The sequence below is a fragment of the Agrobacterium sp. M50-1 genome, from assembly GCF_049843495.1.
Lineage (GTDB): Bacteria > Pseudomonadota > Alphaproteobacteria > Rhizobiales > Rhizobiaceae > Agrobacterium > Agrobacterium radiobacter.
In genome coordinates this window covers 1-230,686 of the sequence record NZ_JBBHZH010000009.1, presented here as the reverse complement: position 1 = coordinate 230,686, position 230,686 = coordinate 1, and the positions used below count along the sequence as shown (strand labels likewise).

Genomic DNA, 230,686 nt, shown 5'->3' with positions numbered 1-230,686 from the left:
ATTTCGCCACCATCCATCCTTGCAGTCACTTATCGAATGCTGTCACGATTTGGCGATGTTTGCCAAGGCTATCGTTGCCGAGTTCGACAATATCATCGGATTTCATGAAAGCCGGCGGCTTCATTACAAGGCGGACACGGCGGTGCACGTTCGTGATCACGTCACCCGGCATGAATAAGGCGGGTAGTGACCGCAAGAAGGAAACTGTCTGCACCACTAGCGTTGAGACGTCATTCACCTGATCGACTGATGAAAATCCCACTGCTTTTCGCCAGAAGGACGCGCGATGTGAAAATCGCATGACAATAGATGGTAATCGGTACGGAAATGGTTAAGTAAAATTCGGGCGGCAGGGCCGCCCGATCTTTTTTGGGCTAAGCTACATCTGCATCGAACTGAATGCTGTGCAGGCGCTTGTAGAGACCATCCGTTGCGAGCAATTCGCGACGGCTCCCCTGTTCAACAACCTGTCCGTTATCCATGACGACAATTTTGTCAGCCCGGTTAATCGTGGAAAGCCGGTGAGCAATGACAATAGACGTTTTATTAAGCGTCAGTCTCTCCAGCGCGTCTCGGACGAGTGCTTCGGATTCCGAATCGAGCGCACTCGTCGCCTCGTCGAGGATCAATATGTCTGCATCTCTCAGCATGGCGCGGGCAATAGCAACACGCTGCCGCTGGCCACCAGACAGCCCGGACCCGTTTTCTCCCAGCTTGCTGTCATAACCATCAGGCATTTTCATGATAAAATCATGCGCATTGGCAGCCTTTGCGGCAGCGATGATTTCCTCATCCGCGGCGTTGTCGCGACCCACGGAAATATTGTGCTTTACCGTCCCCGAGAAGAGGAAAGTTTCCTGGCCGACGTAAGAAACATGCTCGCGCAGGCTGGCGAAGGAGACGTCACGCAAATCCATTCCGTTGATTTCAACAGAACCATTTTGCGGATCGTAAAGACGCATCATAAGGTTGATAATGGTCGACTTGCCACTGCCGGATGGCCCGACCAAAGCGGTCATCTTGCCACCCTCGAACAGTACATTGACGTCTTTCAGAACTGGCTGCCCCGAAACATATTCGAAGCTGACGTTCTTCAGCTCCACATTGCCGCTTGCCTTGGGAAGGGGGAGGGCGTCGTTTTTTTCCGTGAGCGTAAGCGGGGCGTCCAGAACCTCGAACATCATCCGTACCCCGATCATGCCACCTTCGATCTGCACACGCATACGGGCCAGACGTTTTGCCGGTTCGTAAGCGAGAAGCAGCGCGGTGATGAATGCCATCAGGTCGCCAGGGGAGCCGCCTTTTTCGAGGACGGTATAACCAGACACGGCGATGACGACCGCAATAGCAAGGCCGGACAGCGTCTCCATGATGGGGCTCGTCGCCGCCTCCAGCTTAGCGATACCGTTCGAGCGCTGTTCCACATCGGAAACGGCCTTGTTCATGCGCTGGCGCATCAATTTCTCAAGCGAGAAAGCTTTGATAACGCGAACACCGATGCTGGTTTCCTGCACGACGTTGACGATCTCACCTAGTGAGGCAAGTTCGGCCTCCATGATCTTGCGCACGCGGCGCAAGACCAATCGGACGCTGAAGATTGCTATTGGGCCGATAATCATGGAAATTGCACTCAGAAGGAAATTCTGAGCGAACATTACGATGATCAGACCGATGAGCGAAAACAGATCACGAACGAAGGATGTGACGATAGTGTCGATCACATTACGCGCAGACTGCGCGTTATAGGTAACCCGGATAAGCAATTCCGAGGACGGGAGATTCTGAAAGAATGAAACCCCCTGCTTTAGAAGCCTGTCATAGATTTTGCGTTGCTGTTCGGCAACGATACTGTTGCCTGCCTTGCTCAGGTAGTAGCTTTGGACGAAGGTCGCGAGGCCCTTCACGATAAAGATGGCAGCGACTGCAAATGCAATCTCGAGGACGACGTCGAAACCTCGCTTCAGATAGACGCTGTTGACGATATCGCGCATGATCCAGGCACTGAGCGACGTCATGCCTGCAACCACAAACATCGCTGTAATCGCCGCAGAATACCAGCCAACGTGCTTTTTAAAGTTGTCTTTGAAAAGTCGCGTCAACAACTTCTTGTCGTTTGGCGACAAAAACGATCCGATCACCGAAACATCCTTATTTTAGTCTCGACATCCACAATGGGCTAGGCGCAGGGGTCGACATTATAACGCACGAGCTGCTGATTGAAACTCGTCGCAAAATACACCCTATTACCGCGTCCCGAGTTTGCGATCATCATAGGGACTTTTCCGTTCAAGGGTGCAACAAACCTCGCTTTTAAAGGAAGCAAATAATGTTACATCCCGAAACTGTCAACATTCGCTTTGGGTACGGTATGTGGGACACCTAAATACGATCGCCATGATGTGGGTAAAGGCCGTGGCCAAACGGATGAATTCATCCACCTGAAATCCAGTGCCGTCTTTCTACACACTGCCCCAACGAGCCAGAGCCTTCCTCTGGATCAAATATTGTGATTCGCCGATCTCCAAATGTGATTAAGCGAAAACTGTCACTTTGGCCTGCACTCTTTCATGAGGTCCTACGATTGGTAGCTGGGAGCGTTGGCCGGTGCGCTAGTTTCGTGTGCGTGAGGTTTTCTCAGCCTGTTGCGCGAAGTCTTCTTCGGTGCGGCATTAAGAATCAAATTTTAATTAACAATATCAATTAATTAATGGTTTTTTACGTTGGGTTCTGGTAGGCTGTAAACGATGCTGTTAGCGTTCATTCTGGCAAATCTGGAATAGGCGCGGCGTTATAACTCATCTTAAAGTCTGAGGAGTCGTATCTCATCATCAACTGGTGGATGCTGAGGCTTGCCATTTTATCTCGGATACTGCATCTAGCTGATTGTAGTGCAAATAATCGAGGTGTGATCTCCATGAAAGCTGTTATTTTGGCTGGTGGACTAGGAACCAGAATATCGGAAGAGACGCATTTGCGACCCAAGCCGATGGTCGAAATCGGTGGGAAGCCAATCCTTTGGCATATTATGAAAATTTACGCCTCTCATGGGGTGAATGACTTCATTATTTGCTGTGGGTACAAAGGCTACGTAATTAAAGAATATTTTGCGAATTATTTCCTGCATATGTCAGATGTTACTTTTGACATGACCTCGAATTCGATGGAGGTGCATGATCGCAAGGCGGAGCCTTGGAAGGTGACTTTGATCGATACCGGCGACGATACAATGACTGGTGGTCGCTTGAAGCGTGTCGCCCCGTATCTCAGCGATGAAGAGGCTTTCTGTTTCACCTATGGTGACGGCGTGTCGGATGTCGACATCTCGAAAAGCATTGCCTTTCATAAGGATCACGGGAAGCTTGCGACAGTGACGGCTGTAACGCCTCCTGGTCGGTATGGCGCTCTGCAGATCGAGGATGGGGCCGTCCGGAGCTTTCTGGAAAAGCCAAAGGGCGAAGTCGGCCTTATTAATGGCGGGTTCTTTGTACTGTCTCCAAAGGCGATCGACTACATTGCTGGCGATTCGACCTCGTGGGAGGCCGAGCCCCTTATGAATATAGCCAAAGATAGCGAATTGATGGCGTTTGAACATCAAGGGTTCTGGCAGCCGATGGATACCCTTCGCGAAAAAAACATGCTTGAGAAGCTTTGGGTTGATAACAAAGCTCCCTGGAAAAAGTGGTGATGTGATGAAGATTCTGATTACTGGAAATATGGGCTATGTCGGCCCCGTATTGTCGCGCTTCTTAAAGAAGAACGTGCCTGAATTGCATTTGATCGGCTTTGATGCCGGTTATTTCGGACAGTCACTCACTGGTGCTGAGGACCTGCCAGAGGTGGTGCTTGACCGGCAGTTTTTTGGTGATGTGCGCGATTTTCCAGCTGAAATCCTTGAGGGTGTGGACGCAGTCGTTCACCTGGCCGCTGTTTCGAATGACCCTATGGGTAATCAGTTCGAGCAGGTGACTGAGGATATCAATCAAAATGCCAGCGTCCGGATTGCTGAACTGGCTGCCGAGGCCGGAGTCAAGAATTTCGTCTTCGCGTCGAGCTGCAGCATGTATGGCTTCGCAGAGGGCGGCGCTCGAAAAGAGACCGATCCGACAAACCCGCTTACTGCCTATGCTCGTTCCAAGATCGGTACGGAAGAACGCTTAAAACAGACCGACCTGAAGGGAATGACCACTACGAGCCTTCGTTTCGCGACGGCATGTGGTGCGTCTGATCGAATTCGTCTCGATCTGGTACTAAATGACTTCGTTGCGGGAGCACTTACTTCCGGCGAAATCACGGTTCTGAGTGATGGATCTCCATGGCGACCGCTGATAGACGTCGAGGACATGGCGCGTGCCATTTCGTGGGCGGTTGTGCGCGAGGCTTCTAACGGTGGGCAGTTTCTTGCCGTAAATGCTGGAAGAGATGAAAACAACTATCAGGTTCGCGACCTTGCAGAGGCTGTCGCTCGGCAAGTATCTGGAACAAAAGTTAGCATCAACACAAATGCACCACCAGACAAGCGGTCCTACAAAGTCGACTTCACGCTTTTCAAGTCGTTGGCGCCGGATTTTATCCCGCAGGTGTCCCTGGATCAGTCGATCGAACGGCTTATTGTTAACCTGACGAGAATGAGTTTCCGTGATCGCGATTTTCGGAACTCTCCGTTTATTCGGTTGAAGACTCTCGAACACCACATTGAATCTGGCAGGCTTGGAAAAGACTTGCGTTGGATACGAGCCTGAGGCCCTGGAGATTTAGAAAATGATTTTCCATAAAACTCCTTTAGATGGTGCGCGTGTAATAGAGCTCGAAAAACGGGGCGACGACCGTGGTTTTTTTGCGCGATTATTTTGCGAAAAAGAATTTGCGGCGGAAGGTTTGGAGACACGCTTCGTTCAAATCAATAACTCGCTAAGCTCCAAAAGAGGTACACTTCGGGGGCTGCACTATCAGCTTCCGCCGTCGGGCGAAGTTAAAGTCGTACGTGCCATTCGAGGTGCTCTCTATGATGTTATCGTTGATTTGAGGGCTGGCTCACCGACATTCGGCAAATGGTTCGGCGCGGAGTTGTCCGCCGAGAACCGGATGATGATGTACGTGCCGAGGGGGTTTGCGCACGCGTTCATCACGCTTACCGACGATACCGAAGCTCTTTATCTTGTCAGTGACTTTTATGCTCCTGAGTGCGAACGAGGGCTTCGATTTAACGATCCTGCTCTCGGTATCGAGTGGCCCATTGAGCCAGTTGAAGTGTCCGAAAAAGACAGAGCATGGCCCGACTTTAATCCGGAATTCCATGGAACTGAACTTATGCGGGGCCTGAAATGAAAGTGCTGTTAACTGGGGCCAGCTCGTTTACCGGCTACTGGTTCGCTGAAGCATTAGCTGCGGCCGGCATCAAGGTGGTGGCTCCTCTTCGCGGAAGTATTTCCTCTTATACCGAAGGCGTGCGGGCCGAACGGGTTCGCCGACTTCAGCTCGTGGCAGACGTCATTGATCAGGCTCCTTTTGGCTCGGAGAGGTTTTGCGAGATTGCCAGTGGCGGTTACGATATCTTGTGCCATCATGCAGCACAGGTAGGAAATTATCGCAGTCCGGACTTCGATGTGGCGGGTGCACTCAGCGAAAATACACATCATTTACGCCGAGTTCTGGAGCTGCTTCGCGCTGGTGGTTTAAAGGGTGTCATTTTAACAGGGAGCGTTTTCGAACAAAACGAAGGCGCTGGTAACGCGCCGCTTGTTGCATTTTCCCCCTATGGTCTTTCCAAGGGGATTACTGCGGAAGTTGTGAAACACTACTGCCGGGATATTGACATAGCTTTCGGTAAGTTTGTCATCCCCAATCCTTTCGGGCCACTTGAGGAGCCGCGTTTTGCGGCATATTTGATGCGCACCTGGAAACAAGGCGAGGTTGCGCGCGTAAACACCCCCGATTATGTGCGTGACAACATCCATGTGCGTCTCCTTGCCTCCGCTTATGTTAGATATGTATCCGAAGTGGCAGAGCTGAAAAACGTAGCGTCGAAACTGAACCCGAGCGGTTACATCGAGACACAAGGTGCCTTTGCACAACGATTCGCGATGGCGATGAGAGAGCGAATGAATCTGGATTGTGGGCTGGAACTGGGTGAGCAGACCGATTTTAGTGAACCGTTGATGCGCGTGAACACTCAATCTGCCAAGCATTATGTAAAAAATTGGGATGAGGCGAGTGCCTGGGACGAAATTGCACAATCATACCGGTGAGAGCATGAGTTTCCCAACGCCGAAGAGAATGACGACGCGTAAAGTGTCGGTAGTTGTTAAGCGTGAAAGAAATTTAGGCAAACGGCTTGAGCGGTTTCTTCGTAAGAAAATAAGGTCTGGCCCTAGCCTAGAGGACAGAAAAGAAGATGAGGCGGGCTGGGCATCCCGAGTCCGGAACGTCTTTGTTGATAAGCAGATACCAGCACATAAGCCAATAGCGATATACGCTCATTTCAATCCCGCTGGAACAGTTTCACAGATGGTTGTGGAGCAACTCCGAGTATTAAAAAATGAGGGGTTTGAGATTGTTTTCGTGACGATGTCGCCGGTTCCTGCAGATAAAGTCGCGTTGCTTGAAAACTTAATCTGTTTCGGCTTCGAGCGTCGTTCTTTCGGTCGTGACTTCGGTGCGTGGAAAGATGCGTGGCAGCATTTTCGCCAGCAATTTGTTGATGCTCCTGAGATACTGTTGACGAATGATAGCATTTTGGGACCCGTCCGTCCGTTTGCACCGGTTATGGCTTCCCTCCGCTCTATTGACGAGGGGGTACTTGGGCTCACGGACAGCCCTGACCATTCCCCGCACTTGCAGTCGTATTTTCTGTTATTTCGTGGAAGCAAAGCCCTCTTGGGTTTGGATTTGTTTTTCGAGCAATTGCGCTGTTCGTTCAATAAAAAGAACATGATTGAGCGTGGCGAACTTGCATTGTCGACCTTCCTTCTGGGAAAGAAAGTTCCACTTTATACTCTGTTTAGCTACGAGGAAATTGAGGCGGAGTATCTCAACGACAGAGATCTTCTTCGTGAATTAATGGCTTCCGCTTCGATTATTCTCAAAGAATTTTCGCTGAATGAGGAAAAGTTGCTACTTTCCGACGACGGGAAAGGGATTCAGGGTGATTTTAACTGGATCAGGATGAGAATGAAGGCTCGATTGTGGAGTATGGTATTCAATCCAACTCACTTTTTTTGGCGCCATCTTGTCCAAGTCCATAATTTCCCCTTTATAAAGACAGAACTGGTCACTTTGAATCCCTCTTATGTCTTTGACGCGGCTGATTGGCGTGAAGTTCTCAATGAGGATTCTCCAATAACTACCGATGTTCTGGAAGAGCATCTAAGTCTTATTATGAGTGGCTCCTAAACGGAAATTTATGTCTCGGTCTCAAACCAGTCCCAAGTTTGAAATCCCGCTCATTATTTTTCATTCAAATCGTTCAAAAATTGATCGGATTTTTCCGATCTTGTTGTCGGTGTATACCTCTCAGGCGGCTAATATGGAAAAAATTGAATGCGTTGTTGTCGGCGCAGGAGTGATCGGCATAGCAATTGCGCGCAGCTTGGCGCTTGCGGGAAAAGAGGTTCTCGTACTGGAGTCCGAGCCCAGCTTTGGTTTTGGGATATCGTCTCGAAACAGTGAGGTAATCCATGCTGGCATATATTATCCTACAGATAGCCATATGGCCCGCCTTTGCGTATCTGGCAGGGATCTATTGTACGCCTTCTGTGCAGAGCACAAAGTTGAACACCGCCGATGTGGTAAACTTGTTGTAGCAACGAGCAGTGACGAAGCGGAGAAGCTTCCTGCGATCGCGAAGCATGCCCACGCAAATGGTGTTTCGGATTTGGTCCGTCTTACCAAAGAGGAGGCTTTGCGAAAGGAGCCTGAACTTAATGTCGTTGAAGCGCTTTATTCTCCTTCAACAGGGATAATTGACAGTCACGGTTTCATGTTGGCCATGATTGGGGAAGCGGAGGCCAACGGCGTATTGTTTTCCTATCGGAGCCCGTTTGTTGCAGCTGTCACGGGCGATCAAACGGTTGTTTCGGTCGGCGGCGTTGACCCGATGCAGATATCCTGTCGCTGGCTTATAAACGCTGCCGGGTTAGAAGCTCCAATGTTGGCCGCGTTGACTGGTGGTTTTCCGCAAGACATGATTCCGAATGCATTTTTTGCCAAAGGCAACTATTTTGGTCTTACGGGAAGCACCGCGCCGTTTTCGCGACTGATTTATCCCGTTCCGGTTTCCGGCGGATTAGGAGTCCATCTTACTTTGGATTTGACCGGACAGGCGAGGTTCGGCCCGGACGTCGAGTGGATTGATGAAATATCCTATGAGGTGGATCCTCGTAGATCCTCTGACTTCTATGGCGCTATAAGACGATATTGGCCCGGTCTGCCAGATGATAGCCTTCAGCCGGCATATTCCGGTATCCGTCCTAAAATTGTACCGCCATCGATTGCGAAACAAGATTTCCAAATCTTGGGCCCTAAAGAACATGGTGTAGCGGGGGTGATCCAATTATTTGGAATTGAATCACCGGGCCTCACGTCATCTCTTGCAATTGGGCGCTATGTTTCTGATATAGTTTTAGAAAACGGGTGTTAAAAAATAGGGGAGAGTTTCTCTCCCCTATAAATTCTAAACTAAGCTGCGAAACTGCGTCAGACCTTTGCTGGCTGCCTAGCTTCCTAAGAGTGATGCCAAGAAGCCTTTTTTCGCTGGTTTTCCAGACGAGGACGTTTCTAGGCTAGATATGATACTCTGAGGCAGCATATCCCGCGATTGAGCTGCGGCCGTTCGCCATGCCGATTTCGCTTCGTTGAATATTACCTGCGATTCTTCTGTCTGGGTCCCAGCCATAAGTTTACGAAGGATTGACATCGCCCATTCTGGCTCACCTGCTTGCAGCTTGGCGATTCCGGACTGAAGGGTCGCTCGTAAAATCAGTGCCTGGGGCCGAGAACAGGTTTCCAGATATTCTTCCTCTGGTGCCGAACCTTTGCGTATCCGTTCCATTAACTGAAATGCGCGCTCTTTTTCGCCATCAACCAGTCTGGCAAAACCTTCTTCGTAAACAGAAACCCAGTAAAGCGTGCCGGCTTCCTGCGAAAAAATGACATTGTGTCTTTGAGCATGGGCGCAAAGATCTGCCGCACATGAGAATAAATCGGCTGCGTTATAGGTTCCCATCGTTCTGCCGTGTCGCGTCAACATCGCTGCGTAAAACACAAAGCAGGGAAGGAAAAAGGGTGCGGCCGCAGCATATGCTGGCAGCGTATCACAAGACTGTATCGCGCGCAGAGTTTCCGGGGGTGAAAGTGGATCAAATCCATATTTCGTTATTATCGAAGAAGCTATTTCGTTTCCGAGAGGGAGTGCTTCGTCAAAACGCCCCTCGTTTACTAGTTCTTTGAAAAGCCTGTAGCGAACTCCCGCACCCAATGCGTCTGTGGGATTTGTTTCCGAGACCTTCGAGCGCAGATACTGGAGGTAGTTTGCCCGTATTTTTGCGTCGTCATTCTTAAAGGAAATCGGTTGGTTGGCTGCGTAAGCAATTAGTCTCTCTTCGCGAACCTCAACGGCATAATAGGGGAACCCGACCTGTTGAAGCAGATCTTCCAAAGCGGATTTGCTAAACAGTATTTGATGCAAGCCGGGAGATAAGGCTGCGATCATAGTGCTGAGAGGACCTCCGGGCGAAATAAAGCCCGCATTCGGGGTGGTGAGTATCACAACTCCCTTTTCATCCAAATATGCCCTTATTCCCTCGAGGAATGCCTTTGGATCGGGGACATGCTCAATAACTTCAGATGAGATAATTCTGTCGAATTTCTGTCCTACAAGTTCTGTTTGATCAGATAAGTATTCGGGAATGATCCGAACATTGAGCTCTTTGCTGCCGCGGTCTCCATATTCAGAGGGCTCCAATCCGACAGCTTCGCCGCGCGCTATGAATTTCCAATAGTCCAGCGGAAAGCCGTACCCGCAGCCAACGTCGAGAAGACTTCCCTTGTCCACGATGCCGGCACGCTCGATAGGTCTGACCATGAAGTCGATGCCAGCACCGATTTCGAGGTAGTGATCCCAGACATATTTACTGCTATCGGAACCGATGAAGCCTTCATCTGAAGTCAGAAAGTCCGCAAATTGACCTTCGGCGTTTATCGACGAACAAGCAGGGCACTTATAGAACAGAACATCGCCACGATTCTGAACAACGTGACCCGTACTGACCGTCAGGGTCATTTCCCCTGCTTTCCCACAAGCCAGACATGATTTTATCTCAGTCTTGCTTCCGTCATACCATTTCAACTCGACCATTGCCTGCCCCCGCATGCACCATAGTTTTGGCTTCGACGAATATAGGTTCGCTCTACCTATCGTCGGCGTAGAGTGCGGAGCGGGCAGTGTCAACCCGCGCAATCTTTAGCGGCGTAAAATTCAGCTAATTTTCACGAGGGAAACTGGAGCGCCAACAGGATTATGAGGCATTAGAAAATCAGGCTGCTTTTGTTCCACCATGATCAAGTTTCTGGATAGTGCGACTGCTTGTTTTCCTATGATTCAAGGAAATGGTTTCAGAGCGTCCGATGTTTTGGCGGCGTGTATCTTGGAATGATTTCGAGGTTGAAGCCGCTGTTCTTCAAAAAAGTCAACACCTCGTCGGTTGTATTGGAAGCCGTTGCGTCCTTGATAATCTGTGTTTTCACAAATGGGAAGCCGGATTGAATCAGCTCCTTCCAGCAATAGATGGACGGGTTCCGATCCCCACCGCGAACGGCGGACGAAGCGGAAAATAGCGGGCCACATTTAAGGCCTGCGGCTGAGAATTTAGCCGTCATTCCAATTTCATAAAGATTGATAATTCTGCTTTTATCCGTCAACGACAGTACTGAATACCAGAACTTCCGAACGGCGGCGGTTTCGATGGCCTGCCTATTGAGATGTATGAAGTAGCTTTGCAGGTGAGGGTTACCAATCGTGCTGTCAGTCAAACCTGTTACATCGTATGGCGATAAAGAAAGTTTCTCGAACAAGTTATTCAGCGATGATGGACCAGGAATCATGCTGTCATTGGCAAAGAGAAGAGTTTCTGCTTCCCAGAGCTCGGGTTGGCGCTGCAGCGCTGCTGCCCACAGCCCGAAATCATGACCGTCATTTTCGCGTGCCGCAAACGCGTCACAAAAGTCTTTTCCCGGATCGCAGGCAGTTTCTGGAGGCGACAGGCTAACACCCAGAGCATATAGGTATAGCCCTTGTTCCTTAAGCGCGCGCATGTAGGCTAAGGCGTGTGGCGCAAATTTACCATCCTTTCCCAGCAAGCCCACGAAGAGACATATGTTTTTCCTCTTGGGGTCGGAAATGGAGCGAAATTGCACCCATGATGCTTCTGTCACGGGACGGCCAATCAATAATTCCTCATGAAAAAACGGAATCGGTACAATTCCAAAGCCCGCTTTGCGGACGAGAGCAGGAATCAACTTCAGCAATGTAGGGGCATCGTACAGGCCGGTCTCGACGTCCCGACGCTCGATGTTCATCGCTGATATCCACTTCAGTGCGGATTTTCGTAAGAGGCAAGCGGATGGAAAGGTAGGGCTCGTTTCCACGTCTGCAAAATGCATATTCATCAGCGCCAAGGTTCGCCTGAAGGCCCTACGGTTGCGGTGAACACTTGATGGTGCTTCGGCTATGCCGAAGGATATCATTCCTGTATTTGGATTTGCCCGCATAAATCGCATCGCGGGCCCTTCGTCCGTCTTTTTGCCGAAACACTGCTCCAAATAATATTGAACGGCGCTCCGATTGCTTTCTGAGAATTTCTCGGCATTGGCAAAAAAACCAAAGTCGGATCCCGTTTCATCATTCAACCAGTCGAGTATATCAGCCAGTATATCTGTGGAGAAAAATAACTCTTGGGGCGGTCCCTTCGACAGTAGGCTGATTTCAGGTTCGGCATCTCTGAAACGGTGAAACATTATTCGTTCGTCGTCAGACGCCGCTTCCGGCATGAACCTGCCTGGTGTGATTTCGCGGAGCTCCATGCCATTCGACGTACGGATATCCGGCCAATGGATTCCGCGTCTGCGTCGTATGTCGTCCAATATTTCGTATAGTTTCACCTTCAGTGGACGGCGCTTATGCTGCCTTTGGGTAATGGCGACTTCTATCGGGAAAGGGGCGGAGAAAATCAATTTGTTCTCGCCTGAGATCGTTCGCAGGATAAATTGAGAATTTTTCTTTTGAAGTTTCAGGAAATATTTTTCCCGAACCCCGCCTGCTTCTATCTCAACGGTGCATAGTCCGACTTTACTCGCCTTGACCGTTAGGTAATGCTTGTTAATCGTGGATACCGTTAAGGATGAACTGAACATAGATGCCTCAGTTTGGGGGAGTTCCCAATGTATTCATTGGCCTAGATTTTCCGAGTTTATGTCCGCTTGCTCTCGGGCAACCTCGAGGTAGTTCCACACGTCATGGCAAGATTTGTTATTTATCGCGACGGGCAACAAGTACGCCTTTCAAGAAGCCAACCGCCTTCGCACGTCGACGTGCCGAAAAAAGGGCTGCAGGTGAAAGAAACAAGGCTATGGCCTGCATAAGCGAAGAGGAGACAGTAAACGGCCTCCCATGTTTTTTTCCCGTGTAGATGCGGGACTGTGCCATATGGAAGGCTTTGAAACGCGCTATTTCTGGAGATCGGCCCGAGGAATGCCCGCTTGTATGAGTTGCTGCCGCATCGTGTATGAACATCAAGGGGCCGAGCTTTTGGAGTCTGAGTGAAAGATCGTCATCTTCATGGTAGAGAAAGATGTTCGGGTCGAAACCACCGATGGTTTCGAAATTTTGTTTTGACAAGAATAAAGCTGCGCCGCTCAGTACAGGAACATGGCAGTCAGCTTTCGGCCAGCCTCGCGACATATATTTGTTTTGGGGTAAAAGCCACGATCGACGTTTGAAATATGGGCTCCCATCACTGTTGCTGATCCGAGGATTGAATGCCGCGGCATCACGATAACGCTGCGTAGCGAGCAGCAATTGCAAAAGAGCTCCATCTTGTAGTCTGGCATCGGGATTTAGGAATAGCAGCCACGGTGTTTCAGCAATGGTCGCGCCGGCGTTGCAGCCACGCCCAAAACCTTCATTCTCCTCCAGCGTCAAAACGCGAATTTTTCGATTCAAAGGAATCTTGTTAAAATCGTTGGACTTTCCGTTGTCCACAAGAACTATCGGAGTGACTTCTGGGATTGCATTTATCATGTCGCCAATAACTTCGTCGCTTTTGTAGCAGACGGAAATAACGGTGATATCGGAAAGCAATGGCTGCTGCTTCATGTCTAGAGAAACTCGATGGTGGCGTTTTCAGGGGTTGGCGAATATGGCTGAAGTCCGGCGACACGATATCCGGCTTTTCTTACAAAAGTGGGGAATAGGCGCTCCAAGCCGTGTTGCAGCGTGTTACGCTTGGCACCGTTCTCGATGTCGAAATCTGAGATGCGAAAGTTTGCGTCTTGTAGCAATTTTAACGCTGCGGGTCTGAACCAAAACATCGTGCCAGCAAAAAATTCAATTTGTTGAAGATCAAACTCCATGTTGGTTCGCGCAAATACTTGCCGGATCTGGTTTTCTTCGCCCTTCAGATAGCGCATCACCGAGGTTTCCCGGGGCGGTAACCTGAGGTTGTATGGACCCGCTATGCCGAGGTCCGGGTTTTTCGAAAATGCGTTAATGACGTTGGTCATAGCGCCATCTGCAAGGAGGCAGGCAAGCGCGTAGCGGCGAATTCTATGCCCTGAGACTGTTTCTTTGCCACCTTTTAGAGAAAGCTTACCGTGGATTTTGCAGACCGCATCGTAAGGATCGAAAACGCCTTGATGGAGCAGTTCAACAAACGGACCAATATCGCGCCCTCGGTTCTCGATCTGCATGACTCTCGCGTTTGGAAATGATTTGCGCACTTCGGTGGGAAAGTGATCGCCATCAGAACTTGTGGTGACGATGATGTCGGCTCCCCTCGCGTTATTCAATAAGACGGTTCTGATTTCCGGCCAAGTTTCCAAATAATGCATATGAATATATACGCATGCGCGAACGCTTATGTTTTCAGCTAGGGCCTGCAAATGGGGTTGATGCTGCCATCCCGTATCGGCCCAGAACCAGCCATTATGAATGATGGATTCATCATCCAAGTCATAGAGATAGAGATAACGATGCTCGACATTGGCCGATGCTGCCGCAGCGACGACTGAAGGTGTGTCGCCGTGGCAAAGAAGCTTTTCACCGGGGCCAAAATTCTGAACCCTGTTTCGTGTAGTGGCCGCCAACAGCATTCTGGTACGGAATAAAACTGTAGACACGCGATTGAACTCAATATGCGCTTCTTGTTTTTCCGGTTCACGTGCAACCAGGCGGAAAGATATCGATTTAAGGGGTTGTTTTAGCTGAAGTTCGTATCCAAATTTTCCAGGCCTCAATTCGATCCTGCAGGAACGTTGCCTATCTTCAGTATCGGCGAATTCGATCGCCGTTACGCCCGGGTCAGCCTTAAATTTGATGGCGTAACAACCGGGTTCAAGAGAAACAATTTTTACATGTTTCATGGAAAATTCCATATCACTCTGGCTAATATCTGTATCGAACATTCGGATGAAGCGAGCAGGGTGTCGTTACACCGCAGTTCTCCAACGCACACAAATGATACACCGATGTATAGCATTGTTTGTTATTGGCGATTTCCAAATAATAATTCATATTATTCAGATAAAACGCCAGATTGGTCCCTCGCTATGATTTTGCAATTTTGCGCAGATATTCGCCGTAGTCGCCTTTGCCAGATTTGGCAGCAATCGCCGCAAATTGTAACTTCGTTATGAAGCCCTTGCTCAAGGCAATCTCCTCGGGGCAGGCAATCTTGAAACCTTGCCGTTTCTCCAGAGTACGCACGAACTCGCCGGCCTCCAGCAGGCTTTCAGGGGTCCCTGTATCAAGCCAGGCATAGCCACGTCCCATTATCGAAACTTTCAGTTTCCCGCGCTCAAGATAGGTCCGGTTTATGTCGGTTATTTCGAACTCGCCGCGAGCTGAGGGTTTCAAATTGGCTGCTATATTCACAACATCTGCGTCGTAGAAATAGAGTCCTGTGACGGCCCAACTTGATTTCGGCTTTTTTGGTTTTTCCTCGATTGAGAGGGCTCGCATTTCAGTGTCGAATTCCACGACACCGTATCTCTCAGGATCTTTAACATGATATGCAAAAACGGTTGCACCGTCATTTATCTCTGTACCCGTATCGAGTAGCTCCGGCAGGCCATGTCCGTAATAGATGTTGTCACCCAGAATGAGGCACGAGGGCGAGCCCGCAACAAAATCTGCACCGATCATATAGGCTTGAGCGAGTCCGTCAGGACTGGGCTGTATCGCATACTCTATTGAAAGTCCCCATTGAGAGCCGTCTTTCAGAAGGTTCTGAAAAAGTGGCATGTCGTGAGGCGTCGAAATGATAAGAATCTCGCGAATTCCAGCAAGCATCAATGTTGTTAGCGGATAATATATCATCGGCTTGTCGTAGACCGGCAGGATCTGCTTCGAGACCGCCAATGTCATAGGATGCAAGCGTGTACCGCTGCCTCCGGCCAGAATAATGCCTTTCATGGCCTTTCCTTTTCGCTCTGCGCAAGAGCGGTAACGACCGCGCGCGTTGATGTTTGCCAGTTCGGCAGCCTTATGCCGTAAACCGCTTCCAGCTTGCTGCAATCAAGCCTCGAGTTTGCCGGACGCCGCGCTGGTGTAGGGTACTGTGCCGTCGTGATGTCGTTGACGATCATCGACTTTCCGCCGTTTTCTTCAGAGAATGCGAATATTTGTTTCGCGAAATTCGCCCAGTTCGTTTCCCCGGTTCCGGCAAGATGAAAAACTCCACGGAGACGGATCGAGGAATCGTCCAGGAGTTTCCTTGCGATTGCTACGATAGCGGTGGCGATATCGTTGGCCGAGGTTGGGCATCCGAACTGGTCCGCGACCACATTGATCTCGTCGCGGCTTTCGCTCAGCCGGAGCATGGTTTTTACAAAGTTGTTGCCATATTCCGAATAGACCCATGCGGTTCGCAGAACAGCGTAGTTGCCGGTAGCCTCAGAAACGGCTTGTTCGCCTTCGAGCTTCGAGCGGCCGTAGATGGACGTAGGGCCTGTCGGATCCCTTTCGACATAAGGCGTCGCCTTCGTGCCATCAAAAACATAATCCGTAGAAAGATGAATGACGGGAATACCAAGGTCACTTGCCGCCTGTGCGACAGCCCCTGCTCCATCCCGATTAACGGCAAAAGCGATGTCCGGCTCGCTTTCTGCCTTGTCGACAGCGGTGTAGGCAGCAGCCGATACCACAGCGTCGGGCTTTACCTCTCGCAGCGCTTTTAAAACAGTTTCAGGCTGCGCTAGGTCGAGTTCCGGTCGACCCAGAGCCACGATCTCTAGCTCGGCGCTCGCCAGTGCCTGAAGGGCGCTGACGACCTGACCATTTTTGCCCGTAACTGCCAGCCGCATTCGTTCAGCCCTTCGTCAGAACGCCAAGGCGCTCTCCGGCATAAACACCCTCGCGAAGCGGTTGCCACCACCATTCATTGTCGAGGTACCATTGCACGGTCTTGCGGATGCCAGTGGCGAAGTTTTCCTGTGCTTTCCAGCCGAGCTCGGTTTCCAGCTTCGTTGCATCAATGGCGTAGCGCGCATCGTGACCAGGGCGATCGGTAACGTATTTGATGAGCTCGGCATAGGGTTTGGATTGAGGGCGCAGTTCGTCGAGAATGGAGCAGATGCAGTTCACCACATCGATATTCTTCTGCTCGTTTCTGCCGCCGACATTGTATTTCTCGCCAACAAGCCCCTTTTGAACGATGAGCCACAGGGCGCGGGCATGGTCTTCCACATAAAGCCAGTCGCGGATGTTCGCGCCGTTTCCATAGACTGGTAGCGGTTTGCCATCCAACGCGTTGAGAATGATCAGTGGAATGAGCTTTTCCGGGAAATGGAATGGTCCATAATTATTGGAGCAGTTGGAAATGACAACCGGAAGGCCATATGTGCGCTGCCAGGCTGTGGCAAGATGATCGCTTGCGGCTTTCGAGGCAGAGTAGGGCGATGAAGGATCGTAAGGGGTTGTTTCCTCGAACAGACCGTGATCGCCGAGAGAGCCGTAAACCTCATCAGTTGAAACATGCAGCATGCGGAAATTCGCCTTGGCGTCTTCCGCAAGGCCGCTCCAGTATTGCCGCGCGGCCTCCAGCATCGTGAAAGTGCCGTTGATGTTGGTTTGAATAAAATCAGCGGCGCCGGTTATAGAGCGGTCGACATGGCTTTCGGCGGCCAGATGCATCACGTAATCCGGCTGGAATGTCGCAAATGCCTCATTCATCGCCGCCCGGTCGCATATGTCGGCCTGAATAAAGCGGTGATTAGGTGCATTTTCGATTGGCTTGAGGGAGGCCAGATTTCCTGCATATGTCAGTTTGTCGACGGTGAGAACATCCGCGCCAATCTCGCTCACGAGATAACGTACGAGGGCCGAGCCGATAAATCCGCCGCCGCCGGTAACTAGAACGCGCATCATCAGTTTCCAGTGTTTTGGTAAGTAAAATATTCAGGCAATTCCGACAGAAGCGGTTGCTTGCCGTCCTTTTCCGAGAGGACGTAACCCTCGAGCTTCGGCCAATTGATGCCGATGGCAGGGTCGTTCCATTTGATGCCGCGGTCATTGGCGGCACTATAAGGCTTCGTCACTTTGTATGAGATGACCGTGTCATCAACTAGCGTCATGAAACCGTGGGCAAATCCCACTGGAACCCATAGCTGCTCGCCATTTTCGGGTGAGAGTTCGACAGCCGCCCATTGTCCAAAGGTGGGTGATCCCGTCCTGATATCCACCGCGACATCCAGCAGCCGCCCACGAATACAGCGAACGAGCTTGCCCTGTGCAAACGGCTCTGTCTGGAAATGAAGCCCCCGTACGGTACCGGCTTGTGCAGACAGGGATTCATTGTCCTGTACGAACTCCACGTCCAATACAATTTCGCGAAACCAGTCCTTCTTGAAAACCTCGTTGAAGTAACCCCTGCTGTCCCCGAAACGAGCTGGAGTTATCTTTTTCAAGCCTGGTATCGAGAATGCTTCTACTTGCACTATGCGGATCCTGTCTGGTCTGCCTACTCTGAGGTGATATGACTTTATCGGCAGGGACAGTCAATAACGCTTTATTGACCGCCCGCACAAGAGGGACGGAAACGCCGTTGAACAGTATGCAGAACGCTTCTTTGATCACTGCCTACATTTAAAAGATGGGCGAAGAGTTTCAAAAAAGCTAAACCCGCTTATGCGGCCTGATCGACGTCCTCAGCTCCACCAGTCGCTCCAGCGTCTCAACGCTTCGCTCGGCGCAGGCGGCGGAGAGGGAAAGCGCCATGGTTTCCATGGCGATGAAGGTCGGGGCGTGGAGCGCCACGCCTTCGTTTTTGGCGCGGGGCAGGAAGAGGCTGGCGTTGGCGTGTTTTTTGAGCACGCTGTCTTCCTGGCCGAGCAGCATGATGATCGGGATGTCGAGGCGGCTGGCCTCGGCTATGGCGGTCTGGGCCTCGCGGTGGGCGCGGCCGTGCAGAAGCATGATGAGGACGTGGCCGTTTTCAAGCTCGAGCAACTGCTCTGCAAGCGCGATGCCGGTGGCATTGAGCGCATAGGAATGGACGCCCGAGCGTTGGAACAGCCTTGCCGCATAGGTGGCGATGATGCCGGAGGCGCCGATGCCGAGCACGCCGATGCCGCGCGCTTGCGAGAGAAGCCGCACGGCCGCCGCCATGGCTTCGCGGTTTTCTGCGCTTGAAAGCATCTCCAGCGTGTTTTTCTGATTGTCGAGCACGAAATCTATCGCTGCATCGCAGTTGCCGGATATGGATTTTGTCGTCGCCGCCATTTTTTCGACGGGCGAATCCGTCACGCCCAGATAGGCCTCCAGCGTTTCCTTAAGATCGACCAGCCCCTGAAAGCCGAGCGCCTGTATGGCGCGGATGACGGTCGCATCGGATGTATTGGTCTCGAAGCCGATTTCCAGCGCCGATTTGGCGAGAACGGCATGGCGGTGGCCGTCAATATATTCGGCAACGGCAAGCAGGCCCGGCGACAGGCGGTCGCGGCGCTTGCGCAGCTGCTCGCCGAAACGGTCGGTGCGCCGAAGCCTTGATGTATGCGTTTCGCCAGCCGGCATGAATTCTTCCGTGAAGCTGAGTTTTCTACTTTTCTTCACGAATTAGCAGCGCGCCACGCCGGCAGGCAAGCGCTTTTGTCCTTAGTGATCGTCGCCGTCACTTTTCGTGTGCTGGCCGCACCGTCAAATGGGACTGGACAGCGGAGACCATGAGGCTGAGCGCGGCATAGGAGTTGGAAATCGCTTCCTCGCGCGGCAGGAGGATGTACCGACCGTTGCGGCAGGCCTGAAGAAAGTTGCAGAAATCCGGCATCACGGCTTCCATCATGTCGATTTCCGCCTGCGGCGAAGCGCCGGTATCGGAACGATAGGGATCGAAGATGATATCACCATCGAGTTCCGGCAGCCGTTCGGCGCTGATCTCGATACGGTCGCCTTCCGGAATGGCGTCGATGATGGCGGGGAAACGAAACCCCGCGTCCCGCAGCACGCGCCCGAGCGCCCGATAGGTATGGTAGACGCTGATCTTGCCGTTGAGCGGCTGGAATACCGAAACCGTGATGGCACCTGTATCGACCGATGCCTTCAGCGCTTTGATCTGCGCGCGGTAGCGCCGGTCCAGCACGGCCAGCCGCTCCTGAGTGCCGGTCAGTTCGGCCAGCACCTTGTAAATATGCGGTGCGCCGTCTTTGGTATTGTCGATGGCGACGGTGGGAGCGATCTGCGCCAGTTTTTCAACGGGGGTGGGGCGATCCGGTTCGGTCAGGATGAGATCGGGTTTAAGGGCGATAATCGCCTCCAGATCGGCATTGATGGAGCCGATATAGGCGATGTCGCTATTGTCGAAATCAACGCCAGTCAGAATGGCGCTGGAGCGCAGATAGGGTTTGCCGTTCGCCCCCACGCGGCCGTGGCTGCCCACCGGCATCACGCCCAACTCGATCAGCGGAATGGTGAGGTCGATATCGTGTAGCGTCACGATGCGCTTTGGCTTTGCCGGAATGGAAACGCTGCGGCCGAGATCGTCGGTAAAGCTTCGGCTGGTCTCTTCGGCTTGAGCCGTGGCTGTGCCGAGGAGAAAAGCGGCGGCCGGGAGAAGGGCGAGAAGTGTTTTGCGCATGGGGTACCTATAGGCGATGCCGGTGAAACCAGAGAAGAGCAAGCAGCGTGGGTGCGCCGACGGCGGAAAGAACGAGGCCGGTCGGCAGTTCCAGTGGTGAAAAGGCGGTTCGGGCGATGGTGTCGGACGCTGCGACCAGAATTGCGCCTGTCAGACCTGCACCCATGACAAGCCCGGGATAGGAGCCACCAGGCAACAGAAGCCGGGCGATATGCGGTCCGATCAGGCCGACAAAACCGATGCTGCCGGTGAAGGAAACGCAGGATGCGCTGAGGCTGACGGCAAGCGTGACATGAAGCACCGAAAGGAGGCGGCTATGGACGCCAAGTGCCGTTGCCGCATGATCGCCGAGCGCCTGCACGTCGGCAGCGCGCGCCGTCAGGAGCAGAAGGCCAAGGGCGATGACGAGGACGACGGATAGGATTGAAACGGCGGTCCAGCTTGCGCCCTGCAGGTTGCCAGCCATCCAGATCATCGCTGTCTGCAAATTACGAATATCGAGCGATGCCATGAGGATAAGCTGCAACGCTGATAAAAACCATGAAAAGCCGATACCGGTCAGAACGAAGCGCAGGCGCGAGGTTGCGCCGGAGAGCATCAGAACGATTGCGGCACTTGCCATGCCGCCGGCAATGCCCGCAACGGGGCGCAACATGACCGGCAGGGAAGGCAGCAGGAACAGGCAGCCCAGCGCCGCAAGGGATGCGCCTTCGCGCACGCCGAGCAGGCCGGGATCGGCAAGGCCGTTGCGGGTCGTGGCCTGCATGATGGCGCCGGCAATGCCGAGCATGGCCCCGGCCACCATCGCAAGCGCCAGACGCGACAGCCGGAAGTCGAGAACCACGAGTGCGTCGGTCATGGCGGGATCGGTGTTGGTTGCAATGACAAGCGACCGCAGGGCGAAGGCGGGGATATGCTGGCTGCCGGCGGTGAGCGACCACAGGGCGACAAGCATGAGGCCGAGGAAAAGCGCCAGCAGAATGATGAGCCGCCACGGCATGAAGCGGACGGAAAAGCGCCCCAGTCGGACAACCCGGTAACGGTTCATTTCAGCACCCTGCGCACCAGCCAGAGAAACACCGGCGCTCCGACAAGGCCGGTCATCGCGCCCGTGGGCAGTTCTTTCGGCAGGAGAATGAGGCGGGCGGCAAGATCGGCGGCGATCAAGAGGACTGCGCTGCCGAGTGCAGCGATGGGTATGGCAAGCAGAAGCCGCCCCGTTTTCAGGCGCGCGACGAGTGGCGGCACCACGAGACCGACGAAGCCGATGGGACCGACGACGGCGATGGCCGCGCCGCAAAACAGAGATATGGAGACAAGCGCCAGAATCCGGGTCGAACGGATCGGCACACCAAGCGCTGCGGCCGCGCTGTCGCCCAGCCCCAGAAGATCGAGCCGGGGGGCGACGGCGAAAGCCAGGACGAGCGCAATCATGGCCGCGGGCAGGGCGGCGGCGATGGTTGCCATGGAAACGCCAGCCGTATCGCCCACCAGCCAGAAACGCATCTGCTGCAATGTTTCTTCATTGAGGATGAGGATGGCGGAGGTGAGGGTTGCGGCAAGCGTGGAAAGCGCAATGCCGCAAAAGACGACTTTTGCCGGTGTCAGCCCCTGCCGCCCGGCGGAAGCAAGGAGAAGTACGAGCGAGAAGCTGATACCCGCGCCCGTCGCCGCCAGCAATGGGCGGAAGAGCGGCGTTGCGATAAGCCCGAGCGGCATCACTGTCGCCAGAACGACAGCGAGGCTTGCCCCGGCATTCAAGCCCAGAATATGCGGCTCGCCAAGTGGATTTCGAAGCAGGGTTTGCAGCAGAAGCCCCGCTGTTCCAAGGCAGGCCCCGGCCTGCATCGCGGCCAGCAGTCGCGGCAGGCGCAGGCGCATCAAAACCTGCTGGTCGAAATTGCGGGCGTCATAAGCGAATATCAGGTCTTGCAGAACGTGCGGCGCAATGGGGCGCGGGCCGGTGGCCATATGCGCCAGCACCAGAAGCAGCATGGTGAGCAGCAGGAGAAGTGCTGCCGCAAGTGTGCGGCCATAGGCCCGCTCCCGCAGGGCAAGGGCGCTTGCGCTGGTTCCGTTGGGTATCATGCCGCGCCGGCCCGTCCGGGCAGGGGAAGAAATACTGGCCGTGCCGTGACCGGATGCGTTAGTTGGGCAACTGCCATGTCGAAGACATCGGCAATGATGCCGGCATCGCACGCCGCTGCCGTTTCCAGCCGGTGCCGCAGCCGCCCGTCTTTCAGGAAAATCAGGTGATCGGCATATTGCAGGGCAAGATTGATGTCATGCAGCACCGCCACGATCGTGCGGTTGTGGCGGCTGACGAGGCCCGCCAGCATGTCCAGCACCTCTATCTGGTGGTGCAGATCGAGAAAGGTCGTCGGCTCGTCGAGAAGAATTATATCCGTCTGCTGGGCCAGCGCCATGGCGATCCAGGCGCGCTGGCGTTGGCCGCCGGAAAGGCTGTCGACCGCTCTTTCCGCCAGTTCGGACATGCCGGTCACGGAAAGCGCCTCTTCCACCGCGCGGGCATCTTCCTCGCTCCACTGCTTCAGAAATCCCTGATGCGGGTAACGGCCCCGGGAGACGAGGTCGAAAACCGAAAGCCCTTCCGGCGTATGGTTCTGCTGCGCCAGCATGCCGAGCTTTTTCGCCACCTCCTTGGTCGGGTGGCGGAAGATATCGCTGCCGTTGAGAAGAATATGGCCCTGCGCGGGCCGGTGCAGGCGGGCAAGCGCGCAGAGAAGCGTGGATTTTCCAGAACCGTTCGGGCCAAGCAGAACGGTGAAACGGTTCGGTGCGACGTCGATGGACATATCCGCAAGCACCGGCGTGTCGCCATAGGCAAGCTCGATTGCCTGCGCCGCAAGGCCTGTATCCGTGCTTATGGGTCTCATGCCGTCGTTCAAATTCGTCCCCGTCTGAATGCGTTGCCACCAGAATTATTGATGACTGTAGTAGTCAAGTATATGGCGTTCGAAAAAGCGGTTTTTGCCGGTCGATTTGAACAAAAAGCGGCTGTCATGGGCTGAAATGACACGCCAGGAAGCGCGAAAGCACCCTTCGGTACCGACGTTTTGCCGCGCTGAAGCGGAAATAAAGTTGACTACTACATTCATCAATTGAAAGAGCGGTGCATCGTCGCGATGACGATTTGGGACAGCCGGGGACAAGACACGATGCATGACGGTTCGATGATCATTGGGGTGCGCTCGCGGGCGCTGCTGGCGTTTCTTCTGGCCGGGGTCGCCTTGCCTGCTTATGCGCAGGAGAGTGCTGCAACGAAGAAAAATGCCGACGGGACGACCGTGCTCGAAACCATAACCGTCAATGCCGATGTCAAAAAAGGTGCGCGCGGTTATCAGCCGGTGACGACGGGCACGGCGACCCGCACTGAGACGCCGCTCCTCGACATTCCGCAATCGGTCAATGTGGTGACGGCCGAGGTGCTGCGCGACCAGCAGGCGCGCTCGCTGGACGAAGCGCTGGCCAATGTCAGCGGCGTCACCCAGGCAAATACGCTGGGCGGCACGCAGGATGCCGTTATCCGCCGTGGTTTCGGCGATAATCGCGACGGCTCCATTCTCGTCAACGGGCTGAAGACGGCCTTGCCGCATTCCTTCAACGATACGGTCGAGCGGGTGGAAGTGCTGAAGGGGCCTGCCTCCACGCTTTATGGTATCCTCGATCCGGGCGGCATGGTGAATGTCGTGACGAAGAAGCCCGAGGATACATTCACGGCGGAGGCCTATTCGCGCTTTTCCGCCTATGGGGCGGGCAAGTTCGGCACATCGGGTGGTTTTGATGTGACCGGCCCGATTACGGGCACGGATTTCTCCTATCGCCTGATCGGCGAGGGGGAAAACAGCGATTACTGGCGTAATTTCGGTGAGAAGAAGAACTGGCTGATCGCGCCATCACTGAAATGGAGCGGCGAGGACACCGACATTACGGTTTCCTATATGCATGAGGATTACAGCGTGCCGTTCGATCGCGGCACGATCTTCGATCCGGCGACCGGCAAGGCGATCAATGTCAGCCGCCGCCTGCGCCTCGATGAAGCCTATAACATCACCGACGGCAAATCCGATCTGGCGAGCATCGCCATAGACCGGCAACTCTCCGATGACTGGAAGCTGTCGCTGAATTACGCCTATAGCCGCAACGAATATTCGGACAATCAGGCGCGCGTGATGGGTTATAATTCCCGCACCGGGCAGGTGACGCGACGGGCCGATGCGACGCAATATTCGACGATCTACAATCACGCGCTGCGGGCGGATCTGACGGGCGAGGCCGAAATTGGCGGGCTGCGCAACGACCTGCTGTTCGGCGCGTCTTACGATTACAGCGATACCCTGCGCACCGACATGCTGCGATGCGCGAATTCCACGAATTTCAACATCAATAATCCCGTCTATGGTCGCCTGCCGATCTGCACCACGGTGAGAGCGGTCGACAGCGACCAGACGGAAGAACTCTCCACCGCCTCGATCTATATGCAGGACGCCCTGCATCTTAACGATCAATGGATTGCGGTCGGCGGCTTGCGTTATCAGTATTATGACATCTATGCCGGCAAGGGCCGTCCCTTCGTCGTCAATACCGAGAAGGATGGCGGCGAACTCATTCCCAATGCCGGCCTTGTCTACAAGCTCACTCCGAATGCCTCGCTTTACGCCAATGTGGCCAAAACCTTCCGCCCGCAATCATCCATCGGCGCCTATTATGGCGGGCTCGATCCGGAAGACGGCATTTCTTATGAAGTGGGCGCGAAGTTCGATCTTTTCGCCGGCCTCAACGCCAATATCGCCCTGTTCAACGCCCGCAAACGCAATGTCGCCTATTCGGAAGATGTCGGTGGCGTCTCCACGGTGAAGGCCGCCGGCCTCGTCCGTTCGCGCGGTGTGGAGGTCGATATTGCAGGCAGCCTGACCGACGATCTCGATCTCATCGCAAGCTATGCCTACACGGATGCGCTTGTGCTCGAAGATCCCACCTATGCCGGCAAGCGCCTGCCGAATGTGGCGCGCCACACCGGCTCGCTCTTCCTTGCCTATGATATCGGCGAGGTCGGTCCGAACGGCAATACGCTGCGCATCGGCGGCGGTGTGCGGGCGGTCGGCCAGCGTGCCGGAATCAACGACAATTCCTACAATCTGCCGGGTTATGCGGTCTTCGACGCCTTCGCCACCTACACGCTTCAGTTCCAAAAGCCGGTGACGCTGCAGCTCAATCTGAAGAACATTTTCGACAAGACCTATTACACCTCGTCCATCGGCTCCACCAGCTATGCCAATGCCGTAGGAGAGCCCTTCAATGTCAGCCTGACGGCCAGCGTGAAGTTCTGACAACGGCGTCGACCGGAAAACAATCGCCAGTCATGAGAGCGGGGGGAGCGTCCCGCTTTTTTTACTTCCACATCGCCCGCATCCGCGCACCCACATCAATCCGGATCTGCTGCGCACTGCGCTCGGAAGCGGCGGCCGAAACCAGTGGCCAGGTCATCGTTTCGAAAAATTGCAGCAGGGTCGCCGGTATAAAGCGGGTTCTTGCGGCGTAGACATGCCGGTCACCCTGCTGGTTCTGCCCGCCGGTGAAGAAGCGTTGCGGCGTGATCAGCGACAGGCTGTCCTTGGCGCGGGTCATGGCGACATAGAGCAGCCGGCGTTCTTCCTCTAGTTCCTGGGTGGTGCCGACCCCGAGGTCGGAGGGAATGCAGCCATCGACCACATTCAGGATGAAGACGGAACGCCATTCCTGGCCTTTTGCCGAATGGATGGTCGACAGGCTGAGATAGTCCTCGTCGAGCAGCGGCACGCCGGCCTGATCGCTGGTGGCGTCGGGTGGATCGAGTGTCAGCTCGGTTAGAAAACGTTCGCGTGAGGGGTAGCCGCTAGCGATCTGCTCGAGTTGCAGCAGATCTGCCTTGCGGGTGTCGGCGTCCTCATGGATGCGTTCGAGATGGGGTTCGTACCACAGCCGTGCCTGCCCGATTTCACCCGGCCAGCCATTCGGGACCAGCCGCAGGCCCACCAGCATCTGCGTGAAGGTCGTCCAGTCATCGCCGGTCTTCGGCGGCGGCGGAATTTCAGCAAGGGTAAGCAGCGGCTCGGGGTCCGTCGCGATAGCATCGAGAATATTGCCGGCCTTCTTCGGTCCGATGCCGGGCAGCATCTGCAGCAGCCGGAAACCGGCGACGCGGTCGCGTGGGTTCTGCGCGAAGCGCAACACTGCCAGCATGTCCTTCACATGGGCGCTGTCGAGGAATTTCAGGCCGCCAAATTTGACGAAGGGGACGTTGCGGCGGGTCAGTTCCACCTCGAGCGGCCCGCTGTGGCTGGAGGTGCGGAACAGCACGGCCTGCTGTTTCAGCGTCATGCCGGTTTCGCGATTGGCGAGAATCTGGTCGATGATGAAGTTCGCCTGTTCGGTTTCGTCCTTCACCGTCACGAGCTTCGGGCGCTCCAGTGATTCCCGCTCGGTCCAGAGGTTTTTGGTGAACCGCTCGCGCGCCAGATCGATCACGCCGTTGGCGGCCGCAAGGATCGGCTGCGTCGAGCGATAGTTGCGATCAAGCGTGATGATGTCGGCCGCCGGGCTGAAGGACGCCGGAAAGTCAAGGATGTTTCGCACTGTCGCCGCCCGGAACGAATAGATCGACTGCGCGTCGTCGCCCACCACGGTCAAACCGCGGCCGCCGGGTTTGAGCGCCATCAGCACCGAGGCCTGCAGCCGGTTGGTATCCTGATATTCGTCGACCATGACATGGTCGAAGCGGTTGCCGATATCATCAGCCAGAATGGGGTCGCTGACCATCTGGGCCCAGTAGAGCAGGAGATCGTCGTAATCGAGTACGTTCTGAACCTGTTTTGCCTCCACATAGGCTGCAAACAGTTGCTTGAGTTCACTCTCCCAGTTGGCGACCCAGGGATAATGCTGGCGCAATATGTCCTTGAGCGGCGTCTGGGAATTCACCGCGCGCGAATAGATGGCAAGACAGGTGCCTTTTGTCGGAAAGCGGCTTTCGGTCTTGGAAAAACCCAGCTCGTGCCGGGAAAGGTTCATCAGGTCGGCGCTGTCTTCGCGGTCGTGGATGGTGAAATCGATGTTGAGCCCGATCTGCTCGGCATAGATGCGCAACAGGCGGGCGCCGATGCCGTGAAAGGTGCCTGACCACGCGAGCGCGTCGGTGCGAGCTCCCGAATTGCCGCCAAGGACGTGTTTGCAGATACGCTCCACGCGGCGCGACATTTCCGTGGCGGCACGCCGCGAAAACGTCATCAGCAGAATACGGCGGGGATCGGCGCCATTCACGATCAGATGTGCGACACGGTGGGCCAGCGTGTTGGTCTTGCCCGAACCGGCCCCGGCGATGATCAGCAGAGGCCCGGCCGTGTGGCCGTCTGTCAGCCCAACGCCATGCTCCACCGCCTTGCGCTGCTGTTCGTTGAGCTTTTCCAGATAGGCAACCGCCATGCGAACAATCCTTGATACCTGCCTGTCCCCATGGTGAGGACATCTTCAGAGATGGCAGTCGTCGGAATCGCCGGCCATTGTCTGCCCTGTTGTCGCAATGATTAGCAAAGACTCAAACACCAATCCAGAACAAATGCTGAACGCGTTTTTCCCGTCGTTTAAACACGGTCGGTGGTGAGATTTATCGTGCCGAAAGGTCGCTTGCAGTTCGTCGGTGGCTGCTGGTTGCCGGGCGTGCCCGATCCCGCAATCGCAAATCAGATTACGCATGAGGAAATAACGGTATTATTATGAAATATATGAATATTCTCAATTTGTTTCAGTGCATTTTCTCATTCTGCAGCGAAACCTTTGAACCAACCCGGTGATCCGCGAGTTCAATAATCGCGCCTCGGGAGGAGGCGCATTTTGGGAGGACCAGACCATGAAGCATCTGAAACTTTGCCTGATCGCTGTCGCCGCAATCGCTGCCTCGACCTTTGCCCAGGCCGAACAGAAGGCGATGAAATCCGATGTCACCATCGCCTCTGATATCAACTATCTGCTCTACACGCCCAAGGACTACGCCAGTTCGGATAAGACCTATCCTCTTGTCGTCTGGCTGCATGGCGGCGATCAGGGCGGCGGCGACATCGAAAAGCTGCGCCGCAGCGGCCTGCCGAAAATGATCGAAGAAGGCCGCGATTTTCCTTTTCTGGTGCTCTCGCCGCAAAATCCGAGTGAGGAGCTGCTCTATCCGATCGAACGTGTGGCGAGTGTTCTTCAGGCGGTGGTGGCCGATCATCGGGTGGATCGCGAGCGCATCTATCTGATCGGTTATAGCCGGGGAGGGTTCGGCGCATGGTCGATGGCCACGCAGTTTCCTGAAACTTTTGCCGCGATTGTCCCGATCGCCGGCGGCGGTATCCGGCATTACCTCAATCGAACGAATGACAGAACAGCCTTCTGGGCCTTTCATGGCGCAAATGACGCTGTGATTCCGCTGTCCGACACGGTGGTCCTCGTGCAACGCCTTCAGGAACTGAAACGAAATGTCCGGCTTACCGTGTTCGAAGATACGGACCATGAAGCGGTCGAAGGGAAAGTGCTGAAGGACGAAGCGATGTGGACGTGGTTGCTTGAACAGAAGCTCACCGGTGAGAAAGCCTCTTCGGGTCCGTGAATCCGGCCTGATCGCTATTTTACGGCTGCTATAGCCGATCCCACCCAAGGCCGCCGCGGGGCAGGCTTTTTGTCAGACCCCGTGGCCTCCCGCAGCAAATGCATCTTTGTCGCTTGACTCAGCGCCCGGAAATAGTGCTAATGCGCATTAGCAACGATCGGATGTCGGGGAGGGCATCGGGTGGCCAATCACAAACGCCTCACGCAAAACGACATCGCCAAGCTCGCCGGCGTCAGTCAGGCAACGGTATCGCTGGTTCTGAATGGCGCACCGGCCGCGATTGCCCGCATCCCGGCTGAAACCCGCGAGCGGGTACAGGCGGTCATTCGCCAGACAGGTTATGTCGCCGACCCGATCGCGCGGCGAATGGCCAAGGGGCTGAACCGTATCCTCGGCGTTTTCACCTACGAGCCGGCTTTCCCGAGCGCGCAGGCCGACTTCTTCACGCCGTTCCTGCTGGGTATCGAGGAAGAAGCGCAGCAGCAGGCTTATGATCTTCTGCTGCTGACCAGCGCCGGCGTCGGCAATAACCGCAAGATTTTTTCGGAAGGCAACAGGCTCAGGATCGCCGATGGCTGTCTGGTTCTCGGTCGCGAATTCGACCGCAAGGAACTCGCCCGGCTGGTCTCGGAAGACTATCCTTTCGTCGCGATCGGCCGACGGGAAGATGCCGGTGGGCCGGTTCCTTATGTGGGCGGCGACTATGCCGCGGGAACGCGGCAGCTTGTCGAGGACGCGAGAGCGCTGGGGCACTCGAAGCTCGCTTATATCGGCCCCGATGGCCCGGCGGAATCAATTGCCGACCGCTGGCGTGGTTTCAGTGCCGCGCTCGGTGATGCAGCCACGCTTGCCCTTCATATCAAGGCCGTCAACCGGCCGGCGGACAAGATCCTCGATGCCATCCTTGAAAGCGGGGCGACGGCGGCCTTCTTCATAGAGCTGGCCGATGCCGTGCGTGTCGAAACCCTGGCAAGGGCGCGCGGGCTTGCCGTGCCCGGGGCTTTTTCGATGATCGTGCTTGGCAGCCATATCAGGGCCGCGCGCAGCCCGGTGCGCTTCACCTCCTATGAAATTCCCCGCGAGGAGATGGGCCGGCAGGCGACTGCCATGCTCGTCAACCGCATCGAGACCGGCAGCCCGGGTAGCCAGATCCTTCTCAAATGTGAACCCGTCAGAGGGGAAACATTGGGCCCGGCCCCGGCAGGCTCCGCAAACAAGTCCCCAGTCAACAAAACGGATGTGACGACGTGAAAGACATGCAAGCAGATATTCTCGTGGTCGGTGGCGGCCTTGGCGGCGTGGCGGCGGCGCTGGCTGCCGCGCGGGCCGGAAAGCGCGTTATCATGACCGAGGAATATGACTGGATCGGCGGGCAATTGACCAGTCAGGCCGTTCCGTCGGACGAGCATACATGGGTCGAGCAATTCGGCATCACCCGCTCTTACCGGGCGCTGCGCAACGGTGTGCGTCAATATTATCGTGACCATTATCCGCTGACGGAAGGCGCAAGGGCATGGGGTGATCTCAATCCGGGCGGCGGATGGGTGAGCCGCATCTGCGCCGAGCCGCGCGTCAGCCTCGCGGTCATGGAAAGCATGCTGATGCCCTATATCGGCGCCGGCCGCCTGACGGTGCTCAAGCCCTGGCGCCCGGTCGCGGCCGATGTGGAGGGCGACAGGGTTCGCTCAGTAACCGTCCGTCATCGCGACAGCGGCGCTGAAATCGTCATTTCCGCTGATTACATCCTCGACGCCACCGAACTCGGCGATCTGTTGCCGATGACGGGCACGGAATACGCCAAGGGTTTCGAGGCGCAGTCGGACACGGGGGAACCCAGCGCGCCGGCCGAAGCCCAGCCGGACAATGTGCAGGCCGTATCGATCTGCTTTGCCATCGATCATGTCGACGGTGACCAGACGATCGACAAGCCTGACAATTACGATTACTGGCGCTCGTACCAGCCGCATTTCTGGGGCGGCCCGCTCCTCGGTTTCACCGCGCCGCATCCGCGCACGCTTGAGCACACCACCCGATCCTTCACGCCAAATCCCGATGACGATCCGCTGCTGGTCGATGCCGACCAGCGCAAGGGCGGCGGCGATGAAAACCTCTGGATTTTCCGCCGCATTGCGGCGCGGAAGAACTTTACGCCCGGTTTCTACAAGTCCGACATCTGCCTCGTGAACTGGCCGATGATCGACTATATGGACGGCACGATTATCGACGTGTCGGAAGAGGAAAAGGCGCGGCATCTGAAGGCGGCGGCGGACCTTTCCTATTCGGTCTTCTACTGGCTGCAGACGGAAGCGCCGCGTCTTGATGGCGGGCAGGGTTTCCGCGGGCTGCGGCTGCGGGGCGATATCACCGGCACCGAACATGGGCTCGCCATGGCGCCCTATATTCGTGAAAGCCGCCGCATCAAGCCGGTCACGCGCATCGTCGAGCAGGACCTTTCCTACACGGTTCGCGGTGACAGGGGGGCTTTCCGTTATCGCGACAGCATCGGCATCGGCATGTACCGCATCGATCTGCATCCATCGACCGGCGGCGACAATTACATCGACGTGCCTTCCTGCCCCTTCGAGATTCCGCTCGGCGCGTTGATCCCTGAGCGTGTGAAGAACCTCATTCCAGCCGGCAAGAATATTGGCACGACGCATATCACCAACGGTTGCTACCGCCTGCATCCGGTCGAATGGAATATCGGCGAAGTGGCTGGAATGCTTGCGGCCTACTGCCTGGAAAAAGGTCTCACACCGCATCAGGTGCAGGAAGACGACGACCATCTTCATGCCTTCCAGACGGCGCTGACCCGCGAAGGCATCGAAATACGCTGGCCGGACATAGCGGCCTATTAGGACGGCGGACTGCCGTTCGATCGAACCCATCTTTGGAGGAGGACTGGGAATGAACAATCATTGGAAAATGCAATCCACCGCCTGCGCGCTGGCCCTCATCGGCTCGTTTGCACTGGCCGGAACAGCCGCGGCGCAGGATGCGATCAAGCTGCGCATGACGATCTGGAGCGCCAACGAGGCGCATCTGAAGCTGTTCAACGACATCGCGGCCGGCTTCACGAAGGACCATCCAAATGTCAGCGTGACCTATGAGTCCCTGCCTTTCGACACCTATACGACTGCGCTCACAACCCAGATTGCGGGCGGCAATGCGCCTGACATGGCGTGGATTTTCGAGACTTCGGCCTATGATTTCGTCAAGTCAGGCGCGCTCTACCCGCTCACCGACACGCTGAAGGCCGCGCCGGGCTATAATCTCGAGGAAGTCAGCGCCGGCGCCACGGAACGCTGGTCGCAGGATGGCAAGCTCTTCGCCTATCCGTTCTCGACCTCGCCCTTTGCTGTCTTCGTCAACAATGATCTCATCAAGGCCGCAGGCGCAAAGACCCCGGCGGACATGATCGCCGCCGGCGAATGGACCTGGGAAAACGCCATCGCCACGGCCTCCGCCGTTGCAAAAGCGGGCAAGGGCGGGCTTGTCGTCCGCGATTTCAATTACCAGAGCTGGCAATATCTGACCTCCGTGTGGAACGGCTGGGGTGCTTCCCCCTGGAGCGCTGACGGTGCAACCTGCACCATGGCGGAAAAGCCGATGGCGGATGCCGTCTCATTCATCCATGATGCCGTCTTCAGCAAAAAGGCCATGCCCGGCCCCGGCGAGACGGTCGATTTCTTCGCCGGTAATGCGGCGATGACCATTACCCAGATCAGCCGCGCCTCGCTTCTGCCGAAGGACAAGCCTTTCGGCTGGGACCTCGTGCCGCTGCCGAAGGGGCCGGCCGGCGAATACGCGCTGATTGGACAGGCCGGTATCGGCGTCATGCAGTCCGGCAAGAATGCGCAGACTGCAGCCGAATTCGTCGCTTACATGACCAATCCGGAAAATTCCGCCAAGCTCAGCCAGTTCTTCCCATCAGCGCGCAAGTCGCTGCTGAATGCGGAGGTGTTGAAAAAGACCAATCCGCTGCTCAGCCAGGAACAGATCGAAAAGGTTGTCATATCAGGCATCGCCACCGGCAAGGTCATGCCCGGCCATACCGGCTTTGCCCAGATACAGCAGATCGTGCGCTCGAACCTCGACGCGGTCTGGCGGCCGGAGGCCGATGTCGCGGGTGCGCTTCAAAAAATCTGCGGCCAGATCGGGCCGCTCCTGAAGCGCTAAGGAGAAAGCCATGGCTGTCGCGCAGGAAATTACCCGTCGTCCAGATCGCCCGGTATCGGCGTTCTGGACCATCGCGCGGCGCGACAGCCTCGCAGGCTTTCTGTTCATCGCCCCGCAATTGATCGGGATCATCATCTTCGTGCTGATCCCGCTCGGGCTGGTGTTCTGGTATTCGCTGCATGAGTGGAATGTGCTCGCCAATACCTTCACCTATACCGGTACGCAGAACTACCGGATGTTGATGGAGGACGGCAATCTTCGTGAGGTGCTGGGCGCGACCGCGATCTTCTCCGCCGGACTTGTCGTGTTCAACCTGTCGCTGGCGCTGCTGCTTGCCGTGCTGCTCAACCAGAAACTTGCCGGTATTGCGATCTTCAGAACCCTGTTCTTCTCGCCGGTGGTCGTTTCGCTGGTCGCCTGGACGATTGTCTGGGGTTTTCTGTTGCAGAAGAACGGCGGCATCAACGGCATGTTGCTGATGATCGGCATTGAGGGTCCCAACTGGCTGCGCGAGGAGACGACAGCGATGATTTCTGTCATCGTCGTGCAGGTCTTCAAGAATGTCGGGCTCAACATGATCCTGTTTTTGGCGGCCCTTCAGGGCGTGCCGAAGGAACTCTACGAGGCGGCCCGCATCGACGGTGCGCCCGCCTTCAAGCAGTTTCGTCGCATCACCCTGCCGCTGATCAGCCCGACTATCCTGTTGACCTCGATCATCACCATCGTCGGCTCGCTGCAGGTGTTTGCGCAGATTGCGGTTCTCACCCAGGGCGGGCCGGGTCTCTCGACCACGGTGCTGGTTTATTACCTCTATCAGCAGGCCTTCCAGTTCCATTTCTTCGGTTACGGCTCGACGCTTTCCATCCTGCTGTTCCTGATCGTCGCAGTATTGACCTTCGCCCAGTGGCAGATGCGCAAGAGGATCGTCTTTTATGAAAGCTGACCTTTCCCCCCGCATGCAGGTGGCGCTTTACGGGCTGTTGTGCGTGCTGTTGATCCCGTTCGTCTTTCCGACCTGGTGGATGGTGACATCGTCGATCAAGCCGATCAGCGACATCTTCGCCTTCCCGCCGCAGTTCTTTCCCCAAAACCAGGATTGGACGACCTACTCGAAGGTATTCGAGTTGCAGCCCTTCGTGCGGCAATACTGGAACTCCGCCTATATTGCTGCTGTCGTGACGATTGGCACGATGATTGTCTCCTCCATGGCAGGATATGCCTTCGCACGTATCCGGTTTCCGGGCGCCAATGCCATCTTCATGATCGTGCTGCTTGGCCTGCTCATCCCCTCGGAAGTGACGATCGTGCCGCTGTTCCAGATGTTCCTGAAGGCCGGCATGGTCAACACCCACTGGCCGCTGATCCTTGTTCCGATCTTCGGCGCGCCAAGTGTCTTCGCCACCTTCGTCATGCGGCAGTTTTTCGTGACGCTGCCGGGCGAGTTGGAAGAGGCGGCGCGTGTCGATGGTCTCGGGCGTTTCAAGATTTTCCGCAAGATTGCGCTGCCGCTCGCCAAACCGGCGCTGGCGTCGGTCGCAATCTTCACCTTCCTGCATTCCTGGAACCTGTTCCTCGAGCCGATCGTCTTTCTTTCCAGCGCCGAGATGTTCACGCTGCCGCAGGCGCTGACCCAATATACCGACGCCTATGGCGGGCCGATGTGGAACATCCAGCTTGCCGCAGCGACGCTCACCGCGCTGCCCGTGCTCATCGTCTTCGTGATTGCCCAGAAGCAGTTCGTCGAAGGCCTCGCCCATACCGGCCTCAAGGGCTGAAGAACCGGAATTGATTGATGGCTAACGTTACCCTGTCCGACATCCGCAAAAGCTATGGCGCGGTGAAAACCATTCACGGCGTCGATCTCGACATCAGGGATGGCGAATTTGTCGTCCTTGTCGGCCCCTCCGGCTGCGGCAAGTCCACATTGCTGCGGATGATAGCCGGTCTTGAAACGATTACCGGCGGCGAACTCAGGATCGGCGAGCGGATCGTCAACGATCTCGACCCGAAGGACCGCGATATCGCCATGGTATTCCAGTCCTATGCGCTTTACCCGCATATGACGGTCGCCAGCAATATGGGCTTCTCGTTGGAGCATCGTGGTTCGAGCAAGCAGGAGATCGCCGAGAAGGTGAACTGGGCAGCTGATATCCTTGGCCTCACACCGCTGCTCGACCGTTATCCGCGCCAGCTTTCCGGCGGCCAGCGCCAGCGTGTCGCGATGGGCCGGGCCATTGTTCGCAATCCGCAGGTGTTCCTGTTCGACGAACCCCTGTCCAATCTCGATGCGAAACTGCGCGTCGTCATGCGCGGCGAGATCAAGGCGCTGCACCAGAAGCTCAAGACCACCACGATCTATGTGACGCATGACCAGGTGGAGGCGATGACCATGGCCGACAGGGTCGTGGTCCTGAATGGCGGCAGGGTCGAGCAGGTCGGCACGCCGCTTGAACTTTACGACCGTCCGGCAAATCAGTTCGTCGCCGGCTTCATCGGATCGCCATCGATGAATTTTCTGTCCGGGACGATATCGGCGGGCGGTTTTGAAACCGGGGGTGTGGTCTTGCCACTGCCGGCTACTGCGGCCGGTCTGGCGGGAAGAGGGGCCGTCTATGGTATCCGCCCGGAGCACTTCTCACTCGATGTGTCCGGTGTGCCAGCGGAGATAATGCTCGTCGAACCGCTGGGATCGGAAACGCAGGTCACCATGAAACTCGGCGGCTCTAGGGTGCTCGGCGTCTTTCGTGAACGCATAGGGCAGGTCGTCGGCGACGAGATAAGGGTCTCGCCAGCGCTCGACTGCATCCATCTGTTTTCGGATGAAAACGGAGGTCGGCTGAACTGATTGTCGCGTCCGCGGCTGGCGCGAGCCGCAGACCCTATGTCCATCCGGAGGAAGCTCCGTCGCGGTTCAGGCTATTGCCGACCATGTCGCGACGGAGGATTTCAGAGAAAACTGCTTTCGAACAGCTCGCCTGAATAGGCCGAATGGGTAACGCCCGCTTCAAGATCGGCCTTGGTCAACTCATCAACAAAAACGCCGTTCTGCATGACCAGCACGCGGTCGCACATATGGGCGATGACCGCGAGGTCGTGGCTGACGAGAACAAAGGTCAGGCCGCGTTCTTCGCGCTGGTCGGCAAGCAGGTTCAGGATTTCTGCCTGGATGGAGACGTCGAGCGCGGATGTCGGCTCATCGAGCAGCAGGATCGGCGGCTCGAGGATCAGCGCGCGGGCAATTGCCACGCGCTGACGCTGGCCGCCGGAAAGTTCGTGCGGGAAGCGCTCGGCGAAATGTGCGGGCAGGCCCACCTGCTGCAGGGCGGCAGGAACCTTCGACCAGCCATCGCCAAGGCCCATCGCGCGGATCGGTTCGGCGAGCGCCCGGCCGATGCGGTGGCGTGGATGCAGCGAACCATAGGGGTCCTGAAATACCATCTGCGCCAGCTTCAGTTCATCGGGGCTGCGGGTCTTGCCAACCGGTTTGCCGTTAAAGCTGATCGAGCCGGTCCAGCCGGCTTCCAGCCCCGCCAGGGACCGCAGCAAGGTCGACTTGCCGCAACCGCTCTCGCCGACGATACCAAGGGTCTCGCCTTTGTTGACCGTGAGGCTGACGCCGCGCACGACGTGATTGCGGTTTTCCTTGGCGCCGTAGACGACGTCCAGCTTGTCTACCGTGATCATCGCATCACCTCCGCATCGATTGCCTGACGGTCCAGCACCTTGAGACGCCGCACCGGATTGCGGGGATCGGGCATCGCCGCAATCAGGCCGCGCGTATAGGGATGCTGCGCATCCTCCAGCTTCGTCAGCGTTTCCACGACGCGCCCGCCATACATGACCAGCACGCGTTCGCAGAAGGCCGCGACCATGCGGATGTCATGGCTGATGAGGATCAGGCCGGAATTATTCTCGCGCACCATCTCGTCCAGAAGCAAAAGCACATCCTTGCGCACGCTGACATCGAGGGCCGAGGTCGGCTCATCGGCAATGACCAGCTTCGGCTTGGCGAGCAGCATCATGGCGATCATCACGCGCTGGCCCATGCCGCCCGATATCTGGTGCGGATAAAGCGCCATCACGCGGTCGGGATCGTTGATGCGAACGCGCAGCAACATGTCGCGGGCAGCACCTCTCGCCGCCTTGCCGGTCAGCGCCAGATGCAGTTCGGCGGCCTCCGCCACCTGCTTTCCGATCGGCAGCACCGGGTTCAGCGAATAACGCGGATCCTGCATGATCAGCGCCATCTCACTGCCGCGGATCGCGCCCATCTGCCGTTCGGATTTCTCGAGGAGCGGTTCGGAGAGAAAATCCATCCGCTCCGCCGTCACCGTGGCGCTTTTCGGCAGGAGCCGCATGGCGGCGCGGCCGGTGGTGGATTTTCCGGAGCCGGATTCACCAACGATACCGACCCTTTCGCGCCCGACGTCGAAATTGACGTTGGACACGGCCGGAATGGTGTTGCGGCCGAAACGGACATTGAGGTCGCGGACCGAAAGGATGGGGGAGCTATCAGGAACGGGCATGACGCGGATCCAGGAGGTCGCGCAGCGTATCGCCGGCGATGTTGAAGGCAAGGCTCGTCAGCAGGATGGCGATGCCGGGCATGACCGCGACCCACCAGTAATCGAGCATGAACTTGCGGCCGCTGGAGATCATCGCGCCCCATTCCGGCAGCGGCGGCTGAGCCCCGAGACCAAGGAAACCGAGTGAAGCGGCGGTCAGGATGATGCCAGCCATATTCAATGTCAGGCGAACGATGACCGAGGGAATGCACATCGGCGCGATGTATAAAAACAGGATGCGCAGCGGCGAGGCGCCATAGAGACGGGCGGCGGCGACATAATCGGTATTGCGCACGACAAGGGCTTCCGCACGGGCAAGACGCGCAATCGGCGGCCATGCGGTCAGCGAGATCGCAATGATCGCCGTGCCGAGACCGGCGCCCATGGCGGCCGCAAAGGCAAGCGCCAGCACGAGCGACGGGAAGGACAGGACGATATCTGTCGCGCGCATCAGGATCGCGTCGGTTCTGCCACCGAAGAAACCGGCCATCACGCCAATGGCAAGGCCGATCGGACCGACGATGATCGAGACTGACAAAACCGTCTGGATGGTGATGCGGGTGCCGTAGACAAGCCTGCTGAAAATGTCGCGGCCGAATTCGTCGGTTCCGGCCAGATGCGCCCAGCTGGGAGGCTGGAGCGCGTTTTCGAGCGCCTGACGGGCAGGATCGTAAGGCGCGATGAGCGGGGCGAAAATGGCGACGACAACCAGAATGGCCAGAATGGCGAAGCCGAACATGCCAAGCGGTTCGTCAGCAAGCTTTCGAAGTGTCCGCATGGTGGTGGTCGACAGGCGCGACAGGGCGCTGGGTCGATCAACAGTATTGTTGTGCGCGATATCGGTCATCGGGCGGCCTCCCGTGTACGGGGATCAAGCGTGGTATAGGCCAGATCGGCGAGGAAGTTGAGCAACATGAAAATAAAGCCGATGACGATTGTGGCGGCCAGAATTGCATTCATGTCGCCTATGAGCAGCGCATTCGTCATGTATTGGCCGATGCCAGGCCAGGAGAAGACGATCTCCGTGACCACGGCGCCTTCCAGCAGGTTTCCATAGGAGATCGCCAGGACGGTGATGAGCTGCACGGCGATGTTGGGCAGCACATGGCGGGTTATGGTGCGTGCTGGGCTGACGCCCTTTGCCCGTGCCGCGATGACATAGTCCTGGCTGAGCTGCTCGAGGGTGAAGGCCCTCGTCATGCGGGTGATGTAGGCCATGGCCATATAGGCGAGGATGATGGCGGGCAGGATGATGTGTCCAAGCGCGTTCCAGAAGATTTCCGTCTCGCCCGCAAGGAGGGTGTCGATGAGCATCAATCCCGTCTTCGGCTCCACGAGGCCTTCGTAAAAGACGTCGACCCGGCCGGGGCCTGCGACAAGGTTGAGGTTCGCGTAGAAAATCACCAGCCCGACGATGCCGAACCAGAAGACCGGTATCGAATGCCCGACAAGCGCAAAAACGCGCGCGAACTTGTCGATGAAGGTATCGCGGAAGAGGGCGGCGGCAAGACCGAGCGGGACACCGACGACCGTCGAGATGATGATCGCCAGCGTGGCGAGTTCGAAAGTGGCGGGGAAGGCCTGCGCCAGATCCCGGGTCACCGGATTGCCGGTCAGGATCGCAATACCGAAATCGCCATGCAGCAGGCCGCGCAGGTAGATGAAGAACTGCTGGTAAAGCGGCAGATCAAGCCCTAGCCGCGCTCGCATGGCCTCATAGGCCTTGGGGTCGGCAAGTTCGCCGACGATCGCCCCGACCGGATCGGTCGGCATGACCCGGCCGATAATGAAGGTGATGCAGAGCAGGATGAAGAGGCTGACGATCAGTTGCAGAAAACGATGTCCAAGCCCGCGCAGTGAGATCTCCGTCATTGCTGGCCGTACTTCCCTGCAAGAACGCCGTCAGCGGTGAAGCCTTTGCACGCTGCTCGCCGCAGACGCGCAATTCTCCTTTGCAAAAACTCTCGATGGTACTTCATCCCAACTCCTCCCTGAGTTAACATGAAAACATATGACGTGCTGTCATGTCATCATATGAGTAGCGAAGGGATTCGTATTCTGCAAGAGGGAAGAATGGCATGATGGGCGACAGGGTGAAGCCGCGGGAGAGGCGGGCGCAACAGATCATCGATAATCTCAGCGCAGAAATTCGCAGTGGAAAACTGAAAAACGGTGATCAGCTTCCCACGGAACCGGAGCTTGAGCGCAGCTATGGCGTGAGCCGGACAGTGGTTCGCGAGGCGATTGCCGATCTGCGCTCTGCCGGCTATGTCGTTCCCATCCAGGGCAAGGGGGTTTTCGTCAGCAACGCCAGTGAATGGGCCGGCGTGAAACTGACGCAAACCGAAGTCGGAACTATTGCAGAGACGCTGGAAATGCTGGAGTTCCGGCTTGCAACGGAAGGCGAGGCGGCGGCAATCGCCGCCTATCGGCGCACGGCCCAGCAGGAAGCGGCAATCTCTGCGGCGCACCGGAAAATGGCCCGCGCCATCGATGCGGGCGAAACCACGGTCGATGCCGATTACGAGTTTCACACGGCCATCGCAATCGCCACCAATAACCGCTTTTATCTGGAGGCGCTGCGTCAGTTCGGTTCGCGCTCCATCCCGCGCGGGCAGTTCCCCACGCTGCCGGAAACCGGTGACGCGAATTATCTTCGCAAAGTGCAGGCCGAGCACGAGGCAATCCTGCGCGCCATCGTCGAACAGGATCCCGACGCGGCGCGAAAAGCCATGCGTGAACATATGCTTGCGAGCCAGCGCCGATACAGGTTGCTCTCGGAAGCGCAATAGCATCTCGACACTCATCTTATTTCATGCGATGTCATATGATGACTTGCATGGAGAGAGGAGAGAATCGATGTATGTCGGCACCCAGGTTGCTGCGCGCGATGACGAGGATTTTAAGGTTTGGGCGCAGCTCGGCGTCAAAAACATCAACGCTGATCCGCCCGGAAAGCCCGCGAGCTGGACTTTGGAGGACTTTGAACGCCACCGTGACAAGGTCGAAAGCTTTGGCCTTGTCCTGGACATGGTGCAATTGCCGCTGCCGTCCCGGCCCATCGAACAGGCGTCGTATCCCGATATCCTGCTGGCGGGGCCGGACCGTGACCGGCAGATCGATGCGGTCTGCAAGATGATAGAAGATATCGCCAGGGCCGGTATCCCTGCGGCGAAATACAATCTCAACCTCATTGGCATTCCGCGCACGGAGATGGAACGCGGACGTGGCGGATCGCTTAATGAAGCCTGGCGCTGGGATAAGGCGGATCATGACGCCGCGCCGGGCCTCGCGGGCGTTCTTTCCGAGGACGAAAACTGGGAACGCATCGACTATTTCCTCGAACGCGTCGTGCCGGTTGCGGCAAGCAACAAGGTGCGTCTCGCCTGCCATCCGCATGATCCCTATACCCCGCCGGGTTACAAGGGTGTCACGCGTGTGCTCGGCACTGTCGAGGGATTGAAGAAATTCGTGCAGATGCGCGAAAATCCCTATCACGGCCTGAATTTCTGCCAGGGGTCGATCGGCGAGATGCTCGACAATCCGCGCGAGGAGATCGACGATATCATCAGGTGGTTCGGCAGCCGCGACAAGATCTTCAACGTCCATTTCCGCAATATCAGCGGTGGCAAACTCTCCTTCATGGAGACGTTCCCCGATGAGGGCGACATGGACATGGTGCGGTCGCTGAAACTCTATCACGAACTCGGCTATCGCTACATGATCATGCCAGACCATGTGCCGACGATTGCCGGGCGCGATGCCGTCGGTGTCGCTTTCGCCTTCTGTTACGGCTACATCGCCGCGTTGATCGAAGCGCTTGATAACAAACATCTTTGACGAATTAAACCGGCGACGTCCTTTGCGTCGCCGGCTCGTTTTCCAGACACGAATTACCGATCTGTAGGAGGAGCAGGTATGAAAAAAACATTGATCCGTCTCGCATTCACCACGGCCCTTGGGGCGATGCTGCTGCAGGCCGCGCCAGCCCTGGCCAAAACACCGAATGACCAGCTTGTCATCGGAACCTCGCTGGCTCAGGTGCTGTCGCTTGACCCGCATCAGGCCACCGAAGGAAAAGCCAACGAAATCATGTCCAACCTCTATGACCGCCTGATTTCGGTCGATGGTTCGGGCAAGGTTTCGCCGCAGCTTGCCGAACGCTGGGAGATAGATGACAAGGGCATCACCTTCCATCTTCGCGAGGCCAATTTCGCCTCGGGCAATCCGGTAACGTCGGCAGACGTCGTCTATTCGCTCGGCCGGCTGTTGAAGATGAACCAGGCGGCCGCAGCCAACCTCAAGCGCGTTGGCTATAACGCCGATAATGTCGACAAGCTGGTGAGCGCGCCGGATGAAAAAACGGTACGCATCGATCTTTCCGGCGAAACGACCTCCGAACTGCTTCTTTACCGTCTGGCCATGGTCATCGCCAGCGTCGTCGACAGCAAGGAGCTCAAGTCACATGAGAGCAATGGCGACTGGGGCAATGGCTGGCTGAGAACCAATTCCGCCGGTTCCGGTCCTTTTACGCTCAATCGCTGGTCGCCGAATGAGATCATCATTCTCGAGGCCAACAAGGACTATGTGGCCGGCAGCCCGAAAATGCGCCGCGTCATCGTTCGCCATGTGCCGGAAAGCCAGGTGGAGCGCCTGATGCTGGAACGCGGCGATATCGACATCGCCAGCGCGCTGACAGCTGCCGACCTTGCGATCTTCAACAACAAGGAAGGTTTCCAGATCCAGCGTGTGCCCACGGGCGGCTTCTACGTCCTATCCATGAATGCCGGCAAGGAGCCCTTGTCCAACCCCAAAGTCCGCGAAGCGATTGCCTATGGCATCGACTACAAGGGCATGGAAAAGACCATCATGGGTCCTTACGGTCGGGCGCGCACGGTGCCGGTGCCGGAAAACTTCGAATATGCCATTCCGAGCCCGGACTGGAAGCTCGATGTCGAGAAGGCGAAGGCCCTGCTCAAGGAGGCCGGTTATGAGAACGGCTTCACGCTCAATCTGAAGACGATCGCGCAGACACCACGCATCGACCTCGCCACCGCGATCCAGGCCTCGCTCAGCGAGATCGGCATCAAGGTCAATATCCAGCAGGGTAACGGTTCGGACGTGATTGCCGCCCACCGCGCGCGGGATTTCGATCTGCTCATTCCGCAGACCGGCGCCTACATGCCGAATGTGCTGGGCTCGATGGAGCAGTTTTCCAGCAATCCCGACAACTCGCTTGCCGCCAACAATGCCGGTAATTTCGTCTGGCGCTCAGCCTGGGACATTCCGGAACTGACCGCGCTGACGGCAAAGGCCTCGCTGGAGCCGGACGCCAAGAAGCGCGGGGAAATCTACACCCAGATGCAGGAAATGTTCGTCGCCCAGAAGCCGGCGGTGCTGCCGATGTTCGAGAGATTCGAGCCGATCGTGCTGAATGCGCGCGTGAAGGATTATGTGGGCCATCCCAGCCAGACGACCCGGCTGGAAAAGGTCACGAAAGACTAAGGGCAAACCACAGTCTCTGAAAAACCTGCGACGGGCGGTTTTACCGCCCGTTTTTTATCAGCGGCCAACCGCGAAGCCCGGACGCGGCAGAGGATTGTCGCACGTCATCCCGTAATTTCAGGGGTTTTCTCAAGGACTTCATCGGATTAGACCGTCCGATGACTATTCCTTCCGTCGGGCGAGAGTCGCGAACTCCGCTCACCCACCTCCCGAAGAATGCGTTGACGACCATGAACCTTGCACAGATAAAACTTCCGTCGCGGCCGCTTAGCCTCAAACGTGGCGTCATTTCGGTGCCGGCAGCCTATTATTTCTCCATTCCCGTGCTTCTGGTGATCACGGTCGTCATGCTCGTGGCCGAAGGCCCGGGCATATTGCGCGACTATCAGATCAGCAAAGACCCGCTGGAGATTGAAAACGGCGATATCAACGGCAGCTGCAAGACGCGCAAGGCGATCTTCACGACCTGCGAGGCGGATCTTTCCTACGAACAGGCGGGCGTGAGCTACAAGAAGGATGTCGAGGTCATGTTCGTCGATTTCCATTCCGGCGATTACGAAACCGGGCTGGTCATTTCCGCGAAGAACCCGGAACTCGCAACGATTTCGCTGGGCCTCGACATGCTCTGGAACCGCATCATCACGCTCGGCGTGTTCGTCGCCCTGCTCGGTTTCGGCAGTCTCGCGATGCTGTTCACGCTTGTCCGTGTCCTGCGGGTTCGTCTGCAGCTGCGCAAGCCCGCGCCTTTGACCGTCATCCCGGTCGCGCTGACGGCTGTTGCCGAAAAACGCAGCCGTCTCTTCGTGACTTATGCCGATACGGTGAGGGACGATAAAACCAAACGGCAATCCTTTACGCATCTGGAGCGGGGTCGCATTCCCGTTGTCGTCGGCCATACCGGCAAACATGATGTGGCGCTCGCGGTCCTGCATGGCAACAGCGCGTTGCCGGTTCTGCTCGACGACCAGCTGGAGCGGATCGACCTTACGGAGCAGGAGCGGGCGGAAGCTCTGGCATCGCTTGCCCCGATGGTCGCGAGCGAGACGCAGGGGGCTGCCGCGGCCCAGGCTGCGGCGATGAAGAAAGGGCCGGGCCTGTTGCGCAGACTGGGCACTCTCGTTGCCATCGTTGCCGTCATCATCGTTGCGGTGTTCGGTTACTGGCTGTGGTATGTCACAAGCGCTCCGTCGCAATTCAACTCGCCCGGAATGGACATCAACAACATGCTGCCGGCAGCACTGAACGAGTGGGGTTGCGCCCGTCTGCAGGAGCGTTTCGCCGATGGCCCGGCGCCTTTCGGATGCACCGCGGCAGATTATCGAAGCTGGAAGTAAAAGCTTCGGTCGATCACTTTTTCGGGTCGGTTTGCCAAAAGTGTTACAGCTTGGCACGCCGGCCCGAACTCTTTTCCTTTGCGCGAGAAAATATTGATACAATTATCAATAGTTGCATTAGAGATTTATAAATAAAGCACTCCCATAGTGCCACCGTGAGCGGTTCTTCAGAGGCTGGGAGAGTGCAGCATGTTCACGGTTTTGGAATGCGTTGCCATACAGCACGACCGGGCGGTCGTTCTTCTTGCAGCTGTTATCTGCCTGCTTGGCATGTTTGCTTTTTTTCACCTTCTGTTGCGTGCGGAGGAAAGTCCGGCTGGCCGTAAGCCCTATTGGGTGCTGGTTGCCGCCTTTGCCGGAGGCCTGAGCGTCTGGGCCACGCATTTCGTCGCCATGCTCGCCTATAAGGGTGCGGTTCCGATCGGTTATGATTTCGCCTTCACGGCTTTGTCGGCGGTTTTCGCCGTTATCGGTTTCTGGCTGGCGCTCACCGCCCGCTCGCAGGCCGCTTACAGCCCTGTTATCGTCGGCACGCTCATCACCCTGTCGGTCGCCGTCATGCATTTCGTCGGAATGGCGGGAATGGATGTCGCCGCCACGATCAGCTACCGGTGGGGACCGGTGCTGGGCGGTTTTGCGGTCGCCTGGGTATCTTTCCTTCTGGCCTTTTTTCTTTTCTGTCGCATCGGTTCCTGGAAGCGCATCGCCGCGCCGGCCGCATCGGCGATTTTCGCGATCTGCGCGCTGCATTTCACGACCATGTCGGCCACGGTGCTTTCGCCCGATCCGTCCGTATCCGGGCCTGATCCCGACAATGTCGCGCGGCTGATCATGATCTGCGCCATTTCCGGCGTCACGTTCCTGATCCTGTCCTCCACCGCCGCCGCGGCTCTGGTGGATCGTTATCTCGTCGATCTCAAGGGTCTCGTCGATGCGACGCTTGATGGCCTCGCCGTCGTCCGCGATGGGCGGATCGTGGAGCTGAACACCCGTTTTGCCGGCCTTCTGGGCAGGGATGAAGCATCGCTGGTCGGACAGAACCCCGACGATCTCTTCAAGGCGATCGACGGGCAGCCCGCTTATCTGCCACGCCACACGCCGGTGGAGGCGGTGCGCGAGCGTGCCGGGCAAGCGCAGATATTCGAACTCAGCGTGCGTACGATCGAATATCGCGGCCGCCCCTGTGAGGTGATGGCCATCCGTGACCTCACGGAAAAGCGCGAAGCGCAGCGGGAAATCGAATATCTCGCCCGCCATGATGTTCTGACGGGCCTTTCCAACCGCACCATGTTCCAGACCCGTCTTCACCAGCAGATCGAGCATTGCGACGAGGATGACGAATTTGCGCTCTTGGCGCTCGATCTCGACCGGTTCAAGGCTGTCAACGACATATTCGGTCATGCCGAAGGGGATCGCGTCCTGAAAAAGGTCGCCGCCATTCTCGATGAATGTGCAAGGGCAGGCGATGTGGTCGCCCGTCTCGGTGGTGATGAGTTCGTCATCCTGACCGCGCGCCACACCAGGGCGGAAGAGGCGCGCCTGCTGGCAGAAACGATCCTTGGCATGTTCGCACTGAAGATGAATGTCGCCAACGATCCGACCTCCGTCGGCGTCAGCATCGGCATCGCCGTGTTCCCGCGGGACGGCCGGGATCACGAAAGCATCATGCATGCCGCCGATCTGGCGCTTTACCGCGCGAAGATGGGCGGGCGCGGCATATTGGCCTTCTACGACCCGGTGATGGATCAGGAGGCGCGCGAACGCCGCCAGCTCGAGACGGATCTGCGACTTGCCATCAATCGCAACGAGCTGCTGTTGAACTATCAGCCGGTGCTGTCAGTCGAATGCGGCCAGGTCGTGGGTTACGAGGCGCTGGTGCGCTGGCAGCACCCGACACGGGGCGTGGTGCCGCCGGATGTCTTCATTCCGATTGCCGAGGAAAGCGGGATCATCATCTCGCTCGGCGAATGGGTGCTGCGCGAGGCCTGCCGTCAGGCGGCCGGCTGGGCGCCGCATCTGAAGGTCGCGGTGAATGTCTCGCCATTGCAGTTTTCGCTGGCCAATCTCGGCCATGTCGTCTGCACCGTGCTGATGCAGACCGGGCTTTCACCGAACCGGCTAGAGCTGGAAATCACGGAAGCTGCCCTTCTGAAAGATCGCAAGACGACACTGATCATCCTCAACCAGTTGAAGGCGCTCGGTGTCGCCATCGTCATGGATGATTTCGGCACGGGTTATTCCTCGCTCAGCAACCTGCAGAGCTTCCCCTTCGACAAGATCAAGATCGACCGCAGTTTCATCGCCGCCATGAGCGACGATGACAATGCCCGCGCCATCGTGCGCGCGGTGATCGGCCTTGGCCGCAGCCTCGATCTGCCTGTCACGGCGGAGGGGATTGAGACGGATGCGCAATATCGCATGGTGGTCGACGAGGGCTGCGCGCAGGCGCAGGGTTATCTCTTCGGCAAACCGGATGTCGCGCCCGCGCAGGTCGTAAGAACCACCACGCGGAAGAAACATTCCGTTTGATAAAAGAGGCGACGGCGCAGGACGCCGTCGCCCCGCCTTTCCCACATCCGATGGAACGAGAGCGACGGCGGATCGTTAGGCTTGCATGTGGCGCGTCGGTGCTGCCGTTCCCAGAGCGGCACTGACAACTAGCCTGAAACGCGCCCTCGGATGAACCTCTATCGATGGGAGAGACCGCGATGACAGACCGCCTCGAGCCGCAGGACCCGCGCAGCCAGTATCCGCGCCCGCCCTTTTCGACCCCGACCCAGGAGATGCCGGGTCTGGTGACGAATATGACGCCTTTCCCTGATCATGGTGAAAAAAGCTACAAGGGCACCGGCAAGCTTGCCGGGCGCAAGGCGCTGATCACCGGTGGCGATTCTGGCATCGGCCGCGCGGTCGCCATCGCCTTTGCGAGGGAAGGTGCTGATGTGGCGATCTCCTATCTGCCGGAAGAGGAATCCGACGCCGAGGAGGTCGTGGCGCTCATCGAGGCGGAGGGCCGCGTGGCGGTCGCGCTGCCCGGCGATATTACCGATGAGGCATGGTGCCGCGAACTGGTCGAGAAGGCGGCCGGCGATCTAGACGGGCTGGATATTCTGGTCATCAACGCCGCGAGACAGCAATATCGCGAAGACATAGAAGAACTGTCGACGGACGATTTTGACCGCACCATGAAGACCAATCTTTATGCCCTGCACTGGATTGCGCAGGCGGCTGTTCCCCATCTCAAGCCGGGGTCGTCGGTGATCACCACCGCGTCGATACAGGCTTATGAGCCCTCCGCAATCCTGCTGGACTACGCCACCACCAAAGCCGGTATCGTCGCCTATACGAAAGCGCTTGCCAAACAGCTCATCGAAAAGGGCGTGCGTGCAAATGCCGTTGCGCCGGGGCCGTTCTGGACGGTGCTTCAGCCGAGTGGCGGCCAGCCGGACGAGAAGGTGAAGAATTTCGGCAAGGACAGCGATTTCGGCCGCCCGGGACAGCCGGTGGAACTGGCGCCCGTTTATGTGCTGCTGGCGTCGCAGGATGCGAGCTTCATCAATGGCGAGGTTTATGGCGTCACCGGCGGCAGGGGCATTGCCTGAGGCGATGCCCGCCAATGCCGGATGGCCTTTGAGGATTTCGAGATGAAACGGCAGGCAGAACGTTCAGACATAAACTTGAAGAGCTTCGATGTCCGCGACCGGCTGATACTGGCGCTTTATGCGCAGTTGAAAGCGGAGCGGCAGACCCGTGAGGCGATGGAGTGGGTGATCCGTAATGGTGGCCTTTCGCCGGAGGTGCTGGAAGCCATGGCGTCCGACCCGGTGCCGGTTCTGGCGGAGGCGGACGTACCCGCCATCGAGCGCATTCTGGCCGGCGACCGACGCCGGGAAATGCCCTCCCGCAGCGATGACGAGGGACGACGGACATGAACCGCAGAGCCAGCTGGAGAGGCCATCTGACCTTTGCCGATTTCAACTGTGAAATCGGCCTTTATTCCGCGCTGACCTCGGCGGAGAAAATCGCGTTCAATATCGTCAACCGCAAGACCGGTCACCGCGTCGAGCGGCAATATGTCGATAGCGATACCGGCGAGGCGGTTCTTCGCGACGATCAGGTCAAGGGATACGAGCTCGACAATGGCGATCACATCGTCATCGAGGGCGACGAGATCGCGAAGCTGATGCCAGAGAGCGACAAGGTCATCCGCGTCAGTCACTTCCTGCCCTGTGACGAGATCGACAAGCTTTATTTCGACAAGTCCTATTATCTCGCGCCGAGCGGGGAGGGTGGTGAAGAGGCGCTGACGCTTCTTGCCAGAGCGATGGACGACGAGAATGTCGCAGCTCTCGGCGAAGCGGTGCTTTTCCGCCGCAACCGTGTCCTGCTGATCCGTCCGAGCGGCAAGGCTCTCGTCGCGACGACGCTGAATTTCAGCTACGAGGTCCGTTCGCAGACATCGGTCTTCAAGTCGATCCCCGACATCGAGTTCGATGAGGAAATGTTGGAACTCGCCGGTCACATCATCGAAAAGCGCGCCGGCACGTTCGATCCCGCAGACTATAGCGACCGTTATAATGATGCGCTGGCCGAACTTGTGAAAGCCAAGATCGAAGGCCGGGAAATCGCGAAACAGCCGCCGCGCCGGGAGGACAATATCATCGATCTCAAGGAGGCCCTGCGCCGAAGCGCCGGGGCGGGAGCGGACAGCAAGAAAAAGGCGACGGCAGCAGGCCGCAAGGCGCCGCGGAAAGCGGGCTGATCCATGGGATTGCAGACCTATAACGCCAAGCGCAGTTTTGACAAGACGCCGGAGCCCAAGGGTACGAAGGCCGAACAGCAGGGATCGAGCTTCGTGATCCAGAAACACGATGCCCGCCGTCTGCATTATGATTTTCGGCTGGAAATGGATGGCGTGCTGAAAAGCTGGGCGGTGACGCGCGGTCCCAGTCTCGATCCCGAGGACAAACGTCTTGCCGTGCATGTGGAGGACCATCCCCTCAGCTATGGTGATTTTGAAGGCGTTATCCCCAAGGGACAATATGGCGGCGGCACCGTGATTGTCTGGGATCGCGGCTTCTGGCAGCCGATCGGTGACGCCCGGAAAGGCTATCGCAAAGGCCATCTGGAATTCGAACTGGAAGGCGAAAAGCTGAAGGGACGCTGGCATCTGGTGCGCATGCACGGAAAGCCGGGCGAAAGCCGGGAAAACTGGCTGCTGATCAAGGGCGACGACGAGGAAGCCAGACATAAAGGCGGCGCGGATATTCTCGAGGAACGGCCGGAATCCGTAAAGACCGGGCGTAGCGTCGAGGAGGTTGCGGCCAAGCCAAAAGATACCTGGAATTCCAAGCCGGTATCGAAAAAGGCCGCGGCTTCGACGTCGGGCAAAAAACAGGCGCATGCGCTGCCCAAAGGCGCGCGCAAACAGGCCATGCCGTCCTTCGTGCCGCCGGCGCTCGCCACGCTCAAGCCAAAACCGCCCGACGGAGATCGCTGGCTGCATGAAATCAAATTTGACGGCTATCGTCTGCAGGCGCGTGTCGATCAGGGCAAGCTCCAGCTCCTGACCCGCAGCGGGCTGGACTGGACGGAGAAATTCGGTGTGTCCGTGACAGGCGCTATCAAGGCGCTGCCGGTGGAAACGGTGTTGATCGACGGCGAAATCGTCGTGGAACGCGATAACGGGGCTTCCGATTTCTCCGCCTTGCAGCAGGATCTGAGCGAAGGACGCAGCGACCGTTTTGTGTTTTACGCCTTCGACCTTCTCTATCTCGATGGCAGCGATCTGCGCGGTGCGGCATTGAGCGAACGAAAGGCGCTGCTGGAAAAGCTGTTGCCGGCGGGCGATCCCCATCTTCGTTACAGCCAGCATTTTGAAGAAAGTGGCGCGCTTGTCCTCGACCATGCCTGCCGGCTCAGTCTTGAGGGTGTCATTTCCAAGGTCAAGAGCAGCAAATATGTTTCCGGGCGCAAGGGAGAATGGGTGAAATCCAAATGCTCGATGCGACAGGAATTCGTTATCGGTGGCTACACCGTCTCCTCGACATCGGACCACGCGATCGGATCGCTGGCGCTCGGCGTTTATGAAAATGGCAAGCTGCGCCATGTCGGCCGTGTCGGGACAGGTTATACGGGCGACGTGGCGGAGATGCTGCTTGGCCTGCTGAAGCCGCTGGAGCGCACGGAAAGCCCGTTCGGTGAGAAGCTCACCGCGCTTGCCCGACGTGATCTTCATTTCGTGAAGCCGGAACTGGTGGCTGAAGTGGAGTTTCGCGCATGGTCTGGAGATGGCAATCTGCGCCACGCCTCCTTCCGGGGGCTGCGTGAAGACAAGCCCGCAGAAGAAATCGAACGCGAGGAGAAGGCCGTGTCCGATACCAAGGCGCCGCAATCGACGATCAAGTTCACCCATCCTGACCGGCTCTACTGGCCGGACGATGGCGTGACGAAGGAGGGGCTTGCCGATTATTATGCGCAGGTCTGGCGGCGCATCGCGCCCTTTGTCGTCAACCGGCCGCTGGCACTGCTGCGCTGCCCGGAGGGTATAGAAGGGCAGCGTTTCTTCCAGAAACATGCCTGGCGCGGCATCAACAAGGCGGTCGAGCAAATCAGGGACCCCAAGGACAAGGGCGGTGAGCCGCTGATCCGCATTACCGATTTCGATGGCCTGATGGCGCTCGTGCAATCCGCCGCGCTTGAAATTCACCCATGGGGCGTGACCACCGCCAATTGGGAAAAGCCTGACATGATCACCATGGATATCGACCCCGGCGAGGATGTGGCATGGGAAGAGGTGATCGAGGCGGCGCTGGAACTGAAACGGCGTTTCGAAGAGGCCGGGCTTGCCGCTTTCGTCAAGACCTCGGGCGGCAAGGGACTGCATGTCGTCGCGCCGCTGAAGCCGCAGGCGGGCTGGGCCCCGGTAAAAGCCTTCGCCAAGGCCATGGCGGCGGATATGTCGAAAGCCGAACCGGAGAAATATCTTTCCGTCGCCACCAAGGCGAAACGTCAGGGCCGTATTTTTATCGATTACCTGCGCAACGGCAGGGGCAATACGGCGGTTGCGGCCTATTCGACGCGCGCCCGGCCGGGAGCCGCCATTTCAGCGCCGCTCGAATGGTCGGAACTCACCGCCGAGATCGGTCCGGCCCATTTCACCGTCAACAATATCGGGGCTCGTCTTGCTGCGCTGAAAAAAGACCCGTGGGACGGCTTTTTTGCCGCTGCCAAGCCGCTGCCGAAAAAGGCACGGTGAAGACGCCGATCCTCAGCTTCTCTTTTCCGAAGCGAGGCTTTTCTTCAGCGCATCCATGATATTGATGACATTGCCGCCGGTGCGGGCCTTCGTGCTAGTTTTCTTTGTCGATGAGGAGACCTCTTCGCCCTTGGTCTTCAACAGGGACTTGATCTTTTTCTGAATGGGGTCCTGCACCAGAGTTGGCTTCCAAGCCGTGACCTGTTTGCCGATGCGTTTTTCCATGGCGTCCAGCAACGGCCGGTCGATTTTCATCTTCGGCTCCAGCGCGTCGATGCTTTCGCGCACCTCCTCGCCATAATGGAGCGTCCACAGGATGATGCCCTTGCCTGAAGGTTCCAGCAGGACTGCCCTTTCACGACGGTAGATCACCAGACGCGCAATGCCGAAAACATCGTTCGCTTTCATGGCTTCGCGAATGACGCTGAAGGCTTCGGTGCCGATCTTGTCTTCCGGGCGCAGAAAATGCGGACGGTCGTACCAGATCCAGTCGATCGACCCTTTTGGCACGAAGGTCTTGATATCGATGGTGCGGGTGCTTTCAAGCGCCACCGCATCGATCTCGTCATCCTCCAGCAGCACGTAGTCATCCTCGCCGCGCGGAAAACCCTTCACCTGGTTCCTGGCGGCGACCGGCCTGTGGGTGACACTGTCGACATAGCGGCTTTCGACGCGATTGCCGGTTTTGCGATTGAGGATGTGGAAGCTGTATTTGTTGCCTTCGGTCGTCGCAGGCGTCAGCGAGACGGAGGCCGTCACCAGTGACAGCTTCAGATAACCCTTCCAGAAAACCTGCCGTGCCATGTCCGCGATCCGCATTGGTCTACCGGAACAACAGCCACAGGGTGGCTTTTGTTCCGGGCGGAGCGGCAGATCCGGGCAGTAATGGAGCTATCAGAACAGCGAGGTCAGCCCGTAAACGGCAGCGGAGATCAGTGCGGCTGCCGGCATGGTCACGATCCAGGCGATGACGATATTGCCGGCAAGCCCCCAGCGCACCGCCGAGACACGGCGGGCAGCACCGACACCGACGATGGCGCCGGTGATCGTGTGGGTGGTGGAGACCGGAATGCCGAGCCATGTGGCGCCGAACAGCGTCAGCGCCCCGCCGGTTTCGGCGCAGAAACCCTGCATCGGGTTCAGCCGGGTGATTTTCGATCCCATCGTATGGACAATACGCCAGCCGCCGAACAGCGTGCCGAGCGCCATGGCCGACTGGCAGGAAATCACCACCCAGAAGGGCACATAGAAACTCTCGCCGAGATGCCCCTGGCTGAACAGCAGCACGGCGATGATGCCCATGGTCTTCTGCGCGTCATTGCCGCCGTGCCCCAGCGAATAAAGCGAGGCGGAGATGAACTGCATGACGCGGAAGGTGCGGTCGACAGCAAAGGGCGTCTGCCGCACGAACAGCCACGACACGGCGAGCACGAGAACGAGCGCCAGGAAAAAGCCGATGGCCGGCGACATGAAGATCGCCCCCACGGTCTTCAGCAGGCCCGACCAGACGATGGAGTTAAAGCCCACCTTGGCGAAACCCGCACCGACGAGGCCGCCGATCAGCGCATGCGAGGAGCTGGAGGGAATGCCGAAAATCCAGGTGACGATGTTCCAGACGATGGCGCCGATCAGCGCCGCGAAGATGACCTGCGGCGACACGATGGCCGGATCTATGATGCCGGTGCCGAGCGTTTCGGCCACATGCAGGCCGAAGAACAGGAAGGCGATGAAATTGAAGAAGGCCGCCCAGGCGACCGCATATTGCGGCCGCAGCACCCGGGTGGAGACAATGGTGGCGATGGAATTGGCGGCGTCATGCAAACCGTTCAGGAAATCGAAGAACAGCGCGATGGCGATAAGGCCGACGAGCAGCGGCAGGGCAAGCGCGACATCCATCAGACGTTCTCGATCACGATGCCGCTGATCTCGTTGGCCACATCCTCGAAGCGGTCGACGACCTTTTCGAGTTCGCCGTAGATTTCGCTGCCGATCATATAGGCCATGGCATCGCCGCTCGCGCCATGCCGGCGGAAGAGGTCCTTCAGACCCAGGTCGTGAAGCTCGTCGGAGCGGCCTTCGACGCGGGTCACTTCTTCGGCGATGGCCGAGAGGCGATGCGCATTCGTGCCGACCTTGTTGAGAAGCGGAATGGCTTCCGCAATCAGGCCCGCCGCGCGCACGATCTCGTGGCCCATCTCCTTCATCAGCGGGTCGAATTCGCTCTGCTCGAACAGGCGGATGGTCTTGACGGTCTTGTGCATCATGTCGATGGCGTCATCCATGGACTGGATGAGGTCCTTGATGTCGCCACGATCGAATGGCGTGATGAAGCTCCGCCTGACCGCAAGCAGCACCTCGCGGGTGATCTCGTCCGCCTGATGCTCGAGGGCGACGATGAGGTCGCAGTTCTTCTCGACGTCGATGCCGCTTAAAAGTTGGTCAAGGGCTTCAGCCGCTTTGATGACGGTTTCGGAATGTTTGCTGAACATGTCGAAGAAACGGTCCTCGCGCGGCATCAGCTTGCGAAAAATACTCATCATGCGAATTGGCCCTCAATGGCGCTTTATCAGTTGTGGGGGGTGATTGTCATAAAACTGTCATAAATGCACGCGGGGCATTGATGCAACCCGGAAAATCAGCACTATCAACGGATATGAAATCTTCCAAGAAACGCCGGAAAACCCGTCCGGCCCGTCCACTCACATTGCTCCAGCAGCTGGCTGCGGTTCCCGAAAAGCTCTTCACCGGTGCTTTCCGGCAGCAATATGCCGCGCTCTGTTTCCGTTATGCCGACAATAGCGTGGATGTCGAAATCCTCCTCGTCACGTCCCGCACCAGTCAGCGCTGGATCATTCCGCGCGGCTGGCCGATGAAGCGCAAGAAACCGCATCAGGCGGCGGCAATCGAAGCGTGGGAGGAGGCGGGTGTGCGCGGCCGGGTGAAGAAGGATGCGGTGGGCCGCTATACCTATCTCAAGATGCTCGACAATGGCGATGTCGTTCCCTGCATGGTCGACGTCTTCCAGATAGAGGTGACGGAAACGGACGCGACCTTCAAGGAGCACGGCGAACGCCTGCTGGAATGGGTGCGCCCTGACGAAGCGGCAAGACGCGTTCGTGATATCGAACTGAAATCGCTGCTGGTCGATTTCCGGCCAAAGGGCAAAAAGAAACGCCGGAGCGCTGAGACACCGTAACCGCATCTGCCGGCATTCCTTCCTTCCGCCAGGACTGTAATGCCGCCGCAATAGGGCATGCCCAACCTTGCCTGATGATTGTCATCAGGAGCCGTTGCATGAATTTACGCCGCCCCGTTCTCCGCTTCCTATTGCGTTATCTCCACCCGATTATCGCCATCGCTTTGCTTCTGTCGGGCCCGGCCGCGATTCTTTTGCTGAGATGACGACAGGCGCGCCATCCGGAATGACGGGAAGGCGGTGTCGCCTTCCCGTTGTCAGCCGGATTGGTGTCTAGCCGACCTTGTCAGGCCGGCTGCTTTTGGGAAGATTGTGTCTCATGGTTCGAATGCCCCGTTTCATCCGGCGCTTTCGGTAACAGGCGGGCGAAACGCCTGATGATGCTGTCCAGATAAGACAGGATGGTCGGCACCACGATCAGGGTCAGCAGCGTGGAACTGATGAGGCCGCCAACCACCGCATGGGCCATCGGCGCACGCTGCGCGCCGCCGCCGCCCACGGCCAGACCGAGCGGGATCATGCCGAAGATCATTGCAAGCGTCGTCATGATGATCGGACGGAAGCGGATGACGCCCGCATTCTCGAGCGCTTCGTTCAGCGAAAGCCCCCGCCGCCGCTCGCGATTGGCGAAATCCACCAGCAGGATGCCGTTTTTGGTCACGAGGCCCATCAGCATGATGAAGCCGATCAGCGAGAACATGTTGATGGTGCTGCCGGCGACCATCAGCCCGATGAGGACGCCGACGAGCGACAGCGGCAGCGACGCCATAATGGCGAGCGGTTGCAAGAAGCTGCCGAACTGCGAGGCGAGCACGATGTAGATGAAGATGACGGCCATGCTGAGCGCTGTGACCATGTGGCCGACGGTTTCCTGCATGGTTTCGGCGTCACCGCCGAAGCGGATGCGATAGCCGTTCGGCAGGTCAAGACCGGCGGTCAGGCCCTGAAGCGTCTCCGTCACGTCGCCAAGCGTGCGGCCGGCAATATTGGCCGAAACCAGTATCTCGCGGCGATTGTCGATGCGGCGGATTTCGGCGGGGGCCGGCATGATGCCGATATCGGCAACCTGATCGAGACGCACCATCAGCGGTGCACCGTTCGCCGCCGTGCGGCCGGTCGCAATCATCAATTCACCGAGGCTTGCCAGATCGGACCGCCGCTCGGCGGGCAGGCGGGTGACGATATCGTACGTATTGCCGTCACTATCCGTCCATTTCGACACATCCTCGCCGCCGATAAGGGGGGAGAGCGCTGCGGCAAGATCGGCGTGGGCAATGCCGAGATCGCTCGCCGCCGCAGGCTTCAGGCGTACCGACAGGACAGAGGTCACATCCTTGGCGCTGGAGGTCACGTCCACGAGGCCCGGAATTTTTTTCATGTCTTCGACCAGGCCGGCGGCGATTTTTTCAAGAACAGCCCGGTCGTCGCCGAGGATGCTCAGCTGCACCGGGCTTTCGCCGCCGCCAAGGCCATTCTGCAGGATCGTGACCTCAATGCCAGGTATGGCTGACAGGCGCTTGCGAACCGGCTCGGCAAGGGAGAGCGGGGTTCGGCTTCGCGTATCGAGCGGCACCAGCCCCACCAATATGGCGGCGCGATGTTTGCCCGCGGCGCCGCCGGTGTTGATGGTGGAATAAAGCATCTCGACCTCCGGAAATTCCCTCAGCGCCTTCTCGACCTGCCGCACCTTGGTGGTCGTATAGTCCAGAGAGGAGCCGACCGGCGCGGTGATGTTGACCTGGAAGCGGCCCTCATCGGCATTCGGAACGAATTCCGTGCCGACCAGCGGCACCATGAACAGGCTGCCGATAAATATGCCCGATGTGACAAGCAGGGTGACGAGCCGGTGCCGCAGGGTCCAGCCGATGGCGCGGCGATACTGGCCGGCCGTCCATTCGAAGCCGCGGTCGAAACGCGCGATCAGTCGGCCTATCGGGCCGCGTTTTGCATCGGGTTGGGCGTCCGGATCATACCAGACGCTTGATAACATCGGATCGAGCGTGAAGGCGACGAAAAGCGAGATCAGCACGGCGGCGGAGACGGTGACGCCGAATTCATAGAAAAACCGGCCGACGATGCCATCCATGAAGGCAACCGGCAGGAAAACCGCCACGATCGTCGCCGTTGTCGCGATGACCGCAAGCCCGATTTCATTGGTGCCGTCGAGGGCTGCGCGCAGGTGGGATTTGCCCATATGCAGATGGCGGGTGATGTTTTCGCGCACCACGATGGCGTCATCCACGAGAATGCCGATGGAAAGCGTCAGCGCCAGCAGGCTGAGCGTATTGAGGGTGAAACCGAGGAAATCGATCACCGTGAGCGTGCCGATGATGGCGATCGGCAATGTCAGCCCGGTAATCACCGTGCTGCGCCAGGAATTGAGAAACAGGAAGACGATGGCGACGGCGAGCGCCGCACCTTCGATCAGCGTCGTCTGTACCTGACCGACGGATTCGCGGATGGGTATCGATGAATCCGTGACGATACGCAGCTGTACGTTCTGCGGGGCAAGCTCGGCGTTGAGCGCATCGAGACGCTTTCTCACATCCGTCGCCACCTGAACGGTATTGGCGTCCTGAACCTTGACGATGTCGATCGCCAGCGCCGTCTGGCCGTTATAGAGGGCGCGGCTTTCGGCATCGGCTGCGCCTTCGGAAAGTTTGGCGACATCACGAAGCTCGATGGCCGCGCCGCCGCGCCTTGCCACCACCATGTCCAGCAGCGCCTGCGGCTCCTCGATGCGGCCCTGTACCTGGATCGTCCGTTCGGAGACGGGATCGATGACGCTTCCGGCCGGGCTGTTGGTGTTGCCGGCGCGCAGCGCATTCACCACCTCGTTGATTCCGATGCCAAGGGCGCGCATGCGCGTCTCGTCGATCGTCACATCGATCTGCCGTTTGCGGGCGCCAACCAGCGTTGCCTGGCCGACGCCGGCAACGGTCGTCAGCTGCCGCACCACCCTCTGGTCGGCAAGCGTGGTGAGGGCGGGCACATCGAGCGACGTCGAACTGATCGCAACCGACAGGACCGGCTCGGCGGCGGGGTCGAACCTCGATATGACGGGCTTTTTGGCGTCTTTCGGAAAATTCGCCTCGATGGCGGCGATCTTGTCGCGGACCTCCTGCGCGGCGGCCGAGCTCTGCACTTCGAGCTTGAATTTCGCGACCACGACGGAGCGCCCCTCATAGGAGGTGGACGTGACCTCGTCGAGGCCGCCAATGGCGTTCAGCGCGTCCTCGACGGGCCGCGTCACCTCGGTCTCCACCGTCTCCGGCGTCGCGCCCGGATAAGAGGTGACGACGACCACCACGGGAACGTCGACATTGGGATATTGGTCCAGCCCAAGCCGCTGCAGCGAGAAGGCGCCCATGACCAGAAGCGCCACCATCATCATGGTGGCGAAAACGGGATGGGTAACGGATATGCGGGTCAAAAACATTTCAGCCTGCCTTGTCGATGGTGACGGCCATGTCAGACCCCAGTTCGGGAAGCGGTGCGGTTAGGATGGTCTCGCCATCCTTCAGGCCGGCGGCGATCTCGACCAGGTCGCCATCGTTCCAGCGCGCTCCGACTGCGACCGTCTGGCGGCGAAGATGGCCATCCTCCACCTTCAGCACATGGTAACCCGTCTCGTCCTTGCGCAGCGCGATTGCGGGAACGACAAGCGCATCGTTCTTTTCACGCAGGAGGATCGATCCGCTGGCGAACATTCCGCCCCACAGCCGGCCGTCACGATTGGCAAGCCGCAGATAGACGGCGACGAAACGGGTGCCGTCTTCGGCAACCGGGCTGATGCGGTCGACCGTGCCTTTGACGATCTGGCCGCCAAGGCCGTCGATCGCCAGTTCCGCCGTCTGGCTGAGCGCCACGCGCGGTATGTCGCGGGTGGCGACAAGAACCTTCGCTTCCAGCACGCTGGTATCGACCAGTGTGAGAAGCTCGCCATCCGCACCGACTCGCGATCCCGCCTCGGCCAACCGCCGGGTGACGGTGCCGCTGAAGGGTGCGCGGATTTCGGCATTGCGAAGGGCGAGGCGGGCGATATCCGCCTGCGCCGCAAGGCTCTGGAGCCTTGCCGTCTTCACCGCGACATCGCTTTTCGCCTTGTCGAGCTGTTCTGCCGACGCGATGTTTTTCAGGGCAAGCTGTTCGGTTCTCGTCAGGGCCTGCATCGCCAGCATCAGCTCGGCCTCAGCCGCATCCCGGTCGCTCTGCCGCAGCAAAAGCGTCGATTGCAACTCATCGGTTTCGAAACGCACGAGCAGTTTGCCCGCCTGCACCGTATCTCCGTCGCGGACATTCATTTCCACGATCTTGCCGGCCTCACGGGCGCGGATCACCACACGGGTGATCGGTTGAAGCTCGCCGCTGATGCCAAGCCGCTCCACCATCGGGCGCGTGCCGATCTTTGCCGTTTCCGCGGCCGTCAGCTCGAATGGCGTGCCTGCGGGGCTCATCGAAGCGGTTTCGACGAGCCCGTTCACGATGCCTTTGACACGCTCATTCGCATCGACGCCGCCGCGCGCCGGATCGAGAGCGGTGACAACGAGAACGCAACCTGCAAGCGCGATCCCCGCCTTGATGGTTCTCTTCATCCACATACTGAAATCCTTTCCATCCCGGGACCGCCGCTCAGGCGGTCGCATTGCCTCTGTCGAGGCGGATGGTTTCTGGATAGGCATCCATAATTGCAGCAGCATTACCCTCCGGGGCGCGCCTGCCTAAACGGAACCGTCTAATGCTCCAAAGCTCTGTTTTTATGAATTTTCCAGAGGTGAAACCATTATGGATCCTGGTTGTAAATGCTCCAGCGTCGTCTTCGCCGCAATACTGCCGCAACCTTTCTGGCAGAAAACGGAAGGCGAAGGGACGGTGACGCATGAGACTTCTGTTGATCGAAGATGAAAAGGAAATGGCGGATGCGCTGACGGCGACGCTCGGCAAGCAGGGGATCGTCATCGACCATACGATGTGGCTCGGCGATGCGATGGAGCTGACGCGTCAGCACGTCTATGACGCCATTCTGCTCGACCGTCGCCTGCCTGACGGGGAAGGGCTCTCCTTCATTCCGCAGCTGCGCCGCGCAGGTATCGACACGCCGATCATTCTGTTGACGGCGATGAACGAGCCGGAAGAGCGGATAGCGGGGCTGGACGGCGGCGCAGACGATTATCTTGGCAAGCCGTTTCTCGTCGGCGAGTTGCTGGCCCGGGTGCGCGCGGTTCTAAGGAGGCCGGCAAACCTTGCGCCGGCCCAGATCACCGCTGGCCGCATCGTCATTGATCCGCTCCATCTCAGCGTCACGATCAATTCGGTTCCCTTCGATCTGCCAAGACGTGAGCTTGCGGTTCTCATTGCGCTGGCGAAACGCAAGGGCAAATCCGTGCTGCGCTCCACGCTCGAGGCAGCGGTCTATAATTATGAGGAAGAGATCCAGTCCAATGCGCTCGACGCGCATATATCGCGGCTGCGAAAACGCCTGCTCGATGCATCCGCAGGCGTCGGCGTCCATAATATTCGTGGTATCGGTTATCTGTTGAAGGAAGAAGCATGAAAGCGCAGGGCACGTCCAACCCGTCCTTGTGGTGGAAACTGAGCTGGCAGCTCAGCGTCGTCGTCTCTGCCATGATTGCCGTGGTCATCATCGGGCTCTGTTTTTACGGCGTGATGATGCTTTCCCCCAATATTGCGCTCTGGGACGACCTCTCGGCCACGCTTGATGGTTCACTTTCGCTCGATCCGCAAAAGGGATTGGTCATTACCGAGAGCCCGGCATTGCGGGCCCTGAAGGCGGAGAACTCAACACTCTGGTTCGTTGCCTCCACGCTGGATGGGCGGGTGGCGACCTACGGCGCCGTGCCTGCCGTTTATGAGGAATTGTCGCGGTATCTGCATCTGATGACGGATGCCGATATTCGTGGAGGAAAGGGCATCGTCGATGTCGCCCTGGTTGAAAGCATGGAAACGAAATGGGGTGCGGTAAGGGTCATGTTCGGCGGAACGACGCATGTCGGCGGGCAGTTCCTGACGCTTCTTGCTGGAACCTACAAGATTTACGTTCCCCTGCTGGCTGTCATCCTGCCCGCCGTGTTCTTCTCGGTTCCCCGCATCGTGCGCCAGGCGCTCTCCGGCCTCAGTTCCGTCGTCAAAAAGGCCCCCGAGATCGATCCGCGCCGGCCGGGCTCAAAGCTTCCCGTCCAGGATGTGCCTCGCGAGGTGGTTCCGCTGATCCTTGCCTTCAACAGCATCCTCGAGCGGCTGGAAGAGCAGTTTCGGGCGCGCCAGCGTTTTCTCATCGATGCGGCGCATGAACTGAGAACACCAATTGCGATCATGCAGACCCGGATAGAGGGCTTGCCGGGGCCGGAACAGCAACGCCTGATGGAGGATGTCGCGCGGCTTGGCGAAACCACCGAACAGCTTCTCGCTTTCGAAAGAAACGATCAGGTGAACGACCGGCGCGAGACGGTGGAGCTCGTCGAGATGACCCGCACCGTCGTCGCCGATCTTGCGCCGCTTGCGCTTTCGGCGGGTTATGACATCTCCTTCGATACGCAGATCGCGCGATATGAGGTGATGGGCAACCCCTTCACCCTGCCGCGCGCCATCAGCAACATCGTACGCAATGCCATCGATTATGGTGGCAACAGGGGGATGATCCATATCTCGGTTCTCGCCAATGGTGAGATCGCGATTTCCGATGAAGGGCAGGGGATAGCCGAAGACCAGCGGGAACGGATTTTCGAGCCCTTTTACCGCATCACACCGCGCAGCACCGGGGCAGGGCTTGGCCTCAGCCTCGTCAAGCAGATTGTCGCCAACCATAACGGGCGAATCTTTCTGGATAGCAGCGCTTTCGGAAGCACCTTCCGGTTACGTTTCTGATCGTCGCGTTGCGCGCTGTTCAGAGGCTGGTGATTGTAATGTTGCCGCAATTTTAGCTGTCGTACCGTGCGGGGCACAGGATCAATCATCCCAACCGGAGTACGTGCAGTGAAACAACAGTGGAATCTGTTTGCCCGGGGTTCCGGCGACAAGGCGTCCCGCAGCCGCGGTGTCGCCTTCGCCACCTTGCCCTTCGCCATCATCATGTCCGGCTGCACCTCCGTGCCGCTGAAAGAAGGTGGCACGCTTACCTCCTATGCGCAGCTCAGCCCGGCCAAGGGAAAGTTCACCAAATCGCGAACCTTCGTGGACGCTACCGGGCTGGCCGGGGTCAAGACCGTCGCCATCGTGCCGACCACCTTCTCCTTCGCCGCCTCGTCGCGGATCACATCGGAAAAGGATCGTGCCCTTGTTTCGAATGCGCTGGATCGCGCCATCTGCGTGGCGCTCAGCGATAAATACCGGATCGCCGCTCTTGGACAGCCGGCGGATATGACGGTGCGCACGGTCATCACCGATCTGGTGCCGACCGACAAGACCATGGCCGGGGTATCGACGGCCGTGACGCTCGGCAGCGGCTTCGTCCTGCCGGTCAGCGTGCCGCGTCTCCCATTCGGGCTTGGCGGGCTGGCCGTTGAGGCCGAGGCGGTGGATAGTGGCGGCGTTCAGCGTGCGGCCGCCGTCTGGTCCAAGGGCGCGAATTCCATCACTGGTAACGCCCGCGCATCGGAAATCGGCGACGCTTACGAGCTTGCCACCGATTTCTCCAACTACTTCTCGCGTATTCTCGTGACAGGCAAAGTTTCCGACGGCCTGAACCTCTCTATTCCCTCCGGCCATCGAATCCGGTCGGCTCTGGGTGGAAAACCGAAATATGTCGAGTGCGATGCCTATGGCCGGTCACGTGGCTTGAAGGGCATGGTGGCCGACAAGTTCGGCGCGCCGCCGCAATGGACCGACGACGGGCGCGCGAAAGCCGCTTCGCGATAGGCCAGCCGCTCCATGTGAAGATCGCGCGCATTACGGCGCGCGATCGTCCGAGCCAAGTCCCTATGCCGCGAGGCCGAGCTTCTGGAGGCCGCATTCGCGGACGATCTCCGCAATATGGGCGAACTGGGCCGAAAGCGGATTGCTCTTGCGCCAGACCATGCCGATGGTGCGCGACGGGCGCGGCTCCGCAAGCCGGAATACCGAAACGGTGGATTGCCTCGTCTCCATATCGACGGCCATCTGCGGAATGAGCGTGACGCCGATGCCGGCGCCGACCATCTGCACGAGGGTGGAGAGCGAGGAGCCCTCCATCAGCACGCGCGGCGGCGCATTGGTCGTGCTGCAGAAGGAAAGCGCCTGATTGCGGAAGCAATGGCCTTCCTCCAAAAGCAGAAGCCGCATTTCGCCGAGCTTGTCGGCGCTCGGCACCGGCATGCCCGCATCCTCCATCGGCCGCACCAGAATGAATTCCTCCGAAAACAGCGGAACCTCTTCCAGCGCGGGCTCCGAAACGGGCAGGGCGACGATCGCCATGTCGAGCCGGGCTTCCAGCAGGTCCTCGATGAGCTTCTGCGTCACCGCCTCGCGCGGGCGGGCCTCCAGTCCGGGATAATGTCGGGTGAGAGTCTTGATGACCTGTGGTAAAAGATAAGGCGCGACCGTCGGGATGACGCCGATGCGCAGGCGGCCGCTGAGCGGGCCCTGGCCCGCACGCGCCAGATCCTGCAGCTCGTCCACCGAACGCAGGATCGAGCGGGTGCGCTCGGCAAATTCTTCGCCAAGCGTCGTCAGCCGGATCTGGCGGCTGCCGCGTTCGACAAGCGGCGCGCCGATCAGTTCCTCCAGTTCGCGGATTTGCAGCGACAACGCCGGCTGGGAAATCGCACATGCCTCCGCCGCCCGGCCGAAATGGCCGATCTTGGCCAGAGCGTCGAAATAACGGAGATGTTTCATGGAGAGCGCAATCATAAGCTCAGCATATCGCAGCCTTTAGAATATACAATTGGAAATTATGGAACCCGGCTGTTAGTCATCTTCATGACAGAAAGAAGCTGTAGCTGTCAGAGATCACCAGCCTCGCTGCACGGTTTCCCATGACCTGCCGCAGGCTCTGGCTCCAACAGGCTGCACATGTCGAATTGATTATTTCGTTTAATTGCTAAACCCATCGGAGGGCGAAATGGACGCAACTTCAAAACCGGCTGGCAAGTGTCCCGTCATGCATGGAGGCAACACGGCCTCCGGTAAATCGGTTACCGAATGGTGGCCGAATGCGCTGAACCTCGACATCCTGCATCAGCACGATACCAAGACCAATCCGCTCGGCACCTCTTTCAACTATCGCGAAGCCCTGAAGACGCTCGACGTCGAGGTGCTGAAGGCCGATCTGCGTGCGCTGATGACCGACAGCCAGGACTGGTGGCCGGCCGACTGGGGCAGCTATGTGGGCATGATGGCGCGTGTTACCTGGCATGCGGCGGGCTCCTACCGCGTGACTGACGGTCGCGGCGGCGCCAACACCGGCAACCAGCGTTTTGCCCCGCTCAATTCCTGGCCGGATAACGTCAACACCGACAAGGGCCGCCGTCTGCTGTGGCCGATCAAGAAGAAATACGGCAACAAGATTTCCTGGGCCGACCTGATCGCGCTCGCCGGCACCATTGCCTATGACGTCGCCGGTCTGAAGACCTTCGGTTTCGCCTTCGGCCGTGAAGACATCTGGGCTCCGGAAAAGGACACCTATTGGGGTGACGAAAAGGAATGGCTGGCGCCGAGCGATGGCCGTTACGGCGACGTGACCAAGCCCGAGACGCTGGAAAACCCGCTCGCTGCCGTGCAGATGGGCCTCATCTACGTCAACCCGGAAGGCGTAAACGGCAAGTCCGATCCGCTGGCGACGGCGGCGCAGATGCGCGAGACCTTCGCCCGCATGGGCATGGACGACGAGGAAACCGTGGCTCTCACCGCCGGCGGTCATACCATCGGCAAGTCGCACGGTAATGGCAGCGCCGCCAACCTCAGCCCCGATCCGGAAGCCGCAGGCCCGGAATTTCAGGGTCTTGGCTGGATCAACACCAAGGGCCGCGGCATTGGTCGCGACACGGTTGTTTCCGGTATCGAAGGCGCCTGGACGAGCGAGCCGACCAAGTGGGACAATGGTTTCTTCGACATGCTGTTCAAGCATGAATGGACCTTGACCCACAGCCCCGCCGGTGCATCGCAATGGGCGCCGATCACCATTGCCGAAGAAGACAAGCCTGTCGACGTCGAGGATGCCTCGATCCGCACCATCCCGATGATGACCGATGCCGACATGGCCCTGAAGGTTGATCCGATCTACCGCGAGATTTCGCTGAAGTTCAGGGATGATCAGGACCATTTCTCCGAGGTCTTCGCCCGAGCCTGGTTCAAGTTGACCCACCGCGACATGGGACCGAAGTCCCGTTACATCGGCCCTGACGTTCCGGCGGAAGACCTGATCTGGCAGGATCCCATCCCCGCAGGCTCCACCAGCTACGATGTCGCTGCCGTCAAGGCGAAGATCGCGGCGTCTGGCCTTTCCGTTGCTGATCTGGTCTCGACCGCCTGGGACAGCGCCCGCACCTTCCGCGGTTCGGACAAGCGCGGCGGCGCCAATGGTGCGCGCATCCGCCTCGCACCGCAGAAGGACTGGGAAGGCAACGAGCCCGCCCGTCTTTCCCGCGTGCTTTCGGTTCTGGAGCAGATTGCCCGTGAAAGCGGCGCAAGCATTGCGGATGTGATCGTTCTCGCCGGCAATTACGGTGTGGAACAGGCGGCCAAGGCGGCCGGCTTCGACATTGCCGTGCCTTTTGCGGCTGGCCGTGGTGACGCTTCCGCCGAGCAGACGGATGCCGACAGCTTTGCTCCGCTTGAGCCGCTGGCGGATGGTTTCCGCAACTGGGTCAAGAAGGACTATGTTGTCAGCCCCGAAGAACTGCTGCTGGATCGCGCGCAGCTTCTGGGCCTGACCGCGCCGGAACTGACCGTGCTCATCGGCGGCCTGCGCGTCATCGGCACCAATTATGCCGGTACGGCGCATGGCGTGTTCACCGACAAGCCCGGCGCGCTGACGACGGACTTTTTCACGACGCTGACGGACATGGCCTATTCCTGGGTTCCGACCGGCAACAATCTCTATGAGATTCGTGACCGCAAGACTGGGGCAGCCAAATACACGGCCACCCGCGTCGACCTCGTCATCGGTTCGAACTCCATCCTGCGCGCCTATGCGGAAGTCTATGCACAGGACGACAGCAGGGAGAAATTCGTGCGTGATTTCGTCGCCGCCTGGACGAAGGTGATGAACGCTGACCGTTTCGACCTTCTGTAAGGAAAGGTTGACCGCTAAATGAAGATGCACCTCCCTGAGCGATCGGGGAGGTGTTTTTGCTACCGATAGGTCGGCGAGGCTGAATCAGTCACCACGCGATCCGGCGAGGGAGGTTGTTAGCCTCAGCATTCCGCTCGCAGCGGGAGTGTGTCGCCCTATCGCCGGTCCGAAGACGAAACCGGTTTGCTGGGAGAGGATTTTTCGGCCTTCTCCGAGGGCGCTTTGCCGCTTTTCTCATTTTCATGCGCATCCGGCCCGGCAACGATGACGCCGTGACCCTTCTCTTCGCGCTTCTTGTCCGCGAAGTTGCCCGGTTCCTTCTTGCTGTCCATGATAGTCTCCATTGTTGCGTTCCTGTCAGGAGTTCAACGGGTGTCTTGGGCAGAGGTTCCAGGGCGGTCGCGTCAGTGAATGTTTCTCTTCATAACGATCTTTGCTATTAACATGAATTGATAAGTCATGTTATTGGGGCGAAGCGCGATGACTGGCGCGGCGCGCCTGTCTGTCCAAGCCCTCAACCCAGACCCGACAACCGGACGGTACCCGCATTGAGTTTCTGGCATTCCATGACCTGGCACACGGAAGGGATCAGCGTCACTGCGCCGGTGAAGTGGCGCCAGCTGGACGGGCTCGTCAGTGCTTTCTGGGAGGCGGAAAGCCAGATGGGAGCGAAGGGTTATTATCTGGCCGCCGATCCGCGCATCATGATTTTTTTCAACGATGTGTCTTCGCGCATAAGCATGTCCAACCGGAACGGCGAGTTCAGCGACCATTCGCGGCCGATGACGCGGGCGGTTTATGTGCCGGCTGGCGTGCCGATGTGGACGAGCAGCAACGCCACGCACCGGTTCTCGCATCTCAACCTGCATATTCACAAGGACCGGCTATTGCGCTTCCTGTCACCTTCTGTCGGCAGTTCGGCGGCGATGACGGCGCTGCGCCGCCCGGTCGAGATACAGGATATCGGCTCGGTGGAAACCCTTGCCGGGCTACTTGTCGATGAGCTGGCGGAGCCCTCGAAACATGCGGTCTATGCGGAAAGTCTCGTCGGCAGCATCGTTGCCGGCCTGCTGGATATTCCCGGCCATTCGCCGGAGCAGGCCAATGGCAGGTTGACGCAGGCGCAGTTGAACAAGCTTCTTGCCCAGGTCGAAAAGCGTGGCGATGACCGTATGACGGTTGCCGAGATGGCGGATATTGTCGGGCTTTCGGAAAGCTGGTTCGCCACCGTGTTTCGTCAGACCACCGGCAAGACGCCGCTGCAATGGCAATTGGAACGGCGCATCAATGCCGCCCAGAAACTTCTGCTGGAAGGCGATCTGACTGTGGCCGATATCGCCGCCCAGCTCGGCTTTTCCGATCAGGCGCATCTGACCAAAGCTTTCCGCCAGTCCGTGGGCAACACGCCCGCCGCCTGGCGGCGTCTGCACAGGCTGCTTTGATAGCGGGTCGGCCCTGCGCCACCCATGTTCAGCGGTTTGGCGCATTCCTCGAGCCTCTCTCCACGTCATCCTCGGGCTTGTCCCGAGGATGACGTGGTGTGTTAGGAAATATGTGCAATATATTGAAAAATATTGCTAATATAGATTTTCACCACGTCTTTCGCAAAGTCACAGAAAACGCCCGGCCGGGATTATAGAAGTCAGCGCCGAACCCGCCATACGAAACGTGTTTTTCATTGAACAGGTTGGAGACATTGACATCCAGTGAGGCGGTTTCCTGAATCTTGTAGCTAAATGCCGCATCCACGGTCACGCTGCTTCCGGTTTCGACCTTGTTGACATTGTCGAAATAATAGGCGCCTGTGTATCTGCCGCCGAGACCGAAGGTCATGTCGCCGCGCCAGTCATTGCCTTCAAGCGTATAATTGACCCACAGTGAAGCCTGATGCTCGGGCACGAATTGCGGTCGGTTGCCGACATTACCGCCCGTTCCGTTTTCGGTGATTTCAGCATCGAGATAGGAATAGGCCGCCGTCAGGCTGAGATTGTCTGTCACCTCCGCCTTGGCTTCAAGATCGAGGCCACGCACGCGCACTTCGCCGATGGTGGTCGGCAGGCTGGTGATCGGGCTGGTGACGGTGATGTTGTTCTTCTTCAGATCGTAGATCGAAGCGGTGAACAGGGCCGGGAAAGCGTCCGGCCGGTATTTCACGCCGAGCTCGATCTGCTCGCCGCGCTCCGGTTCAACGGTGAGACCGGATGCCGGCACAACCGATTCGGCGTAGCTGATATAGGGCGCGATTTCGTTGGTGACCTTGTAGGATACGCCGATACGCTTGGTCAGTTCGCTGATGTCGCCGCTCGCCGTCGTGCCGTTCAGCCGGTTGGTCTGGTCGGTGTCGATCCAGTCGTTGCGCAGGCCGGCGCTGACGGTGAGCCTGTCGAAGAAGGTCAGGTCCTGCTGGAGATAGATCGCCTTGGTTTTCTGGTCCGTCAGTGAGCTGGCATAGAGCGGCACCGAGGCGGGCGCGCCGGTATAGACCGGGTTCATCCAGTTGATGCTCGGCGCGGCGCTGAAGTAGCTCTTGCTGCCGGATTCGTAATTGTTATAAAAAACGCCGACGAGGCTGCGGCTTTCGACATTTTCAAACCGCGTGTCATATTGCAGGCGCGTATCGATCAGGAAGTTTTCGGTCTCGGTGTCGTTGCCGAAATAGGACCGGTTGGCGATGGTCGAACCATTGGTCGGCGTGGATGAGATATAGGCGTAACCGAAGTCCGTATTCGCCTTGCTGTAGCGCGCATTGGAACTCAGGGTCAGGCCCGAGCCGAAATCGTGGTCGAACATCACGCTTAACGAATTGCGGTTTGTGCCGCGATAATTGTAGTCCGGTTCGCCGAAGAAGCGGCTCCGGTCGAAATGCGAGCCGACGGGATGGCCGCCGCCGCCGGGAACGCCATCCTTGTTGAGATGATCGTAAACGACGGTGAGGCTGGTGACATCAGTGGGACGCCAGGTCAGGCCGCCCATGAAGAATTTCTCGTCGTCACGGGAATAGTCATATTCCGCATCGGCATTTCTGAGCTTGCCTGTCAGACGATAGGACAGCGTGTCGTCGCTGGTGATGTTGTCGCCGAAATCGAAGCCGGTTTCGGCGCGGCTATAGGAACCACCGGTCACATAGGCTTCACCGAAACGGGTGCGTTTCGGCACCTTGGTGGAATAATTCACCGAGCCGCCGGGATCCGAGACGCCAAAGGTGGTGGAATTGCCGCCCTTCAGCACTTCCACGCGCTCATAGGCATAGGTTTCTTCGCGCAGCGCGCCGAAGGGACGGCCAAGCGTCAACCCATCGCGATAGGTATAGGCGTCGAAACCGCGAATCTTGAAATAGTCGAAACGGTCGTCGGAGCCGTAAAAATCCGTGGTCACGCCAGCGGTATATTGCAGCGCCTCTTCCACGGTCTGCACGCCGCGCTGCTGCATTTCCTTGGCGGTGATGACGGAAACGGAGGCGGGTGTGTCGAGAATATCGGTCGCCATCTTGCTGCCGCTCGTGGTGCGGGTGGCGACAATGGACTTCTGGTCATTATCGCCGCTATCGATGGTGATGCGCTCCAGAACCGTGCTGCCGCCTGTATTGGCGGCCTCCTGCGCCAGCAGGGAGCCGGGCAGGGTGGCGGCAAGCGCCGTGCAGGCAAGCAGGGCCGCATCCTGGTAACGACGTCGCGCGGTTTTGCGGTGTCTGCCTTCGGTTTCGATATTCATTGGTATGTTCCAGACCTTGATGCCCCGATCGCCGTTTTCACGGCCCACTCTCGAAGCGCCCAATAACTTGAGAAACTTTGTCCGGTATTGTAACTTTTTGCGGTTTTGTACAAAACCCCGGAAATTTCACCGCTGTTGCGGCGGCATTTCTTGCCTGGGCTTGACGGGGGCATTTGAAGCTGAGAGTTCAAGTCCACTTTTGAACCTTTGAGAGCTTCGCCATGCTTCGCCCGTTTCGCTGCCTCGTGCCGGTATTTGTGCTTTTCCTGTCGATGATCGCGCCTGATATGGCCTCGGCGGAGGAGACGGCCAACTATCCCATCGTCATCAAACATGCGTTCGGTACGACCATGATTGCGAAGAAACCGCAGCGGGTCGCAACTGTCGCCTGGGCGAACCATGAGGTGCCGCTGGCGCTCGGCATCGTGCCCGTCGGTTTTGCGGCGGCCAATTTCGGCGATGATGATGGCGACGGCCTGCTACCATGGGTGGCAAAGCGGCTCACCGAGCTCGACGCGGCAAAGCCTGTTCTGTTCGACGAGGGTGACGGCATCGATTTCGAGGCCGTGGCGGCAACGCAGCCGGATGTCATCCTTGCCGCCTATTCCGGCCTCAGCCAGTCCGATTACGATACGCTGAGCCAGATCGCCCCTGTTGTCGCCTATCCCGTCTCCCCCTGGGCGACGGACTGGCGCGAGATGATCCGGCTCAACAGCGCCGGACTCGGCATGGCGGTGGAAGGTGAGGCGCTGATCAAACGCATCGAGGGCGAAATCGCGCAGGTCGTCGCCGGCCACCCGCAGCTGAAGGGCAAGTCGGCCATGTTCGTCACCCATCTCGATGCCACCAATCTCAGCGTCGTCAATTTCTATACGGCCAATGACACCCGGGTGAAGTTCTTCGCCGATCTGGGGCTTGCCTCGCCGAAAAGCGTCCTGGAGGCGACGAAGCCCGGGCAATTCGCCGCCGGCGTCAGCGCCGAGCGTGTGGATGCCTTTGACGATGTCGATATCGTTGTGACCTATGGCAGCCAGCCGCTGCTGAACGCCATGCGCGCCGATCCGCTTCTCGCCCGCATGCCGGCCGTCGCCAATGATGCCATCGTCATGCTCGGCCGCGATCCGCTTGGCACGGCCTCCAACCCCACACCGCTGTCGATTTCATGGGTATTGAAGGACTATGCCGATCTCCTGGCGAAGGCCGCCGACAAATCCTCCGGGAAATCACAGTGACAATGTCCGGACCCGGCAAAGCGACGGCGGTGCTGCTCGCCGGCCGCTCCAGCCGCGCGAGAACCGCATGGCTCGGCGCGGTGCTGACGCTCCTCGCGCTGCTCTGTGCGCTCTCCGTCGCCATCGGCACGCGTGACGTCTCTTTTGCGGATATTCTTGGTGGGCTCAGCGGCCGCGTCGAAACGGTTGCCGAAGCGGCGGTTGCGGTGCGTCTGCCGCGCACGCTGCTCGCCCTGCTTTCTGGGGCCGCACTCGGGCTGGCCGGTGCCATCATGCAGGGTGTTACCCGCAATCCGCTTGCCGATCCCGGTATTCTCGGTGTCAACATGGGGGCGTCGCTAGCCGTCGTCATCGGTATTGTCTGGTTCGGCATCGCCACGGCGCAGGCCTTCATCATCATTGCAATTGCGGGGGCGGGGGCATCTGCGGTTTTCGTTTATGTTGTCGGCTCTTTGGGGCGAGGCGGCGCGACCCCGCTGAAACTCGCACTTGCGGGCGCCGCCACCTCCGTCGCCTTTTCGTCGCTCGTCATCGCCGTCGTGCTGCCGCGCAGCGATATTGCCGGCGGCATCCGCTCCTGGCAGATCGGCGGCGTCGGTGGGGCGACCTTCGAGCGCATCGAGACCGTGCTGCCCTTTCTCGCCGCCGGCTTCATCATCAGCCTGCTTTCGGCGCGCAAGCTGAATTCTCTGGCGCTCGGCGATGAACTCGCGGCCGGGCTTGGCGAGAATGTCATGGCAGCCAGAGCCGTGGCGTCCTTCGGCGCCATTCTGCTCTGCGGCGCGGCCACCGCCATTTGCGGGCCGATCGGTTTTGTCGGGCTGGTGGTGCCGCATCTCTGCCGCCTGCTGGTTGGCGTGGACAATCGCTGGCTTTTGCCGTTCTCGGCACTAGGCGGGGCGTGTCTGCTGCTTGCCGCCGATATTGTCGGGCGCATTGTGGCGCGGCCGTCCGAACTTGATGTCGGCATCGTCACCGCCCTCGTCGGCGCGCCTTTCTTCATCTGGATTGTCAGACGCCAGAGGGTGCGTGAATTGTGACCATGTATGCTCCCGTCATCGAAAATCTCGTCTTCAATCGCCATGCCCGTCAGCGCCGGCATCGCCTTGTCATCGCCGCCCTGTCGGCGCTTCTGATTGCCGCTTTCGCAACGACGCTGATGCTCGGGCAATCCTTCACGCCGCCCGGCGATGTCATTCGTGTTCTGTTGGGGGAGGACATTGCCGGGGTAACCTTCACCGTCGGGCAGTTGCGCCTGCCGCGCGCGCTGCTGTCGATTCTGGCAGGCCTGAGCTTCGGGCTTGGCGGCGTCGCCTTCCAGATCATGCTGCGTAACCCGCTCGCCAGCCCCGATATTATCGGCATCAGTTCCGGGGCGAGCGCGGCAGCCGTTTTTGCCATCGTCGTCCTGCAGATGAACGGGCCGCTTGTCTCGGTCTTCGCCGTCGCCGCCGGTCTTGGCGTCGCGCTTCTGGTCTATCTCCTGTCCTTCCGAAACGGCGTGGCCGGAACGCGGCTGATCCTCGTCGGCATCGGCGTTTCAGCCATGCTGGAAAGCTTCATCGCCTATATCCTCTCCGTCGCGCCGGCATGGACGCTGCAGGAGGCGATGCGTTGGCTGACCGGCAGCGTCAATGGTGCAAAAATCGCGCAGTTGCTGCCGCTCCTCATCGCCCTCATCCTTTTCGGCGGCCTGCTCCTCAGCCGTGCGCGCGATCTGGAAGCGTTGAGACTGGGTGACGACGCTGCCGCAGCGCTCGGCGTGCGGGTGGGGCGAACGCGCATCATCGTCATCATCGCCGCCGTGGGCATGATCGCCTTTGCAACGGCGGTCTCCGGGCCGATCGCTTTTGTCGCTTTTCTCTCCGGGCCGATTGCGGCGCGCATCGTCGGCAGCAACGGCTCGCTGCTCATTCCTGCGGCTCTGGTCGGGGCGGTGCTGGTGCTGGTGGGCGATTATTGCGGCCAGTTTCTGTTGCCGGGCCGTTATCCGGTCGGCGTCGTCACGGGGGCGCTCGGCGCACCCTATCTGATTTACCTTATCGTGCGGGTCAACCGCAGCGGAGGCTCGTTATGACCGGCCACTCCCTTTCCGTAAGCCGCCTCTCGGCCGGATATGGCGAAAACCTCATCATCGACGGGTTGGATCTCACCGTTCCGCGCGGGAAGATCACCGTCATCGTCGGCGCCAATGCCTGCGGCAAGTCCACCCTGCTGCGCAGCATGTCGCGGCTGATCACGCCGCGCGCCGGTCAGGTTCTGCTCGATGGAAAATCGATCCATCGTCTTCCCTCGCGTGAGCTTGCACGGCGCATGGGCCTCCTGCCGCAATCGCCGATAGCGCCGGAGGGCATTGTGGTCGCCGATCTCGTCAGCCGAGGCCGGCACCCGCATCATGGTCTGTTCGCCCGCTGGTCGCGGCAGGATGACGAGGCCGTCGCCGCAGCCCTTGTCGCCACCGATACGGTGGAGCTGGCAGAGCGGCCGGTGGACGAGCTTTCCGGCGGCCAGCGGCAACGCGTCTGGATCGCCATGGCGCTCGCCCAGCAGACAGACATATTGCTGCTGGATGAGCCGACCACCTTCCTCGATATCAGCCACCAGGTCGAGGTGCTGGATCTTCTGACCGACCTCAACCACGCCCGCGAGACCACCATCGTCATGGTGCTGCACGATCTCAATCTCGCAGCCCGTTATGCCGATCATCTCGTCGCCATGAGGGACGGGAAGCTGCATGTCTTCGGCACGCCGGAGGACGTATTGACAGAGGAGAATGTCCGCCACGTCTTCGGCATCGAAAGCCGGGTCATCGAAGATCCGACCTCTGGCAAGCCGATGATGCTGCCGATCGGGCGGCATCGGACGGTGGCGGGGTGGCAATAGGTGTATCTCTTTAAGATACGGTTCTGTTGACTTCTGTGCGTATCTGTTTATGATACCAACATCACGAGGCCAGCAATGATCCGTTCTTTCAAAAACAAGCTGACCGCATCGATTGACGACGGATCTGTGAAGAAGGGCTTTCCCGCCGATCTCGTACGCCGCGCCCAGCAGCTGCTCACGATCCTGGATGCGGCGACCACGGTAGAAGACCTTCGCTCACCGCCCGGCAATCGTTTGGAAAAGCTGTCCGGCGATCGTGAGGGCCAATATTCGATCCGGATCAACAAGCAGTGGCGCATCTGCTTCGTCTGGACGGAAGCAGGGCCGGAAAGCGTGGAAATAACCGACTATCACTAGTCTGGAATTCTCGTGGAGAGGCTCATGAAAAATCGGCCAAGGAGGGCCAGCGAGCATGACAATCAGTAAATCGCCTCCGATCCATCCGGGCGAAATCCTGCGGGAACTCTATCTTGAGCCGCTGGGGATGTCGGCTTACGCCCTTGCAAGGCACCTCAATATTCCGCGCACCCGCATAGAACGGATTGCGGGAGAGAAACTTGGTATCACCGCCGACACCGCCTTGCGCCTTGCAAAGTTTTTCAAGACCACACCGGAATATTGGCTGAACTTGCAGAACGCCTTCGACATTAAGGCGGCGGCTGTGAGGCTGGAAGCGGACCTTGCCAATATCAAGGAACTGGAAGCGGCCTAATTCTCAGCCCCGCCTGTCAGGTCATGGCCAGGCCGCATAAGACGGCGGCGGCACGTTCTGCATTCGCGTTGCCGTTCTCCTGAACCGGCCGGGAGACGTGCCCTCGTTGCGGCTGAAGAAGCGATTGAAATAACCGGGGTCCTGAAATCCCAATCGGAATGCAATTTCAGCCACTTGCAGCGATGAGTTCAGAAGAAGGTCCCGCGCTTCGGACAGCAGTTCCCGGTGAATATAGGCCTGCGGCGAAAGCCCCGTCGCCTTGCGCACCGCAAATCCAAGGCGTTCGCGGTTGACGCCGAGTTGCCTTGCATAGTCTTCCACGCCCCATTGATCGCGTTTGTGCTGGCTGACCAGTAGCACGAAACGCTCGGTGAGGCTGCCGGGCGTGGAGACGGCCGCAGCAATATCGGCGATGGCGTGCTGGCAGATGCGAATGAGGGTGACGGAGAGCAGGCTGGCGATGATCGTGTCCGAACCGGTTGTCGCGCGGACATTTTCGCTGGCGATGGTCTCGAGATAACCCGCAAGTTCCTGCCGGTCCCTTTCCGCCGGCACCTGCGTCAGAACACGCTGCAATATATTGCGCACGGCGCTCGCACTCGTGCCGGTGGGCATCGCATGGGCAAGCCCGATTTCGCTCGTCCTCAGCAGAGATCCACGGCTTCCGGCAGTCAGCCGCAGGCGGCCAGTGGGGCCCATGGGCAACCAGACGAGCCCCGGTGCCACAACGGGCAGCGTCTTTTCACCTTGGAGAATTTCCGCTTCCCCGGCGGACAGGAGAAGCAGATGGGCGCTGTCCGATTCCAGCCGGAACTCGGAGATGCGCAGCGTCGAGGCGAGGGTGCGCGCCGTGATCTCCACGCGATTGCCGGCAATCTGGCTATGCAGCGGCATTCCGGCCTCCAAAAGTACAATAATGCACTACATTAGTGCATTTTATATGCGGCTGTCATTGCTAAACTTTGATCAGCGCAGGGGAAAGCCTTGAGGAGAACGGCAACCCCGATAAGGCGCTTTGGGAGGAACATCATGAATAATCTGAAGCGCAGAACGCTGTTCTGCCTGCTCTCCGGTGCTGCCTTGTCGGCGGTATCTTTCGGTCACGCCATTGCGCAGGATCGTACCTCGGTGAAGATCGGTTATGCCGTTTCAAAAAGCGGCGCCAATGCCACGGGTGCTGGCATCACCACCATTCCGAACTACAAATTATGGGTGAAAGAGGTCAACGATGCCGGTGGCCTGACCCTGCCGGATGGCAAGCGCCTGCCGGTGGAAGTGGTCGAGTATGACGACCGCTCCTCGGCCGAGGATGCGGTGCGGTTCACCGAGCGTCTGGCGAGCCAGGACAAGGTCGATTTCATCCTGCCGCCCTGGGGCACGGGCTTCAATCTGGCCGTCGCACCGCTTTACGACCGTTTTGGTTATCCACAGCTGGCCGTGACCGGCGTTACCGACAAGGCGCCCGATTTCGCGGCGCGCTGGAAAAAGAGCTTCTGGATGCTGGGCGGTGGTCATGACTATGCCAATGCGCTCGCCGATGTCTTGAAAGCTGCGCGCGATGCCGGCCAGATCAACGACAAGGTCGCGGTGATTTCCGTGGCTGACGGTTTCGGCATCGATCTCATCAAGGCCGCGCGGCCGGCGCTGAAGGAAGCGGGTTTCACACTTGCCTATGACAAGACCTATCCGGTAGGCACCTCCGATTTCGCAGCACTTGTGAACGAGGCGGCGGCGAGCGGTGCGGACAGCTTCATCGCCTTTTCCTATCCGCCCGATAGTTTTGCGGTGACGAAACAGGCGCAGACGGCGAAGTTCAACCCGAAGGTCCTTTATGTCGGCGTCGGCGGTGCTTTCCCGATCTTCCCGAAGGTCTCCGATGGCAAGCAGGAGGGCGTGATCAGCATCGGCGGCGTCGATGGCAGCAGCGACAAGATCGAGGATTATTTCAAACGCCACGAAGCCTTCATCGGCACCAAGCCGGACAGCTGGGCAAGCGCCATCACCTATGCAAGCCTCGAAATGCTGGCCCAGTCCATCCAGCGCGTCGGCCTCGACAAGGTGGCGGTGGCAAATGAACTTTCGACGGGAAGCTTCGACACCGTCATCGGCCCGGTCAAGCTTGAAGACAACCAGCTTCGCCAGCTCTGGTGGGCCGGGCAATGGCAGGGTGAGCGTTTTGTGGCGATTGCGCCCGCAGACCGCCCGGGTGCGGCCAAGCCGGTCGTTCCGAAGCCGCAATGGTGAGCCTTTGCCGACCGGGGCCGCGAACCCCGGCCGGAAGGCTTCGGCCATCTTCCATACTGGAGACATTCCCTTGTTCTTATCCACCCTCATCTTCGGCTTGATGCTGGGAGGGACCTATGCGCTGATCGCGCTTGGACTTTCGCTGCAATATGGCATTGCCCGCATCATGAACCTTGCTTATGGCGAGGTGCTGATTGCGGCTGCCTTCATCACCTTCGTGTTGTTTTCCAGCTATGGCCTGTCGCCGCTCTGGTCGCTGTTCATCATCGTGCCGCTCGGTTACGCCCTGTCTTTCGTGATCTACCGGGTCATGATGCGGCCGCTGGTGCGCCGTTCGGGCGGCTCCGGCCGCCTGGAAGTCGATTCCATTCTGGCGACCTTCGGGCTGCTCTTCGTTATCCAGGGCATCATGCTCGTGGCGTTCGGCGGCAACTACCATTCCTATTCCTATCTTGCCGAAGGCGTCGATATCTTTGGCACGACCGTGGCGCTGAACCGGCTCCTGTCCTTTGGCCTGTCGGTTGCGATTGGCGGCGGGCTTTATCTGGCGCTCACCCACAGCCGCTGGGGCCTCAACCTGCGAGCGGTGGCGCTTGCGCCCAAATCCGCGCCGCTGGTCGGCATTGATGTGAACCGTGTGGCCTCGATCGGCTTTGCGCTTGGCGGAGCACTCGCCGTGGCCGGCGGGGTGATGATTTCGATGTACCAGACCTTTTCCGCCTCCTATGGCGTGGTCTTCACCATGAAGGCGCTTGTCGTCGTTATCATGGGCGGTGTCGGCAATCTGCTTGGCGCGCTGGTGGCCGGCCTGCTGCTCGGTCTCGTGGAAACCTTCGTGCTCGTTTATGTCGATCCCGGCCTCACGCTTGCCGCCACCTATCTGCTCTTTCTCGTGGTGCTGCTCTGGCGTCCGGAAGGCATCTTCGCAAGGAGGAGCAAATGATCCCGCTTCTCATCGGCCTTGCCGCAGCTGCACTGCTGGCGCTTTCCCCCTTCTTTTTCGATGCCTATGGCGTCGGCGTCATTATCGGCCTTCTCGGTTATGCGACGCTTGCCTCCGCCTGGGCGATGTTCTCCGGCCCGACGCGCTATATTTCGCTCGCCACCGTCGCCTTTTTCGGTGTCGGGGCCTATACGGTCGCGGTGCTGAGCGAGGTTCTGCCATGGCCGCTGGTGCTCCTGTGTGCGGCCCTTGTCGGCGCGGCGCTGGCGCTTGTCGTCGGGCTTTCCACACTGCGCGTCGCCGGCATTTATTTCGTGATCTTTTCCTTTGGTCTTGCCGAGCTCATCCGCCAGCTCATCACCTGGTATGAGGTGAATGTGACCGGCACGCTCGGGCGTTACATCTTCTTGCCGCTGGAGCCGCAACACGTACTCTGGCAATTGCTGGCGCTGGCTGTCGTCACACTTTTGCTGGCGATCCTCATCGACCGCAGCAAGCTCGGACTGGCGCTGAAGGCAATCGGTGACGACGAGGTCGTGGCCGCCCATGCGGGTATCAACTTGGCCCGCACCAAGCTGACGCTCTTCGTGCTGTCCGCCACGATCATCACGCTGGTCGGCGCCATTCAGGCCCCGCGCTGGGTCTATATCGAGCCGGCCATCGTCTTTAATCCGCAGGTATCGTTCCTCACCGTCATCATGGCGTTGCTCGGCGGAGCCACACGCCGCTGGGGACCCATTCTCGGTGCGGTGCCGCTGTTCCTGCTGTTCGAGTGGCTGGGCGCGAACTTCCCCAATCATTTTTCCATCATTCTCGGCGCTCTCTTCATCCTCATCGTTTTTGTTCTGCCGGATGGGGTGCTGGCGGCGCTGGAGAAGCTGCGCAAAAAGGAGAAAGCCGCATGAGCGCCGTTCTCGAAATCACTGATATCCGCAAGACCTTTGGCGGGCTGAAGGCGGTGGATGGCCTTGGCCTCACCATCGAGGCCGGCGAGGTCGTCGGGCTGCTAGGGCCAAACGGTTCCGGCAAGACGACGCTGATGAACCTCGTCTCCGGGGCGCTGAAGCCCACTGAAGGGTCTATCCGGCTCAAACGGCAGGAGATTGCAGGCCGGCGGCCGGATGTGATTGCGCGCGCCGGCGTGGCGCGCACCTTCCAGCTCGTGCGGCTTTTGCCGTCGCTTTCCCTGCTTGAAAACGTTGCCGTATCGGCCCTGTTCGGGCCACAACGCCTGTCCCGTATCGAGGCGGAGAAGGTCGCGCGCGCCTGCCTCGAAAGAATAGGCCTTGCCGGGCGGGAAACCATGCCGGCCGGCGACCTCACCTATATCGATCAGAAACGCCTTGAACTGGCGCGTGCGCTGGCGGGCGAACCGAATCTTCTGTTGCTGGATGAATGGCTTGCAGGTCTCAATCCCACCGAACTGCAGGAAGGGATAGCGCTGATCCGGCGGTTGGCATCCGAGGGTACGACGATCCTGCTGGTGGAACATATCATGGCTGCTGTGCGCGCACTCTGCCCGCGCTCCGTGGTCATGGCGGCCGGTCGCAAGATCGCCGATGGGCCGACGGCAACGGTGCTTGACGATCCGCAGGTCATTTCCGCCTATCTGGGAGCGGCGCATGCTTGAAATAGACGCACTGACAATCCGCTACGGCAAACATCTCGCGGTTGACGGCACATCGCTCAATGTTGCCAAGGGCGAAACGGTGGTGCTGCTTGGCGCCAATGGTGCGGGCAAGTCGTCTTTGCTGAAGGCGGTCGGCGGCATGGTGGCTCCGGTCTCCGGCGAAGTGCGCGTCAATGGCGCGTCGCTTGCCGCTGTCCCCGCCCATCAGATTGTGGAGCGGGGCGTGGCGCTGGTGCCGGAGGGACGCGGAATTTTCGCGGCGCTGACGGTGGAGGACAATCTCCGTCTCGGGGCCAATCCCCGCCATGCCCGTTCAGCGGAAAAAGCGACACGAGAGCATATTTTCTCGCTGTTTCCGCGCCTTGCCGAGCGGCGGCAGCAGCTTGCCGGCACCATGTCCGGCGGCGAACAGCAGATGGTCGCCATCGGGCGTGCGCTAATGTCAGCGCCGGATTATCTATTGCTGGACGAGCCGAGCCTTGGCCTTGCGCCCATCGTCACGCAGGAGCTTTTTGCCGCTTTGGCGGAGATCAAGAAGAGCGGCCTTTCAATTCTGCTCGTGGAGCAGAATGTGCGCGAAAGCCTCGCACTTGCCGATCGCGGATATTTGCTGGAAGCAGGGCGGATTGTCGGGGCAGGCACGGCTGAGGCCCTGTCCGCCGATCCCGCCGTGCAACGGGCGTTTCTTGGCGGCACCACCGCCGCCATTGTCTGAATTCAGGAGGAAGACCATGCAGACAGTCAATCTTTTCATCGGCGGCGACCATTGCCCGGCCACAAGCGGCAAGCGTTTCGAACGCAGCAACCCCATCACCGGCGACGTGGCGACGAGTGCTGCGGCGGCAACGGTGGAGGACGCCACCCGGGCAGCCGATGCCGCGGCGGCCGCTTTCCCGGTCTGGTCGGCAACGTCTCCCGGTGAACGCCGCCGCCTGCTTCTGGCTGCCGCACAGGCGCTTCTCGCCGCCGGGCCTGACATTACCCAGGCGATGAAGGAAGAAATCGGCGCAACCGATGCCTGGGCCGGGTTCAACGTCAAACTGGCAAGCGATATGCTGGTGGAGGCGGCAAGCCTGACGACCCAGATCAAGGGCGAGGTCATTCCTTCCAACCGTCCCGGAACCATGGCGATGGCACTGCGCCAGCCCGCCGGTGTCGTGCTGTCCATCGCGCCGTGGAATGCGCCGGTCATTCTCGGCGTGCGCTCCATCGCCACGCCGCTCGCCTGCGGCAATACGGTTGTCATGAAGACCTCGGAACTGTGCCCGCGCACCCATGCGCTGATCATTGAAGCCGTCGCTTCGGCGGGTCTGCCGAAGGGCGTGCTCAACGCCGTCTCCAATGCACCGGAAGATGCGGCAAAGATCGTCGATACGCTGATCGCACACCCCGCCGTCAGACGCGTGAATTTCACCGGCTCGACCCGCGTTGGCCGGGTGATTGCCGAAACCGCCGGCCGTTATCTGAAACCCGCTTTGCTGGAGCTTGGCGGCAAGGCGCCGTTCATCGTGCTTGATGACGCCGATATCGATGCGGCTGTCGCGGCTGCCGCTTTTGGCGCTTATATGAACCAGGGCCAGATCTGCATGTCGACGGAGCGCATCATCGTACTCGACAGCGTTGCCGATGCATTTGTGGAGGCCTTCGCCAAAAAAGCGTCGAGCCTCACGGCCGGCGATCCGCGTGAGGGCAAAACACCGCTCGGCTCGCTGGTCAGCGCCGAAGCGACATCGCGCATTCGGGCGCTGGTGGATGATGCCGTCTCCAAGGGCGCGCGGCTGGCCGCGGGCGGCGGCGGTAATGGCACGATGGTGGATGCGATCGCCGTCGATGGCGTCACGCCCGCCATGCGACTTTATGCGGAGGAAAGCTTCGGTCCCGTCGTCTCCATCATCCGCGCCGGCAGCATCGATGAGGCGGTGAGCATCGCCAACGAAACCGAGTTCGGTCTTTCCGCCGCAATTTTCGGCAGGGATCAGGCACGGGCGCTTGCCATTGCCGCCCGCATTGAAAGCGGCATCTGCCACATCAACGGCCCGACCGTTCACGATGAAGCGCAGATGCCCTTCGGCGGGGTCAAGGCTTCCGGTTACGGCCGCTTCGGCGGTACGGCGGGCATTGCGGAATTCACTGAGCTACGCTGGGTCACGCTGCAGGACGGGCCGCTGCATTATCCGATCTGAACAGGAAACGTACAGGGTGGCGGGCGGCGTCACCGCCGCTCGTCAATCAGCCAGCCGGTGAGTTTTCTCACCGCGCTATCGCTGTTTTTCGGCCGCATCAGCCAGTATCCGCGGCCCGGTGCGTCGAGGCTTGGGCCTGCGGTCACCAGCACGCCCGCCTCGAGCAGCGGATCGATGAGCCCGGCCCAGCCGAGCGCGAAACCCTGTTCGCCGATGGTTGCCTGCACCACCATGGTGTAATTGTTGAAGCTGATATCGCCGCCATCATGCTCGGCACCGCGATGCACGCCGAAATGCTTGAAGTAGGCAGCCCAGTCGAACCAGTGCGCCTGTGAGGTGTTTTCGAGGTGGATGAGCTTTCGCCGTGAAAAATCCGCGACGGTCGCGGGTGCCGGTGTTTCGGTCAGCAGGGCAGGTGAGCAGACCGGCGTGACCTTCTCCGAGAGCAGCAATACCGCCCCCTCGCCGGCTTCCTGCCGCGTGCCGAAAATGATCATCACGTCGCTATCATGTTTGCCCTGACCAAGAGGGTCCTGCGTTGCCACGATCTGGATGTTTATGTCGGGGTTGAGCGCTCGAAAGCCATGCATGCGCGGGATGAGCCACAGGGACGAAAAGGCATAGTCCGTGTGCAGGCGGATAGTCTGCCGGTCCTCCGTCCGGCGAAGCTGCTGCGCGACAAGATCGATGGCGTCGACATTACGCGAGACGATGTCGAACAGCTTTTGTCCTTCGGCGGTGAGTTCGATGCCGCGATGCTTGCGCCGGATAAGAACCACGCCCAGCTCATCCTCCAGTTTGCGCATCTGATAGCTGACGGCCGGCTGGGTCAGTCGCAGCGATGCCGCCGCAGCCGTGAGGCTGCCGCGGCGCGCGACATCGGTGAAAATGCGCATCCATCCGAGGTCAAGCGGCCGGTCAGACATTAAATTTCCTTATATCAGTCATCGAAAAATACCCGCTTCACAGGCAAAAACAATGTGGTGTTCAATAAACTGGACTAATAAAAGGGGAGCCGCAATGAAAACCGTTTCTCATCTGCACCGCATCGCCGCCGGTCTCATTCTGTCCGTGGCGGCATTCTCCACCCCGCTGCAGGCGGCCGATGACGCCGCCTGCAAGACCATTCGCCTCAGCGATCCCGGCTGGACCGACATTACTGCTACTAACGGTGTCGCTTCCGTCGTGCTCGATGCGCTGGGTTATGAAGCCGACGTCAAGACGCTGTCGGTGCCGATCGGCTATCAGGCCATGAAAAATGGCGAAATCGATGTCTTTCTCGGCAACTGGATGCCGGCCCAGAAATCCTTCGTCGACGATCTGAATGCGGCGAAAGCGGCCGAGGTGATGACGAAGAACCTGGAGGGCGCCAAGTTCACGCTGGCGGTGCCTTCCTATATGGCGGAAAAGGGCGTGAAGGATTTTGCCGATCTCGCCAAACATGCCGATGAGTTCGAAAGCAAGATTTACGGCATCGAGCCGGGCGCGCCGGCCAACCAGAATATCCAGAAGATCATCGACGCTAATGATTTCGGCCTGAAAGGCTGGCAGCTCGTTGAATCCGGCGAACAGGCCATGCTGGCGCAGGTGGAACGGGCGGGCAGGGACAAGAAGGCCGTGGTGTTCCTCGCCTGGGCGCCGCATCCGATGAATGAGAAGATCGATATCGCCTATCTCTCCGGAGGTGACGCCTATTTCGGCCCGAATTTCGGCGGCGCGGAAGTCTATACGCTGGCCCGCACCGGCTGGCCGCAGCAATGCCCGAATGCGGCGACGCTGTTCAAGAACCTGAAGTTTGATATCGGCATGGAAAACAGCCTGATGGGCTCCATTCTCGGCGGTGAGGATTCCAAAGCGGCGGCGACGGCCTGGCTGAAGGCCAATCCGAAGGTGCTGGATGGCTGGCTGCAAGGCGTCACCACGCTGGATGGCAAGCCGGGTGCGGACGCCGTCAAAGGCAAGCTTGGTCTCTAAGCCGGAAAGTCGAAATGCCGCGTCCCAATATCCTGATCCTGATGGCCGACCAGTTCAACGGGACGTTTTTTCCCGATGGTCCGGCTGATTTTATCCACGCACCACATCTGAAAGCACTGGCGGAGCGGTCTGTCCGCTTCGCCAACACTTACACGGCAAGCCCGCTCTGCGCGCCGGCCCGCGCTTCTTTCATGTCCGGGCAGTTGCCCAGCCGGACGCGGGTCTATGACAACGCTGCCGAATTCGCTTCCGACATTCCGACCTATGCGCACCATCTGCGGGCGGCGGGTTATTACACCGGCCTTTCAGGCAAGATGCATTTCGTCGGACCGGACCAATTACATGGCTTCGAAGAGCGTCTGACGACGGATATCTATCCGGCGGATTTCGGTTGGACGCCTGATTATACCAAGCCCGGCGAACGGATCGACTGGTGGTATCACAATCTCGGCTCGGTCACCGGTGCGGGTGTCGCTGAAATCACCAATCAGATGGAATATGATGACGAGGTGGCCTATCACGCCACCCGCAAGCTGTACGATCTGTCGCGCCGGCTCGATGACCGCCCCTGGTGCCTGACCGTCAGCTTCACCCATCCGCACGACCCCTATGTGGCGCGGCGCAAATTCTGGGATCTCTACGAGGATTGCCCGGCGCTTGATCCGCAGACATCGGCGATTGCCTTCGAGGAGCAGGATCCGCATTCGAAACGGTTGCTGGAAGCCTGCGATCATGAGGCTTTCGATATTTCGCCAGAGCAGATACGCCGTGCACGGCGCGGTTATTTCGCCAATATCTCCTATATCGACGAGAAGGTCGGCGAGATTCTCGACGTCCTGAAGGCGACGCGGATGGAGGAGGACACGATCATTCTCTTCCTGTCCGACCATGGCGACATGCTGGGCGAGCGTGGACTGTGGTTCAAGATGTGTTTCTTTGAGGGTTCCGCCCGCGTGCCGCTGATGATCGCCGTACCCGGCTGGCAGCCGGCCCTGATCGACACGCCCGCCTCGACGCTTGATGTCACGCCGACGCTCTGCGGTCTGGCTGGCCTCGACATCACCTCGCTCAAACGCTGGACGGATGGCGAGGATCTGGCGGCACTGGCTCACGGCACCGGCGAGCGCGGCCCGGTGCCGATGGAATATGCCGCCGAAGGCTCGATCGCGCCGCTCGTCGCCATCCGTGAGGGTCGCTACAAGCTGTCGGTCTGCGAGGCTGATCCGCCGCTGCTTTACGATCTCGAAGCCGATCCGGAAGAGCGCACCAACCTTGCCGGCGATCCCGCTTTCAGTGCCGTGCTTTCATCGCTTGCCAGCGAAATCAACCGGCGCTGGCAATTGCCTGTTTTCGATGCTGCCGTGCGGGAAAGCCAGGCGCGGCGCTGGGTGGTCTACAAGGCGTTGCGCAACGGCGCTTATTACCCGTGGGATTACCAGCCGCTGCAAAAGGCCTCCGAACGCTACATGCGCAACCACATGGACCTTAACGTGCTGGAAGAGAACCAGCGTTTTCCGCGCGGGGAGTGATGTGGGCAGGGCGTCTCACGCGGCGGCGGTCACCTTCGGTGCACCGCCTGCCGCCTGCACGGCAAGACTGCCCGCTGCGATGCCGGCTTCGAGGCATTGCTGTTCGTTCTGACCCTGAAGCCATGTATCAAGAAAACCGGCATTAAAGGCGTCGCCTGCGCCGGTCGTATCGACCACCGGGACCTTTTGGGCGGCTTTACGCTGAATCCCGGCTGCAGATGATACCCATGCACCCTCCGCGCCGCCTTTGAGGGCGACCATCGGGAAAGCCTCCGCCAATCTCCGGATAGCCGTTTCCGGTTCCGAATGCCCGGTGATTGCTTCGGCCTCTTCAAGATTGGGCAAAAAAACGTCGACACCGGCACAGGCCCTGAGCAGACCCTTGTCGTAGATCAGCGAGGCGTCCCAGCTCGGGTCGAGCGAGACGGACAATCCGCTCGCCTTGGCGCGCGCGACGAGATCGGGGATTTCGTGCAAAGTAGCGAATTCGGCGATGTGCAGATGCCGTGCCTTGTCCCACGCAAGGGCGGCATCCAGTGTCGAAGGCCGGGCGGCGCCGGCGCGGCGCGTCAAAAATGCACGGTCGTGGCCAACCACCGTCGCCACCGTGACCTGCGGCCCCGCATCCGCCGAATGCTCCAGAAATTGCAGGTCGACACCGCTCTCCTGCATTTTCTCACCGATATCGCGCGAGAAGGTGTCGGTGCCGAGCCTTGCCAGCAGCGCAGCGGGGCGGCCGATATGGGCGAGATGCGCGGCGGCGATGAAAGCCCCACCGCCGGCGGCGATTTCCATGTCGCGTGCAAACAGTTCCCGGCCGAGCACCGGCAATTCGTCAAGCCCGGTGAAAATGAGGTCGCAATAGATGCGGCCAATGCTGATGACGGCTGATTTTTCTGTTGTCATCATGCGCGGCCCAGAAGCTTTTCCGTCTTCGCATCGAAAAGATAAAGCGCGCCTGTTTCCGCCCGGCATTGCAGCCGGCTGCCGACTGCCGGAATGGATTTGCCTCTAGAGGTTGCGATCACCGAGGTGGTGTCGGTGTCCAGATGAACCAGTGTTTCCGGGCCAAGAGGCTCAACCGCGGTTACCGTTCCTTCAAGCGTAAACGTTCCCTGTGTGGCGTCGGTTTCTCCAACCAGCAGATCATGCGGCCGCACACCGAGTAAAAGCTCGCCCGTGGCGGAGGGCGTAACGCTGTTGGTTGTTTTGGTCCCTCGCAGGAGATTCATCGAGGGGCTGCCGATGAAGCGGGCGGTAAACACATCGACGGGTGTTTCGTAGAGTTCAGTCGGCGTGCCAACCTGCAGGATATGGCCGTCCTTCATGACGACGATCCGGTCCGCCATGGTCATGGCTTCCACCTGATCGTGGGTAACATAGACGGTTGTCGTCTTAAGACGTTGGTGCAAGCGCTTGATTTCAATACGCATCTGCGATCTCAGCTGGGCGTCGAGATTGGAGAGCGGCTCGTCAAAAAGAAAGGCTGCGGGATCGCGCACCATGGCGCGGCCGATGGCGACGCGCTGCCGCTGGCCGCCAGACAAAGCCGCTGGCCGACGGTCGAGCAACGCCTCAAGCCCCAGCACCCGCCCGGCCTCTTCGATACGCCGGTTCTTTTCCGCCTTGTCGAGCTTTGCGGTATAAAGCCCGAAGCCAATATTCTGGCGAACCGTCATATGCGGGTAGATCGCATAGTTCTGGAAGACCATCGCGATGTTGCGCTGTTTCGGTTCTTTCTCGTTGACGACGTTCCCGCCGATCTTCAGCGTGCCGTCGGAGATTTCTTCGAGCCCTGCGATCATACGCAGCGTCGTCGATTTTCCGCAGCCGGAGGGGCCGACGAAAACGACGAATTCGCCATCTTCGATGGCAAGGTCGATGCCCTTGACCGCCTCCACCTTGCCGTAGCGCTTCACGAGTTGAGTGAGTTCGATTGTCGCCATTATCGCGCTCCCGTCAGGGCGGTGAATTTCTCTGCCAGTTCGGCGGCCTTTGCCGCCTCGTGATCGGCGGATCGTTTTGCTTCCGCCTCTGATGCAGCAAGCTTGCCGCGATAGGCGGCAATCGCCTCCCGCATCGGTTCGGGGGCAGGGCCGCCGAAGCGGCCGCGTACCGCGACAAAGTGCTCCGGCGAGACGATCTGCCTGAACTTTTCTTCGCTGATGCCGGGTTTGCGCCCCGCCAGTTCCTCGAACGCGTTGAGGAACGGCTGGTAGCCGTCATTCGGCAGATCGCCCTTCAGCGCCACAACGCTCTTGGCGACAGTCGCGGCGATCTCATGGGCCTGGCGGAATGACAGGTCCTCGATGCGGACGAGTGAATCCGCCAGTTCCGTGATGGTGATGCAGGAACGGCGAATATTCTGGTCAACCCTTTCAGGGTCGATGCTGATCTGGCCGACAAGGCTGGCGAGGAGATCGAGAACCCGGCCGGCCGAAGCGAAGGCCTCGTAACCCATGCCCTGCGTTTCACCTTCGCTGTCGTTCATATCGGTGAAGGGCGTGTTGTGCATCACGTCGAGCATGGTCCGCGCCCGCCCGAACGTCTGGCTGGCGAGGTGGCGCAGATGTTCGATCGGCACCGGGTTGCGTTTCTGCGGCATGATCGAGGAAATCTGCACCAGCGAATTCGGCACGTAGATCTGGCCGACTTCGAAGCTCGTCCAGAACTGGAAGTCCTGAATGAGCCTGCCGAGATGCAGGAACATCAACTCGATCGCGCCATAGGTCGCCGTCGTATAGTCGACGGCGGCGATGCAGGAATAGGAATTGCGCAGCGGCGCGGCAAAACCGAGAAGCTCGGCGACGCGGGCGCGATCAATGGGAAAGCCGGAGGTGGTGATGGCGGCGGCACCCATTGGTGAGAGATCGACGATTCGGCGAGCTTCCGCGAAGCGGTCGATATCCCGAATGAGGACTTCGATGGCGGCGGAGAGATAATGGCCGAAAGTGGTTGGTTGGGCCGGCTGCCCATGCGTATAGGCCACAATCAGGGTGGATTGATTGCGCTCGGCGGCATCGATCAGCGCTTTCAGCAGAACACGCGCCTTGGCGGTGAGCGTGTCGATCTTTTCCTTGAGGCCGATCTTGAACAGGGTGTGATCGATATCGTTGCGCGAGCGGGCCGTGTGCAGGCGACCGGCGACATCGACGCCGATACGGGCCTTCAGTTCCTTTTCGATCAGGAAGAAGAAATCCTCGACCTCGCCGGTATAGACCAGCTCCGACGGCTCGATGGTCCTGTCGATGTCTTCGAGCGCGCCGGCGATTTTCGCCGCCGTTTCGGCATCCAGAATTCCGGTTTCGCGCAGCATGACGAGATGCGCGCGGTCGATGCGGCGGAAGCCGTCGACATGGTGGTTCTTGGCGCCATCGAAAAGCGGGCGCAGCACGGTTTCCTTGTAGACAGGGTCGGGAAACCTGCTGGTGTCGGACAGGCGCGGGTTGATATCGGCCATGATGTTATCCTTTCAGGCCCGCCAGCATCACACCGCGAACGATGTAGCGTTGCAGGACGATGAAGACGATGAGGGTGGGGATGGTCGCAATTGCTGCGCCCGTCATGATCATTTCCCACTGGATCTGCTGTTCCACGGCAAAGCTCGAAAGACCGACTGGCAGGGTGTAAAGCTCCTTGCTTGTCGTGACGATCAGCGGCCAGAAGAAGGCGGTCCAGTTGCCGAGGAAGGTGAAGATCGCCAGCGCCGAAAGAGCAGGCGTTACCAGCGGCAGGGCCACTTTCCACCAGATCTGGAATTCGTTCAGACCATCGACGCGTGCGGCCTCGATGAAGTCGTTCGGAACCGTCTCGAAAAACTGCTTCATGAGGAAGGTGCCGAACGCCGTCATCATTCCCGGGAACATGATCCCCCAGTAGCTGTCGAGCCAGCCCAGCTGGCTGGACATCAGATACCAAGGAATAACAAGCATTTCGGTCGGTATCATCAGCGTCGACAGGATGGCGAGGAAGATGAAATAACGGCCGCGGAACTCGAATTTCGCCAGCGTGTAGCCGACCAGACTGTCAAAGAAGCAGTTGGAAACGGTGACGATGACCGCGACCAGCATCGAGTTGAAGAACCAGCGCAGGAAACGGCCGTCGGCCATGACCGTGATATAGTTCGCAAGCGTCGGCGCGGCCGGGATGAGTCTGAGATCATAGACCTGATCCGCCGTCTTGAACGAGGTCGAGAACATGAAGAGCAGCGGTGAGACCATGATCAGGCCGCCGATGAACAGCAGCGTCCAGGTGACGATGCGGCCGGGGCGGATGCGGGCGTGGGAGAGTGGCGGCGCTTCGCTCATTTCTTTTCCCTCAGGACCCAGAGCTGGACCAGCGATACGACAAGAAGAATGGTGAACAGGACGACCGTCTGTGCTGCGGCATAACCCATCGCATAGGAATTGAACGCGGTCTGGTAGATCATCAGCACCAGCGGCTTGGTTGAGCCGAGCGGTCCGCCCGGATCATTGGTGGTCATGTTGTAGACCTGGTCGAAGATGCGCAGGAAGCCGATGGAGGAAAAGACCACGAGGAAAACGGTGGTTGGTTTCAGGAGCGGCAGCGTGATCTTTCGAAGGATCGCCCATTCGCCGAGCCCGTCGATGCGGGCGGCTTCGTAGAATGTCGTCGGAATGGCGCGCAGGCCCGCCATGAAGATGATGATCTGGAAACCGAGCCCCGCCCAGATGGCTGTCACCATGACCGAATAAAGCGCCTGATCGGTGGAGCGGATGAAGGGCTGCTGCGGAATGCCGATCATGCCAAGCACATCGTTGATGATGCCGATCGGCGGCGGCTGGTAGAACCAGCGCCAGACCCAGGCCATGGCCGCTGCGGTCGTCAGATAGGGCAGGAAATAAAGCGCGCGGATGAAACCGTGCAGGATGCGGACCCGGTCGAGATAAAAGGCGATGACGAAAGCCAGCACCAGACTGATCGGCGTGCCGACGATGAGATAGGTGAAGGTATTCTTGAACACCTTCCAGAATTGCGGGTCCTTGAACAGCTTCACATAATTGGCGATGCCGATGAATTTCGCTGGCCGCAGAAGGTCCCAGTTGGTGAAGGACAGATAGAAGGCCTGTAGCGTCGGGTAAAAACGGATGACGCTGTAGAAGAGGATCGGGATAGCCAGAAAGCTCCAGATCCACAAAAGCCGTTTCGTGCGCATGGAAAGGCGATCCCCGAAGGAGCCGCCGGGGCGGCCGGATGCCGCCCCCTGTTGATCTATCGCTGTCATGGTTGGACCTGCGGTTTTCAGGGTTTCGCCGCGTCGATGATTTCCTGCTCGGCCTCGGCGGCCTGCTTGATGGAATCCTCGACCGACTGGCCCTCGAGCAGGACACGGTTGGTCATGTCGATGGCGTTCTGCCGCTGGGCCGCCTCATCCATGAACAGCGTCGTATGGGCATATTCCAGACCCTTCAGGAACGGCGCGTAGATCGGGTCCTTCAGGTTTTCTTCGGTCAGCGCCGCCGAGCGCCGTGCCGGCAACTCGCCCACCGTCTTCAGCCAGATCGCCATGGCTTCCGGGGAGGAGATATAGGCGAGGAACTTCTTTGAGGCCTCAAGCTCTTCACCCGTGGTCTTGGCGCTGATGCCATTGGCGAAGTAGCTGGCATAGTTGGAGCGGATATTCTTGTCATTGGTGGGAAGTTCGGTCACGCCCCACTCGAAATCCTTGATGGTGCGGAACGAGCCCAGCCGGAAGGTGCCGTCGATGGTCATGCCGGCCTTGCCGGCGCGGAAGGCCGCCTGGCCCTCATCCATGAAACCCACTTGGCCTATCTTCTTTTCAAGCTGCAGGCTGGTATAGAATTTCAGGGCCTGAACGCCCGGCTCGCTGTTATAGGTGACCTTCTGGTCATTATCGGTATAGGGCTCACCGCCATATTGGCGAATGAGGACTTCACGCCACCACTGGTGGTCCTGGCCGCCCATGTCGAGTGTGGACCCGGCAACGGTGAGGTTTCCGGCGGCGTCGTGCTTGGCGATCTTTTCCGCGGCTGCGACGAACTCATCGAGCGTCTTCGGCGGATTGGCTGGATCGAGGCCGGCCTCGGTGAAGAGCTTCTTGTTGTAGAACAGGGCGAGCGAACGAACCGCTGTCGGCAGGCCATAATAGTCGTCGCCGCGCTTCATGGCGCTGATGATGGGGAAGAATTCGCTTTCGATCTTGTCATGCGGGAAAGCGTCTGCCGGCAGCGGCTGCAAAATGCCGCCGGCTGCGAACTTGTCCAGCCAGCCATAAAACAGCTGCATCACGTCAGGCCCCTTGCCGGACATGTTGGCGGCAATCACGCGGGTCTGGTAGTCGGCGTAAGGAAAGGTCACCTGCTTGACGGTGATGTCAGGATTGGCCTTCTGAAACTCCGCGATCAGCTCGTCCATGGCTTTCACGCGTGTGTCGAAGACATATTGCCAATATTCGATTTCAACCGCCTGCGCGGCGTTGAATGCAAATGTGCTGAAACCGGCAACCAAGCCGGCGAACAGAGTTGCCCTGCGCATGTAAGCCTCCATTTCCTCCGTCCGGTCTTCCGGATGCGGAGCGATCGTTCCCTTTATCCGCGCTTTCGCGCGCGCTCATCGATTTGCCGGCTGCGGAGTTTCCTCTTCCGCCCCAAACAAGCCTGACCCCCGGTCGCCCTCTACGGTTCTCTGAAGGCGCGCGTTTGTCAATAAGATAATTTACTTGAATTATTATATTGCGCTTATCGTCAATTCGACGCTATGAATTTTATAAGAGACGGGAAGTTGAAGAGATGACGGTGCACACGGTGGACGCTTATCCCGTAGCAATCGGAAAAAATCCTGAGCGGAGCCGCGAACATAACAGGCGAGTCGTTTTAGACATCGTCCGGCGGCACGGATCGCTCGGCCGCGCCCAGATTGCCAAGATCACACATCTGACGCCGCAGGCGGTCGCCAATATCGTTGATGAACTGATGGGCGAGGAATTGCTGAAGGAACTCGGCCGTCGTCGCACGGGCAGGGGCCAGCCGCCGATCCAGTTCGCCGTCAATCCGGATGGCGGCGCGACGATCGGAGTGGAAATCGCCGCCGACCATATGGTCACCGTAGGCCTCGATCTTGCCGGCGTGTTGCGCACCCATCGTGTTACCCCTCTCAAGGACACGACACCGGATGCCATATTCAAGACCTTTGCCGCCGAGCATGCCGCTGTCGCGAAAAATCTGGGCTGCAGGCTGCTTGGCACCGGGGTTGTCATGCCCGGTCCCTTCGAGATTGATGGCATGACCTCCGTGGGGCCGACGACGCTTTCCGGCTGGGGAGGCATCGATGCCCGGCAGATGCTGGGTGAAGCCTGCGGTCAGCCGGTCGTGGTCGAAAACGATGCGACTGCGGCAGCGGTCGGGGAACGGCTGTTCGGTGCGGGGCTGGCCATCCCGAATTTCTGCATGATCTATTTCGGCGTCGGTATCGGCCTCGGCATCATTCAGGATGGCGCGCCTTATCGCGGTGCGTTCGGAAATGCCGGCGAAATCGGCCATGTGACCGTTTCACCGAAGGGAAGGCCTTGCCCCTCCTGCGGGCAAAGAGGGTGCCTGGAGGCCTATGCCTCAGTCTATGTGCTGAAGGAAAAGCTTGTCTGCGCCGGTGTCGCGGATACGGAACTTGATGATCTGGAAGCCCTTTTCAGGGCGGGCAATCCGGTGGTGATGGAATGGATAGAGGAGGCAGCCGTCCATCTCGCGCCCATGGTTGCGATGCTCGAGAATATTCTCGATCCCCAGACGGTCATTCTCGGCGGCGCGCTGCCTGAGATCATCATCAGCGAGATCATTGCGCGGATGGGGCCTTTGCCGACCTCGGTCGCGAGCCGGCGGCAACGGGAATTGCCACGGGTCATCCACGGCAAGTCCGGGCAATTGACTGCGGCGCTCGGTGCCGCCGCCTTGCCGCTGTTCGACATCGTCACACCAAAACTCGAGACATCCCCGGGAGCTGCAGCGCAGGCGCCCGGCTGAATATTGGAGGAGACCGCCCATGCTTAACCCTCGGGAGCGCATCGAACGGCAGATGGCCGATCCGTGGCTCATTCGCCTGCATCGCAAGCTGAGCGCGCTTAAATCCACCGTCACCGTCATGCATACCGGCGCGCATCCCGACGACGAGCAGAATGGACTTCTTGCCTATTTCCGCATGGAGCTGGGCATGCGGATCATCATCGCCTGCTCCACACGCGGCGAGGGCGGGCAGAATGCGCTGGGGCCGGAACGGCTGGGCGCGCTTGGCGTCATCCGGTCGCGGGAGCTGGAGGAGGCTGCCCGCGTCATCGATGCTGATATCAGCTGGCTCGGCCATGGTCCGGCGGACGTCATTCATGACTTCGGTTTTTCCAAGGATGGCGACCAGACCTTCGGCCGCTGGGGGCAGCAGCGCATTGTCGAGCGGCTGGTGCGCGCCTACCGCAAGGAGCGGCCGGATATCGTCATTCCGACATTTCTCGATGTGCCGGGACAACATGGGCACCACCGCGCCATGACGCGGGCGGCGAAAAGCGCGATCGCGCTGGCGCCGGATCCTGCGGCCTATCCCGAGCATTTCGCCGAGGGGCTGAAACCGTGGAAGGTGGCCAAATATTACCTCCCCGCATGGTCTGGCGGTGGCGACACCTATGATGACGAAGTGCCGCCGCCGGAGACCACGCTGATAGTCAATGCTCCGGGCAAGGAGGCGGCCACCGGTGCGCAATATGACCGCATCGGCGAATGGTCGCGTTATTATCATGCGTCGCAGGGAATGGGGCATTGGCCGAAGCGGGCGCAGGAGGTCTGGCCGCTGCATCTGGAACTCTCCAGTGAAGCGGCGGGTGAGGAGCACTCGATCTTCGACAGCCTGCCGTCTTGCCTGTCTGATCTTGCGGCCTTTGCGGGGCTGGATGCGGAATTGTCAAAGGCGCTGGTCAAGGCCGAGCGGGCAATAAGCGAAGCAATCTCGGCCTTTCCCGACAGGCGGCAGATCACGGCGTCGCTTCTTGCGGCGGCGGCGCTTTTGCAGACGGTTGACGAGGCCGCAGCTGCGGATTTCAAGGAGCTGCACGGCCATCGGATCGTGCGCAAGCGGGCGCAGGTCGACGCCGCTATCCTGACGGCGCTCGATGTTTTCGAACGGGCCTATGCCGAGCCGGCAGAGATCGTTCCGGGCGGAACGTCGGTTCTTTCGGTGGAGCTTTCAGACAGGGCGGCTGAACTTGATGTCGAGGTCACGCCGGTCCTGCCATCAGGTGTGTCGTCATCCGTTCAGTCGCGTGGTGAGACGCTGGTCTTTTCGCTTGTCGCCGATAAGGATGCTGCTGTTTCCGGGCTTTATCAGCCCGACTGGAAAGCCTCGGGCGGCAATGGCCATGCCTCTGTGCTGCTTTCCGCAACGGTTGAAGGCAGAAAGGTCTCGGCCGCCTTCGATCTGGAAGAACCGCTTTTCGTAACGCCCGCGCAGTCGCTGACGATCGCGCCGGATGCCCTTCTGGTTCCGCTTGGAAAGGGGCAGGACGTCCATGTCTTTCAGGCCCATGTAAAGGGCGCCGATGCGGCGCTGTCGTTCAGGAATACGGGCGGCTGGAACCTGCGCAGAAACGGCGGCGACTGGATTGCGGAACGTACCGGCGATGCGAAGGCAGGCCTTGCCCAGATCGAAGCGCTTGTCGGTTCGCAACCCGCTTTCCAGATCACGCCCATCGCCTATCCGCATATCGGCAGGGCAAGGTTTCTGGCGCCGTCCGTTTTGAAAATCCTGTCACTGGACCTCAAGCTGCCCGAGGGCGCACGCGTCGGTTATGTCGGTGGCGGTGCCGACAGGGTGGGTCTTTGGCTGTCGCGCATGGGCCTCGATGTCACCGAACTCGATGCCCAGGCGCTGGGCGGTGACCTTTCGTCCTTCACGACGATCGTTATCGGCATCTTTGCCTTCGGCATCCGCAAGGATCTGGCCGCCGCAACGGAAAGGCTTCACCGTTTCGTCGAGGATGGCGGTCATCTCGTCACGCTCTATCACCGGCCGACCGACGGATGGAACCCGGAGACGACGCCTGTGAGGCGGCTTGAGATCGGCAAACCTTCCTTGCGCTGGCGTGTAACCGACCCGCAGGCTGAGGTGACGGTGCTGGCGCCCGAACATCCGCTGCTTGCCGGCCCCAACAGGATCGATGCTGCCGACTGGGCGGGCTGGGACAAGGAACGCGGGCTCTATTTCGCCGCGCGCTGGGATGATGTCTACGAGCCCTTGCTCGCCATGCATGATGTCGATGAACAGCCGCTCAAGGGTGCGCTGGTTTCGGGTGTCATCGGCAAGGGCCGGCATACCCATACCAGCCTCGTGCTGCACCACCAGATGGACAAGCTTGTGCCCGGGGCCTTCCGCCTCATGGCCAATCTTGTGCAGCCGGCGTGAATGGCGACACCCAGAGCGAAGAACAGCAAAACCCGCGCGAGACGGATACGCGCGCGGGCATTGGCTGGTTGTTGCTGGACATGACCCTTGTTGCGGGCGGAATGACTGCGCTCGTCAAGGCGCAGGGCGTCACCTATCCCGCCTTCCAGCTGGTCTTTATCAGGGCGATGATCGGTTTGATGTTCATCCTGCCGCTCATCTGGCGGCACAGGGGAGAAATGCTGCGCGTCAAATATCCCTGGCGCAACATTTTCCGCATCTGCTGCAACGCCATCGCACTCACCAGCAATTTCATCGCCATCACCCTTTTGCCGCTTGCGACCGTCAATGCCGTCGGTTTCTCCCGGCCATTGGTGACGATGGCGATGGCCGTTGCCTTTCTTGGCGAAAGCGTGAGCCGTTTTCGCTGGACGGGTGCCTGTCTTGCATTTGTCGGCGTTCTGGTCGTCATCGGGCCGGGCGGTACGCAGTTTGGCGCGGGCGTGATTGTTGTTCTGGTGTCGGTGGTGTTCGGGGCGTTTGCGGTGATCCAGACCCGCGCGCTGCGGCAGGAGAACACCACGGTCATGATGGTGTTCTACACGGTGGGCCTTGCCGTCATTACCGCCGTTCCGGCGATCTGGACATGGAAACCGGTTGCGTCATTCGACTGGGTTCCGCTGCTCGGCATCGGATTGCTGGCGCAGATAGGGCAATATTGTTTCCTGCGGGCCTATCGTATCGCGGATGCCAGTGTGCTTGCGCCTGTCAGCTATCTGTCGATCCTGTTTGTGATTGCTGTCGGATATTTTCTGTTCGATGAAGTGCCTGAAACCCGCGTGGTGTTCGGCATCGTCATTATTCTCGTTTCGCTGCAATCGACTGCCCTTGCGGAATATCTGCTGATGAGGCTGCGCCGCAAAGGCTGACGGTTGCGCTCTATCTCTATTGCGCAAGGACCCGGAGCCGGATCCAGTTCAGCGCCGCAAGTTTGAAGCGGTCGTAAAACGAACGTGCGAAACGCACATAGCGCATGATCCAGGCGAGCCAGCCATAGGTGAGGAGCTTTTCCCGGCCCGCATGATAGATGCGCTCGACAATCAGGAAGGTGGAAAGGTGGGCAAGGATCGTCAGAACCAGACCCGACTTGAAGGCGCCATGGGCAATGAGGACGAGGCCGACGATCTTCATCGGTTCGGCAATCGCAAAGGGAACGGCAAGACAGAGGAGAATGGCAAGGCGCGGCAGCCGCTCGATGCAGCTTTCCAGCCGCTGGATAAATGTCAGGTTCGATATGGCCCTGATGACCGGCCGGTAGAGCGGACGGAAAATGCCGTCGAGAACAAGGGCGAAGATTATGATTGCCCTGATCGGAAAGACGAGGATCGTCCGGATTTTGCTGTTCACCTCGATCAGTCTCCAAAAAGGGCGTAACGCCTATCCTTAATCGCCTGAAACATGTCAAAACCAAGTCGCATTTTCTGTCAGTTCTGGCGAACGCTCGCATACATGCCGGTGGTGCGGAATTCGCTCGGGTTGGTGCCGTAGAGCCTGCGGAAGACCTTGGAAAAATAATTCGGATCCTCGAAGCCGCAAAGCACGGACACCTCCTTGATGGGAATGTTCGCAGCCGAAGTGAGAAGCTTGGCCGCCCGGCGCAGGCGCCGTTGCAGCACAAATTCCGCAGGCGGCATGCCCTCGCTTGCCGTGAAGATGCGGGAGAAATGCGCGCGGCTCAAGCCCGCCACATCAGCAAGGTCGCTGACGGACAGCCGTTCGCCAAGGTGACTGTCTATGTAGCTCAGCACCTGCTGCATCGTGCGATATTCGCCGCCGAAGGAAGGGTGCGAACCGAAGACATCATCATAAAGCGTCATCGCCGCCTCGTAAGCGACGGCCGAGGCAGCGCCTGGTGTCTCCGCGCCATTGACGAGTCTTGAGCAGCATTCGGCGAGCTGGTCCACCGTCTCGGACTTGAGTTTGAAGACGGGGCCGGTGACAGAGAGGATATTGCGGTGAATGCGCAAAGCTTCCTCGCCATTCATGGAAATCCAGAAGAATTCCCATTCCTTGCCCTCTTCCAGCCAGTAGCGGTGATTGTGGGGAATGAGCAGCAGCAGGGTTTCGCCCGGCCTCACCACATAGTGGCGGTTTTCGTAACGGAGGTTGCCCTGTCCGGCGATGCAATATTGCAGCACGGTAAAAGGCGTCTGGCCGCGTTTGCGCCCGTCCCAGTCGTAATTGCCGCTGCGGCGGATTTCATAACCGCTGCTGGTCGGCATGGTGTGCAGCGTCTGGCGGCCGCGCGGCAGCGAGACGGTTCGCATGCAGGGCCCCTGATCGATCAAATCCTGCAGCACAAAATTACCCATGAAAGCATAATCCTTCTCTGGTTCTATCGAACTTTATACGCATAATCCCGATCCGAGGAGACAGCCAGCGGGATATTGTTGCTGAAAAATTTGGGAGGAAGGCCGGTTTTCCGGGATTCTCACGGGTATTTTCCTGCAGCGCCATTTCATGATCCTTCGGCCCGTTTCACCCGTTCGATTTGCAACAGAGGTGGCGTTATGAGTTTCAAAATCGCTATTATTGGCGCAGGCAGCGTCGGTTTCACGAAAAAACTGTTCACCGATCTCCTGTGCGTGCCGGAGTTTCGCGACATCGAAGTCGCGCTGACGGATATCAGCCAGCACAATCTGGATATGATCAGGGCGATCCTCGACAAGGTGGTTGAGGCCAATGGTTTTCGCGTAAAGGTGACCGCGCATACGGACCGCCGCCGGGCGCTGGAGGGCGCGAAATATATCATCAGCTGCGTGCGGGTCGGTGGGCTCGAAGCCTATGCCGACGACATCCGCATTCCGCTGAAATACGGCATCGACCAGTGTGTGGGCGATACCATCTGCGCCGGCGGCATTCTCTATGGTCAGCGCAACATTCCGGTCATTCTCGATTTCTGCAAGGATATACGCGAAGTCGCAGCACCGGGTGCGAAATTCCTGAACTACGCCAACCCCATGGCCATGAATACCTGGGCGGCCATCGAATATGGCAAGGTGGATACCGTCGGTCTCTGCCACGGCGTACAGCATGGCGCGGAACAGATCGCCGAAATCCTCGGCGCGAATTCCCCCTCCGAACTCGATTACATCTGCTCTGGTATCAACCACCAGACATGGTTCATCGATCTGAGGCTTAACGGCCGCAAGATCGGCAAGGATGAGCTGGTCGCGGCCTTCGAGGCGCATCCGGTCTTTTCGCAGCAGGAGAAGCTGCGCATCGATGTGCTGAAGCGTTTCGGCGTCTATTCGACCGAAAGCAACGGCCATCTCTCCGAATATCTGCCGTGGTATCGCAAGCGCCCGGATGAAATCTCCCGCTGGATCGACATGTCCGACTGGATTCACGGCGAAACCGGCGGTTATCTGCGTCACTCCACCGAGACGCGCAACTGGTTCGAAACGGAGTTTCCGCAGTTCCTCGCCTCAGCCGCCAAGCCGATCGATCCGGCCAAGCGCTCCAACGAACACGCAAGCCATATTCTGGAAGCGCTGGAGACGGGACGGGTCTATCGCGGTCATTTCAACGTCAAGAACAATGGCGTCATCAGCAATCTGCCGGCGGATGCCATCATCGAATCGCCCGGCTTTGTCGACCGTTTCGGCATCAACATGGTCTCTGGCGTAACGCTGCCGGAAGCCTGTGCAGCCACGTGCATGGCCTCCATCAATGTGCAGCGCATGTCTGTCCATGCGGCGGTGAGCGGCGATATCGATCTTTTGAAGCTCGCTGTGCTGCATGACCCGCTGGTCGGCGCCGTCGCCACGCCGGAGGAGGTCTGGCAGATGGTGGACGAGATGGTTGTCGCGCAAGCGCGCTGGCTGCCGCAATATGCCGATGCCGTACCGGCGGCGAAGGAGCGGCTTGCGACATCGAGCGTCAAGACCCGCGACTGGGCCGGCGCCGCACGCCGCAACGTGCGTTCCATCGAGGAATTGCGCGCCGAGAAATCGGCGCTGAAAAAGGCTGTTTGAGGAAAAGACATGGGAACAGGTCTGGCGGCGGAAGGGAGTCCGCCGCCACGACCGGAACGATCACAGAGGGTGGGCGGTCGAAGAGCTGCCATTTGGGAGGAATGACGATGTTACTTCAACGCAGGATCGGTATCATCTCGGCACTGGGGCTCAGTGTTTCGATGATCGCACTCAATGCGAATGCCTTCGAGACCACCACGCCGCCCGAGCCGCCGCAATTTCCGGCCGAAGGCAAGATCAATTACGTGGTGCGCGACTCGATCCTCGAATTCAAGGCGCTGCCTGATTACAGCGAGCCGGACTGGGTCAGCGAGAAATTCGAAAAGACCGGCAAGCTGCCGCCGCTGAAGGAACGCCTGCCGGAAGAACCGCTGGTCTACAAGACCGGCAACATGCCAGATGGCATGGGCGTTTATGGCGATACCATGCGCCATGTGGTCGGCGGCCGGCCGGAGGGCTGGAACTATATTGCCGGCCAGAGCCAGGGCTGGGGCGGCATCGATATCGCCCTTTCCGAATGCCTGACGCGTACCGCGCCGCTTTTCCAGGTGGATGCCAAGGATACCGAGCCGCTGCCCAATCTGGCGAAAAGCTGGGAATGGTCCGAAGACGGCCACAAGCTGACGATGCATCTCGTCAAGGGGGCCAAGTGGTCGGACGGTGAACCCTTCAACGCCGATGATGTGATATTCTATTGGGAAGATGCCGTCATCGACCCTAATGTTTCACCGCTTGGCGGCGGCGCCTCGCCGGAGGCTTTCGGTGAGGGAACGACGCTGAAGAAGGTCGATGATTACACCGTCGAATGGACCTTCAAGGCTGCCTTTCCCAAGCAATATCTCTACACCATGGCATATCCGAGCTTCTGCCCCGGGCCGTCGCATATTCTGAAACCCCAGCATCCGAAATATTCCAAGAACACCTATAACCAGTTCAAGAACGCTTTCCCGCCTGAGTATATGAACATGCCGGTCATGGGCGCATGGGTGCCTGTGTCCTACCGGCCGGACGATCTCATCGTGCTGCGGCGCAACCCCTATTACTGGAAGGTCGATGAAAAGGGCCAGCAGCTGCCCTATCTCAACGAGGTCCACTACAAGCTTTCTACCTGGGCGGACCGCGATGTGCAGGCCGTTGCGGGCTCTGGCGATTTCTCAAACCTCGAACAGCCGGAGAATTTCGTTGCCTCGCTGAAACGCGCCGCAGATCCCAATGCGCCGGCCCGCCTTGCCTTTGGGCCGCGCCTCATCGGCTATAATCTGCAGATGAACTTTTCCGCCAATGGCTGGGGCAATCCGGATGAGCGCGGACAGGCCATCCGTGAGCTGAACCGCAATGAGGTATTTCGCCAGGCGGTCACTTCCGCTCTCGATCGAAAGGCGATCGGCGACTCGCTGGTGAAGGGGCCTTTCACGGCGATCTATCCGGGCGGCATTTCGTCTGGCACCAGCTTCTATGATCGCGCCTCCACGGTCTATTACCCCTTCAACCTCGAAGCCGCCAAGGCCTCGCTCGCCTCAATCGGCCTGAAGGACACCGATGGCGATGGGTTCCTGAATTTCCCCAAGGAAACGCTCGGCGGCCGCAATGTCGAGATCACCCTTCTCGTCAATAACGGCTACGCGACGGACAAGAGCCTTGCGGAAGGTCTCGTTGGCCAGATGGCGAAACTCGGCCTGCGCGTCGTCATCAACAGCCTCGATTCCAACCAGCGCGATGCCGCCCATTATGGCGGGCAGTTCGACTGGCTGGTGCGCCGCAATTCCACCGAGCTTTCCTCCGTGGTGCAGAATACCGAGCAGCTGGCACCCGTCGGCCCCCGCACAAGCTGGAACCACCGCTCGCCCGAGGGCAAGGAGCTGGATCTGATGCCGTTCGAGAAAGAGATGGCCGATCTGGTCCGCAAGTTCATTTCCTCGCAGGACAATGCCGAGCGGGCGGAACTGATGAAGCAATATCAGAAGGTCTATACGCAGAACCTCTATACGATTGGCCTCACCGAATATCCCGGTGCGCTCATCGTCAACAAGCGGTTCTCCAACGTGCCGCAGGGTACGCCGATCTTCATGTTCAACTGGGCCGAAGATTCCATCATCCGTGAACGCCTGTGGGTCGCAGCCGACAAGCAGGGCAAATACGAACTCTTCCCGCAGCAGCTTCCCGGCAAGCCGGGCGAGGGCGGGCCGATTAACTAAAGCATTTCCAGGAAAACTGGACCCCGGTTTTCCGTCCGGAAATGCGCATACCTTGAAGAACTCCTCCCGGAGAACACCCGGTACCGGTCGCGCGTGAAGCGCGGCCGGAGGCACCCGGCGGACCGCTGTCCATCACGGCCCGCCCAAACGGAGGAAGACCGTTCGATGCTGAGATTCCTGACGATACGCATAGGCTCCGCCATTCCGGTGCTGCTGATCCTGAGCGTGGTGACTTTCGCCATCATCCAGGCGCCGCCCGGAGATTATGCAGACTACATCCGCTCACAGCTGATGAACCAGGGTGGAGCGTCCTTCGAGCAGGCGGAAGCGCAGGCGCAGGCGTACCGTATCGAACACGGCCTCGATAAGCCGCTTGTCATTCAATATTTCAACTGGATCGGCGGCATCATCACCCGCGGCGATTTCGGTTACAGTTTCTATTACAACAAGCCGGTCGCCGATGTGGTTGGCGAACGCCTGCCGCGCACCATTGCGCTGGCGCTGGTCTGCCACATCTTTGCATCTGTTCTCGGCATCGCCTTCGGAATCTGGGCCGCTACACGGCAATATTCCTGGGTCGACAACCTGCTCTCCACCATCGCCTTTCTCGGCATGACGATACCGCGTTTCCTGATGGCGCTGATCCTTGTCTATCTCATGGTGTTTCATTTCGATGTGTCTGAGATCGGCAGCTTCTTCTCGCCGCAATATGGCGGTGCGCCGTGGTCGTGGGGCAAGTTTGTCGATCTGGTCAGCCATGTCTGGCCAGTCGTCGCCATCGCCGTCTTCGGCGGCCTCGCCTACAACATGCGGGTGATGCGCGGCAATCTGCTCGATACGCTGAATGCGCAATATGTGGAAACGGCGCGCGCGAAGGGCCTTTCGGAAGGCGCGGTCATCATGCGCCATGCCGTGCCGAATGCGGTGCACCCGCTCGTCATGTACCAGGGCGTTGTGCTGCCCTATATGCTGAGCGGCGAAATCGAGACCGCCATCATCTTCGCGCTGCCGACCGTCGGTCCGGCCATTGTCGGCTCCATGGCGGTGGGGGATGTCTACGTCACCGCGACCTTCATGATGGTGCTCGCCGCCACGCTGATCGTCGGCAACATCATCGCCGACATGCTGCTCGCCATGCTCGACCCGCGCGTTCGCGAATTCGGGAGGGCTTGAGATGGTGGCCGTTGACAACATGAAGACCGAAACCACCGCCACCCCCAAGCCCGAACGCGGCACGCAGGGCAACGAGTCCTATCTCGCCCTGGTATGGCGGCGTCTGAGGCGGTCCTTCACCGGCATGCTGGGGCTGGTGCTGGTCGTGCTCTTGATCCTGATCGCAATTTTCGCCGATTTCTTCGCGCCGATGAACCCGCTGGAAACCAATGCCAGCTTCTCGCCGCCGCAGGTGGTGCGTTTTTCTGACAAGGATGGCAATATCAGCCCTTTCCCCCGGGTTTATGCGACTGCCGAGACCGAAGAACTCGATCCGGTGACGTTCCAGCCTATCGTCGGACCGGACTACGACAATCCCGTCTATCTCGGCTTCTTCGTCAAAGGCGCGGAATACAGGCTTTTGGGCCTCATCCCGATGAGCCGCCACTTCTTCGGCTCGACCGACGGCCAGCCGGTGCATTTTCTCGGAACCGACAAGTTCGGGCGCGATGTGCTGTCGCGCGCCATATACGGTTCGCGCATCTCGCTCGCGATTGCGCTTAGCGTCGTCGCCATCGTCACCGTCATCGGCACCAGTGTCGGCTTGATATCAGGTTATTTCGGCGGGCCGCTGGATGCCTGGGTGCAGCGTTTTGTTGAGGTGGTGCTCGCCTTTCCGCAATTGCCGCTTTATCTCGCGTTGACATCGCTCATTCCCGTCACCGCACCGACCACCGTTTTCCTCGTCTTCGTGGTTGGCGTCATGTCGGCGCTCGGCTGGGCGCAGATGTCACGCGAGGTGCGCGGCAAGACGCTGGCGCTGGCGCGTATTGATTATGTCCGGGCGGCGATTGCCGTCGGGGCCACCGACCGGCGCATCATTTTCCAGCACATTCTGCCGAATGTGATGAGCCACGTGATCGTCGCCGTCACCCTGCATATTCCGAGCGTCGTGCTGCTCGAATCCTTCCTCGGTTTCCTCGGTTTTGCGGTGAAACCGCCGCTCATCTCCTGGGGGCTGATGCTGCAGGATACCGCGACCTATTCCGTCATCGGTTCCTATCCGTGGATCCTCGCGCCGGTCGGGTTCGTGCTGGTCACCGTCTTTGCCTTCAACGCGCTGGGCGACGGCCTGCGTGACGCCGTCGATCCCTATTGAGAGGAGCGTGACATGGTAGCTGCCCAGAACAACGCCTACGCCCCCGCCATCCGCCTCGATGCCGATGACCGCAAGGACAACGCCATTATCGATGCCCGCAACATTGCCGTGACCTTCAAGGTGGAGCACGGAACGGTGGAGGCGGTGAAAGATATTTCCTTCCAGCTCTATCGCGGCGAGACGATCGCAATCGTGGGTGAGTCAGGGTCGGGGAAATCCGTCACTGCCCGCACCGTCATGGGCCTTCTGACAAAACGGGCGACGATTTCGAAATCGGCGGTGGTGCGCTTCAACGGCGAGGACATCCTGAAATTCTCATCACGCCAGCGCCGGGCGCTACGTGGCAATCGCATTTCAATGATCTTTCAGGAGCCGATGAGTTCATTGAACCCGATCTATACGATCGGCAGTCAGATCGTCGAGGCGATCCGGGTGCACTCAAAACTCAGCCGCAAGGAAGCGGAGGCAAGGGCGCTCGATCTTCTGCGGCAGGTCCAGATACCGGAACCGGAAGCGCGGCTGAAACAATATCCGCACCAGCTTTCCGGCGGCCAGCGGCAGCGTGTGATGATCGCCATGGCGCTCTCCAATGATCCGGATGTGCTGATTGCTGATGAACCCACCACCGCGCTCGATGTTACGGTGCAGGCGCAGATTCTCAACCTTATCCGCGATCTGCAGAAAAAACGCGGCATGGCCGTGGTGCTCATTACCCATGACCTGACGATCGTGAAGCAGTTTTCCGATTACGTTTACGTCATGCAGCATGGCGAGATGCGCGAACATAACACCACCGAACAGCTGTTTGCAGCACCGCAGCACCCCTACACGAAAAGGCTGCTCGCTTCCGAACTGCAGGGAACGGCAAAGCCGCTGCCGGAGAATTCCGGCGTGCTGCTCACGGCAAGCGGCGTGCGTGTCTCCTTCATGATGCGTTATGGCGGACTGTTCAAACCGGAACTGAAGGAACTGATCGCCGTCGACAGCCTGGGGCTCACCCTCAACAGGCACGAGACTCTGGGCCTCGTCGGCGAATCCGGTTCCGGCAAGACGACCTTCGGCCAATCCCTGCTGCGGCTGAACGAACCGGTGGGCGGCGAGGTGATCTTTGATGGGGAGAGGGTCGACGGCCGCTCCCGCGCTGAGATGCGGCCCCTGCGTTCGCGCATGCAGATCGTGTTTCAGGACCCCTTCGCGTCGCTCAATCCGCGCATGACAATCGGCCAGATCATCGAGGAAGGGCTGATCATTAACGGCCTTGGCCGGACCAAGGCAGAACGGCTGGACCGGGTGCGTGATGCGCTGGAGGCGGCCGGCATGCCCGGCAACATCCTCTCACGTTTCCCGCATGAGTTCTCAGGCGGCCAGCGCCAGCGCATCGCCATTGCGCGCGCCGTGGCGCTGGAGCCGGAATTCATCCTGCTCGATGAGCCGACCTCGGCGCTCGATCTTTCCGTGCAGGCGCAGATCATCGATCTGCTGCGTAAGCTGCAGGATGAGCGGGGCTTAAGCTATCTGTTCATCTCGCACGATCTGAAAGTGGTCCGCGCGCTCTGCCACCGCGTCATCGTCATGCAGCGCGGGCAGATCGTTGAGCAAGGTCCTGTCGAGGATGTGCTGACAAACCCAAAAACAGAATATACTCAGCGGCTTGTACGGGCCGCCTTCGAAATCGCTTGAATTCCAATGCCGGAGGTAGACATGGCAAGAGATCCCAAGATCACATTTATCGGCGCAGGCTCCACGGTGTTCATGAAGAACATCGTCGGCGACGTGCTGCAGCGTCCGGCCCTTTCGGGCGCCACCATCGCACTCATGGATATCAACCGCGAAAGGCTGGAAGAAAGCGCCATCGTCGTCAACAAGCTGATTTCGACGCTGGGGGCAAAGGCGAAGGCCGAGACCTATACAGACCAGAAAAAGGCGCTTGCCGGCGCGGATTTCGTCGTCGTCGCTTTCCAGATCGGCGGGTACGAGCCCTGCACGGTCACCGATTTCGAGGTGCCGCGCAAATATGGCCTGCGCCAGACCATTGCCGATACGCTCGGCGTCGGCGGCATCATGCGCGGTCTTCGCACCGTGCCGCATCTGTGGAAGATCTGCGACGACATGCTGGCCGTCTGCCCGAACGCGATCATGCTGCAATATGTGAATCCCATGGCGATCAATACCTGGGCGATTGCCGAGAAGTACCCGACGATCCGGCAGGTGGGTCTTTGCCATTCGGTTCAGGGCACGGCCATGGAACTCGCCCATGATCTCGATATCCCATACGAGGAAATCCGTTACCGTTCGGCCGGCATCAATCACATGGCGTTTTTCCTCGAATTCGAACATCGCCAGCCGGATGGCAGCTACAGGAGCCTTTATCCCGATCTCGTGCGCGCCTATCGCGAAGGCCGTGCGCCAAAGCCCGGCTGGAACCCGCGCTGCCCCAACAAGGTGCGTTACGAGATGCTGACGCGGCTCGGTTATTTCGTTACCGAAAGTTCCGAGCATTTTGCCGAATATACGCCCTATTTCATCAAGGAAGGACGCGAAGACCTGATCGAGAAATTCGGCATCCCGCTTGATGAATATCCGAAGCGCTGCATCGAGCAGATCGAGCGCTGGAAAGGGCAGGCGGCGGCCTATCGTTCGGCCGAGAAGATCGAGGTCAAACAATCGAAGGAATATGCTTCCTCCATCATCAACTCGGTCTGGACCGGCGAGCCTTCTGTCATCTACGGCAACCAGCGTAACAATGGCTGCATCACCTCGCTGCCATCAGATTGCGCGGCGGAAGTGCCCTGCCTGGTCGATCATAACGGCATACAGCCGACCTTCATCGGCGAATTGCCGCCGCAACTGACAGCGCTGATGCGCACCAACATCAATGTGCAGGAACTGACGGTTCGGGCGCTGATGAGCGAAAATCGCGAGCATATCTTCCATGCCGCGATGATGGACCCGCATACCGCAGCCGAACTCGACCTCGACCAGATATGGTCGCTGGTGGACGATCTGCTGCTGGCCCATCGCGACTGGCTGCCGGAATGGACGCAGGTGGAGGTGAAGCGGGCGCGGGCGGTGTGAAATGGGGGGGCGGTAAATTGGAAGTCGCGGGGTTTCGTCTGCGGCCGTTCACCGACACGCCTCTTTCCATATTCGACGTCATCCTCGGGCTCGTCCCGAGGATCCAACCACGTAGCGAAAATTGATGGGTAGCAGATGCTCGGGACAGGCCCGAGCATGACGGAGGGATTGTCATGCTGTCCATCACTTTCGGTGCTGGGTTCCCATGGCGTTTCCAATCGCTGCCCGAAAACTCTCATGCACTTGACTTGTGTCAAAGCCACGAAGCGCACCCTCACTTAAACAGCTGCATGACCCGGACCATTTCCTCAAACAGAAGAAATGTCGGGTGCGAATTCTAAACGCGATGGTGGCTGGCTTCTTCGGTTTTTGCGTATTACGGTTGAAACCTGAAGGGTTCATGGGGAAGACGGATGTCTAAAAAAGGCTTGCTCATTGGTCTGGTGGTTCTGGCTGTTGCCGTTGCCGCTTACTTTGCCTGGTCGAAGCTGAAGGGGGAGGGGCTGCCTTCCGGTTTCGCGTCCAGCAACGGTCGGATCGAGGCGGTCGAGATCGACATTTCCACCAAGACCGCCGGTCGCCTTCAGGACATCATGGTGCGCGAAGGCGATTTCGTGAAGGCCGGGCAGGTGCTGGCGCAGATGGACACCGCCCAGCTGGAAGCGCGGAAGCGTCAGGCGGAAGCACAGTTTCGCCGTGCGAAAATAGCAATCGATACGGCCAACAGCCTTGTCGCCCAGCGGGAGGCGGAGAAGACCTCGGCGCTGGCGATCGTGGAACAGCGCAAGGCCCAGCTTGATTCCGCCTCCAAGACCTATGCGCGCTCGAAGCAGCTGCTGACGGGCAATGCCGTTTCGCAGCAGATCGTCGACGACGGTGAAGCCGCCGAGCTGTCCGCCCGCGCCACACTCGCCTCCGCGCAGGCCTCGCTTGCCGCCTCCGATGCGGCAATCAACGCGGCCAAAGCGCAGATCATTGATGCCGAGGCGGCTGTCGATGCGGCGCAGGCCGATATTGAAAGCATTGAGACTGACATAGCCGATGCGACGCTGAAATCGCCCCGCGACGGCCGCGTGCAATATAGGATCGCCCAGCCGGGAGAGGTGCTGTCCGCCGGTGGACGAGTTCTCAACCTCGTCGATCTCGGAGACGTCTACATGACCTTCTTCCTGCCGACGGCAGAGGCTGGCCGCACGTCCATGGGCTCCGATGTGCGCCTGATACTGGATGCGGCACCGCAATACACCATCCCGGCGAAAGTTTCCTTCGTCGCAGATGTCGCGCAGTTCACGCCGAAGACGGTTGAAACCGAGGAGGAACGTCAGAAGCTCACCTTCCGGGTGCGGGCGCAAATCCCGCAGGAACTGCTGCAGAAATATATCCAATATGTCAAAACCGGACTGCCCGGCATGGCCTATGTCCGGCTTGATCCGCAGGCCGCCTGGCCGGAAAACCTCGAACGCAATCTCGTCAAGTGACGGTGGCCACCATGGTCGCGCCTCCCGCAACGAATGACAGGCATGCACCGGTCGCGCGATTGACCGATGTGCGGCTGACCTTCGGAAGCACCGTCGCGCTGGCCGACATATCGGTCGAGATTCCCGCAGGACGGATGATAGGGCTTATCGGGCCTGACGGCGTCGGCAAGTCGAGCCTGTTGTCGCTCGTCTCCGGCGCGCGGGCCATCCAGAAGGGCAAGGTGGAGGTTCTGGGCGGCGACATGTCCGATCCGCGCCACCGTGAGGATACCTGCCCGCGTATCGCCTATATGCCGCAGGGTCTTGGCAAGAACCTTTACCCCACCCTGTCCGTCTTCGAGAATATCGACTTTTTCGGCAGGCTGTTCGGACAGGGCAGCAGGGAGCGGCAGGCGCGCATTGCCGAATTGCTGGAGAGCACCGGCCTCGAACCATTCGCCGATCGCCCCGCGATGAAACTTTCCGGCGGCATGAAGCAGAAGCTGGGGCTCTGCTGCGCGCTTATCCACGATCCCGACCTGCTTATCCTTGATGAGCCGACCACAGGCGTTGACCCGCTGTCGCGCCGGCAGTTCTGGGAATTGATCGATTCCATCCGGGCCGGGCGTCCGGGCATGAGCGTCATCGTCGCCACGGCCTATATGGAAGAGGCCGCCGGTTTCGACTGGCTGGTCGCCATGGATGGCGGCAAAATACTGGCAACCGGTTCGCCCGCCGAACTTCTCGAGCGCACTTCGGCACCCAATCTCGATGCAGCCTTCATCGCGCTTCTTCCCGAAGAAAAGCGCAAGGGTTACCACGAGGTCCATATCGTGCCGCGCAAGGTGACGGGTGAGGGCGATTACGCCATCGAGGCGTCGCATCTCAGCATGCGCTTCGGTGATTTCACCGCCGTCGACAATGTCAGCTTCAAGATTCCGCGCGGCGAGATTTTCGGCTTTCTCGGTTCGAACGGCTGCGGAAAATCCACCACCATGAAGATGCTGACCGGGCTTCTGGCGGCCAGCGAAGGCGAGGCCAAGCTCTTCGGGCACAAGGTGGATGCGAGCGACATGGCGATCCGCCACCGCGTCGGTTACATGAGCCAGGCCTTCTCGCTTTATTCAGAACTGACGGTGCGGCAGAACCTCGATCTTCACGCCCGCCTGTTCAAGCTGCCGGAAGACACCATTCAGCCGCGTATCGCCGAAATGGCGGAGCGATTCGATCTCGGCGCGGTCATGGAAACCCTGCCGGACGACCTGCCGCTCGGCATCCGGCAGAGGCTGTCGCTGGCGGTGGCGATGATCCATTCGCCTGACATTCTCATCCTCGATGAGCCGACCTCCGGTGTCGACCCGGTGGCGCGCGACGGGTTCTGGCAAATCCTTGCCGATCTCTCGCGCAACGACAATGTCACCATCTTCATCTCCACCCATTTCATGAACGAGGCGGAGCGCTGCGACCGTATTTCGCTGATGCATGCCGGCAAGGTGCTGATCAGCGATACGCCTGACGCGATTACCAAGAGCCGCAATGCCGCAACGCTTGAAGAAGCTTTTGTCGCCTATCTCGAGGATGCCTCGGGTGTGAAAAAGGCGGAACCTGTGGCACCGTCCGCTCCGGCAGCTGAGGTGCCCACGACACAACATGCCGCCCCCGTCCGCAAGAGGTTTTTCGATTTCAGGCGCATGTTCAGCTATACCCGCCGTGAGGCGCTGGAATTGCAGCGTGATCCCATTCGCGGCACGCTGGCGGTGCTCGGCAGCGTCATCCTGATGTTTGTCATCGGATACGGCATCAATCTCGATGTTGAGGACCTGACTTTCGCGGTACTGGACCGTGACGATTCCACCATCAGCCGTGACTACGCGCTCGATATTGCCGGCTCCCGTTATTTCATCGAAAAGGAACCGATCCGCGACTATGCCGATATGGATCGGCGCATGCGTGATGGGGAACTCAGCCTTGCCATTGAAATTCCCCCCGGCTTTGGCCGGGATGTCTTGCGCGGCAAGACGGTGGAGGTGGGCGCCTGGATCGACGGCGCCATGCCGCAGCGCGCCGAGACGGTGCGCGGTTACGTGCAGGGTATGCACCAGACATGGCTTGCGCGAAAGGCCGCCGAGATTTACGGCAGCGCCGCCACGCAGAACAGCTTCAGCATCGAGACGCGCTATCGTTACAACCCCGACGTCAAGAGCCTCGTCGCCATGGTGCCGGCGGTCATTCCGCTGCTGCTCATGCTTATTCCCGCCATGCTGGCGGCGCTCAGCGTCGTCAGGGAAAAGGAGCTTGGCTCCATCGTCAATCTTTATGTGACGCCGACCACGCGGCTGGAATTCCTGATCGGCAAGCAGCTTCCCTATGTCGCCCTCGGCATGCTCAACTTCCTGCTTCTGACGGCATTTGCGGTCTTCGTCTTCCAGGTGCCTTTCACCGGAAGTTATCTCGCCTATGCGGCGGGAGCGCTGCTCTACGTCATCATCGCCACCTCCATCGGCCTTCTCATGTCATCTTTCATGAAGAGCCAGATCGCAGCGATTTTCGGCACGGCCCTGCTGACGCTCATTCCGGCCACGCAATATTCGGGCATGATCGATCCCGTCTCCTCGCTGCAGGGCGCCGGCGCCTTTATCGGTAACATCTATCCGGCCACCTATTTCATGACCATTTCGCGCGGGACCTTTTCGAAGGGGCTTGATTTCGCCGGGCTTTCCGGCTCGTTCCTGCCGCTCATCATCGCCATTCCGCTGCTGCTTATTGCCGGTGCCGCACTTTTGAGGAAACAGGCGTCATGAGGCTGTTTTCGTCCAACATCTTCCAGCTAGGCATCAAGGAACTGCGTGGCCTTGCGCGTGACGGCATGCTGCTGCTCCTGATTGTCTACGCTTTCACGCTGCAGATCTACACCGGCTCCAGCGCGCTGCCGGAAACGCTGAACAATGCCGCCATCGCCATTGTCGATGAGGATCAGTCACCGCTTTCCGGCCGCATCAGCACGGCGTTTTATCCACCCTATTTCGCATCGCCGAAGCAGATTTCCATCGCGGAAATGGACAAGCGCATGGATGCGGGCCTCGATACTTTCGCGCTCAACATCCCGCCGGATTTCCAGCGCCGGCTGATGGCGGGCCAAAAACCGGCCATCCAGCTCAATATCGACGCCACCCGCATGAGCCAGGCCTTCAGCGGCGGCGGTTATGTGCAGAGCATCGTGACCAGCGAAGTTCAGGAATATGTCAACCGCTCTCGCGGTGCGACTGCGGTGCCGGTGGACCTCACCCTGCGCTCCCGTTTCAACCCGGAGCTGGACAAGTCCTGGTTCGGCTCGATCAACAATATCATCACCGCCATCACCATGCTGTCGATCGTGCTGACGGGGGCGGCGCTCATTCGCGAGCGGGAGCACGGCACGGTCGAGCATCTGCTGGTCATGCCGGTCACGCCGCTGGAAATCATGCTCAGCAAGGTCTGGTCCATGGGCCTCGTCGTGCTGGTGGCCTCGGCATTTTCCCTGTTCGTGGTCGTCAGGGGGCTGCTCGCCATTCCGATCGAAGGCTCGCTTTCGCTTTTCCTGCTCGGAACGGCATTGCAACTCTTCGCCATGACCTCGATGGGCATATTCCTCGCGACCGTCGCCGGTTCCATGCCGCAATTCGGCATGTTGCTGATCCTGTTCCTGCTGCCGCTGCAGGTGCTCTCGGGTGCCATGACGCCGCGTGAAAGCATGCCTGATATCATCCAGTACATCATGCTTCTTGCGCCAAACACCCATTTTGTCATTCTGGCGCAATCGGTGCTTTTCAGAGGGGCGGGGCTGGATGTGGTCTGGCCGCAATTGCTGGCGCTGCTGGCCATCGGCTCCGCGCTCTTCGTTTTTGCGCTTCGCCGTTTCAGGCGGTTCCTGCGCTGACAACAGCCGGATTTTCCGCTTGTTCTGCCCATTTCCGCGCAAGTTGAATTAATTGTGTTCGGTAACGGTATGTTCGCCTTCCGTGAATATGCCTATGAGGACGGCTGGGTAAGCGGGCTTTGTTCAGGAGTAGCAAAATGAATATTGCGGCACGTCTTTCACTGGCAGCCATGATCGCTCTGGCGGCAACACCATCCCTCGCGTCGGAAGATATGACGTCGGAGACGAGCGAAGCGATATTCGGTTTTGGCGGCGCCATGACGAAAGAAGACATGCTGAAAAGTGCAGCTCTCTTTCCGGTGGAATATGAGCGCAACGCCATTCTGGGCGGCGGCTACCAGTTTTATCCCTACCATATCGGCAACGTGAAACTCGGCGGCGAAATCGGCGTCGCTGCCAGATTTGGCAAGGGCTTTACGGGTGAAGTCTGGGCGGGTCCCGTTGCGCGTTACGAGCAGATCAGGCTCGGAGAGCGGCTGTTCATCACGCCAAGCTTTACCGCCGGCCTCAGCCTTGTCACGGATGCGCAGCGGGGCCGCGAGCGCGAACAGGAAATCAAGGACGACGGCAATGCCAATGTCCTGTTTTATCTGGGTCCGGAAATCAACGTGTCCTTCAGCGAGGATTCCTCGACGGAATTCTTCTGGCGTCTTCACCACCGTTCCGGCGGTGGCAAAACATTGGGCAATATGAAAGGCGCCACAAACGCCAACGTCTTCGGCGTCCGCTACAAGTTCTGAGCGGCAGGGATGGTCCAACGCCCGGTGAAATGTCTGAATTTCAGTCACGTTTCTTTTTCGCCGCAAACCCTCATGGGGAACCCGTGCGTGTAGTGCATGGGTGGATTGCCTTATTCTGCCTGTTAATGCGTCATCGAAAAGCGCATATAGAGGACATCAAAGGACGCCGGGACGAAAACGTTACTGACGTCACCTAAACCTCAGAAAGGGTAATGTCATGAACGTAGCACGCAGCTTCAACAATTGGCGCAAATATCGTCAGACCATCAACGAACTCGGCCGTATGAGCAGCCGTGAACTGCACGATCTCGGTATCGATCGCAGCCAGATCACCAGCGTCGCCCGCGCCGCCGTCGGCAAGTAATCATAACGATATTGCCGCTATTGAATGCCCAAACGCCCGCTTTGCGGGCGTTTTTGTTTTGGACACCTCTCCTGCGTCATCCTCGGGCTTGACCCGGGGGTCCATTGCTTTCCACGGGTGGGGATCCTCAGGTCAAGCCCGAGGATGACGTTGACTATGTGTAAAGCGATGTCATTCCACTCCCGAGGACGACTGAAGCGAGCCAATCGCCGGGAATTTTCGACGATGAATATCGCCATGCGCCAAGCGCATATCTGTGCTGCAACCTTGTGCCTGTCAAACGCGCAGAAAAATGGTATCTTCCAATCATCGAAACGGATGTACCTCCTCCCACATCCTTTCGGTAATGCGGGTGATCCTACTCCTCCTCCCAAAGGATTGCCCCGGGGACAGCGGTTTTCCTCCTCCCATATCGCTGTTCATCTTTTCAAAAAGCCTGCCGCACCTCCTCCCGCGGCAGGCTTTTTTGTTTTCGAAAACTTCGCTTTATCTTTAGGATTATCTTAGTCGAAAGCCATCATGCCGATGGGCGTTATGGCATGGGTGCCTGCGCGTCTGGCAAGGGCATAAGCAAGGCACTGCTCCACGGCATCCTGCGGCACGGGCTTGGCGATCACGCCGGCGCCGATGCCGAGATTGACGACGACTTCGGGGTTCGCCGTCATGAAGATCACCACCACGCCATGGTCTTCGGAAAGCCGCCGCCCGATTTCCGGGCCGGTCTGTCCATCGGCAAGATTGACGTCTACGAAGGCAATATCAGCTCGGCTGCCAAGCGCCACGGCTTCTTCCAGCCGGTTGGCGATGCCGATGACATCTGCCTCTTCTTCCGCCTGCAAAATGGAATCCTCTATATCCATGGCGATGAGGAACTCGTCTTCCACGATCAGCACACGCGGTTGTTCCGTGCGGAAACCCGGTTCGTTCTGCAAGACGTCTGCCAACATATGCCTGTCTCCATTCTGTGTGCTTCAGAGCATCGGACCGAAAGTGCAGCGCGGTTTTCCAGGCATCCGATGCTTCCACTAAACCTGGAGCGGGGAGGGCGGGTTCCGTTTTATCGCCCGCCGCTCCAGCGTGGTCGGCAAGCAAACACTTGTCAGCGTAACTCGTTCCAAAGTGAGATAAACATAGTGAATGGAGTGTAAACGGCGTGCCTTTTCGGCTATCACCTCTAGGAAGCGAAGCAGTTGATTCGGTTCGGTTTTCATCCGGGGAAGGGGTCGGAGAACGTCGCCGTGAAGCATCTTTCGCCCCCTGGAACGCCGGTCTTTCGCCATTATGGGACGATAGGCCGGCATGAGAATTCAAAGCGTTACAGCCTCTTTCCCTCTCGGGGAGGAAGCGCTGAGAGCTTGCCGATCATTCGCGTGCCGCGGTCAAAAAACGGCGCCGGACCCTATGAGTTTAGAAAGAGAATAACACGATGACCCAGTCTCCGCGCGCCACCATTGCCCGCAACACGCCAAATATCGCCGTCGTCGGCGTCGGCGGCGGCGGCGGCAATGCGATCAACAACATGATTGCCGAGGGCATCGGCGGGGTGGATTTCATCGCCGCCAATACGGATGCGCAGGCGCTGAAGAAGACCAATGCACCGCGGCTCGTGCAGCTCAGCTCCGAACTGACCGGCGGGCTTGGCGCGGGCGCCGATCCCGAGGTCGGTCGTCAGGCGGCGATCGATTCCCTCGACGAGATCATGGATCACCTGAGCGGTTACGACATGTGCTTCATCACCGCCGGCATGGGCGGCGGCACCGGCACGGGTGCGGCTCCCGTCATCGCGGAAGCCTGCCGGGCGAAGAACATCCTCACCGTTGGTGTGGTCACGCTTCCCTTCAGCTTCGAGGGCGCGCGCCGCATGCGGGCTGCGGAATATGGCTTTGCCAACCTGCTCAACACGGCCGATACCGTCATCGTCATTCCCAACCAGAACCTGCTGCGCATCGCCGATGCCGGCACCACCTTCGAAAATGCGCTGAAGACGGCCGACAAGGTCCTGTCGCTTGGCGTGCGCTGCATCACTGATCTCATCCTGCGCGAAGGCCTCGTCAATCTCGATTTCGCCGATGTGCGCTATGTCATGAAGAATGGCGGCCGTGCGCTGATGGGCACGGCGCAGGCCAAGGGCGAAAAACGCGCTTCGGAAGCGGCTGCTGCTGCCATCGCCAATCCGCTGCTCGGTGAGCCGTCGCTGAAAGAAGCACGCGGCGCGCTTGTTTCCATTTCCGGCGGCAATGACCTGACGCTTTACGAGATCGATGAAGCGATGACGCTGGTGCGTGAGGCGGTCAGCGAGGAGACCGATGTGGTGATGGGCGCTTCCTTCGACCCGACGCTGGACGGCGCTTTCAAGATTTCCGTCGTGGCCACCGGCCTGCGCAACTGAGGCTGGCTTGAGGCGGGACATTGCTGGGCGTTTCTTCTCCCCGCCGGGGAGAAGGTGGCCCGAAGGGTCGGATGAGGGGGCTAGCTCTCCGAATATCTCTACCCTTGCCCCCTCATCCCGCTGCCGCGGACTTCTCCCCCTCGGGGAGAAGAGACAAGCGGCTTACTCTTTGCTTCCTGGTTAAATCGCCTTCTTTAGTCGGCGATGCCGTATAAACAGCGTCCACGCCACAAACTGAACGATCAAAAGCCGTCGCGGGCAATTTTCGCGACGGCTTTTTGTTGTTTTTGAACAATTATTCCGCCATTCGAAGAGGCGACGGCGCTGCGCGGCGTTGATTGCGAAAAAATATAATAGTACTCTTTATGTCGACAAGAGGGATTTGATGATGACGGATATAATTGCTTCTGCCGAGCGCAAGCGCGGCTCCGGCGTGAAGATGGTCTATGATCTGCTGCGCGACGAGATTCTCGATCTGGTTCTGCCTCCGGGCAGCCCCATCGATGAGGTGCAGCTTGCCGAACGGTTCAAGATGTCGCGCACGCCCATCCGCGAGGCGCTGGTGCGGCTTTCGGGCGAGGGGCTGATCGATACGTTGCCGAACCGTTCGACCATGGTGTCGAATATCGATTTCCTCAACATGCACACCTATTTCGATGCGCTGGTCTTGATGTACCGGGTCACGACCCAGCTTGCCGCGCAATATCACCGTCCGGAAGATCTGGCCGGAATCCGCGCCCATAATGCGGAATTCGCCATCGCGGTCGAAGAGCAGGATGCGCTGGCGATGATTTCCACCAACGCCGCCCTTCACCTCTCCATCGCTGAAGCCGGGCGCAATCCCTATTTCACCAGCCTGTTCAAGCGGCTTTTGGATGAGGGACGGCGCATCCTCAGGCTTTATTACCAGTCCTATGATGATCGTCTGCCCAAGCGTTTCGTCGATGATCATGAAGAGATGATCGCGGCGATTGCCGCTCGCGATATCGCTCTTTCCGAAAGGCTGGCGCGGGAGCACGCCGAACAGATCGTGCGGCAGGTGCAGAAACTGCTGGTGCGAAACGAACGGCTGGAAATAAATCTGTAGCTTGTCGATTTCTTGTCGACAAATAAAATACAAGATAGTAATGTCCCTGTCGAAAGGGTGGCGCGGACGTGCGTCCATTCCCGAAAAACATGTCCCTTAGGAGCTAGTAATGACGGCCAGCATTTTTTCCGGCGTGATTCCCGCCTTGATGACCCCTTGTAAGGATGATCGCACCCCTGATTTCGATGCGCTTGTCCGCAAGGGCAAGGAACTGATCGCCGATGGCATGTCGGCGGTGGTCTATTGCGGCTCCATGGGCGACTGGCCGCTCCTGACGGATGAGCAGCGTATGGAAGGCGTCGAGCGCCTGGTGAAGGCTGGCATTCCGGTCATCGTCGGCACGGGTGCGGTCAACACGGCGTCTGCCGTTGCCCATGCCGCCCACGCCCAGAAGGTCGGCGCCAAGGGCCTGATGGTCATTCCGCGCGTCCTGTCGCGTGGTTCGGTCATCTCTGCCCAGAAGGCTCACTTCAAGGCCATCCTCGCGGCCGCACCTGAAATTCCGGCCGTCATCTACAACAGCCCCTATTACGGCTTCGCCACCCGCGCCGATCTCTTCTTCGCGCTGCGCGCCGAACACAAGAACCTCGTCGGCTTCAAGGAATTCGGCGGCCCGGCGGATATGCGTTACGCCGCTGAGAACATCACCAGCCGCGATGACGACGTGACCCTGATGATCGGCGTCGATACCGCCGTTTTCCACGGCTTCGTCAATTGCGGCGCAACCGGCGCCATCACCGGCATCGGCAACGTTCTGCCGAAGGAAGTCATTCACCTCTGCAAGCTTTCGCAGGCCGCCGCCAAGGGTGATGCGGATGCCCGTGCCCGCGCGCTGGAACTGGAACAGGCGCTCGCCGTTCTCTCGTCCTTCGATGAGGGCCCGGATCTGGTTCTCTATTTCAAGCATATGATGGTGCTGAAGGGCGACAAGGAATACACGCTGCACTTCAACGAGACCGACGCCTTGACGGACAGCCAGCGCGGTTATGTCGAGGCGCAGTTCAAGCTGTTCAACAGCTGGTACGCCGACTGGAGCAAGCTTCCGGGCGCAGTGCAGGCCTGCAAGGCGGCCTGAGCAGTCGCTGACGTGAAAACAAAAGGCCCGCAAATGCGGGCCTTTTTGTATTTATGAGGTTTGAGCGTTTCTTGGCTTCGACGTCATCCCCGAACTTGTCCCACGGCTGTTCGGTTTAAATTTTCTGCTGGCTACAATCCCCACGAAGTTGGTGATGAAGAGTGGATATTCTCTCGGCGTCATCCCCGGCCTTGTGCCGAGGATCTAATCACGGTGAATAAAATCAATACGTTGCAGATCCTCGGGACAAGCCCGAGGATGACGGAGGAGAGGTTTGCGGATTCCGCCGTCAACTCTGCACCGGGCCGCGGGCATTATGTATATTGTTCTCCGACACGGTCAGGAAACCGCGTCCAGTCCCTTCTCAAGCAGCCGGTCGAGGCTGCCCATTTCAGCAGCGGTCAGCGTAATGCCTTCATTTTCCGATTTGGCGCGGGCGGCAAAACGGCGGCCGGAGGGCAGGCGGGCGCCCTGGCCGATGATAGCGTCGAACAGCACTTCAGCCCGCTGAAAGGGATCGCCCGGGCGGCCCTTGGCAAAGGCTTCCGGCGAAAAGGCGATGATCAATTCACCATGGGTCGGGGCAAGCGTGGTGGTGCCGAGAAATTCGAGCGCTTCGGGGCTGGTCAGGTCGCCGATCATGATGCCGGCGAGAAGTTCGATCATCGTGCCGATGGCCGACCCCTTGTGGCCGCCAAAGGGCAGCATGGAGCCGGCAAGGGCCGCCTCGGGGTCGGTCGTCGGCTTGCCGTCGGCATCCAGAGCCCAGCCTTCCGGCAGGGATTTTCCCGCGCGCCGATGCAACTCTATTTCACCGCGCGCCGCAACCGATGTCGCAAAGTCGAAGACGTAAGGGGAAGTGTCCCTGCGCGGCCAGCCAAAGGCAAAGGGGTTGGTGCCGAGCAGCGGCTTGACGCCGCCGGTGGGCGCGACGGTGGAATAGCTCGGGCACATCACCAGCCCGGCAAGACCATTCGAGGTAAGGCCCTCGACTTCCGGCCAGAGCGCCGAGAAATGCGTGCAGTCATTGATGACGAGGGCTGCGATGCCGGAGCGTTTTGCCCGCTCGACCAGAACAGGCAGGCCAAGCTCGAAAGCGGGGTTGGCAAATCCGCCATTGGCGTTGACCTTCACGATCGCCGTGCCGTCATCTTCGGCCACTTCCGGGATTGCATCGGGCTTCACCTTGCGCGCCTTGACGGTGCGGAGCGCACCCTCGATGCGGTAAATGCCATGGGATTTGCAGGCGTCCCTCTCACCGGCCGTGATGACGCGTGCGATCGCTCCGGACTGGACGGCATTGAGACCGGCCTTGCGAAAAATTGCTTCGACCCGGGCCGAAAGCTCTCCAATGGTCAAGGTGGTGGTGTCGCTCATCATAATCCTCCGATGTCGGGCTCGCACATTTTGAATACATAAAGTATACAAAGGTGATGTTATTGCAACTCGTCTTTTCAGTGAAGTGTTATGAGAGCGCAGATCAAAGCGCTAGGCGCAAAGCTCCCGGTTTTCCACGACGTTTCCCGCGCCCTCATTCCTGTGCTTGCCACAGGAATCCAGCCAGCCCAAGTCTTTGGGCTGAAAAGACTCTTCCCGTTCCGCCGGCGCGTGCCGACTGGATTCCTGTGACAAGCACAGGAATGAGGGGCGTTGGGCCTTTCTGCATCGCTCCACATTTTCCTGCACCGTTTTCCATAAAGCTTGCCTGACAAAATCCCGATTGTTCGCACATGCAAAAAATTCTTTTTGTATACTCCTTGTATTTTTATGTTGATTTATCGCTCCCGTGGGGAAATAGTGACCGCGCCTTCAAGGGCAGACCAATTGTGGGAGCAAATAAAGAATGAAAAAATCGGTCATCGTCGCCGGCCTGCTGGCCGCCACTTTCGCTATTACTCCGGCCAAGGCCGACAAACTTGACGACATCATTTCGTCCGGCACGCTGCGTTGCGCTGTCGTGCTCGATTTCCCGCCCATGGGCGCGCGTGATGACGCCAACAATCCCATCGGCTTCGATGTCGACTATTGCAACGATCTCGCCAAGGCGCTCGGCGTCACGGCTGAAATCGTCGAAACGCCTTTCCCCGAGCGCATTCCCGCGCTGATGTCCGGCCGCGTCGATGTCGGCGTCGCCTCCACTTCGGATACGCTTGAGCGCGCCAAGACGGTTGGCATGACGGTGCCTTATTTCGCTTTCGAAATGGCTGTCACCGCCAACGACAAGTCGGGCATCAAGTCCTTCGAGGACATGAAGGGCAAGACGGTCGGCGCAACGGCCGGTACGTTCGAAGCCATCGCGCTTGAAAAGTCGGTCAAGGAGTGGGGAACCGGCGAGTTCCGTCCTTACCAGACTCAGGCCGACGTGTTCCTCGCGCTCAGCCAGGGCCAGATCGACGCCACCGTTTCCACCTCGACGGTTGCGCAGTCCAACGTCAAGGGCGGCAAGTTCGCCGGCATCTCGGTGGTCGGCAAGGCGCCTTACGACATCGACTATGTCGCGCTCTTCACCAACCGCGATGAATATGGCCTCATCAACTACCTGAACCTCTTCATCAACCAGCAGGTTCGCACCGGCCGTTACGCCGAACTCTATGAAAAATGGGTTGGCGGCGAAGTTCCCTCGCTCACCGTCAACGGCGTTTATCGCTGATCAGGACTTTTCGTAAACGGCGCGGTCAAGATGACCGCGCCGTTGATCGTTTCTGAAAAGGCGGGACGCTTAATGTTCAACTATACATTTCACTGGAATCAGGCGCTGAAGGCTTTGCCGCAGCTTCTGGACGGTGCGGTGGTGACGCTGCAGATCGCCATCCTGTCGATGGTGATCGGTCTGACCTTCGCCATTGTGCTGACGCTGTTCCGGCTCTCCGGCAACCGGATCCTCGGCGCTTTCGCCTCCGTCTGGGTGGAGGTCGCCCGCAACACGCCGGCGCTGTTCCAGATTTACATGGCCCATTTCGGCCTTGGTAATTTCGGCATTCACCTCAGCCCCTATACGGCGCTTCTGGTCGGAATCGCCTTCAACAATGCCGGTTATCTCGCGGAAAACTTCCGCGGTGCGCTGAAAGCGATACCTGATACGCAGACCCGTTCCGGCCGTTCGCTTGGCATGACGTCGATGCAGACCTTCCGTCTGATCATCATGCCGCAGATGCTGCGCGTCGCCTTTCTGCCCGCCACCAACCAGATGGTCTGGGCGATCCTGATGACCTCGCTTGGTGTTACGGTCGGTATGAATACGGATCTTGCCGGCGTCACGCAGGCACTCAATGCGCGCTCGTTCCGCACCTTCGAATTCTTCGCGCTCGCCGCGGTCATCTATTATGTGATCGCCAAGATCGTCACGCTTGCCGCCAGATTGCTGGCCTCGCGTCTGTTCCGTTACTGAGAGAGGTGCGCCATGTTTGAAACCGCTCTCACCTGGAGTGATATCGCCTTTCTTGCCAAGGGTGCGGGGATGACGCTTGCCGTCACCGCCGTCGCCGTCACGGCAGGCACCATCATGGGGATCATCTTCGGCGTCATCCGCTTCCAGCTCGGGGCTTACTGGTCCCTGCCGCTGACCTTCGTTCTGGATATTTTCCGCTCCGTGCCGCTGCTCATCCAGCTGGTGCTTGGCAACGCTTTCCAGTCGATCGCGAAGCTCGGCTGGCCGCCCTTTACCACCTCCTGCGTGGTGCTGTCGCTTTATACGGCGGCCTATTGCACGGAAATCGTGCGCGGCGGCATCGACGCCGTGCCGTCGAACACGCGCCGCGCCTGCCGGTCGCTCGGCATGACGTGGTCGCAGGACATGCGCTACATCGTGCTGCCGCTTGCTACCCGCGTGTCGTTGCCGTCCTGGATCGGGCTGACGCTCGGCGTCATGAAGGATTCCGCGCTGGTACTGTGGCTCGGCCTCATCGAGCTTCTGCGCGCCTCGCAGATCCTCGTCACCCGCCTGCAGGAACCGCTGACCATTCTGATGATCTGCGGCGCCATCTACTTCCTTATCAGCTTCCCCATCGCCCGTTTCGGCGGGTATCTCGAAAGACGGTGGTCCCCCAATGATTGAGATCGAAAACGTCCGCAAATCCTTCGGCCCGCTGGAGGTTCTGAAAGGGATCAACCTGACCGTCAACAAGGGCGAGGTCGTCACCATCATCGGCGGCTCCGGTTCCGGCAAGTCGACGCTGCTCACCTGCATCAACGGCCTTGAGCCCATCGACAGCGGCAAGATCGTCATTGACGGCACCGAGGTGCATGCCAAATCGACCGATCTCAACAAGCTGCGCCGCAAGGTCGGCATCGTTTTCCAACAATGGAATGCCTTTCCGCATCTGACGGTGCTGGAAAACGTCATGCTCGCGCCGCGCAAGGTGCTGGGTATTTCCAAGGAGAAGGCGGAGGAAATCGCCGTCAAGCAATTGACCCATGTGGGGCTTGCCGAAAAGCTGAAGGTCTATCCGAACCGCATGTCCGGCGGCCAGCAGCAGCGTATGGCGATTGCCCGCGCGCTTGCCATGTCGCCGGAATATATGCTGTTCGACGAAGTCACCTCCGCGCTCGACCCGATGCTGGTCGGCGAAGTGCTCGACACGCTGAAGATGCTGGCGGATGAAGGCATGACGATGATCTGCGTCACCCATGAAATGGCCTTCGCCCGTGATGTCTCAAACCGCGTCGCCTTCTTCCATCAGGGCGTGATGGCGGAAATCGGCACGCCGGACCAGCTTTTCGGCGCACCGCAGCATGCTGAAACCCAGAAGTTCCTGGCGAGCGTGCGGTAATGCCTGCACATGATGTCATCGTCATCGGGGCCGGCGTCGTCGGCCTCTCGGCGGCAATCGCGGCGCAGGGCCGCGGTCTTTCGGTCACGGTCATCGACCGTGAAGGACCGGCGGCGGGCGCGTCCGCCGGCAATGCCGGCGCCTTCGCCTTCACCGATATCCTGCCGCTGGCATCGCCCGGCATTCTCTGGAAAGCACCGAAATGGCTGCTTGATCCGCTTGGTCCGCTCAGCGTGCCGCCTTCCTATGCGCTGAAGATCGCGCCGTGGATGTTCCGGTTCTGGCGGGCCTGTGCGGCATCGAAGGTGGAACATTCCACCGCCGCCCAGACGGCGCTGATGGATCTGTCGAAGGCCGAGCTGGAGCCGTTCCTGAAAAAGACCGGGACAACAGCCATGCTGCGCAAGGAGGGTAACCTCCAGGTCTATGAAAGCGATGCGGAGTTCGAAAGTTCGCTTCCCGGCTGGAAGGCGCGCGAGCGGCACGGCATCGAATTCCGGCATCTCAATGCCGAACAGATGGCCGAGATACAGCCCGGCATCGCGCCGCGTTTTACCTGCGGCACGTTCACGCCCGGATGGTACTCCATCGCTGATCCGAAGCTTTATACGCTGGCGTTGGCTGAACATTTCCGCGCCATCGGCGGTCGTATCGAACGCCTCGACATCGCCTCGCTCAGGCCGCTTGAAGACGGCGTCGAGGTGGTGAGCCATGATGGGCGCACCCGCAAGGCGGGCAAGGTGGTGCTGGCGGCGGGCGCCTTTTCGCACCGCATCGCCCGTTCGCTCGGGGAAAAAATTCCGCTGGAAACCGAACGGGGGTATAATACCACATTGCCGTCCGGGGCTTTCGATCTGCGCACGCAGGTGACATTCGGCGGCCACGGTTTCGTCGTCACGCGGCTTTCCTCCGGCATTCGCGTCGGCGGTGCGGTTGAGTTGGGCGGGCTTGAGCTTCCGGCCAATTTCGCCCGTTCCGAGGCGCTTCTGGCCAAGGCGAAAACCTTCCTGCCGGGCCTGAAAACCGAGGGCGGCAAGCAGTGGATGGGTTTCCGACCGTCGCTGCCGGACAGCCTGCCGGCCATCGGCGAAGCGCGGCACACGGCGCGGGTGGTTTATGCTTTCGGCCACGGGCATCTGGGGCTGACGCAATCGGCGGGCACGGCTCGCATTGTCGCCGATCTTCTGACGGGGCAAAAGCCCGCCATCGATACAGGGGCATTCTCGCCGCAACGTTTCTAGAGAATTTTGGCTTTTCTTCGAAACGCAAAAATTCTCTAGCTTTTTATGACGCATTTTCCAGACGTAAAACCGCTACGCACTTTTACTGGGAATGCTTTTGGGGAGATTTCCGATGTCTTCTGCCGTTTCGACAACAGCCGTTCCTGAAGCCCGCAGCATCCTGACCGGTGCGGCCGAGGGCCCCGTGATCGCCACGACGGAGGCGCTGAGCTTCTGGGGCGGTGTCGATCCCGCCACCGGCAGGGTGATCGATGTGCATCACCCGCTGCACGGCGCCTGTCTTACCGGCGGCGTGCTGTTCATGCCCACCAGCCGCGGCTCGTGCACGGGTTCCGGCGTGTTGCTCGATCTCATCCTCACCGGCCGCGCGCCGTCAGCGCTGGTTTTCTGTGAGGCGGAAGATGTTCTGACGCTCGGCGCATTTGTGGCGGCGGAAATGTTCGACAGGGCGCTGCCGGTCATCCGCCTCGACGCCGAAAATTTCACCCGCTTTTCCCGGGCCGCCCATGTCCGCATCGATGGAAACAGCATCGAGGCCGATGGCCTGTCGCTTGCCGTCGCGCCGCCGGCAATTGCTCATCTCGACCTTGAGGATGCGGACCGGGCGATGCTCGAGGGTCGCGACGGCATTGCCGTGCGCCAGGCCATGCGCATCATCGTCGCCATGGCGGCCCAGCAGGGGGCGTCTGCGCTTATCGATATCACGCAGGGTCACATCGACGGCTGTATCTATGCCAGCCCCGCCAACCTCACCTTCGCGGAAAAGATGGCTGACATGGGCGGCAGGGTGCGGGTGCCGACGACCATGAACGCCATTTCGGTGGACAAGGCGCATTGGCGGGCGCAGGGCGTGCCTGATGATTTCGGCGATCCGGCCGCGAGACTGGCGGATACCTATGTGCGCATGGGCTGTCGGCCCACTTTCACCTGTTCGCCTTACCTGCTCGACAGCGCGCCGAGTGCCGGCGAATCGATCGCCTGGGCTGAATCGAACGCGGTGATCTTCGCCAATACGGTGCTCGGCGCGCGCACTGCCAAACATCCTGATTTTCTCGATCTCTGCATTGCGCTGACGGGCAGGGCGCCATTATCAGGCGTGTATCTCGAAGAGAACCGTCGTCCGCAGCGCATTGTCGATGTGGTTTTGCCTGAGGGCATCAACGACGCCTTCTGGCCGCTCGTCGGTTATCTCTCCGGCAAGGCTGCGCCCGATTGCATCCCGCTTTTGCGCGGCCTCGGTCCCGCGAAACCGTCGCGGGATGATTTGAAGGCGCTCTGCGCTGCTTTCGGCACCACCTCCGCAGCACCCATGCTGCATATCGAGGGCGTAACGCCGGAAGCCGGGCTTGCGCCTCTTGAGACAGCCGATACCGTCACCATCTCGCTTGCCGATATGGCCGCGGGCTGGTCGCTTCTCAACGAAGGGCCGGAAGAGGTGCAGCTTGTCGCCATCGGCAGTCCGCATGCCTCGCTGGAGGAGTGCCGCGCGCTTGCGGCTGAATTTGCCGGGCGCAGGCGTCATGCGGATGTCGCCGTCATCGTCACTGCCGGTCAGCAGGTCATCGATGCAGCCGGGCAGGACGGCACGCTGCAAAGCCTGCATGGCAGCGGCGTGCAGGTGCTGCCTGATCTCTGCTGGTGCTCGATTTCCGAGCCGGTCTTTCCCACGAAGACCCGCGCCTTGATGACCAATTCCGGCAAATACGCCCATTACGGCCCCGGCCTCAGCGGCCGCGCGGTGCGCTTCGGCAGCCTTGCCGATTGCGTTGAAAGCGCGCTGACCGGCCGAGTTGCTTCCCGTCTTCCCGCCTGGCTTTCCTAGAGCGCGTTCAGACGCGCTCTCGATCTTTCGTTTTCCGCATTTTCCGGACGTAAAACCGCTACGCACTTTTACTGGAAATGCTCTTGAGGAGAATTCAATGCGCAGTATCAAGACCGTTCATATCATTTCCGCCCACGCGGAAGGCGAGGTGGGGGATGTGATCGTTGGCGGCGTCAGACCGCCACCGGGTGAAACGATCTGGGAACAGAGCCGATTCATCGCCCGCGATGAGACCCTGCGCAATTTCGTGCTGAATGAGCCGCGCGGCGGCGTGTTCCGCCACGTCAACCTGCTGGTGCCGCCGAAACATCCTGACGCGGATGCCGCCTTCATCATCATGGAGCCGGAAGACACGCCGCCCATGTCCGGCTCCAACTCCATCTGCGTCTCCACCGTGCTGCTGGATGGCGGCATCGTGCCGATGCAGGAACCGGAAACCCATATGCTTCTGGAAGCCCCGGGCGGGCTGGTGAAGGTGCGCGCTGAATGCCGCAACGGCAAGGCCGAGCGCATTTTCGTGCAGAACCTGCCGAGCTTTGCCGCGAAACTCGATGCCGAACTCGAGGTCGAAGGTCTGGGTAAGCTCAAGGTGGATACCGCTTATGGCGGCGACAGTTTCGTCATCGTTGATGCCGAGGCGATGGGCTTCAGTCTGAAGCCGGAAGAGGCGCATGAGATTGCCCGCCTCGGCGTGCGCATCACCAATGCCGCCAACAAGGCTTTGGGCTTCGACCATCCCGAAAACCCGGACTGGCGGCATTTTTCATTCTGCCTGTTCGCGGGCAAGGTGGAGCGCACGGCGGAAGGCCTGCGGGCTGGTGCTGCCGTCGCCATCCAGCCGGGCAAGGTGGATCGCTCGCCGACCGGCACCGCGCTTTCCGCCCGCATGGCGGTGCTGCATGCGCGCGGCGAGATGAAGGAAGGCGAAACGCTGACGGCGGTATCGCTGATCGGTTCCACCTTCACCGGCCGTATTCTCGGAACGACAACGGTCGGCGACCGTCCGGCAATCCTGCCGGAAATTTCCGGCCGCGGCTGGATCACCGGCATCCACCAGCACATGCTTGATCCCTCTGATCCTTGGCCGGAAGGGTATCGGCTGACGGATACCTGGGGTGCGCGGTAGGGGAACTCCCTCCTTGCGCGTGGGGCGTGGGTCCTCGGGTCAAGCCCGAAGATGACGTCGAGAATGGGTGAGGATGGCGCCACTTGTTTCTTCTCCCCGCCGGGGAGAAGGTGGCCCGGAGGGTCGGATGAGGGGGTACGCTCACTGCATGTCGCCGGCCTTGCCCCCTCATACCGCTGCCGCGGACTTCTCCCCCTTGGGGAGAAGAAACAAGTGGCCGCCGCTCGTTCCCCCTGGTTAGAGTCTCACCTACCCAGCCGCTTTGTCGTCTCCCGCACGATCAGCTCGAAGCCGACATCCACCCTTGCACCCTCGGGAACAATGGCATCCTTCTCCGCCTCCAGTATCGACAGCAGCAATTCGCCCGCCTTGCGGCCGATCATCTGGGCGTCGACGCGGATCGTTGAAATCGCCGGGTAACATTGCCGGCCGATATCGAAGTCGCCGAAGCCGAGGATGGAAATGCGGTCAGGGACACTGATTCCCCTCCTATGACATTCCATCAGCGCGCCGACGGCGGAGATGTCGGAAACGGCGAAGATGGCCTCGACATCCGGTTCCTTCGCCAGCAGCGAGCCAAGCGTTTTTGCTCCGTGGTCGTAAGAGACCGGCGCGCTGCCTTCGCGGATGATGAGGTCGTCGGCAATGCCGGCTTCGCGAAGCGCCGCACCGAAACCGAGAAGGCGGGTTTCGCCGCGCCAGTCCTTCACATCGCCATCGGCCCGTGAGCCAAGTGCACCGATTCTTTTAAACCCGAGCGATATCAGGTGTTTGGCGGCAGTTCTTCCCACCTCGTAGTTGGAAAACCCGACCGCGTGGTCGATCGGGTGTTCGGGAACATCCCAGATTTCCACGATCGGGATGCCGGCGCGCATCAAAACTTCGCTCGCCATCTTGGTATGCACCGTGCCGGCGACGACAATGGCGTCGGGGCGGCGCTCCATCATGGTGCGGATGACGCGCTCCTCCTCCTGCAGATCATACATCGTATAACCGATCAGCAATTGGTAGTCGGCCGCCCGCAGCGCCTTGGCGAGACCCTGCGCGCTGTCGGCGAAGTTGGAGTTGGTCAGTGTCGGCAGTATGGCGGTGATGAAATTGGTGCGGCGGGATGAGAGCGATCCGGCGATTCTATCCGGCACATAGCCGAGCTTCTCGATCGCCTTCATCACCTTCTGGCGCGTGTCTTCAGACACCAGCGCCGGATCGGCCAGCACCCGCGAGACGGTCATCTTGGAGACGCCCGCGAGTTTCGAGACGTCGCTCATGGTTGCTTTTTTTGACGTGACTAACGCTGCGGCCAAGGGCGTGCGCTCCACCAAAGCATGTCTCCCTAAATTCGAACCGGTTCAGGACAAGACATACACGAAGATATCAGGGGAAAGCACGCCGCATGATTGCAGATCGGTGCGGCGTGCACCGGATTTATGCGACGCGGCTATAGACCAGATGGTAAAAACGTCCGTCGCACATGCTCATCATCTCATCCGTCAGCACACGGCCCTCCAGCCGGACGGGAGAAACCAGTGCTTCCTCCACCGCCTCCATCGACGGATAGTCGATTTCCTGCACCATGATGATCGAGGCCGCGTCCGGATCGGTACGCTCGGTGCGCATCACCCGCACGGCCTGCGCATTCGGCATGCGCTTCCAGACCGGCAGAAGTTTCTCCTCGACGATGCGGAAAAATTCCTCCTCCCGACCGGGGTGAATCCTGCCTTCGAAAATTGCCGAGCGTGTGTACATGTTTCCTCCCGAATGATTGCCGATCGAAACAGTTCTGTAGATCGGACTTGCAATGATACCGATAACATGCATTATTGATCCTGCCAAGAACGTGAGATGGTGTCGACAAGAGGAAAATCGATAACCGGCCGAAATTGTTGAATTTCAAAGTAAATTCATCTGGTTTTGCGCTTTCGCGGTTTCTTGGGAGGAGTTTTTAGTCAATCGCGTTAAAATGTTATCGAGAACATTTTCCGGTTTGCGCAAGGCCGCTGTCCCACTTCGGGCAGCCACTATAGGGTTGGAGGAGAAACCATGAGCATATCCAGATTTCTGAAAAACATGACCGTCGCAGTCGGTGTTGCCGCAGCAACGCTAGCCGCCACCACCTCGGCCCATGCCGTCTCGCTCAGCGAGATCACCGCGCGCGGCAAGGTCAAGATCGGTGTTCTCACCGGCGCGCCGCCGATGGGCATGGTGGACGAGAAGGGCAACCCTTCCGGTTATGACGTTGATGTCGCCAATCTGATCGGCTCTTACCTGTCGCTGCCGGTTGAACTCGTACCGCTGACGCCGCCGGCGCGTATTCCGGCGCTCCAGACCGGCAAGGTCGATTTCCTCGTTGCGACGCTCGCCCCGACCGGCGAACGCGCCAAGACAGTCATGTTCACGCAGCCCTACAGCGCCTTCAACATGGACATCATCTCGGGCAAGGACCAGAAGTTCGAAAATCTGGAGAGCCTGAAAGGCAAGCGCGTTTCGGTCAATCGCGGTTCCTCGCAGGAAACCGCGCTGCGCAAGGCCAATGTCGAGGGTCTTGAAATCGTCGTTTATGAGGACGATTCCACCAGCGCCCAGGCTTTGCTTGCCGGTCAGGTAGATGCCGTGGCCCTGCCGTCCACGGTCGGCGAGGCGATCATCAAGCAGCGTCCGGAAGCCGGTCTGCAGGTGGGTTTCACCTTCTTCCAGCAGGGCAATTCCATGGCGACGAAGATTGAGGATTTCGAGCTGCGTCAGTGGTTGAACACCTCCATCTACCTCATGAAGATGTCGGGTGACCTTGACCGCATCTCGGTGAAGTGGACCGGCCGTCCGCTGCCGCAATTGCCAAGCTTCTGATTGAGCCTTTCAACGCGTCCGCCGGAGAAAAATTTCCGGCGGACCGGGAAATGTCAACGGAGTGACGCATGTCCTATACATTTCAATTCGGCGCGCTCGCCCAGTATCAGAATGAGATTCTGAACGGCATATGGCTGACGATCAAGCTGTCGGTCCTCTCCATCGTGCTCGGCTGCGCTTTCGGCATTCTTTTGGCCTCGCTGCGCTCCATCAATGGCGGCATTGTCCGCATCATCGTGGACGCCTATGTGGAGGTGATCCGCAACACGCCGTTTCTCGTGCAGCTTTTCATCGTCTATTTCGGCCTGCCGGGTCTCGGCTTTCGCGTCGGGGCGGATACGGCGGCGCTGATCGGCATGACGATCAATCTTGCCGCCTATTCGACGGAAATCATCCGCGCCGGCATCGAGGCGGTGCACAAGTCGCAGATCGAGGCGGGCGAGGCTCTGGGCTTCACAAAATACCAGATCTATCGTCACGTCATCATCGTGCCTGCCATCGCCAAGGTCTATCCTTCGCTGTGCAGCCAGTTCGTGCTGATGATGCTGGCGTCGAGCATATGCTCGGCCATCTCCACCCATGAGCTTGCGGCCGCCGCAGCCTTTGTGGAATCGCAGACCTATCGCTCCTTCGAGGTCTATATCGTCGTCACGCTCATCTATCTTGCGCTGGCGCTCAGCCTGCGGCTCATCCTTGCCCTTGTCGGCATGTGGCTGTTCGGCCGCCGCGTGGCCCGCAAGACGATGACCGCCATGCCGGAGGTGCAGTCATGACTCTTCGAACTTTCGGCTGGAACGAATTCGGCTTCCTTTTGACCGCGCTGCAATGGACCGTGCTTCTGACGATCATTGCGCTCATCGGCGGCGGCCTTGTCGGTTTCTTCGTGGCGCTGGCCCGTACCTCGAATTTCAAGGCGCTGCGCATTGCCGCCGGCACCTATATTCAGGTCATTCAGGGCATTCCGGTGCTGATGATCCTGTTCCTGTCCTATTACGGCCTCAGCCTTGCCGGACTGGAACTGCCGCCATTGATCGCCGCCGGCGCATCGATGACGATCTATACGTCAGGTTATCTCGCGGAAATCTGGCGCGGCTGCATCCAGGCGGTGCCGAAGCAGCAATGGGAAGCGTCGGAATCGTTGGCGCTTACCCGCGCCCAGCAGTACCGCTACGTCATCTTGCCGCAGGCGATCCGCATTTCCCTGCCGCCGACCGTCGGTTTTGCCGTTCAGGTCGTCAAGAATACGTCCATCGCATCGATCATCGGTTTCGTCGAACTGGCGAGAGCGGGGCAGCTCATCAACAATGCCACGTTCCAGCCGTTCCGCGTCTTTGTCGCGGTGGCCGTGCTTTATTTCATCGTCTGCTACCCGTTGTCCCAGCTGTCGCGTTGGCTGGAAAGGAGGCTTCATGCCGGAAGTAATCGTTGAAAACGTTCACAAGAGCTTTGGCGCTCTGGAAGTCCTGAAAGGCGTGTCGCTTTCGGTCGGCCGTGGTGAAGTCTTCGCCCTCATCGGCCGCTCCGGCTCGGGCAAGAGCACGCTGCTGCGCTGCATGAACGGGCTGGAGAAGATCAATTCCGGTCGTATTGAAATTGCAGGTCACGCCATCGGGGAAGATGCCAAGGCGCTGCGCAAGCTGCGCACCGATGTCGGTATCGTCTTCCAGAGCTACAATCTCTTCCCGCATCTGACGGTCGGCGAAAACATCATGCTCGCCCCGCGCATCGTAAAGGATGTGGCGAAATCGGAAACGAAGGAGATTGCCCGCGAGGTCCTGCAACTCGTCGGCCTGTCGGAGAAATTCGATTCCTATCCCGACCAGCTTTCCGGCGGCCAGCAGCAGCGCGTGGCAATCGCCCGCTCGCTCGCCATGCGGCCGAAGGTGATGCTGTTCGACGAGGTGACCTCGGCGCTCGACCCTGAGCTGACCGAGGAAGTGCTGACCGTGATGGAAAATCTCGCCAAAGACGGCATGACCATGATCCTCGTCACCCATGAAATGGCCTTTGCGCGCCGCGTGGCGACCGAGACCATCTTCATGCACAAGGGCAAGATCTGGGAGCAGGGCCGTTCGTCCGAACTCTTCGCCAACCCGCAAACGCCGGAACTCCGGCAATTCGTCAAGGCCGATGTGAAGTAGTTCACCGGCGCAAAGGAAACTCCATGACCACTGAAATCGTGCAACTGTGCCCGCTCATCCCGGCACTGGAAGGCGAACTCGCCGAGCGCTTCACCGTGCATCGCCTGTTCGAAGCCGCAGACAAGGCGGCGTTCCTTGCTGAAAAGGGCGGCGCGATCCGCGGCGTCGTCACCGGCGGCCATATCGGCCTGCCGGCGGATATTGGTGCGGCGCTTCCCAATCTTGAAATCGTCGCCATCAACGGCGTCGGTTTCGACAAGGTCGATCTGACTGACGCGAAACGGCGCGGCTTCCGCGTCTCCAATACACCTGACGTGCTGACGGCCGATGTCGCCGACCTCGCGCTTGGCCTCGTTCTGGCGCAGGCGCGCAAGCTGCCGCAGGCGGATCAGCATGTGCGCACCGGCCAATGGCTGAAGGGCGATATGGGACTTTCCACCCGTGTGGCCGGCCGCCGTTACGGCATTTTTGGCCTTGGCCGCATCGGCCAGGCGATCGCAAAGCGGCTTGAGGGTTTTGATGCGCGCATTTCCTACACCGCGAGAAGCCGTCGCGATGTCGCCTATGATTATCATGACAGCATCGAAGCGCTGGCTGCCAATTGCGACGTGCTGATCATCGCCGCCGCCGCCACCGCCGAAACGCGCCATATCGTCAATGCGGATGTGCTGAAGGCGCTTGGACCGCAGGGTGTGCTCGTCAATGTGGCGCGCGGTTCGCTCGTGGATGAGAAGGCGCTGGTCGAAGCGCTTTCGAACGGCGCGATCGGTGGCGCGGCGCTGGATGTCTTCGAGGATGAGCCGCGGGTGCCGGAAGCGCTTTTCGCTTTTGACAACGTCACACTCGCCCCGCACGTCGGCAGCGGCACGCACCAGACACGACGCGCCATGGCCGATCTTGTTCTCGCCAATCTCGATGCGCATTTTGCCGGCAAAGAGCTGCCGACGCCGGTGGTGTGACGGACAACGAATTGCCCCTTTTGGTCTGACGGCGCAGCTTCTGCTGCGACGTTCCTATTCAGGCAGGCGGGACGTTATGGAGCCAGTTGCAAAAGACAGGTTTCCCGGCAATCTCTTTTCGCCGTTCATATTTATATAATACGTATAATCCTACTATTCTGCTTCCTTACAAAGTAATGAGGCGGAGAGGTGCGTTCCAAAGGCCCGAAGACAGCCGAGCAGAACCGGATGCCGCGAAAAAAGCGCGGCGTCACGCCATCTGCCACTCCTGCCATGAGCGAGAATGCCAATCCTTCCGACCGGCACGCGCTTCTGGAAGCGATGATCGACCACGTACCGGATTTTATCTATGCCAAGGATCTGGAAGGACGCTTCCTTTTCGCCAATCGCGCCATCGTCACCGAAAACGGCTTTGATACGGTCGAGCAACTGATCGGGCTCACCGATTACGATATTAACGGTGAAGCAGCGCGGCGTGCCGGCATTCCCGATACCGAGGCGCGGGTCATGCGCACCGGCGAACCGGATCTCGGTTACGAGGAACGCGCCATGCGCGGCGATATCGACCGCTGGCTCATGATGTCGCGCGTGCCGCTGAAGGACAAGGCTGGCAACATCATCGGCGTGGTCGGCGCCTCGCGGGATATAACCCAGAAAAAGGCTTCGGAGAGACTGCTTCAGGCGCAGGCGCATATTCTGGAAATGATCGTCGCCGCCGCGCGTATCGAAGATTTTCTCGAGGAGTTCGTCAAAGCTATCGAAAATCTCGCAACCGGACTGGCCTGCGCCGTGCGGGTGTTTGATGCGGCGGATGGGGAGCCCTCCGTTTATGCCTCGCCCGCACTTGCGCAGGAGGAGGGGCTGGCCGCACTTGTTTCCAGTGTCAGTGAGCCTGACAGCCTCACCCATCCGGCAGAACACATCGCCTTCAGTTTCGATATTCCGGCCAGCGAAGGCAAGGCGCATGGTTTCGTCTGGTGCATGCTGGCCAGCCGCGAGCCGGACGCGGCGCTGGTGGAGTTTATCGGCGCCGCGGCGCGCATGGCGGGCCTGGCGATCGACCGCAAAAGGGCGGCGGAGCATATCGCCTTTCTGGCTGATCACGACATGCTGACCCGGCTGCCGAACCGCCGTTTCCTCGATACGAGACTGCCTGAAATTTTGGCGGCGGCGGCAAAGACGAACCGAATGGTCGGCATCGGTTTTCTCGATCTCGACAATTTCAAGCAGATCAACGATACGCTCGGCCACAGCATCGGCGATATGCTTTTGTCGAAAACCGCCGAGCGCATTGCGAAAAGCCTCCGGAAAAACGATCTCGTTCTCCGGGTGGGCGGGGATGAGTTCATCATCATTCTTGAAGAGGGCAGGAATGATGTGGAAGCCCGGCTGCAGCGCATTCGTGCCGCAGTCTCCCAGCCATTGCGCATTGGTAATTACGATATCAAGGTCACATGCAGCATCGGCATGGCGTTTTTCCCGGAGCATGGGGAAACCACGGCGGAAATCGTCGCCGCGGCCGATCTTGCCATGTATGAAGCCAAACATAACGGGCGCGACAGCATTGCCACCTTCACCCCCAATATGGCGGATGATCTGAGGAAGAAGTTCACCCGCATCGAGGAATTGCGCAAGGCCGTGAAGAGGGACGAGTTCGTGCTGCACTTCCAGCCGCAGGTCGATCTTGGCAGCGGCGCCATCAGCGGCGTGGAGGCGCTGGTGCGATGGCAGCACCCCACGGAAGGTTTGCTTGGCCCTGCGGAATTCATCGGCCTTGCCGAAGAAACCGGGCTCATTGTGGAACTCGGCGAAAGCATTCTCAGGAAGGCCTGTCGTCAGGCTCAGGCATGGGCCGCCGCCGGCCTCTCGCCCGTCAAAATGGCGGTCAATATTTCACCACGACAATTTCAGGGCGGGCTGGTGCAGCAGATAAGGTCGGTGCTGACGGAAACCGGCCTTGCGCCATCGCTCCTGGAAATCGAAATCACCGAAACACTCATCATTCAGGATGTCGAAACATCGGTGCGGATCATGCGGGCCATCAAACAGATGGGCGTCAGCCTGGCGCTGGATGATTTCGGTATCGGTTATTCCTGCCTTGGCATGCTGAAGACCTTCCCGCTGTCCTGCATGAAGATAGACCGCTCGTTCCTTACCCACCTGCCGGAAAAGACCAAGGACAGCGCCATCGTCTCGATCATGATCCAGCTTGCCGGGTCTCTGGGCATCGACGTCATTGCCGAAGGTGTGGAAGCCGGCGAACAGGCGGCATTTCTGCGTGATGCCGGCTGCCCCTATGGCCAGGGTTATTATTTCAGCCGGCCGGTGCCCGCAGAGGTGATTGAAGACATGCTGGCGAAGAAGACGATATTCCCCACCGGCTTGCCCGAAGTCAGCAAATAGGCTGGCCCGGCGGCGACTGTTTCAGATCGGCCAGACACGGCTTTCCGGGCGGGCAGACGCCTTGCCGCCTTCGTCGCCTCCTGTTCCCCAACGAAACCACTTCGCTTCCTCATGCCCGCGCGTGCTGTCACCTCCCGATCCCGGGCGTGACGGGCATTCATTGTTTTACTGCTTTATATTTTAGAAATTTATGACGGTATTTATAAGTAATAAATTTGATTTATGCGAAATAATATTCATATATATTATAATTTAAACTGTTAATTTGTTGTAATTTTACTACGTAATTGAATTGCGTACTTTATCTGTATTTGCATTCTGTCGATTTGAATTGCGAGTCTGCGGCAATATCTGTCATTTGCTGAGTCAGCGCAGGGAAGCGGGCGGCAGGGAAAGACCAGCCCTCAAATTTGCGCATTTGTTGAAAAATTTTTGACTGGAGATTACAAATGAACATCAAGAGCCTTCTGATCGGCTCCGCTGCCGCTCTCGCAGCGGTATCCGGCGCACAGGCCGCTGACGCTATCGTCGCTGCCGAGCCCGAGCCTATGGAATATGTTCGCGTTTGCGACGCTTTCGGCACCGGCTTCTTCTACATCCCCGGCACCGAAACCTGCCTGAAGTTCGACGGTTACGTCCGTTTCCAGACCGACTTCGGTCGCAACCAGTCCGGCACGTCCGACTGGGATTCGATGACCCGCGCCCAGTTCAACATTGACACCCGCACCGACACCGACCTCGGCGCTCTGCGTGGCTACATTGGTTTCCGCGCCCAGGCTGACAACGATACCGACAAGGGTGCTATCCTTGATCAAGCCTTCATCGAACTCAGCGGCCTGAAGGTCGGTTACTACTACAACTGGTGGGATGACGGTCTCTCCGGCGAATATGACCAGCTCAGCTCCAACCGCACCCGTCTGAACGCCATCCGTTACACCTACGACGCTGGTTCCTTCTATGTTGGTGCTGCTGTCGAAGAGCTTGAAGGTTCGCGTAAGGGCGATTCAGAACTCGGCATCACAAAGGGCGGCGCGTTCAAAACCGGGACGAACAAAGCCGGGACGAACGATGTCGGCATCAGCGCCATCATCGGCGCCAAGTTCGGCGGCGTTAAGGCCAACCTGCTCGGCGGTTACGATACGAACCAGGAAAACGGTGCAATCCGTGCAATCATCACGGCTGACATCGGTCCGGGCACGCTTGGCATCTCGGGTGCATGGGCTTCCGGCGCCAACTACTACTACGAAGAGTCCGAGTGGACGGTTGCTGCTGAATACGCCATCAAGGCAACTGACAAGCTGACCATCACCCCCGGCTTCCAGTATTTCGGCACAATCGACATCGGCGCTAACAACGACTTCGTTGGCAGCCGCGATGCATGGCGCGCTGGTGTAGCTGCTGGCTACAAGATCACCTCGGGCCTTTCCACGCTGGTTTCGGTTACCTATCAGGACGTCGACGGTCGTGAACGCATCGACAGCGGCGCTGGCGACAAGTGGACCGGTTTCGTTCGTCTGCAGCGTTCGTTCTAATAGAACGTATAAGCAAAAAGCATAGCAGGGTTAGATAACTCAGATCCACCCCGTCTCCGGACGGGTGAGTGACTAGCTCCAGTCAAAGTTCCTGACATGATGTCAGGTTTGCTCCCCGGACCCTCCAGGCCGGGGAGTTTTTGCGCTGGTAGTTGATGCGTAGACGGTGGACCCGTCCAGGGAGTTGGAGAATGACTATGGACTCGCTGCTCGGTTCCTGGCTCCCCAAAACCTGACAGCAAAAATGGGCTATCTCGCGATGAGGGTGATTGAGAAATTGTCTGCAATATGAAATATTATTGTATACAATATTGTCAGGTGCTCCGATGGAATTCGATTTTACCGCGCTTGAACCGCAGAGCCGTTATCGTTTGCTGACCAATTTTATCGGCCCGCGGCCGATAGCGCTTGTCACGACGCGTTCGGCCGCTGGCCACAACAATGCCGCGCCGATGAGCTTCTTCAACGTTTTCTCCCCACGATCCGCCGATCGTTGTCCTCGGTATCCAGCCGCGTGAGACGGGCGAGGAGAAGGATACGATGGCCAATATTCGCCGCACGGGTGAGTTTGTCATCAACATGGTCGATATGGCGCTGTCCGAGCAAATGCTTGTCTGCGGCCTCGGCTTCGACAGCGAGGTTGATGAACTTTCCATTGCCGGACTGACGTCCGCACCCTGCTGCAAGATCGATGCGAGCTTTGCGGCGGAGTCGCCCTGCGCTTTCGAGTGCCGTGTGGAACGTTTGATCGATTATCCGCGCCGTACCCTGGTATTGGGCGAAGTCGTGCACATGCATGTCCACAAGGATTGCCTCGATGCGGAGCGGCGTTATGTCGATCCGGACCGATATCAGCCGATCGCGCGCCTCCACGCCGATAATTACATCAGCTCGGATCGCCAGTTCGTTCTCAAGGCGCCCGCGATCACCGACTTTATCAAGCGGACGGCAAGTGAAGATTTTGGCGGCTGAGGCGTCGAACGATGTCGTTTGCATCCTGTTGGAAACTCACACGACTGAGAGGGTAGGGTGCGACCACCGTCGTCCGGGAGACGGTTCCCATCGTCGAGTCCAGCTCGCTGGATGGCGGAACCGCAGGTCAAAGCAGACTGACGCTATGACCGTCCCCGCTTGAGGGAATTCAGTCTTGCCGTCTGCGCACAGTTTGCAGGAAAATACCCGCATCCATTTGCGGGCTTCCCCGCCGCGCTCTAGTGTTCTTCCGCTTGCACCATCGGCATGGTCGCGAGTCAGGCGGGAGGACGCATGATCGACAAGCTGGAATTTTTCATTGCATTGGCGCGCGCAGAGCATTTCGGCCGCGCGGCGGAAGAGTGCGGTGTTTCCCAACCCAGTCTTTCGGCCGCGATCCGGCAGCTGGAGGACCAGCTGGGTGTGGTTCTGGTGGTGCGCGCGGCGCGTTTTCAGGGGCTGACACCGGAGGGCCAGCGTGTCCTTGAATGGGCGCGCCGCATCGTTGGCGATACGCGCACCATGCGTGAGGAAATGCGCGCAGCCCGCAAGGGTCTGGCCGGCCACATCCGGCTTGCCGTCATTCCGACGGCGCTTGCGATGGTGCCGCGATTGACGGAGTCCTTCCAGGCGCGTCATCCTGATGTGACCTTTTCAGTCACGTCGCGTACCTCCCTTCAGGTGTTGAGCCAGATCGAAAACCTCGAGATCGATGCGGGAATCAGCTATCTCGACAACGAACCACTTGGCCGAGTGACCACGGTGCCGCTTTATTCGGAGCGATATCACCTCATCACGGCAGGCGGAACGCCGCTCGCCGATCAGGAATGCGTTACCTGGAAGCAGGTTTCCGGTCTTAGGCTATGCCTATTGACTTCGGATATGCAGAACCGCCGCATCATCAACAAACATATGGCCGAGGCAGGCGTAGAGGCAAAGCCGACGCTCGAATCCAACTCCATGATCGTGCTGTTTTCTCATATACGAACCGGACAATGGGCTTCAATAATGCCGCGTAACCTTGCGGAATCATTTGGTTTCCCGAAACAGATAAAAATCATTCCGATCACCGAACCGGACGCGGAGCATCTCGTGGGGCTGATTGCTACACACCGCGAACCACACACGCCGCTTGTTTCCGCGCTGCTTCACGAGGCCCGTCAGCGGGCCGCGGAAAAGGCGTTTGATAGGAATTTCCTATCAACTGACGGAAACTGATTATTGACCTGATCCTGCCGATCTCGACATTCTTCCAAACGATGCAGGGGCTGCGAAGGGATTTCACCATATCCCGCTCATCATTCCTTGCCCCCGTCGGTTTGGGAGGACTGGCTTATGAATATCAGAGTGGTTGCCGCAGATGAGGCGGCCGGTGTTTCCGCCGTCATTGACGAACATCTCCACCTGGAGGGGCCGCTGCTGCCCATTCTGCACGCGGTGCAGGAAGAATTCGGCTACATCCCGGAAAGCGCCAAACAGATCATCGCATCCGCGCTGAACATCTCACGCGCGGAAGTCCATGGCGTCATAACCTTCTATCCCGATTTTCGCGATCATCCGCCCGGCCGGCATGTCTTAAAGCTCTGTCGCGCCGAGGCCTGCCAGTCGATGGGTGGCGAGCCTCTTGCGGACACCATCAAGACCCGGCTCGGCCTCGACTGGCACGAAACCGCCGCTGACGGCTCTGTCACGCTTGAACCCGTCTTCTGCCTCGGGCTTTGCGCTCAGGCGCCGGCCCTGATGCTGGACGACGAAGTCCATGCCCGCCTTGACGAGGACTGTCTTGGCGACATTCTGGCGGAGGCGCGCCGATGAGTGTCACCGTTTTTATTCCCGGCGATTCCGCCGCGCTGGCCGTTGGCGCAAACCGTGTGGCCGAAGCGGTCAGCCGCGAGGCGACCAGCCGCAATCTCGATGTGCATATTGTCCGCAACGGTTCGCGCGGCATGCTCTGGCTTGAAGTGCTTGTGGAAGTGCGCACCGAGCATGGCCGTATTGCCTACGGGCCGGTCAAGGCCAGCGACGTTGCTTCGCTCTTCGATGCAGGATTTCTCACCGGCGGCGGGCATCGTCTCTGTCTTGGATTGACGAAGGATATTCCGTTCCTGAAAAGCCAGACGCGTCTCACATTTGCGCGTTGTGGCGTCACCGATCCGCTGTCGCTTGAGGATTATCGCGCCTATCAGGGCATGAAGGGCCTCGAAAAGGCCGTCGCCATGGCGCCGCTGGAGATTGTTGCCGAGGTGACCGAGAGCGGCCTGCGCGGACGTGGCGGCGCGGGTTTCCCGACGGGTATCAAATGGAAGACCGTTGCGGATGCGGTCGCCGACCAGAAATACATCGTCTGCAATGCGGATGAGGGCGATAGCGGCACCTTCGCCGACCGCATGATCATGGAGGGTGATCCCTTCGTATTGGTCGAAGGCATGGCGATTGCCGGCCTCGCCGTCGGCGCGACGAAAGGTTTCATCTATACGCGCTCGGAATATCCTTACGCCATCAAGGTCATGCAGCAGGCGATCGAGATCGCCCGGCGCGAGGGTATTCTCGGCCCGTCCGTGCTCGGCTCCGGTCGCGCCTTCGACATGGAAGTGCGCATGGGCGCTGGCGCTTATGTCTGCGGCGAGGAAACCTCGCTTCTGAACAGTCTGGAAGGTAAACGCGGAACTGTTCGCGCCAAACCGCCGCTGCCTGCCCTGCAGGGCCTGTTCGGCAAGCCCACCGTCGTCAACAATGTGATTTCGCTCGCCTCCATTCCGGTCATCATGGATCGCGGCGCGGCGTTTTATCGTGATTTCGGCGTCGGTCGCTCGCATGGCACCATCCCGATCCAGCTTGCCGGAAACATCAAACATGGCGGGCTTTATGAGACCGCCTTCGGCCTGCCGCTCGGACAGCTGGTCAATGATATCGGCGGCGGCACGATCACCGGCCGCCCCGTCAAGGCGGTGCAGGTGGGTGGTCCGCTCGGCGCCTATTTCCCGGTTTCCTTATTCGACACGACCTTCGACTACGAGGCCTTCACCGCCGCCGGTGGCCTGATCGGCCATGCGGGTATCGTGGTTTTCGATGACACGGCCGATATGCTCCGCCAGGCGCGGTTTGCGCTTGAATTCTGCGCGGTTGAAAGTTGCGGCAAGTGCACGCCCTGCCGTATCGGCTCGACGCGCGGCGTCGAGACGGTGGACAAGATCGCGCTCGGCATCGAGCGGGAGAAAAACACCGCACTCCTCGAAGACCTCTGCGAAACCATGAAATTCGGTTCGCTCTGTGCGCTCGGCGGCTTCACGCCCTATCCCGTGATGAGCGCGCTCCGGCATTTCCCGGCTGATTTTGCCCCCATCCCACGTGTTGAAGCGGCGGAGTAAGACCATGGCCCTTGTGACAGAATTCGACTATGGAACCCCCAAATCCCTCGCGACCGACATGGTGACGCTCACCATCGACGGACGTCAGGTAACCGTTCCGGCCGGAACGTCGATCATGCGCGCCTCGCGTGAAGCGGGCATCGATGTTCCCAAGCTCTGCGCTACCGATATGGTGGATGCCTTCGGCTCCTGCCGTCTCTGTCTTATCGAGGTGGAGGGCCGTAACGGCACCCCCGCCTCCTGCACCACGCCGGTCGCTGCCGGTCTCGTCGTGCACACGCAGACGGAGCGGCTGAAGCAGATCCGCAAGGGCGTGATGGAGCTTTATATCTCCGATCACCCGCTCGACTGTCTGACCTGCGCCGCCAATGGCGATTGCGAGTTGCAGGATATGGCGGGTGCCGTTGGCCTGCGCGATGTACGTTACGGTTATGAAGGCGACAACCACGTCAAGGCCCGCGGCGGTGATGGTGATCTCAATGCCCGCTGGATGCCGAAAGACGAAAGCAATCCCTATTTCACCTATGATCCTTCCAAATGCATCGTCTGTTCCCGCTGCGTGCGCGCCTGCGAGGAAGTGCAGGGCACCTTCGCGCTGACGATCGAAGGGCGCGGTTTTGAAAGCCGCGTCTCGCCCGGCGCGCATGAGGCGTTCCTTGATTCCGATTGCGTTTCCTGCGGCGCCTGCGTGCAGGCCTGTCCGACGGCGACGCTTACCGAAAAATCGGTGATCGAGATTGGCCAGCCGGAACATTCCATGGTCACGACCTGCGCCTATTGCGGTGTGGGCTGCTCCTTCAAGGCGGAAATGCGCGGTGAAGAACTGGTGCGCATGGTGCCGTGGAAGGACGGGCAGGCCAATCGCGGCCATTCCTGCGTCAAGGGCCGTTTTGCCTATGGTTACGCCACCCACAGGGACCGCATTCTCAACCCGATGATCCGTGAAAAGATCAGCGATCCATGGCGGGAAGTCACGTGGGAGGAGGCCTTCTCTCACGTTGCCTCGGAGTTCCGGCGTATCCAGGGGCAATATGGCCGGGAATCCATCGGCGGTATCACCTCGTCCCGCTGCACGAATGAAGAAACCTTCCTCGTCCAGAAGCTCATCCGCGCCGGCTTCGGTAATAACAACGTTGATACCTGCGCCCGCGTCTGCCATTCGCCGACGGGTTATGGTCTCGGTCAGGCTTTCGGCACCTCCGCCGGCACGCAGAATTTCGACAGCGTCGAGCAGTCCGATGTCGTGCTTGTGATCGGCGCCAATCCGACGGATGGCCACCCTGTTTTCGGCTCGCGGCTGAAGAAGCGGCTGCGTCAGGGCGCAAAACTCATCGTCATCGATCCGCGCCGCATCGATCTCGTGCGTACGCCGCATGTAGAGGCCGCTTTCCATCTGCCGTTGCTTCCGGGAACCAATGTTGCCGTGCTGACGGCACTGGCGCATGTGATCGTCACGGAAGGGCTGTTCAACGAGGCCTTCATCCGCGAGCGCTGCGACTGGTCGGAATTCGAGGACTGGGCGGCTTTCGTGGCCGAGCCGCAGCACAGCCCGGAAGAGACGGAACGTTTCACGGGCGTTCCGGCGGAAGATCTGCGTGGTGCTGCCCGGCTTTATGCCAAGGGCGGCAATGGCGCGATTTATTATGGTCTCGGTGTCACCGAACACAGCCAGGGTTCGACCACCGTCATGGCGATCGCCAATCTGGCCATGGCGACCGGCAACATTGGTCGTCCGGGCGTGGGCGTCAATCCGCTGCGCGGCCAGAACAATGTGCAGGGCTCCTGCGACATGGGGTCTTTCCCACACGAGCTTCCGGGCTACCGGCATATTTCAGACGATGCGACGCGCGACGTCTTCGAGAAACTCTGGGGCGTGAAACTCAACAACGAGCCGGGGCTGCGTATCCCCAATATGCTCGATGCGGCAGTGGATGGCAGCTTCAAGGGCATCTACATTCAGGGCGAGGATATTCTGCAATCCGACCCGGACACGAAACATGTGTCCGCCGGTCTCGCCGCCATGGAATGTGTCGTGGTACATGACCTCTTCCTGAACGAGACGGCGAATTATGCCCATGTGTTCCTGCCGGGTTCCACCTTCCTTGAAAAGGATGGCACCTTCACCAATGCCGAGCGCCGTATCAACCGGGTGCGCAAGGTCATGTCGCCGAAGAACGGTTATGCCGACTGGGAAGTGACGCAGAAGCTGGCGCAAGCCATGGGTCTTGCGTGGAATTACGCCCATCCGTCCGAGATCATGGATGAGATCGCGGCAACGACGCCGAGCTTTGCCAGTGTTTCCTACGCCTATCTGGAAGAAAAAGGCTCGGTGCAGTGGCCCTGCAACGAGAAGTTCCCTGACGGTTCGCCGATCATGCATGTGGACGGTTTCGTGCGTGGCAAGGGCAAGTTCATCCGAACGGAATATGTGGCGACGGATGAGCGCACCGGGCCGCGTTTCCCGCTGCTGCTCACCACCGGCCGCATCCTGTCGCAATACAATGTCGGGGCGCAGACACGGCGCACCGAAAACGTCGTCTGGCACGAGGAGGATCGTCTCGAAATCCATCCGCATGATGCTGAACAGCGCGGCGTGAAGGATGGCGACTGGATCAAGCTCGGCAGCCGGTCTGGAGACACGACGCTGAGAGCGCTGATCACCGACCGTGTGGCGCCGGGTGTGGTCTATACGACCTTCCACCACCCCGGCACGCAGGCAAATGTCATCACCACCGACTTCTCCGACTGGGCCACCAACTGTCCCGAATACAAGGTGACCGCCGTGCAGGTCTCGCCCTCCAACGGGCCGACCGAGTGGCAGGAGGAATATGATGCGCTTGGCCGCCGTGCACGGCGCATCGCCGGCAAGCTCGAAGCGGCGGAATAAGGAGGGCCGGGTGCGCCCGGCCTTGTCACACACAGAGGCGTCGGCTGACGGTTGGCGCGGGGGAATAGGTCATGTTGCTCAACCACACCGATGAAAAGCTGGTGAGAATGGCGAACCAGATCGCGACATTTTTTCTGTCGCAGCCGGAAGATATTCGCATCAACGGTGTCGCCACGCACATCAACAAGTTCTGGGAGCCGCGCATGCGACGCCGGTTCTTCGAGATGGTGGATGCCGGGGCCGGTGATTTTCTGCCGCTTGTGCTTGCTGCGTCGAAGGAGATCAAGCGGCCCGGTGATCCGGCAGCCGATGCGGTTGGTCTCGGCGGTGATGCGAAGGGCGCTCCGGGCGGGAAGGGCGCAATTGCGGGTGAGTCCCTTTCCGAGCCGAGCATACCCGAAAACACGGGGGCGTGAGCGGCACGACCACAATTCAGACTTTCCGCCGGACAGGAGGACGTCCGGCAATATCGATGTTCGCCTGGCGGGGCGAATTTGAGATGTCCAGACATTCACGAGGGAGGTAATGTCAATGGCAGTAGCAGACGCAACGGCGGGAGAGGCGGCGCAAGCCGGGTTTTTGGACCGCGAACGAATAATCGCAAGACCGGGTTTCAATCGCTGGCTGGTGCCCCCGGCGGCCCTTGCCATTCATCTATGCATCGGCATGGCCTATGGCTTCAGCGTGTTCTGGCTACCGCTGTCGAAGGCGTTGCCGGCGACGGACCCCAGCTGCTCCAGCCTTACCCTTCTGGGCGCGCTGTTCACCACCGAGTGCAACTGGCGCGTGGCCGATCTCGGCTGGATCTATACGCTCTTCTTCGTTCTTCTTGGCTGCTCGGCGGCCATTTGGGGCGGCTGGCTGGAAAGAGTGGGGCCGCGCAAGGCCGGTTTCGTTTCCGCCTGCTGCTGGTGCGGCGGCATTCTGGTGGCGGCGGTCGGCGTCATGACCCATCAGCTATGGCTGATGTGGCTGGGCGCTGGCGTCATCGGCGGCGTCGGGCTCGGCCTTGGCTATATTTCGCCCGTATCGACGCTCATCAAATGGTTTCCGGACCGTCGCGGCATGGCGACAGGCATGGCCATCATGGGCTTCGGCGGCGGGGCGATGATCGGCGCGCCGCTCGCCAATCTTCTGATGAACAGCTTCAAGACGGATGTTTCGGTCGGTGTCTGGCAGACCTTCGTCGTCATGGCCCTGATCTATTTCGTCTTCATGATGGCGGGCGCCTTCGGTTACCGCATTCCGCCATCGGGCTGGCGTCCGGAAGGCTGGACGGCGCCTTCCGCCAAAAGCGCCATGATAACCCATCGCCATGTGCATCTGCGCGACGCGCACAAGACGCCGCAGTTCTGGCTCATCTGGGCGGTGCTGTGCCTCAATGTATCGGCCGGTATCGGCGTCATCGGCATGGCCTCGCCCATGTTGCAGGAAATCTTCGCCGGTTCGCTGATCGGCCTGCCTGGCGTGGGTTTTGCGGACCTTGACGCCGGGCAGAAGGCGCAGATTGCGGCGATTGCTGCCGGTTTCACCGGCCTGCTTTCGCTGTTCAACATCGGCGGACGTTTCTTCTGGGCGTCGATGTCCGACAAGATCGGCCGCAAGAACACTTATTTCTGCTTCTTCATTCTCGGCATCGTTCTTTATGCGCTGGCGCCGACGCTGGCGACGATGGGTAACAAGGCGCTGTTCGTTCTGGCCTTCGGCATCATCCTGTCCATGTATGGCGGTGGTTTTGCGACCATTCCCGCTTATCTCGCCGATATCTTCGGCACGCAGTTCGTCGGCGCAATCCACGGTCGCCTGCTGACAGCCTGGGCGACTGCCGGCATTGCCGGTCCCGTCGTCGTCAACTACATCCGCGAAGCGCAGATCGCGGCGGGTGTCGCGCCCGGGCCGGCGCTCTACACCAGCACCATGTATATTCTGGCGGGCATGCTGGCGATCGGCCTCGTGGCCAACGCCTTCGTGCGGCCGCTTTCGGACAAGTGGTTCATGTCGGACGCGGAGGTCGCGGCGCTGCAGGCCAAGACGGCGGCAGCCAATGCCGGCCCCACGGGTTCCTTCGGCATCGGACGCGGCGGGCTGGACGCCAAGGCGGCACTAGCCTGGATTGCGGTCGGCATTCCGCTTCTCTGGGGCGTGTGGGTGACCGTGAGGAGCAGTCTGGCTCTGTTCGGCTGAACATCCATGACCCCTTCGGTGGCGCAGGATTGCTGCGCCACCCGCAACGAATATGCCGGCCGATGGCCGGCATGTTACATAAACAAAATGCAGCTTGCCGGTAACTGGTCTGTCAACGCCAGCTGGCGAGCAGCCCCTCAAGCGTCTTGCGATCCTGTTCGTCCAGACGGGCAAGTCCTGGCGCTCGAACCGGGCCAACCCTGAGGCCAAGGATTTCCATGGCTTCCTTCACCACTGTCACGTTTGCGCCGTTGCGATAGCGCGTCCGCAGCCGCTCGAAGAGTTCGATCTTTTCAACGACCTTCCTTGCCGCTGAAAAATCGCCTGACGTCAGGGCCTCATGAACCTCAAGCGAGAATTGCGGAGCCACGTTGACGAGGCCGGATGTGAAGCCGCGGGCGCCCACTGCCGAAAAGGCGGGCGCCCAGCTTTCCGCGAGGCCGCAGACATAGAGCGCGCCCTTCTGATCGGAAGCGGCTATCGCACGCGACAGAAGCATGATGTCGGTCGTTGCGAATTTGATGCCAGCGACATTCGGATGGCTGGCAAGCCTCACCATGTCATCGACCGAAAAACCATCGGCGCGGACATAGGCAACCAGCGGCAGTTCGCTGCCGTCAGCCAGACCGATGAAATAGTCGATCTGCGACTGAGGCGCTGCAAAGGGGTCGACCGGCTGATGGGACATGACGGCGGATGCGCCCATCTCCCTTGCCTGACGCGCCATGGCGAGAGCCTCGCGCTGCGAGCGTCCAATCGCCGCCGTCACCGGGGCTTTGCCATCAACACCTTTTATCGCGGCTTCGTAGACCCTGAGAATCTCGGCCGGTGTCAGAGCGTAGAATTCGCCGGTATTGCCGGCTGCAACGATGTTGTGGATGCCCGCCCTTGCAACGCGGGCATAGACCTCTGTCGTGACACCAATATCGACGTCCCCGCCTGCCTCATAGGCTGTTACGGGAACGCCGGAGATGCCGTGCAGAGCCTGGCGAAAATCAAATGTCGTCATCAACTGGTTTCCTCAAGATGAAAGCGTCTTCAGATGGAAAACTTGTGTACGGCTGCCCCCGCAACGGGCGCATCAAAGGCAACAAGCGTGCCCGGCGTGGCAATTCCGTTAGTCTCTGTGACGAGACTTGTGAGATAGATCGTTTTGAGATCAGGACCGCCGAAACACGGCATGGTCGGCCCCCTGAACGGCAGCCTGTAAATCTCAAACAGTTCGCCATCCGGTGAAAAACGGTTGAGACGTCCGGCCTGAACGCCGGCGCTCCAGTAACAGCCGTCGCAATCGGTCGCCGCGCCATCCGGCCTGCCTTCGTCCGGTGCGAAATCGTGAAGACGTTCGGCCGGCCCGAGCCGGCCCGTCGCGACATCGAAATCGAACGCCTGATACATGAGACCGCTGCTGTCGGAATGATACATGCGCCTGCCATCCGGGCTCCAGGCGAGCCCGTTAGAGGTGAACATGTCGCCATCGATGATGCGCTCTACGCCGCCATCCGGCGCGACGCGATAGAGGCGTGCATTGCCCGTCTGTATCGCGGCCTCGTCGCGGGTCCCCACCCAGAAATGGCCGTCCGGGCCAACCTTCCCGTCGTTGAGGCGGCTGTCAGGCCGCCCTTCGTCAGGGTCGCACAGAAGTTCGAGTTTTCCGGTCGCGGGATCAAGAAGATGCACGCCGGTCTTGAGACCCGCCACGATCAGGCCATTGTCGCAAAGACCGAGACATCCCACCTGGGCGGGCATATCATATCTGTCGAGTTTTCCGCCCGGACGCAGGCAGAAAATGGCGGGGGCGAGAATATCGACGAACCACAGATTGCCGGTCCGCTCATCCCATGCCGGCGATTCTCCAACCTTCAACGGCGTATCGATAAGGGAGCGGAGTTTTGGCTCTATGATGCGCGGCTGGCTCACTGATTATTCTCCATCGCCCTATAGGGCCTCATCCTTCGAATTGCGGAAACGGTTCTAGCTGCCGACGCCCTGAAACATGCGGGCGCGCGCCTTGAGGATGTGGTCTTTCATCGCGTCATGCGCGGCCTGCTCCTGCCGCGCAAAGATTGCTTCCACGATTGCCGTATGCTCGTTCTGCACCTCGCGCACATGTTGCGGCGTGCGCTTGAGGCTGAGGCTGCGTGTCACCGACTGGCCGATCGCGAAATGCGGCTTGAACCAGATCCGCACGGTGATGTGGAACTGGTTATGGCTCGCTTTGGCAATGGCTTCGTGCAGGGCAAAGTCTTCCTCCGCACCGAGATCGTTGCGCTCCAGACATTGTTCCAGCGCTGCAATGGCCTGCTCGATGCGGGTTTTGTCGGCGGCCTGCCAGTTGCGCGCCGCAAGTTCGGCCGCCGAAGATTCAAGGCCGGACCGGAATTCGAAAAACCGCTGCACGTCTGCAAGCGAACCGACAGGCACCTGTTGCAACACGGACGAATCAGGCTGCTGGCGCACATAGGAGCCCGATCCCTTCTGGGAGACGATGAGGCCATCGTTCCGCAGCCGTTCCAGGGCTTCGCGCACGACCGGCCGGGAGGCGCCGAACAACGACGCCAGATTCTGTTCCGATGGCAGCCGTTCGTTCACGGGAAACCGCCCGTCGGAAATCATGCCGATGATTTTTTCGTAGATGATGTCGCTCAGCCGAGTCTCGCCTCGAGCGGCGGCAGATGCGGTTTGATTGTCCATCAGCAGCCCTTCCGTTGCAAATCGCTGAAGTTAATGGGTTTCCTGCATTTCAATCGCAACAGAAATACCGGGGTTTTTGTGAGCGAGAGGGCTGTTGTACCGATTTTTTCTTCAAGCCGGATCCTGAAAACCGGTCTACGAATAAAAAATATGTAAAAATCTGTCAATACTTGTAATCATCTGAAAACGCTCATATGGTCTGCCACTGCCGGTGGAGGATCGGCGTGCTGGCTGGCCGGGAGGGCTGTCGCGGTACGGTGAAAACCGTTTCGCTGCCGGTGATTTTTTGGGAGGATTGTCGATGCGCGATGGCGAAGCATTTTCACTGGGCGTAACGCGCCGAACCTTTATGGCGGGGCTTGGCGGCGTGGCCGCCCTTTCCGTCATCGGGACCTCGGCGCGGGCTGCTGCCGGCAAGCAGGCGCCGCAACTGGAGGCGCTGGTAAAGGACGGCAAATTGCCGCCCCTGGCCGAGCGTCTGCCGAAAAACCCGATGGTGGTGACACCGCACGAGAAAATCGGCTCCTATGGCGGCACCTTGCGTCGCGGCCTGCGCGGTTCGTCGGACCATAACGGCATCCTGCGCATGGTCGGCAATCAGGGGCTGGTTCGCTGGAACATGGACTTCACCGAGGTTCTGCCGAACCTTGCGGTGAAGTGGGAAGTCAACGACGATGCTTCGCAATTCACCTTCCATTTGCTGGAGGGCGCGAAATGGTCTGATGGTCATCCCTTCACGGCGGATGATGTGGTGTTCGCCATCGAGGACTGCATCAAGAACAAGGAACTTTACAGCGCCACACCGGCGCAGCTCTCCGTCGCGGGCAAGGCGGTCGATGTCGAAAAAGTCGATGATTTCACGGTAAAGTTTAAATTCGCAGCGCCGAATGCGCTTTATCTCGAAAATCTCGCCACACCGCTCGGCCAGCATCCGACGCTGTTTCCGAAGCATTATTGCAGCAAGTTCCTGCCGAAATACAACACGGCGCTCGATGCCGATGTGAAGGCTGCTGGTGTCTCCAGCTGGACGGAACTGTTCCGGGCGAAGTGCGGTGATATAGAAATTCCCTCCCGCTGGTCGAATGTCGATAAGCCGACCCTTGATCCGTGGGTGGTGAAGGAACCCTATTCCGGTGGTGCGACACGCGTGGTCATGACCCGCAATCCTTACTTCTGGCAGGTTGATACCGAAGGCAACCAGCTGCCCTATATCGACGAAATCAATTTCGGCATTTCGCAGGATGTCGAATCGCTGATGCTGAACGTCATTTCCGGCAAGATCGACATTCAGGAGCGCCATATCAGCGTTCTCGCCAACAAGCCCACCTTGTCGCAGAACATGAAGAAGGGTGACTACCGCCTGCTGACGCTGGTGCCGTCTGCTTCGCAGCAATGCCAGATCTACCTGAACATCACCCACAAAGACCCGGCGATGCGCAAGATGTTCGCGGACAAGTCGTTCCGCCAGGCATTGTCCATCGCGCTCAACCGGCAGGAAATCATCGACATCGTCTATTTCGGCCAGAGCGAGGGCTATCAGGCCGGGCCGCGACCGACACATCCCTGGTACAATGAAAAGCTGGCGCGGCAATTCACCGAATATGACGCCGACAAGGCGAACGAGCTTCTCGACAAGGCCGGTTACGACAAGAAGAACGGCAACGGCATGCGGTTGCGGCCTGACGGCCAGCCCGTCTTCTTCTCGATCGACGTCATCCCGACGCTCTATCCTGATCTCGTCGATGCGCTGGAACTGGTGAAGGCGCAATGGGCGCAGATCGGCGTCGACATCAAGGTCAACACCATCGAACGCGCGCTTTATTATACACGCGGCGATGACAACGCCCATGATGCCGCCGTCTGGCCCGGCCCCGGTGGTCTCGATCCGATGCTTGATCCGCGCGATTTCTTCGCTTTCCATCCGCAGGGGTCGCGTTACGCCATTCCGTGGGCGCTCTGGTACACCTCGAATGGCCAGAAGGGCGAAGAGCCGCCGGAAAGCCAGAAGAAGCGCTTCAAGCTGTTTGACGAGGCGCGCTCGACGGCCGACCTTGCCAAGCGCGGTGAGAAGATGAAGGAAATCTTCGATATCGCGGCGGAAGAGTTCGAGACGATCGGTCTCTGCCTTGCCGTGGGTGGTTTCGGCATCATCCGCAATAATCTGCGCAATGTGCCGGAAACGGAACCCGACAGCTGGACATGGCCCAACCCCGGCCCGGCGCTGCCGCAACAGTTCACCTTCACAAGCTGATACCACCACATGGGCGTCGCTGCCGTGACGCGGCGACGCCTCTCAGGTTGTTTCGACCATCCGCATCCCGTCTCCTTAATGGAAGGCGGTGCGTATGGCACAATGTGATTGCGAGAGCGACATGCTGCTTTTTATCGTAAAACGCCTGCTGTGGATGATACCGTCCCTGTTTGCCGTCAGTTTCCTTGCCTTTGTCCTGATCCAGCTGCCGCCCGGCGACTATGTGACGACCTATATCGCCACGCTGGCCGCCTCCAACGAGGTCATCGACCACAATACCGCGGCGCAGCTGCGTGAACGTTTCGGCCTCGATGATCCCATGATCGTGCAATATCTGAAGTGGATATGGGGCATCATCAGCCGTGGCGATTTCGGCATTTCGTTCGAGTGGCAGCAGCCGGTTTCAGGCCTCATCTGGGAGCGCATGGCGCTGACGCTGGTTCTCGCCATCGCAAGCCTTCTCGCCACCTGGGCAATTGCACTTCCGATCGGCGTCTTTTCTGCCGTGCGCAAATATTCGATCGGCGATTATCTCTTCACCGCCTTTTCCTTCTTCGGCCTTTCCATACCCTCGTTCCTGCTGGCGCTGGTGCTGATGTATGTGGCGGCGGTGGAGTTCGGGGCCGATGTCGGCGGGTTGTTTTCAGCCGAATATGAAACGGCCTCCTGGAGCATCGCCAAGATGGTTGACCTTATGGCCCATATCTGGCTGCCGGTCGCCATTCTTGCCGTGTCTTCCACCGCGAGCCTCATCCGCGTCATGCGCGCCAACATGCTGGACGAGTTGCCCAAGCCCTATGTGACCACGGCGCGGGCGAAAGGCTTGTCCGAGTTCAAGCTGCTGACGAAATATCCGCTCAGAATTGCGCTCAACCCGTTCATTTCCACCATCGCATGGCTTTTGCCCAATCTTATTTCGGGCTCCGTGGTGGTCGCCATCGTGCTTAATCTGCCAACGGCCGCCCCCCTGCTTTTGCAGTCGTTGATGGCGCAGGACATGTATCTCGCCGGCGCCTTCGTGCTTCTGATCTGCGCGCTGACGCTGATCGGATCGCTTATCAGCGACATCCTGCTTGCGCTGGTCGATCCGCGCATCCGTCTCGAATAGGAGGGCGCCATGAGCGATATCACCATTACCACCAATGCCCGGCAGGACCGCGCCGCCGTCGCCTCGCAGTGGCAGCTCATCTGGTGGGCATTCAAGCGCCACAAGCTGGCCATGGCCGCGCTCTTCATCACCATTGCCATGTATATCGTTGCGCTGGTGCCCGGCTTCTTCGCCATCAACGATCCGGTGCTGCAGAACGCCCGCGCCACCTTCCACCCGCCGCAGCGCGTCCATTTCGTCGATACGACCGAGGGTTTCTCGCTCGGGCTGCATTATTATCCGCTGAAGCTGACCCGTAACCCCGAAACGCTGGCTGCGGTGTTCGTGGAAGATACGGCCAAGAAAATACCGATCCAGCTTTTTGGCAGGGGCTACGAATATTCCGTATTGGGCCTGTTCAATACGAATATCCACCTGCTGGCTTCCACCGACAAGACGCGCCCGCTCTTCCTCTTCGGCGCGGACCGCCTTGGCCGCGATGTCTTCAGCCGCGTGGTGCAGGGTGCGCAGGTTTCCCTGTCGATCGGTCTCGTTGGTGTGTTTTTCTCGCTGCTGCTCGGCGTCGTTCTGGGCGGTATCTCCGGTTATTATGGCGGCCGCATCGATTTCGTCATGCAGCGCGTGATCGATTTCGTGCTGTCGCTGCCCACCATTCCCATCTGGCTGGCGCTGGCCGCCGCCCTGCCGCAGGGCTGGCCTGCCACGCTTCAATATATGATGATCACCATCATCCTGTCCCTGACCGGCTGGGCGCAGCTCGCCCGCGTCGTGCGTGGCCGCTTCCTGTCGCTTAGAACAGAAGAATTCGTGGCCGCGGCGCGGCTGGATGGCGTGCCGGAAGGGCGCATCATCTTCCGCCATATGCTGCCGAGTTTTTCGAGCCATATCATCGCCTCGGTCACGCTTGCGGTTCCGGCGATGATCCTTGCGGAAACCTCGCTCTCCTTCCTCGGTCTCGGCCTCCAGCCGCCGACGATTTCCTGGGGCGTGCTGCTTCGCGAGGCGCAAAACATCCGCTCGATCGCAACCGCGCCGTGGCTGTTCCTGCCGGGCGTCGCTGTTGTCATTGCCGTCATGGCGCTCAATCTGCTCGGTGACGGCCTGCGCGATGCAGCCGATCCCTATAATAAGTGAGGTCCTGATGAGCGACATCCTCTCCATGAAGCCCGCCAGGCCGCTGCTTGAAGTTCGCAATCTCGTGACCGAATTTCCGATCAGAAACGGCGTCTTCCGGGCGGTCAACGACCTGTCTTTTTCCATCGATCCCGGCAAGACCCTCTGCGTTGTCGGCGAAAGCGGCTCCGGCAAATCCGTCACTGCCCGTTCGATCCTGCAGATCATCGACAGCCCCGGCCGCATCGCGTCCGGGTCGATCATCCTCAACCGCGCCGATGGGACGTCGCTCGATCTGGCAAAACTTGATCCGCGCAGCCGGGCCATCCGCTCGGTGCGAGGCGCTGATATCGCGATGATTTTTCAGGAGCCGATGTCGTCGCTGTCGCCCGTGCACACCGTGGGTGATCAGATCACCGAGGTCCTGCGTCTGCATCTGAAAATGAGCAAGGCACAGGCGCGGGCCGAGGCCATCGAGCTGCTGCGGCAGGTGGAAATTCCCAATCCCGAAAAGGCGCTGGATCGCTATGCTTTCCAGTATTCGGGCGGTATGCGCCAGCGTGCGATGATCGCCATGGCGCTGGCCTGCAAACCGCAACTGTTGATCGCCGACGAACCGACGACGGCGCTTGACGTCACCACACAGGCCGAAATCCTCGACCTGATATCGCGGCTGCAAAAGGCGCACGGCATGGCGGTGCTGTTCATCACCCATGACATGGGCGTGGTGGCGCAGATCGCCGATGACGTGCTGGTCATGCATCACGGCGTCGCCAAGGAATATGGCGCTGTCGAACAGATATTCCACAGCCCGCAGGACCCCTATACCCGCATGCTGATCGGCTCCGTTTTGAAGCTTGAGCAGAAGGCGGAAATCCGGCTTGCGCGGCCTCCGCTCGATCTAACGGCTGCGCCGGTGCTCGAAGTGAACGACCTTTCCATGCACTTCGGTGAAATGAAGGCGCTGGATGGTGTGTCGATCAAGCTTCTGCCGGGCGAGACGCTTGGCATCGTCGGCGAAAGCGGCTCCGGCAAGACCACGATGGGCCGTTCTATCATGCGTCTATACGATCCGACCGGCGGCGAAATGCGTTATCGCCGGGCGGATGGCACAGTCGTCGATCTGGCCAAGATCGAAGGTGCCGAACTGAAGGCCGCGCGGCGTGAATTGCGCATGGTTTTCCAGGATCCTTTCGGCTCGCTCAATCCGCGCATGACGGTGGCGCAGGTCATCGGCGAACCGTTGCTGGTCAACGGCATTGCCAGGGGCAGGGAACTGGATGAACGCGTCTGCGCCCTGATGGAGCAGGTGGGTCTCGATCCTGCCGGGCGCGAACGTTACCCGCACGCCTTTTCCGGCGGCCAGCGCCAGCGCATCGGGATTGCCCGCGCCATCACCCTGAAACCGCGCATCATCGTTGCGGATGAGGCGACATCGGCGCTTGATGTTTCGGTGCGGTTCCAGGTGCTGGATCTGCTGATGCGTCTGCAGGACGAGCTTGGTCTCGCCTACATCTTCATCAGCCACGACATCGGCGTAATCAGATACATGTGCGACCGTGTCGGGGTGATGTATCGCGGCAAGCTTGTCGAGGTGGGAGACGCCGAAAAGGTCTGCAACGCGCCCGACCATCCCTATACGCAGGCGCTTCTTTCCGCCATTCCGCGCCCGGACCCGCGGGACCGCGACCGCACCCGCAGGTTCCGCTACGTCGAACCGCCCGAGATCAAAAACGGGATCGCCGCCCGATAGTGTTGCGCCCGTTGCGCGCTGCAATTTATGAGGAAGACTAAGCATGAAAATCGATCGCATGCGGGTATTCGTCACCCGCGACAAGGACCGCCCCCGCGTCATCGTCGCTCTCGATACGGATGACGGTTTGACCGGCTGGGGCGAATGTTACAATCACGGCCCCGATCTCGCCTTGCCGCCGGTGCTGGACTACCTCTACGGTTTCCTCGCCGGGCAGGACCCGACACGGGTTGAATATCTCTACAATCTCCTTCTCCAGCAGAACCGCTTTCCGCCTGGCGCGCTTGGTCTGTCTGCGATTTCGGCGCTTGATCATTGCCTGTGGGACCTTGCCGCCAAGGCGGCGGGCGTGCCTGTTTACAAGCTGCTGGGCGGCGAAGTGCGCGACCGCATCAAGGTCTATGCCGGCGTCTACACGGCGCCGGATGCGCCGGCGGCAAAGGAAGAGTTCGACCGCCTCAACGAAGGCTGGGGCTTCACGGCCTTCAAGCTCAGCCCGTGGCGCGTCGATATTCACGCCCATCGCTGGGGGGAGGTGGTGCGCAGTTCGGCGGACTATTTCCGCTCGCTTCGCGAGACCGTGCGGTCTGACTACGACATCGCCTTTGACGCCCATGCCAAGATTTTCGAACCCGCCGCCGCCCGCCAGCTTGGCAATGCGCTCGCCCCCTACGATCCGCTGTTCTTCGAGGAGCCTTTGCGTCCCGAAAACATCGAGATGTGGGGAGACTTGAAACAGGGGCTGAACTGCACTCTGGCAACAGGTGAAAGTCTCTATAATCGCAACGAGTTCCTGCGGCTTCTTCAGGTGAAGGGTGCAGACATCATTCAGCCTGACATCTGCGTCGTCGGCGGCATTTCCGAAATGCGCCGTATCGCCACGCTTGCGGAAGCCCATTTCGTCAGCATTGCGCCGCATAACCCGATGGGGCCGCTCGCCACCGCCGTCAACGTGCATTTCTCCGCCGCCCAGCAGAATTTCCGCATTCTCGAATACCGGCTGCCGAAAGGGCAATGCTACGTCTATGGCGGCACCGATCTTGAAAAACGCGAGGATGAAACCCGCTATGTCGTCGACCCCTATCTGCCGAAGGACGGATATCTGGAACTGAGGCCGGATCGTCCCGGCTGGGGGGTGGAAATGGATGAAAAAGCCATGCAGGAAGACGGTTACATTCACTGGCAGAGACGGGTGCCGAAACGGCCTGACGGCTCCTATGCCTTTGCCTGAAACGATCGCGATTGCCTGCGGGCGGCTCTCTGCCCGCCTGCGTCCCGCATGGGGCGGCAGGATGACCCATCTGCACCACGCGGACTACGGTGATATTCTGGCGCCAGCAACCGGGGAGGATTTCCAGCCGTTCAACTGGCCGCGCGCCGGCGCCTATCCGCTGTTTCCTTACCACAATAGGCTCTATGGCGGCTCCTTCGTTCATGCGGGCATCCGCCATGATCTCCTGCCGCATCCGGCCCTTGCACCTGATGCCATGCATGGGCCTGCGCACCGGCGAGCTTGGGAGATTTCCGGCCTGTCTTCAGATCGGGCGGGGCTGATACTCCACTATGAGGCTGACGGGGAATGGCCGTTTTCCTTCCGCGCTGAACAGTCTTTTCTGCTTGAAGACGCCGGCCTCACCGTGGACCTGTCGATCACCAATCTGGCGGATGCGCCTGCGCCGATGGCGCTGGGCTGGCATCCCTATCTGGCTGCAGGATTTGGCTGCAACGCGCGAACGAATGCAAGGAAGGAATATCCGCTGGATCCGCAGAACGTGCCGACCGGCCAGCCCGCAACCCCTCGCCACACAGCAGCCATTCCCGCAGCGACAGGATACACGCTGCACTACACAGACTGGTCAAATGCGCATGTCGAATTCGGCAGGTTTTCACTGCTGATCGAGGCCGATCCCGTTTTCGGTCATCTGGCTATGCACCGCATGGACAGCTATCTTTGCCTCGAGCCCGTTTCCATGGCCGCCGGAGCGCTCGGCTTGCCGGAGGCGCAGCGGGAAGCGCTGGGCGTCAGGATCGTAGCACCCGGCGAACATCTATCGGGGCGCATCAGGCTTTCCATCGGGCCTTAAAGAGAGCAGGGCGCGCGCGAACGCTATGCCCCTGCGTCCTATCTCCGCAGTCAAAAAAACGCCACATGCCCATATTTTGAGCGTCAAAAATTGTCGCTCAAAAATGCGCTTGACGTCGGCGAAAATTTCTCACCAAATGAACCAATGTAAGATTGGTTCAAGCAAATGGTGCGGTGTGGCGGCAGGCCCTAACGACAATTCCAACTACGCGCTGGCGCGGTTGCGTGAATATATTCAGGCGAATCATCTCGTCAGGGATGGCCGCCTGCCGACGGAACGGGCCTTTGCGGAGACTTTTAACGTCGGCCGCCGGTCGATCCGCCGCGCGCTGGAGGTTCTGGAAGCCGAAGGTCTTATCTGGCGGCGGCAGGGGGCGGGAACCTTTGTGGGTGAAAAACCTGATGATTGGTCCGCCCAGGTCACGGAATTGGTCGCCGGTACGGATTTCATGGAAATCATGGAGGTGCGCCTGCGCATCGAACCGCAGCTGGCGCAGCTAGCGGCGATGCGCGCCAAGCCGGCCGAGGTGGAGCGCATGCGTGCGCTGGTGGAAAAGACCGGTCAGAGCACGGATGCCGATGCCAAGGAATTGTGGGACGGCTCGCTACATCGGCAGATCGCCCAGAGCGCCGGCAACAAGCTGTTTCTCTCGATTTTCGATGTCATCAATCGTGTCCGCCAGGATGACGCCTGGCAGTCGATACGGGAACTCGCCCGACGCAGCGGAACAAATGTGAGGGCGTCTTTCGAACAGCACATGGCCATTGTCGACGCCATCGCCGACCGTGATCCGGCGCGCGCCGGTGAAGCCATGCGCCAGCATCTTCTCATGCATCAGGAAAGGCTGATCCGCGCCACCTCCCTCGGCTTTCTGGAGGAGGAAACCGGGGAGGGCACTGCCGCCGAAGCCGATAATTCGCTGACCGAGGCTTCTTAAGGCGGCTGATGAAAACTGTCGCCCCGTCAGGGGCGGCCAATGACAAAAAGTCAAAATAACCAGACCAGAGGAACGAACATGAAGAAAATCCAGACATTGACTGCTGCGCTGTTGGCAAGCGCATTCCTGACCACGCCGGCGTTATCCTCCGAATTGCGTATCGGCCTGAACGACGACGCCGATGTGCTTGACCCCGCACAGTCGCGCACCTTTGTCGGTCGTATCGTTTACACCGCCATGTGCGACAAGCTGGTGGATATCTCGCAGGACATGAAGATCGTGCCCCAGCTTGCCACCGAATGGGCCTGGTCCGAAGGCGGCAAGGTGCTGACCATGAAAATCCGCGATGGCGTGAAGTTCCACGATGGTGAAACACTGGACGCGGCGGCCGTCGTGGCCACCATCGAGCGCAACATGACGCTGCCGGAATCCCGCCGCAAGAGCGAGCTTTCGTCGGTCGAGAAGGTTGAGGCGACAGGGCCGCTGGAAGTCAAGTTCACGCTGAAGACGCCTGATGTCACCCTGCTCGCGCAGCTTTCCGACCGCGCCGGCATGATCGTCGCGCCGAAAGCGGCCAAGGAACTTGGTGCGAATTTCGGCTCCAAGCCGGTCTGCGCCGGGCCGTTCAAATTCGTCGAGCGCATCCAGCAGGATCGCATCGTGCTGGAGAAGTTCGCGGACTACTGGGACAAGGACAAGGTCCTCGTTGATAAGATCGTCTATCTGCCGATCCCCGACACCACCGTGAAGCTCGCGAACCTTCGCGCAGGCGACCTCGATATCGCCGAGCGTATCTCGGCCTCCGATGCGGAATCCGTCAGGAATGACCCCAAACTGACCTATGCCGACGTCATCGGACCGGGTTACATGGCCATGTATGTCAACATGAACAATGGTGCGCGTGCGGATAATCCGCTCGGCAAGGACAAGCGCCTGCGTCAGGCGTTCTCCTATGCTATCGACCGCGAGGCCATCGGCCAGATCGTCTTCGAAGGGACGTCAAAGGGCGGCAATCAGGCTTTCCCGCCAACGAGCCCCTGGTTCAACCAGAACCTGCCGGTGCCGCCGCGCGATATCGACAAGGCCAAGCAGCTGATGAAGGAGGCGGGTTACGAGACGCTCGATGTCGAGCTTCAGCACGCCAACAACACCACGCAGACGCAGATGATGCAGGTCATCCAGTCCATGGTGGCCGAGGCCGGTTTCAACGTCACCCTGAAGGCGACCGAGTTTGCCACGCTCCTGTCCGAGCAGACCGCCGGCAATTACCAGCTCAGCCGTTCCGACTGGTCAGGACGTATCGATCCCGATGGCAACCTGCACCAGTTCGTCACCTGCAAGGGCGGCATCAACGATGTGAAATATTGCAATCCTGAAGTCGACAAGCTGTTGAACGAGGCCCGCGCTTCAACAGAAGATGCGGTCCGCAAGGAAAAATACGATGCCGCAAGCGTCATCCTCAACGATGATATGCCGATCATCTATCTCGGCCACCAGCCCTACGCCTACGCCATTTCCAACAAGGTCAAGGGCTGGGCGCCGTCGCCTGACGGTATGATCCGCCTTCTCGGCGTTTCCAAGGACTGACCGTTTCGCATGGGCCGCACGGCTTGCCGTGCGGCCCCAGACCGGACCCAAACGGGGGCAATGCCATGCCTGTTTACATCGGCAAGCGACTGCTGGTCGCGATCCCGACGCTTCTCATCATTTCAATCTTCGTTTTCTCGCTGCAGAAACTGCTGCCGGGCGATCCGGTTCTCGCCATGGCGGGCGAGGAGCGCGATCCCGCGACGATCGAATTCCTGCGCGAGAAATATCGCCTCAACGATCCCGTGCCGCTGCAATATATCAACTGGCTTGGCGGCGTGGTGACCGGCGATTTCGGTATTTCGCTGCGGTCCAACCAGCCGGTGCTGGAACTGATCGGCCAGAAGCTGCCGGTTACCATTCAGCTGGCTGTCATGGCGATGTTCTTCGCCATGGTGATCGGCATCCCCATCGGCATTCTGGCCGCCGTCAAGAAGAATACCTGGATCGACTACACCGCCAATATCGTTGCGCTTTCCGGCCTGTCGATCCCGAATTTCTGGCTCGGCATCATGCTGATCCTGCTGGTCTCGGTAAAACTCGGCTGGCTGCCGGCATCCGGTTATGAATCGATCTTCGTGGACCCTGTCCGTTCCATCGAAACGATGATCATGCCAGCCTTCGTGCTGGGCAATGCGCTTGCGGCAACGCTGATGCGGCACACGAGGTCTGCGATGGTTGCAGTCTTGAGTTCGGACTATATCCGGACCGCCCGCGCCAAGGGGCTTTCGCCGCGCGAGATCGTCCTGTCGCACAGTTTCCGCAATGCGCTTCTTCCCGTCATCACGCTGCTGGCGCTGCTCTTCGGGGAGCTGCTGGCCGGTGCGGTTCTGACGGAGCAGATATTCACCATTCCTGGTTTCGGCAAGATGACGGTCGATGCGGTTTTCACCCGTGACTATGCCGTCGTGCAGGGCATCGTTTTATGCACCGCCGTCGGTTTCATCCTCATGAACCTGCTGGCCGACATTGCCTATGTCCTGCTTAACCCCCGCCTCAGGGCGACGATCTGAGGCCTGATATCATGACCGTTCTCGATCAAAATCTATCCGTACCGGCGACACGGCAGGAAAGCCGTGCCTGGAAAAAAATGAAGCGCAACAAATCGGCGCTTGTCGGCATGATTATCGTGCTGTTCTTCGCCGTGCTTGCCATCGCCGCGCCGATCCTGCCGATTGCCGATCCGGTTGCGACCAGCTGGTCGGCGATCCGCAAGGCGCCGTCTGCCGCCCACTGGCTCGGCACTGACGATCTCGGCCGTGATATTCTCTCGCGTATGATCTATGGCGCGCGCGCCTCGCTGATGGCCGGCGTCGTCTCGGTGATGATCGCGGTGGTGATCGGCGTGCCCTTCGGCCTGATATCAGGTTATTTCGGCGGCTGGGTGGATATGGTGATATCCCGCATCACCGAAGCGCTGCTCGCCATGCCCTTCCTCATCATGGCGATTGCACTGGCAGCCTTTCTCGGCCCGAGCCTCACCAATGCGATGATCGCCATTGGTCTTTCCGCCATGCCGATCTTCGTGCGGCTGACGCGCGGGCAGGTGCTGGCCGTCAAGATGGAGGACTATGTCGAGGGCGCGAGGTCCATCGGCCTCAACCACATCGACATCATGACGCGTTACATCCTGCCGAATGTCTTTGCCCCCATCATCGTGCAGGCGACACTGACGGTGGCGACCGCCATCATTGCGGAGGCGAGCCTTTCATTCCTCGGCCTTGGCCAGCAGGCGCCGGCGCCATCCTGGGGTTCGATGCTGAATACCGCGAAGAATTTCCTCAGCCAGGCGCCGTGGATGACGATGTGGCCCGGCATCGCCATCTTCCTCGTCGTCATCGGTTTCAATCTTCTCGGCGACGGCCTGCGCGACGCGCTCGATCCGCGCGAAGCATGATTTTTTACAAGGAATATCGGAATGAATGAATTCACCACACGCCCTGAAATCCTTGGCACCTTCGGCGTCGTCACCTCGACGCACTGGATCGCATCGGCCGTTGGCATGGCGATCCTCGAAAAGGGCGGCAATGCTTTTGATGCCGCCGTGGCCACCGGTTTCGTCCTGCAGATTGTCGAACCGCATCTGTGCGGTCCCGGCGGGGATATGCCGGCCGTGTTTTACTCGAAGCAGAAGGACAAGGTGGAAGTCATCTGCGCACAGGGCCCGGCCCCGAGCGGCGCCACGATTGAACATTACACTTCGGAAGGCCTGAAGCTGATCCCCGGCGACGGGCTGCTCGCAACCGTCATTCCCGGCGCCTTCGACGGCTGGATGCTGATGCTGCGCGACTATGGCACGATGAGCGTGCGCGAGGTGCTGGAGCCCGCAATCTATTATGCCGAGCACGGGCATCCGACGTTGCCGCGTGTCTCCGCCACCATCAAGGGCCTGGCCGATTTCTTCGAGAAGGAATGGCCGACATCCCATGAGACGTGGTTGCCGGGCGGCGCGGCGCCCGAACCTCACGCCAGTTTTCGCAACCCGGTTCTCGCCGCCACCTATCAGCGGATCGTCACCGAATCCGAAGCGCGCTCAGGCCGCGAAAACCAGATCGAGGCGGCGCGCGATGCCTTCTATCGGGGTTTCGTAGCGGAAGCCATCGACAGCTACGTAAAGACCGCAGAGGTGATGGATGCCAGCGGCGCAAGGCACAAGGGCGTGCTGACGGCGCAGGATATGGCGGACTGGAGCGCGACCGTCGAAGCGCCGCAGACGTTCGACTATCAAGACTGGACGATTGCCAAGACGCCCGCATGGGGGCAGGGTCCGGTTCTCTTGCAATCGCTTGCGCTGCTGAAGGGCTTCGACATTGGGAGCATGGACCCGTCCGGCCCCGATTTTATCCACACCATCGTCGAAGCCATGAAGCTCGCTTATGCCGACCGCGAAGTCTACTACGGCGATCCGGAATTCGGCCAAATCCCGACGGAATATCTTCTCTCGGAAAATTACAATGCCGGACGCCGCGCGCTGATCGGCAGCGAGGCGTCGCTGGAGCTGCGTCCGGGCACCGTGCCGGGTTACCAAAAGCAGGTGGATGCCACCATGGCCATGCTGGCCGAAATGAGCGGCACCGGCACCGTCTACGAGCCGACCATGTCGCATCTGACGGAAAAGCGCGGGGACACGGTGCATATCGACGTCATCGACCGCTGGGGCAACATGGTTTCCACCACGCCTTCGGGCGGCTGGCTGCAATCCTCGCCCATCGTGCCGGGTCTCGGTTTTGCGCTCAATTCCCGCGCCCAGATGTTCTGGCTGAAGGAGGGGCTGCCCACCTCGCTTGCGCCGGGCAAGCGCCCGCGCACGACGCTGACGCCCTCGCTTGCCCTGCATCAGGGACGTCCCGCCATGGTCTTCGGCACGCCGGGCGGCGACCAGCAGGATCAGTGGCAACTACCCTTCTTCCTGCGTTATGCCCATCACGGCAAGAACCTGCAGGCGGCGATAGATATGCCGCTGTTCCACACCGCGCATTTTCCGGGCTCGTTTTATCCGCGCACCAGCTCGCCGGGGGAAATCACCGTGGAAAGCACCGTGGGTGAAGCGACCTTGCAGGAGCTTCGCCGTCGCGGACACCGCGTCACGGTTGCCGATGCATGGTCCGTCGGGCGGCTCACCGCCGCGCGGCGGGATGCGGACGGCCTCTTGCGCGCCGCCGCAACACCGCGGCTGATGCAGGCCTATGCGGTGGGGCGTTGACACCATGGAAACAAAACCCGTCCTGTCCGTCCGTAACCTGACGACCTCCTTTCTCGTTGATGACAAATGGAAAAGTGTGGTGCGCAATGTGTCCTTCGATGTCGCGCCCGGTGAAACCGTCGCGATTGTCGGCGAATCCGGTTCCGGCAAGTCGGTCACGTCGCTATCTCTGATGCGCCTGCTTGCCCCGGCCTCCAGCCGGATAGAAGGGGAAGTCCTGCTCAACGGACGCAATCTGCTGGCGCTTTCCGAAAAGGACATGCGCGGCGTGCGCGGCAACGATATCTCGATGATCTTTCAGGAGCCGATGACCTCGCTCAATCCGATCTTCACCATCGGCCGCCAGATTTCCGAAGTCCTCATCCGCCACAAGGGGCTTTCGAAGCAGGAGGCGCGGGCGGAGACGGTGCGGCTTCTGGAGAAGGTCCGCATTCCCAACGCCTCCGGTCGTTTTGACGAATATCCGCATCAGTTTTCGGGCGGCATGCGCCAGCGTGTGATGATTGCCATGGCGCTCGCCTCGCGGCCGAAACTGCTGATCGCCGACGAGCCGACGACGGCGCTCGACGTTACCATTCAGGGCCAGATCCTCGATCTCATCAAGCTGCTGCAGGAAGAGGAGGGCATGTCGGTGCTCTTCATCACCCATGACATGGGTGTGGTGGCCGAAATCGCTGACCGCACGATCGTGATGTATCGCGGCGATGAAGTCGAGACCGGGCCGACGGAGGACATATTCCGGCGCGGCAAACATCCCTATACGCGGGCGCTGCTTTCGGCGGTGCCGAAGCTCGGTTCTATGCGTAACCGGCAATGGCCGACGCGTTTTCCGGTTCTCGACATGAAAACCGGCCTTTCGACCGAGCCGGAGGAGGTGGCCGAGACGGTTGCAAGCGGCCAGACGCCGGTTCTGTCGGTCAAGAACCTTGTGACGCGCTTTCCCATCCGCTCCGGCCTGCTGGCGCGCCAGACGGGTGCGGTTCACGCCGTCGAGAACGTTTCCTTCGATCTGTTTCAAGGAGAAACGCTGTCGCTGGTGGGTGAATCCGGTTGCGGAAAATCCACCACCGGCCGCTCGATCATGCGCCTCGTGGAGCCGTCGTCCGGCGATGTGTCCCTCGACGGTTACGATGTGATGCGGCTCGATAACGTCGGCCTGCGCAACATGCGCAAATCGGTGCAGATGATCTTTCAGGACCCGTTCTCGTCGCTCAATCCGCGCATGACGGTGGGCACGGCAATTTCCGAGCCCTTCATCAAGCACAGGCTGGGCAGCGCCAAGCAGGCCAAGGAAAAGACTGCCGATCTTCTCGAAAAGGTCGGCCTGTCCGCCGATATGGCCAGCCGCTACCCGCACGAGTTTTCGGGTGGTCAGCGCCAGCGCATCGCGATTGCCCGGGCACTGGCCCTCGATCCGAAGGTCATCGTTGCCGATGAAAGCGTCTCGGCGCTCGATGTTTCGATCAAGGCGCAGGTCTGCAACCTGCTGCTCGACCTGCAGCAGAGCCTCAACCTCGCCTTCCTGTTCATCAGCCATGACATGGCTGTCGTGGAGCGTGTCAGCCATCGTGTCGCGGTGATGTATCTCGGCGAGATCGTGGAGATCGGCCCGCGCGCCGCCGTCTTCGACAACCCGCAGCATCCCTATACGAAAAAGCTCATGGCCGCCGTTCCGGTGCCGGATCCGGCAAGGCGCGGGATAAGGCGCGGCATATCCAATGACGAGCTGAAGAGCCCGATACGGGCAATGGGATATGAAACGCCGACGCGAAACTACAGGACCGTATCGCCCGGCCACATGGTGCAGATAGCCTGAGACGATTACGGCAGCGCGGAATGTTTCGACGAAGAAACCGTTATAAGGGGTTCTTGGGCGAAACGCCGCGCAGATGCTCCATCAGATAGGCATGGGTCGCGGCATTGGCGACGATCAGCGTTCCGGTCTTCTCATAGAATTCCGGTCCGCGACCCCACCAGTCGGTCACAATGCCGCCGGCCTCCTGAACAAGGAGAATGCCGGCCGCCGTGTCGACGAATCCCGTCTCCTCGTAATAACCGGTAAGCCGTCCGCAGGCGACGTAAGCACAGGAATTGGCGGCGCTGCCGACAACACGAACCGCGCCGATCGGCGCGCGAATGGCGTCAAGGCGCTGATAGGCGCCGGGATAAAGCTGGAGATTGGGCGTGGGCAGGCCGGTGCCGACACACATGAGCGCGACATCCGTGCTGGCATTGACCCGCAGGCGCTCGCCATTGAGATAGGCGCCGTCTCCCTTGATCGTGGTGAACATCTCGTCGGAAACGGGATTATAGACCAGCCCGCAGATCGTTTCATTGCCGCGGCGAAGCGCGATGGTGATGGTGTAGTGCTGGCCGAAGAGGAAATTGGTGGTGCCGTCGATCGGGTCGACCAGCCAGCGGTGATCCTGATCCGCCCCTTCGACGGGTGCGAATTCCTCACCCGTCAGTCCCCAGGGATATTGTCCGAGCAGGCGCTCACGGATCAGCGTCTCGGAATCCCGGTCCGCATCCGAAACGAAATCCCCCGGTCCCTTGACGCCGATCTCGATGTCGCGGAAGCGCCTGAAATGGTCGAGCGTCAATGCGCCGGCTTCGCGGGCGGTGGCGACCATATGGTCGAGGATGGTGCTGTAATTGACTGTCATCGGCTGAAAACCTCGGCGAGCCCTTCCGGATCATCGGTGGTGATCTGGTCCACCTTAAGCCCCAGGAGGCGTTTCACCTGTTCGATGGATTGCGGTGTGACGCTGTTGATCGTCCAGGCGTCGACCCGGCGGCCGGCGGCATGGATCGGGGCGATGATATCGACACCGGCATCCTCGGCGGCAAGCACGATCTCGTAGTCGAGATAGATCATCCCGGCATCGGGCGCGGTGGCAAGGGCGTCTTCGATGAAACCCAGGTAGTTTCCGCTTGTCTTCAGGTCTGCAAGTGTGCCGTGATCGCAGGGATCATATCCGGTGCGAAGTCCCGGCGCTGAGCCGGCCAGCATGGCGATGGCGTCGAAATCGCCGCCGGACAGGATCACCGAGCTTGCTATGGGCGAAACGCTTGTTCGGAAACCGGCGACCACCTGCGGGGTAAGCGCCTGCAGGTCCTCCTTGAAATCGAGCTGCAACAGCGCGTCGCGATGCACGGTCTCGCAGGCGAGCAGGGCGCAGAGGTCTTCGAGCAGCATCACCTTCGAAGCGATCGGCTGGCCGCCATTGTCGCGCAGGTGAAGCTGACGCAGCGCAGCGGCGGATGTGTCGCGCACTCGGCCGGTGCCTGTGGTTTCCCGTTCCAGCGTCCGGTCATGCAAAACGGCGCAGCCGTGATCGGCATGAATGACCAGATCGACCTCGATGCTCGCACCAAGGCGCATCGCCTCGACGATGCGCTCGCCGGTAAAGACCGGATCGCTGGCGTTTCGGCGGGCGCGATGCCATTTGAGCCAGGTCCTGTGGCCGTCGCGTTCGATAAGGATCGGCTGGTTCATGTCAGCTCCGGTAGATTGGGCGGTTGTCGCGATAGGCCGTGACGGCACGGGGCGAAATTTGCACGCCCTGTCCCGTCCGGAACATATCCGGATGAGCGACCATGGATTTGATCCTTGTACCATCGGCGAGATCAAGGTCGACAAGGCCGTGGGTGCCATAATCCGTCACCCGGTGTACGTGCGCTTCCGGCGTTTCGGAAATCGTCAGATCGATGGCTTCCGGGCGGACGGCGAGAATGGCCGGACCATCGGCGACGGGAAGCGGAAGGGTGAAATCCGCGCGCATGAAGTTTCCGTCTGAGACCGCGCCCTCTATCAGGTTCATGGTGCCGATGAAGCCGGCGACGAAAGGGGTCTGCGGTTCGCGGTAGATGATATTCGGCCGATCGATCTGTTCGGTCTTGCCATTCGCCATCACGACGATGCGGTCGGCCATGGAAAGGGCCTCATCCTGACCGTGGGTGACGAACAGCGTGGTGATACCGAGGCGCTGCTGGATATCGCGCACTTCCTCCCGCAACCGCTCGCGCAGATGCTGGTCGAGGCTGGCGAAGGGTTCGTCAAGCAAGAGGATTTTCGGTTCGAGAACCAGCGAGCGGGCAAGCGCCACGCGCTGCTGCTGGCCACCGGAGAGCTGGCTGGTGGCGCGCTCGCCATAACCGGAAAGCCCGACGAGTTCGAGCACGGCCTCCACTTTCTCTTTGATCACGGCAGCCGGCATGTGCCGCAGCTTGAGGCCGAAAGCGAGGTTTTTGAAGACATTCATATGGCTCCACAGCGCATGGCTCTGAAATACCATGCCGGTTGGCCGTCGCTCCGGCGGCAGATGGGTCACATCTTCGCCATCGATGGTGATCTGCCCGCCCGTCGGCTGCTCGAAACCGCCGACCATGCGCAGCAGCGTCGACTTGCCCGAACCGGAGGGGCCGAGAAGGCAGACGAGTTCGCCATCGGCGACATCGAGCGAGAAACTGTCGACTGCCTTGGTGCCGCCGGAAAAGGTTTTCGAGACCTCGCGGATGTGAAGTACGGACATGATGATTTCCTAACCGCCGAAACCGCGGGCGAATGCACCGCCACCGATGACGCGGCGGGCGAACATGAGGGCAATGAAGGACGGCACCCAGAGCAGCACGGACAGAACCGCGCCATACTGGATGACCATCTGGTTGTTGATGTAGCTGATCATCAGAACCGGCATCGTGCGGATGCCGGGCGCCCCGATGAGCCACGCGCCTTCGGTTTCATAAAAAGTGCCGACGAAGCTGAGCAAAACGGCGGCTGCAATGGTCGGTCCCGCCTGCGGCAGGGTAATCGACCAGAAGACCCGGAGCGGACTGGCGCCGACATCACGGGCAGCCTCTTCCATGCGCCGGTCGACGGCCTGGAATGCCGCCACGGGAATCCAGATCATGAACATCAGCGTTCCGACGAGCTGGATCAGAACGACGCCCCAGAAGGTGCCGATAAGGTTGAGCTGCAGGAAAATGGCGGCAATCGCTACCAGAAGCCCGAATTTCGGGAAGGCGTGGCCGGCGAGGAAGGAGAAGAAGAGGAGGTTGCGGCCGGGAAAGCTCATACGCGCAAAGGCATAGGCGGCGGGAAGGCAGATCATCGCCGAAAGCAGCGTCACCACCGTTGTCAGCCGCAGGCTCAGCATCAGGGCGTTCCACACGTCGGCGCGCCCCAGCGTCTGGCCCCAGAAGCGGAAACCGAACTGCTGGGGAATGACGTTGGGAAAACGCCAGACCTCGGTAAATGCCCAGGTTCCGACAACAAGCAGCGGCCCGACGATGGCGATGGTGAGAAGGGTGGCGAAAAAGATGCCGGGCCAGTCCATGCGCGTTCGCGCCGGCGTAAGGGTCGTCATGTCATTTCCCCTGGTTGCGTGCGACCGAACGCACGTAAAAGAGGCCGAATGCGATGCAGAAACCGAAAGCGATGACGGCCTGGGTCATGGCGCCGATGGGGTCCTGCACTTCGCGCAGCGTGCGCTGCATGAAGGGGCCGAGCATTTCGGGAGAGGCCGGGCCCAGGAGATAGGGCAGGGTGAAGGAAGAAAAAATGCCAAGCACCGAAAAGGAAAGCGCCACGAGAATGGAATTGGAAATGCGTGGCAGGATGATGTGCCAGAAGACCTGCAGCGCGTTTGCGCCCACATCCCGCGCCGCCTCCACCGACTGGTTGGCGACGCTGCCGAGGCCTGCAAGCAGGATGAGCACGGTCAGCGGAATATTGTCCCAGACAAGACCGATGACCGGCCCCCATGGCGTGAGATAGGGCGTGCGGATTTTCGGCAGGCCGACCGCATTGAGCAAGATGTCCACCATGCCGTTCGGCCCGAGAACGCGGATGAAGGCGAAGGCGAGGATGATGGAGGGCACGAACATCGGGAAGATGGCAAGCGCCTGCACATAGGCCGAAAGACGACCACGCGAAAAGCGAAGGTAAAGCGCGATCGGCAGGCAGATGACCAGCAGGAGGATGGCGCAGACCATCGTCGTCCACAATGTCACGGCAAGATTGTCGAGGCTGTAGCGATCTGAGAAGAAGAAGGCGTAGCTCGAAAGGTCGAAACTCGTTTCACCATTGGCGCCAGTGCGCCACACGGTGCGGCCGATGGCATTGATGGCAGGCCAGATAACAAGCCAGATCATCAGGAACACGGGAATGGCGACGAGCAGGAGGCCGATGGGCCTCCTGCCTGCCGTATTGTCAATGAGCGGGCGAACCGCTCCTGCTCCGACCTCGGTCACGATTTGCGGTTAACGTTGGGAGCGACGTTGCGATACCAGCCATCATTGATGGCGGTTTCCCATTTGCCGGCCGGGAAGGTCGGAATGGTCTGCGGAATGATGTCGGCGAAACGCTTGCGCAGGTCTGCCGACACATGGTCCCAGGAAACGCCGGGGAAGCCGCCCAGCTCGTTGAGGATCGCGCCCTGAATTTCTTCGGACAGCACAAAATTGGCGAGCTTCAGGGCAGCATCACGATTGGCGCCGTTGGCAAGCACCACGGCGCGCGAGAAATCACCGCAGAGCGCCAGATCCTGAAGCTGGACGAGGCCGGTTTCCTTCGGCAGAACGCCCTGATCGATGGCCTTCAGCACCTGATCGGACCAGACGGGGGTCATGGTGACGACGCCCTGCGAAAGAAGCTGCAGCGACTGCGTGTTGCCGGAGGAGTATGCGCCCTTGTCATAGAGCGACGGGGCGATATCGGTCAGCAGCGCCCATGCCTTGCCCAGAGCCTTGTCACCGGCTTCCTGGGTGTAATTGTCGACCGTGAAGGCCTTGGGATCGAGACCGTTGGCCTGATGGATGGCGCGGCGGACGAAGTTGCCACCGGAGCCGCCCTTGTCGGGACGGTTATAAACGAACTGGCCGGGATTTGCCTTGATCCACTTGACGAGTTCATCCCAGGTCTTCGGTGCATCCGCCGGCTTGAGCTTGCTGGTGTCATAGGCGAGCAGAACCTGGCTGCCGCGATAGGGCAGGCTGTATTCGCTGCGGATGGCAAGCGGGTTGACGCGCGAATAATTGGAAAGGCCGGATTTCGCCATATTCACGTAGATGCCGGCATCGATGGCGCCGGTGGGAAGCAGCGGATCGGCCGTTTCGAAATAATCGGCCTGCGGATCGGTGCCCGTCTGCTTTGCTGCGATGGCGCGCTCGCCGATGGCCATGATGCCGGCGCTGTCGCCGGCATCGACGAGGTTGAGCTTCAGGCCGGGATTGGCGGCTTCAAAAGCGGGCTTGATCGTATTGGACCAGAAATCGAGGATATTCGTATCCGAACTGGTGTACCAGTCGATCGTGCCCGGAGCAGCGAAGCTCATGCGCGGTGCAAGGGCGAGGCCGGCGGCGGCGCCTGCGGCGGACATCATAAAGGTGCGGCGTTTCATCTATGTCTCCGATGTTTTCGGCGCGAGTGGAACTCTGAGCGCTGACGCTTGAGAGATGGACGGGAAAGGCTCTGGCCATCAGTTGCACAGCCGTGCATTTTTGAACGGGCCGGCGGCGGTTCTAATGTCTTTCCATAACGCTTTCGTGACGGTTGATGCCGGCCCGGTCTCGCCGCCCTTTGTGGCCACGGGTGATCCGAAGGCGCCGGGGGCTCTACCAAAGCGGTTTTCGGGCAGATAGGATGACAGCGATAACACGGGAGGGAGGGGAGCGATGATCGCAGCCTATATTGACGAGTTCATCATGTTTTGTGCAGGGCTGTGGATGACATGCGTCGGCTTTGGTTATCTACCGCTGTCGAAAAACACGGTTAGTCAGCCGCCGGTTGTTCGTCATTTCAGATGGATGGGGCCTCTGCTGATCGCCATTGCCGCCGTTCTGGCCTTGGCCAGCTGACCGGGAAATCCCGCGCAAAGAAAAACCCCGCCGAAGCGGGGTCTCGTCTTACCAGGTCTGGCGTCCATACCAGTCGTCGATATCTTTCCTGGTGCGGTCCTTTTCATAACCGTAGCGCTCCTGGATCTTGCCTTCGAGCTGCTCGCGTTTGCCGTTGATGACGTCAAGATCGTCGTCGGTGAGTTTACCCCACTGCTCCTTGATCTTGCCCTTCATCTGCTTCCAGTTTCCTTCAACGCGATTCCAATCCATCGGTGCTCTCCCATTTTGTTTGGCTTGCACTGGTAAATGTCCGAGCCTGCGCAGGGTTCCGCCCGGCGGCCGGAATGTTCGGCGCAACTGTGGCCTGCTGCCACGAAAAGATCACGATTCATTCAGCCACAGTTCACCCGGCAGGGCGCTAAATCCCCCCATCCCACAAGGAGGGAAATAAGATGCGCAAGATGATTTTAACCGCCGGACTGATTTTCGGCGCCCTGTTCGGCACCGGTGCCAACGCCATGCCCGTGGGCCAACCGTCTGCACCCTCGGCATCCCACATTCAAACCGTGGATTATGCCTGCGGACGCGGCTTTCACCTGTCACCCCGCGGCTATTGCCGTCCGAATGGCCCGCCCCGCTATGAGCGCGGCTGGGACCGGCGCGACCGCTGGGAAGCCCGTCGTGAATGGCGCGAGCGTCAGGCGAGACGTGAATGGCGTGAGTGGCGCGACCGCAGAGACTATCGCGACCGCCGAGACTACTATCGATACTGATCGGGCAAGGCCCTCTCCAGCCGGGAGGGCCTTTCTCCTATGGGGCGGTCAATTCATCCCGCATCCCGCCCCGGCAGGGCGTGAATACAGCGCCGCAGCCTCTCATCTCCATGACCTGCGACAGAATTGCATTCAGCGTGAGGAAACCCGGGCGGCAGTTTGGGGTTAGTCCCATATCACTGTTCAAAAGGAGGATATGATGGACATCAACAGACGCACCGTTCTCACCGCCGCCGCCGCTACTACCGCCGCTGCAATCTTTCCCCGCCCGCATGTCGCGCGTGCCGCACTGCCCCTGACGCAGCCCAGGCTTCCCTTTGCCGAAGCCGATCTGGCGCCGGTCATCTCGGCGAAAACCGTGGGTCTGCATCATGGAAAACACCATAAGGCCTATTACGACAAGTTGAACACGCTCGCCGCCGGCACGCCTTACGCCGATATGGAGCTGGTGGAAATCGTGACGCAATCCGCCAAATCAAAAGAGGCGGCCGATGTCAAAATCTTCAACAACGCCGCGCAGGCCTGGAACCATGTCGCCTATTGGGACCAATTCGTACCGGGCGGTCCGAACCGGCCGACGGGTGATCTTGCCGCTTCGATAAACGAGACCTTCGGCGATTATGATGGTTTCATCAAACGCGCGGTCGATGTCTCCGATACGGTCTTCGGCACGGGCTGGGTGTGGCTGACGCGTGACGACGGCGACAAGCTCGCGCTTATCGGATATGAGGACGGCAAGAACCCCGTCGCTGTCGGCCGCCCGGCCTATCTCGGCATCGATATATGGGAGCATGCCTATTACGTGGATTATGAAAACCGCAAAGCCGAACATATCCGCGCCGTGCTCGACAAGGTGGTGAACTGGCGGGTCATCGAAGAGCGCCTGAAAGCGTAACCAATCCTCTTTCTCCTGAAACCCGCCGGAAGCGTCCGGTTCCCGGCGGGTTGCCCTGAGGTGCATTTGAGCTACTATGCGCCCATGGCGAGGAGGCCATGTTACAGGAGGGTTCATGATTTACCGGTCTTCAAAATGGCGCACGGTGCTGAAACTTGCCGCCGCGGCGGTTTCTTTGGGAATACTGGGAACAGCTGCGAGCGCGCAGGGCTTCCCCGAGCGAACGATTACTCTGGTCGTTCCTTTCGCGGCGGGCGGCTCTACCGATGTGGTCGCGCGTGTTATCGCGCAGAAGATGGGTGATGAACTCGGCCAGCAGATCGTCGTTGAAAATGTCGCCGGCGCAGGCGGCAATCTTGGTGCAGACCGCGTGGCCCGCGCCGAACCCGACGGATACACGATCCTGATGGGCACGGTTGCCACCCACGCTCTCAACCCGCTTATTCTCAAGACCAAGCCTTATGATCCGGAGAAGGATTTTACGCCGGTCTCGCTGCTGGTGGTGGTGCCGAATGTGCTGGTCGTCAATCCGAAGCTCAACGTCAACAGCGTCGCAGAGCTTATTGCCCTGCTGAAGGCCGAGCCGGACAAACATGCCTATGCCTCTTCCGGCAACGGCACCCCGCTGCATCTTTCCGGCGAGCTGTTCAAGAGCATGGCCGGTGTCAGCATGCAGCATGTCCCCTATAAGGGCGCGGGCCCGGCGCTCAACGATCTGCTCGGCAACCAGATTTCGATCATGTTCGACAATCTGCCCTCTTCATCGGGACATATAAAATCCGGCACGTTGCGGGCGCTCGGCGTCACCACCAAGGAGCGTGCATCATCTTTCCCGGATCTGCCGACCATCGGCGAGACCGTGCCGGGTTATGAGACCTATACCTGGAATGCGCTCTTTGCGCCCGCCGGTACGTCGGCCGAGGTAGTCGACAAGCTGAACGCCGCCGCCAAGAAGGCGCTTGCCGATCCGGCGGTGGCCGCACGCATGGCGGATTTCAGCGCCAAGATCGTCGCCTCTTCGCCGGATGAACTGAAAACCCACGTTGCGGCTGAGATCGCCAAGTGGGGACCGGTGGTCAAGGACGCGAATGTGCAGATGGACTGACCGGCAACGGTAGGCACCATTCCGATTTTCCGCCGTGCATCCAACCTGATAAAACCGTGGCCGACGCGTTCGTCGCATCGGCCACGGTTTATACCGTCGCATCCAGCCGGTGTGGCGTTTCCGCATCACTCACCAGCCGGTTGTAAAAACCCGCTTGGCAAGCTCGAACTGCTGAGTTACAAATCTCAATACCGCGTCAGATCGAACAAAGGGAGGCGTTGCATGACACCAGTATTCATCAAAACCCTCCCGCAGGGAATGGCCCGCCACTAGGTCATATCCATTCGCGGCCCGCCCTGAGCGCGCCCGACATGCGGTTCTGTTTTCCTTCATAGCCCGATTGATCTGACGGGATCATTTTGTCTCCCGCCCGGGCTGTGCCATCCAACTTCCGTTTTGAGGACCGGTTGCCGAATCCGTCGCGCCGGGCTGGTTAAAATGTCACGCAAGAAGCTCGATTTCCGCGCTGATGCATATCGCAATGTGCTCGGCTTTGTTTTCAACCATTGGCGCAACCGGCCGGCGCTGGTGGGTTTCATCATCGTGCTGGTAATTGCCAGCACGCTGGCCGAAGTGATGGTGCCGGTCTTTTCCGGCCAGATCGTTGATGCCATTGCCGGCGGTAACGGCGCTGGCAATGGGGCCGATGGGGCGTTGCGCGCTTTCGTCATCGTTGTGTCGCTTGGGCTGGTGAGTGTGGTGCTGCGCTGGTTCATCTTCAATGGCATCATCAGGCTCACCCTGAAGACCATGGCGGATGTCACCCATAACGGCTTCCACAAGGTCCAGCGTTTCTCCACCGACTGGCATGCCAACAGCTTCGCCGGTTCCACGGTGCGCAAGATCACGCGCGGCATGTGGGCGCTGGATTCGCTTAATGACCTGCTGCTCGTCGCACTTTTGCCTTCCATCGTGATGCTGGTGGGCGCCACCATCGTGCTCGGCAGTTACTGGCCGGTCATGGGCCTGATTGTCGGCCTCGGCTCGCTGATCTATGTCGGCGTCACTGTGGGACTTTCTATGGGTTATGTCTCGCCGGCGGCAAGGCTCGCCAATGCCTGGGATACCCGGCTTGGCGGCGCGCTGGCGGATGCCATCAGCTGCAACTCCGTGGTCAAGGCCTTCGGCGCCGAGACCCGCGAGGAAACGCGGCTGGGCCATGTGCTGGTGAAGTGGGACAACCGCACGCGCAGGACATGGAAGCGCGGCACGCTGAACGGCACGATCCAGAGCTTCATGATGGTCTCCATGCAGGCCGGTATTCTCGGCACCGGCCTCATCATGTGGCGGCAGGGGCTGGCGACGCCGGGCGACATTACCTTCGTGCTGGCGATGTTCTTCGTGCTGCAGGGTTATCTGCGCGATGTGGGGCAGGATATCCGCAACCTGCAACGCGCCGTCAACGACATGGAAGAGCTGGTGCTGCTGGACAAGATGCCGCTCGGCATCGAAGACAGGCCGGACGCCGGACCGATCAAGATCGGAAAGGGCGAGATCGTCTTCGATCACGTCACCTTCCAGTATGGCGCGCATACCACACCGCTTTACGATGACTTTTCGGTCACCATCAAGGCGGGTGAACGTGTGGGCCTGGTCGGCCATTCCGGTTCGGGCAAGACAACCTTCGTCAAGCTCATCCAGCGGCTTTACGACGTCAAGTCGGGCGCGATCCGCATCGACGGCCAGAATATCGCCGGGGTCACGCAATCGAGCCTGCGCGGCCAGATCGCCATCGTGCAGCAGGAGCCTATCCTGTTTCACCGCACGCTGGCGGAAAACATCGCCTATGGCCGGCCGGACGCCACGCGGCGTCAGATCGAGCAGGCGGCGAAACAGGCGAGCGCCCATGATTTCATCATGTCCCTTCCCAAGGGTTATGAGACGATGGTGGGCGAGCGTGGTGTCAAGCTGTCCGGCGGCGAACGTCAGCGTGTCGCGATTGCCCGTGCTTTCCTCGCGGATGCGCCGGTGCTGATACTGGACGAGGCGACTTCCAGCCTCGACAGTGAAAGCGAAGTGCAGATCCAGCAGGCGATGGAACGGCTGATGGTCGGCCGCACCACGCTGGTCATCGCGCATCGGCTTTCCACGGTCAGGGCGCTGGACCGGCTGCTGGTCTTCGACAAGGGCAAGATTGTCGAAGAGGGTGATCACCCGGCGCTGATCCGCCTCCATGACGGCATCTATCGCCGGCTGTTCGAACGCCAGGCGCTGGAGCTGACCAAGGGGCTGGTGGCCTGAAAAACGAAACGCCGGGGGTTTCCCCCGGCGTTCCCTTCCCGAACATTGAACCCACGCCACGAACACGCCGCTTTTTTCGCCTAAGGGCATGTTCTGCGCAACACCAACAGGACGGTGAACCATGGATTTCCACCCGATCACAAAGCCGCAACGCCTTGTCATCAGGGGAACCCATATCCATGCCGCATTCCATCACTCTCTCGGACCTCTCGTGGTCCACACCTGACGGTCATCCGCTCTTTTCCGACATCAATCTTCGCTTCGGAGCGGAACGCACCGGCCTTGTCGGGCGCAACGGCGTCGGCAAGACGACGCTTCTGAAACTGATCGCGGGGGAACTGTCGCCGTCCGCGGGCACGGTTTCCGTCTCGGGCAGCGTCAATCTTCTGCGCCAGAGCGTGCAGGTCATGTCCGAAGAGACCGTCGGCGACCTGTTTGGCGCGCGCGAAGCGCTTGAGGTCCTTGCCCGTGCGCAGGCGGGAACGGCCACTCTCGAAGAGCTTGAAGATATCGACTGGATGCTGGAGGACAAAATTGCCGAGGCGCTGGCGCAGGTCGGGCTGGACGCCTTGCCCTCCACACCGCTTTCGGCGCTGTCCGGCGGGCAGCGCACGCGGGCCGCACTTGCGGCGCAGATCCACGCCGCCCCCGATTTCCTGATCCTCGACGAACCCACAAATAATCTCGACCGGGACGGGCGCATTTTCGTCGCCGATTTTCTGGCGGCCTGGCGTGGCGGAGCGATCGTCGTCAGCCATGATCGGGAGCTTCTCGAAACCCTCGATGCGATTGTGGAAATGACCACGCTCGGGGCAACCCGTTACGGCGGCAACTGGAGCTACTATCGCGCACAAAAAGCGCTGGAGCTGGCCGCCGCCGAACAGGACTTCGCGAATGCGGAAAAGCGTCTGTCCGAGGTCAGGCGCCGTTCACAGGAGGCGCTGGAGCGCAAGGCCCGCCGTGACAGCAGGGGTGCTGCAAAGGCGGCGAGGGGCGACATGCCCCGCATCCTTGTCGGTGCGATGAAAAGGCGTGCCGAAAAGACGAGCGGCGACAACGCCAATCTGGCCAGCCGCCTGACGGCCGAGGCGACGGAAGATCTGAAGACGGCGCGGGAGCGGATCGAAATCCTGCAGGACGTCAGTGTCACATTGCCGCCCAGCGGGCTGCACGCGACAAAAACCGTTCTGAGCCTGCAAAATCTGACTGCGGGGTATCGGGTCGAACACCCCGTGCTTCGCGACCTGTTCTTCGAGATCACCGGGCCGCAACGCGTTGCCGTGACCGGCCCGAACGGATCGGGAAAAACGACGCTGCTTTCGGTGATCACGGGGGGCTTACCGCCATTCGAAGGGACGGTGCATGTTGGGGTGAAGTCCGTGTTTCTCGACCAGCAGGTCAGCCTGCTCGACGCGAGCCTGTCCATCCGCGACAACTTCCTTCGTCTTAACCCTAAGGCGGGGGAGAATGCCTGCCGCGCCGCGCTCGCACGCTTCATGTTTCGTGCCGATGCCGCCTTGCAGATCGTTGCAACACTCTCGGGCGGGCAGATGCTCAGGGCAGGTCTCGCCTGTGTTCTGGGAGGCCCGCAGCCTCCGCAATTGCTGATCCTCGATGAGCCGACGAACCATCTCGATATCGATTCCATCGTCGCCGTGGAGGCTGGCCTTCGGGCCTATGACGGCGCCTTGCTGGTCGTCAGCCATGATGAGGCGTTTCTCGCCGGCATCGGCATCGATCGGCGGCTGGAACTTGGAAAGTCAGAGGTGCGTTCGGCCCCTCAGTAGTTCACGGTCACGACCACCGTATCGGAGTAGTTTCCCGGCGCCGGCGTGTTCTGCGCCGGGACGCGTCCGTAGACGGTCAATGTCTGCAGGCTGCCGGTGCCGGTGCCGGTGGCTATCTCCCCCGCGGCACTTCCCCAGACATTCGTGCGGTTCGCGTCTCGGTAGAGACCGTAGGTTATCGATGCGCCCGCCTGCACCATCTTGCGCGCGGCCGGAGGGCTGTTGCTCAGCCCGCCATTGAGCGCCACACTGTAGTTCAGATTGGTGGTGCAGGTCAGATTGATCGCTCCGGTCGCATTGACGGCCGTGTTCAGTACGCCGTGACTGCCGAAATCGATGTTCTGGGCCGAGATGATGCATGTGGGCGCCACTGCGGCCGACACGTTGAACGGCACCTGCGTGGGGTTCTGGGTTACGGAAGAGCAACTCGGCGCGAGCAGGGTAAAGCTCGTATAGGTGAAGCTCGTTTCTGCGCCGGCAAAGCTGGAGAGATAAAGGCCGCGCACTGCCGAGGCCTGGCCGGCGTTGATCCGGCCATAGACCGTGCGGCTCGTGGTGTTGATCAAAAGCGGCAGCGCCATATCGATCGGCGGAGGCGAGCCGAGTGCGGGCTGCGTGACCGATCCCCATGAGGTTGTCCGCGCTGCGTTCTGGTAGAGCTGGTAGTTGAGGATGTTGCTGCCCTGAAGCATCCGGCGGATGCCGCCCGACTGCCCGCCGCTTCCGGCATTGATGTTGGGGCAGATGCGGATGGAAAGCGCCAGCGACAACGGGTTGGAGCAGGTGACAGACAATGTCGCCGTCGTGTCCACGGCGCTGCCGCCTGCGAGATTGACGAAGCCGAAATTCATATCCGACATGTTGAAGGTGCAGCTTTGCGCCAGAACCGGTGAAGCGGAGAGGAAAGCGGCGATGGCAAGGGCGGCACGGGTCAGGACCTTCATTGGATGCTCCTGCATAGGGTTTCGAGAGTTGCGCGCGTCTCGCCGGCGGAGGGGACGGTGATCTGCGCCTCGCACTCGCCTTTCGTCGGCTGCATGATGCGGAGGCGATGCGTGTCGCTGATATTGTCGAGATAGGCCTGCCCGTCATAGCCGACGACGAAATCACGCTTGCCGTCGATTTTGCCTGTTGATCCGGTTTCGATGAATTGGCCGCTTTCGTCTTTCAGCGTCACCAGCGCCACCTGACCCTCGGTTTCCACCTTGAAATTGACCACCGCTCCCGCCCGCTCCGTTGGCGTCACGGTCTGTTTTGTGCGGTCGATGCGGGCGTCGACCGGGAGATTGCTGGGGTCGAGCGTGATGTTGTTGACGTCATAGGAGCGCAGGTTCGGGAGCAATATCTTGCCGCGGCGGTTGGTCTGGCCGATAGGGCGGTTTTCCAGCAGGATATCGACGCCGGGCGCGCCCGCATCCACCACCGCGAAAGCGTCATCGATCCGGTTGCCGACAAAGACATCGCCGCCGGCGAGCGCTATCGATCCTTCGATCTGCGCATAGGCCTGTGTCGTGCGGTTGAATTGATCGACGCCCGCCGAAACGCGGGCCGCGCTGCCGCGGTAACTGCCGGAAACGGATGCGATGTCATTGCCGCCGGTCGAGCCGCGCAGACGCCAGCCATAACTTCCCTCGGCCTGCTCTTCGGATTTTCCGATCTCTGCCGTCAGCGAATATCCATCCGCATCTGACGACATGCCGGCCGAGCCGGAGACGCCGCCGCCGAACGACCAGGACAGGCCCGCGAAGACGCCGTAGGATTGGCTGTCCTCAAGGTCCCTATAGGCGGTGATGAAGATATTGCCGTTCTCGCCGAACGGCCGCGTGGCGGAAAGGCCGAGCAACCGGGATTTCCGCTCATCGAAGGTTTCCACCTGCGTATAGGAAAAGTTCAGGCTCGTTTCATCGAAAGCAAGCTGTGTGGAAACGGAAATCTGATCCACGGCTCGCGGCGGCCGCGCGCTCAGCAGGCCGGATATCGTCCTGAGTGTCGAGCTGTCGGCGGAGACCGACGCCATGTCGTGATAATCGCCGAATGCCCGTTGCGACCGGGCGTGAAATTTGAGCCCGAGCAATTCGGCTTCGACGCTTGCGGAGAGCTGGTAGCCGCTTTCCTCGCCAAAGCGGCTGGATGCGCCGGAAACCGCCGCCAGCCCATGGGCTCCAAGCGTGAAGACGCCGCCAAGGCCGATATTATAGAAATCCTCACCGCCTTCCGCATGGCCCTCCAGCGTCAGGCCATCAGACAGGCCGTAACGAACCGTCGCCGATCCGAGCAATTTTTCGTCGTAATCGAAAGAAGAGGTTCCGTAATTGCGCCGGGCAAAACCGAGCTCCGCCGAGAAATCGACGAGACCCTTCGCCAGCAGGTCCGGTGACGTATAAAAGGGCGTTTCGGATACGGTTTCGCGGCCCAGCGCATCCCGCACCACCAGCCTCGCATTGCCCGCGCCGCTGATGACGGGAAGATTGGTGATGGAGAAGGGGCCTTCGGGAACATCCTGCGACAGACGGCGGATATTGTTGACATAGACGTCGACGGTGGAGGGCACGGCCGCTGAACCGGCAAATTCCGGCATCGGCATGGTGACGATATCCGGCCGCAGGTCGAAATTGCGGCGGATCTGCACGCCGCCCAGCCGCGTCGGGCGTGTCCAGCTCAGCCCTCCGGTAATGAGATCGCCGGCCCGGTAGCTCGTCAGCGTTTCCTCGTCCGAATAGCTCCAGGTGGTATCGAGGCGCTGGGTGTCGAACTCCGACAGGCGGGATGTGCTCAGAACCTGTGACGAGGACAGCACGCCGAGCGGACCGAAGGCCCTGCTTTCCAGGAGGGCCGAGACACCGTTGAAATCGGCGATGTCAGACCATTTGTTGCCACCGGAGGAGCCATAGATCGTGTAATTCACCACACCTCCAAAATCGCTCGCGGCCTTTTCCTGCGTTTCGTCGTCCTCTTGCGGCGCATTCTTGCCGGAGGCGTCGATCACCCGGTTTGCCCGCGCCGCCATTGGCAGGGTGAAATGCATGGACTGGGTGCCTTCATCATAACGCGCCACCACATCGGGCAGTCGGGAAATGTCTATCCAGCCATCATCGCCGACCGCGCTTTCGACCGGAGAAATCCCGATATTGTTCAGCTGCTCCGGCTCGATGAGAAACGATCCGGCGTCGTTTTGACGAAATGTGGCGATCAGTTCTGTCGAAACATCGTTGATGTAGACTTCGAGCTGAAACTGTCCCGCTTCTTTTGCGGCAAAAGAGGCTGGTTGCGCCGCAGGGGGTATATCCTGCGCCACGGAGAAACTGCCCGATGAAATGACCGTCAGAGCGGCAATCGTCAAAACGGCAAGGTCAGCCGCCCGAGACGCGCGCCGTCGCATTGACGGGGCCGCCTTCGCTGTCTGCCGAAATCTTCAGCGTGCCGCCGCCTTTTTTGCCGCCCGTTGCCGGAACCACAAAGCTTGCGGCGGATTTGCCAAGCACATATCCCACCAGCCCCTGCTGCCGGGCAATCGCCTGACCGTTGCCGCCGGAAAGCATCAGGTTGGCGATCCTTATCCGCCTCTCGCCCGTATTGGACACCGAGACCCTGTAGCCATTGCCCTGCGGCGTTATCTTCCAGGCCGGTTCCGCATCACCTGTGGAGGCGGGCGAGAAGAAAACGGGGATGGAGTGGCGCACCACGAGGTTGACCGTGCCGGATTGTGGTCTTCCCGCCGGCGGCAATTCATCGACGATGACGCGGTAACTCTCTTCGGCCCGCAGGGGCGCCTTGGAAAGCCGGACGATGCGGATAAGGTTTTCCGCGCCTCCCTTCAGCTGCGTCATCGGCGGGCTGGCGACGACGTCCTGCGCCGCCGTATAGACGTCCTGCCCGTTCTGCTGGGTCCAGCGGAATATACGAACCTGCACGTTTATCGGGGTTTTCGCATCGTTCCAGATGCGAAGACTGGAGGCCGCCGTGGGCGCTTTAAGATCCAGAAGAACGGGTGCGACCCGTAGCGAGGCAGCCTGTGAAGGTGAAACACTCAAACCGGCAAAAAACGCAGCCGCTAAGGTAAAAAGACGCATGCGCGATCCTCCCTATGGCGATCAGTAATTGAGCGTGGCCGTCACCGTATCGGTATAGACGCCGACCGCGGGTGTCGTCTGGGCAGGTACGCGCCCATAGACAGTGAAGGTCTGCGGCGCCCCGGTTCCCGTTCCCGTTTGCCGGTCCGTCCCCACGGTGTTCCCCCACACCGTGCTATGTGCCGCAGTCGTATAAAGCGAGTAGGAAATGGTCGCGCCGGCGGGCGATGTCATTAGACGGTTGGCGACCGTCGCCCCCGAGCCCGCGCCGGCGCTGAGGCCCAGGCTGAAGGGCGTGCTGGCCGTGCATTGCACGATAACATCGCTGGTCGCATCGATATTGCTGCCGATTACGCCATTGGTGCCGAAATTGAGATTGCCGGCGGAATTGATCTGGCATGCCGCCTGAATGGTGATCTGCACCGTGAAATTCGTCGAGGCGACCTGGGCGATACCAGACGCCGGTGTGAAAACCAGTGCCGCAAATGATAATAAATAGCCTGATGCTGCAAACTTCATGCTGCCTCCCCAAGCTGCTGCGCTGTCGATTTTCCGGTGCGCAACATGGAATTACGCCAATAACGGGTAATTAGAATAATCTAATACTCGTACTGATTTGGTTAACAAATCCTTAATAGGATCATCTGAAAAACCACTGGCTGAAATGCAGAGGGTGTCACAATCAAAAGTGTAGCGGCGCGATGTGATCCCTGTCGCAGGATCGACGCTAAATGCCGTCTACGAGTTCTTTACTGGAATGCGACATCTTGTCAGCCGGCCCCGGTTGGCGTACTCGAAACAATAGAAACCCGGGCCGATTAACAGTACCGTTCAGTGGCGCTCTGTACCGGCTCCATAGACATCTTGACGTTGGGATTGCGATGAACCTTTACTTGGATTACCTGGCTGAAATCAAAAGCAGAGAACCACAGGGTCTCGCGCCCAAGCCGATTGACGACGGTGCACTGACGGCCGAGATTATCGAGCTGATCAAGGATGCCGGCAGCGAGCACCGCACTGACGCTCTGAAATTCTTCATCTACAACACCCTGCCAGGCACCACGAGCGCCGCTGGCGTCAAGGCTGACTTCCTCAAGCAGATCATTCTCGGCGAAGCGATCGTGCCGGAAATCACGCCTTCCTTCGCGCTGGAACTGCTGTCGCACATGAAGGGCGGCCCGTCGATCAGGGTACTGCTCGATATCGCGCTCGGTAACGACGCTGCGATTGCCACTGAGGCCGGCGAAGTGCTGAAGACACAGGTCTTCCTTTACGATGCCGACATGTTCCGCCTGCGCGACGCCTACAAGGCAGGCAGCGCCATCGCCAAGGCCGTGCTGGAAAGCTACGCCAAGGCCGAATTCTTCACCAAGCTTCCCGATGTTGAAGACGAGATCAAGATCGTCACCTTCATCGCCGCCGAAGGCGATATTTCCACCGACCTTCTGTCCCCCGGCAACCAGGCGCATTCGCGCTCGGACCGCCAGCTGCACGGCCAGTGTATGATCTCGCCGGCAGCGCAGGCGGAAATCGTCGCGCTGCAGCAGCAGCATCCGGACAAGCGGGTGATGATGATTGCCGAAAAGGGCACGATGGGCGTCGGTTCGTCGCGCATGTCCGGCGTCAACAATGTGGCGCTGTGGACCGGCAAGCAGGCCAGCCCCTATGTGCCTTTCGTCAACTACGCCCCCATCGTCGCCGGCACCAACGGCATTTCGCCGATTTTCGCCACCACTGTCGATGTGACCGGCGGCATCGGCATCAACCTCAAGAACTGGGTGAAGAAGCTCGGCGAAGACGGCAAGCCGATCCTCAACAACGACGGCAATCCGATCCTCGAGCAGAAATATTCGGTTGAAACGGGCACGGTCCTCAAGATCGATGCCAAGAACCGCAAGCTGCGCGACGAGACCGGCACGGAACTGGTGGATCTCGCCTCTTCCTTCACGCCCCAGAAGATGGAGTTCATGAAGGCCGGCAGCTCTTACGCCATCGTCTTCGGCAAGAAGCTCCAGACGTTTGCCGCTGAAACGCTCGGCGTCGAGGCCACCCCGGTCTTCGCGCCCAACAAGGAAATCTCCATCGAAGGCCAGGGCCTCACCGCCGTCGAGAAGATTTTCAACCGCAATGCTGTCGGTGTAACCCCCGGCAAGGTTCTGCACGCCGGCTCGGACGTTCGCGTCAAGGTCAACATCGTAGGCTCGCAGGATACGACCGGCCTGATGACCGCGCAGGAACTGGAAGCGATGGCGGCCACCGTCATTTCGCCGCTGGTGGATGGCGCCTATCAGTCGGGCTGCCACACCGCCTCCGTCTGGGACAAGAAGGCGCAGGCGAATATTCCGAAGCTTATGTCCTTCATGCATAATTTCGGCGTCATCACCGCGCGCGACCCGAAGGGCGTCTATCATTCGATGACGGACGTGATCCACAAGGTGCTGAACGACATCACCGTGGATGACTGGGCGATCATCATCGGCGGCGACAGCCACACCCGCATGTCCAAGGGCGTGGCCTTCGGCGCTGACTCCGGCACCGTAGCACTGGCGCTGGCGACGGGCGAGGCGACCATGCCGGTCCCGCAGTCGGTCAAGGTCACCTTCAAGGGGACGATGCAGCCCTATATGGACTTCCGCGACGTGGTGCACGCCACGCAGGCGCAGATGCTCCAGCAGCACGGCGACAACGTCTTCCAGGGCCGTATCATCGAAGTCCACATTGGCACGCTTCTGGCGGACCAGGCCTTCACCTTCACCGACTGGACAGCCGAGATGAAGGCCAAGGCGTCGATCTGCATTTCCGAAGACGAGACGCTGATCGAGTCGCTGGAAATCGCCAAGTCGCGCATCCAGATCATGATCGACAAGGGCATGGACAATGCCGCACAGACGCTGAAGGGTCTGATTGACAAGGCAGATCAACGCATTGCGGAAATCCGTTCAGGTGAAAAGTCAGCTCTGAAGCCGGACGCCAACGCGAAATATTTCGCCGAAGTCGTCGTTGATCTCGACGTAATCAACGAACCGATGATCGCCGACCCTGACGTCAACAACAACGACGTCTCCAGACGCTACACGCACGACACAATCCGCCCGGTATCCTATTACGGTGCGGCCAAGAAAGTCGATCTCGGCTTCGTCGGCTCGTGCATGGTGCATAAGGGTGACGTGAAGATCGTCGCGCAGATGCTGCGGAACATCGAAAAGGCCGAAGGCAAGGTCGAGTTCAAGGCGCCGCTCGTCGTCGCCGCGCCGACCTACAACATCATCGATGAGCTGAAGGCGGAAGGGGATTGGGAAATCCTGCAGAAATATTCCGGCTTCGAGTTCGATGACGTCAATCCGAAAACGTCCAACCGCACCGAATACGAAAACATCCTGTATCTCGAGCGTCCGGGCTGCAACCTTTGCATGGGCAACCAGGAAAAGGCGGCAAAGGGCGACACGGTTCTGGCGACGTCCACTCGTCTCTTCCAGGGACGTGTCGTTGAAGACAGCGCCGAAAAGAAGGGTGAATCGCTTCTGGCCTCCACGCCGGTCGTGGTGCTCTCGGCCATCCTCGGCCGCACGCCGAGTATCGAGGAGTATCGCTCCGCTGTAGACGGGATCGACCTGACGAAGTTCGCCCCGCCGAAGGTAACGCCGATCGATTCCCAGTCGGTCCACTACTAAGGCCAGGACCATCGCGGTGTGCGGGCCAGGGACGCCCGCGCCGGCGATGCAGTGAAAATGCCGAACCAACGACAACAGCGGGGAGAGATCTCCGCTGTTACTTTATGTGCCGCCGGGATTTCGGCATTGCAGGCTTCAAACATGTCTTGGCTTGGCCTTCTCCGATTTTTGCGATAACCAGACTGCATGATAAAAGCCTCGAGTATCACCTGCATCTAGCTCCCGCCGCCGCGTGAGGAGCATCGAGCGAAAAGCCGACAGGCTTGGCGCTCGGCGTCGGCTTGCCCTGAGGCAAGCGAATGCGAAGATATGTAGTGAGATTACTCCAATGGAAAATTACTTCGAAAGCCCGTTCCGGGGCATCACGCTTGACAAGCAGGTCAAGAACCCGAACCTCGTGGTCGGGAAATACAGCTATTATTCCGGTTATTATCACGGCCATAGCTTTGAGGACTGCGCCCGTTATCTGTTGTCGGATGAAGGCGCGGACAGGCTGGTGATCGGAAGCTTCTGCTCGATCGGTTCGGGAGCCGCCTTCATCATGGCGGGCAATCAGGGCCATCGCAACGAGTGGATCAGCACCTTCCCGTTTTTCTTCATGCCCGAGGTGCCAGAATTCGAAAATGCCGGGAATGGTTATCTGCCGGCGGGCGATACCGTCATCGGTAACGATGTCTGGATAGGCTCGGAAGCGATCATCATGCCCGGCGTCACGGTTGGTGATGGCGCGGTGATCGGAACGCGGGCGCTGGTGACGAAGAATGTCGAGCCCTATGCCATCGTCGGTGGCAATCCCGCAAAGACGATCCGCAGGCGGTTCGATGATGACAGCATCGCCCTCCTGCTCGAGATGAAATGGTGGGATTGGCCGGCGGAGCAGCTGAAGGCGGCAATGCCGCTCATGACCAGCGGCAATGTCGCGGAGCTTTACCGGTTCTGGCAATCCGAGAAGTCCCAGTCGTAAAAATCCCCGGCCCGCCTCATCGAGACGGGCCGGAACTCCGTCCAGGTCAGGACATATGATGCGGCTTCTGAAGGCCGTAAACGGGCGTTTTCAGGCCCACCTGTCTCGCCTTGAGCTGGAGCGAGAGATATTGCGAATAGTGCCGCGATTGATGCAGGTTGCCGCCGTGGAACCACAGCGCCTGCTGTTGTGTCGGCTTCCACATGTTGCGCTGCTCGCCTTCCCATGGGCCGGGATCCTTGGTGGTGTCGGAACCGAGGCCCCAGCATTTGCCCACCTTATCGGCCACTTCACGCGAAATGAGATCGGCCGCCCAGCCATTCATCGAACCATAGCCGGTCGCATAAACCACCAGATCGGCAGGCAGTTCCGTGCCGTCTTTCAGCACCACGGCATTCTCCGTCAGGTGCGAGACATCCACCCCGGATTTCAGCTTGATCGAGCCGTCGATCACGAGGTCACAGGCCCCGACATCGATGTAATAACCCGATCCACGCCGCAGATATTTCATGAACAGGCCGGATTCATCATCGCCGAAATCGAGCATGAAACCGGCTTTCTCAAGCGCGGCATAAAAATCGGCGTCCTGTTCGCGAATGCGGTCGTAAACCGGAACCTGAAACTCATGCATGATCCTGTAGGGCAGGGAGGCGAAGATAAGATCGGCCTTGCGCGTGGTCATGCCGTTTGCCACCGCCCGCTCGGAATAGAGGTCGCCGAGACCGATATCCATCAGCGAGTCGGATTTGACGATATGGGTGGAGGACCGCTGCAGCATGGTAACGTCGGCGCCCGCTTCCCAGAGCGCTGCGCAGATATCATGCGCCGAGTTGTTGGAGCCGATCACCACGACCTTCCTGCCGGCGTAGGCGTCCGGACCCGGATGCTGCGAGGAGTGCTGCTGCTCGCCCTTGAAGACATCCTGTCCGGGGAATTTCGGGATATTCGCCTTGCCTGACATGCCTGTCGCCAGCACCAGCTGTTTCGGCCGCAGCACGACCTCCTTGCCGGCGCGGTCGACAACCACGGTCCATTCGCCCGTCGCCTCATCATATCGGGCGGACTTGCAGGTGGTGGAGCCCCAATAATTCAGCTCCATGACTTTTGTGTACATTTCCAGCCAGTCTCCCACCTTGTCCTTCGGCGTGAAGACGGGCCAGTTTTCCGGGAACGGAATGTAGGGCAGGTGGTCGTACCAGACGGGGTCATGCAGGCAGAGCGACTTGTAGCGCTTGCGCCAGCTGTCGCCGGGCCGTTCATTCTTCTCGATGATGATCGCCGGCACACCGAGCTGGCGAAGCCGCGCGCCGAGCGCAATGCCGCCCTGTCCGCCGCCGATAATGACGACATAGGGCTGCTCCGAATAGCCGAGTTCGGTGGCTTCGGCTTCGCGTTTTTCCTTCCAGGTCCGGCGGTTGCGATCGTGGCCGTGCTCCGCGCCCATCGGGCGGCGGATGCCCTTTGGTTCCTCATGGCCCTTCAGTTCGCTCATGGTGGTGAGCAGGGTCCAGATCAGCCCGTCCTTCAGGCGGATATGGCCGTAACCACGGGCGACACCAGTCTCGAACTCGAACCAGCCTTCGGTGACGCCATCGCCTTCCGAGGCCTGCTCCTTCACATCCTGCACCAAGCCCGAGGGTTTGATGGCGGAAAGCTGGCTCGTCAGCATGTCGCGGATCTGCTCACGGCCTTCCAGCGTTTTCAGGTTCCAGGTGAAGGTTACGAGGTCGCGCCAGTAACAATCGGCCTGAAACAGGTTGACGGCCGCATCTATGTCTCCATTTTCCAGCGCATTACCGAGCTTGGAAAGAACCGTGTCGATTTTGGTGGCGGGACTGACATCAAGCATATTCATCTCCTCCATGGTGCTTGGTCTGATAGGTGGAGCGGTAAAATCGCCGCCCCGAAAGCCTGTGCCCTCGGCATACCGGGCTCCTCTCCCGGCATGCCTTGGGAGGTAGGCCTATTTCGAAAGATCGATCAGGATCTTCAGATGGGTGCCGGCGGGGTCGAGCAGGGCATCAAAGCCCTCAGACACGGCCGTATCGAGCGTGATGCGCTTGGTAACGATCTTCGTCGCCGGCAGCAGACCGGAGGCGATGAGCCGGATGACCCGCGGCCAGTAATGGGTCGGATAGGCCCATGAGCCCTTGATCTCCAGATCGCGGAATGTCACCTGGAACCAGTCGATCGGGTTTTCATGCGGATGCAGGCCGGTCTGTACGACGACGCCCTGTTTGCGCACCGCATCGACGCAGGCCTTGAGCGCATGTTCATTGCCTACGCATTCAATGGCGACATCGCAGCCGACCTCGCCTTCCGTTGCTGCGCGCACGACATCGCCGACATTGTCGCGCTTCGGGTTAATGGTGATGACGTCGGGGACGATGCTGCGGGCAAGCTCAAGGCGGGCGTCATTGAGATCGGACACGAAGAGCTGGGCAGCGCCGGCCGCACGCGCTGCCAGAAGCGTAAGCATGCCGATCGGGCCGGCGCCCGTGACCAGAACGCTGTTGCCGGCGGTGACGCCGCCGCGGTCGCAGGCATAGACAGCAACCGCTGAGGGTTCAACGAGTGCGGCCTCTTCATCGGTCATCTCGTCGGGAATCTTCTGAACGTTATATTCGTTGACGAGTGCTGCCTGCGCCATGCCGCCGCCGTCCCAGCTGAGACCGACCAGCGCCAGCTGCGTGCTCAGATGAAAGAGGCCACGGTCGGCGAAATAGTCACCGGATCGCGGCATGATGAGCGGCTGGATCGAGACGCGATCACCGACGCCGACCGAGGTGACGCCTTCGCCGATGGCCTCCACGACACCACCGAATTCGTGACCGAGAATTTGCGGGCCATGTGCGCCGGTAAAGGGGTGCGGTTCGGTGGGGATGAAGATCGGACCGTAACTATATTCATGCAGATCGGTGCCGCAGATGCCGACGAATCGGTTGCGGACAAGAACCTGTCCCGGCCCCGGCCGTTTCGGCTCGGGAATGTCTTCAACCCGCAGGTCCCTGGCTGCATGAAATCTGAGCGCGCGCATGTTCTCTCCTCGATGGCTCCTGATGCCAGAGAAGGTGCAATGCCCGTGCCAGCACGGTTTGCCGTGCCGGAAGCCCGAAATTGCAGGGTTTTACCAGAATGCCGGTTTTGTATGACGCCACAGCTGTGGCGCAACAGCCGTGGCGCGTGCCTCACCTTTTCTAGTGAGGTTTTCCGATGCCGAGGCGTCGCATCCGCCGGTGCATCGTCGTGCGATCGATGCCAAGCCGGCGTGCGGCCTCCGACACATTGCCGTTGCAGGCGGCGAGAAGCGCGCCGAGATCGGCGCCGTGACTGTCGATCATGGGGGCTGAGGTTGCGGAGACCAGATGATCGGGAAGGTCTTCCGCCGTAATCAGCCCGTCATCACAAAGGGCGGCGGCAAAGGCTATGGCATTGTCCAGCTCGCGGATGTTGCCGGGCCAGGAATGGCCAAGGATCAACATCCGGGCGGCGTTGGAGAGCGTCAGAGGACGACCCGGCAGCCCATGTTTTTCCAGAAGCTTATCGAGAAGCCAGGGGAAGTCGTCGCGCTCGCAAAGCGCGGGCAAGGTCAACACAGCCGCATTCAGGCGATAATAGAGGTCTTCGCGGAAATCACCTGTCCGCACCATGTCGCTCAACGGGCGGTGCGAGGCAGAAATCACCCTGAAATCCACCTTCTGCGGTGTGGAGCCACCAACGGGCAGGATCTCGCCTTCGGCCAATACGCGCAACAGCCGGCTTTGCGCCGCAAACGGCATATCGCCGATCTCGTCGAGGAAAAGCGTCCCGCCCTGCGCCTCCTCCACCAGCCCCTTGCGTCCTTTCGCCAGCGCCCCCGTGAAGGCTCCCGGCAGATAACCGAACAATTCGCTTTCGATCAGCTGTTCGGGAATGGCGGCGCAATTGACGGCGACGAAGCGGCCGGAAACGCCGCTGGTGTCGTGAATGATGCGGGCGAGATGTTCCTTGCCGGTTCCGGTCTGGCCCTGCAGCAGGATCGGCAATTTTGCAGGCGCCAGTTTTTCCACCTTGCGCCTGAGGTTTCGAACCGCCGGCCCATCGCCGCCGATCTCTTCCATAACCGGCTGGGATTTCAGACGGGCAAGCGGCACGGTCGACCGGCGCTGCTGTGGTTCGATCGCGTGCGCATAAAGCACGGTGCCGTCCTTCACGACGATGCGCCTCTCCTGCGGCAGGCTTGATCGGGTGAGGGAGGCAAGCTCGTCAAAGCCAGCCTCGAAAAACTCCTCCACGCGCTCTCCGAGGAGGCGTTCCGGCATGCGCCAGTCAAACCCGCGCGATGCGGCGAGAAGGCGTGCGGCGGCGTGCGTCATGCCCGTGATCCGGCCGGAGCCATCGACGGACAGGGCCGCTTCGGGGTCGACATCCAGAAATTCGGGCGCGCCCGCAAAGCGCAGCACCAGATCATGGCGGCTGCTGGCCATCAGATTTGCCAGTTCGATCCTTCGCACGGTCGATGAAACCAGATGACGCGCCATGTTCTGGCTCGTCTTGAGGATGGGGGAACTCAGGAGTGAAATATCGAGCACCGCCGTCAATGCACCCTGCGTATCGTAGATCGGGGCTGCGGTGCAGGAAAGCGGCGTATGCGTCACATCAAAATGATCGGTCTGGTGGATCGTCAGCGCTTCGCCGGTGGCGATGCACGCGCCGACGGCGCAGGTGCCGGCACGCGGTTCCGACCATTCCGAGCCGAGGTAAAGCCCGGCCTTGCGCAGATTGTTGTTGAATGACGGGTCGCCCAGAAACTCGACCGTCACCCCCTGCTGATCCGACAGAAGAAGAACGTAATTCTGCTCGGCCACCTGCCGATACAGCCGCTCCAGGCCGGAACGGGCGATGTGGACGAGGTCTTCCGCCCGCTGGCGATGCTCGCGCAGGCATGTTTCGGAAACGATGACCGCTTCGCGGGCCTTGGCCGGATCAAGCTGATAGGTATCGAGACAACGCCGCCAGGATTCAAGCACCACCGCATCGCGGCCAGTATTCCTGCCCTGTCCGACGTGCTCGATTTCCTTGATGTGATCCGAAAAACCCATAAATCACCGGCCCTCGACAGCCGCCTCCCGTGATTTTTCCGGGGATCATAGCCAGTTTTATGAAATCTGGCTAACCTTCCGGCAAATTTTTGCGCATGGGCTCGATCGCTGGCAACGACGCGACCGGCTGCATCTTGATACCCGTCTCGTCAACTGACGCCCTTCAGGGTGCGCGACCGCAAACGTCGAAGCCGCACCTCCATCTGCCTTTTGGCCTGAATGTCGCCTCGCCTGATGGCCACCGACATGCCTTCCACCCATGCCGCAATGGCGCCGTCGTCATCTCCCAGCCGTGCGCGGCATTCGCCCAGTTCGGCCCAGACCGCCGAATAATCGGGATCCTGCCGCACAGCCTCCTGCAGATGATGCGCGGCATCTTCGAATTGCCCTGCGGCCGCCAGAGTCTTCGCGATTGAAAAGCGCAGCAGCGGACTATCCCGTCCGTCTTCCAGCATCTTCATGAGTTTTTCTATCATCACTATCCCGTTGCAATGGTGAAGCGCCATGCAATCGGTACGACCTCAAGCGCTGTTGAGGTCAAGCGGCATTTCGCACGTTCATTGCGCCATGCGGCGCAATGCAACGGGGTCCCATATGTCGTCGAGCGGGCCTTCGAGAGCGGTTCGCGGCGGAATGAGCGTCGGTTCGATAATGATCACCTCGGGGTCGGTCCGGTTCTCTGCCAGAAGTTCAAAACCCTTGTCGAGCATCTGCGCTATATCGGGCTTGATCATGTAGACCGGAAAGGGAAGGAACGATGCGAATGGGTCGTAGTCGAAGCAGCCGACAACGATGTCGCCGAAGGCCTCACCGTCATGACGCCCCATGAAACGAAGCAGGCCTTCGAAATTGATCGAGGAGTTGACGAAGAAACAGCGGGGCAGGCGGCCCCTGCGTTCGAAGAAACGTTCGAAAGCCAGTTCCGTCATGCGGGGCGAATAGCCGGTGATCTCTATATCGTCCCCGTTATCGACCCCGAAATAGGCGGCCTTGGTGGCGTGGAAGCCATCTATACGGGCGCGGCTGGCGTGGTCGTCGTGGCCGCCGAACAGGATGACGTCGTCAGGGCCGAGAGGCCCGCCTTTTTCCGCATGGGCAAGGATTGCGGATGTCAGTATTTCCGCACCGTGCCTGTTGTCGGAAATGACGGAGGGTACAAATTTGCCGGGAAGGTCGATATTGACATGCGGCAATGCTGCGCGGGCGCAGACCTGGTGCACGCCGTCGGGATCGGTCGCGCCCGCAATGAAGAGGGCATCGATCGAATAGGCGATCAGCGTCTCCACGGTGCGGCGTTCTTCCTCGGGATCGCGCCGCCCGGAGACCACCATGGGCGACAGGCCGCGCTTGCGCGCCTGCCCTTCGAATGTCTGCGCCATCGATGAAAAGAACCGGTTGTCATAAATGGGCACCAGGAGCCCGACGAGACCGGATTTTGAACTCCTCAGGCCGCGGGCCTGCAGGTTGGTGGTGTAGCGATGCGCCTTGGCGAGCGAGAGAATTTTATCCGCAGTCTCCTCCGAAATCCGCCGTTTGCGCCATGATCCGTTCAACACCGCGCTCACTGTCGAGGCTGATGCGCCCGACAATATCGACAGGTCATAAATGGTGGCTTTCTTGGAACTTATACCCGTCACTGTGATCTCCCCAACTGATTCCAATTATTAGAGCACACATCCCCTTGACGGAAGGGCGCTTCATGATATGGTTATTGCACCATCGATTGTGCAATTTGGCAATATCGATTGTGCAAGATGGTTGCTGTGGGAGTGGCAAGGGAGAGTCTCGAATAAGCGAGATGAGAAATTTTGAACGCGCCCGATGAAAAATGGCTGCGGCGGGTTTCGTTTGCCCAATTTTTTGAGGAGGAACATCATGAAGAAAATTATTGCTGCAGCGGTCGGCCTGTCGCTCGCGCTGCTCTCGTCCGCAGCCTTTGCCGAAGGGCCGAAGGTGGGCGTCGTCGTCAAGATCGGCGGCATCCCGTGGTTCAACGCCATGGAGGCCGGTATCAAGGAGCAGAGCAAGAAGCTCGGCGTTGACGGTTTCATGGTCGGCCCGACCAGCGCCGACCCGGCGCTGCAGGTTCGCGCCATCGAGGACCTGATCGCCCAGAAGGTCGATTTTATCGGCGTCGTGCCGAATGATGCAAAGGTGCTGGAGCCGGTGCTGAAAAAGGCCCAGGCCGCCGGTATCAAGGTCATCACCCATGAATCGCCCAAGCAGCTTGGCGCTGACTGGGATTTCGAGCTCGCCTCCGCCAAAGGCTTCGGTGAAGCGCATGGCAAGCTCCTGGCGGAAAAGATGGGCGGCAAGGGCTCCTATGCCGTTTTCGTCGGCTCGCTTACGGTTCCGCTTCATAACGCCTGGGCGGATGCAGCCATCGCCTATATCAAGGCCAATTATCCCGACATGAAGCTGGTCGGCGATCGCTACGGTGTCGCTGAAGACCTCGACAAGAGCCGTTCGACGGCGCTTGACCTGATGTCCGCCAATGCCGACCTGAGTGGTTTCCTCGCCTTCGGTTCGCAGGGACCGATCGGCGCCGGCCGCGCCGTCGAAGAGCGGCGCAAGGATGGCAAGGTCTTCGTCATCGGCCCGTTCTCGCCGGGGCAGGGCGCAAAGCTCATCAAATCAGGCGCGCTGACGGGGGGCTTCATGTGGAACCCGAAACAGGCCGGTGAAGTCTTCATCACCCTCGCCGATCGTATCGCCAAGGGCGAGACGCCCAAGGCCGGCGACAATATCGAAGGTCTCGGCACCATCAATCCCGAAGGTAACACCATCGTTGTCGACCAGCTTTTGAAGATCGACAAGGAAAGCATCGACAAGCTCGTTTCCATGGGCCTCTGATCCTCCCCAAGGCCAAGGGCGTCGCGTGGGTGCGATACGCGCGCGACGCCTCATCTGGAAAAACATGCCGAGCGCCGCGTCTGCAATGCTTTCGCGGCGGAAGGAGATTTACGTTATCATGAGCGCAGAACCGCTCCTGTCCCTCAAAAATGTCAAAGTCACCTTCGGCGGCGTCCGCGCGCTGAAGGGTGTTTCCTTCGAGGTCAATCCGGGGGAAGTGCATTGCCTTGCCGGCGAAAACGGCTGTGGCAAAAGCACGTTGATCAAGGTCATAACAGGCGTTTATACGCCCGAAAGCGACGCCGAACTCTATTTCGACGGCAAGCCGATAGCCACAATGACCCCAACGCTTGCGCAATCGCTTGGCATTCAGGTGATCTGGCAGGATCTGGCGCTGTTCGATGAAATGACGGTGGCTGAGAATATCGGCTTCCAGTACGCGGTGAATGGAAAATACGGGCTGGTCGACAAACGCGCCATCGAACAGGCGGCCGAAAAGGCGCTGGCCCGGCTCGGCGTCGAGATCGATCTTGATAAGCCGCTCAAGGAACTGCCCATCGCCCAGCGTCAGATCGTGGCGATTGCCCGCGCGCTGGTCGGCGAAGCGCGGCTCGTTTTCATGGATGAACCGACCGCGTCGCTCACGCAGTCCGAAACCGATTATCTGATCGACATCGTCCGCAACCTCTCTGCCTCGGGTGTGGCGGTCGTCTTCGTCTCGCATCGCCTTGCGGAAGTGCTGGAGATTTCAGACCGCATCACGGTGCTGCGGGATGGATCGCTCGTCGGTGTCTTTCCCGTTGAAGGCATGACCCAGTCGCGGGTGACCGAGCTGATGACCGGCCGCAATTTCGACAGCGCCGTCATCGCCGCTGACCACGATGACAAACCCGTTGTTCTCTCGGTGCGCGGGCTGAGCCGGGCCGGCGAATTCGAAGATGTTTCGTTCGATCTGCGGCGCGGAGAAACGCTCGGCATAACCGGTCTTTTGGGAGCCGGCCGCACGGAACTGGCTTTGACGCTGTTCGGCATGCATCGGGCGCAATCGGGTGAAGTCCTCATCGATGGAAAGAAGGTGGATTTCCATTCCAACCGCGATGCGATCCGGGCGGGCGTCGCTTATCTTTCCGAGGACCGGCTTTCGCTTGGTCTGAACCAGCCGCAGTCCATCGCCGACAATCTCGTCATGGCCTCGCTCGACCGCTTGCTGAGCGGCGGCCTGATCTCGCCGTCAAAAAAGGCGGATGTCGTTTCCCGCTGGATTTCGGCTCTCGGCGTCAAGATCGGCCTGCCGGAAGATCCGATCCGCACGCTATCTGGCGGTAATCAGCAGCGTGTGGCGATTGCCAAGTGGCTGGCGATCGGGCCGAAAATCCTCATCCTCGATGCGCCGACCGTGGGGGTCGATGTCGGCGCCCGCGCCGGCATCTTCGAAATCGTCCGCAAGCTCGCCGCAGAAGGTCTCTCGATCATCGTGATCTCCGACGAAGCGCCGGAAGTTTATTTCAATACAGACAGGGTCATCCACATGGTCGAAGGCCGGTTCCACGCCACCTATGATCCGCGACGCCTGTCGCTTACCGAACTGGAGTCCGCCATCTATGCGTAGGCTCATCCTCGGACATACGACCGAATTCACCCTGCTTGTGGTCATGGTGCTGCTCTGCACGGGACTGTCCTTTGCGACAGACCGCTTTCTCACCATTTCCAATGCATTCGACGTGCTGAATGTCTCGGCGGTCAATATCATCTTCGCGGTTGGCCTGCTCGTGGTGCTGATTTCAGGCGGCATCGACATCTCCTTCGCGGTCGCGGCCTCCGTCGTCCAGTATGTGACGGTGCTGGCGCTCAATGCGCTCGGCGGCGGCAACTGGGCGGAAGGTTTCATCATCGCCGGCGCGGTTGGCCTTAGTCTCGGCTTCGTCAATGCCTTCCTCGTCTGGCGGCTCAACATCATTTCCATCGTTGCGACCATCTCCACCTTCAACATCTTCTTCGGGCTGCTGATGTTCTTCACCAAGGGCGTGTCGATCTACGACCTGCCGGAGTGGCTGTCGACGCGGGTGGTATTTTATGAGCGTGAGATGTCTGACGGTTCCTGGGTGGAGTTGACGCTGCCCGTTGTCGTCATGATCCTCTGCTGTGTCGCCACCTGGTTCATGATTTCCCGCACCACCGTCGGGCGCAAACTCTATGCTTTCGGCGACAACCCGGAAGGCGCTCGCCGCTTCGGCATCAATATCGGCGCGATGCATTACATTTCTTTCGGCTGGCTCGGCCTGATGGCGGGCATTGCCGGGCTCATGCAGGCGCATTATGCGCAGGAGGTGGTGCCGAACGCGCTTTATGGCCGCGAGCTGGATGTTCTTGCAGCCACCGTGCTCGGCGGCGCGCGGCTTGGCGGCGGCAAGGGGTCGGTCATCGGCTGCGTGCTCGGCGTGCTGATGGTCTCGATCACCCAGAACGGCCTCAACCTGATGGGCGTTTCCCCCTTTGCCTTCAAGATGATCGTCGGGGCCATCATTCTCATCGCCATTACGCTCTCTTCCACCCGGTTCGACAAGCTTCTGCCGAGTGCGCTTCGCACATCCACGAAAAAGGGGAGCGCCCAGCAATGAGCAGTCTCGTTCGGAAATTCAACGCGATTTTCGGTGCCGACATGGCCGGGCCGGTGATTGCCTTCATCGCTGTCATGCTCATCTTCGGAACCTTTGCCGATAACTTTCTCTCGCTCGCAACATTCGGTTCGGTCGCCTTCCAGCTGCCGGAACTCGGCCTGCTGACACTGGCGATGCTGCTGCCGCTTCTGACGGGCGGCATCAATCTGTCCGTCACCTTCGCCGCCAACCTGTCAGGTCTTGCCGCAGCCTGGGTATTGCAGGCCCATGGCGGCGTGGATGCGCCGCCGAGCGCCTTCCTGTTCGCCTGCCTTGCCGCACTCGCAACCGGCGGCGCTGCCGGCGCGATGACAGGAGCGGCGATCGCCTACACCCGCGCCCATCCGATCCTTGTGACGCTGTCGATGATGATCTTTTTGCGTGGACTGGGTGAGTTTCTCACCCGTGGTGGGGATGTCTCGGGTTTCCCCGCCTATATGGCGCCGCTCGGTCACGGCACGCTTCTCGGTCTGCCGGTCCCGCTTCTGATCTTCATCGTCTGCGTCGGGCTCTGGCATGTGCTGCTGACGCGCACCAAGCTTGGTTTCGGCCTGTTGATGATTGGCTCGAACATCGAAGCCGCGCGTTATTCCGGCCTCAATACGCGCAAGATCCAGGTTCTCGTTTACACGCTATCGGGTCTGATGTGTGCGGTTGCCGGCATCATCATGCTTGCCCGTTTCAATTCCGTCCGTGTCGGCCACGGGGAATCCTATCTGCTGATCACGGTGCTGGCTGCATTCCTCGGCGGCATCAATCCGTTCGGCGGTTTCGGTCGGGTGCTGCCGGTCTTCGTCGCGCTCATCGTTCTGCAGCTCCTGTCGTCGGGCCTCAATCTTCTCGGCGCCAACCAGCATCTGGCAACGGCGCTCTGGGGTGTGCTGATGATTGTCGTCATGGCGGCGCGCGGCCTGTTTTCAAGCTACTTCGCATCTCTCAGAAAGAAGGTATGACGTGAAAGGCTTCGGTGTTCACGCAATGATGTGGTCTCTGAAATGGGACCACGAAAACGCCAGACGGTCCATCGCCGCTGCCGCGGATTACGGTCAGGATTTCATCGAGATTCCGCTCATCGATATTCCCTCCGTCGATGCAAAATACACGCGCGCCCTGCTGGAGAAGTACCGTCTGCGCGCCGTCTGTTCGCTGGTGCTGCCGGAGCCCGCCTGGGCGTCGGTGCGTCCCGACGCGGCTATCGACCATCTGAACGCCGCGCTCGACAAAGCCGCAGAAATGGGGGCGGAGGCGCTGACGGGGGTCACCTATGGCGGCACCAATGAGCGAACCGGATTTCCTCCGACACCGGGTGAATATGACAACCTGACAAGGGCGCTTTCGCGGGCTGCCGGCCACGCAAAAACGCTCGGCCTGCAATTCGGCATCGAGACCGTGAACCGCTACGAAAATCATCTGCTCAATTCCGCCGAGCAGGCGGTGGCGCTGGTGGAGCGCATCGGTGCGGACAACGTCTTTATCCATCTCGATACCTTCCACATGAACATGGAGGAAAAGGGCATCGCAAACGGCATCATCACCGCCCGCAACCACCTGAAATACATGCATATGTCGGAAAGCGACCGCGGCACGCCCGGGTTTGGCAACGTTGCCTGGGACGAAGTGTTTTCCGCACTCGCCGCCATCGGTTTCAAGGGCGTGCTGACGCTCGAAAGTTTTGTCGCGATGCCGAAGGACATGGCGGGCGCGATTTCGACCTGGCGGCCGGTTGCGCCCAGCGCTGACGAGGTTCTCGACAAGGGCCTGGCATTCCTGCGCGACAAGGCGGACCAGTACCGGATTTTCTGACAGTACCCATTATCGAGGCGAGCACCTTGAACACTATTGACGATAACGCCCGTGAAATTGCGGGCCTGACCCTCAAGCGTCTTGCCGGCGCCAATGGGCGGCGTGTGATGATTGCGATCGCCGGTGCGCCCGGATCGGGAAAGTCGACCATTGCCGAGCATGTGGTTGACGTCTTGAACGCAGGTGAAAGCGTGTCTGCAGCGCTCTTTCCGATGGATGGCTTTCATTATGACGATGCCGTGCTGGAAGAGATGAAGCGCCGTCCCTTCAAGGGCGCAATCGATACCTTCGATGCTCACGGCTTGCGCCACATGCTTGAGCGACTGAAGGCGAATGAGGACGATGTCGTCGCTGTCCCAGTCTTTGATCGCGCGATTGAAATTGCCCGCGCAGGCGGCCGTCTCATCCCGCAATCCGTCGATATCATCGTCTGTGAAGGCAATTATCTCCTTGCCAGCCAGTCGCCCTGGGATCGTCTCAAGCAGATTTTTGACCTGACTGTCTTTGTCGATGTCGATGAGGACGACCTGCGTGCACGGCTGAGAGAGCGTTGGCGCAGTTTTGGCCTCGGTGAAGACGAGATCAATCGCAAGGTTGAAGAGAACGACCTTCCGAACGGCCGGTTCATCATTTCCGCGAGCACAGAGCCGGATCTTCATATCGGAAATCTGGGAAGCAAGCCGACTTCCTGAAGCCGGCTGAACAGCTGTCCCGCCCAAATTCAAATTCAGCGAAACAGAAAGCGAAAGAGATCCCCATGAAACACGGCATCTATTATTCTTACTGGGAACATGAATGGAGCGCCAAGTTCGGCCCCTATATCGAGAAGGTCGCCAAGCTCGGTTTCGATATCATCGAAGTCGCCGCACACCACATCAATGAATATAGCGACGCCGAGCTCGCCGTGATCAGGCAGAGCGCGAAGGATAACGGCATCATCCTCACCGCCGGCATCGGCCCTTCGAAAACCAAAAACCTGTCGTCCGAGGATGCTTCCGTGCGCGCAGCCGGCAAGGCGTTTTTTGAGCAGACGCTCGCCAATGTCGCCAAGCTCGATATCCACACGATCGGCGGCGCATTGCATTCCTATTGGCCGATCGACTATTCGCAGCCGGTCGACAAGGCAGGTGATTATGCGCGCGGCGTCGAGGGCATCAATGGCATTGCCGATTTCGCCAATGATCTCGGCATCAACCTTTGCATCGAAGTCCTCAACCGCTTTGAAAATCACGTGCTCAACACGGCGGCCGAAGGCGTCGCCTTCGTCAAGGATGTCGGCAAGAACAATGTGAAGGTCATGCTGGATACCTTCCACATGAATATCGAGGAAGACAGTTTTGGCGAAGCCATCCGCACGGCCGGCCCGCTTCTCGGTCATTTCCACACCGGTGAGAGCAATCGCCGCGTACCGGGCAAGGGCAGGATGCCCTGGCACGAAATTGGTCTGGCCCTTCGCGATATCAATTACACCGGTGCCGTTGTCATGGAGCCCTTCGTCAAGACCGGCGGTACGATCGGCTCTGACATCAAGGTGTGGCGCGATCTCAGCGGCGGCGCCGACCTTGCGAAAATGGACGAGGACGCCCGCAATGCCCTGGCATTCTCCCGTTTCGTCCTTGGCGGCTGATACCCATAAGTGCGTTGACCGGGCGGCGGCCATCCGTCGCCCGGACAACCACCGCTATGTCCGTCCGCCATCACCGAGTTGAAATGACAGCCGCTTGTGGGCTAAAGCACTGATGTCTCTTCAGGATCAAAACGATCCGCCCAGGACCATTGGTTTGCATGATCCCTGTCGCATTGCCCTCCGTCGAAGCGCTGCTTCTCCTTGCCTTCCTTCTCGTCACGACCCTTGTGTGGGTCGTCTGGACGTTGTTGCTGTTCGTCCGATACGTGAGCGGCCGCTGGAAGCGCCCGATGATCCTGCCTTACGGGCTGGTGACCGCCGTTGCGCTTTTCACGCTCTTTCGGTTCGGTGATTTTTATCTGCAGATGAGTGCTTACGACAGGGAAAGAGCGGCAAGCTATCGGCCGGAACTCTCGGAGCCGGCTCGCCTTGGCGGGATCGATATGCCCAAGGGTACGAAACTTGAACTGGCCATTGCCGATAACAGGCAGGCCTTCAACCGCGCCGTGTTTCCGCATCCGGTGCGGATCGCCGATATCGATGCCATCGAGATCGCCCGTTATATCGCGATAAAGACCAATGAGAATTACGAAACGATCGGCTTTACCCCTGGCAACATGCGCATAACCGGCAATGGAGTGACCACCCAGAGCGGCTGGCGCTGCGACGCGACGCAGCCGGTTGAGTTCGATCTCTCGCCCGATGGCGGCATCTCCGCCTTCAGCAAATGCATTCTCGCCGATGGCAATGTTGTTGACGGTATCGGCCTGCCGAAAGGCACGTCCCTGCGCGCCTCCACCGGTAATGTCTACACCGACGGCTTCGTCGATTCAGACAGATGGGTTCTCGACACGCCGCAGGAGCAGACCGTTCACATCGACAGTTTCGATCTTTCGGAAGTAACGCTTGCCCTTGATGGCAACCAAAAACTCCACGAAATCAGCAGAGGTGTCCTGTCAAAAGATGCAACGCTCGGAACGCTTCACCATGCCGCCGGAACCAATATTCGTTATAATCCCCGGCATCTTCGCAACGACTATCCCGGCGCGTGGTTGATAATCCCGCCTCTGCCTGCACCCGATGCTTTACCGGTTCCGTCGCACGATATTGTGCAGGGCAGGGACGGAAAGGTTTTGTCCACCTCTGCGGATTGATTGCATGAGGGAGGGGCAACCAAAATTCATCGCAAGACGGAAGCGAGAAATTCGCGTGTACGGTCTTCTTTCGGCTGACCGAAAATCTCGTCCGGTTTTCCCTGTTCGCAGATACGGCCTTTGTCAAAGAAACAGACGCGGTCCGATACTTCCCGGGCAAAGCGCATTTCGTGGGTGACGAGAAGCATCGTCAGATCATGCTCATGGGCCAGATCGCGGATGACGGACAGGACTTCCCCCACCAGTTGCGGGTCCAGCGCCGAGGTCGGCTCATCGAAAAGCAGGACACGCGGACGCATGGCGAGCGAGCGGGCAATGGCGACACGCTGCTGTTGCCCACCGGAAAGCTGCACCGGATAATGGTCCTTCTTGTCCGCCAGCCCGACCATCTTCAGCAAGTCGATTGCGCGCGCTTCCGCCTCCGCGCGGCCGATGCCCAAAACCCGAACCGGCGCCTCCACGATGTTGCGGAGCACAGTCATATGCGGAAAGAGATTGAAGCTCTGGAAAACCATGCCGACATGGTTGCGGATCTGCCGCAGATGCTTTTCCGAGGCCTTGAAAGGGCCTTTGCCTCCCTGCTCATGGTAGGACATGTCGGCAAGGGTCAGCTTTCCCTCCTGAAATGGTTCCAGCGTCATGAGAATACGCAGAACCGTCGACTTGCCGGAGCCGGACGGACCGATGAGGGTGACTTTTTCGCCTTTTGCCACGTTGAAATTGAACTGGTCGAGTACTGTCAGAATGCCGAAGCGCTTCGTGACATCGGAAAATTCGATCAGTGGCTGCTTGGTGTTGTTTGTCATCGCAAGGGTATTCCTGCTTTTGGAAGCGCCCTTTGCAGGCGGCTGAGGCCTGCCGAGCAGATTATTGTCAGAAGGAGGAAGATCAGGCCGACAAGCGTCAGCGGCACCAGATATTCGAAGGTGCGTTCGCCGATCATATTGGCAAGCCCCATCATCTCGAGAACGGTGACGACGGAAAGCACCGGCGTTTCCTTGATCATGGCGACAAGATAGTTGCCCATCGCCGGAACGATGCGCGGGATCGCCTGGGGAATGATGATGTCGCGATAGGTCTGCATAGGCGTCAGGTTCAGCGCCGTTGCCGCTTCCCACTGGCCGTGGTGCACCGCCTCTATGCCGCCGCGATAGACCTCGGAAGTATAGGCGGCATATTGCAGGCCAAGTGCTAACGCGCCGGTCAGAAAAGCGGGCAGAACGATGCCGAAATCCGGAAGCACGTAATAAAGGAAAAAGAGCTGCACCAGAAGCGGCGTATCACGAAGGAACTCGACAATCAGCGCGGTGGGCCAGGAGATCATCTTGACGCGGCTGCGGCGCAGCAGCGCAAAGACAAGCCCCAGAACCAGCGCGATCGCAAAGCCTGCGGCGGCGGCCTTCAGCGTTACCGTCAGGCCAATCAGGATGATGGGCAGGATCGAGGTCGTGTAGGTGAGCCAGGTGGTCGTGTCCCATTCGTAACCATACATCATGACAGGATATCCTTATGAATGGCGGGCGCGCGGGAAGACGTTACCGCGCCGCACGAAGTGCTCGATCACCCGGATGACGACCATGAGGATCAGGGACATCGCGAAATAGCAAAGCAGCGTAATCGAATAGATGCTGGCGCTATCCAGCGTCAGGTTGCGGATGGACTGCGCCGCGAAGGTGAGGTCGGCAATGGAGATCAGTGACACGAGCGAGGAAAGCTTCAGCGTCTCGATCGCCAGATTGCCGAATGCCGGCATCATCTCAACAACGGCCTGCGGCAGCGAGATGCGGAAGAGCGTCTGCAGGCGTGTAAAATTCAGCGCTCTTGCTGCCTCCAGCTGCTGCACTGAGACTGAAGACAGCGCGCCGCGAACGATTTCCGCGCCATAACCGCCGGCGTGGGCGGCAAGCACCAGCACACCCGTGGTGATCGGATCAAAACTCAGCCCAACCAGCGGCAGGGCGTAATAGAACCAGAAAAGCTGCACCAGCAGCGAGGTGCCGCGAAACACTTCCGTGTAACAGAGCGCGATGGCCGACAGGATCGGTCCTCCCTCGATGCGCAGAATGCCAAAAAAGAAGGCGAGAGCCGTTCCGACGACAAGGGCTGCCAGCGTGATCGTCATGGTGACGACGGCGCCTTGCCACAACATCGGCAGGTAAGCGGTCATGTCCATCTGGAGTTTTCCCGAGTTCTTGATGAACGGCGCCCGGATATGCCCCGGGCGCCGGCTGGCATTATTTGCCGGCGCAGAGATCGGCGACCTTCTTTTCGGCCGCTGCAGCGATACTCTGTTCGGAGAGGCCGTATTTGGCGAGGATTTTCTTGTAGTCCTCCGTCTTGCGGAATTCGACGAGCGCCGCGTTGAAGGCGTCGCGCAACTCCTTGTCTTCCGGCCGGAAGGCAAAGCCGCCGTAATTGCGCACCGGCGCATCCTTCACAACGGGATCGACGAAGGGCTTGACCTGCTCAACATTGGCCTGACCCTTGGCGAGTTCCGAAACCGTGAGCTCCGTGGCGGCATAGGCGTCGGCGCGGCTCTGTACGGTCGGAATGGCGTCGGCATTGGCAGGGATGAACACGATCTGCTCTTCCTTGACGCCGACTGCGCGCAGGAAATCGACGTTGTTTGCGCCGGAAACAACGGCGACCTTCAATGAGGGGTCCTTGGCGATATCGGCGTAGGTGGTAAGCTTTTTCGGATTTCCTTTCTTCACCAGCAGGCCTTCGCCATAGGACGAGTTCGGTTCGGTGAAGGCAACCTGCTTGCAGCGCTCGGGCGAGATGTTCTGTTCGGCGGCGGCAAAATCGAAGCGACGCGCCTTCAGGCCGGGGATCAGCGTGCCGAATGGCGTCACCGTCCAGTTGACCTCTTCGATGCCCATCGATTTCAGGACAGCATTCGCCACATCCGGGCCGATGCCGGCGGAGGTGCCGTCGGGCTGCATGTAGGAATAGGGTACTTCATTGGCCGTTGCGGCGCGGATATAGCCCTGGCTCTTGACGTCTTCGACGGTCAAGGCGCTGGCCGACGTCACGCCAATGGTGAGAGCGAGGGCGGAAAGCCCGGCAATTCTGGTCATACGCATGTTCTTACTCCTCTGGTTGGGTTGCGTGGTCCGTTTTCGGATCTCACGATGGTTCTTCTGGTTAGGTATTCTCCGTGACCGTGGCGATGACGGAAAGGCAGTCTCCGGCCTTGATGAGGCCGGGAACGTGACGGGCGGCAAGCACGCCATTGATGGAAGCGCGGTAATCAACCGGCGCAAGACCGGTTTTTCCAACGGGATAAACCAGGGCGACCGTTTCACCTGCCATGACCGCGTCTCCCAGATCGCGGACAAAGGCGACGAGCCCGTCGTCTTCGGCAAAGGTGAAACAATCGCTGGAGGGCATGTCCAGCCAGCGGCTTGGCGTCGCCACCGGTGCGCCGGCGAGGATGCCGGCATGGCAGAGCAGATTGACAATGCCTTTGCGGGCGATGTCGATCGATTTCGCGCTCGCCGTCCCCGCGCCGCCGAGCTCGGTGGTGACAAAGACCTTGCCCAGTTCCTCAACAGTCGTGTCGAGCATGCCGACGGCGTCAATCTCCAGCATCTTCATCGAATAGGGCGCGGCAAAAGCCGCCACCGCTTCAAAACACCGGGCCTCCTGCGTCTTGTCGGATAATTCGTGAGCTGCGGCATAGGGCAGGAAATCAAGCGTCCTGCCGCCGGAATGAAAATCGAGAACGATATCCGCAAGCGGTATCAGATGGCGGGTGACATAATCGGCAATCTTCTCCGTCACCGTGCCGTCAGGGCGGCCGGGAAAGCTGCGGTTCAGGTTTCCCCGGTCGATCGGCGAGGTGCGCGTTCCCGCGCGAAAGGCGGGATAGTTGAGTGCCGGCACGATGATGATGCGGCCGCTTACCTCTTCCGGATCGAGTTTATGGGCGAGTTCGAACAGGGCGGCCGGCCCCTCATATTCGTCGCCATGATTGGCTCCGGTCAAAAGCGCCGTCGGCCCCTCGCCATTGGCGATGACGCAGATCGGGATCATCACCGAACCCCAGGCGCTGTCATCGCGGCTATATGGCAGTCGCAGATGACCGTGCTGCACGCCCTGCGCGTCAAAATCGACGGTGGGCGTGATCGGCGAGGGACGTAGCGCGGTCTTCAACATCGTCTCAGCCTTTCACGAAGAGTTGCCGCGGCACATTGGAGAGGCATTCAACCCCGGTTTCGGTGATCGCGATGCTTTCGGTGATTTCGAGTCCCATGTCCTCCAGCCACAGTCCGGTCATGAAATGGAACGTCATGCCGGGCTTCAGCTCGGTCCGGTCGCCCGGCCGCAGGCTCATGGTGCGCTCGCCCCAGTCCGGCGGATAGGAAAGGCCGATCGGATAACCGGTGCGGTTGTCCTTGATGATCCCGTATTTTTTCAGCACGGCGAAAAACGCATTGGCGATGTCTTCGCAGGTGTTGCCCGGCTTCGCTGCGGAAAGACCGGCCTCCATGCCCTCAAGCGTTGCCTTCTCCGCATCGAGAAACGCCTGCGTCGGCTTGCCGAGAAAGACGGTGCGCGATAGCGGGCAGTGGTAACGCCGGTAAGCGCCGGCGATTTCGAAGAAGGTGCCTTCTCCCAAGCGCATCGGCTTGTCGTCCCATGTCAGATGCGGTGCGGATGCGTCTGCGCCCGAGGGAAGGAGGGGAACGATGGCGGGATAGTCTCCACCGAACTCAGCGGTGCCACGAATGCCGGCATCGTATATTTCGGCCACGAGGTCGCATTTGCGCATGCCCGGTTCAACCACGTCGACGATACGTTTGTGCATCAGTTCGACGATCTTGCCTGCCTTGCGCATATAATCGAGTTCGGTCGGGCTTTTGACCGCGCGCTGCCAGTTTACGAGACCGGCGGCATCCCTGAAACGGGCGTTCGGCAGATGTTTCTGCAGCGATGCAAAGGCGGCGGCCGAGAAATAATAATTGTCCATCTCGACGCCGACCGTCAGGCCGGACCATCCCCTCTCCTGAATGATCTCGGACAGCAGGTCCATCGGGTGCCGTTCTGTGGATTGAACGTAGTGGTCCGGGTAACCGATGATGTTGTCATGGTCGAGATACGCCGTGCGCCTGGCGCCATTGGCGTCCTGCTTGCGTCCGTACCAGATCGGCTCGCCATCCGGCGGCACCAGCACGCATTGATGCACGTAGAAGGACCAGCCGTCATAACCGGTCAGCCAATGCATGTTGGACGGATCGGTGACGACCAGAAGATCGATCCCGCCCTTTTCCATGGCATTGCGGGTTTTGGACAGGCGCGCGGCATATTCCTCGCGCGTAAAGTTCAGCGTTACGCTCACGCTGCGTCTCCCATTTTTATGCTGTTTTCGATGGTTTGACCGCTCTTGGCTTCCTTTGCGCGGGCAAAGGCGAGATTGGCGATGGCGGTGTCCTGCACCCCGGTGCCCGTGAGATCGGCAAAGGTGATGTCTTTGGTCGAAACACGACCCGGCAGCCTGCCGGCAATGACGTCCCCAAGTTCGGCGAAGTGCTGATCCGACACGGCGCGCCCGGCGGCGATGGCGTGATGCAACTCACCGAGAATACGGGTTTGCGAGAGCCGGTCCGCGACGTATCGCGCCCTGCCGAATACGGTCGGATCGATCTCGTTCTTGTGTTCGGCGTCCGACCCCATGGCGGTCAGATGCTGGCCTTCTTCCAGCCAGTCGGCAAGAAGGATCGGCTTTTCGGCCGGTGTGGTGGTCACGATGATATCGGCGCCGCGAATGGCCGTCTGCGGATCGGCCACGGCGGTCACCTCAATGCCGTATTCCCGGGCCAAATCGCCCGAAAGTCTCCCAGCCTTGTCATGGTCGCGCGCCCAGATTCGCGCCGACCGGATCGGGCGCACCAGCATCAGGGCTTCGAGTTGCAGACGGGCCTGCATGCCGGCTCCGAACAGGGCGGCGACGGAAGCATCTTTGCGGGCGAGATGTCGTGCCGCGACTGCGCCTGCTGCTGCGGTGCGCACATCGGTGAGATAGCCATTGTCGAGGAGAAGGGCCTGCACCAGCCCGGTTTTCGCGCTGAAGAGGATCATCAGGCCGTTCAGGCTTGGCAGACCAAGCTTCGGATTATCGAAGAAACCGGGGCTGACCTTGATGGCGAAACCGTCAAAGCCCGGCACATAAGCCGTCTTGACATCCACCTCGCCGCGAAACTCAGGAATATCGAGGCGCAGGATCGGCGGCATGGCGACAGTCCCCGTGGCGAGAGCCGCAAAGGCTCGCTCCACGCAATCGACTGCGGAAAGGTCCAGCTTGACGATGGCGCGCAGGTCTTTTTCCGTCAGGATGGTAACGTGGCTCATGCGGCTCCCCCGTCGATGATCCTCTTGTGAACCGCCGGATCGATGTTCCCGCCCGAAACGATGATGGCGGTCGGGCCGGTGATGTCGATCTTGCCGGAGAGGATCGCTGCGAAACCAACGGCCGCCGCGCCCTCCACCGTCAAACCTTCTTTCTGCGCGGCGTGGCAAATGCCGGCCGCGATTTCGTCCTCCGAGACCAGCACGATGTCATCGAGCAGTTCGCGGCACAGCGCGAAGGTCACGCGGTTCGCCAGACCAATCCCGCCGCCAAGCGAATCCGCCAGGGTTTCTTCTTCCTTGACAGAGATCGGCCGGCCGGCCGTGACCGAGGCGTGCATGGCTGCGCCCCGCTCCATGGAGATGCCGATGACCCGGGCCTGCGGTTTCAGCGCCTTGACAGCAACGGCAATGCCGCCCGCAAGGCCTCCGCCTGAAAGAGGGATGAGTACAGCGGACAGATCGGGCATATCCTCGATAATCTCGATGCCGATCGTCCCTTGGCCTGCCACGACGTCTGGATCATCAAAAGGCGGGATCGCAGTCAGGCCGTTGCTTGCGGTCAGGCGCTCCACTTCCTCCTGCGCGTCATCCTGTGACATGCCGATGATCCGGATATCTGCGCCGAGCGCACGGATGGCTTCGACCTTGTTCGCCGGCACGAGTGCCGACATGCAGATCGTGGCGGGAATTTCGAGCTTGCGCGCCGCATAAGCAACCGCGCGGCCATGATTGCCGGTGGAGGCGGTGACGAGGCCGCGTCTGCGCGCACCGTCATCAAGCGAAAGGACGGCGTTCATTGCGCCGCGCAGTTTGAAGGCGCCGATGGGCTGCAGCGTCTCCAGCTTGAGATGAACGGGGTGACCGCAGCGTTCCGACAGATTGTCCGAGTAAACCAGCGGGGTGCGTTCCACCTGTCCTGCAAGCCGCGCTGCAGCCTGCCTGATCGCGGCCATCGAGACCGGAAGCGGATTTTTTCCAGCGGATATGGACAGGTTTTCGCTCTTCATGATTGTCATGTTGAGAGCGAACTAAAATCATGTCAATTATTATATTGTAATGATTCAATGATTTTCAACCGGCCACCTCAGCCGATTGAACCTATATCGTAGACGGGCGGCAATTGCTCGAAGGCCTGGCGCACGGTCGTCAACGCCTTGACAAGGGCGGGATGATTGAGGCGGCCACCGAGGCAAATGCGGATGCCGCCGCCATGGCCCGGGCCGGCAACAAACGGTTCCGAAGGGGTGACTGCGACGTTCTGGTTTGTCAGCGAACGCACCAGTCCATCCTCTGTCCAGCGTGTGGGAACCTTGAGCCAGGCGCAAAAGGAGAGGGGATGGGTCGAGGCTATGTGGTCGCCCAATATCTCCGTCGCAATCTTTTGCCGTGCGCGTGCTTCGGTGCGCTGCACGTCCAGCAGACGCCGCGCGGTGCCGTTTTCCACCCAGCGGGTGGCGATCTCGGCCGTCAGATAGGTTCCGCTCCAGCTCGACACACGCAGGATCGAGGCGGCGCGGATGGAGTAGGCAGGAGGCACGACGAGATAACCGACGCGCAGCCCGGTCAGCACCGTCTTGGTAAAGCTGGTGACGAAAAAGCCCAGATCAGGCAGCATTTCCGCGATGGATGGCAGATCATCCTCTATCATCGGTCGGTAGACCTCGTCTTCGATGACAAAGACCCCATGCCGCTCCGCAACTGCGGCTATGGCCCGTCTGCGCTCTGCGCCTGAGACATGTCCGGTCGGATTATTGAGCGTTGGAATGAGCACGAGAGCCCTGACGCCGCCTGCTTCGCAGGCGGCCTCCAATGCGTCCGGCAGAATGCCCTCCTCGTCGGTGGGCAGGCCCTTGAGGCTGAAGCCCAGAATGTTCGACAGGCCGATAATGCCGTGATCGGTGAGGTTTTCGCAGAGAACCACGTCGTTCGAGCGGACAATGCAGCTCAAGGCAAGGAAAATGCCGTGTGCTGCGCCGTTGGTGACAAGGATGCGTTCGGCCCTCGCAGTCACGCCCATCATTTCAAGCCATGTCCGCGCGGTTTCACGATGGCTGTCGAGACCCGCGACCGGCCGGCATGGGCGCATGAAGCCTGAATTGTCACCGTCGGCCAACTCACGAAGGATGGCGCGCGAGGCGGCCTCGTGTTCCTCCAGATAAACGCCGCGGATGATGGAGAGATCAAGCACCTCGGTTGGGCTGTGATCAAGCATCATGCGGCCGGCACGATCCGTGACGCGTGCCTTGACGAAAGTGCCGCGGCCGATTTCGCCGCTGAGATAACCGAGCCGCTCAGCTTCCTTGTAGGACAGGCTGACGGTCTGTACCGAAAGGCCAAGCTCGCGCGCCAGATCCCGGTGGGTCGGCATGCGATCCATCGGCTTCAGGACGCCGGCGTCGATATCGGCAATGATGCGTTCCGTCAGCGCGGAATGTTTCGTTTCACCCTTCTGCTTGGCCAGCATCGGCCGCCACGCCACCGGCCTGGTTGATGGCGCCGGATCTGGGCTGAGCGGATTGGCTTGACGACGCATGAAATTGTCTCGTTTTTAGAGGGGTAATTTCATGACATTATGCACGCTTCTGCAAAAAGATGAAGCCTTATGCAGAGGAGATGACAATTGCACCGCAAATAGGCGCAACTGTCATCTCTTTGCCGTGCAGATAAGCAGCGGTAGCGCCCGTTGAACGCGACGTCTGAGCGTCAGATTTTCTCGCCGGCCTGAACCAGATCATCCATGACGCTGCGGACGGCTGCTTCGGCTATGGCGATGATCTCGTCCACCTCTTCCCGGGTCGTGACCAGCGGCGGCGCAAAACCCAGAATGTCGCCATGTGGCATGGCCCGTGCGATGAGACCGCCGTTGCGCGCTGCCTTGGAAACGCGAGCGCCAACCGTGAGATGGGGGGCAAAACGGGTCTTCTTCTCCCGATCAGCGACGAATTCGATTGCGCCCATCAGGCCGACGCCACGCACCTCTCCGACGATTGGAAGCTGCGCGAATTTCGCCTTCAGCTGTTCCTGAAAATAGCTGCCGACGGCCCGCGCATTGCCCGGCAGGTTTTCTTTTTCCACGATGTCGAGCACGGCATTCGCCGCAGCCGCACCGATCGGGTGGCCGGAATAGGTGTAGCCGTGCGAAAATGCGCCGACGCGATCCGCCCCTTCCTCCATCACCTTGTAGACCTTCTCGCCGACAATCGCGCCTGAAAGGGGGAAGTAGGCCGAGGTCAACCCTTTGGCGACCGTGATCAGGTCTGGCTCGATCCCATAATGTTGTGAACCGAACATGGAGCCGGTCCGGCCGAAGCCGGTGATGACCTCATCGGCAATCAGCAGGACATCGTATTTTTTGAGGACGGCCTGTATCGCCGGCCAGTAACCTTCCGGTGGCGGCGTGATGCCGCCGGTGCCAAGGACCGGTTCGGCAATGAAGGCGCCGATCGTGTCCGGGTCTTCGCGTAGAATGAGCTCTTCCAGCTCTTCGGCGCGCCGCCTGGAAAATTCGAGTTCCGTTTCGCCGGCTTCCGCGCCCCAATAGTGATGCGGAACGCCGGTATGGAGGATGCCTGCGCGCGGAAGGTCCATGTGGTCATGATAAAAACTCATGCCGGTCATGGAGCCCGAGACCACGCTGCAGCCGTGATATCCCCGTTCGCGGGAGATGATTTTCTTCTTCTGCGGCTTGCCGCGCAGGTTGTTGTAATACCAGACGAGTTTGGCCTGGGTCTCGTTGGCATCGGAACCGGACATGCCATAAAAGACCTTGCTCATCTTGCCGGGCGCCATCTTCACCAACCGGTCGGAAAGAATGGCCAGTTCGTCCGTCGTATGGGCGGCGTAGGAATGGTAATAGGCAAGCCGGTAGGCCTGACGGGAAATGGCCTCGGCCACCTCGGTGCGGCCATAACCGACATTGACGCAATAAAGCCCCGCAAAGCCATCGATAAGCTGCCTGCCATGGGCGTCCTGAATGCGGATGCCCTTGCCTGTTTCAACGATGGTCGGTTCGCCGAGTTTGCCGCTGGCGAAATCCTTCAACTGCGTAAAGGGATGCAGAACCGCATTTCGATCCATTTCCGAGATAGTCTTGATGTCGATGGTCATAGGCGAGTTCCTTTCATGCAGCCAGATTGCCGAAGCAGACATATTTGGGTTCGAGATATTCCATGAGGCCGTGGCGCGAGCCCTCGCGGCCGAGGCCTGATTGTTTCCAGCCCCCGAATGGAATGGGCGCACCGGTGAATTTCGGTGTGTTGACCGCCACCATGCCGTATTCGAGCTGGTCGGTCAGGCGCATCGCCCGGCCGAGATCGTTGGTGTAGACGTAGGCCGCAAGCCCCATCTCCGTCGCATTAGCGCGGCGGATCACCTCCTGCTCCTCATCGAAGGGCAATATGGCGGCGACCGGACCGAAAGTTTCTTCGCGGGCGATCAGCATGTCGTCAGTCACGTCGGCGAGCACGGTGGGCGTGACGAAATTGCCGCCGAGCGGACTGTCCTGTCCGCCGCAGACGAGGCGCGCGCCGGCAGACTGAGCCTGCGCGATCTGCTGTCGGCACTTTTCGGCGACGGACGGCCGCGTCATCGGGCCGATGTCGATACCCGGTTCAAGGCCATGGCCAACCGTCAGTTTGTCGGTTGCGCTGGCAAAGCGATCAATGAAACGGTCATAAACCCCGCGTTGAACATAGATGCGGTTTGCCGCGAGGCAGTCCTGTCCCGATGTGGCGAATTTGGCGGCAAGGCAGCCCTGCACGGCTTGAGCGAGATCCGCATCGCCGAAGACGATGAAGGGCGCATGACCGCCGAGTTCCAGCGAGGCTTTCTTGATGGTCGCCGCCGATTGCGTGAGGAGCAGGCGTCCAACCTCGGTGGAGCCGGTGAAGGAAAAAGCCCGCACCTGCGTGTGTTCCAGCAGCCGACGAGCAAGCGGCGCGGCTTCACCGGGCAAAACCTGCAACACGCCTGCCGGCATGCCCGCTTCCTGCGCCAGCCTTGCCAGGGCCAGCGCCGAAAGCGGTGTTTCGGGTGCCGGTTTGACGATCATCGTGCAGCCGGCAGCAAGCGCCGCGCCCGCTTTGCGGGTGATCATGGCTGAGGGGAAATTCCACGGTGTGATGGCCACCGTGACGCCGATCGGCTGCATCCGCACGGAAAGATTGCCGCCTTTAAGGTGGCTCGGAATTGTTTCGCCATAGGATCTCTCGCCTTCGCTCGCAAACCAGTCGAGAAAACCGGTGGCGTAGGAAATTTCGCCGAGCGATTCCGAAAGCGGCTTTCCCTGTTCGGCGCTGATGATGGTGGCGAGGTCACGGAGATTGTCGCGCATCAGGCGGCCCCATGCGCGCAGAATATCGCCGCGTTCGACGGGCAGCATGTCCCGCCACGCCAGAAAGGCGCTGCCGGCTGCTTCCACTGCGGTATCGACATCTTCAATTGTGCATGAGGACACATCAAGCAGATGATCGCCACTTGCCGGATCGACAACGCCCAGCGTCTCCTGGCGTGCCACCCATTGTCCGCCCAGAAAGGCACGATGCTCGATCAGCTCCGGTCGTTGAAGATTTTTCAGCGCTGCGCTGGCGATAGCTTTCATGAGCAGATTCCCTTTTTATTTGTCAGAAGCTTAACTGCGCTGCATGATTGACCGGCAGCGTTTAAGCGCGCTTTGACGCAGGAATAATGCTTAGTTTTATATAAAAACGCAGGGATCCCGCATGAATCAGATTGACCGAGCCGACCGAGCGCTGCTTGACGCCGTGCAGAAAAACAATCGCTTGACATCGGAAGAGCTGGCCAAAATCGTCAACCTGTCACCAACCGCGTGCCAGCGTCGGTTAAAGCGCCTGCGTGATGAGGGGGTGATCGAAGCCGATGTGGCAATTATTTCGCCCAAGGCCGTCGGGCGTGGCATCACCATGATCGTTCTCGTCTCGCTGGAGCGAGAAAGGGCCGATATTGTCGATCGCTTCAAGGCCGCCATTCGCGCCACCCGGGAGGTCATGATCGGTTATTATGTGACTGGTGACGCCGACTTCATCCTGGTGATCACGGCCAAGGATATGGAAGATTATGAAGCCTTCACCCGCCGGTTCTTTTATGAGAACCATGACATCAAGGGGTTCAAGACGATGGTCGTCATGGACCGCGTGAAGGCGGGATTCGCCTTTCCGATCGACCCATGATCGGACGTCCGCTTTCCTTACCAGCCATAACTGAAGGTCAGCCCGCTGCCGTTATTCCCATCCTGCACTACATTGGTTTCCGCGTTGCGGCCGTACTGGAAGATGCCATAGGCATTGTTGTTGCCATTCTGCTGCAGCGTCGCGGAATGGCCGACGCCGCGTTGCCGGATAAAGCCGAGATTGCCGCCGCCGTTCTGGGCGATGCCGGCGGCGTTGCCACGGCCAAGCTGGCGGATATCGGCATCTTTCAGGCCACGGTAGAGCGAGTAGGCGCGAAGACCTGTCGAAAGCAGGTCACCATCGGCGGCATTGCCGGGTGCGAGGTCGAAGGAGATGCGGCCGCCGGCATGGGCGGGTGCGGCAAATCCAATGGGTGTCAGGCCACCAACAAGCAGGGTAACGGTAAGAAGTTTCAATATGTTGCGGGTCATTCTGATCTCCATCTGTCAGCGCCTTGCCGATGATCGATAATCGCATCCCGCAACTGAACCCGACCGGAATTGCCCATTCACATGTCGTTCAGTCGTTCGGCGCGATCAAAAGAAAAGGGCGCCCGAACTGGCGCCCTCTATGGGAATAATTCACAAACATGCCGCGGCTTAGTCGCCGCCAACCTGCTTCGTGCAGCTGAAACTCCTGCCGTCGATCATCATATCGAGCACGGCCTTGTAACGGGCTCCCTTGGCGTCCAGCGTCACCGCGCTCAGCAGTTGCGAACGTCCGGCGGCGGCATCAAAGTCGCCGCCCTGATTGATGACCGAACGTCCGCCGCTTCCCGACTTTTCGACGTGAAAGGCATAGGTCCCGCCGGCAGGTGTGCCGCCCCTGGCAAAGGCCTCCAGCCTCACCATGCCCGCCTGCGGCGTCGCCTTGATCTCGCAGACCTTTCCCTCTGCCGGTTCCCTTGCCGTCGATATGGCCGCAACGGCGCCGGCGGGAAGCAGGGCCAGTGCAAGGATCGCCGCCAGGCGGCGCGGATGTCTGACGCTATGGGGCATGGCTAGTCTCCCTGATGACCTGAGTTTCGATCCCGACCGGTTTCACGTCGCACCGCCGCTTAAGGGCAGGCCTGCACGAAGGCCGCGACATTGTCGTTGCCGCCCTGGCTCACATTGGCGCTGCAGCCGCGGCCCACCTGCACACCGGCCGCGATATTGCCGTTGCCATCCTGCGTCAGGATGGTGGTGTGGTTGGAACCGAACTGGCCGATGCCGGCCACATTGCGGCTGCCGTTCTGATAAGTAGAGCCGTAATTGTCATGCCCTTCCTGGCCGACAGCAGAAAGGTTATGCCGGCCATACTGGTGACCGACAATCCGGTTGTAGCCGCCGTTCTGGTAGGTGCGGATCCGGTTGCCATACCCTTCCTGTGCACCACCGGCAGAGTTGGACCAGCCATATTGTTCGATGCGCACATCATTGGCCATGGCGGGCGCCGCGGCAGCGATGCCGACGAGAGTGACGAGTGCACTTGCAATGAAAGACTTCCGGATCATGACTGTGTCTCCTCAGGCGGATAAGACCGCGGTTGAACGTCTTTGTTTTAGACGGTCCCGCCGGAACGGAAGCTGAAGGCACTATTCAGTCGGGGTTCATTGGCAGGGCACCGCTCATCGCCTTCGGCGCCACGGAAATCCGTCTCGCCGTTCTTCCAGTATCCTGAGACGGTGATACGGCTGCGATCGATCAGGCGTCCCGATGCTGCGGTCAATATCACGACGCAGTCACCGGGCACGATCCCGATGAAAGCCCGCCAGGTCTCACGGAGCGGGTCATTGCCGGCGCTCTGCCCGGACCGGGATTTGGTTATCTGCTGAAGTGGGGAAAAACCAGAGGTCGCGAGCGCGGCCGCCTGGGCCAAAGGCAAATCATTCTGGACCGGCAACCTTTCAAACCGCCATCCGTTTAAGCATCCATGACCGATGCTGACGCAAAACCGAAACCAGTCGATGGCACCGGCCAGAATGGTGCAGAGAATGTTCATGCTAACGATGATCCCCTACCGCCGGAGGAAATGGAACCTGCTTCGGGTTTGACACCGGAAGAGGCCGCAGAGGCCCGCAAGAAATATCTTCTGAAACGCTTCTGGATCAGCGCGCGAGGGTTCTGGAGCCGCCGTGGCGATGCGTTGGCATGGCCGTTCTCCATCGGGCTCCTGGCGATGATCGGCATAAATGTCGGTTTCCAATATGGCATCAACGTCTGGAATCGCGGGATTTTCGACGCGATTGAAAAACGGGATGCATCCACGGTTTATTTTCTCGCTTCGATATTCCCGCCGCTGGTTCTCGGAAGCGTTATGATCGTGACCTCACAGGTCTACGTCAGAATGCGCATCCAGCGGCGCTGGCGCTCCTGGTTGACCAAGGTGCTGGTCTCCCGATGGATTGCACATGGCCGCTATTACCAGCTCAACCTGATCGATGGTGACCATCAGAATCCGGAGGCGAGGCTGTCGGAGGATATGCGTATCGCCACCGAAGCACCCGTGGATTTCGTGGCGGGCGTCATTGCCGCCTTCGTGTCGGCGTCTACCTTTATCGTCGTCCTGTGGACGATCGGCGGCGCCCTGACGCTGCCGATCGGCGGAGCATCGATGACGATACCCGGCTTTCTCGTGATTGCGGCGGTGATCTATGCGCTCATCACATCGAGTTCCATCGCGTTGATCGGCCGGAACTTCGTCAGGGTCTCCGAGGTCAAGAACCAGCTGGAGGCGGAATTCCGCTACACGCTGACCCGCGTCCGGGAAAATGGTGAAAGCATCGCCCTGCTTGGCGGCGAAGAGGAGGAGCGAAGCGACCTCGACAACAGATTCCGCAATGTCCGGCAGCAGTGGAAGCAGATGGCGCAGCAATATATGCGCACCACTGTCGTGTCGCATGGATCGATGTTGATTGCGCCGGTTGTTCCGCTTCTTCTCTGCGCGCCCAAATTTCTCGACGGCAGCATGTCCCTCGGTCAGGTCATGCAGGCGGCATCCGCTTTCACCATCGTTCAATCCGCCTTCGGCTGGCTGGTCGACAACTATCCCCGGCTGGCGGATTGGAATGCCTGCGCACGCCGCGTTGCCTCCCTGATGATGTCGCTTGACGGGCTAGAGCGGGCCGAACAGAGCGAAAAGCTTGGCCGGATCGTCCGAGGTGAAACGGAAGGCGAAACCATGCTCAGCCTCAAGGATGTTTCGGTGTCGCTCGGCGACGGTACGGCCGTCGTCAAAGAGACCGATGTCGAAATCGGGCGCGGAGAAAGAGTGCTCGTCGCAGGCGAATCCGGATCCGGCAAAAGCACACTTGTTCGGGCAATTGCGGGCCTGTGGCCATGGGGCGGGGGCAGCGTCAGTTTTCGCGCCGGCAGCCGGCTTTTCATGTTGCCGCAGCGGCCATATATTCCCTCCGGCACCCTTCGCCGGGCGGTCTGCTATCCGCAGGCGGCCGAGAGCTGGACTTTCGAAGAAATAGGGGAGGCTCTCGACAAGGTCGGTCTTGGCCATCTCAGGGACAAGGTGGAAGAGGAAGCGCCGTGGGACCAGACGCTGTCAGGCGGTGAAAAACAGCGGCTGACCTTTGCCCGCCTGTTGCTGAATAATCCTGACATCATCGTCATGGACGAAGCGACCGCAGCTCTCGACGAAAAAAGCCAGGACAGGATGATGCAGACGGTGATTGACGAATTGCCAGACGCCACGATCATCAGCGTGGCGCATCGTGCCGAGCTCGAGGCCTTCCATAGCCGAAAGATAACGCTGGAACGTCGGGAAGGCGGCGCAAAGCTGGTCAGCGACATCCTCCTCATTCCCCGCAAGGCCCGATCCGGCTCCCTGCTTCGGCGTATGGTCAAGCGCCGGTAAGAGGCCGTCAGTGGCCCCGAAATTCTAACGAGAATGAATATCGCCCTTTCCGGTGTTCCCGTCTTGTCCGGTGTCACCCGTAAGAACGATAGACGACCATGCGGTGACGTCATAAAATGGCTGGCAGAGGAGGCAACGAAATACTCTTGGGAGGAAACAATGCCTATCTTCATGGACCGGCACGAGCTTGCCGGCGTTTCCGCCGCGGATATTGCTGCGGCACACCTTAAAGATCTCAACATCCAGGATCAGTATGGCGTCAGGTTCTTGACCTACTGGTTTGATGAAAGACGCGGCACGGCCTTTTGCCTTATGGATGCCCCGGACGCCGCAACCGCGCAGTGCGTGCATCGCGAAGCGCACGGGTTTGTCGCCAGTGAAGTGGTGGAAGTCGCGCTGTCGGCGGTGGAGGCGTTTCTCGGGCGCATACAGGATCCGGTGGCTGTTGGGGCTGTCTCGAAAGATATGGACGCCGGCCACCGCGCGATCCTTTTCACTGATATTGTCGGTTCAACCGAGATGACGGCCCGTCTCGGTGATCGCATGGCGGCGGAACTCATCCGTGCGCATGATGCCCTCGTTCGTGGTTGTCTGGGGCGACGATCGGGACGGGAGGTCAAGCATACCGGTGATGGCATAATGGCCGTATTCTCCTCCGCGCCGTTTGCCGTGGACTGCGCCATTGATATCCAGCGCGAGTTCCATCGTTACAACAGCGACAAAGGTGAGCCCATTCACATCCGCATCGGGCTGGATTGTGGGGAGCCGGTGGAAGACAGCAATGACTTCTTCGGCGCGACCGTGCAACTGGCAGCAAGGCTTTGCGCTGCTGCTGAGAGCGATCAGATCCTGATATCGGACAAGACCTTCCAGGAATATGGCGGCGCTGATGTGCTCGTGCATGGCGATCGTTACAGGCTGAAGGGCTTTGCCGAGCCGGTCCTCGCTTATAGTTGCGAGTGGCTGCATTAGCTACGGCACACCGCCCTTGCGCAAAATCCTGGGCTGAAAGCACATGCCTGCCGGGTATAGGGGTAGATCGGGCGGGCTGGCCTTCAGCGCCAGATTTCCATCAGGCCGCCTGAGGCTCCATGCACTGGGTCTGTCCCAGGTTTTGGCAGGGACCTTATCCGCTCAAGCATTTCCGCGCTTGGTGAAGATGTCTGAATATCGGCCTTTTGACCGGGCGGATAAGCGCCTACCACTTGAAAATCCGCAGAAGATCTCAGCTTCATATGGCCGGTTCCGGCGGGCAGTATCAGGCAGTCACCCTGGGTGACATCAATGATTTGCCCCTCCGGCCCGCCGATCTGCAATGTCGCCTCACCACGCCCCACGCCCAGAACCTCATGTGCGCCGCTGTGGTAATGATGGTAGTCGAACACGCCATTGCGCCAGATGCCGCTCCATCCGTTGCGGGAAAATATCGCTTCGAAATCCGCGGAATGAAAGTCTGCGCCGACATTTCGATAAATGACGACGGCAAAGGTCTGATTGTTGGGAACCTGCCCGCCGGGGCCGAAAGTGAGTTGCTCGGTTTTTATGTTGATGCTCCTCACGGCCCTGCACGCAAGAGGGCGGGCTTCTCGGACGTTCAGGTCATAATCTCATGAGAATACCAGTTCCGGCAGTCTCAAGCTCGAAAAACCAAGCTTGAGACTGCCGGAGGAGTGGCCGGTTTATTCGGCGGTCGCCTGAATGTCGACCTTGTCGAGAAGCCCCATCGGATTGTCGGAGGCGGCAACCAGGTCAAAAATACCGAGGCCATTTGCGCCCGTGGATTTGACCGTTACCGTCAGGGTCCCGGGTTTGCTGATGAACTGGACGAGCGCTTCGACCGCGTTTTGCAGCTTCGGCTGTTCAGCTGCCACCTGCGGCAGCATCATGCCCGCCACCAGTGTCAAAGTGGCGCGCACCTGATCTTCCGTCATATCGTTCTGCAGGGCATAAAGCTTGATCGCCTTGGCCATCAAACCTTCGTCCTTGATCGTGAGTTTCACCTCGCGGCCGGCGAGCCCGAAGAGCGCCGCCTGCGCGCGATTGACGTCAAAAGAGAAGAACTCTTCGGTAAAGCCGCTTACCAGACCGGCAAAATTGACGCTGCCGAAATCCTTGCTGCTGAGCGAGATGTCGCGGATCACCAGATTGCTGTTCGGTTCGTCCCAGCCGGCCGCAAGGCCATAAGAGAAGGCGAGCGTTTCAAGACCCAGTTTGCGGGCTTCGACGAAAACTTCCTCTTCCGAGTCGGCCGGGATCGGAAGCGTGAGCTCGTCCTGCCTGATCTCGATATCGGTGGGGATGCCGTTGAAGGGCTTGGTCAGCCCCATCTCGAAATTCTTGAGTGAGAACTTGATACGCTCAGGCGTTCCCGTCGTTTCTTCCTCCGGCTTTTCCGGCGCGGCCATGTCGACGTTGATGCCGCCGACGCGCACCCGGCCAAGTTCCGGTATCAGGCGGTTAAACTGAAAGGTCTCGATCTGCGTCTCGTCGAGCGCGATGATCTCGGAAATTCCCTTGATCGTCGAACTCCAGTCAAAGCCCTTGAGGCTTGCTTCCGCGACTTCGATCTTGCCGTCGCCGTCTCCGATCGACATGCCATTCAAGCCGAAGTCGAGCTTGCGGCTGTCCATCTGCATGTCGATGCGGTCGATGGCGGCCTTGACCCTTTTGCCAGCCGCCCCTTCCTTTTCATCCGGCGCGTCGACCTTGAAGCCGATGAGCTGCATGTTGCTTTTGCCGATCATGTCGAGAATGGACACGACCTTTGCGAAAAGCGCCTGGCGCGCTTCCGGTGAAAGCTCGTCAGGATTTTGGGTGGTCGTCAGCGCTTTCAGGGTTTCCAGCAGCGGTTCAGACGGCATGCGGGCGGTAAAGCCGTCGCTGCGGATTTCATCATAGCTGAAATGAGCGTCTCCGTCAGAAAAGGAAACAGCCTTGACGGAGAGCGGCCCGTAGAGCGGTTTTGCCTCCTTGTCTTCAGGACCGGCCTTTTCCGTATAGAGCCGGGCGAGATAAGCGACATCGATGCCTTGGCCGGCGATTGCGCCGGTCGAGACGACCATATGCTTGTCCTTCATCGCCCCGTCGCTGTCGGGAAGCTGCATCTTGATATCGTAGCCGCCATTGTCGATCGAATAGCGGGCAATGCGACCGCCGGCGATCTCGGAGAGAGCGACGTTCTTGTAAACGGTCTTCTGCTCGGTGGTCGCGACGGACTGGGTAAACGTCACCTCGGGGGTGGAGATGCGCGCGGCTGCGAAGCGCTCGATGCGCCGGGGCAGGGAGTTGCCGTTTTCTTCCGCCTGTCCCGGCTTTTCGAAAGCGGCATTCTCGACGCGGGCCTGCGCCATCGAAATCTTTCCGGTGGGCACATCGATGTCGATGGTCTTCATATCAAGCGCGCCGTCCAGAAACGGAAGTTTCGGACGTCCGTCGATAGCCGCGATCTTGATATTCTTGCCGTCTTCAAGCGGCAGCGTCAGATCGCGAACATGAATTTTCCCGAGAAAATCGACCTCGATGGAAGTGGCCGTCGCGCCGCTGCGGGCAACGAGTTCCTTCACCTTTGCTTCGTAGAAGGTCTTGCCGCCGATGACGCCTGCGGCAGCAACGGCAATAATTGCAACCGCCGCCCAAAGCGCCCGGCGCCGACCCTTGCCGGTCTGGGTGTTTTCCTGTTCCACGAAGTTGGTCCTCTCTAACGAACTGATATTAGCCGCCTTTTAAGCACGCAAAAGTTGCTTAGCAAGTGGTCATTGCTGTCTGAATCCCGGCGTGAAAAGTCTCGACGCGGATGAGGTGTTTCCGCACCCGTTCCCCATCGGGTTGAAGCTATCTCCAGAACATGAGCGCCATACCGCTCACGACAAGTGCGGCGCCGGCCCATGCGCCGGGCGCCGGCGCCTCCCGCGTTCTCAGCCACAGCAGCGGCAGGATAATCACCGGCGTGGTTGCCGACAGTGTCGAGACAATGCCGACCTTGCCGCCGGAAAGGGCAAAAAGAAGCAGCGTCATGCCGAAAGCCAGGGCGATGATGCCCGTGAACGCCGTCTGGAGGAACAGGCTTCTGGTCATCGGGCCTCTGGGCCGAACCGCGTCGATAGGCATCATGGTAAGCGCAGTCAGGCAAAGGGCGGCCACCCCGACACGCAGCATCGAAGCGGCAAGAGGATCGATCCCGGTCGCCATCACGGGCCTTGCAATGAGCGAGCCGACCGCCTGGCTGAGCGCTGCCAGAAGCCCGAAGAGCACGCCGAGCCAGAGAGGCCCCTTCACGCTCTCCCATTCATGCAGCTGCGCCTTGCGCTTGCCGAAGAGAATTGCCAGTAGCACGCCGCTGAGCGTCAGGCCTATGCCGACAACGGCACTTGCGGGAAGCTGCTCGCCAAGCACCGCCCATGCCAGCAGCGCGGCGATCGGGGCATTCAGCGCAAACAGGATTCCCGAACGGCGCGGCCCCAGCCGGTTGAGGCAGGTGAAGAGCAGCGTGTCGCCAACAAAAATGCCGATGAAGCCGGAAAGAAGAAGTGACGACAGCGCCTCGGGCTGAATTTCCCGCCAGGAGCCTGACGCGAGCACATAGACCCCGAGCAGAGCGGCGACAAAAAGCTGCCGCGTCCTGTTGAAGGCCAGCGCTCCGAGCCGCCCCGCCGGGCCCGCGGCAAGAAGCCCGGTTATCGCCCAGCACGTCGCGGCGCCCACGGCAGCCAGTTCATAGATCGGCATGTTTTCCCCGTCGATTCGCAGCCTGCTTCCGGCTGCGGACACTATCCCTGCCTGCACCCATCGCAGATTCCGGGGTCGCCCGCCATACCATAAGCATCACCATCAACGGCATGAACCCGCCTATGCCCACGCCGCGCTAGCCGGCGCGGTCGCTCCGCCACAGATCCGCCGCACCCGCTTAGCAGCCCTTCTCGATGTCAGCTTGCGCCGGCATCGAGACTGCGAAGGGGCAGTTCATTCACCGTGCGTCATGCGCCATTGATGATATTGCAGATGCCTTCGCGGATGACGTTCTTGTCCGCGATCTGTCCTGCCTGAATGTTGAAGACAGCATCAATCCGCACAGCGGCGCCCTTCTGCCGGGCCACGACCCGCAGCGTCTGAATTCTGCCGCTGCCGCTGGTCTCCTGGTGCGCATCGATGGAAGACAACGCCTTGTTGATCTGGATGCCGGAGAAACCTTCCGCCGCCACGGCCTGAGCAAGCTTTTGCAGCACGGCAGGCGCTTTCGCCTTCGGCAGTTCCTGCCAGGACTTGTAAGAGACAGCCGTCACCATCGGTACGCCTGAGACAGTGAAGTTCTTCTCGCAGGATGCGGCGAGGACGGGGCTTGAGAAGGCGATCAGGCCAAGAGCTGCTATGACATATTTCATTTCGAATAATCCAATCGTTGGTAAAGGCCGAAAGCTGCCGGCCGCATCAGAATGTCGACCGTTTTCCTCTGTAGGTGGACGGAGGCGGAAGAGCTTCATGGGCCTGCGCCAGCGTTTCAAGCCATGTCGCCAGGCCAGCGGGAACTTCCTCGTTGCCCGCTTCCAGCGCCTCAATCCATGAAAGTTCGCATTGCAGCGCAGACGCAATATTGATCGGCGTCCAGCGGATCACCCGCAGGCATTGATTAAAGCGTTCTGGTGACATGATGATTTGATGTTTTCCCCGTCATTTTCCCGGCGAAGCTCACTCAGGCAGCTGCGAGAGTCAATCTTTTTCTGCAACTTTTGATGGCTTGTTTCCGGCCCGTCAGTTGCGTCCGCCGCCCGTTGCCGAACGCCAGGCGCATGAAGGGGAAAGGCCGGTTACCCGAACGAGACGGCCGGACGACGCATCGGCATTTCATCCCCTGAACCATCCCTCCTGATAAAACTTAGTTAATCTGCTAAGTTTATCCTTGCCCTGTCACAATGAAACATGATAGTTAGCAACATGACTAAGCATCATCAGGAACTTTCACTGATCTTCCAGGCTCTGGCCGATCCGACGCGACGGGCGATTCTGGCGCGCCTTGGTGGCGGGCCGGCGCCGGTCATGGAGTTGTTCGCTCCCACGGGGCTGCCCGTTGCCGAACGCCAGGCGCATGAAGGGGAAGGCCCGGTTACCCAAACGAGACGGCCGGGCGACGCATCGGCATTTCATCCCCGGGACCATCCCTCCCGATAAAACTTAGTTAATCTGCTAAGTTTCTCCTTGCCCTGTCACGATGAAACATGATGGTTAGCAACATGACTAAGCAACATCAGGAACTTTCACTGATCTTCCAGGCTCTGGCCGATCCGACGCGACGGGCGATTCTGGCGCGCCTCGGCGGCGGGCCGGCGCCGGTCATGGAACTGTCCGCTCCCACGGGGCTGCGTCTGCCCACGGTCATGCGGCATCTTTCCGTGCTGGAGGAGGCAGGGCTGATCATCACGTCCAAGGATGGGCGGGTGCGCACCTGCGCCATCGTGCCGGAAGCGCTGGAGCCGGTAAGCACATGGCTCGATGAGCAACGGGCTGTGTGGGAGAGCCGGCTTGACCGGCTGGAGGCATTTGCAATGCAGGCCATGAAGGAGGATTCAGAATGACAACGAAACCGGATCAAAAAAGCGCACACGCTGAACCGCATCAGCAGCAAGACCGTTTTGCAACGCTCAGCTTCGAACGGGAAATTGCCGTTCCGCTATCGGCTCTCTGGCAGGTCTGGCTCTCACCCGCCGCCCGGGCGGTGTGGGCCTCTCCCTCGCCCTCGGTGACAGTGGAGTTCCTGGAGGCGGACAGCAGGCTGGGCGGTCGCGAAGTGTCGCTCTGCAAGGTCGCCGGCCAGCCGGATATTCGCTGTGAATGCGGCTGGCTGGAGCTTCAGCCAACCCTCCGCAGCGTGAATTATGAGGTGGTCTCATCCGGCGGCGTAACCCAGTCGGCAGCGCTGGTAACTGCCGATTTTCAGTCTATGGAAGAGCGTAGCCGCTTGACCGTAACGGTGCAGCTTTCCTCATTGGCCGAGGATATGCGGGATGGTTATCAACAAGGTTTCAGCGCCGGTCTCAACAATCTGGCCAGCGTGGCCGGGCGAACCATGGTGCTGGAGCGAACGATAAAGGTGCCGCGAAACATCGTCTGGAAAGCCTGGATGAACGAGAAGACGCTGCCGCAATGGTGGGGTTCCGAAGGCTTTTCCTGCCGCACGAAGAGGATTGACCTGCGCACCGGCGGTGAATGGGTTTTTGACATGATCGGCCCTGACGGCACAGTCTTCCCGAACCATCATCGTTATGTCGAGGTCCGGCCCGAAGAGAGGATCGCTTATACGCTGCTGTGGGGCGAAAACGGGCCGAAACATGCCGATGCCTGGGCCTCATTCGAAGATCAGGACGGCGAGACGAAAGTTGTGCTGGGCATGGTGTTCAGCACGGAAGCCGAGTTCCAGCAAGCGAAGGGCTTCGGCGCCGTGGAGCTGGGTCAGCAAACGCTGGGCAAACTGGAACGCTTCGCCAAGGCGCTATAGATGAGCCGGGCCGCCAGCTCCATGTGCGGAGGTCTCGATACTGGCCTCTTGTCCAGACCGGCTTAATCTTCAAAGCCGCTCTGCGCGTGCGAGATCGTCTTGCAGGTCCCGCCATCCTTCTCGCCAACCATGCGCTTATCGCGGATGACCGAACCCTTGGCGATGTCGATCTCCCATGCCACCGAGCCTTCATTCAGGCTCGCTTTACCGCCGGCAAAGGTGCCTTTCTCCATTCTCTGACTTCCAGAAGCCGGGACATAAACTCCAAATGTCCCGGCGGCTTCGTCGAGAGCGAAATTGAACACCTGCGGGGTTCCCTTCGAGCCTGCAAATTCGCAGCTGAGATATGTCGGCGCGGCAAAGGCAATAGAGCCCGGAAAAAACATGCTGGCAACGGCAAATCCGGTTCGTATAATGGCCCTCAACTCCTGAACCTCATTCGTACTTTTTCGTCCGATTCACGCTGTGCTTAGCGTCGTCGGAATTTAAAACCCGCGTGACGAATTATAGAATGCTATTTTCGCCGAACCCGCCCTAAATAGTCCAGTTTTTTCACACGACGGGCGGGCAATCCTTGATATTCGTCGATGGAGGAGCGCCCGTGATGATCTTCTATTGTCACGATACAAGTCGGCTTAAGGTTTTTTGTCAAGAAGCGGACACTAAGCATACGAAACTCGGCAACCTCAACCCCATTCCGTTCGCAGAAGCGGGGCAACTCCTCGCTGTAGAGTTTAAGAGCGTTCATGAGCGAAAGTGAAGCGCTTCCGCCCAGCGTGCTGCCTGTGAGAAAGTCTACATCGATGTAACCTTCGTCGGCAGAGGCGGCCTCACCGTAGATATCCATGGAGTAGACGCCAACCATTAGTCCTACTCCGGAACCGACAGAGTCAGCTATGTTGTGCCCTATGGCTGTTAGAAGTCCAAGTTTTGACACGCGGTTTTACCTTCTAGGCTCGCTGTTCAATGCAGTGCGCAAATTTGCAAATTTTTTAATGCAAGATGCCGTTTAGACCAAATTGCGCTGGGAATGATCACATGCTTCGTCATTTCGCCGACCCACATAGAGTCTCGATTGAAAGCAACCTATGCGATTGTACCCCAAAGTCATAATTGATTTAATCAGAAACCACGCCTAATCTGATAGGCTTCCTAGGCCTTGCTGTTTTAAGAGAATCTAATGACGTTAATCGATCCGCGGTTAGTTCTACGAGCACTCCCAGAAGTTGATACTTGGGCTTTCGAAAAATTCGGGCAGACGTTTTACGGAGCACTGCAAGACAGAGAGTTCGTCCCACTGGGTGGAATGCATGATGGGGGAGCAGAAGGTTTTGACTCAGCAAGTGCGGAGCTTGAGCCAGAGGTCTTCTTCGAGGAAGAGACATCAAGCTTCCTTCAAATTTCGAAAGAGGCGACAACGAGGTCGAAAATCCGGAGAACAGTGAAGAGGCTACGAGAATATGGGCGAGCGCCGAAGGTACTCACCTACCTCTCTTCTCAGGTCATTGCCAATATTGATAAAGAAGAGAAGCTCCTCTCTGAAGAGCTTGGTTGCAAAATCCGTATCCGCGATGCAGCGTTCATCGAGGTAAATATCAATGCATCCCCATCCATTCAAGCGGCATTTCAAGCTTATTTGGAGCCCGCGATAGAGTACCTCTACAAACCGGGAACGGCTGATATTGGCGAAAGAACAGAAGAGTATACAGATCGTACTCTTGCGGTATTCCTCCGGCAGGAGGTAGATAATAGGCGAGATAAGAGCGGTCTACTGGAGTCGATAGCAGACAGCTTGATCTTATGGGCGCTTGGCGACACCGATCCAGATAAACGAATTCTGATGACCCGTACGGAAATACTGACTCGCATCGAAGAAACACTGCCTGCGGCACGGCAGTTCATTAGGGGCGTTCTCGACGTTCGGCTGGAGCGAATGGTGTCCAAAGATGCTCCTGGTGGGCGCCAAATTCGGTGGTATCGTCGTGAGGACAAATTCTGTCTCCCTTATGAAACGCGCATGATCGTCGCGGTAGAAAATGCTGATGACGATCTGTTGAAATCAGAGGTTTCCGCGGTTCTGACAGAGCGATTGAAGTCCATAGCTGAAGAGAACGTGGACGTTATTACTGATGCAATCGTCGCGACTTGTCATTCTAGCCTGGAGCGAGTGTTCGAGCGCCAAGGTTTGCAAATGGCGCGTTTCGTAACTGACGGGGACGGAGATGATGAGCTCTATACGGATGTATCGCAGATAGTTGCTAAAGAGGTTGATCACCTTAACTGTGGTGCGGCCGATAAAGGTAGAATTAGGCGCTACTGCTTATTGATCTTACGAGGGACGTTCTATACGGCTAGCGACGCAGAGCGAGAATACCTGTCCAAGCTTAGCAAGACATACATTTTGTTGCTCACATTGAAGAACGAACCTAGGATTGTTGAGTACTTTAGAACACTTGCTAAGTCGTTTCGCCTATATATCGGCACAGACTTTATCATTAGAGCGATATCTGAGCAATATCTTCCACAAGAAGACAGGACAACATCTAATCTTTTGGAAATACTTAGGGCTTCCGGAGCGGAACTTGTATTGACAGAAAAAGCGATTGAGGAGGTGGAGACACATCTTCGAGCGCAAATACTTGAATTTGAGAATCACTACGCTTCAGTTGAGAGTAAAATACCATTTGAGTTAGTTGGGTATATAGATAGAATACTGATAAGAGCGTATCTATACTCAAGATTAAGCCCTGCGGAAGGCATTGCCCCCCCAGAGTCTTGGCGGTCCTATATCGGCCAATTCGCGAATTTTGGAGATGTCAGAAGCTTAAAAGCCAGATCCCAACTGGCCGGATACTTCACCCGGCGCTTCAAAATGACCTATGAGACCACCGATGAGATGATTTCGGGCATTGATCAAACCGAACTTGAAACGCTTACGGAACGTATTTACGAAACGAAGAAAGCTAGCGGCAACGTGAAAGTTGAAGGAAGATTGCTGGCGTACAATGACGCGCTGCATATCCTCCGTGTATTTCGAAGACGCGTTGAGACCAAAGAGAATAGCCCTGGAAATCAGTGGGGTTACCAAACTTGGTGGCTGACTCAGGATGGTAAGGTTCGACGAGCCGGAGCGCTGGCCTCTGCAACTCGTGGCGGCGCACATTTCATGATGAGGCCAGAGTTCTTGCTCAGCAATATTAGCTTCGCACCGGAATTAAAGGAAGTCCGCGACAGTTTCGAGAAAATCTTTCCGAGTGTGCTGGGCGTTCGGTTGTCGGCTCGCCTTTCTTCCGGTGTCTTCGAAAGCGTCATGGAGCAAGCGAAGGAGGTCTCGACCTATGACGACGCAAGAGCGGGAACGTTAATCACAGACCTTACCAATAAACTCAAGGGGGACGCGCTGCGCATGTACGAGGTCGGATGGGAGGAGCAGGTCTAATCCTTTAGCTTTCCTAATTGATTGAAACACATAGATCTACCGGCGCGTTGATTCCAAATATTACGCTCACTTTATTGCAGAATTCGGTGTGAATGATACCGAATTAGGAATATTTTTTCTTTAGCGTGATGTTTTTGAACTGCGTATCTCAGCTTGAAAGCTCTGCTTGTCCAACGGATTTATACTTTTTTCTTTATTTCTTTTTTGTTCGGACTTGTGGCAAGGACTTTTTATTTCCCCGTTCATCCCCATCCTGTTTCCATAGCTTATACTGCTCCTATTCGGCGATGAACCGGGAGACGTTCCAAGTTTACGCTGAATTAGCGCGGATGTGAAAGGTGACGCTCACTCTCACTCTCACATTTGGGGTCTGACAGGGAAAGTCCTCCGTCGAGGAGCGAGGAGAGCTGGATTGGGTTTGTGGTGCGCCTTTCTCTTTCTCCGAAGGTCATTGGCTGAAGGATTCGCTTTGCCAGGTATAAATCGCTGATGTGGGGCACTGATAAGTGTCTTTATTTCCCTAGGTGGCAATTTTCAGTGCCCGCCGCAATGCCCATTGAGCTGAAAGGCTGATGGGAAAAGAGATGAAGCTCAAGACACGGACGCAACTGCGTCGCGTGATAGGAAAGGTGTGTTCAAATGGGTCTCTATGAGATGTACGTCCTTGCAGCTCGTGCAGATACAGCCCTGATGAGGCGAAGGGTGGCAAAGATTATGAATCGTCGGCGCAAGAAGCAATATTTACACAATCAGAAGAAGAATTCGAATTTAGAAACCGAGATGAAGAGGGGTGCACACCTTCGCCCGGGAAGAATTCCATAAACATATATTTATATAGATATATATGCAGAAACATATAAAATATATGCCGCGTTGAATTGTATAGGAATATTTGAGGGCGGATGAAAATCCGTGGCCAGAATCTTGCTTTTACGGCCTGCAATTTGCGGATTGCGGGACGACAGTACGTAAATATATGATTTTTATGTTGAAATTATCAATATGACCGGAGAATTATTATGTGCGGAAACTATATGAGT

General features: G+C 59.3%; 198 protein-coding genes and 1 pseudogene (1 of these 199 cut by a window edge). 116 read left to right on the top strand and 83 right to left on the bottom strand.

The genetic code is table 11. The annotated features are described in order from the left end of the window. Nucleotides 1-2, bottom strand: partial view of a 2-keto-4-pentenoate hydratase gene (locus WDZ78_RS20445; RefSeq protein WP_400156580.1) — a 2-nt sliver only. The gene continues 805 nt to the left of window position 1, outside the view; just 2 of its 807 coding nucleotides fall inside the window; its start codon straddles the left edge of the window (only 2 of its three bases are visible, at nt 1-2); its stop codon lies off the left edge, out of view. Between the two features lie 53 nt (nt 3-55). Between WDZ78_RS20445 and WDZ78_RS20440 the strand changes: the two genes are divergently transcribed. Beyond that, nucleotides 56-178: a hypothetical protein gene (locus WDZ78_RS20440; protein ID WP_272870771.1), complete on the top strand. Its 123-nt coding sequence runs from the start codon at nt 56-58 to the stop codon at nt 176-178. 196 nt (nt 179-374) lie between these two features. Here the strand turns inward: WDZ78_RS20440 and WDZ78_RS20435 are convergent, their stop codons facing one another. Then, entirely contained in the window at nt 375-2,138 is a 1,764-nt protein-coding gene (locus tag WDZ78_RS20435) for an ABC transporter ATP-binding protein (protein WP_425674050.1), read from the bottom strand. 776 nt (nt 2,139-2,914) lie between these two features. On the opposite strand from WDZ78_RS20435, the gene rfbF reads away from it, so the two are divergent. From rfbF to WDZ78_RS20405, 6 genes are all read left to right on the top strand, one after another. Beyond that, entirely contained in the window at nt 2,915-3,685 is a 771-nt protein-coding gene (gene rfbF, locus WDZ78_RS20430; RefSeq protein ID WP_174070939.1) for a glucose-1-phosphate cytidylyltransferase, read from the top strand. Nucleotides 3,686-3,689: 4 nt separating this feature from the next. Continuing rightward, nucleotides 3,690-4,739: an NAD-dependent epimerase/dehydratase family protein gene (locus WDZ78_RS20425; RefSeq protein ID WP_174070941.1), complete on the top strand. Its 1,050-nt coding sequence runs from the start codon at nt 3,690-3,692 to the stop codon at nt 4,737-4,739. A 19-nt stretch (nt 4,740-4,758) separates the two neighbouring features. Further along, nucleotides 4,759-5,325 (top strand): dTDP-4-dehydrorhamnose 3,5-epimerase, encoded by a 567-nt coding sequence (gene rfbC, locus WDZ78_RS20420; RefSeq protein ID WP_174070943.1) that lies wholly within the window; start codon nt 4,759-4,761, stop codon nt 5,323-5,325. Then, nucleotides 5,322-6,245, top strand: a complete 924-nt coding sequence (locus WDZ78_RS20415; protein WP_425674049.1) for an NAD-dependent epimerase/dehydratase family protein — start codon at nt 5,322-5,324, stop codon at nt 6,243-6,245. Before rfbC (WDZ78_RS20420) ends, WDZ78_RS20415 begins: the two co-directional genes overlap by 4 nt. A 4-nt stretch (nt 6,246-6,249) precedes the next feature. Further along, the gene (locus tag WDZ78_RS20410) at nt 6,250-7,389 is read left to right on the top strand and encodes a rhamnan synthesis F family protein (RefSeq protein WP_425674048.1); all 1,140 of its coding nucleotides are present in this window, start codon (nt 6,250-6,252) and stop codon (nt 7,387-7,389) included. Nucleotides 7,390-7,522: 133 nt separating this feature from the next. Next, nucleotides 7,523-8,635, top strand: coding sequence for an NAD(P)/FAD-dependent oxidoreductase (locus WDZ78_RS20405; protein WP_425674047.1), 1,113 nt, complete (start codon nt 7,523-7,525; stop codon nt 8,633-8,635). Nucleotides 8,636-8,710: 75 nt separating this feature from the next. Here the strand turns inward: WDZ78_RS20405 and WDZ78_RS20400 are convergent, their stop codons facing one another. From WDZ78_RS20400 to WDZ78_RS20340, 13 genes are all read right to left on the bottom strand, one after another. Continuing rightward, nucleotides 8,711-10,276, bottom strand: coding sequence for a class I SAM-dependent methyltransferase (locus tag WDZ78_RS20400; RefSeq protein WP_425674046.1), 1,566 nt, complete (start codon nt 10,274-10,276; stop codon nt 8,711-8,713). Between the two features lie 332 nt (nt 10,277-10,608). After that, complete coding sequence (locus WDZ78_RS20395) at nt 10,609-12,405, bottom strand: rhamnan synthesis F family protein (RefSeq protein ID WP_425674045.1); 1,797 nt, start codon at nt 12,403-12,405, stop codon at nt 10,609-10,611. Nucleotides 12,406-12,520: 115 nt separating this feature from the next. Then, entirely contained in the window at nt 12,521-13,366 is an 846-nt protein-coding gene (locus WDZ78_RS20390) for a glycosyltransferase family 2 protein (RefSeq protein ID WP_425674044.1), read from the bottom strand. 2 nt (nt 13,367-13,368) lie between these two features. Continuing rightward, nucleotides 13,369-14,631: a rhamnan synthesis F family protein gene (locus tag WDZ78_RS20385; RefSeq protein ID WP_425674043.1), complete on the bottom strand. Its 1,263-nt coding sequence runs from the start codon at nt 14,629-14,631 to the stop codon at nt 13,369-13,371. Between the two features lie 184 nt (nt 14,632-14,815). Next, on the bottom strand, nt 14,816-15,682 hold the full coding sequence (gene rfbA / locus WDZ78_RS20380; protein ID WP_400156589.1) for a glucose-1-phosphate thymidylyltransferase RfbA: 867 nt from the start codon (nt 15,680-15,682) through the stop codon (nt 14,816-14,818). Then, nucleotides 15,679-16,572, bottom strand: coding sequence for a dTDP-4-dehydrorhamnose reductase (gene rfbD, locus WDZ78_RS20375; RefSeq protein ID WP_425674042.1), 894 nt, complete (start codon nt 16,570-16,572; stop codon nt 15,679-15,681). The genes rfbA and rfbD overlap by 4 nt, the downstream gene beginning before the upstream one ends. A 4-nt stretch (nt 16,573-16,576) precedes the next feature. Continuing rightward, nucleotides 16,577-17,632: a dTDP-glucose 4,6-dehydratase gene (gene rfbB, locus WDZ78_RS20370; RefSeq protein WP_174070963.1), complete on the bottom strand. Its 1,056-nt coding sequence runs from the start codon at nt 17,630-17,632 to the stop codon at nt 16,577-16,579. Between the two features lie 2 nt (nt 17,633-17,634). Then, complete coding sequence (rfbC, locus tag WDZ78_RS20365; protein ID WP_425674041.1) at nt 17,635-18,204, bottom strand: dTDP-4-dehydrorhamnose 3,5-epimerase; 570 nt, start codon at nt 18,202-18,204, stop codon at nt 17,635-17,637. A 178-nt stretch (nt 18,205-18,382) separates the two neighbouring features. Continuing rightward, nucleotides 18,383-19,279: a MurR/RpiR family transcriptional regulator gene (locus WDZ78_RS20360; protein ID WP_425674040.1), complete on the bottom strand. Its 897-nt coding sequence runs from the start codon at nt 19,277-19,279 to the stop codon at nt 18,383-18,385. A 97-nt stretch (nt 19,280-19,376) separates the two neighbouring features. Further along, nucleotides 19,377-20,339, bottom strand: coding sequence for an ABC transporter substrate-binding protein (locus tag WDZ78_RS20355; RefSeq protein WP_425674039.1), 963 nt, complete (start codon nt 20,337-20,339; stop codon nt 19,377-19,379). A gap of 7 nt (nt 20,340-20,346) precedes the next feature. Further along, on the bottom strand, nt 20,347-21,387 hold the full coding sequence (locus WDZ78_RS20350) for a FecCD family ABC transporter permease (RefSeq protein WP_425674038.1): 1,041 nt from the start codon (nt 21,385-21,387) through the stop codon (nt 20,347-20,349). Then, entirely contained in the window at nt 21,384-22,427 is a 1,044-nt protein-coding gene (locus WDZ78_RS20345) for a FecCD family ABC transporter permease (RefSeq protein WP_425674037.1), read from the bottom strand. The genes WDZ78_RS20350 and WDZ78_RS20345 overlap by 4 nt, the downstream gene beginning before the upstream one ends. Then, on the bottom strand, nt 22,424-23,236 hold the full coding sequence (locus WDZ78_RS20340; protein WP_425674036.1) for an ABC transporter ATP-binding protein: 813 nt from the start codon (nt 23,234-23,236) through the stop codon (nt 22,424-22,426). The genes WDZ78_RS20345 and WDZ78_RS20340 overlap by 4 nt, the downstream gene beginning before the upstream one ends. Before the next feature lie 282 nt (nt 23,237-23,518). On the opposite strand from WDZ78_RS20340, the gene WDZ78_RS20335 reads away from it, so the two are divergent. Further along, on the top strand, nt 23,519-25,690 hold the full coding sequence (locus WDZ78_RS20335; RefSeq protein ID WP_425674035.1) for a TonB-dependent siderophore receptor: 2,172 nt from the start codon (nt 23,519-23,521) through the stop codon (nt 25,688-25,690). Between the two features lie 61 nt (nt 25,691-25,751). Here WDZ78_RS20335 and WDZ78_RS20330 read toward each other — a convergent pair whose 3' ends face one another. After that, complete coding sequence (locus WDZ78_RS20330; RefSeq protein ID WP_425674034.1) at nt 25,752-27,818, bottom strand: ATP-dependent helicase; 2,067 nt, start codon at nt 27,816-27,818, stop codon at nt 25,752-25,754. 424 nt (nt 27,819-28,242) lie between these two features. Between WDZ78_RS20330 and WDZ78_RS20325 the strand changes: the two genes are divergently transcribed. The 7 genes from WDZ78_RS20325 to WDZ78_RS20295 all read left to right on the top strand — a co-directional run bounded on the left by WDZ78_RS20325 (nt 28,243) and on the right by WDZ78_RS20295 (nt 36,004). Continuing rightward, nucleotides 28,243-28,980 (top strand): prolyl oligopeptidase family serine peptidase, encoded by a 738-nt coding sequence (locus tag WDZ78_RS20325; RefSeq protein WP_425674033.1) that lies wholly within the window; start codon nt 28,243-28,245, stop codon nt 28,978-28,980. A 180-nt stretch (nt 28,981-29,160) separates the two neighbouring features. Next, nucleotides 29,161-30,231: a LacI family DNA-binding transcriptional regulator gene (locus WDZ78_RS20320; RefSeq protein WP_425674032.1), complete on the top strand. Its 1,071-nt coding sequence runs from the start codon at nt 29,161-29,163 to the stop codon at nt 30,229-30,231. 5 nt (nt 30,232-30,236) lie between these two features. Further along, a complete protein-coding gene (locus tag WDZ78_RS20315; protein ID WP_425674059.1) occupies nt 30,237-31,838 on the top strand; it encodes an FAD-dependent oxidoreductase in 1,602 nt (533 codons plus the stop codon). A 49-nt stretch (nt 31,839-31,887) separates the two neighbouring features. Next, nucleotides 31,888-33,159 carry an ABC transporter substrate-binding protein gene (locus WDZ78_RS20310; protein ID WP_425674031.1) on the top strand — a complete coding sequence of 424 codons (1,272 nt, stop codon included), beginning with the start codon at nt 31,888-31,890 and terminating at the stop codon, nt 33,157-33,159. A gap of 10 nt (nt 33,160-33,169) precedes the next feature. Continuing rightward, the gene (locus WDZ78_RS20305; RefSeq protein ID WP_080864466.1) at nt 33,170-34,102 is read left to right on the top strand and encodes a carbohydrate ABC transporter permease; all 933 of its coding nucleotides are present in this window, start codon (nt 33,170-33,172) and stop codon (nt 34,100-34,102) included. After that, nucleotides 34,092-34,934, top strand: coding sequence for a carbohydrate ABC transporter permease (locus WDZ78_RS20300; RefSeq protein ID WP_112346327.1), 843 nt, complete (start codon nt 34,092-34,094; stop codon nt 34,932-34,934). The genes WDZ78_RS20305 and WDZ78_RS20300 overlap by 11 nt, the downstream gene beginning before the upstream one ends. 17 nt (nt 34,935-34,951) lie before the next feature. Continuing rightward, entirely contained in the window at nt 34,952-36,004 is a 1,053-nt protein-coding gene (locus tag WDZ78_RS20295; protein ID WP_425674030.1) for an ABC transporter ATP-binding protein, read from the top strand. A gap of 101 nt (nt 36,005-36,105) precedes the next feature. On the opposite strand, the gene WDZ78_RS20290 is transcribed toward WDZ78_RS20295, so the two are convergent. From WDZ78_RS20290 to WDZ78_RS20275, 4 genes are read right to left on the bottom strand one after another with little or no spacing between them, the layout of a single operon-like run. After that, on the bottom strand, nt 36,106-36,843 hold the full coding sequence (locus tag WDZ78_RS20290; protein WP_080867356.1) for an ABC transporter ATP-binding protein: 738 nt from the start codon (nt 36,841-36,843) through the stop codon (nt 36,106-36,108). Beyond that, nucleotides 36,840-37,685, bottom strand: a complete 846-nt coding sequence (locus WDZ78_RS20285; RefSeq protein WP_003505590.1) for an ABC transporter ATP-binding protein — start codon at nt 37,683-37,685, stop codon at nt 36,840-36,842. The genes WDZ78_RS20290 and WDZ78_RS20285 overlap by 4 nt, the downstream gene beginning before the upstream one ends. Then, the gene (locus tag WDZ78_RS20280) at nt 37,672-38,571 is read right to left on the bottom strand and encodes an ABC transporter permease (protein ID WP_020009778.1); all 900 of its coding nucleotides are present in this window, start codon (nt 38,569-38,571) and stop codon (nt 37,672-37,674) included. Before WDZ78_RS20280 ends, WDZ78_RS20285 begins: the two co-directional genes overlap by 14 nt. Continuing rightward, nucleotides 38,568-39,596, bottom strand: a complete 1,029-nt coding sequence (locus WDZ78_RS20275; protein ID WP_060727246.1) for an ABC transporter permease — start codon at nt 39,594-39,596, stop codon at nt 38,568-38,570. Before WDZ78_RS20275 ends, WDZ78_RS20280 begins: the two co-directional genes overlap by 4 nt. A gap of 206 nt (nt 39,597-39,802) precedes the next feature. Here WDZ78_RS20275 and WDZ78_RS20270 point away from each other — a divergent pair, with 206 nt between their 5' ends. The 9 genes from WDZ78_RS20270 to ligD all read left to right on the top strand — a co-directional run bounded on the left by WDZ78_RS20270 (nt 39,803) and on the right by ligD (nt 51,821). Then, the gene (locus WDZ78_RS20270) at nt 39,803-40,516 is read left to right on the top strand and encodes a FadR/GntR family transcriptional regulator (protein WP_425674029.1); all 714 of its coding nucleotides are present in this window, start codon (nt 39,803-39,805) and stop codon (nt 40,514-40,516) included. A gap of 67 nt (nt 40,517-40,583) precedes the next feature. Then, on the top strand, nt 40,584-41,564 hold the full coding sequence (locus WDZ78_RS20265) for a mannonate dehydratase (RefSeq protein WP_425674028.1): 981 nt from the start codon (nt 40,584-40,586) through the stop codon (nt 41,562-41,564). Nucleotides 41,565-41,690: 126 nt separating this feature from the next. Beyond that, on the top strand, nt 41,691-43,229 hold the full coding sequence (locus WDZ78_RS20260) for an ABC transporter substrate-binding protein (RefSeq protein WP_425674057.1): 1,539 nt from the start codon (nt 41,691-41,693) through the stop codon (nt 43,227-43,229). Between the two features lie 230 nt (nt 43,230-43,459). Beyond that, nucleotides 43,460-44,563 carry a hypothetical protein gene (locus WDZ78_RS20255; protein ID WP_128287095.1) on the top strand — a complete coding sequence of 368 codons (1,104 nt, stop codon included), beginning with the start codon at nt 43,460-43,462 and terminating at the stop codon, nt 44,561-44,563. Nucleotides 44,564-44,752: 189 nt separating this feature from the next. Beyond that, nucleotides 44,753-47,092, top strand: coding sequence for a bifunctional diguanylate cyclase/phosphodiesterase (locus WDZ78_RS20250; RefSeq protein WP_020009783.1), 2,340 nt, complete (start codon nt 44,753-44,755; stop codon nt 47,090-47,092). A gap of 179 nt (nt 47,093-47,271) precedes the next feature. Beyond that, the gene (locus WDZ78_RS20245) at nt 47,272-48,165 is read left to right on the top strand and encodes an SDR family oxidoreductase (RefSeq protein WP_003505598.1); all 894 of its coding nucleotides are present in this window, start codon (nt 47,272-47,274) and stop codon (nt 48,163-48,165) included. Nucleotides 48,166-48,207: 42 nt separating this feature from the next. Then, the gene (locus WDZ78_RS20240) at nt 48,208-48,495 is read left to right on the top strand and encodes a hypothetical protein (protein WP_026363523.1); all 288 of its coding nucleotides are present in this window, start codon (nt 48,208-48,210) and stop codon (nt 48,493-48,495) included. Then, nucleotides 48,492-49,325, top strand: a complete 834-nt coding sequence (locus WDZ78_RS20235; protein WP_425674027.1) for a Ku protein — start codon at nt 48,492-48,494, stop codon at nt 49,323-49,325. The genes WDZ78_RS20240 and WDZ78_RS20235 overlap by 4 nt, the downstream gene beginning before the upstream one ends. Nucleotides 49,326-49,328: 3 nt before the next feature. Further along, nucleotides 49,329-51,821 carry a DNA ligase D gene (gene ligD, locus WDZ78_RS20230; RefSeq protein ID WP_425674026.1) on the top strand — a complete coding sequence of 831 codons (2,493 nt, stop codon included), beginning with the start codon at nt 49,329-49,331 and terminating at the stop codon, nt 51,819-51,821. A gap of 12 nt (nt 51,822-51,833) precedes the next feature. Here ligD and WDZ78_RS20225 read toward each other — a convergent pair whose 3' ends face one another. From WDZ78_RS20225 to WDZ78_RS20215, 3 genes are all read right to left on the bottom strand, one after another. Beyond that, complete coding sequence (locus WDZ78_RS20225; protein WP_425674025.1) at nt 51,834-52,625, bottom strand: Ku protein; 792 nt, start codon at nt 52,623-52,625, stop codon at nt 51,834-51,836. A 90-nt stretch (nt 52,626-52,715) separates the two neighbouring features. Next, entirely contained in the window at nt 52,716-53,717 is a 1,002-nt protein-coding gene (locus WDZ78_RS20220; protein ID WP_020009788.1) for an inorganic phosphate transporter, read from the bottom strand. Next, nucleotides 53,717-54,361 carry a DUF47 domain-containing protein gene (locus WDZ78_RS20215; RefSeq protein WP_111791817.1) on the bottom strand — a complete coding sequence of 215 codons (645 nt, stop codon included), beginning with the start codon at nt 54,359-54,361 and terminating at the stop codon, nt 53,717-53,719. The genes WDZ78_RS20220 and WDZ78_RS20215 overlap by 1 nt, the downstream gene beginning before the upstream one ends. A 113-nt stretch (nt 54,362-54,474) precedes the next feature. Here WDZ78_RS20215 and WDZ78_RS20210 point away from each other — a divergent pair, with 113 nt between their 5' ends. Then, a complete protein-coding gene (locus WDZ78_RS20210) occupies nt 54,475-55,017 on the top strand; it encodes an NUDIX hydrolase (RefSeq protein WP_020009790.1) in 543 nt (180 codons plus the stop codon). Nucleotides 55,018-55,303: 286 nt separating this feature from the next. Here the strand turns inward: WDZ78_RS20210 and WDZ78_RS20205 are convergent, their stop codons facing one another. Then, on the bottom strand, nt 55,304-58,456 hold the full coding sequence (locus WDZ78_RS20205; RefSeq protein ID WP_425674024.1) for an efflux RND transporter permease subunit: 3,153 nt from the start codon (nt 58,454-58,456) through the stop codon (nt 55,304-55,306). Between the two features lies 1 nt (nt 58,457). Continuing rightward, on the bottom strand, nt 58,458-59,618 hold the full coding sequence (locus WDZ78_RS20200) for an efflux RND transporter periplasmic adaptor subunit (protein ID WP_425674023.1): 1,161 nt from the start codon (nt 59,616-59,618) through the stop codon (nt 58,458-58,460). Between the two features lie 278 nt (nt 59,619-59,896). On the opposite strand from WDZ78_RS20200, the gene WDZ78_RS20195 reads away from it, so the two are divergent. From WDZ78_RS20195 to WDZ78_RS20185, 3 genes are all read left to right on the top strand, one after another. Beyond that, entirely contained in the window at nt 59,897-60,571 is a 675-nt protein-coding gene (locus WDZ78_RS20195; protein ID WP_020009793.1) for a response regulator transcription factor, read from the top strand. Further along, nucleotides 60,568-61,902 (top strand): sensor histidine kinase, encoded by a 1,335-nt coding sequence (locus WDZ78_RS20190; protein ID WP_425674022.1) that lies wholly within the window; start codon nt 60,568-60,570, stop codon nt 61,900-61,902. Before WDZ78_RS20195 ends, WDZ78_RS20190 begins: the two co-directional genes overlap by 4 nt. 108 nt (nt 61,903-62,010) lie before the next feature. Next, on the top strand, nt 62,011-62,892 hold the full coding sequence (locus WDZ78_RS20185) for a DUF3313 domain-containing protein (protein WP_080864449.1): 882 nt from the start codon (nt 62,011-62,013) through the stop codon (nt 62,890-62,892). 60 nt (nt 62,893-62,952) lie between these two features. On the opposite strand, the gene WDZ78_RS20180 is transcribed toward WDZ78_RS20185, so the two are convergent. Beyond that, complete coding sequence (locus WDZ78_RS20180; RefSeq protein WP_060727233.1) at nt 62,953-63,861, bottom strand: hydrogen peroxide-inducible genes activator; 909 nt, start codon at nt 63,859-63,861, stop codon at nt 62,953-62,955. 211 nt (nt 63,862-64,072) lie between these two features. Between WDZ78_RS20180 and katG the strand changes: the two genes are divergently transcribed. Further along, complete coding sequence (katG, locus tag WDZ78_RS20175; RefSeq protein ID WP_425674021.1) at nt 64,073-66,244, top strand: catalase/peroxidase HPI; 2,172 nt, start codon at nt 64,073-64,075, stop codon at nt 66,242-66,244. Between the two features lie 155 nt (nt 66,245-66,399). Here the strand turns inward: katG and WDZ78_RS20170 are convergent, their stop codons facing one another. Next, the gene (locus WDZ78_RS20170) at nt 66,400-66,576 is read right to left on the bottom strand and encodes a hypothetical protein (protein WP_425674020.1); all 177 of its coding nucleotides are present in this window, start codon (nt 66,574-66,576) and stop codon (nt 66,400-66,402) included. Nucleotides 66,577-66,792: 216 nt separating this feature from the next. Here WDZ78_RS20170 and WDZ78_RS20165 point away from each other — a divergent pair, with 216 nt between their 5' ends. Continuing rightward, nucleotides 66,793-67,686: a helix-turn-helix domain-containing protein gene (locus WDZ78_RS20165; protein ID WP_425674019.1), complete on the top strand. Its 894-nt coding sequence runs from the start codon at nt 66,793-66,795 to the stop codon at nt 67,684-67,686. A 148-nt stretch (nt 67,687-67,834) separates the two neighbouring features. Here the strand turns inward: WDZ78_RS20165 and WDZ78_RS20160 are convergent, their stop codons facing one another. Next, nucleotides 67,835-69,955 (bottom strand): TonB-dependent siderophore receptor, encoded by a 2,121-nt coding sequence (locus WDZ78_RS20160; protein ID WP_425674018.1) that lies wholly within the window; start codon nt 69,953-69,955, stop codon nt 67,835-67,837. Between the two features lie 221 nt (nt 69,956-70,176). On the opposite strand from WDZ78_RS20160, the gene WDZ78_RS20155 reads away from it, so the two are divergent. The 6 genes from WDZ78_RS20155 to WDZ78_RS20130 all read left to right on the top strand — a co-directional run bounded on the left by WDZ78_RS20155 (nt 70,177) and on the right by WDZ78_RS20130 (nt 74,782). Next, the gene (locus tag WDZ78_RS20155; protein WP_425674017.1) at nt 70,177-71,187 is read left to right on the top strand and encodes an iron-siderophore ABC transporter substrate-binding protein; all 1,011 of its coding nucleotides are present in this window, start codon (nt 70,177-70,179) and stop codon (nt 71,185-71,187) included. Next, nucleotides 71,184-72,227 (top strand): FecCD family ABC transporter permease, encoded by a 1,044-nt coding sequence (locus WDZ78_RS20150; RefSeq protein WP_425674016.1) that lies wholly within the window; start codon nt 71,184-71,186, stop codon nt 72,225-72,227. The genes WDZ78_RS20155 and WDZ78_RS20150 overlap by 4 nt, the downstream gene beginning before the upstream one ends. Before the next feature lie 2 nt (nt 72,228-72,229). Next, the gene (locus WDZ78_RS20145) at nt 72,230-73,264 is read left to right on the top strand and encodes a FecCD family ABC transporter permease (protein ID WP_425674056.1); all 1,035 of its coding nucleotides are present in this window, start codon (nt 72,230-72,232) and stop codon (nt 73,262-73,264) included. Continuing rightward, entirely contained in the window at nt 73,261-74,070 is an 810-nt protein-coding gene (locus tag WDZ78_RS20140; protein ID WP_425674015.1) for an ABC transporter ATP-binding protein, read from the top strand. Before WDZ78_RS20145 ends, WDZ78_RS20140 begins: the two co-directional genes overlap by 4 nt. Before the next feature lie 75 nt (nt 74,071-74,145). Further along, on the top strand, nt 74,146-74,427 hold the full coding sequence (locus tag WDZ78_RS20135; RefSeq protein ID WP_020009805.1) for a type II toxin-antitoxin system RelE/ParE family toxin: 282 nt from the start codon (nt 74,146-74,148) through the stop codon (nt 74,425-74,427). 55 nt (nt 74,428-74,482) lie between these two features. Next, the gene (locus tag WDZ78_RS20130) at nt 74,483-74,782 is read left to right on the top strand and encodes a HigA family addiction module antitoxin (protein WP_020009806.1); all 300 of its coding nucleotides are present in this window, start codon (nt 74,483-74,485) and stop codon (nt 74,780-74,782) included. A 21-nt stretch (nt 74,783-74,803) separates the two neighbouring features. Here the strand turns inward: WDZ78_RS20130 and WDZ78_RS20125 are convergent, their stop codons facing one another. Further along, a complete protein-coding gene (locus WDZ78_RS20125; RefSeq protein WP_425674014.1) occupies nt 74,804-75,676 on the bottom strand; it encodes a helix-turn-helix transcriptional regulator in 873 nt (290 codons plus the stop codon). Nucleotides 75,677-75,811: 135 nt separating this feature from the next. Here WDZ78_RS20125 and WDZ78_RS20120 point away from each other — a divergent pair, with 135 nt between their 5' ends. The 6 genes from WDZ78_RS20120 (at nt 75,812) to WDZ78_RS20095 (ending at nt 81,782) form a co-directional block, all read left to right on the top strand. Next, on the top strand, nt 75,812-77,026 hold the full coding sequence (locus WDZ78_RS20120; RefSeq protein ID WP_020009809.1) for an amino acid ABC transporter substrate-binding protein: 1,215 nt from the start codon (nt 75,812-75,814) through the stop codon (nt 77,024-77,026). A gap of 70 nt (nt 77,027-77,096) precedes the next feature. Beyond that, entirely contained in the window at nt 77,097-77,969 is an 873-nt protein-coding gene (locus tag WDZ78_RS20115) for a branched-chain amino acid ABC transporter permease (RefSeq protein WP_026363529.1), read from the top strand. Beyond that, nucleotides 77,966-78,874 carry a branched-chain amino acid ABC transporter permease gene (locus tag WDZ78_RS20110; protein WP_020009811.1) on the top strand — a complete coding sequence of 303 codons (909 nt, stop codon included), beginning with the start codon at nt 77,966-77,968 and terminating at the stop codon, nt 78,872-78,874. The genes WDZ78_RS20115 and WDZ78_RS20110 overlap by 4 nt, the downstream gene beginning before the upstream one ends. Next, nucleotides 78,871-79,599: an ABC transporter ATP-binding protein gene (locus WDZ78_RS20105; RefSeq protein ID WP_425674013.1), complete on the top strand. Its 729-nt coding sequence runs from the start codon at nt 78,871-78,873 to the stop codon at nt 79,597-79,599. Before WDZ78_RS20110 ends, WDZ78_RS20105 begins: the two co-directional genes overlap by 4 nt. Next, nucleotides 79,592-80,314 (top strand): ABC transporter ATP-binding protein, encoded by a 723-nt coding sequence (locus WDZ78_RS20100; protein ID WP_020009813.1) that lies wholly within the window; start codon nt 79,592-79,594, stop codon nt 80,312-80,314. The genes WDZ78_RS20105 and WDZ78_RS20100 overlap by 8 nt, the downstream gene beginning before the upstream one ends. 16 nt (nt 80,315-80,330) lie before the next feature. Continuing rightward, complete coding sequence (locus WDZ78_RS20095; protein ID WP_020009814.1) at nt 80,331-81,782, top strand: aldehyde dehydrogenase; 1,452 nt, start codon at nt 80,331-80,333, stop codon at nt 81,780-81,782. Between the two features lie 29 nt (nt 81,783-81,811). Here WDZ78_RS20095 and WDZ78_RS20090 read toward each other — a convergent pair whose 3' ends face one another. Continuing rightward, nucleotides 81,812-82,708 (bottom strand): choline sulfate utilization transcriptional regulator, encoded by an 897-nt coding sequence (locus WDZ78_RS20090; protein ID WP_026363530.1) that lies wholly within the window; start codon nt 82,706-82,708, stop codon nt 81,812-81,814. Nucleotides 82,709-82,802: 94 nt separating this feature from the next. On the opposite strand from WDZ78_RS20090, the gene WDZ78_RS20085 reads away from it, so the two are divergent. Both WDZ78_RS20085 and betC read left to right on the top strand, forming a co-directional pair. Then, nucleotides 82,803-83,756 (top strand): choline ABC transporter substrate-binding protein, encoded by a 954-nt coding sequence (locus tag WDZ78_RS20085; RefSeq protein ID WP_425674012.1) that lies wholly within the window; start codon nt 82,803-82,805, stop codon nt 83,754-83,756. Between the two features lie 14 nt (nt 83,757-83,770). Beyond that, nucleotides 83,771-85,285: a choline-sulfatase gene (gene betC, locus WDZ78_RS20080; RefSeq protein WP_425674011.1), complete on the top strand. Its 1,515-nt coding sequence runs from the start codon at nt 83,771-83,773 to the stop codon at nt 85,283-85,285. Nucleotides 85,286-85,300: 15 nt separating this feature from the next. Here the strand turns inward: betC and WDZ78_RS20075 are convergent, their stop codons facing one another. Genes WDZ78_RS20075 through WDZ78_RS20050 form a run of 6 tightly spaced genes read right to left on the bottom strand, consistent with a single transcriptional unit; the run spans nt 85,301 to nt 91,813 of the window. Next, the gene (locus WDZ78_RS20075) at nt 85,301-86,194 is read right to left on the bottom strand and encodes a carbohydrate kinase family protein (protein WP_425674010.1); all 894 of its coding nucleotides are present in this window, start codon (nt 86,192-86,194) and stop codon (nt 85,301-85,303) included. Further along, on the bottom strand, nt 86,191-87,231 hold the full coding sequence (locus WDZ78_RS20070) for an ABC transporter ATP-binding protein (RefSeq protein ID WP_425674009.1): 1,041 nt from the start codon (nt 87,229-87,231) through the stop codon (nt 86,191-86,193). The genes WDZ78_RS20075 and WDZ78_RS20070 overlap by 4 nt, the downstream gene beginning before the upstream one ends. Continuing rightward, nucleotides 87,231-88,745: an argininosuccinate lyase gene (argH, locus tag WDZ78_RS20065; RefSeq protein WP_425674008.1), complete on the bottom strand. Its 1,515-nt coding sequence runs from the start codon at nt 88,743-88,745 to the stop codon at nt 87,231-87,233. The genes WDZ78_RS20070 and argH overlap by 1 nt, the downstream gene beginning before the upstream one ends. A gap of 4 nt (nt 88,746-88,749) precedes the next feature. Beyond that, nucleotides 88,750-89,592, bottom strand: a complete 843-nt coding sequence (locus WDZ78_RS20060; RefSeq protein ID WP_003505628.1) for a carbohydrate ABC transporter permease — start codon at nt 89,590-89,592, stop codon at nt 88,750-88,752. Further along, nucleotides 89,589-90,530: a carbohydrate ABC transporter permease gene (locus WDZ78_RS20055; RefSeq protein WP_060725579.1), complete on the bottom strand. Its 942-nt coding sequence runs from the start codon at nt 90,528-90,530 to the stop codon at nt 89,589-89,591. The genes WDZ78_RS20060 and WDZ78_RS20055 overlap by 4 nt, the downstream gene beginning before the upstream one ends. Nucleotides 90,531-90,547: 17 nt before the next feature. Continuing rightward, nucleotides 90,548-91,813, bottom strand: a complete 1,266-nt coding sequence (locus WDZ78_RS20050) for an extracellular solute-binding protein (RefSeq protein ID WP_425674007.1) — start codon at nt 91,811-91,813, stop codon at nt 90,548-90,550. Nucleotides 91,814-92,055: 242 nt separating this feature from the next. Between WDZ78_RS20050 and WDZ78_RS20045 the strand changes: the two genes are divergently transcribed. The 3 genes from WDZ78_RS20045 to WDZ78_RS20035 are packed head-to-tail and all read left to right on the top strand — an operon-like array spanning nt 92,056 to nt 96,612. Beyond that, nucleotides 92,056-93,282, top strand: coding sequence for an ROK family transcriptional regulator (locus WDZ78_RS20045; protein WP_020009823.1), 1,227 nt, complete (start codon nt 92,056-92,058; stop codon nt 93,280-93,282). A gap of 19 nt (nt 93,283-93,301) precedes the next feature. After that, the gene (locus WDZ78_RS20040) at nt 93,302-95,704 is read left to right on the top strand and encodes a PIG-L family deacetylase (RefSeq protein ID WP_425674006.1); all 2,403 of its coding nucleotides are present in this window, start codon (nt 93,302-93,304) and stop codon (nt 95,702-95,704) included. After that, nucleotides 95,701-96,612, top strand: a complete 912-nt coding sequence (locus WDZ78_RS20035; RefSeq protein ID WP_425674005.1) for a DMT family transporter — start codon at nt 95,701-95,703, stop codon at nt 96,610-96,612. The genes WDZ78_RS20040 and WDZ78_RS20035 overlap by 4 nt, the downstream gene beginning before the upstream one ends. Before the next feature lie 16 nt (nt 96,613-96,628). On the opposite strand, the gene WDZ78_RS20030 is transcribed toward WDZ78_RS20035, so the two are convergent. Further along, nucleotides 96,629-97,090: a hypothetical protein gene (locus WDZ78_RS20030; protein ID WP_111829342.1), complete on the bottom strand. Its 462-nt coding sequence runs from the start codon at nt 97,088-97,090 to the stop codon at nt 96,629-96,631. A gap of 77 nt (nt 97,091-97,167) precedes the next feature. Continuing rightward, nucleotides 97,168-98,055: an AraC family ligand binding domain-containing protein gene (locus WDZ78_RS20025; RefSeq protein WP_425674004.1), complete on the bottom strand. Its 888-nt coding sequence runs from the start codon at nt 98,053-98,055 to the stop codon at nt 97,168-97,170. 198 nt (nt 98,056-98,253) lie between these two features. Here WDZ78_RS20025 and WDZ78_RS20020 point away from each other — a divergent pair, with 198 nt between their 5' ends. The 11 genes from WDZ78_RS20020 (at nt 98,254) to WDZ78_RS19970 (ending at nt 113,778) form a co-directional block, all read left to right on the top strand. Further along, entirely contained in the window at nt 98,254-99,720 is a 1,467-nt protein-coding gene (locus tag WDZ78_RS20020; protein WP_425674003.1) for an alpha-glucosidase/alpha-galactosidase, read from the top strand. 107 nt (nt 99,721-99,827) lie between these two features. Continuing rightward, complete coding sequence (locus WDZ78_RS20015) at nt 99,828-101,915, top strand: ABC transporter substrate-binding protein (RefSeq protein ID WP_425674002.1); 2,088 nt, start codon at nt 99,828-99,830, stop codon at nt 101,913-101,915. 165 nt (nt 101,916-102,080) lie between these two features. After that, nucleotides 102,081-103,088, top strand: coding sequence for an ABC transporter permease (locus tag WDZ78_RS20010; RefSeq protein WP_020009830.1), 1,008 nt, complete (start codon nt 102,081-102,083; stop codon nt 103,086-103,088). Nucleotide 103,089: 1 nt separating this feature from the next. Then, nucleotides 103,090-104,226 (top strand): ABC transporter permease, encoded by a 1,137-nt coding sequence (locus WDZ78_RS20005; RefSeq protein WP_020009831.1) that lies wholly within the window; start codon nt 103,090-103,092, stop codon nt 104,224-104,226. 12 nt (nt 104,227-104,238) lie between these two features. Continuing rightward, entirely contained in the window at nt 104,239-105,906 is a 1,668-nt protein-coding gene (locus tag WDZ78_RS20000; protein ID WP_425674001.1) for an ABC transporter ATP-binding protein, read from the top strand. A 21-nt stretch (nt 105,907-105,927) separates the two neighbouring features. Then, complete coding sequence (locus WDZ78_RS19995; RefSeq protein ID WP_425674000.1) at nt 105,928-107,301, top strand: alpha-glucosidase/alpha-galactosidase; 1,374 nt, start codon at nt 105,928-105,930, stop codon at nt 107,299-107,301. 413 nt (nt 107,302-107,714) lie between these two features. Continuing rightward, nucleotides 107,715-108,779 (top strand): HlyD family secretion protein, encoded by a 1,065-nt coding sequence (locus WDZ78_RS19990; RefSeq protein ID WP_020009834.1) that lies wholly within the window; start codon nt 107,715-107,717, stop codon nt 108,777-108,779. Nucleotides 108,780-108,790: 11 nt separating this feature from the next. Beyond that, the gene (gene rbbA / locus WDZ78_RS19985; RefSeq protein ID WP_425673999.1) at nt 108,791-111,559 is read left to right on the top strand and encodes a ribosome-associated ATPase/putative transporter RbbA; all 2,769 of its coding nucleotides are present in this window, start codon (nt 108,791-108,793) and stop codon (nt 111,557-111,559) included. Beyond that, nucleotides 111,556-112,674, top strand: a complete 1,119-nt coding sequence (locus tag WDZ78_RS19980; RefSeq protein ID WP_425673998.1) for an ABC transporter permease — start codon at nt 111,556-111,558, stop codon at nt 112,672-112,674. Before rbbA ends, WDZ78_RS19980 begins: the two co-directional genes overlap by 4 nt. Before the next feature lie 137 nt (nt 112,675-112,811). Beyond that, nucleotides 112,812-113,414, top strand: coding sequence for a hypothetical protein (locus tag WDZ78_RS19975; RefSeq protein WP_425673997.1), 603 nt, complete (start codon nt 112,812-112,814; stop codon nt 113,412-113,414). Nucleotides 113,415-113,631: 217 nt separating this feature from the next. Next, a complete protein-coding gene (locus WDZ78_RS19970) occupies nt 113,632-113,778 on the top strand; it encodes a DUF1127 domain-containing protein (protein WP_003505647.1) in 147 nt (48 codons plus the stop codon). 503 nt (nt 113,779-114,281) lie between these two features. Here the strand turns inward: WDZ78_RS19970 and WDZ78_RS19965 are convergent. Next, nucleotides 114,282-114,725 carry a response regulator gene (locus tag WDZ78_RS19965; protein WP_020009838.1) on the bottom strand — a complete coding sequence of 148 codons (444 nt, stop codon included), beginning with the start codon at nt 114,723-114,725 and terminating at the stop codon, nt 114,282-114,284. A gap of 479 nt (nt 114,726-115,204) precedes the next feature. On the opposite strand from WDZ78_RS19965, the gene ftsZ reads away from it, so the two are divergent. The 3 genes from ftsZ to WDZ78_RS19950 all read left to right on the top strand — a co-directional run bounded on the left by ftsZ (nt 115,205) and on the right by WDZ78_RS19950 (nt 118,329). After that, nucleotides 115,205-116,167, top strand: a complete 963-nt coding sequence (ftsZ, locus tag WDZ78_RS19960) for a cell division protein FtsZ (RefSeq protein WP_003521714.1) — start codon at nt 115,205-115,207, stop codon at nt 116,165-116,167. 388 nt (nt 116,168-116,555) lie between these two features. Then, entirely contained in the window at nt 116,556-117,254 is a 699-nt protein-coding gene (locus WDZ78_RS19955; RefSeq protein ID WP_003505651.1) for a GntR family transcriptional regulator, read from the top strand. A 109-nt stretch (nt 117,255-117,363) separates the two neighbouring features. Further along, on the top strand, nt 117,364-118,329 hold the full coding sequence (locus tag WDZ78_RS19950; RefSeq protein WP_003505652.1) for a dihydrodipicolinate synthase family protein: 966 nt from the start codon (nt 117,364-117,366) through the stop codon (nt 118,327-118,329). Between the two features lie 339 nt (nt 118,330-118,668). On the opposite strand, the gene WDZ78_RS19945 is transcribed toward WDZ78_RS19950, so the two are convergent. Then, nucleotides 118,669-119,706 carry an Ldh family oxidoreductase gene (locus WDZ78_RS19945; protein ID WP_026363533.1) on the bottom strand — a complete coding sequence of 346 codons (1,038 nt, stop codon included), beginning with the start codon at nt 119,704-119,706 and terminating at the stop codon, nt 118,669-118,671. Nucleotides 119,707-120,172: 466 nt separating this feature from the next. Between WDZ78_RS19945 and WDZ78_RS19940 the strand changes: the two genes are divergently transcribed. The 7 genes from WDZ78_RS19940 (at nt 120,173) to WDZ78_RS19910 (ending at nt 127,287) form a co-directional block, all read left to right on the top strand. After that, nucleotides 120,173-120,979, top strand: a complete 807-nt coding sequence (locus WDZ78_RS19940; protein ID WP_425673996.1) for a transporter substrate-binding domain-containing protein — start codon at nt 120,173-120,175, stop codon at nt 120,977-120,979. A 72-nt stretch (nt 120,980-121,051) separates the two neighbouring features. Then, nucleotides 121,052-121,717: an amino acid ABC transporter permease gene (locus WDZ78_RS19935; protein ID WP_425673995.1), complete on the top strand. Its 666-nt coding sequence runs from the start codon at nt 121,052-121,054 to the stop codon at nt 121,715-121,717. A 12-nt stretch (nt 121,718-121,729) separates the two neighbouring features. Further along, nucleotides 121,730-122,383: an amino acid ABC transporter permease gene (locus WDZ78_RS19930; protein WP_425673994.1), complete on the top strand. Its 654-nt coding sequence runs from the start codon at nt 121,730-121,732 to the stop codon at nt 122,381-122,383. Continuing rightward, nucleotides 122,376-123,098, top strand: coding sequence for an amino acid ABC transporter ATP-binding protein (locus WDZ78_RS19925; RefSeq protein ID WP_003505658.1), 723 nt, complete (start codon nt 122,376-122,378; stop codon nt 123,096-123,098). Before WDZ78_RS19930 ends, WDZ78_RS19925 begins: the two co-directional genes overlap by 8 nt. Further along, nucleotides 123,098-124,339, top strand: coding sequence for an NAD(P)/FAD-dependent oxidoreductase (locus WDZ78_RS19920; RefSeq protein ID WP_425673993.1), 1,242 nt, complete (start codon nt 123,098-123,100; stop codon nt 124,337-124,339). Before WDZ78_RS19925 ends, WDZ78_RS19920 begins: the two co-directional genes overlap by 1 nt. A 112-nt stretch (nt 124,340-124,451) precedes the next feature. Then, the gene (locus tag WDZ78_RS19915; RefSeq protein ID WP_425673992.1) at nt 124,452-126,161 is read left to right on the top strand and encodes an aconitase X; all 1,710 of its coding nucleotides are present in this window, start codon (nt 124,452-124,454) and stop codon (nt 126,159-126,161) included. Between the two features lie 97 nt (nt 126,162-126,258). Next, a complete protein-coding gene (locus WDZ78_RS19910) occupies nt 126,259-127,287 on the top strand; it encodes a trans-3-hydroxy-L-proline dehydratase (protein WP_425673991.1) in 1,029 nt (342 codons plus the stop codon). 245 nt (nt 127,288-127,532) lie between these two features. Here WDZ78_RS19910 and WDZ78_RS19905 read toward each other — a convergent pair whose 3' ends face one another. Together WDZ78_RS19905 and WDZ78_RS19900 are read right to left on the bottom strand one after the other, a co-directional pair. Then, nucleotides 127,533-128,555, bottom strand: a complete 1,023-nt coding sequence (locus WDZ78_RS19905; RefSeq protein ID WP_425673990.1) for a LacI family DNA-binding transcriptional regulator — start codon at nt 128,553-128,555, stop codon at nt 127,533-127,535. A gap of 157 nt (nt 128,556-128,712) precedes the next feature. Next, nucleotides 128,713-129,033 (bottom strand): hypothetical protein, encoded by a 321-nt coding sequence (locus WDZ78_RS19900; RefSeq protein WP_003505663.1) that lies wholly within the window; start codon nt 129,031-129,033, stop codon nt 128,713-128,715. A gap of 294 nt (nt 129,034-129,327) precedes the next feature. Here WDZ78_RS19900 and WDZ78_RS19895 point away from each other — a divergent pair, with 294 nt between their 5' ends. From WDZ78_RS19895 to WDZ78_RS19830, 14 genes and pseudogenes are all read left to right on the top strand, one after another. Continuing rightward, the gene (locus WDZ78_RS19895; protein WP_020009851.1) at nt 129,328-130,131 is read left to right on the top strand and encodes a transporter substrate-binding domain-containing protein; all 804 of its coding nucleotides are present in this window, start codon (nt 129,328-129,330) and stop codon (nt 130,129-130,131) included. Between the two features lie 68 nt (nt 130,132-130,199). After that, the gene (locus WDZ78_RS19890) at nt 130,200-130,904 is read left to right on the top strand and encodes an amino acid ABC transporter permease (protein WP_142174556.1); all 705 of its coding nucleotides are present in this window, start codon (nt 130,200-130,202) and stop codon (nt 130,902-130,904) included. Then, complete coding sequence (locus WDZ78_RS19885; protein ID WP_020009852.1) at nt 130,901-131,560, top strand: amino acid ABC transporter permease; 660 nt, start codon at nt 130,901-130,903, stop codon at nt 131,558-131,560. Before WDZ78_RS19890 ends, WDZ78_RS19885 begins: the two co-directional genes overlap by 4 nt. After that, nucleotides 131,541-132,272 (top strand): amino acid ABC transporter ATP-binding protein, encoded by a 732-nt coding sequence (locus tag WDZ78_RS19880; RefSeq protein ID WP_026363534.1) that lies wholly within the window; start codon nt 131,541-131,543, stop codon nt 132,270-132,272. Before WDZ78_RS19885 ends, WDZ78_RS19880 begins: the two co-directional genes overlap by 20 nt. A 23-nt stretch (nt 132,273-132,295) precedes the next feature. Continuing rightward, nucleotides 132,296-133,231 carry a 2-hydroxyacid dehydrogenase gene (locus tag WDZ78_RS19875; RefSeq protein ID WP_425673989.1) on the top strand — a complete coding sequence of 312 codons (936 nt, stop codon included), beginning with the start codon at nt 132,296-132,298 and terminating at the stop codon, nt 133,229-133,231. A 228-nt stretch (nt 133,232-133,459) separates the two neighbouring features. Continuing rightward, nucleotides 133,460-135,634: a putative bifunctional diguanylate cyclase/phosphodiesterase gene (locus tag WDZ78_RS19870; RefSeq protein ID WP_425673988.1), complete on the top strand. Its 2,175-nt coding sequence runs from the start codon at nt 133,460-133,462 to the stop codon at nt 135,632-135,634. A 449-nt stretch (nt 135,635-136,083) separates the two neighbouring features. Then, nucleotides 136,084-137,166 (top strand): porin, encoded by a 1,083-nt coding sequence (locus WDZ78_RS19865; RefSeq protein ID WP_020009856.1) that lies wholly within the window; start codon nt 136,084-136,086, stop codon nt 137,164-137,166. A 326-nt stretch (nt 137,167-137,492) separates the two neighbouring features. After that, nucleotides 137,493-138,138: pseudogene (locus tag WDZ78_RS19860) on the top strand (flavin reductase family protein). A 294-nt stretch (nt 138,139-138,432) separates the two neighbouring features. Further along, complete coding sequence (locus WDZ78_RS19855; protein WP_020009858.1) at nt 138,433-139,356, top strand: LysR family transcriptional regulator; 924 nt, start codon at nt 138,433-138,435, stop codon at nt 139,354-139,356. Nucleotides 139,357-139,473: 117 nt separating this feature from the next. After that, nucleotides 139,474-139,953: a formate dehydrogenase subunit gamma gene (locus WDZ78_RS19850; RefSeq protein WP_425673987.1), complete on the top strand. Its 480-nt coding sequence runs from the start codon at nt 139,474-139,476 to the stop codon at nt 139,951-139,953. Further along, a complete protein-coding gene (locus WDZ78_RS19845; protein ID WP_425673986.1) occupies nt 139,950-141,506 on the top strand; it encodes a formate dehydrogenase beta subunit in 1,557 nt (518 codons plus the stop codon). The genes WDZ78_RS19850 and WDZ78_RS19845 overlap by 4 nt, the downstream gene beginning before the upstream one ends. 4 nt (nt 141,507-141,510) lie before the next feature. Further along, nucleotides 141,511-144,393 (top strand): formate dehydrogenase subunit alpha, encoded by a 2,883-nt coding sequence (fdhF, locus tag WDZ78_RS19840; RefSeq protein ID WP_020009861.1) that lies wholly within the window; start codon nt 141,511-141,513, stop codon nt 144,391-144,393. Nucleotides 144,394-144,464: 71 nt separating this feature from the next. After that, nucleotides 144,465-144,809: a formate dehydrogenase subunit delta gene (locus WDZ78_RS19835; RefSeq protein ID WP_003505676.1), complete on the top strand. Its 345-nt coding sequence runs from the start codon at nt 144,465-144,467 to the stop codon at nt 144,807-144,809. Nucleotides 144,810-144,924: 115 nt separating this feature from the next. Beyond that, entirely contained in the window at nt 144,925-146,577 is a 1,653-nt protein-coding gene (locus WDZ78_RS19830) for an OFA family MFS transporter (protein ID WP_425673985.1), read from the top strand. 112 nt (nt 146,578-146,689) lie between these two features. On the opposite strand, the gene WDZ78_RS19825 is transcribed toward WDZ78_RS19830, so the two are convergent. The 3 genes from WDZ78_RS19825 to WDZ78_RS19815 are packed head-to-tail and all read right to left on the bottom strand — an operon-like array spanning nt 146,690 to nt 149,271. Next, nucleotides 146,690-147,586, bottom strand: coding sequence for a dihydrodipicolinate synthase family protein (locus tag WDZ78_RS19825; protein ID WP_425673984.1), 897 nt, complete (start codon nt 147,584-147,586; stop codon nt 146,690-146,692). Nucleotides 147,587-147,615: 29 nt separating this feature from the next. After that, the gene (locus WDZ78_RS19820) at nt 147,616-148,497 is read right to left on the bottom strand and encodes an SMP-30/gluconolactonase/LRE family protein (RefSeq protein ID WP_425673983.1); all 882 of its coding nucleotides are present in this window, start codon (nt 148,495-148,497) and stop codon (nt 147,616-147,618) included. 54 nt (nt 148,498-148,551) lie between these two features. Continuing rightward, nucleotides 148,552-149,271, bottom strand: a complete 720-nt coding sequence (locus WDZ78_RS19815; protein ID WP_020009865.1) for a FadR/GntR family transcriptional regulator — start codon at nt 149,269-149,271, stop codon at nt 148,552-148,554. Nucleotides 149,272-149,572: 301 nt separating this feature from the next. Here WDZ78_RS19815 and WDZ78_RS19810 point away from each other — a divergent pair, with 301 nt between their 5' ends. From WDZ78_RS19810 to WDZ78_RS19755, 12 genes are all read left to right on the top strand, one after another. Next, nucleotides 149,573-151,522: an ABC transporter substrate-binding protein gene (locus tag WDZ78_RS19810; protein WP_425673982.1), complete on the top strand. Its 1,950-nt coding sequence runs from the start codon at nt 149,573-149,575 to the stop codon at nt 151,520-151,522. Nucleotides 151,523-151,643: 121 nt separating this feature from the next. Continuing rightward, entirely contained in the window at nt 151,644-152,630 is a 987-nt protein-coding gene (locus WDZ78_RS19805; protein WP_003505682.1) for an ABC transporter permease, read from the top strand. A gap of 9 nt (nt 152,631-152,639) precedes the next feature. After that, the gene (locus WDZ78_RS19800; RefSeq protein ID WP_425673981.1) at nt 152,640-153,764 is read left to right on the top strand and encodes an ABC transporter permease; all 1,125 of its coding nucleotides are present in this window, start codon (nt 152,640-152,642) and stop codon (nt 153,762-153,764) included. Between the two features lie 7 nt (nt 153,765-153,771). Further along, complete coding sequence (locus tag WDZ78_RS19795) at nt 153,772-155,496, top strand: ABC transporter ATP-binding protein (protein WP_425673980.1); 1,725 nt, start codon at nt 153,772-153,774, stop codon at nt 155,494-155,496. 43 nt (nt 155,497-155,539) lie between these two features. Next, nucleotides 155,540-156,727 (top strand): galactarate dehydratase, encoded by a 1,188-nt coding sequence (locus WDZ78_RS19790; protein WP_003505685.1) that lies wholly within the window; start codon nt 155,540-155,542, stop codon nt 156,725-156,727. After that, nucleotides 156,714-157,580 (top strand): aldose 1-epimerase, encoded by an 867-nt coding sequence (locus WDZ78_RS19785; protein WP_425673979.1) that lies wholly within the window; start codon nt 156,714-156,716, stop codon nt 157,578-157,580. Before WDZ78_RS19790 ends, WDZ78_RS19785 begins: the two co-directional genes overlap by 14 nt. A gap of 136 nt (nt 157,581-157,716) precedes the next feature. Next, nucleotides 157,717-158,517, top strand: coding sequence for a FadR/GntR family transcriptional regulator (locus tag WDZ78_RS19780; protein WP_425673978.1), 801 nt, complete (start codon nt 157,717-157,719; stop codon nt 158,515-158,517). Between the two features lie 78 nt (nt 158,518-158,595). Beyond that, the gene (locus WDZ78_RS19775; RefSeq protein ID WP_111798339.1) at nt 158,596-160,104 is read left to right on the top strand and encodes an ABC transporter substrate-binding protein; all 1,509 of its coding nucleotides are present in this window, start codon (nt 158,596-158,598) and stop codon (nt 160,102-160,104) included. A gap of 65 nt (nt 160,105-160,169) precedes the next feature. Beyond that, a complete protein-coding gene (locus WDZ78_RS19770) occupies nt 160,170-161,117 on the top strand; it encodes an ABC transporter permease (protein WP_080867393.1) in 948 nt (315 codons plus the stop codon). Nucleotides 161,118-161,128: 11 nt separating this feature from the next. Further along, a complete protein-coding gene (locus tag WDZ78_RS19765; RefSeq protein ID WP_003505690.1) occupies nt 161,129-162,001 on the top strand; it encodes an ABC transporter permease in 873 nt (290 codons plus the stop codon). A 21-nt stretch (nt 162,002-162,022) separates the two neighbouring features. After that, nucleotides 162,023-163,807 (top strand): gamma-glutamyltransferase family protein, encoded by a 1,785-nt coding sequence (locus tag WDZ78_RS19760; protein WP_425673977.1) that lies wholly within the window; start codon nt 162,023-162,025, stop codon nt 163,805-163,807. A 4-nt stretch (nt 163,808-163,811) separates the two neighbouring features. Continuing rightward, nucleotides 163,812-165,623 (top strand): ABC transporter ATP-binding protein, encoded by a 1,812-nt coding sequence (locus tag WDZ78_RS19755; protein ID WP_425673976.1) that lies wholly within the window; start codon nt 163,812-163,814, stop codon nt 165,621-165,623. A 40-nt stretch (nt 165,624-165,663) separates the two neighbouring features. Here WDZ78_RS19755 and WDZ78_RS19750 read toward each other — a convergent pair whose 3' ends face one another. Genes WDZ78_RS19750 through WDZ78_RS19725 form a run of 6 tightly spaced genes read right to left on the bottom strand, consistent with a single transcriptional unit; the run spans nt 165,664 to nt 171,210 of the window. After that, nucleotides 165,664-166,473 (bottom strand): inositol monophosphatase family protein, encoded by an 810-nt coding sequence (locus WDZ78_RS19750; protein ID WP_425673975.1) that lies wholly within the window; start codon nt 166,471-166,473, stop codon nt 165,664-165,666. After that, nucleotides 166,470-167,306: a glycerophosphodiester phosphodiesterase gene (locus WDZ78_RS19745; RefSeq protein WP_425673974.1), complete on the bottom strand. Its 837-nt coding sequence runs from the start codon at nt 167,304-167,306 to the stop codon at nt 166,470-166,472. The genes WDZ78_RS19750 and WDZ78_RS19745 overlap by 4 nt, the downstream gene beginning before the upstream one ends. A gap of 1 nt (nt 167,307) precedes the next feature. Next, the gene (locus tag WDZ78_RS19740) at nt 167,308-168,342 is read right to left on the bottom strand and encodes an ABC transporter ATP-binding protein (protein WP_425673973.1); all 1,035 of its coding nucleotides are present in this window, start codon (nt 168,340-168,342) and stop codon (nt 167,308-167,310) included. Between the two features lie 9 nt (nt 168,343-168,351). Continuing rightward, complete coding sequence (locus tag WDZ78_RS19735; RefSeq protein WP_020810974.1) at nt 168,352-169,176, bottom strand: ABC transporter permease; 825 nt, start codon at nt 169,174-169,176, stop codon at nt 168,352-168,354. A gap of 1 nt (nt 169,177) precedes the next feature. Further along, on the bottom strand, nt 169,178-170,062 hold the full coding sequence (locus WDZ78_RS19730) for an ABC transporter permease (RefSeq protein ID WP_425673972.1): 885 nt from the start codon (nt 170,060-170,062) through the stop codon (nt 169,178-169,180). Beyond that, nucleotides 170,059-171,210: an extracellular solute-binding protein gene (locus WDZ78_RS19725; RefSeq protein ID WP_425673971.1), complete on the bottom strand. Its 1,152-nt coding sequence runs from the start codon at nt 171,208-171,210 to the stop codon at nt 170,059-170,061. Before WDZ78_RS19725 ends, WDZ78_RS19730 begins: the two co-directional genes overlap by 4 nt. A gap of 274 nt (nt 171,211-171,484) precedes the next feature. Between WDZ78_RS19725 and WDZ78_RS19720 the strand changes: the two genes are divergently transcribed. Next, entirely contained in the window at nt 171,485-171,667 is a 183-nt protein-coding gene (locus WDZ78_RS19720) for a hypothetical protein (protein ID WP_020810977.1), read from the top strand. A 48-nt stretch (nt 171,668-171,715) separates the two neighbouring features. Here WDZ78_RS19720 and WDZ78_RS19715 read toward each other — a convergent pair whose 3' ends face one another. After that, complete coding sequence (locus tag WDZ78_RS19715; protein ID WP_003521659.1) at nt 171,716-171,919, bottom strand: CsbD family protein; 204 nt, start codon at nt 171,917-171,919, stop codon at nt 171,716-171,718. A gap of 182 nt (nt 171,920-172,101) precedes the next feature. On the opposite strand from WDZ78_RS19715, the gene WDZ78_RS19710 reads away from it, so the two are divergent. From WDZ78_RS19710 to WDZ78_RS19690, 5 genes are all read left to right on the top strand, one after another. Further along, on the top strand, nt 172,102-172,422 hold the full coding sequence (locus tag WDZ78_RS19710) for a GCG_CRPN prefix-to-repeats domain-containing protein (RefSeq protein WP_020810979.1): 321 nt from the start codon (nt 172,102-172,104) through the stop codon (nt 172,420-172,422). Nucleotides 172,423-172,621: 199 nt separating this feature from the next. Further along, nucleotides 172,622-173,317 (top strand): superoxide dismutase, encoded by a 696-nt coding sequence (locus tag WDZ78_RS19705; RefSeq protein WP_425673970.1) that lies wholly within the window; start codon nt 172,622-172,624, stop codon nt 173,315-173,317. Nucleotides 173,318-173,432: 115 nt separating this feature from the next. Further along, nucleotides 173,433-174,422: a Bug family tripartite tricarboxylate transporter substrate binding protein gene (locus tag WDZ78_RS19700; protein ID WP_425673969.1), complete on the top strand. Its 990-nt coding sequence runs from the start codon at nt 173,433-173,435 to the stop codon at nt 174,420-174,422. A gap of 438 nt (nt 174,423-174,860) precedes the next feature. Beyond that, nucleotides 174,861-176,663 (top strand): ABC transporter ATP-binding protein, encoded by a 1,803-nt coding sequence (locus WDZ78_RS19695; RefSeq protein WP_425673968.1) that lies wholly within the window; start codon nt 174,861-174,863, stop codon nt 176,661-176,663. Between the two features lie 179 nt (nt 176,664-176,842). Further along, nucleotides 176,843-178,450, top strand: a complete 1,608-nt coding sequence (locus tag WDZ78_RS19690) for an ABC-F family ATP-binding cassette domain-containing protein (RefSeq protein WP_425673967.1) — start codon at nt 176,843-176,845, stop codon at nt 178,448-178,450. Here the strand turns inward: WDZ78_RS19690 and WDZ78_RS19685 are convergent. The 4 genes from WDZ78_RS19685 to WDZ78_RS19670 are packed head-to-tail and all read right to left on the bottom strand — an operon-like array spanning nt 178,444 to nt 183,039. Beyond that, the gene (locus tag WDZ78_RS19685) at nt 178,444-179,394 is read right to left on the bottom strand and encodes a Csu type fimbrial protein (RefSeq protein WP_003505717.1); all 951 of its coding nucleotides are present in this window, start codon (nt 179,392-179,394) and stop codon (nt 178,444-178,446) included. The two genes, WDZ78_RS19690 and WDZ78_RS19685, sit on opposite strands and share 7 nt — an antisense overlap. Next, complete coding sequence (locus tag WDZ78_RS19680) at nt 179,391-181,829, bottom strand: fimbria/pilus outer membrane usher protein (protein ID WP_425673966.1); 2,439 nt, start codon at nt 181,827-181,829, stop codon at nt 179,391-179,393. Before WDZ78_RS19680 ends, WDZ78_RS19685 begins: the two co-directional genes overlap by 4 nt. Continuing rightward, nucleotides 181,801-182,520, bottom strand: coding sequence for a fimbrial biogenesis chaperone (locus tag WDZ78_RS19675; protein WP_080867401.1), 720 nt, complete (start codon nt 182,518-182,520; stop codon nt 181,801-181,803). The genes WDZ78_RS19680 and WDZ78_RS19675 overlap by 29 nt, the downstream gene beginning before the upstream one ends. A gap of 21 nt (nt 182,521-182,541) precedes the next feature. Continuing rightward, entirely contained in the window at nt 182,542-183,039 is a 498-nt protein-coding gene (locus tag WDZ78_RS19670; protein ID WP_003505723.1) for a Csu type fimbrial protein, read from the bottom strand. Nucleotides 183,040-183,401: 362 nt separating this feature from the next. On the opposite strand from WDZ78_RS19670, the gene WDZ78_RS19665 reads away from it, so the two are divergent. After that, complete coding sequence (locus WDZ78_RS19665; protein ID WP_425673965.1) at nt 183,402-186,191, top strand: bifunctional aconitate hydratase 2/2-methylisocitrate dehydratase; 2,790 nt, start codon at nt 183,402-183,404, stop codon at nt 186,189-186,191. Nucleotides 186,192-186,519: 328 nt separating this feature from the next. Further along, a complete protein-coding gene (gene catB, locus WDZ78_RS19660) occupies nt 186,520-187,155 on the top strand; it encodes a type B chloramphenicol O-acetyltransferase (protein WP_425673964.1) in 636 nt (211 codons plus the stop codon). Between the two features lie 46 nt (nt 187,156-187,201). Here catB and WDZ78_RS19655 read toward each other — a convergent pair whose 3' ends face one another. From WDZ78_RS19655 to WDZ78_RS19635, 5 genes are all read right to left on the bottom strand, one after another. Beyond that, the gene (locus WDZ78_RS19655; RefSeq protein ID WP_425673963.1) at nt 187,202-189,004 is read right to left on the bottom strand and encodes an NAD(P)/FAD-dependent oxidoreductase; all 1,803 of its coding nucleotides are present in this window, start codon (nt 189,002-189,004) and stop codon (nt 187,202-187,204) included. A 114-nt stretch (nt 189,005-189,118) separates the two neighbouring features. After that, nucleotides 189,119-190,192, bottom strand: a complete 1,074-nt coding sequence (locus tag WDZ78_RS19650) for a 2,3-butanediol dehydrogenase (RefSeq protein WP_425673962.1) — start codon at nt 190,190-190,192, stop codon at nt 189,119-189,121. A gap of 160 nt (nt 190,193-190,352) precedes the next feature. After that, the gene (locus WDZ78_RS19645; RefSeq protein ID WP_425673961.1) at nt 190,353-192,236 is read right to left on the bottom strand and encodes a sigma-54-dependent Fis family transcriptional regulator; all 1,884 of its coding nucleotides are present in this window, start codon (nt 192,234-192,236) and stop codon (nt 190,353-190,355) included. A gap of 149 nt (nt 192,237-192,385) precedes the next feature. Continuing rightward, a complete protein-coding gene (locus WDZ78_RS19640; protein WP_020009895.1) occupies nt 192,386-192,712 on the bottom strand; it encodes a tetratricopeptide repeat protein in 327 nt (108 codons plus the stop codon). Nucleotides 192,713-192,793: 81 nt separating this feature from the next. Further along, complete coding sequence (locus WDZ78_RS19635) at nt 192,794-193,873, bottom strand: LacI family DNA-binding transcriptional regulator (protein ID WP_026363545.1); 1,080 nt, start codon at nt 193,871-193,873, stop codon at nt 192,794-192,796. Nucleotides 193,874-194,111: 238 nt separating this feature from the next. Here WDZ78_RS19635 and WDZ78_RS19630 point away from each other — a divergent pair, with 238 nt between their 5' ends. The 8 genes from WDZ78_RS19630 to WDZ78_RS19595 all read left to right on the top strand — a co-directional run bounded on the left by WDZ78_RS19630 (nt 194,112) and on the right by WDZ78_RS19595 (nt 202,330). After that, a complete protein-coding gene (locus WDZ78_RS19630) occupies nt 194,112-195,089 on the top strand; it encodes a substrate-binding domain-containing protein (protein ID WP_003521644.1) in 978 nt (325 codons plus the stop codon). Between the two features lie 118 nt (nt 195,090-195,207). Next, nucleotides 195,208-196,698 (top strand): sugar ABC transporter ATP-binding protein, encoded by a 1,491-nt coding sequence (locus WDZ78_RS19625; protein WP_425673960.1) that lies wholly within the window; start codon nt 195,208-195,210, stop codon nt 196,696-196,698. Beyond that, nucleotides 196,691-197,707, top strand: a complete 1,017-nt coding sequence (locus tag WDZ78_RS19620) for an ABC transporter permease (protein WP_020009898.1) — start codon at nt 196,691-196,693, stop codon at nt 197,705-197,707. The genes WDZ78_RS19625 and WDZ78_RS19620 overlap by 8 nt, the downstream gene beginning before the upstream one ends. After that, the gene (locus WDZ78_RS19615) at nt 197,704-198,699 is read left to right on the top strand and encodes an ABC transporter permease (RefSeq protein WP_020009899.1); all 996 of its coding nucleotides are present in this window, start codon (nt 197,704-197,706) and stop codon (nt 198,697-198,699) included. Before WDZ78_RS19620 ends, WDZ78_RS19615 begins: the two co-directional genes overlap by 4 nt. 1 nt (nt 198,700) lies before the next feature. Then, nucleotides 198,701-199,549, top strand: coding sequence for a sugar phosphate isomerase/epimerase family protein (locus WDZ78_RS19610; RefSeq protein WP_026363547.1), 849 nt, complete (start codon nt 198,701-198,703; stop codon nt 199,547-199,549). 26 nt (nt 199,550-199,575) lie between these two features. Continuing rightward, nucleotides 199,576-200,241 (top strand): nucleoside triphosphate hydrolase, encoded by a 666-nt coding sequence (locus WDZ78_RS19605; protein ID WP_425673959.1) that lies wholly within the window; start codon nt 199,576-199,578, stop codon nt 200,239-200,241. Nucleotides 200,242-200,306: 65 nt separating this feature from the next. Then, nucleotides 200,307-201,176: a sugar phosphate isomerase/epimerase family protein gene (locus WDZ78_RS19600; protein ID WP_111784950.1), complete on the top strand. Its 870-nt coding sequence runs from the start codon at nt 200,307-200,309 to the stop codon at nt 201,174-201,176. A 158-nt stretch (nt 201,177-201,334) separates the two neighbouring features. Continuing rightward, nucleotides 201,335-202,330 carry a hypothetical protein gene (locus tag WDZ78_RS19595; protein WP_425673958.1) on the top strand — a complete coding sequence of 332 codons (996 nt, stop codon included), beginning with the start codon at nt 201,335-201,337 and terminating at the stop codon, nt 202,328-202,330. Between the two features lie 26 nt (nt 202,331-202,356). On the opposite strand, the gene ehuA is transcribed toward WDZ78_RS19595, so the two are convergent. The 11 genes from ehuA to WDZ78_RS19540 all read right to left on the bottom strand — a co-directional run bounded on the left by ehuA (nt 202,357) and on the right by WDZ78_RS19540 (nt 214,283). Further along, on the bottom strand, nt 202,357-203,136 hold the full coding sequence (ehuA, locus tag WDZ78_RS19590; protein ID WP_425673957.1) for an ectoine/hydroxyectoine ABC transporter ATP-binding protein EhuA: 780 nt from the start codon (nt 203,134-203,136) through the stop codon (nt 202,357-202,359). Further along, entirely contained in the window at nt 203,133-203,825 is a 693-nt protein-coding gene (ehuD, locus tag WDZ78_RS19585; protein WP_121593146.1) for an ectoine/hydroxyectoine ABC transporter permease subunit EhuD, read from the bottom strand. The genes ehuA and ehuD overlap by 4 nt, the downstream gene beginning before the upstream one ends. A 12-nt stretch (nt 203,826-203,837) precedes the next feature. Continuing rightward, nucleotides 203,838-204,503: an ectoine/hydroxyectoine ABC transporter permease subunit EhuC gene (gene ehuC, locus WDZ78_RS19580; RefSeq protein WP_020009906.1), complete on the bottom strand. Its 666-nt coding sequence runs from the start codon at nt 204,501-204,503 to the stop codon at nt 203,838-203,840. Nucleotides 204,504-204,564: 61 nt separating this feature from the next. Beyond that, entirely contained in the window at nt 204,565-205,416 is an 852-nt protein-coding gene (gene ehuB / locus WDZ78_RS19575) for an ectoine/hydroxyectoine ABC transporter substrate-binding protein EhuB (protein WP_111791848.1), read from the bottom strand. Nucleotides 205,417-205,477: 61 nt separating this feature from the next. Beyond that, nucleotides 205,478-206,491, bottom strand: a complete 1,014-nt coding sequence (gene doeB, locus WDZ78_RS19570) for a N(2)-acetyl-L-2,4-diaminobutanoate deacetylase DoeB (RefSeq protein WP_020009908.1) — start codon at nt 206,489-206,491, stop codon at nt 205,478-205,480. 4 nt (nt 206,492-206,495) lie between these two features. Next, on the bottom strand, nt 206,496-207,674 hold the full coding sequence (gene doeA, locus WDZ78_RS19565; protein WP_425673956.1) for an ectoine hydrolase DoeA: 1,179 nt from the start codon (nt 207,672-207,674) through the stop codon (nt 206,496-206,498). Then, the gene (eutC, locus tag WDZ78_RS19560) at nt 207,671-208,684 is read right to left on the bottom strand and encodes an ectoine utilization protein EutC (protein ID WP_425673955.1); all 1,014 of its coding nucleotides are present in this window, start codon (nt 208,682-208,684) and stop codon (nt 207,671-207,673) included. Before eutC ends, doeA begins: the two co-directional genes overlap by 4 nt. Continuing rightward, nucleotides 208,681-209,700 carry a hydroxyectoine utilization dehydratase EutB gene (gene eutB / locus WDZ78_RS19555; protein WP_425673954.1) on the bottom strand — a complete coding sequence of 340 codons (1,020 nt, stop codon included), beginning with the start codon at nt 209,698-209,700 and terminating at the stop codon, nt 208,681-208,683. The genes eutC and eutB overlap by 4 nt, the downstream gene beginning before the upstream one ends. Before the next feature lie 68 nt (nt 209,701-209,768). Next, complete coding sequence (locus WDZ78_RS19550) at nt 209,769-211,217, bottom strand: PLP-dependent aminotransferase family protein (RefSeq protein WP_034501056.1); 1,449 nt, start codon at nt 211,215-211,217, stop codon at nt 209,769-209,771. A 170-nt stretch (nt 211,218-211,387) separates the two neighbouring features. Beyond that, complete coding sequence (locus WDZ78_RS19545) at nt 211,388-212,791, bottom strand: aspartate aminotransferase family protein (RefSeq protein ID WP_020009913.1); 1,404 nt, start codon at nt 212,789-212,791, stop codon at nt 211,388-211,390. A gap of 13 nt (nt 212,792-212,804) precedes the next feature. Beyond that, the gene (locus tag WDZ78_RS19540; RefSeq protein WP_020009914.1) at nt 212,805-214,283 is read right to left on the bottom strand and encodes an NAD-dependent succinate-semialdehyde dehydrogenase; all 1,479 of its coding nucleotides are present in this window, start codon (nt 214,281-214,283) and stop codon (nt 212,805-212,807) included. Nucleotides 214,284-214,404: 121 nt separating this feature from the next. On the opposite strand from WDZ78_RS19540, the gene WDZ78_RS19535 reads away from it, so the two are divergent. Then, nucleotides 214,405-214,872: an Lrp/AsnC family transcriptional regulator gene (locus WDZ78_RS19535; RefSeq protein ID WP_020009915.1), complete on the top strand. Its 468-nt coding sequence runs from the start codon at nt 214,405-214,407 to the stop codon at nt 214,870-214,872. Nucleotides 214,873-214,889: 17 nt separating this feature from the next. Here WDZ78_RS19535 and WDZ78_RS19530 read toward each other — a convergent pair whose 3' ends face one another. From WDZ78_RS19530 to WDZ78_RS19515, 4 genes are all read right to left on the bottom strand, one after another. Further along, a complete protein-coding gene (locus tag WDZ78_RS19530; RefSeq protein WP_425673953.1) occupies nt 214,890-215,303 on the bottom strand; it encodes a curlin in 414 nt (137 codons plus the stop codon). A 168-nt stretch (nt 215,304-215,471) separates the two neighbouring features. Then, nucleotides 215,472-215,870 carry a curli-like amyloid fiber formation chaperone CsgH gene (csgH, locus tag WDZ78_RS19525; RefSeq protein ID WP_425673952.1) on the bottom strand — a complete coding sequence of 133 codons (399 nt, stop codon included), beginning with the start codon at nt 215,868-215,870 and terminating at the stop codon, nt 215,472-215,474. A 59-nt stretch (nt 215,871-215,929) separates the two neighbouring features. After that, complete coding sequence (locus WDZ78_RS19520; RefSeq protein ID WP_111796917.1) at nt 215,930-216,367, bottom strand: curlin; 438 nt, start codon at nt 216,365-216,367, stop codon at nt 215,930-215,932. Nucleotides 216,368-216,414: 47 nt separating this feature from the next. Further along, nucleotides 216,415-216,855 (bottom strand): hypothetical protein, encoded by a 441-nt coding sequence (locus WDZ78_RS19515; RefSeq protein WP_425674060.1) that lies wholly within the window; start codon nt 216,853-216,855, stop codon nt 216,415-216,417. On the opposite strand from WDZ78_RS19515, the gene WDZ78_RS19510 reads away from it, so the two are divergent. Together WDZ78_RS19510 and WDZ78_RS19505 are read left to right on the top strand one after the other, a co-directional pair. Then, on the top strand, nt 216,787-218,721 hold the full coding sequence (locus tag WDZ78_RS19510; RefSeq protein ID WP_425673951.1) for an ABC transporter ATP-binding protein/permease: 1,935 nt from the start codon (nt 216,787-216,789) through the stop codon (nt 218,719-218,721). The genes WDZ78_RS19515 and WDZ78_RS19510 overlap by 69 nt on opposite strands. 159 nt (nt 218,722-218,880) lie before the next feature. Continuing rightward, on the top strand, nt 218,881-219,693 hold the full coding sequence (locus WDZ78_RS19505) for a nickel-binding protein (protein WP_026363555.1): 813 nt from the start codon (nt 218,881-218,883) through the stop codon (nt 219,691-219,693). A gap of 83 nt (nt 219,694-219,776) precedes the next feature. On the opposite strand, the gene WDZ78_RS19500 is transcribed toward WDZ78_RS19505, so the two are convergent. From WDZ78_RS19500 to WDZ78_RS19480, 5 genes are all read right to left on the bottom strand, one after another. After that, complete coding sequence (locus tag WDZ78_RS19500; RefSeq protein WP_425674055.1) at nt 219,777-220,265, bottom strand: cupin; 489 nt, start codon at nt 220,263-220,265, stop codon at nt 219,777-219,779. Between the two features lie 135 nt (nt 220,266-220,400). Next, on the bottom strand, nt 220,401-222,404 hold the full coding sequence (locus tag WDZ78_RS19495; protein ID WP_425673950.1) for a hypothetical protein: 2,004 nt from the start codon (nt 222,402-222,404) through the stop codon (nt 220,401-220,403). 148 nt (nt 222,405-222,552) lie between these two features. Beyond that, nucleotides 222,553-223,446 (bottom strand): DMT family transporter, encoded by an 894-nt coding sequence (locus WDZ78_RS19490; protein WP_026363556.1) that lies wholly within the window; start codon nt 223,444-223,446, stop codon nt 222,553-222,555. Nucleotides 223,447-223,694: 248 nt separating this feature from the next. Further along, nucleotides 223,695-224,099, bottom strand: a complete 405-nt coding sequence (locus tag WDZ78_RS19485) for a hypothetical protein (protein ID WP_020009925.1) — start codon at nt 224,097-224,099, stop codon at nt 223,695-223,697. A 46-nt stretch (nt 224,100-224,145) separates the two neighbouring features. After that, nucleotides 224,146-224,364 (bottom strand): hypothetical protein, encoded by a 219-nt coding sequence (locus WDZ78_RS19480; RefSeq protein WP_003505772.1) that lies wholly within the window; start codon nt 224,362-224,364, stop codon nt 224,146-224,148. A gap of 581 nt (nt 224,365-224,945) precedes the next feature. Between WDZ78_RS19480 and WDZ78_RS19475 the strand changes: the two genes are divergently transcribed. After that, nucleotides 224,946-225,287, top strand: a complete 342-nt coding sequence (locus WDZ78_RS19475; protein ID WP_425673949.1) for an ArsR/SmtB family transcription factor — start codon at nt 224,946-224,948, stop codon at nt 225,285-225,287. Beyond that, nucleotides 225,284-226,207, top strand: a complete 924-nt coding sequence (locus tag WDZ78_RS19470) for an SRPBCC family protein (RefSeq protein WP_425673948.1) — start codon at nt 225,284-225,286, stop codon at nt 226,205-226,207. The genes WDZ78_RS19475 and WDZ78_RS19470 overlap by 4 nt, the downstream gene beginning before the upstream one ends. A gap of 62 nt (nt 226,208-226,269) precedes the next feature. Here WDZ78_RS19470 and WDZ78_RS19465 read toward each other — a convergent pair whose 3' ends face one another. Together WDZ78_RS19465 and WDZ78_RS19460 are read right to left on the bottom strand one after the other, a co-directional pair. Beyond that, nucleotides 226,270-226,593 carry a hypothetical protein gene (locus tag WDZ78_RS19465; protein WP_425673947.1) on the bottom strand — a complete coding sequence of 108 codons (324 nt, stop codon included), beginning with the start codon at nt 226,591-226,593 and terminating at the stop codon, nt 226,270-226,272. A 128-nt stretch (nt 226,594-226,721) separates the two neighbouring features. Further along, complete coding sequence (locus WDZ78_RS19460; RefSeq protein ID WP_162724152.1) at nt 226,722-227,054, bottom strand: hypothetical protein; 333 nt, start codon at nt 227,052-227,054, stop codon at nt 226,722-226,724. A 333-nt stretch (nt 227,055-227,387) separates the two neighbouring features. Here WDZ78_RS19460 and WDZ78_RS19455 point away from each other — a divergent pair, with 333 nt between their 5' ends. After that, complete coding sequence (locus tag WDZ78_RS19455) at nt 227,388-229,646, top strand: hypothetical protein (RefSeq protein WP_112977902.1); 2,259 nt, start codon at nt 227,388-227,390, stop codon at nt 229,644-229,646. Nucleotides 229,647-230,686: the final 1,040 nt, after the last annotated feature.

Excerpts from the sequence above, each read along its gene's own strand:
- WDZ78_RS20440 (WP_272870771.1), top strand. The coding sequence starts at position 56 with ATGTTTGCCAAGGCTATCGTTGCCGAGTTCGACAATATCATCGGATTT.
- rfbF (WP_174070939.1), top strand. The coding sequence starts at position 2,915 with ATGAAAGCTGTTATTTTGGCTGGTGGACTAGGAACCAGAATATCGGAA.
- WDZ78_RS20425 (WP_174070941.1), top strand. The coding sequence starts at position 3,690 with ATGAAGATTCTGATTACTGGAAATATGGGCTATGTCGGCCCCGTATTG.
- rfbC (WP_174070943.1), top strand. The coding sequence starts at position 4,759 with ATGATTTTCCATAAAACTCCTTTAGATGGTGCGCGTGTAATAGAGCTC.
- WDZ78_RS20415 (WP_425674049.1), top strand. The coding sequence starts at position 5,322 with ATGAAAGTGCTGTTAACTGGGGCCAGCTCGTTTACCGGCTACTGGTTC.
- WDZ78_RS20410 (WP_425674048.1), top strand. The coding sequence starts at position 6,250 with ATGAGTTTCCCAACGCCGAAGAGAATGACGACGCGTAAAGTGTCGGTA.
- WDZ78_RS20405 (WP_425674047.1), top strand. The coding sequence starts at position 7,523 with ATGGAAAAAATTGAATGCGTTGTTGTCGGCGCAGGAGTGATCGGCATA.
- WDZ78_RS20400 (WP_425674046.1), bottom strand. The coding sequence starts at position 10,276 with ATGACCCTGACGGTCAGTACGGGTCACGTTGTTCAGAATCGTGGCGAT.
- WDZ78_RS20395 (WP_425674045.1), bottom strand. The coding sequence starts at position 12,405 with ATGTTCAGTTCATCCTTAACGGTATCCACGATTAACAAGCATTACCTA.
- WDZ78_RS20390 (WP_425674044.1), bottom strand. The coding sequence starts at position 13,366 with ATGAAGCAGCAGCCATTGCTTTCCGATATCACCGTTATTTCCGTCTGC.
- WDZ78_RS20385 (WP_425674043.1), bottom strand. The coding sequence starts at position 14,631 with ATGAAACATGTAAAAATTGTTTCTCTTGAACCCGGTTGTTACGCCATC.
- rfbA (WP_400156589.1), bottom strand. The coding sequence starts at position 15,682 with ATGAAAGGCATTATTCTGGCCGGAGGCAGCGGTACACGCTTGCATCCT.
- rfbD (WP_425674042.1), bottom strand. The coding sequence starts at position 16,572 with ATGCGGCTGGCAGTTACGGGCAAAAATGGTCAGGTCGTCAGCGCCCTT.
- rfbB (WP_174070963.1), bottom strand. The coding sequence starts at position 17,632 with ATGCGCGTTCTAGTTACCGGCGGCGGCGGATTTATCGGCTCGGCCCTC.
- WDZ78_RS20360 (WP_425674040.1), bottom strand. The coding sequence starts at position 19,279 with ATGCCGGCTGGCGAAACGCATACATCAAGGCTTCGGCGCACCGACCGT.
- WDZ78_RS20355 (WP_425674039.1), bottom strand. The coding sequence starts at position 20,339 with ATGCGCAAAACACTTCTCGCCCTTCTCCCGGCCGCCGCTTTTCTCCTC.
- WDZ78_RS20350 (WP_425674038.1), bottom strand. The coding sequence starts at position 21,387 with ATGAACCGTTACCGGGTTGTCCGACTGGGGCGCTTTTCCGTCCGCTTC.
- WDZ78_RS20345 (WP_425674037.1), bottom strand. The coding sequence starts at position 22,427 with ATGATACCCAACGGAACCAGCGCAAGCGCCCTTGCCCTGCGGGAGCGG.
- WDZ78_RS20340 (WP_425674036.1), bottom strand. The coding sequence starts at position 23,236 with ATGAGACCCATAAGCACGGATACAGGCCTTGCGGCGCAGGCAATCGAG.
- WDZ78_RS20335 (WP_425674035.1), top strand. The coding sequence starts at position 23,519 with ATGCATGACGGTTCGATGATCATTGGGGTGCGCTCGCGGGCGCTGCTG.
- WDZ78_RS20330 (WP_425674034.1), bottom strand. The coding sequence starts at position 27,818 with ATGGCGGTTGCCTATCTGGAAAAGCTCAACGAACAGCAGCGCAAGGCG.
- WDZ78_RS20325 (WP_425674033.1), top strand. The coding sequence starts at position 28,243 with ATGAAGCATCTGAAACTTTGCCTGATCGCTGTCGCCGCAATCGCTGCC.
- WDZ78_RS20315 (WP_425674059.1), top strand. The coding sequence starts at position 30,237 with ATGCAAGCAGATATTCTCGTGGTCGGTGGCGGCCTTGGCGGCGTGGCG.
- WDZ78_RS20310 (WP_425674031.1), top strand. The coding sequence starts at position 31,888 with ATGAACAATCATTGGAAAATGCAATCCACCGCCTGCGCGCTGGCCCTC.
- WDZ78_RS20305 (WP_080864466.1), top strand. The coding sequence starts at position 33,170 with ATGGCTGTCGCGCAGGAAATTACCCGTCGTCCAGATCGCCCGGTATCG.
- WDZ78_RS20300 (WP_112346327.1), top strand. The coding sequence starts at position 34,092 with ATGAAAGCTGACCTTTCCCCCCGCATGCAGGTGGCGCTTTACGGGCTG.
- WDZ78_RS20295 (WP_425674030.1), top strand. The coding sequence starts at position 34,952 with ATGGCTAACGTTACCCTGTCCGACATCCGCAAAAGCTATGGCGCGGTG.
- WDZ78_RS20290 (WP_080867356.1), bottom strand. The coding sequence starts at position 36,843 with ATGATCACGGTAGACAAGCTGGACGTCGTCTACGGCGCCAAGGAAAAC.
- WDZ78_RS20285 (WP_003505590.1), bottom strand. The coding sequence starts at position 37,685 with ATGCCCGTTCCTGATAGCTCCCCCATCCTTTCGGTCCGCGACCTCAAT.
- WDZ78_RS20280 (WP_020009778.1), bottom strand. The coding sequence starts at position 38,571 with ATGACCGATATCGCGCACAACAATACTGTTGATCGACCCAGCGCCCTG.
- WDZ78_RS20275 (WP_060727246.1), bottom strand. The coding sequence starts at position 39,596 with ATGACGGAGATCTCACTGCGCGGGCTTGGACATCGTTTTCTGCAACTG.
- WDZ78_RS20270 (WP_425674029.1), top strand. The coding sequence starts at position 39,803 with ATGATGGGCGACAGGGTGAAGCCGCGGGAGAGGCGGGCGCAACAGATC.
- WDZ78_RS20265 (WP_425674028.1), top strand. The coding sequence starts at position 40,584 with ATGTATGTCGGCACCCAGGTTGCTGCGCGCGATGACGAGGATTTTAAG.
- WDZ78_RS20260 (WP_425674057.1), top strand. The coding sequence starts at position 41,691 with ATGCTGCTGCAGGCCGCGCCAGCCCTGGCCAAAACACCGAATGACCAG.
- WDZ78_RS20255 (WP_128287095.1), top strand. The coding sequence starts at position 43,460 with ATGAACCTTGCACAGATAAAACTTCCGTCGCGGCCGCTTAGCCTCAAA.
- WDZ78_RS20250 (WP_020009783.1), top strand. The coding sequence starts at position 44,753 with ATGTTCACGGTTTTGGAATGCGTTGCCATACAGCACGACCGGGCGGTC.
- WDZ78_RS20245 (WP_003505598.1), top strand. The coding sequence starts at position 47,272 with ATGACAGACCGCCTCGAGCCGCAGGACCCGCGCAGCCAGTATCCGCGC.
- WDZ78_RS20240 (WP_026363523.1), top strand. The coding sequence starts at position 48,208 with ATGAAACGGCAGGCAGAACGTTCAGACATAAACTTGAAGAGCTTCGAT.
- WDZ78_RS20235 (WP_425674027.1), top strand. The coding sequence starts at position 48,492 with ATGAACCGCAGAGCCAGCTGGAGAGGCCATCTGACCTTTGCCGATTTC.
- ligD (WP_425674026.1), top strand. The coding sequence starts at position 49,329 with ATGGGATTGCAGACCTATAACGCCAAGCGCAGTTTTGACAAGACGCCG.
- WDZ78_RS20225 (WP_425674025.1), bottom strand. The coding sequence starts at position 52,625 with ATGGCACGGCAGGTTTTCTGGAAGGGTTATCTGAAGCTGTCACTGGTG.
- WDZ78_RS20220 (WP_020009788.1), bottom strand. The coding sequence starts at position 53,717 with ATGGATGTCGCGCTTGCCCTGCCGCTGCTCGTCGGCCTTATCGCCATC.
- WDZ78_RS20215 (WP_111791817.1), bottom strand. The coding sequence starts at position 54,361 with ATGATGAGTATTTTTCGCAAGCTGATGCCGCGCGAGGACCGTTTCTTC.
- WDZ78_RS20210 (WP_020009790.1), top strand. The coding sequence starts at position 54,475 with ATGAAATCTTCCAAGAAACGCCGGAAAACCCGTCCGGCCCGTCCACTC.
- WDZ78_RS20205 (WP_425674024.1), bottom strand. The coding sequence starts at position 58,456 with ATGTTTTTGACCCGCATATCCGTTACCCATCCCGTTTTCGCCACCATG.
- WDZ78_RS20200 (WP_425674023.1), bottom strand. The coding sequence starts at position 59,618 with ATGTGGATGAAGAGAACCATCAAGGCGGGGATCGCGCTTGCAGGTTGC.
- WDZ78_RS20195 (WP_020009793.1), top strand. The coding sequence starts at position 59,897 with ATGAGACTTCTGTTGATCGAAGATGAAAAGGAAATGGCGGATGCGCTG.
- WDZ78_RS20190 (WP_425674022.1), top strand. The coding sequence starts at position 60,568 with ATGAAAGCGCAGGGCACGTCCAACCCGTCCTTGTGGTGGAAACTGAGC.
- WDZ78_RS20180 (WP_060727233.1), bottom strand. The coding sequence starts at position 63,861 with ATGATTGCGCTCTCCATGAAACATCTCCGTTATTTCGACGCTCTGGCC.
- katG (WP_425674021.1), top strand. The coding sequence starts at position 64,073 with ATGGACGCAACTTCAAAACCGGCTGGCAAGTGTCCCGTCATGCATGGA.
- WDZ78_RS20170 (WP_425674020.1), bottom strand. The coding sequence starts at position 66,576 with ATGGACAGCAAGAAGGAACCGGGCAACTTCGCGGACAAGAAGCGCGAA.
- WDZ78_RS20160 (WP_425674018.1), bottom strand. The coding sequence starts at position 69,955 with ATGAATATCGAAACCGAAGGCAGACACCGCAAAACCGCGCGACGTCGT.
- WDZ78_RS20155 (WP_425674017.1), top strand. The coding sequence starts at position 70,177 with ATGCTTCGCCCGTTTCGCTGCCTCGTGCCGGTATTTGTGCTTTTCCTG.
- WDZ78_RS20145 (WP_425674056.1), top strand. The coding sequence starts at position 72,230 with ATGTATGCTCCCGTCATCGAAAATCTCGTCTTCAATCGCCATGCCCGT.
- WDZ78_RS20140 (WP_425674015.1), top strand. The coding sequence starts at position 73,261 with ATGACCGGCCACTCCCTTTCCGTAAGCCGCCTCTCGGCCGGATATGGC.
- WDZ78_RS20135 (WP_020009805.1), top strand. The coding sequence starts at position 74,146 with ATGATCCGTTCTTTCAAAAACAAGCTGACCGCATCGATTGACGACGGA.
- WDZ78_RS20130 (WP_020009806.1), top strand. The coding sequence starts at position 74,483 with ATGACAATCAGTAAATCGCCTCCGATCCATCCGGGCGAAATCCTGCGG.
- WDZ78_RS20125 (WP_425674014.1), bottom strand. The coding sequence starts at position 75,676 with ATGCCGCTGCATAGCCAGATTGCCGGCAATCGCGTGGAGATCACGGCG.
- WDZ78_RS20120 (WP_020009809.1), top strand. The coding sequence starts at position 75,812 with ATGAATAATCTGAAGCGCAGAACGCTGTTCTGCCTGCTCTCCGGTGCT.
- WDZ78_RS20110 (WP_020009811.1), top strand. The coding sequence starts at position 77,966 with ATGATCCCGCTTCTCATCGGCCTTGCCGCAGCTGCACTGCTGGCGCTT.
- WDZ78_RS20105 (WP_425674013.1), top strand. The coding sequence starts at position 78,871 with ATGAGCGCCGTTCTCGAAATCACTGATATCCGCAAGACCTTTGGCGGG.
- WDZ78_RS20100 (WP_020009813.1), top strand. The coding sequence starts at position 79,592 with ATGCTTGAAATAGACGCACTGACAATCCGCTACGGCAAACATCTCGCG.
- WDZ78_RS20095 (WP_020009814.1), top strand. The coding sequence starts at position 80,331 with ATGCAGACAGTCAATCTTTTCATCGGCGGCGACCATTGCCCGGCCACA.
- WDZ78_RS20090 (WP_026363530.1), bottom strand. The coding sequence starts at position 82,708 with ATGTCTGACCGGCCGCTTGACCTCGGATGGATGCGCATTTTCACCGAT.
- WDZ78_RS20085 (WP_425674012.1), top strand. The coding sequence starts at position 82,803 with ATGAAAACCGTTTCTCATCTGCACCGCATCGCCGCCGGTCTCATTCTG.
- betC (WP_425674011.1), top strand. The coding sequence starts at position 83,771 with ATGCCGCGTCCCAATATCCTGATCCTGATGGCCGACCAGTTCAACGGG.
- WDZ78_RS20075 (WP_425674010.1), bottom strand. The coding sequence starts at position 86,194 with ATGATGACAACAGAAAAATCAGCCGTCATCAGCATTGGCCGCATCTAT.
- WDZ78_RS20070 (WP_425674009.1), bottom strand. The coding sequence starts at position 87,231 with ATGGCGACAATCGAACTCACTCAACTCGTGAAGCGCTACGGCAAGGTG.
- argH (WP_425674008.1), bottom strand. The coding sequence starts at position 88,745 with ATGGCCGATATCAACCCGCGCCTGTCCGACACCAGCAGGTTTCCCGAC.
- WDZ78_RS20060 (WP_003505628.1), bottom strand. The coding sequence starts at position 89,592 with ATGAGCGAAGCGCCGCCACTCTCCCACGCCCGCATCCGCCCCGGCCGC.
- WDZ78_RS20055 (WP_060725579.1), bottom strand. The coding sequence starts at position 90,530 with ATGACAGCGATAGATCAACAGGGGGCGGCATCCGGCCGCCCCGGCGGC.
- WDZ78_RS20050 (WP_425674007.1), bottom strand. The coding sequence starts at position 91,813 with ATGGAGGCTTACATGCGCAGGGCAACTCTGTTCGCCGGCTTGGTTGCC.
- WDZ78_RS20045 (WP_020009823.1), top strand. The coding sequence starts at position 92,056 with ATGACGGTGCACACGGTGGACGCTTATCCCGTAGCAATCGGAAAAAAT.
- WDZ78_RS20040 (WP_425674006.1), top strand. The coding sequence starts at position 93,302 with ATGCTTAACCCTCGGGAGCGCATCGAACGGCAGATGGCCGATCCGTGG.
- WDZ78_RS20025 (WP_425674004.1), bottom strand. The coding sequence starts at position 98,055 with ATGGGTAATTTTGTGCTGCAGGATTTGATCGATCAGGGGCCCTGCATG.
- WDZ78_RS20020 (WP_425674003.1), top strand. The coding sequence starts at position 98,254 with ATGAGTTTCAAAATCGCTATTATTGGCGCAGGCAGCGTCGGTTTCACG.
- WDZ78_RS20015 (WP_425674002.1), top strand. The coding sequence starts at position 99,828 with ATGTTACTTCAACGCAGGATCGGTATCATCTCGGCACTGGGGCTCAGT.
- WDZ78_RS20010 (WP_020009830.1), top strand. The coding sequence starts at position 102,081 with ATGCTGAGATTCCTGACGATACGCATAGGCTCCGCCATTCCGGTGCTG.
- WDZ78_RS20005 (WP_020009831.1), top strand. The coding sequence starts at position 103,090 with ATGGTGGCCGTTGACAACATGAAGACCGAAACCACCGCCACCCCCAAG.
- WDZ78_RS20000 (WP_425674001.1), top strand. The coding sequence starts at position 104,239 with ATGGTAGCTGCCCAGAACAACGCCTACGCCCCCGCCATCCGCCTCGAT.
- WDZ78_RS19995 (WP_425674000.1), top strand. The coding sequence starts at position 105,928 with ATGGCAAGAGATCCCAAGATCACATTTATCGGCGCAGGCTCCACGGTG.
- WDZ78_RS19990 (WP_020009834.1), top strand. The coding sequence starts at position 107,715 with ATGTCTAAAAAAGGCTTGCTCATTGGTCTGGTGGTTCTGGCTGTTGCC.
- rbbA (WP_425673999.1), top strand. The coding sequence starts at position 108,791 with ATGGTCGCGCCTCCCGCAACGAATGACAGGCATGCACCGGTCGCGCGA.
- WDZ78_RS19980 (WP_425673998.1), top strand. The coding sequence starts at position 111,556 with ATGAGGCTGTTTTCGTCCAACATCTTCCAGCTAGGCATCAAGGAACTG.
- WDZ78_RS19975 (WP_425673997.1), top strand. The coding sequence starts at position 112,812 with ATGAATATTGCGGCACGTCTTTCACTGGCAGCCATGATCGCTCTGGCG.
- WDZ78_RS19970 (WP_003505647.1), top strand. The coding sequence starts at position 113,632 with ATGAACGTAGCACGCAGCTTCAACAATTGGCGCAAATATCGTCAGACC.
- WDZ78_RS19965 (WP_020009838.1), bottom strand. The coding sequence starts at position 114,725 with ATGTTGGCAGACGTCTTGCAGAACGAACCGGGTTTCCGCACGGAACAA.
- ftsZ (WP_003521714.1), top strand. The coding sequence starts at position 115,205 with ATGACCCAGTCTCCGCGCGCCACCATTGCCCGCAACACGCCAAATATC.
- WDZ78_RS19955 (WP_003505651.1), top strand. The coding sequence starts at position 116,556 with ATGACGGATATAATTGCTTCTGCCGAGCGCAAGCGCGGCTCCGGCGTG.
- WDZ78_RS19950 (WP_003505652.1), top strand. The coding sequence starts at position 117,364 with ATGACGGCCAGCATTTTTTCCGGCGTGATTCCCGCCTTGATGACCCCT.
- WDZ78_RS19945 (WP_026363533.1), bottom strand. The coding sequence starts at position 119,706 with ATGAGCGACACCACCACCTTGACCATTGGAGAGCTTTCGGCCCGGGTC.
- WDZ78_RS19940 (WP_425673996.1), top strand. The coding sequence starts at position 120,173 with ATGAAAAAATCGGTCATCGTCGCCGGCCTGCTGGCCGCCACTTTCGCT.
- WDZ78_RS19935 (WP_425673995.1), top strand. The coding sequence starts at position 121,052 with ATGTTCAACTATACATTTCACTGGAATCAGGCGCTGAAGGCTTTGCCG.
- WDZ78_RS19930 (WP_425673994.1), top strand. The coding sequence starts at position 121,730 with ATGTTTGAAACCGCTCTCACCTGGAGTGATATCGCCTTTCTTGCCAAG.
- WDZ78_RS19925 (WP_003505658.1), top strand. The coding sequence starts at position 122,376 with ATGATTGAGATCGAAAACGTCCGCAAATCCTTCGGCCCGCTGGAGGTT.
- WDZ78_RS19920 (WP_425673993.1), top strand. The coding sequence starts at position 123,098 with ATGCCTGCACATGATGTCATCGTCATCGGGGCCGGCGTCGTCGGCCTC.
- WDZ78_RS19915 (WP_425673992.1), top strand. The coding sequence starts at position 124,452 with ATGTCTTCTGCCGTTTCGACAACAGCCGTTCCTGAAGCCCGCAGCATC.
- WDZ78_RS19910 (WP_425673991.1), top strand. The coding sequence starts at position 126,259 with ATGCGCAGTATCAAGACCGTTCATATCATTTCCGCCCACGCGGAAGGC.
- WDZ78_RS19905 (WP_425673990.1), bottom strand. The coding sequence starts at position 128,555 with ATGAGCGACGTCTCGAAACTCGCGGGCGTCTCCAAGATGACCGTCTCG.
- WDZ78_RS19900 (WP_003505663.1), bottom strand. The coding sequence starts at position 129,033 with ATGTACACACGCTCGGCAATTTTCGAAGGCAGGATTCACCCCGGTCGG.
- WDZ78_RS19895 (WP_020009851.1), top strand. The coding sequence starts at position 129,328 with ATGAGCATATCCAGATTTCTGAAAAACATGACCGTCGCAGTCGGTGTT.
- WDZ78_RS19890 (WP_142174556.1), top strand. The coding sequence starts at position 130,200 with ATGTCCTATACATTTCAATTCGGCGCGCTCGCCCAGTATCAGAATGAG.
- WDZ78_RS19885 (WP_020009852.1), top strand. The coding sequence starts at position 130,901 with ATGACTCTTCGAACTTTCGGCTGGAACGAATTCGGCTTCCTTTTGACC.
- WDZ78_RS19880 (WP_026363534.1), top strand. The coding sequence starts at position 131,541 with ATGCCGGAAGTAATCGTTGAAAACGTTCACAAGAGCTTTGGCGCTCTG.
- WDZ78_RS19875 (WP_425673989.1), top strand. The coding sequence starts at position 132,296 with ATGACCACTGAAATCGTGCAACTGTGCCCGCTCATCCCGGCACTGGAA.
- WDZ78_RS19870 (WP_425673988.1), top strand. The coding sequence starts at position 133,460 with ATGCCGCGAAAAAAGCGCGGCGTCACGCCATCTGCCACTCCTGCCATG.
- WDZ78_RS19865 (WP_020009856.1), top strand. The coding sequence starts at position 136,084 with ATGAACATCAAGAGCCTTCTGATCGGCTCCGCTGCCGCTCTCGCAGCG.
- WDZ78_RS19855 (WP_020009858.1), top strand. The coding sequence starts at position 138,433 with ATGATCGACAAGCTGGAATTTTTCATTGCATTGGCGCGCGCAGAGCAT.
- WDZ78_RS19850 (WP_425673987.1), top strand. The coding sequence starts at position 139,474 with ATGAATATCAGAGTGGTTGCCGCAGATGAGGCGGCCGGTGTTTCCGCC.
- WDZ78_RS19845 (WP_425673986.1), top strand. The coding sequence starts at position 139,950 with ATGAGTGTCACCGTTTTTATTCCCGGCGATTCCGCCGCGCTGGCCGTT.
- fdhF (WP_020009861.1), top strand. The coding sequence starts at position 141,511 with ATGGCCCTTGTGACAGAATTCGACTATGGAACCCCCAAATCCCTCGCG.
- WDZ78_RS19835 (WP_003505676.1), top strand. The coding sequence starts at position 144,465 with ATGTTGCTCAACCACACCGATGAAAAGCTGGTGAGAATGGCGAACCAG.
- WDZ78_RS19830 (WP_425673985.1), top strand. The coding sequence starts at position 144,925 with ATGGCAGTAGCAGACGCAACGGCGGGAGAGGCGGCGCAAGCCGGGTTT.
- WDZ78_RS19825 (WP_425673984.1), bottom strand. The coding sequence starts at position 147,586 with ATGACGACATTTGATTTTCGCCAGGCTCTGCACGGCATCTCCGGCGTT.
- WDZ78_RS19815 (WP_020009865.1), bottom strand. The coding sequence starts at position 149,271 with ATGGACAATCAAACCGCATCTGCCGCCGCTCGAGGCGAGACTCGGCTG.
- WDZ78_RS19810 (WP_425673982.1), top strand. The coding sequence starts at position 149,573 with ATGCGCGATGGCGAAGCATTTTCACTGGGCGTAACGCGCCGAACCTTT.
- WDZ78_RS19805 (WP_003505682.1), top strand. The coding sequence starts at position 151,644 with ATGCTGCTTTTTATCGTAAAACGCCTGCTGTGGATGATACCGTCCCTG.
- WDZ78_RS19800 (WP_425673981.1), top strand. The coding sequence starts at position 152,640 with ATGAGCGATATCACCATTACCACCAATGCCCGGCAGGACCGCGCCGCC.
- WDZ78_RS19795 (WP_425673980.1), top strand. The coding sequence starts at position 153,772 with ATGAGCGACATCCTCTCCATGAAGCCCGCCAGGCCGCTGCTTGAAGTT.
- WDZ78_RS19790 (WP_003505685.1), top strand. The coding sequence starts at position 155,540 with ATGAAAATCGATCGCATGCGGGTATTCGTCACCCGCGACAAGGACCGC.
- WDZ78_RS19785 (WP_425673979.1), top strand. The coding sequence starts at position 156,714 with ATGCCTTTGCCTGAAACGATCGCGATTGCCTGCGGGCGGCTCTCTGCC.
- WDZ78_RS19780 (WP_425673978.1), top strand. The coding sequence starts at position 157,717 with ATGAACCAATGTAAGATTGGTTCAAGCAAATGGTGCGGTGTGGCGGCA.
- WDZ78_RS19775 (WP_111798339.1), top strand. The coding sequence starts at position 158,596 with ATGAAGAAAATCCAGACATTGACTGCTGCGCTGTTGGCAAGCGCATTC.
- WDZ78_RS19770 (WP_080867393.1), top strand. The coding sequence starts at position 160,170 with ATGCCTGTTTACATCGGCAAGCGACTGCTGGTCGCGATCCCGACGCTT.
- WDZ78_RS19765 (WP_003505690.1), top strand. The coding sequence starts at position 161,129 with ATGACCGTTCTCGATCAAAATCTATCCGTACCGGCGACACGGCAGGAA.
- WDZ78_RS19760 (WP_425673977.1), top strand. The coding sequence starts at position 162,023 with ATGAATGAATTCACCACACGCCCTGAAATCCTTGGCACCTTCGGCGTC.
- WDZ78_RS19755 (WP_425673976.1), top strand. The coding sequence starts at position 163,812 with ATGGAAACAAAACCCGTCCTGTCCGTCCGTAACCTGACGACCTCCTTT.
- WDZ78_RS19750 (WP_425673975.1), bottom strand. The coding sequence starts at position 166,473 with ATGACAGTCAATTACAGCACCATCCTCGACCATATGGTCGCCACCGCC.
- WDZ78_RS19745 (WP_425673974.1), bottom strand. The coding sequence starts at position 167,306 with ATGAACCAGCCGATCCTTATCGAACGCGACGGCCACAGGACCTGGCTC.
- WDZ78_RS19740 (WP_425673973.1), bottom strand. The coding sequence starts at position 168,342 with ATGTCCGTACTTCACATCCGCGAGGTCTCGAAAACCTTTTCCGGCGGC.
- WDZ78_RS19735 (WP_020810974.1), bottom strand. The coding sequence starts at position 169,176 with ATGACGACCCTTACGCCGGCGCGAACGCGCATGGACTGGCCCGGCATC.
- WDZ78_RS19725 (WP_425673971.1), bottom strand. The coding sequence starts at position 171,210 with ATGAAACGCCGCACCTTTATGATGTCCGCCGCAGGCGCCGCCGCCGGC.
- WDZ78_RS19720 (WP_020810977.1), top strand. The coding sequence starts at position 171,485 with ATGATCGCAGCCTATATTGACGAGTTCATCATGTTTTGTGCAGGGCTG.
- WDZ78_RS19715 (WP_003521659.1), bottom strand. The coding sequence starts at position 171,919 with ATGGATTGGAATCGCGTTGAAGGAAACTGGAAGCAGATGAAGGGCAAG.
- WDZ78_RS19710 (WP_020810979.1), top strand. The coding sequence starts at position 172,102 with ATGCGCAAGATGATTTTAACCGCCGGACTGATTTTCGGCGCCCTGTTC.
- WDZ78_RS19705 (WP_425673970.1), top strand. The coding sequence starts at position 172,622 with ATGGACATCAACAGACGCACCGTTCTCACCGCCGCCGCCGCTACTACC.
- WDZ78_RS19700 (WP_425673969.1), top strand. The coding sequence starts at position 173,433 with ATGATTTACCGGTCTTCAAAATGGCGCACGGTGCTGAAACTTGCCGCC.
- WDZ78_RS19695 (WP_425673968.1), top strand. The coding sequence starts at position 174,861 with ATGTCACGCAAGAAGCTCGATTTCCGCGCTGATGCATATCGCAATGTG.
- WDZ78_RS19690 (WP_425673967.1), top strand. The coding sequence starts at position 176,843 with ATGCCGCATTCCATCACTCTCTCGGACCTCTCGTGGTCCACACCTGAC.
- WDZ78_RS19685 (WP_003505717.1), bottom strand. The coding sequence starts at position 179,394 with ATGAAGGTCCTGACCCGTGCCGCCCTTGCCATCGCCGCTTTCCTCTCC.
- WDZ78_RS19680 (WP_425673966.1), bottom strand. The coding sequence starts at position 181,829 with ATGCGACGGCGCGCGTCTCGGGCGGCTGACCTTGCCGTTTTGACGATT.
- WDZ78_RS19675 (WP_080867401.1), bottom strand. The coding sequence starts at position 182,520 with ATGCGTCTTTTTACCTTAGCGGCTGCGTTTTTTGCCGGTTTGAGTGTT.
- WDZ78_RS19670 (WP_003505723.1), bottom strand. The coding sequence starts at position 183,039 with ATGAAGTTTGCAGCATCAGGCTATTTATTATCATTTGCGGCACTGGTT.
- WDZ78_RS19665 (WP_425673965.1), top strand. The coding sequence starts at position 183,402 with ATGAACCTTTACTTGGATTACCTGGCTGAAATCAAAAGCAGAGAACCA.
- catB (WP_425673964.1), top strand. The coding sequence starts at position 186,520 with ATGGAAAATTACTTCGAAAGCCCGTTCCGGGGCATCACGCTTGACAAG.
- WDZ78_RS19655 (WP_425673963.1), bottom strand. The coding sequence starts at position 189,004 with ATGCTTGATGTCAGTCCCGCCACCAAAATCGACACGGTTCTTTCCAAG.
- WDZ78_RS19650 (WP_425673962.1), bottom strand. The coding sequence starts at position 190,192 with ATGCGCGCGCTCAGATTTCATGCAGCCAGGGACCTGCGGGTTGAAGAC.
- WDZ78_RS19645 (WP_425673961.1), bottom strand. The coding sequence starts at position 192,236 with ATGGGTTTTTCGGATCACATCAAGGAAATCGAGCACGTCGGACAGGGC.
- WDZ78_RS19640 (WP_020009895.1), bottom strand. The coding sequence starts at position 192,712 with ATGATAGAAAAACTCATGAAGATGCTGGAAGACGGACGGGATAGTCCG.
- WDZ78_RS19630 (WP_003521644.1), top strand. The coding sequence starts at position 194,112 with ATGAAGAAAATTATTGCTGCAGCGGTCGGCCTGTCGCTCGCGCTGCTC.
- WDZ78_RS19625 (WP_425673960.1), top strand. The coding sequence starts at position 195,208 with ATGAGCGCAGAACCGCTCCTGTCCCTCAAAAATGTCAAAGTCACCTTC.
- WDZ78_RS19620 (WP_020009898.1), top strand. The coding sequence starts at position 196,691 with ATGCGTAGGCTCATCCTCGGACATACGACCGAATTCACCCTGCTTGTG.
- WDZ78_RS19615 (WP_020009899.1), top strand. The coding sequence starts at position 197,704 with ATGAGCAGTCTCGTTCGGAAATTCAACGCGATTTTCGGTGCCGACATG.
- WDZ78_RS19600 (WP_111784950.1), top strand. The coding sequence starts at position 200,307 with ATGAAACACGGCATCTATTATTCTTACTGGGAACATGAATGGAGCGCC.
- WDZ78_RS19595 (WP_425673958.1), top strand. The coding sequence starts at position 201,335 with ATGATCCCTGTCGCATTGCCCTCCGTCGAAGCGCTGCTTCTCCTTGCC.
- ehuA (WP_425673957.1), bottom strand. The coding sequence starts at position 203,136 with ATGACAAACAACACCAAGCAGCCACTGATCGAATTTTCCGATGTCACG.
- ehuD (WP_121593146.1), bottom strand. The coding sequence starts at position 203,825 with ATGATGTATGGTTACGAATGGGACACGACCACCTGGCTCACCTACACG.
- ehuC (WP_020009906.1), bottom strand. The coding sequence starts at position 204,503 with ATGGACATGACCGCTTACCTGCCGATGTTGTGGCAAGGCGCCGTCGTC.
- ehuB (WP_111791848.1), bottom strand. The coding sequence starts at position 205,416 with ATGCGTATGACCAGAATTGCCGGGCTTTCCGCCCTCGCTCTCACCATT.
- doeB (WP_020009908.1), bottom strand. The coding sequence starts at position 206,491 with ATGTTGAAGACCGCGCTACGTCCCTCGCCGATCACGCCCACCGTCGAT.
- eutC (WP_425673955.1), bottom strand. The coding sequence starts at position 208,684 with ATGAGCCACGTTACCATCCTGACGGAAAAAGACCTGCGCGCCATCGTC.
- eutB (WP_425673954.1), bottom strand. The coding sequence starts at position 209,700 with ATGACAATCATGAAGAGCGAAAACCTGTCCATATCCGCTGGAAAAAAT.
- WDZ78_RS19550 (WP_034501056.1), bottom strand. The coding sequence starts at position 211,217 with ATGCGTCGTCAAGCCAATCCGCTCAGCCCAGATCCGGCGCCATCAACC.
- WDZ78_RS19545 (WP_020009913.1), bottom strand. The coding sequence starts at position 212,791 with ATGACCATCGACATCAAGACTATCTCGGAAATGGATCGAAATGCGGTT.
- WDZ78_RS19540 (WP_020009914.1), bottom strand. The coding sequence starts at position 214,283 with ATGAAAGCTATCGCCAGCGCAGCGCTGAAAAATCTTCAACGACCGGAG.
- WDZ78_RS19535 (WP_020009915.1), top strand. The coding sequence starts at position 214,405 with ATGAATCAGATTGACCGAGCCGACCGAGCGCTGCTTGACGCCGTGCAG.
- WDZ78_RS19530 (WP_425673953.1), bottom strand. The coding sequence starts at position 215,303 with ATGACCCGCAACATATTGAAACTTCTTACCGTTACCCTGCTTGTTGGT.
- csgH (WP_425673952.1), bottom strand. The coding sequence starts at position 215,870 with ATGCCCCATAGCGTCAGACATCCGCGCCGCCTGGCGGCGATCCTTGCA.
- WDZ78_RS19520 (WP_111796917.1), bottom strand. The coding sequence starts at position 216,367 with ATGATCCGGAAGTCTTTCATTGCAAGTGCACTCGTCACTCTCGTCGGC.
- WDZ78_RS19510 (WP_425673951.1), top strand. The coding sequence starts at position 216,787 with ATGACCGATGCTGACGCAAAACCGAAACCAGTCGATGGCACCGGCCAG.
- WDZ78_RS19515 (WP_425674060.1), bottom strand. The coding sequence starts at position 216,855 with ATGAACATTCTCTGCACCATTCTGGCCGGTGCCATCGACTGGTTTCGG.
- WDZ78_RS19505 (WP_026363555.1), top strand. The coding sequence starts at position 218,881 with ATGCCTATCTTCATGGACCGGCACGAGCTTGCCGGCGTTTCCGCCGCG.
- WDZ78_RS19490 (WP_026363556.1), bottom strand. The coding sequence starts at position 223,446 with ATGCCGATCTATGAACTGGCTGCCGTGGGCGCCGCGACGTGCTGGGCG.
- WDZ78_RS19485 (WP_020009925.1), bottom strand. The coding sequence starts at position 224,099 with ATGAAATATGTCATAGCAGCTCTTGGCCTGATCGCCTTCTCAAGCCCC.
- WDZ78_RS19480 (WP_003505772.1), bottom strand. The coding sequence starts at position 224,364 with ATGTCACCAGAACGCTTTAATCAATGCCTGCGGGTGATCCGCTGGACG.
- WDZ78_RS19475 (WP_425673949.1), top strand. The coding sequence starts at position 224,946 with ATGACTAAGCAACATCAGGAACTTTCACTGATCTTCCAGGCTCTGGCC.
- WDZ78_RS19470 (WP_425673948.1), top strand. The coding sequence starts at position 225,284 with ATGACAACGAAACCGGATCAAAAAAGCGCACACGCTGAACCGCATCAG.
- WDZ78_RS19465 (WP_425673947.1), bottom strand. The coding sequence starts at position 226,593 with ATGTTTTTTCCGGGCTCTATTGCCTTTGCCGCGCCGACATATCTCAGC.
- WDZ78_RS19460 (WP_162724152.1), bottom strand. The coding sequence starts at position 227,054 with ATGGATATCTACGGTGAGGCCGCCTCTGCCGACGAAGGTTACATCGAT.
- WDZ78_RS19455 (WP_112977902.1), top strand. The coding sequence starts at position 227,388 with ATGACGTTAATCGATCCGCGGTTAGTTCTACGAGCACTCCCAGAAGTT.